Source organism: Candidatus Symbiopectobacterium sp. 'North America' (assembly GCF_015762685.1).
Lineage (GTDB): Bacteria > Pseudomonadota > Gammaproteobacteria > Enterobacterales > Enterobacteriaceae > Symbiopectobacterium.
The window spans coordinates 1-194,473 of the sequence record NZ_PEHF01000095.1; the positions used below are offsets into that span (position 1 = coordinate 1).

Genomic DNA, 194,473 nt, shown 5'->3' on the forward strand with positions numbered 1-194,473 from the left:
GTCGGTTAGAATACCTGCCTGTCACGCAGGGGGTCGCGGGTTCGAGTCCCGTCCGTTCCGCCACCCTATTTAGGGGCGTAGTTCAATTGGTAGAGCTCCGGTCTCCAAAACCGGGTGTTGGGAGTTCGAGTCTCTCCGCCCCTGCCAGATAGACAAAAAACCTTCCGTCGAAAGACGGAGGGTTTTTTGTTTTGTTTAAATCTATCTTCATGCGTTGGAAAGGAATTCCAGTGATGAATACTGCTTATCGGTTTCACGTCACGTCTCGGCAGGGGCTCTGTGCTGGCCTGTTTTTTGCCCTGCTTCTTACGATATCCTCGGCTGTCGCCAACTATGATTCCGTGTATTTCACCCATAAAGAATGGGATTTGGTGTGTAATAACACGCTGACTTGTCGTGTGTCGGGCTATTCTCCCGACAGTGTGACATTTGGTGTTAGCGTCTTATTAACGCGTAAAGCTGGCGCTGGCACGCCGGTGGATAATTGGGTAATGCTGAGCGATGGGTTGGGTGACGATGAGGTGCTGGCGACACGTGGTGCGCCGCAATTGATCATTGATGGTCGTATACTGGGTGTGTTGCAGTAGGCCTCTGATAGAACCAAGATCCGTTGGCGTATGAATGCGACGCAGTATGCTGTTTTTCTTCGAGCGCTGCGTCGTGATAAGCCGATTGTGTTTAAAGATAAGCTGGCCGAGTATCCCCTTTCTAATGCAGGATCCAGCGCCGTATTGCTGCAAATGGATAGGGTTCAGGGAAGAATAGGTACGCGCGGCGCGATCTATAAAACCGGCACAAAGGGTGATTTCAACGTTAAAGCACCGATTGCTGCACCGGTGATTATTAAAGCGCCCGTCACAGACCAGGCGGCACGCGACATGACCGCACAGGAATTAGCACGGTTCAAACCACCGCTGATGAAAACCCTGGTAGGGGATGATGCTTTCGACTGCACCGACGATCAACTTAACAGTGACCATTTGCCCTGGCAGATTGCTCGCTTGAATAAAACGCAGTCCCTGGTCATCGCGCCTTGCTGGATGGCTCCTTATAACGGGGGCTCCAAATTCTGGTTGGTGGATAACCTGATGAAGCGCCCTGCACAACTGATTGACGTCGGTGTCTCCAACGACTACCAGGATGGTGCCATTGTATGGATTATGCGCGGGCGTAGCGTGGGGGATTGCTGGTCCACCAAATCGTGGCAATGGAATGGCAAAGTCTTTGTGTACAGTGCTAAAAGCTAGACCGGACGCTGTCGTTATATCCGCAGTGGGGGCACATGAGATCTTCCGATGCGGGTATCAACCTTTAAATAGTGTGCATTCGGTAAACGGCCCACGCCTGACGCGGGCCGTTACACCAATTAGTGCAGGATCTGCGACAGGAAGGTACGTGTACGTTCTGAACGTGGATTGCTGAAAAATTCTTCCGGCGCAGCCTGTTCCACAATTTTCCCCTGATCCATAAAGATCACCCGGTCGGCTACCGTTTTAGCGAAGCCCATTTCATGTGTTACACACAGCATTGTCATGCCGTCTTGCGCCAACCCGAGCATGGTATCCAGCACTTACTTTACCATTTCAGGATCAAGCGCTGAGGTGGGTTCATCGAACAGCATAATTTTCGGCTTCATGCACAGAGAGCGGGCAATCGCTACGCGCTGTTGGTGCCCACCGGAAAGCTGGCCTGGGAACTTGTGCGCATGTGCGGCAATGCGCACGCGTTCCAGATAGTGCATCGCCAGTTCTTCCGCTTCTTTCTTCGGCATATGGCGCACCCAGCATGGGGCCAGCGTGCAGTTTTGCAGCACGGTCAGGTGTGGGAACAGGTTAAAGTGCTGAAACACTATCCCCACTTCGGCACGGATCTTCTCGATATTGCGCAAATCTCCATCCAATTCGGTACCATCAACCATGATCTTGCCTTGCTGATGCTCTTCCAGGTGATTGATGCAGCGAATCGTCGTCGATTTTCCAGAGCCAGACGGCCCGCACAGCACAATGCGCTCCCCCGTGCTTCACGTGCAGGTTGATGTTTTTCAGAACGTGGAATTGGCCATACCACTTGTTCACATTGTCCAGTTTGATCATATAGTTATCAGATTTTAATGCGTTCTGGTTCATAAGAGCCTCAATGTGACTTGTGTCCGGTGTTAAAACGTTTTTCCAGATGCTGGCTGTAGCGCGACATGCTGAAACAGAAGATCCAATAGATCATGGCAGCAAAAACATAGCCTTCGGTCGACATCCCCAACCAGGTAGGGTCAACGGTCGCCTGCTGAATACTGCTGAACAGATCGAACAGGCCGATGATGATGACCAGACTGGTGTCCTTGAACAGCGCGATGATGGTATTCACCAGACCAGGAATGACCAGCTTCAGCGCCTGAGGCAGGATGACCAGCCCCTGCATACGCCAGTAGTCCAGCCCTAATGCAGCGGACGCTTCATACTGACCTTTCGGCAATGCCTGAAGCCCGCCTCTGACCACTTCTGCCACATAGGCTGACTGAAACAGGATGACGCCGACCAGCGCGCGCAGCAGTTTATCGATGCTGGTGCCTTCGGTGAGAAACAGCGGCAGCATCACCGAGGACATAAACAACACGGTGATCAGCGGCACGCTGCGCCAGAATTCGATAAACACCACGCACAGGATACGCACCACTGGCATGGTTGAACGTCTTCCTAACGCCAATGCGCCTGCGATACCAATCGCCGCGATGATCAGGGTAAGTGTCAGCCCAGCCCCATTGGCGCGTTTCTACGCGCGTTAGCCCACCGAATCCACCATACAGCAGCCACCAGGCCAATAATGGGTAACACACCGCCCAGATAGCGATATAGCGCCCACGGCGCGGCATGCGACGCCAGAACATTGGCAGGATACTGAGTAAGCCTAAAACCAGCGCAAAGTTGATACGCCAGCTCTCTTCCGCCGGGTATAGCCCGTACATAAAGTGGCCGAAACGTGCCTGAATAAACACCCAGCAGGCACCGTCGCGGGTGCAGTCAGCGCGGGTTTCACCGACCCAGTTCGCCTGTAGTAGCGTCCAGTTCAATAGCGGTGGAAGAATGTGCCACAATAGCCAGAAGCAGAGCAGCGTCAGCAGGCTGTTTGGGATGCTGGAAAACAGGTTTTTTTTGGCCCAGTGCCACAGCGCAAAGAGCGGAGCCTGGCGGTGTGGTTGTGGTTGTGACAATGTCGTCATAGCGGCCTCTAGAGTTCTACGAGCGCGATTTTGCGGTTATACAGGTTCACCAGCAGGGAGATGATCAGGCTGATAATCAGGTATACCGACATGGTAATAGCAATGGTTTCAATCGCCTGACCGGTCTGGTTGAGCACGGTGCCGGCAAACAGGGAAACCATATCCGGGTAACCAATCGCAGCGGCGAGCGACGAGTTCTTCACGATATTCAGGTACTGGCTGGTCAACGGCGGGATGATGACGCGCAGCTCCTGCGGTAAAATCACCTTACGCAGCGTGATCGGATTGGGTAGCCCCAAGGTGCGAGCCGCTTCATGTTGCCCGTAGGAGACAGACTGAATGCCGGAACGGATAATCTCTGCGATAAACGCAGAGGTGTAGAACGACAACGCCAGCGTCAACGCCGCCAGTTGCGGGATCAGCACCATGCCGCCCTGGAAGTTGAACCCCTTCAACTGCGGAATATCCCAGTGCAGTGCAGGACCAAACAGCGCGTGGCTCACGCCAAGGAGTACCACCAACAGTGCCAGAACGATAGGCCAGGTGCGGTGATATTGTCCGGTAAGAGTGTGAATCTGTTTATTGCGCCGATACAGAATAAAGCCGACCACCAACGGAATGAGCAACGCGAAGAGAGCGCCCAGCGCGCCGGGGCCAAATTCTCCGGCGGGAAGGTACAAACAGCGGTTACTCAGGAACGCAATATCAAGCGTGTTAAGCGCCTGGCGCGGACCGGGAAGGTTACGCAGTACGGCAAAATACCAGAAGAAGATCTGCAAAATCGGGGGGATATTACGAAACGTTTCGATATAAACCGTGGACAGTTTGCGTAACAGCCAGTTATCCGAGAGCCGTGCCAGCCCGAGCATAAAGCCCAGCACTGAAGCGAAAACAATACAGAGCGCTGAAACCAGCAGCGTGTTGAGCAGCCCTACCAGAAACACGCGGGCATAAGTATCGCCCTGCTGGTAGTCGATAAGGTGCTGAACAATACCGAAGCCTGCGCTGTTATTCAGAAACGCGAAGCCGCAGTTAATACCACGCTGGGCCAGATTGGTTACGGTGTTGTGCAACAGATAACCCGCCACGGCAATCACAATAACGATGACGAGAAGTTGATACAGCCAGGCGCGCACCGCTGGATTTGATAGTGAAAAATCACGTTTCACGGTTGGGCGTTGTTGCATGCGAGTGCCTCAATAGCAGGAACACGGAAAAAGCGGGAATACCGAGGTGCCGCACACTGGCGCGGCACCCGTTTTCTGTTAGCGATTAACGCACTGCTGGTGCGTACTGGATACCGCCTTTGTTCCACAGCTCATTCAGGCCACGTTTGATTTTCAGCTCGCTGTCCATACCGACGTTGCGTTCGAAAATTTCACCGTAGTTACCGACTTGCTTGATGATTTTGAAGGCCCAATCGGATGGCAGTTTCAGATCTTTGCCGTAGTTGCCTACGTGACCCAGCAGGTGAGACATGTCCGGGGTGGTCAGCTTGGCGGCCAGCGCGTCAACGTTCTTCGAGGTCACACCCATTTCTTCCGCATTCAGCATGGCGAACAGCGTCCAACGTACGATCGAGAACCACTCTTCATCACCGCGACGTACGACCGGTCCCAGCGGCTCTTTGGAGATAACTTCCGGTAATACGATGAATTCAGCCGGTTTGCTCAGCTTGATACGCAGCGCGTACAGTTGAGACTGGTCGGACACCAGGGTATCGCAGCGGCCGGACTCCAGCGCTTTGGCGCTTTCGTCAGAGCGGTCGAAAGTGACCGGGGTGTATTTCATGTTGTGGGTTTTGAAGTAATCCGCCACGTTCAGTTCGGTATCGGTACCGGCCTGAATACAAACGGTTGCGCCGTCGAGCTCTTTCGCGCTGGTCAGGCCCGCTTTGTTGTGGGTCAGGAAGCCGATACCATCGTAGTACGTCACGCCAGTAAACAGCATGCCCATCCCGGCGTCACGGGAAGAGGTCCAGGTGGTGTTACGCGACAGAATATAAACTTCACCAGATTGCAGTGCGGTGAAACGCTCTTTAGCGGTCAGCGGGGTGTATTTCACTTTGCTGGCATCGCCAAACACGGCGGCAGCGACGCCGCGGCAAACGTCTACGTCAATACCGGAGTATTTCCCGCTGGCATCTGCATAGGAGAAGCCAGGCAAGCCGTCACTGATACCACACTGAACAAATCCTTTTTTCTGAATGGCATCCAATGTTGCACCCGTATGGGTTTGATTGATGACAGCGAAAAGGGATGCGCCGGCAACCAGCGTGGAAAGTAGCATTCTTTTCATAATGATCCTATGTAGCTCAGTCGTTGTGTGTTGCTGTGCGGTAGCAGCCATCCGGCTGCACCATTCCTGTCTGTCGGCACCGTTGTTTTGTCAGACGGTAGCGTGCCGTGACAGGATTAAGCAAAACCGATGCCAATAATTTATTTTTATGATAAATAACAAGAAAATAGAAAAATTGCCGAGTCGCGATAAGGTTTATTCGGTTGAGGTGCACTTAAATGGCACTTTGCTGCAAAAGATGCGCTATTTGAGTGCAAAGTGCCCACTTTTGGGTGAAGGAACTGCGCGGAGAAAAGCCACCTGCCACAAGGCGAGGCAGGGAAGCAAAATCAGTGGGGAATGTGGCGTTGATAGTAGGTTTCGAGCCGTGTTTGCAGCTTGCTCAGTACTGTGCTGAACAGCAAATAGATCAGCGCTGCTTCCACATACAGGATCAAGGGTTCGTAGGTGACGGAAACAATACGCTGTGCCGCCAAAAACATCTCCGGGACCGTGATGACGGCGGCGAGCGAGGTGTCTTTGATCAGCGAAATGAATGTATTGGAGAGCGGCGGGATAGAGACAAAAATCGACTGTGGAATAATCACCCAGCGCAGCGTCTGGCGTCGATTCATACCCAGCGAGGCCGCGGCATTCCACTGACCGTTAGCCACTGAAAGGATAGCTGCGCGCACGATTTCCGAACTGTAGGCACCCACGTTGAGCGTGAAGCCAATCAGTGCAGCTGGAAAGGCATCCAGCGTGATGCCTGCATTAGGTAGCCCATAGAAAATTAAAAACAACTGCACCAGCAACGGCGTGCCGCGAATCACCCACACGTAAAAATCCGCCAACCATTTCAGCGGCTTGGGTCCATAGAGACGGATCAACGCCACCAGAATGCCCAGTGCTAGCCCGAGCACAAAAGAGAGAATGGCGAGCGGAACGGTAAACTGTAACCCAGCAGAAAGCAGACTCCAGAAGGATTCTGCCATAAGTTGTAGCCATGGTGGCATCAATAGTGACCTCGAACACGACGATTATTGGGAAACATCTTCCCCAAAGTATCGCACCGCTATCGTTTTATAGGTACCGTCCGCTTTGATTTCATCCAACGCTTTGTTCAAGGCGGCCACCTGTTCCGGCTGGTTTTTGCGCACCAGAATCCCTGAAGGATCACCTTCAGCAGTGGTTGCTGCCACTTTGACCTTGGCATCCGGCTGAAGTCCAGGTATGACAGATTGTCATTCAACGTTGCTTCGGCACGCCCACTCAGCACCAGTTCCAGCGATTGGTTAAAACCGTCGGTGGGAACAATTTCGGCACCGTGGCTGCTGGCCAGTTTGGAGAAGTTGCTGGTCAGGCTCTGTGCCGATTTACGGCCTTTCAGGTCAGCAAAGCTTTTGATGGTATCGTTGTCGCTACGTACCACCAATACCGCTTTGGAATCGATATAGGGTTTGGAGAAATCAAATTTGGCCTGACGCTCTTGAGTGATACCCACCTGGTTAATCACCGCGTCATAGCGCTTGGCGTCCACACCGGCAATCAAACCGTCCCAGCGACCTTCCACAAACTCGGCTTTTACCCCCAATTTTTCAGCAACAGCACGGCCGATATCCACATCGAAGCCCTGAAGTTTTCCTGATTTATCATGGAAAGAGTAAGGCGCATAGGTGCCTTCTGTACCGATCTTGAGTACGCCAGGGGCCTTGATGGCGCTGAGATCGTCTTGTGCCTGTGCTGCTGTACTCGCCATCAACAGTGCGCCAGTGAATGCTGCTAAAGCAAGTGTTTTCATTGCGTTTACCTATCGTGTAGTGGAGAACGTCATATAATGTTCGATGCTAAATAATCTACGACGTAAGCCATAAGGTTCTAAATCACATTCGACGATGATTTAGAACTGAAATGAATATAGCCCAGATGCTGATTTCTGCGTTTTAGCCGTGCTTTTTGCTATTGGGCCTTGAGTGAGGAAAGCGTTAAGCAATGTAAAGTCACGTCAGGCGCCGTGTAATTAGGAATACAGTAGATGTTCGCGCGTATAGTAGCGGCAACGGCGGCTACCGTCGTTATCTTGAGGATACGCACATGCGCAAAACCATTCTGACGCTCGTCATGACCGCTCTGGTTCTCGGTCCACTCTCTGCTTCCTTTGCTTATGCGCACGGTCCTGAAGGCCCGAGAGGCGAAGGGGGACGTCATTGGGATGGCGGCCCGCGCGGCAATGGTGGCCCCGGTTGGGATCGCGGGCGAGGGCACGGTCCGCGCTGGGATAATGGCCCAAGGGGCGGTTGGGGGCGCTATGATGACAGGCGCGACCATTTCCGCTGGCGTGGCTATGATTTTCGTGCCGGGCATCCGATCCCTGGCCCGTACCGCGGTGATCGCTACTGGGTGCGTGACTGGCGCGGCTATGGCCTGCCCAGCCCTCCGCCGGGCCACCAGTGGCGCTATATCGACGGCAATTACGTACTGAATTCGGTGGCAAGGGGCGTGATCACCTCCATTCTGCTTAATCAGGCCTTCAACTGATACGCTTTTAACGGTCGATCATCCCGGTGCTATTCGTTTGATAGATTGCCGGGATGCCTCGGAATTGCTCCCTTTTTCGTACGAATCCAACCGCATTCGCGTACCATATTCCGGATATTTGTGCGAATGCTGCAACAGTGCTGCTCGGATATCAGGCCTTATCTTGTTCACGCGATGTCTTACACTAAGGTCAGTGGCAAGCTCAACCGATGAGCTTGGTAAAACGATCTGATTACGGAGAACACGATGAAAGTTGCCCTGATTGGTGCAACCGGCATGGCCGGTAGCGAAATTCTGAAAGAGTTGGTGGCGCGTGGTCATCAGGTAACGGCGATTGCGCGTAACACAACCGCCATCCGACAGCATGACGCCGTGACGCCTCTGGCATTAGATGTCAGCGATCGCGATGGATTAAGCGCCGCTCTGCGCGGTCATGATGCTGCGATCAGTGCGGTACGCTTTCAGGCGGTCGAACCGTCGCAACTGATTGAGGCCGTCAGCCAGTCGGGCGTAAAACGCTATCTGGTGGTGAGCGGTGCAGGCTCGCTCGAAGTGGCGGGCACCCGCTTGCTGGATACCCCAGACTTCCCCGATGCTTATCGCCCGGAAGCCACGCGAGGCGCTGAGTTCCTGGCTGCGCTGCGCCAGCACGATGAGCTGTCATGGTCATTCCTGTCGCCTTCAGCGCTGTTTATGCTGGGACCGCGCACCGGGCACTTCCATCTGGGCAAAGATACTCTGCTGGTCGATGAGGCGGGCAATAGCGCTATTTCGGCGGGTGACTTTTCCGTCGCGCTGGTGGATGAACTGGAGCAGGGCAACCACCTGAAATCGCGCTTTACCGTCGGTTATTGAGGTTGCTGACAAACCTAGCTAACACGCGCATTCCTACATACTCCCTGTCATTCCCGCGAAGGCGGGAATTTCCTACAGACTAAACGTGTTCATTCTGTCAGAGGTCCCCGGCCTCAGCCGAGGACGACGAAGAGGCTGATAGGTTTTGTCAGCAGTCTGAGCGTCTGCCTAAAAGGCAGACGCTTTTTTTATGCCTGAAAGGGGGAGACTAGCGGTGTACTCGTTTGCTGGTGCGGTCTGATGCCAACCTGATGGAAGGAATGACAATTTTGATAAGTTTGTCGTATTAGACAAGTTTGACAAGTTATTGAACGGTGAAGTGCGCGCAATCGACATCCTTGTTATCCGGCTTTGCGTTTTGGCAGTCGGAAACACCGTTAGTCAGGAGTGTATGATGACCCTTTCACCTGAAAGAGAAAAAATGCCTTCTGGCGATCCTGCCGCTCCCGTGGTGGCGATTGCCATGAAAGGCGTAAAAAAACAGTTTTTAGATCGCGACGATAACGCAGTCGACGTTATCAAAGACATTTCCCTTGATATTTATCACCAGAAATTTATCAGCATTGTCGGGCCGAGCGGTTGCGGCAAAACCACCATGTTTAACATTATCGCGGGGCTGCTGCCTTCGACAGCGGGCGAAATTCAGGTGTTCGAACCGTACTACGCCATGCCCGGCAAAGGGCGAGTGGGTTACATGTTGCAAAAAGACCTGCTGTTTCCGTGGCGCACCATTCTGGATAACGTCTGTCTCGGACTGGAAATCAGCGAGATGCCGAAGAAAGAGCGCCACGAGCGGGCGATGACCTACCTCGATAAGTATGGACTGGGCGATTTTGCTTATGCCTATCCCTCTACGCTGTCAGGGGGGGATGCGTCAACGCGCGGCGTTGATCCGCACGCTGGTTATCGATCCTGACATCATTCTGCTCGACGAGCCTTTCTCGGCGCTGGACTACCAAACCCGACTGGTGCTGGAAGAGGAGATCCTGACGATCCTCAACGAATACGGCAAAACCGTGGTGTTGATCACCCATAACATTGGTGAAGCCATTGACATGTCCGATCGCATTGCCGTGATGTCACAGCGGCCAACCTGGAACAAGAAAACCTACGATATTGGCCTCGCCAAGCGGCACGGTTCCGCCATGGGCGCGCGTAAAGATCCCGAGTTCCAATCCTTCTTCGATGCGATCTGGGCTGATATGGATATCCAACTGGGGGATCATGCATGAACAAGTCTGTCGTCGTTACTGATAAAACGGCCTCGGGTCGTTCACCTCAGGGAAGTCAGCGCAGAAAGCGCTGGCTGTCGCTACTGCGTGACAATGGGTGGCGTGCCTTACTGCTTGCCAGCATTGTAGCGTTGTGGCAGCTCGGGGTGAATGCCGGCGTGGTCAATGCATTCTTAATGGGCTCTCCGGCAGGGATCTGGCAGGAGTTTGTGCGCCTGGTGGGTAACGGTGAACTGTTGCAGAACACCTATGTCACGGTGTATGCCACTGTGACCGGGTTTGTGCTGGGCAGCTTGCTCGGTTCCCGGGCTATTGCTATGGCATACACCGACGCTGGCGCGCATTCTCGACCCGTTTTTCATCGCGCTCAACAGCCTGCCGAAGATTGCGTTGGCCCCCATCATTATCATTTGGTTCGGCTCCGGGCTGTTTTCCAAAATTGCGCTGGCCTTTATCGCTACCTATGTCGTGGCGCTGCTCTCGGCGTGGCAGGGCACGCACCAGATTGATGATAGTCAGGTCAACCTGATGCGCTCCCTTGGGGCCAATCGCAACCAGATTTTCCGCAAGGTGGTGGTGTCGTCTACCCTGCCATGGATTATCGCCGCTTTCCGACTAAACATCGGTTTTGCCCTGATTGCTGACATCGGCGGCGAGTTCATCTCTTCCGATTATGGTCTGGGGAAAATGATTTTCGTCGCAGGCAATCTTTTCAATCTCAATGTGGTGTGGGTCGGTGTCTTTACGTTGCTGGTGGTCGCCATCGTGCTCTATCTGGAGGTGGTTCAACTGCAACGCTGGCTGCTGCCCTGGGAGCGTCAGCAAACACATCGCTAGTGGTATCCGTTCCGTTGTTCCTTAACTGGTTAAGAAGGAAAGTGAGATGAATAAAATCGTTGCATGGGTGTGCGCGGCGCTGTTTAAAGCGGGTTCTGTCAATGCGTCAGCGGCTGATGCCAAGCCCGATCGCGTGCTGGTGACTGAGGCGTTCCACTCTACTTGTTGTACTTACCGGTATATTTTGCCAAACACCAAGGGTTATTCGAAAAAAATCAGATAGACGTAACGTCGATTCGCTCGGCGGGTTCAGGCCCGACCGCGCTGGCGGCGGTGCTGTCCGGTGAAGCGCAGTTCTCCGTACATGGCCCTGAACATGTCGGGTTCGCCCAGCAAAAAGGCGGTAAGGCCAAGGCGGTGAGCGCGGTGGCCAACAGCGCGCCAGTATGGATTGTGGCTAAGCCCGATTTCAAATTCACCTCACCGGCGGATTTGAAAGGCAAACGTGTGGTGGTGGGGCTGGCCCCGGGAACCTCTAACACGCTGTTGCTGCGCCTGCTCGGCCAGACCGGGCTAAACCCGAAGACGGATGTGGCGATTAATGAAATGCAAAACGGTTCTGAGTTGGGGCCATTGTTAGCGGGCCGTGCGGATGCCGCCGTGGTGTATGAACCGCAGGCGGATCAGGGTGTGGGGCAAGGGCTGAAAGTGATTTACGATTTCACCCGCGACTATCCTGAGTACGCATTCTCTACCATCAATACCTCAGAGAAAATGATTGCTGACAACCCGCAATTGGTGGCGCGCTTCGTGAAAACCATCAACGAATCTCTGGCGTTTATTCATCAGAATCCCGATGTTGCCAAACAGGTGGCGCGCCAGGAATTCGCGGCATTGGACGGCAGCGTGCTGGATGCGGCGGTACAGCGGATGATCGACAGCAACGTCTATCCGGCCAACGCTGTCATTTCGCCAGAAGCCTTTACCACGGCGATCGATATTCAGAAATTTGTCGGCAACATCACGCAGGATATGCCTTATACGCAAATCGTTGACGGTCAGTTTGCTGCCAAGCCATAACAAGGACATCAAGGCATGAACGCTATATTGGGTATGAAAACCATATTGGATGCCTCGCCCTTTGCCACGATTGCCGCCACCCGGCGGCAACTGGCCGCGCGCAAGGTTTCTCCAAGCGAGTTGTTGAGCCATTTTCTGGCGCGTATCGAGCAACGCGATTGCGACATCAAGGCGTGGCGCTATCTGGATAAAGAAGGGGCGCGCCAGCGCGCCCTGGAATTGGATCAACAAATGGGGGCCATCGCCTGCAAGTCCGCACTGTTTGGTATCCCTTACGGTGCCAAGGATATCTTCCACACGCGCGGTTTACCGACGGAAGGCGGCTCTAAGGTGCTGGAGGGTAATATCTCCAGTGAAAACGCAAGCGTGATCGATAAGCTCGATGGCATGGGGGCCCTGCTGCTGGGGAAACTGACCACCACCGAGTTTGCCCGCTGCCCAAGACCGGCAATGCCTGGAACCCGGCGCATACCCCCGGTGGCTCAAGCAGCGGTTCTGCCGCTGCCGTTGGTGCGCGTATGGCGCTGGTGGATTTGGGTATGCTTTACCAGCAGATAACGGACTGGCATGCTTGCCTGCCGCCACTCTGTCAGGCATAACAGATGATCACTGACTTACCTAAAACAGTCATTCCCGCGAAGGCGGGAATCTCTTACGGAAGAAACGCGTTTATTCTCACAGAGATCCTCGGCTTTCGCCGAGGATGGCGAGAGGGAAGCCAAGGATGACGAGGAGTAAAGTGACTTTGTCATCAGTCTGCGCCTTCTCTTCAGAAGGCTGCTCGCGATCACACGTGCAGGGATCACCGGTTTTGTCTACAGCACGCTTTTCCGGTCAATGGGACACTATGTAATGTACGATAAATTATTGACGGTTTCTGATGCGGCTAAAATGCTGGGTATCTCCGCCAGCACGCTGCGTCGGCTGGAAGATAACGGAAAAGTCAAAACCTATGGGCTGAAGGTGGTTTACACCCCCGGCGGTCAGCGCCGTTACCTTGCCGACGAGATTCAGCGCGTTTTTTCTCAGACCAGTTTTGCCCACAAAATAGGCTTTGGCTCCAAAGCGGCGATTTTGGTGCGAGATGTGACCTATGCCTATATGGACTCCGGCTCGACGCTGGCGATTGATACCCCGTTTGATAAAGCGGGGCTGCATCGATTACTGACCATGGCGGCACAGCGTGGGTTACCGACGATGTTTACCCGCACGGTTTATCGGCCAGAGCATCCCTTTTCCTGGCTGTGGGGTAAAAAATACCCGTTTATTACCACGCTGACGGAAGATGCCTACCTGAACCGCATTATTGATGAAGCGCTGGGCGATGCGCCCTTTGAGCGTAATCACTCCACCTGCTATGTGTCCGATTTTTATGGTCATGATTTGGCCGCATGGCTGAAGCAACAAGGCATCGACACCCTTATTTTGGGCGGCGTGACCGCCAGCGGCAGTATTCGTGCCACCGCTATTGAAGCGTTCCAGATGGGATTCCATGTGATGTTGCCGCGCGAAGTGATTGGCGATCGCAGCCAGTCGTTGCTGGATTTCACCCTGCTGGATCTCAATGCGCGCTATGCCGATGTGCTAAGCCTTGAAGAAGTATCCGGCTGGCTGGCAACCTTGCCGATGGCGGTGAGCGAGTCAACGACCCGTCACCGCCAGCCTGATGCCCTGAGTGAATAACCGTTACTCTACGGCGTCCAAGATATTTTCCGGTGCGGGCGTGAGCGTGCCATTTTCAATGGCACGCACCCGGTCATACACGGTTTGGTTTGCCGGAACCGGGATGCCGAGTTCTGTGGCACGTTGAACAACCAGGCCGTAGATCTCATCGATTTCCGTGCGGCGACCTTTCTCAATATCCTGCCCCATGGACGGCCGTTGCCCGGCCGCGCCGCGCTGCGCCGCATCGATCAGGCGCTGTTCGATCCCCGCGAATGCTGCCTCATTACCGTCTGCGGCGGCGGCAAATAATGCGGCAGGAATAGCACCGAGCGCGGTCAGCGAATAGCCTAATCGTTGTCCGACACGCACTGCCTCGCCCGCCACCTCGATGGAAAAACGCCGCAGTTGCGGGTGGTTGTCCAACGCATTAATGGTCAATCCCGTGGCGGCAGAAACGCCATTGCGCATCGCATTGACCGTCAGTTTGGACCTCGAGCGGCGGCAGTGCCTTCAGACTGTCAATCTCGTCGTCGGCCAGAATACGTACCGGCACGATGACGTTATCCTGTGGCACGGCGCCGTCAATGCGCAGGCCGTTGCGCCGTGTAGCGTCTACGTGTTCCGGCCAGTGGTCGATGAGCGTCACGTTTTCTCCCGCCGCGGCCAGACGCGCACCAATGAACCCGCCTACCGCGCCAGCACCGACAACTGCAATGTGGGGAGCCATCACTGGCCCTCCTTATCCAGCCAGGCGTTTTTCAGCGAACTGAAGGTTTGGTCTGGCGTGTCGCTGATGCCGTGCAGGTGCGAGCTGTATACGGTCTGACGCTGTAACTCGAACAACGGCAGGTTAGGCAAATCCGTCATCGCAATGCGTTGCCATTCATGGAACGCTTTCAGGCGGTTAGCGGGGTTGGTGTCGGTTTGTGTGGTTTTGATAATCGCATCCAGCGTCGGGTTGGAATAACGCGCTCCGTTGGTGTTGGGCACACCTTTGACAATCGAGTCGGTGCCATACAGGCGGTATAGTCCCATGGCGGGATCGATCATCGCGGAGAACTGCCCGGCACGGGTTTGGAAATCATAATCGGTGTAGATCCGACGGTAGTAGGTTGGGGTATCCTGCGTGCGCAGTTTTAGCGTCACGCCTACCTGTTTCAGGTTCTGGCGCAAAAACTCTGCGGTATTTTGCAAGGATTCATTGTTGCCTTCATAGTCGAAAAACAGAGAGAAGCGCTCACCGTTGGCACCGCGCGGGTAGCCTGCCGCATCCAGCAGTTGTTCCGCCTTCTTGGCGTCGTAGGAGTAATGCGGCACATCATTGGTGAAATACTTTTGATAATGCGGAACAGGGCTGGTAGCCACTTTGCCAATGCCGTACCACGCACTGTCGATCAACCCCTGACGGTCAACCGAGTAAGCCAGTGCCTGTCGCACGTTGACCTGCCGTAGGATCGGGTCTTGCGTGTTGAATTCAAAGGTAAAGAACGGGGAGAGCCAGTTATAGCCTTCGCTGGTAATTTTCAGCGCCGGATTTTTTTTCAACCGGGCAATATCGGCCAATGGAACCGGATCAAACGGGCCGTATTTTACCTCTCCGGTTTCAAATGCAGCAGCTCGTGACGCATCGTCTGGGATCAGGCGGAAAATCAGTTTGTCGAGATAGGGTTTGCCCTGATCCCAATAGTTTTCATTACGCGCCAACTCGATGAACTCGCCCCGACGCCAGCTCACAAAGCGGAACGGGCCGGTACCGATCGGCGCAATATTGTGTGGGTTTTTCAGCGGATCGCTGCCTTGATACAGATGCGCGGGCAATACCTGCGATTCTGCCGCACTCAGTGCGCTGAGCAAGATCGGCGACGGTTGTGACAGTTTAAAGATCGCCGTCAGCGGGTCGGGCGTTTCTACATCCACCAGATTGGCAAAGGTGGTGCGCCCGCGCGGGTGCAGTTTTTTCCACAGTTTCAACGCGCTGTAACGAATATCCTGTGAGGTAAAGGGTTCTCCATCGTGCCATTTTACGTTGGGGCGTAAGTTGAAGCGCACAGAGAGACCGTCTGCGGAGGTTTCCCAACTCAGCGCCAGACTCGGCTGCGGGTTCATCTCTTTATCGTAAGAAAGCAGACCATCGAACACATTGGGCGATACTGCGTTAACCGAGAAGTGGTTGTTAATGGCACTGCTCAACACGCTCGGTGCCGGATTGATGACGGCGATCAGTGTGCCACCGCGCACTGGTTTGGCGGCGTAGGCCAGACTGCCGCCCAACAGCAGAGTCCCTATTAACAGGCGTGTCAGAAAACGAATGTACTTAGGCATGAAATTTCCCCTTACTGGTGTGTAATGAGTGGTTAAGGCTTTTATTGTTGTGATTTCACGGGCTTTCCGTTGACGGTGCGGATAAATGACAAGCAACGAGAGAATCCGAACCGATGGAATGCAAGGGTGGCACGCTGCGGCGACAGCGATCGATCGCAAAACGGCAGCGGGTATGGAACGCGCACCCGCTGGGGATAGTGAGCGGACTGGGGACATCCCCGGTGAGTATCTGTTTATCGGCAATACGTGAACAGCGAGGGTCCATCACCGGGATCGCCTGAAGTAATGCCTGAGTGTACGGATGCTGCGGTGATTCCATAATGTCGGCATAAGGCGCTATTTCAACAATACTCCCCAAATACATCATCGCGATCCGGTCCGCGATGTGCTGCACCACGCCGATATCATGGCTGACAAACAGGTAGGCCATACGGTACTGCTGCTGCAAGTCCACCAGTAAATTCAATACCTGCGCCTGCAACGAGACGTCCAGTAAGGAGACCGGCTCATCCAGCACGATGTCCGGACGGGGCGCGATGGCGCGTGCAATGGCGACTCGCTGACGCTGACCGCCGGAAAGCTGGTGTGGGAAACGGTCGAACAGCGCGACGGGTAACCCGACGTCATCCATCAATGCCAGCACGCGTTTATCGCGCACAGCCCGGTGTCTTTCCGTCAGCGTTAACGGTTCGCCAATCAGTTGTCCCACCGTGAAACGCGGATCGAGGGATGCAGCCGGATCTTGGAACACCATCTGAATGCGTTGACGCAACGGACGCAGCTTTCGTTTCGGGAGCGAGGTTACGTCCACGTCACCGATCACAATACGTTCGGCGCTCGGTTCCAACAGCCGCATTACGGCGCGAGCAAATGAGGATTTGCCACAGCCGGATTCACCGACAATACCTACCGTTTCGCCTGCTGCAACCTCAAGGTTGATGCTGTTGACGGCATACACCTTGCCTTGCGGGGTGGGGTAGGTCACATGTAAATCTTGCACCTGTAACATTACGCGGCCTCCTCGGTGTTGCGGGCATCATTGACGCTGTGGAGGCGCGGCCTTGTGCCATGACGCGCACGCCGCTGGGGGCGTGCCAGCAGCAACTGGCGGCTATAGGGATGGCGTGGGCCATCAAAAAAAGAAAACACATCCTGTTCTTCAACGATGACGCCGTGGCGCATCACAGCGACGCGGTCGGCGGTTTCAGCGATCACCCCCAGATCGTGGGTAATCAGCAGCAGGGACATGTCCAGTTCGTCTTTAAGGCTGACCAGCAGTTGCAGTATCTGGGCCTGAATGGTGGCATCCAGTGCGGTGGTCGGCTCATCGGCAATCAACACGGCCGGACGTGCAGCCAGTGCCAGTGCGATAACCACCCGCTGGCGCATTCCGCCAGAGAGCTTGTGCGGATATTCGTTAAAACGGCGCTCGGGTTCTGGAATTCGCACTTGCAGCAGCAGATCGAGTGCGCGCGTCTTGGCCTCGCGCTGGGAAAGTGAGCTGGCGGCCAGGATCGCCTCAACCAACTGACTGCCAATGGTCAACACCGGATTCAACGCGCTCATCGGGTCTTGAAATACCATGGTCAATGCCGGGCCGCCGCGCTGACGGCGCTGGCGCGGGGTGGTATGCAAAATATTGGTGCCGCCTAGTAGGACGTGTCCGCTGCTGTGTGCCTCGGGTAATAGTCCCATCAACGTCAGGCCGGTCACGCTTTTACCACAGCCGGATTCCCCCACCAGTGCCAACGTTTGACCAGCGAAAAGATCGAAACTGATACCGTGCACCACGCGTTGCGGTGCCGCATGATGAGCCGAAAACGTAACCGTGAGATCCTGAACCTGAAGCAGCGGTGCGGTCATTTTGTTATCCCCTTATGCGGATTACCCTTATGTGGATTGAGCAGGTCCGTAAGGCCGTTGCTTAACAACGTAAAGCTCATGACGGTGATAAAGATCGCCAGCCCCGGCAGTGCGATGAGATATCAGGCGGTTCTCAGTAACGGTCTGGCGTTGCGAATCATCGCACCCCACGACACGGTATTGGGATCGCCCAGACCGAGAAACGCGAGCGCGGCTTCGACCAGAATGGCATGGGCAATCACCACGGAAATCATCACGATGACCGGCGCGGCACTGTTCAGAAGGATGTGCTGACGTACGATACCGAGATGGCAGATGCCCATGGTTTCGGCGGCCAACACATAGTCGGCGTGACGGATTTTGAAAACTTCGGCACGGGTCAGACGCGCAATTTCAATCCAAGACGTGAGGCCGATTGCCAGCGCCACGCTGCCCAGCGATGGGGAGAGCAGCGCGACCAGCACCATTGAAAACAGAAAGGTCGGGATGGTTTGGAAGTATTCGCAAATGCGGATCAGCACATCGTCATACCACCCGCCGAGATAGCCTGCGGCGGCACCGACGCTGACGCCAATCACTGTGGCAATCAGCGCGGCACCGAAACCAATGGCTAATGATACCCGCGCGCCGTGCGCCAACTGCGCGGCCACGTCGCGCCCGAGTTGATAGGTACCTAATGGAAATTGCGCATTTTGCAGTGGCCACAGCGTGCGCGGCCCCACCATCGCCTGGGGATCGCCAGGGAACAGCAGGCCGGCACAGGCGGCGATAACCAACAGCCCCGCTAACAGGTAGAACCCAATGCGCAGATACACATTGAGATGAACGTCAGGGAGAATTTTCATGATGCCAATCCAATGCGTGGATCGAGCACGCCGTACAGAATATCAATCAGCAGGCTGCTCAAAACCACTAACAACGAGTTACAGAGGAACAGGCTGAGCAACAGATTGATATCGCGATCGGAGACGGCCTCGAAAGCCAGCTTACCCATACCCGGCCAGGAGAAGACGGTTTCGACCACCACGGCACTGCCAAGCAGCGAGCCGAGCTGTAAACCGGTGAGCGTAACAACGGGCAACAGTGAGTTGCGCAAAATATGGCGCAGGGTGACTGCCGTTTCGCTGATGCCTTTTGCCCGCGCAGTGCGCACAAAATCTAGCGGGTACACTTCCAGCATTGAGGCGCGTGTCACGCGGGCATACAGCGCTAAATGCGATAAACTCAGCGTGATGGCGGGCATGATCAGATGCCAGGCGACATCGCCAGCCACCCCCAGCGTGCTGGGGGTGGCGCCTACCGTGACCATGCCGCCGATAGGCAGCCAGCGGAAATGTACTGCGAACAGCACAATGCCCATCAAGCCGAACCAGAACACCGGTATGGCAAACACCACGGCGGAAAACAGCGTAACGCCCTAATCGAAAAGGCCATGGCGATAGCGCGCGGCAAAACACCCCAGGATCACGCCAAATATCACGGAAAACAGCAGGCTGCTGCCCAGCAGCAGCAACGTGGCGGGCAGTCGCTCCAGAATTAATGTTTGTACTGGCAGGTTATAGCGAAACGAGAACCCCAGATCAAAATGGGCTATCTGAGAAAAATAAGTAGCAAGTTGTTCAAAGCCGGAGCGGTCGAGACCAAATTGCGCACGCAACATCTCCATATATTCTGGCGTTGCTGCACCGGATTCTCCGGCAATAACATCCGCCAAATCTCCCGGTACCGATTTGAGTAAAATAAAATTTCCCAATATCACTAATCCGGCGACAATACTGACCTGTGCAAGCCGGCGAAATAGATAATGTATCATTTCAGTCGGTGTGTCCTGATTAATCGCTAATCCAAATAATCATACGGAGAATGTCTTTGGTGTCTATTTCATTTTTTAGCTATAAATAGTCCAATATTGGCAATATAAATAGCTCTGGATTGTCTTCTTTAATTATGTTTTTCTTATTTTAATGTCAGCATTAAAACAACCTATTCATTATTTTTTATTAAGTATTAATAAAGTAATGACACTTAATGCAGCCCCTATTCATTAAACATCCGTATCGCTAAACCAATAAGGGAAACACCCGCTATGTCCATCAAGAATGTGAAAACAAAGAATATCTCTTGGTTAAAACTGAAAAATACAACAACGAGGCAAGAGACAGAAAAGCTATTCGAAGACTCCATCGAAACACGCGGTTTTATCCGCAATATGCAGGCGGTATTGGGACAATTTCCTGCCGTGCTGCTGGCACATGATGCGCTAAGCCGCGCGCTGACCGTGGAATACGAAGGAGGATTGAACGGTAAAGAGCGTGAATTGATTGCGCTGGTGGTGAGCGTACAAAACCGTTGCCGTCCTTGCGTTTGGGGGCACGCTGCGAAACTGCGGCAGATCACTGGCGATGCGCTCTGGGTTGGCGGTATAGAAGTGAACTACCGTGACGCGGAATTAAGCCCACGTGAGCGGGCGATTGCCGACTATGTGCAAAAGTTGACGGAAGCGCCGGAAACCGTGGAAGAGCGAGATTTGGCACCGCTGCGTGCAAGCGGCGTCACGGAGCAGGAGATTATCGAGGTGGTTGCTATTGCCGCTTATTTTAACTTCAGTAACCGCATCAACAGCGGGCTTGGCGTCCAACCCGGAGCCGTTCCTTTCATTCCGCTAAGCCTTGCCTCGCCTATCGGCGGGGTGCGGTGACTATAACAGGAAGAGACTCATCATGTCTGAACGTATTTTAATTATCGGCGCGGGGGCGATTGGCGGCTATCTTGGCGCATACCTGACTCGTGCCGTGCGTCAGGTCACGCTTATCGATCCCTGGGCAGAAAATGTCGAGGCGATCCGGCGTGACGGGTTGTCGTTGGAAGGACTGACGCCGGAAGAGTATTTTACCGTGCCGTTAAACATTCTTAACCTTGGCGAGGCGCAGCGCTTGCACCTGGAACCACCGTTTGATATTGGGCTGGTGGCGCTCAAGTCTTACGACACGCTGTGGGCTACGCAGTTTATCCGTCCCTTTATCCGAACGGAGGGCGTGTTTGCTTCCACACAGAATTGTATCAACGACGCGCGCGTGGCGTCGGTTGCCGGCAAGGAGAATACGCTGGGCATTTTCATTACCATCGCTGCCGAGCTGTATGCACCGGGCAAGGTGCGTCGCGGTAATCAGCGTGGTGCGCCGGGAACGCTGCGCGTGGGTGAGTTTGGCGGTGGCATTACGCCGCGTTTGCAGCGTGTGGGTGAGCTGTTACAGCCTGTCGATTCAGTGCTGGTGACGCCTGACTTGTACGCCCACCGTTGGACCAAACTCAGCATCAATGCGATGCGTAATTCGATTGCCGCCGCCAGCAGCCTGACCGGTAACGATCTGATTCGTCATGAACGGGTTCGGCGCTTTGCCATTCGGTTATGAGGGGAAGCGGCACAGGTGGGGTTGGCGCAAGGGCAGGCACTATATGCCATAAATCGCAGCACGCCAGAGGTATTGGTGAAGGCTACACAAGGTGATGCGCTGGCGGAGGCAGAGGCGAACTTTTTATCTTATGTGGAACTGGGGACGCAAAGTGAACACCAGCGTCCCTCGATGGTACAGGATATCCGCCGCCAGCGGCGCACCGAAATCGATTATATGAACGGCCTTATAGTTGAGGTCGGTCAACAGGTTGGCGTTCCTACTCCGGCGAATGCCGCGATTGTTGATGCTATCCATCAGATTGAACGCGGGCAGCTTTCACCCTCACCAGAATTGATCGACCAGTTGGATGAATCATTGCAGCGCTAATGAGTACGGAGAGTGAGTTTCGCGCTCACTTTCCGTACCCAACCCTCTATTTCTATACCCTAAATAATTCGAGCCGCAGGAAGGCGGCAAGTGAGTGACAAATCTGTCTGGAACAGATTTGAACGCCGCGTGCGGCGGCCTCGTTAGAGGTGAGGCCCAAGGATGGGCTGAATAACGAACGCAGCCAACGCACCTGCAACTTGAAGTAAGCTAGTCAACGAAGATTTTATCCCGCCCTAAACGCACCATCGGTGCCAGCGTAATCAACAGCAGTAATCCCGATGCAATCAATAGCCCTAAGCTGATGGGCTCATGCACGAAAATACCGAAATCTCCGCGTGAGATGATCAGTGCCCGGCGTAAATTCTCATCCATCATTGGTCCGAGAATAAAGCCTAACAGCAGCGGCGCGAGCTCAAAGCGCAGCATCGCCAGGGTATACCCTAATAAGGCAAACAGGGCGGCCAAAAACAGATCGAACGGATTATTGGATACGCTGTAAATGCCGACGCAGCTAAACAGCACAATGGCCGGGTAAAACAAGCGGTAAGGTATTTTTAACAGACGGACCCACACGCCGACCATCGGTAAGTTGAGCACCAGCAGCATCGCGTTTCCCACCCACATGCTTGCCACCATTCCCCCAGAACAAGTCAGGTTCGCTCTGCATAATGCGCGGGCCGGGATTAATACCGTGGATCATCATGGCGCCCACCATCAGGGCCATAATGGCGTTTGACGGTAATCCCAGCGTGAGCAGCGGAATAAACGAGGTTTGCGCCGCTGCGTTATTGGCGGATTCCGGCGCGGCAACCCCTTCGATAGCCCCTTTGCCAAACCGGGATGGGTCTTTTGCCAGCTTTTTTCCACCGTGTAGGCGGCGAAAGAGGCGAGTGCGGCTCTGCCGCCCGGCAGTAGGCCGAGCACTGACCCCAGCAAGGAACCGCGTAAAACGGCGGGAGAGGACTGGCGGATATTCTGCGCGCTTGGCATCAATTTACCGTGTTCAATCACGGTGCCGCCGCTTTTTTCCTGCTGTACTAACACGCGAATAATTTCACCAATACCAAACACACCCATTGCCAGCGGCACAAAATCGATGCCGTCAGCGAGTTCGGGAATGCCAAAGGTGAAGTGTAGTTCGCCAGAGTTAATGTCGGTGCCCACCAATCCCAGCAGCAGTCCAACCACTACCATGGTGATGGCTTTTAGCAGTGAGCCTTGTGCCAGAACCACCGCGCCAATGAGGCCTAACACCAGCAGCGAGAAATAATCTGCTGGCCCGAAGCGAATGGCCATGCTGGCGAGCGACGGGGAGAAAAAACCAATAACAAAGGTCGCCAGGGTTCCGGCAAAAAAACGACCCCAGCGTGGCAATCGCCAATGCGGGACCGGCACGGCCCTGTTTCGCCATGGCGTGCTCGTCCAGACAGGTGATCACCGAGGAGGTTTCACCCGGCATATTCAGCAGAATCGACGTGGTAGAACCGCCATATTGCGCACCGTAATAGATACCCGCCAACATGATCAGTGCGCTTGTCGGTTCCAGCGTAAAGGTAAACGGCAACAGCAGCGCGATGGTGACCAGCGGCCCGACGCCGGGCAAGACGCCCACCAGCGTGCCAAACAGCGCACCGCAAAAGCAATAAAACAGGTTGTTCGGTAACAGTGCTATCGACAGGCCGTGGAACAACCCCTGCCATACATCCAGGATCATAACGGCCATACCTTAAGCGGTAAGCCCAGCACCTGAACAAACAGCAGTGGGACGGAAAACGCCAGCACCATCGCCAGCGTTTCCTTGAGTTTTGCTTCTCGACTGCCGATTGCGGCGGTAATTACGGTCAGCAGGCTGGCAACAATAATGCCCAACTGATCGACCAACAGGGCAAATAAAATCACCGCACCCAGCATCAGTAGCGGGGCACGCAGCGTGAAACCTGCTTCATCGGGGGCTCGGCTACGTGGCGATGACAGCCAGGCACGCACGGCAATCAATCCCCCCAACAGTACCAACAGTGCACCCAAAATGGTCGGCATGTAACCGGCACCCATTCTGGCAGCGGTCCCTAGCGTATGCTCGGTCGTGGCGAGCGCTATGGCGCCTGCGCCAAGCAGGGCAATCGCGATGCCGGACAGGAATTCGCCCTGTAAACGTTTATGCGTTGCAGACATGGGTCTACCTCAATTGATCATGGTTTAAGCGTGATGTTGTAGCGATACCCGAAGTATCACCATTTACCGGGGGCCAGAATGCCTGCGGCGTCATGTGCCGATGCGCCCTGTTCCAGCGCTTTCAACAGATGACTCTCTTTTTCTGCCGCTTGCAGCGCGCGATCCAGCAAGGTCTGCGCAACATCACTGGGGACGATAATCACGCCATCGTTATCCGCCAGAATCAGATCGCCGGGTCTGACCTGAACGCCGCCGATATTAACCACGTCGTTAAACGCTACCAGTTCCAGACGGCGCTTACCGGTGCGCGGCGTGATGCTGCGCGACCAGACCTTCAGTCCCGATTCAACGATGCTGCCGCTGCCGCGCACGGCTCCGTCAACCACCACGCCTGCTAACCCTTTGGCCTTCGCTGCCGTCGCAAGAATGCCGCCAAAGCTGGAGGCATCGGTGCTGCCTGCCGCATCAACCACGAACACATCGCCGGGTTGCGTTAGCGTGATTTGGTCGATACCGCCGCCTTGCGGTGCGTTGCCTGCGGACAACGTGAAACCGGGTAACTGTCTGGCGCGCTGTCACCGCCGGTCCGACGATGCGTTGCCCCGGAGCAAGTGGTCGTAGCGTCTGTGCCGGAATCGCTGTGTCATAGCCCAGTTCATCAAGGATGTCCGCCACTACTGAGGTGAGATCTGATAATGATAAAAACCCCTGAATCACCTCAGCGGTGGGACGGGTGATCTCCACTTGCCTGATTAACGGCGGGTTCAGCGTGCCCAGCAGGCGATCAGCATAAGGCAACAACTCTTGTGCTATTGATTTTGTCTCACTCATGGTGCTCTCCTGACCTATTGCTGCTGGATATTGGCGTTGGTCACCACGGTGCGCCATTGTTCGTAACCGCGTTTGATTTCAGCATCGAATTCCGCTGGCGTGCTGTTGACCAATGTCATGCCTGCCTTATCGGTGATCGCGATGTAGCTCGGGTCATTCTGATACCCGACCACGGCATCGTGCAGTCGCGTCACTACACTATCTGGCGTCGATGCCGGGCCAAGCAGCCCCAGCCAGGAACGGGCAACAAAGTTAGGGACACCCGCTTCTGAAAGGGTAGGGATATCGGGGGCAAACGGACTGCGCTGTTCGGTTGAAACGCCCAGTGGGCGAATGGTGCCAGCCTCAAAGTAGGGCACTGCTGTGCTCAACACCAGGAACCCCAGTTGAATCCGCTTTCCCAGCAGCTCGGAAATGATTTCGCCCTGACCTTTGAGCGGCACATGCACCACATCAATACCCGTTAACTGTTGTAAATAGGCGGTGCTGAGATGCTGGCCGAAGCCAATACACTCGGTGCCGTAGTTGTATTTACCCGGATTGGCTTTGATGTGCGCCAGCACTTCTGTGAGGTTTTTCCCCGGCAGATCGGGCGAGACGGCGAAGACGCTCGCCTGATCGCTCACCAGAGATATGGATTTGAAATCCTTGAAAATGTTATAGCGCAAGTGGGTGTTGAGTGCCGGTACGGTCACGTGATTGGATGAGGCGAACAGAAAGGTGTGACCGTCGGTTGCCCGCGCCACGTATTCGGTGCCGACAGCCGCACCTGCTCCGGGACGGTTTTCCACCACAAACGTCTGACCGAACGATTTACTCAGGCGTTCCGTCAGCGCGCGCGCTAACAGATCGGTGCCTCCGCCGGGAGGGAGAGGCACCACCAGCTTGACGGTTTTGGTGGGCCAGTCAGCGTTCGCCGCCACAGCGGGGGAACCTAATGCGATGCCTGCGGCCACTAAAGAGGCGGACGCGAACTGTAACCAGCGACGGCGTGATATCCCCGATGTATTCATAACGTGTTACTCCTCAATGATTTTATTGTTGGTATGGTGTTCATTCCGTCATGGCGCGGGCTATTCCCACGCTTTCAGCGCTTGCCAGTCTTCCGGGGTTGCGGTGGAAGCGAAACGCTGTAGCAAGCGCAATTTTTCGTCCTGTAACTGCCGTAAACGCGCAATCGTGTCATCAAGCAGGGCGTAGGGAATGGCGATAACGCCGTCGTCATCGCCCACAATCAGGTCGCCGGGGGAGATTTCCACGCCAGCCACCGTCAGCGGGGCTGCGAGTGGGCCGAGTTGTGCTTTTTCGCCCCGGCTTTTCAGGCTAATGCCGCAGGAAAACAGGGGGAGATCCCAAGTGCGCAATAGCGCGGCATCGCGAATGGCACCGTCAATCAGGATACCGCCCAGCCCGCGGTTGGTAGCCAGCGTCGCCATCATGTCGCCGAAAGAAGCTCCCTGGGTAAAACCGTCCACGCTATACACCAGAATGTCTCCCGGCTGTGCCAGTGTGATGGCGGCGTGCCCCGTCAGGTTGTCGCCGGGAAACCCTGCGGCGGTAAACGCGGCACCCAGCAATCGAAACCCTGGGCGCAGCGGTTTGATGGTGGAATGCAGTGCACCGTGGTGCCCTGTGGCCTGATAAATCAGTGCGGTACTGGCCGTTTTGAACGCGGCCAATTGATCCACACTGGGTCGGGGAAAATCTGTTTTTATTACGGTGGACAAAGCATTATCTCCCGATAAATATCATTTCAACGTGCCATAGGTTTTTTATATACCAATCAAGCGCAGAGCAATAAACCCATACCCAGTAAACAGATACGAAAATGACGACAAAAGGCGTGATAATAAGATAATGTTACCGAGAATAAGACGATTAATTTTTTGTCTAGTGATTATCTGGTAGTTCATTATTCAAATAAGGGAAAATTATTTTTTAAATATGGTATAAGAATCGGATTGATTAATAGAACTAAACATTCCTGTTTTTATTTTTAATTTTCATGTCGATTATTCAGTAAGTGAAAATAGTTAGAATAATATTGGCTATGTTTACTCATCAATTTTGCGTTATATCTTGTCGCTCTTCGCTTTTTTCTAATAAGGGCCACAATGAAAATCACAAATATTGAAACTTTTTTTATCATCCAGGGGTCGGGAAAAACCTGCTTTTTGTCAAAATGGATACCGATGAAGGCATTTACGGCTGGGGCGAAGCCTATGTGACGAATACCAAAAGAAGGTCGTCAGTGAATATCTTAATGCCATTTCTCCGCTGGTGATCGGGCGTGAAGCCTACCATATCCGTCACCTTGGGCAGACGTTGCTTGATGATTTTGCGATTCGTCGTAATTCGGTTGATCTGCTGTGCGCCTGGAGTGCCATCGAACTGGCGCTGTGGGATATCGCCGGCAAGAAAGCTGAATTGCCGCTGCACCGTATTCTGGGTGGCGCAGTGCGCGAAAAAATTCGCCTTTACGCCAACGGCTGGTGGTTCGGTGCCAAGAGCATTGACGATACGGTAAAACGCGCATTGAACGTGGTTGCTCAAGGGTATGACGCCATCAAATGGGATCCCTTCCCCGGTCCGTGGCGCACCTTTATTTCCCGTGCTGATGAAACCGCTGCCGTGGCGAACGTGAAGGCGGTACGCGAAGCGGTAGGGCCAAATGTGGAACTGCTGATCGACGGTCATCGTCGTCTGGCACCGAATCATGCGATCCGCGTGATTGAACGTCTGGAAGAATATGATATCGGCTGGTACGAAGAGCCCTGCCCGCCAGAAAACATCGATCTGACCGTCGAGGTCAAACGCAGTACTCACACGCCGATCGTGCTGGGTGAAGCGCTCTACACCAAAGAAGGGTTTGTGCCGGTGTTTGAGAAACGCGCGGCGGACATTATCAACCCGGATATTTGCGCGGTTGGTGGCCTGTTATCCATGCTGGAGATTGCTGCGCTGGCTGCTCCGCACGGCGTGGCGGTAACACCGCATAACTACAACAGTCCGATTGTCGGGCTGGCAGCGACGGTCCATCTCTCAGCAGTTATCCCTAACTTCAATATTGCAGAAGTGTTCGTCAACCTGATTGAACCGACGCAGGGTATTGCCACGCAAGGCATTACGATTGCCAACGGCTGGGCTGACGTCCCCGATGCGCCGGGATTGGGAATCGATCTGGATATCAATGAACTCAAGAAACGCCCTTACAGCCCCTTACCGGGTAAAGGACTGCGCGATTACCGCGAAGAATTCCCGCGCAAAGTCGCTGCCGTCGCCCCCAATGTCTTTACCCAGCCTGACTCACGGAAAACACGATCATGTCAAAACTTACTCAAAATTTCATACGCCCAGACCAGGAACTGATTGACGCTTTCAAAGACATCACCGCCGCCACTGTCCATGAGGCTTTTGGCCGGCGCGGTGCGATCGACTCTGCCATCAAGCCAATTTATCCCGGCTTACGCGTGTTGGGCTCCGCATTCACGGTGAAAACTCCTGCCGGGGATAATTTCACTATCCATGCGGCACTCCAGTTAGCCAAAACGGGAGATGTGCTGGTGATTGATGCCGGAGACTACAAGGAGCAAGGCTCGTTTGGCGATGTCATGACGACGGCGGCCCTTAGCCGCGGTATCGCCGGATTGGTCACCAACGGCGGGGTGCGAGATGTGGAGCGTATTCACAAATTGGGTTTCCCGATTTTTTCCCGCTCCATTTCCATCAAAGGCACTGTCAAAGAAACCTTTGGTGAAATCAATCAACCGATCGCTTTTGGCGGCATGACGATTAACCCTGGCGACCTGATCATCGGCGATGATGATGGCATCGTAGCCATCCCGCGCGAGAAGATTGAAGAAGTGATTGCCGCTTCGCGCAGCCGTGATGAAAAAGAAGTGAAACTGCGAGCGCAAATTCAGCAGGGAAAAACCATCTGGGAACTGCATAATTTTAATGCGCTGTTAAAGCGTAACGGTATTGATATTGATATTTGATCTGCTCGAGACATTTACATAATCGCTGCAAGTCATGGAGTGAGCCAGTGCTGTATAGCCTGCGTTGTTCGAGTTGCAGGACATTACGTTTATGTTTTGAACGGCGCTTGCGTCGAGGATCCGTTATGGGCTGAATAGCAAGCGCAGTCAAGGCATTTGTAACTTAACGTCTAACGTATATGTGAGCCGTCTAATCCTAAATAACCTGGTGGATGAGTGCAGCATGGTAACACGCTTTTTCATGGGACTTGGTGTGGCGCTCTCCTTATTTGTCTTATTATTTAGCTGAACTGATTTTCACCTTGAAGATACAGAAGCATCCACTATTTATTGAATGCTCTATGTGCATCACCTGTTAATGTGCTTGCTATCTTCTACTCGTATATTTTCCCCGTTTCATAAAATGGCGCGTATGGACGCAGATCTTCACCATGAAATTACCTGATTCATCGTTGATGCAATAAATACTGTTAATAAAACGTTGTGGCTTTACCTTTAGTGATATCTCGATTTCAGACGTGTTGTATAAAGTATGGCGTACCTCTTAGATAACGCCTTTTTATACCTATGAAATAAGCTCGCTGAATCAGATAACTATATAATGTTCCTGTGGGGTGGTTTTTTTGAGATATTATAATTTCTCGTTTTTTGTTATGTGGTTATCTTAAGTTAGTTGTTTTTAGAAAATACGCTTGAGTGAAAATAAAAAATCGAGCTTGATCGCAAAATTCAATAATAAAAAAATTATTCTTTCTCTTATGCTATTTTCTTGCGCTTGTACTCCTTCTGGAGAATCAAATGGGCAGAATTATGTTGATTTTTTTTTGTTTATTTAGTAGCGGTGCATACTCTGCATACTCTGCATTCTCTGCATTCTCTGCATTCTCTGCATTCTCTGCATTCTCTGCATTCTCTGCATTCTCTGCATTCTCTGCATTCTTTTTTCGCTACTCACTGGTTCCTCCTGAACGGGTTTTCCAACAGGGTTTTCTCCCACTAGGTAACAATAGCAATGTGTATCAACACGTCACTGGTGTTAGTTGTTTTGATCGTAACGCAAATTCCAGATTTATTTCTACATCGTCATCAGAATTTATGGCAATAGAAATGGCAAATGCAAATACCCCGATAGGATCGAATTACTATTTATATCGGATTCGACCAACGGATAACTTCTATAATTCTATGAATAGCGTGCAGGCAGCAATGAACCGAACGCATGATGAGCGATTTTTGGAGGCGTACTTGTATTATGTGCTTGAAGAGGAATGGTTGGCAGAAGAAGGGATTAGTCCTCAACAGATTCACAGTGCCATAGAATATCGGAGTCACGGCCCCCACTAAGAAGCAACCCTGATAAGGGAATATCCAAATGCAGCCTACATTGATGCCGACAGCACACCGAATGATACTGTTTACAGTATTCCTGATCTTCCAGCAGAACATGTAAATGAGCCACGGAACTGTACCGGTTGTAATATTAATTTGTCAGTAAATAAATTTAAGATGAGTATCAAATATGAACTTGAGTTGTGGCGTATGTGCAGTCATAAGCATCTTGAAGTTTTTTTTGGTAAGTGAAATGTCAATGTTAATGAGGTGCGTATGAAAATGTTTTTTTTATGCTTTTCGTTTTTTATATAACTGTACCGATGAATGTAATGGTAATGGCAATGGCAATAGAAAATATGGAGGATGCATGTAATACTAGAGGCGCTGAATTTCAGAAAGATGTTTATATAGACGGATACAGTATCAACACCATTCTCCCTGGTGAAGAATATGGGTTTTATGTCAGGGTGCTAAAAGAATGGTTTAAAGTTGTACTAAGAAGTGAAAAAGAGAAAGACGTATATAGAGATCAATTTTCTAGCACTGCGAGAATGGCCAATGCCATGGGCATTCCGGTCAATGTTTGTCTGGATAGAACGGGCGGTGGCTACTTACTCGGTATTGAAATTTTATCTCACAGACCAACCCGTTAATGTTCATGCTATCGAGGTGTTGGTATTATTGCTATCACACTACACTTACCAGTCGTCCACGTTTAAGGTGAGCAAACATGGTAGAGCAAAGCAAAAGCTTTAGTGAACAGTTGACCGGTTTCATAACCCAATTAGACAGATCGCTTTATAACAAAAAACGCCTGCCATTTCTGGCAAGCGTTTTTCTAAAAAACCAACGGTAATGAACCAGTATCAGTTCATGCCGTATTTTTTCAATTTCTTGCGCAGCGTACCGCGGTTGATACCCATCATCAGGGCCGCACGGGTCTGGTTACCACGGGTGTACTGCATCACCATGTCCAACAGTGGCTGTTCAACTTCAGCCAATACCAGCTCATACAGGTCATTCACATCCTGACCGTTAAGTTGAGCGAAATAGTTCTTCAGTGCCTGTTTAACCGAGTCGCGCAGGGGTTTTTGGGTTACCTGAGCCTGAGAGTTTACGGTAGAAACGGTCAGTACGTCAGAATTCACGCGTTGTTCGAACATAGTTCTGTCAGCTCTTTTTCTGTTTACGCAAGATTTTCAAAATATGCCTCCAACGCCTCCAGCTGTTCGCTGGCATCCTCAATGGCGTTGAATGTGCGCCTAAACTGGTCATTGGGGGCGTTCTCCTGGAGATACCAGGAGACGTGCTTACGAGCAATACGGAATCCCTTGCCCGGACCATAAAAGTCGTGCAATTCCCGTATGTGCTTGAAGAGCAAACGCTTCACTTCTGCCAACGGCATCGGTGGTAGTTGCTCCCCCGTGTCCAGATAATGCTGAATTTCCCGAAAGATCCAGGGTCTTCCCTGAGCAGCCCGTCCTATCATCAGGGCATCTACCCCGGTGTAATCAATAACCGCTCTGGCTTTATGCGGGCTTGTAATGTCGCCATTCGCGATAACGGGAATGGAAACGGCCTGCTTAACCGCCCGAATGCTGTCGTATTCTGCCTCACCGTTGAACAGGCACGCACGCGTGCGGCCATGTACGGTAAGCGCCTGGATACCACAGGCTTCGGCCAGTCTGGCAATGTCTACACAGTTACGGTGCTCCGGTGCCCAGCCAGTACGAATTTTCAGCGTGACCGGTACGTCCACCGCCTTAACCACGGCGGAGAGGGTTTGTTTGACCAAATCCGGATACTGCAACAGCGCAGAACCCGCCATCTTGCGGTTTACCTTCTTTGCAGGACACCCCATGTTGATATCGATGATTTGCGCGCCGAAATCGGTGTTGATTCTGGCTGCCGCAGCCATCTCATCAGGGTCGCTTCCGGCAATCTGCACGGCGCGGATCCCAGGTTCATCGCTGTGTACCATGCGCAGATGCGACTTATCCGAACGTCACACCTCCGGATTGGAGGAGAGCATTTCGGAGACCGTCATCCCAGCCCCATGTCATGACAGAGCGTCCTGAAAGGGCGATCGCTGACGCCAGCCATGGGGGCGGCGATCGATCGATTAGCTAGCTGAAATTGTCCAATGTGCATAGACAAAGAGTGACCATACTGTGTCTGCAAGGGCGCATATATTACGCATTTTTTACGCCAGATGAAAGGCCAAACTTTGAGCAATTGAGCGGAACAGATCAAGGAAATGTGTCTTCATGCAATTAAATTTTATAATTGTCTTTTTATTACAGTATGTTATAAGAAAAATCACTCATTGGTCCAACCATTGCACGATCAAGCATTTCTGCGCAACAGTGCACAAATGCATGGACAGGCCACGCTCGCTGGCGTTTTCATGTGCAACAACGGGTGGTTTATCGCGCAATGGCTTTATCTCAAAGCTTGACGCCCGTAATGCGGCACCACTCTTCTTTCTCAACGGTCGGGTCGAGTTCGAACAGATCGGTGTAAGCTGCTGCCACGTTTTCTGCCTGTGACGCCAAAATGCCTGATAATCCTAAATGCCCTCCCGCCTTGGGCAGTGTGCTAATCAGCGGTGCCAGCTCGCGCAGTGGGTCTGCAAGGATATTGGCAACCACGACGTCGGCAGAGAGGTCGTTGGGCTGGTCTTTCGGCAGATAGAGCGCCAAACGCTCTGAGACGCCGCTACGCTGTGCGTTATCGCGGCTGGCTTGAATGGCCTGAGGATCGATATCGATGCTAATCGCCTGCGCGGCACCCAGTTTCAGCGCGGCGATTGCCAGAATACCGGAACCACAGCCAAAATCGATAACCGTTTTGCCTGCCAGATCCAAACCGTCGAGCCATTGCAGGCACAGGGAGGTGGTAGGATGCGTGCCGGTACCAAAGGCCAGACCGGGATCCAGCATCACGTTAACGGCATTCGGGTCAGGGATGTCACGCCAGCTCGGGCAGATCCACAGGCGTTTGCCAAACTGCATCGGGTGGAAGTTATCCATCCACTCCCGTTCCCAGTCCTTGTCTTCCAACTGCTCGATTTTATGGCGAAAACCGGCACCCAGCAGCGGTTCTTGTTCCAGTTGGGCAATTACGTCCGGCATTTCGGTTTCGGCGTCGAACAGCCCAATCACGTCGGTATCGCCCCATAAACGGGTTTCACCCGGCAGCGGCTCGAATACCGGTGTATCGTGGGTGTCCTGAAAGGTGACAGACACCGCACCGCTCTCGATAAGCGCATCGCCCAGTTGTTCAGCCTGCGCACCCGTCGTATTGATTTTGAGTTGAATCCACGGCATAGCAGCCTCTGTTCCCGTTAATGTGAAGGTGTTGCGGCAGCGTTTGGCGCAGGGTTGCTGCCAAAACGGTTACCAATAAGAAATGCCAGCAGGCTGAACGAAAGGGCGGGGACAATCGGGTGAAAGCCCGCCAGATTCAGCTTAAATGTGGCAAGTAGGGTATAGCATAAGGCACCAACCATCATGGAGTTGAGCGCGCCGGTCGCATTGGCGCGTTCCCAATAAAGCCCGAGCACCAGTGGCCACAGGAATACCGCTTCCAGGCCGCCAAACGCCAGTAGATTGAGCCAGATAATCATTTCAGGCGGTCGCCAGGAGGCCAGCAGCGTCAGCACGCCGAGCAGCAGCGTGGTGGCGCTGGAGAGCCATTTGATATGGCGTTCATTCTGTGCCTGGTGCGGTTTTACGCTCAGATACAGATCTTTGATGATGGTGGCAGACGCTTGCAGCAGGTGCGCATTGATGTTGGCCATAATGGCGGACATGGGCGCGGCGAGGAAGATGCCCGCTGCCAGCGGCGGCAGCACTTTCACCATCAGTTCCGGCAGCACCTGATCGGGAATGGTCAGGTTAGGCATGATAGCCCGTCCCAGCGCGCTGGCCAGATGCATACCCAACATCAGCACGGTGATGACGATGGTGCCGATAATGATGCCGCGATGCAGCGCTTTGCTGTCTTTGTAAGAGATGCAGCGAACGGCAGTGTTAGGCAGGCCGATGACGCCGAAGCACACCAACACCCAGAAGGAGGCCATAAACGGGAAGGTGAGCGTCTGTCCGCTGCCGTGCGGGTCTACCAAGGCCGGATCAATCTGACGCAGCGTTTCTACCGCGCTGCCCAGTCCGCCAGCGGCAGAGATAATCGCCACCAGTAGCAATAGCGTGCCGATCAGTATCACCACGCCCTGCATCGCATCATTCAGCACGCTGGCGCGAAAACCGCCGAAGGTGGTGTAAAGCGCTATCGTGACGCCGAAAATCAGCAAGCCAACGTCGTAGGGCACGTTAGCGGCAGTTTCCAGCAGGCGAGCGCCACCGATAAACTGCACCGCCATCGCCCCGATAAAGGCCACCAGCAGGCTCAGGCTAGCAAACCATACCAGTAGGCGACTGCCATAACGTGCATACAGCATATCGTTCAGCGTAATGGCGTTGTAGCGTCGTGCCAGAATGGCGAATTTTTTCCCCAGAATGCCGAGAGAAAGCAGCATGGTTGGCACCTGGATCACCGCCAATAGCACCCAACCCAGACCGTATTTATAGGCGGCACCTGGCCCACCGATAAACGAACTGGCGCTGACATAGGTGCCAATCAGCGTCATGGCAAGCACAAACCCGCCCATTGATCGGCTACCAAGGAAGTACTCGCTGAGGAAATTGCCCTCGCGGCGGCGCAGATAGGCGTAAATAGACAACCCAAACACCAGCATTAGGTAGACGACCAGCGGCAGAATCACATCATTGTGCATCGTCGTCTCCTAACGGAATATCGCGAAATATCAGGTGCGTCATCAGCCAGCACAACACGATAAACACCAGCGGTAGCAGCAGGCAGGAGAACTCAAACCAGCGCGGCAGCCCGGTCAACCCGGCGGTGTTGTCAGGCAGGTAGGCGGTGACTATCCAGCCTACGAGGTAAAACAGCGTCAGGAACAGTGCCCATCGCGCCTCTTTGTGCGCTTGGGGGAAGCGTTTGTCCATGGTTTTTCCCTGTAAAGCGGTACCAACAAGCAAAAAGGCCAGCATGGCTGGCCTTTATACGCTTGTACGATGCAGATTATTGCAGACCGAGCTTTTTCTCCAGATAGTGGATATTGGTTCCACCGTGCTGGAAGTTCTCGTCGTTCATAATCTTCAACTGCAACTCAATGTTGGTTTTAATACCATCAATGATCAGTTCCGCCAAGGCGTTTTTCATTCGGGAAATCGCGATATCGCGGCTTTCACCGTAAGTGATCAACTTGCCGATCATGGAATCGTAGTACGGCGGCACGGTATAGCCAGCGTAAATGTGCGATTCCCAGCGTACGCCAAAACCGCCTGGTGCGTGGAAACGGGTGATCTTGCCCGGACTTGGCAGGAAGGTGTTGGGATCTTCGGCGTTGATACGGCATTCCACCGCATGACCGCGCACGTTGACCTCTTCCTGTTTGATCGACAACGGTTGACCAGCAGCGATGCGCAGCTGCTCTTTGATCAGATCGACGCCAGTGATCATCTCCGTTACCGGATGCTCAACCTGAATACGGGTGTTCATCTCGATAAAGTAGAACTCACCGTTTTCAAACAGGAATTCAAACGTACCGGCACCGCGATAGCCGATATCCACACAGGCTTTAGCGCAGCGATCGCCGATGTCGCGACGCAAATCCGCCGTGATGCCCGGTGCAGGCGCTTCTTCCACCACTTTCTGGTGACGACGCTGCATTGAGCAGTCGCGTTCCGCCAGATAGATAGCGTTTCCCTGACCGTCAGCCAATACCTGAATTTCCACGTGACGCGGATTTTCCAGGTATTTTTCCATATACACCATGTCGTTATTGAAAGCGGCTTTCGCTTCCGCACGGGTCATGAGGATGGATTGTTCCAGATCTTTCTCGCTGCGCACCACGCGCATGCCGCGACCGCCGCCGCCGCCTGAGGATTTGATAATCACCGGGTAGCCGATGCGTTTGCCAAAGGCGCGGTTCTTGTCCATGTCGTCGCCCAAAGGGCCGTCAGAACCCGGCACGCACGGTACGCCCGCTTTCTTCATGGTAGAAATGGCAGAGACTTTGTCACCCATCAGGCGGATGGTGTCTGCGCGTGGGCCAATGAAGATAAAGCCAGAACGCTCGAACTGCTCGGCAAAATCCGCATTTTCGGACAAAAAGCCGTAGCCGGGGTGAATGGCCACGGCACCGGTGATTTCCGCGGCGGAAATGATCGCCGGGATGTTCAGGTAGCTTTTGGTCGACGGAGCCGGGCCGATACACACGGTCTCGTCGGCCAGCAGCACGTGTTTCAGATCGCGGTCGGCGCTGGAGTGAACGGCAACGGTTTTGATGCCCAGTTCTTTACAGGCGCGCAAAATACGCAGCGCAATCTCTCCGCGGTTCGCGATAACGATTTTATCTAGCATGGTAAGCCTCGTTATTCGATGACAACCGGTTATTCAATGACAACCAAAGGCTCATCAAACTCAACCGGTTGGCCGTTTTCAACCAGCACGGCTTTCACCACGCCTGCTTTATCGGCTTCGATTTGGTTCATCATTTTCATGGCTTCAACGATGCACAAGGTATCGCCGACGTTAACATGTTGCCCCACTTCAACGAATGCCTTGGCATCCGGGCTTGGGGTACGGTAGAACGTACCGACCATGGGAGAACGCACGGTGTGACCGCTAACGGTCGCAGGTGCAGCGGCAACAGTTGCTTCCGGGGCCGGGGCCACGGCGGTTGCCAGCGCAGGGGCCGGTTGCTGCATCATGGGCGCATAGGCTTGCTGCATCATCGGGTAGCTCGGTGCAGCAGGGGCACTACTGATACGTACTGATTCTTCGCCTTCTGAAATTTCCAGTTCGGCGATGCCGGATTCTTCAACCAGTTCGATAAGTTTCTTGATTTTACGAATATCCATGGATGTGGTTCCGTACTCATTTGTTGAAATGGGTTTATTTAGTTTGACGTGCACAGGCGTTTTACCGCTGTCTGTAACGCATAGCCATATCCATCCGCGCCCAGGCCGCAAATCACACCCACCGCCACATCGGACAGGTAAGAGTGATGACGGAACGGCTCGCGAGCGTGCACGTTGCTCAGATGGATCTCAATAAACGGAATTTCCACGGCCAGTAGCGCATCACATAATGCAACGCTGGTGTGGGTAAATGCCGCCGGGTTAATTAAAATAAAATCCGTATTGCCGCGTGCCTGATGAATAGTATCAATCAGCACATGCTCAGCATTGGATTGGACATGGGAGAAGTGTACATTGAGCGCCTGTGCCTGATGTTCCAGACCGCTGACGATCTCTGCAAGCGTAGTGCTGCCGTACTTCTCTGGCTCACGGGTTCCCAGCAGATTCAGGTTGGGACCGTTCAAAAGCAAAATGTGAAATTTCTCTGCCATTGTGCCGCTATCTCCCATTATACACCCAGTTTGTAGAAAAACGTGTCGCACAACATAGCGCGAAGCACATCGTTTGTCACCTTTTGGCAACGTAAATTGTTCACCGGGCGATAAGGTCGGGCATTATAACCATATCGTGGCAATTAGCAGCTAAATACTGGTCTTATCTCCGCAAATAGCTTTGACGCCCCGCCGCGCGTGGCATTGCGCTACAGTCGCTTTCCCGGCATTAACGCCACCACTGGCGGAACTTTTTGTAACGCAGCGCTAACAAGAAAAGCGTACTTAGCCCGTAGATCATCGGTTGCGGCGATAAGATTTTTACCGACCACAAATAATGAATGGGCGCGAGCACCGCGATGACATAGATAAGGTTGTGTAAGCGCTGCCTGTGACTGCCAAGCGTACGTTGTGCCGCCTGAAATGAGGTTGCCGCCAAGGCTAGCAGCAGCCAACTGAGTGCGCCCAGCGTCAGATAAGGGCGGTTAATCAACTCCTGGCCCAACAAGGCGAGGTTGGCGAGTCCGAGTTCCAACAACGCATAGCTGGTCAGATGCAGCGTAGCCCAGGCAAAACACCACAGGCCGAGCATACGGCGGCAGCGGATCAACAACGACTGTTTGCCGTAGCGCGCCAGCGGTGTCACCATCAGCGTTGCCAGCAGCAGTTTTAGCGCCATTCATCCGGTAAAATGCTGGATGTCTTTGGCCGGATCGGCGCTCAACGCCCCTTGTTGAATGGCATAAAGCAGCCACAGCAGCGGTAACCCTGCGGCAGCATGCAAGACGATTTTCAGCCAAAACACCTGGCGGAGTGTCAGACGCATTTAGAAATTATCCCGCAGATTCAGGCCGCGATACAGGTGTGCTAATTGATCGGCATAGCCATTAAACAGTAGCGTCGGTTGGCGCTGAACGTTAAGCAATCCGCCTGCGCCAATCACCCGTTCGCTGGCCTGCGACCAGCGCGGGTGGTCAACATTCGGGTTCACATTGGCATAAAAACAATATTCATCCGGTGCAACCAGATTCCAGGTTGAGGGCGGTCGTTCGCGCGTAAAGCGGATTTTCACGATGGACTTGATATTCTTGAACCCGTATTTCCACGGTGTCACCAGACGGATGGGGGCGCCGTTCTGTGGTGGCAAGGTTTTGCCGTAAACCCCCAGCGCCAGCAGAGTCAAGGAATGTAGCGCCTCTTCCATGGTTAAGCCTTCTACATAAGGATAGTCAAGCCCGCCACTGAGAAAGCGATCTTTCTGTCCTGGCATCTGTTCGGGATCGTGCAGGGTTTGAAAGTCAACATAGCGCGCGGCGCTGGTCGGCTCTACGAACTGAATCAGTTTCGCCAAGGGAAATCCCAACAAGGGAATCACCATTGACCACGCCTCGACGCAGCGAAAGCGATAGATGCGCTCTTCCAGCGGAAAGCGCTTGATAATGTCATCGATATCCAGCGTGACGGGCCTAGCGATTTCCCCTTCTATTTGTATCTTCCAGCCTTCTGTGCGCAACCCGCCGACATTGGCGGCCGGGTCGGCTTTATCCAGTCCGAATTCATAGAAGTTGTTATAGCCGGTAACCTTGTCCTCGGGCGTCAGCGTGAGTGACGCTGGCGCATTGGATTCTGGTGTGAAAGTGAGCGGCGTGGGTGGCGGTGCTGTCGGCTTTTTTTTGCCACCGGTGAGCCAGTCCAGCACATCGGCCTGTGCGCTAAGCGGCAGGCTCAGTGAGGCGGTGGCGATGCCCAGCGCTTTCATCACGGTGCGGCGCTGGTGAAAAATCCCCTCAGGGGTAACGTCTGCGGCGCTCGGTTGGCGTTGACGATGAGAGTCAGACATGATGATGCTCCACGGGTTACGACGACTGCGTACAGTAAGTTAAGTATGGAAGATAAGACGGCACGAGCAAAAAAGAGTTCATTGCAGAGTGTTGCACCACTTGCCTGAAGGGAAACTGTCGGTGGTTATCGGTTGCGCTCACGTCACGATCGCGATGTGATTGTGACCAGAGAGGAAAAGTCTGGGAAAATCCTTTAGTGTCTATATTTGTAACAGGTAGTATTAACAACAGTGGTGAATACGGTACGGGGGTGTGACCTCGTGCGGCGAGAGGATGCAGGGATAGGCGAATGACGAAATTTTCTTCATTAATGACGACGGTGCTGATAGTCGTCATATCCCTGCTGTTTATCATAGGGTTAGCCACCATTGTTGATGATAATCTACAGCAGGTTGATAACCAGCTTCACGCTATCGCGACCAGTATCGATCAGGTGCTGTTGGTACAACCTCCTGAACGGTTACGCTTTTGGCTGCCCTCAATGATGAAGGCGGCGGGGGTTGTGCTGCTGGAGATCCAAGACCTCGATCACAACCTGCAATTTTCGCTGCGGCTGCCGGAACTGATGAACGCAGAAGGCGATTATGTGCACCATGTGATGCAACTGTCACTGATGCAAAACGCCGATTTTCGCGTCAACCTTACCTATCTTGATCCCTTTTTCGGCTCGCCGCGCTGGATTTTCTCCACTATCGCCATGGTGGTGGCGATGGCGTGCATGCCTGCGCTACTGGTGTTTGCCGTGCGGCGTTTTCGCCGCAAGGTGGCCGGGCACGAACAGTTGGAGACGCGCGCAAACCGCATTCTGCGCGGTGAACGCGAATCGGTGGCGCGCGGTTCGGTGCACGAATGGCCCGATAGCGCCAGCGGTGCGTTTGATAAGTTGCTGTCGGATCTTGCCGATGCACACGAGGAACGCAGCCGACTGGATACGCTGATCCGCGCGTTTGCCGCCCAGGATGCGGAAACCGGATTGAGTAATCGCCTGTTTTTCGATAACCAACTCACCACGCAGTTGGAAGACGCGGAAAATGTCGGCACCCACGGCGTGGTAATGATGATTCGCCTGCCGGATTTCGATACCTTGCAGGAAACGCATCGCTATGCCAATGAACTGCGTGAGTACCGCAATACGCTGGTCAATATGCTATCGACCTTTGTCATGCGTTATCCCTCAGTGCTGCTGGCCCGCTATTTCAATAGTGATTTTGCCGTGCTGCTGCCACACCGTTCGCTGAAAGAAGCGGATATTATTGCGACGCAGTTAGTGAAAACGCTGGATATTCTGCCGATCACGCCCCTTATCGATCGTGAGGATGTGCTGCATATCGGCATCTGTGCCTATGCCAGCGTACAGAGTTCTGAGCAGGTGATGGAGAGCGTGGAGGATGCTACGCGCAATGCGGTATTGCAGGGAGGAAACGGTTGGTGCGTATTTGACCGGCAGGTGCCAGACAAGGGGCGCGACAGCGTGAAATGGCGCACATTGCTGGAACAGACGCTGGCAAAAGGTGGCCCGCATCTGTACCAAAAACCGGCGGTGACGCGCGATGGCGTGGTGCATCATCGAGAAATCATGCCGCGTATCACCTATGGCGATCAGGTTCTGCTGGCCGCCGAATATATGCCGCTGGTACAGTAATTGGGGCTGACGCTCAATTATGATCGGCTGCTGGTGACACAAATCATCGCGTTGTCTGCTTCCTGGCCGCAGGAGACGCTGGCGATGCCCGTCAATGTGGATTCGCTGTTGCAGCGTCCTTTCTGGCGTTGGTTACAAGAAGTGCTATTGCAATGCCCGAAACAGCAGCGTCAACGCATATTGTTTGAACTTGCTGAGTCAGATGTGTGTCAGTATATCGAGCGCTTGCGTCCTATCCTGAATACGCTGGTGGGGTTGGGGTGTCGGCTGGCGGTGACGCAAGCCGTGCTGACCTTGGTCAGCACGACCTATATTAGAACGTTGCAGTTGGAAATCATCAAGTTGCATCCAGGTCTGGTGCGCCGTTTCGAACGCAGGACGGAAAATCAACTTTTTTTACAAAGCCTGATAGAAGCCTGCAAGGGAACTTCCGCCAACGTGTTTGCCGCAGGCGTCAGAACTCAGGAAGAGTGGAATACGCTATCGAGTCTCGGTGTTTATGGTGGTCAGGGCGATTTTTTCGCGGCGTCTATCCCTGTCAGCGATGAGTTGAAAAAATATTCACCTCGGCATCGTGTTTAGGGTGAATGTCGCAGGTAAATTGACGTAGAATGCGTGGTTTATAAATCGGTTAGTGTGTGCTTATTGCATGGACTGGCCGATAAAATGTTAGATTTTGTGTCCTGCGTTGATGCCATCCGACTGCGTGAAAAAGCGATAACTCGCTTTACCGCACAAAGAAATATCGCCCCGACGGTTTTTCAGGGGAACGTGATGCATCTGACACAGGGGAATTTTTCACCGATGCAGAGTGCTGTCGTGCCTTGTCGCTGCACCGTGTGGTTGGTAAAGTAGGCGGATTTATTTTCGCCCCCAGCTTGCAGGATTATCCTTTCGTTATGTTTAAAAAATTTCGTGGCATGTTTTCCAACGACTTGTCCATCGACCTGGGTACCGCCAATACCCTGATTTATGTTAAAGGGCAGGGCATTGTACTGAATGAGCCGTCTGTGGTCGCCATCCGTCAGGATCGTGCCGGTTCGCCTAAGAGCGTCGCCGCCGTAGGCCATGAAGCCAAACAGATGCTTGGTCGTACTCCGGGTAATATCGCAGCCATTCGCCCTATGAAAGACGGTGTTATCGCCGACTTTTTCGTGACCGAGAAAATGTTACAGCACTTTATCAAACAAGTGCACAGCAACAGCTTTATGCGTCCGAGCCCGCGCGTACTGGTGTGTGTGCCGGTCGGTGCTACTCAGGTTGAACGTCGTGCCATTCGCGAATCTGCGCAAGGGGCCGGTGCGCGCGAAGTGTTCCTGATTGAAGAACCGATGGCGGCGGCTATCGGTGCTGGGTTGCCGGTTTCTGAAGCAACGGGCTCTATGGTGGTGGATATCGGTGGCGGTACCACAGAGGTGGCGGTTATCTCCCTGAATGGTGTGGTCTACTCTTCTTCCGTGCGTATTGGTGGTGACCGCTTCGATGAAGCCATCATCAATTATGTGCGCCGTAACTACGGCTCGCTGATCGGTGAAGCGACGGCGGAACGCATCAAGCACGAAATTGGTTCTGCGTATCCGGGCGATGAAGTACGCGAAATCGAAGTGCGTGGTCGTAACCTGGCTGAAGGCGTACCGCGCGGCTTTACCCTTAACTCGAACGAGATTCTGGAAGCGTTGCAGGAGCCGTTGACCGGCATCGTGAGCGCGGTGATGGTTGCGCTGGAACAGTGCCCGCCAGAGCTGGCTTCCGACATTTCTGAACGCGGCATGGTGTTGACCGGTGGTGGCGCGCTGCTGCGTAACCTGGATCGCCTGCTGATGGAAGAGACCGGCATCCCCGTCGTGGTTGCCGAAGATCCGTTGACCTGCGTGGCTCGCGGTGGCGGTAAAGCGCTGGAAATGATCGACATGCACGGCGGTGATCTGTTCAGCGAAGAGTAAGAGTGCCGAATAAAAGGAAGGGGAACCGTATGGGGAAACAGCGTTGTTTTTCATCCCGTAGGGTAGCCCCTCTTTTTTTATTCTGTGGCGAGTCGTTTTCACGGGTATCGCCATTAGCGTAATTCCCTGCGCCCGACGCCCCTCTGCCCCTGCATTTCTGCGGGCATGACGGCGGTGAATAACACGAATGTTAGCTTTCGTTTCGAGCGTGTCGGGCGTTCTTTATTCGCGTTGAGGAATACGCAACCTTTATGAAGCCGATTTTTAGCAGGGGACCTTCCCTGCAATTGCGACTTTTTCTTGCCGTCTTCACGGCGATGGCGATTATTATCGCCGACAGCCGCTTGGGGACGTTTCTCAAGATCCGTACCTATATGGATACGGCGGTCAGCCCGTTCTATTTTCTCGCCAACGGGCCGCGTGAAGTATTAGATAATGTTTCTGAATCGCTGGCGACCAAAAATCAGTTGGCGCTGGAAAACCGTGCGTTACGCCAGGAACTGCAACTGCGTAACAGCGATCTGCTGCTGCTCGGCCAGTTGAAACAGGAAAACGCGCGTCTGCGCGAACTGTTGGGGTCACCGCTGCGTCAGGACGAGCAGAAGATGGTGACCCAGGTGATTTCCGCAGGCACAGACCCCTATAGCGATCAGGTGGTGATTGATAAAGGGGCGGCGCATGGGGTCTACGAAGGGCAACCGGTTATCAGTGATAAAGGGGTGGTCGGGCAGGTTGTCGCGGTCGGTCAGTTGACCAGCCGTGTGCTGCTGATCTGCGATGTTTCCCATGCGTTGCCGATTCAGGTGCTGCGCAATGATATCCGCGTGATTGCTGCCGGTAATGGTTGCACTGACGATTTGCAACTGGAGCATTTGCCCAACAACACCGATATTCGCGTCGGTGATGTGCTGGTGACATCGGGACTGGGTGGTCGTTTCCCTGAAGGGTATCCGGTGGGCGTCGTCTCCGAAGTGAAGGTGGATACGCAACGCGCCTACACCGTTATCAAGGCGCATCCGACTGCTGGCCTGCAACGTTTACGCTATCTGCTGTTGCTGTGGGGCGTTGACGATGTGTCGGACAAAGGGTTGCCGCCGCAAGAAGTGCATCGCGTCGCCAACGAACGCTTGATGCAGATGATGCCGCAGGTTCTGCCCTCTCCCGATGAAATGGGCCCGCCCGCACCGCCTGCTGCCGCAGCACCGCCGCAGGGCAATGCACAGACGAAAAACGCCCCTGCGCGCAGTGCGTCTCAAGGTCAACAACCTCAACGTAATACGCCGCCTGCTGCTACGCCAGCACAGGGAGGACGCCAATGAACCGCTATCGCCGTCACGGCAACTGGATCATCTGGTTATCGTTCCTGATCGCCATGGTGCTGCAAATCATGCCGTGGCCGGATCAGTTCTATCATTTCCGGCCATCGTGGCTCTCGCTGTTTCTGATTTATTGGGTAATGGCGTTACCGCATCGGGTTAATGTTGGTACCGGCTTTGTGCTGGGAATGGTGATGGATCTTATTTTAGGGTCCACGCTCGGCGTGCGTGCGCTGGCGCTCAGCATTGTCGCCTATCTGGTGGCCTTCAAGTTTCAACTGTTCCGCAATATGGCGCTCTGGCAACAAGCCCTGATCGTTATGGTGCTTTCGCTGGTAATGGACCTGATTGTCTTCTGGGCGGAGTTCCTGGTAAGCAATGTGTCATTCAGGCCGGAAAATTTGTGGAACTGTGTGGTCGATGGCGTGTTGTGGCCCTGGCTATTCCTGTTGATGCGCAAAATTCGCCGTCAGTTCACAGTACAATAATCAATAAGGGCGTAGTCCTTAACCGGTGCGCCTACAGTAGAATACGTAGCGAGGATATATGACTGCGCTCTATCTGGCCTCGGGTTCAGCGCGCCGCCTCGAACTGCTTACGTTGCTGGACATCCCTTTTGAACTGTTGCGTGTTGATGTTATTGAGCAGCGGGCAGCACATGAAACGGCAGAGGTCTACGTACGCCGTCTGGCGCAGGATAAAGCGCAGGTAGGGGTTGCTGCCGCACCGCAAGATTTGCCGGTGTTGGGGGCCGATACCATCGTGGTGCTGGAAGGGCAGTTACTGGAAAAACCGCGCGACGAAGCTCATGCTGCGCACATCTTATCGATGCTTTCAGGGCAACAGCATCAGGTGATGACTGCGGTCACGTTGGCCGATCGTCGCACCCAGTGCAGTGCACTGGTGGTGACCGACGTGACGTTTCGCGCTCTGACGCCGCAGGACATTACCCACTACGTTGCCAGCGGTGAGCCAATGGATAAAGCGGGAGCCTACGGCATTCAAGGTAAAGGCGGCTGTTTCGTCAAAGCGATCGCTGGCAGTTACCACGCGGTTGTCGGTTTGCCGCTGGTGGAAACCCATGAATTGTATAATCAGATTATAGCGTTACGAACGGCAGGAGCAGAAAATGACAGCTGAGTTACTGGTCAACGTGACGCCGTCGGAAACGCGCGTTGCCTACATTGACGGCGGAATACTGCAAGAGATCCACATTGAGCGCGAAGCGAAACGCTGCATCGTGGGCAATATCTATAAAGGCCGTGTCAGCCGGGTATTGCCGGGTATGCAGGCTGCGTTCGTGGATATCGGGCTGGATAAAGCGGCATTTTTGCACGCGTCAGACATCATGCCGCACACTGAATGTGTGGCCGGGGAAGAACAGAAAAATTTCCACGTGCGCGATATCGCTGAACTGGTGCGCCAGGGGCAGGATTTGATGGTGCAGGTGGTGAAAGACCCGCTCGGTACCAAAGGTGCCCGACTGACCACCGATATTACGCTGCCATCACGCTATCTGGTTTTGATGCCCGGCGTGGCCCACGTTGGGGTTTCACAGCGTATTGAAAGTGAAGTGGAACGTGAACGCCTGAAGAAAATCGTCAGTGAATACTGCGACGAGCAGGGCGGGTTTATTATCCGTACAGCGGCAGAGGGCATTGGGGAAGATGAGCTTTCTTCTGACGCCGCGTTCCTCAAACGCCTGTGGACCAAAGTCAGCGAGCGTAAAAAACGTAACCAGACCAAATGTAAGCTGTACGGTGAAGTGGCGCTGGCGCAGCGTATCCTGCGTGATTTTGCCGGTGCGGCGTTGGATCGCATCCGCATCGACTCCCGCCTGACTTATGACGCGCTGCTGGAGTTCACCACGGACTATATTCCGGAAACCACCAATAAGCTGGAGCATTACGCCGGACGCCAGCCGATTTTCGATCTCTATGACGTGGAGAATGAAATTCAGCGCTCGCTGGACAGAAAGGTTGAGCTGAAATCCGGTGGCTATCTGATCATCGATCAAACCGAGGCGATGACGACGATAGACATCAATACCGGGGCCTTTGTCGGTCATCGCAATCTGGATGAGACCATCTTTAACACCAATATCGAAGCGACGCAGGCCATTGCCCGCCAACTGCGGCTGCGCAACCTGGGTGGTATTATCATTATCGATTTCATCGACATGAGTAATGAGGACCACCGTCGCCGGGTGCTGCACTCTCTGGAGCAGGCGCTCGCCAAAGATCGGGTTAAAACCAGTATTAACGGCTTCTCTCAACTAGGATTAGTGGAGATGACGCGCAAGCGCACTCGTGAGAGCATTGAACATGTGCTGTCTCATCAGTGCCCGACGTGCCATGGTCGCGGCAGGGTGAAAAGCGTCGAGACCGTTTGCTATGAAATCATGCGTGAAATTGTGCGGATGCACCATGCCTATGACACCGATCGCTTCCTGGTGTACGCATCGCCTGCGGTGGCTGAGGTATTGAAAAGCGAAGAATCTCACGCCTTGGCAGAAGTGGAAATTTTTGTCGGTCAACAGGTCAAGGTGCAGATTGAGCCGTTGTACAGTCAGGAACAGTTTGATGTGGTGATGATGTAATCCCCATGTCGATGATAAACCGAACAGAATGACTTCCCCGCGTCGCCTGCGACGAAGATCAAGGAGAATAGTGTGAGGCGACTGCCCGGCCTATTGCTGATGACGGGTGCTACGATTGTTGTTGTCGTGGCGCTGATCGTCAGTGGTTTACGATTAGCGATGCCGCAGCTCGATCGTTTTCGGCCGCAAATCATGGCGTGGGTTACGTCGACGACGGGCGTATCGGTTGACGCGCAACGCCTTACTGGCAGTTGGGCTTCTTTTGGGCCGACGCTTTCGATCGATGGCCTGACGAGCGAGTCGCCTGCTGTGCGCTGGCAGGCAGAGCGCATCACGCTCGCGCTGGATGTGTGGCAGTCATTGCTGCATGCGCGCTGGCAGTTTCGCGATCTGACGTTCCACCGCATGCACCTGACGCTGGATGCCACATTGACCGGGCAGCGGGCCGACGGTAGCCTGATCGAAACCGATCGTCTAAGTACGCTGTTCCTCCAGCAGTTCGATCATTTCGATCTGCGCGACAGCCGCCTCTCTTTCCTCACGCCTTCTGGCGATCGTGCGGAGCTCGCCATCCCGCAATTGACCTGGTTGAACCGCAACAACCGACACCGTGCCGAAGGGCAAATCAGCCTGTCGAGTTTCAATGGGCAGCACGGCGTGGTGCAGGTACGCATGGATTTGCAGGCTATTCAGGGTCATCTGAATGACGGCACGGTGTACCTACAGGCTGATAATATTGATATGAAGCCCTGGATCAGCCGATGGCTAAAAAATAATACCGGGCTGGAGAGCGCCAATTTCAATCTTGCAGCCTGGTTGCAGGTGCGCAGCGGAGCGCTGGTTGCCAGCGATGTCTTTTTGGCCCAGGGCTCGGCAGCCTGGAAAGAAGGAGACAACATCCATCGTCTGAGCGTTGACGAACTGGCACTGCATGCCACGCGGGAAGGTGAAGGCTGGCAGGTTGCCGTGCCTGTCTTGAATCTGGCTACGGACGGCGTTGCCTGGCCGAAAGGGAGTCTGGCGGCGAGCTGGATCCCCGCGTCGCCGGCAGAGCAACAAGATATGCTGCGGGTGCGTGCCAGTGAGCTGAGCTTGGCACGTTTGCGTGATTTGTTGCCGCTGCTGTCCACGGTGACGCCCGAGCTTAAAACGCGCTGGGAGGCGCTGCAACCGGAAGGGCTGCTGACACAACTAGCCCTTGATATTCCTTTAAAACAACCGGAAAAAAGTCGTTTTCAAGCGGCATGGCGCGATCTGCACTGGAAAGCGTGGGAATGGTTGCCGGGCGGCGAAAAGCTGGCTGGCACGCTGAGCGGTAGCGTCGAACGCGGACGCGTCACCTTTGCGTTGCCGCAAAGCGTACTGCCCAGCGGTAATCAGTTCCGGGCTCCGTTCGAGATTCAACAGGCAAACGGTGCTATAGACTGGAGCAATGTCGCCGACGCCTGGGAAGTGTGGAGTAAAGGGCTGAATGTACAGGCACGTGCGCTACAGGTTCAGGGCGATTTTCAATACCGTCACCCGGTGAATGGGGAGCCACGTCTGGATATTCTGGCGGAAATTCGTCTAGCCGATGCCTCTGAAGCCTGGCGTTACTTCCCAGAACCGCTGATGGGTGCGCCACTGGTGAACTACCTGAACTGTGCGTTAAAAGGGGGGCACGTCGACAACGCCACGCTGATTTTTGCCGGTAACCCGTCGCATTTCCCTTTTGAGCATAACGAAGGCCAGTTTCAAGTATGGGTGCCGCTACGTGCGGCTACCTTTGAATTTGAAGCAGGCTGGCCCGCGCTGTCACCGTTGGATATCGATCTCAATTTTGCCAAAAACGGCCTGTGGATGTCCGCGCCATCAACGCAGTTAGGGAATGTCGCTGGCAGAAATATTCTTGCCGCCATCCCTGACTACAGCAAAGAAAAGTTGCTGATTGATGGCGAACTTCAAGGGGAAGGGCCCGATGTCGGACACTATTTTGAACAAACGCCGCTCAAGGACAGCGTGGGGAGCGCGTTAAAGCAACTGCAAATTGGCGGTAACGTCAATGGTACGCTGCACCTCGATATTCCCCTGGCACACGGCGCGGTAGAGGCCAGTGGCGATATTCAACTCAATAACAATAGCCTGTATATCAAACCGCTGAATAGCACGCTGAAACAGCTCAAAGGACGCTTCCATTATCGCAATGGTACCCTGAACAGCGATGATATTGCGGCTAACTGGTTAGGGCAGCCCGTCACGTTCAGTTTCAATACCGAAGAGCAGGAAAAAGCCTTTCTGGTAAAGGTGGGGCTGAAGGGGGAATGGGCACCCGCGCTGTTCCCCGGTCTGCCAAAAACATTGCAAACCGCACTGTCGGGAACCGCCGCCTGGCGTAGCGATGTAACGGTGAATCTACCCTATAAAGGCGTTGAGACCTATGAGGTCAGCGTTGATGCCGACCTAAAAAATGTAAGCACTCGCTTACCTGAGCCGCTCAATAAAGCACAGGGGACGATGGTGCCGCTCAAGATTGCCGCCAAAGGGGATCTCAAAGGGTTCACGCTTTCAGGTAGTCTGGGAAAAACGGCACAGTTTAATAGCCAGTGGTTATTGCGTGGCGATGTGCTGACGTTAGCGCGCGCAATCTGGCAGCAGGGGGCACAAACGCCTCTCACGTTGCCGGAACAGTCTGAACTGGTGTTGGCTCTGCCCGCGCTTGATGCGGAGCATTGGTTGGGATTATTGCCCGCCCTGCGTGGCGATACCGCCTTGCGAAAAGGGGCGCAAAGCAATATCCATGTGCCGGAAAGCGTGACGCTGCGTACGCCCGCGCTGCAACTGCTCGGTCAGCAGTGGCATGACGTGGTACTCAATAGCCGCAATACGCCGCAGGGTAATGAAATTCACACTACCGGGCGTGAGATTGATGCTAATTTGACGGTCCCACAGAACGGCATGTGGCGCGCGGATATTCGCTATCTCTACTACAACCCGCAGTGGAAAGGGGATGAAGCAACCAACCCCGTAGCGCTGGCGGAGAAGAAATCACCGCTCAATGACCCCAGCATCCGCTTTGAAGAGTGGCCCGCGTTGCAGCTTGCCTGCCGGGAATGCTGGATTGCCGGGCAGAACCTAGGCCAAATCACGGCGACGCTGCAACCAGAAAAAGATAAGCTGACGCTCAGTGAGGGTGTGATCGATACCGGCAAAGCCAAGCTGACTGCCAGCGGTAGCTGGCAGGAGAATGCCGAAGGGGTTCGCACCGCACTAAAAGGGCGTTTGAGGGGCGGTACGCTGGAGCAAAATGCCGACTGGTTTGGTATTGATACGCCGCTGCGCGCAGCAACCTTTGATGTTGACTATGATCTCTATTGGCGTGGTTCGCCGTGGGTACCGCATCTGGCGAGCCTGAGCGGTATTTTGCACACGCGTATTGGCAAGGGCGACATCGTCAATGCGGGCACCGGTCAGGCGGGGCGCTTGCTGCGCCTGGTGAGCTTTGATGCGTTACTGCGCAAATTGCAGTTTGATTTCAGCGATACCTTTGGTAAAGGCTTCTATTTCGATTCTATCCGCAGCACAGCCTGGATTAAAGACGGCGTGTTGCATACCGACGATCTGCTGGTCGACGGGTTGGAAGCCGATATCGCCATGAAGGGCCGTGTCGATCTGGCTAACCGGCAAATTGCCATGGAAGCGGTGATTGCACCGGAAATATCAGCCACGGTGGGTGTGGCTACCGCCTTTGTGGTCAACCCGGTGATTGGTGCTGCCGTGTTTGCGGCCAGCAAGGTGCTGGCACCGCTCTGGAACAAAATCTCGCTGATTCGCTACCAGATTCATGGCAGCCTGGATCAGCCTACGATTAAGGAAGTCCTGCGCGAGCCGCAAAAAAATGCGGCGCAGGAGCGGCGTTAATACGCCAGCATAGTGATGGCTCCGTGCCGTTTATTCATCGATTTCATGTGAACTAAAGTGGAAAAAATATGAGTCTTTCGTTTGTCAGTGAACAGTTACTCACTGCTAACAACTTGAGCCAGCAAGACCTGTTCTCAGTGTTAGAGGTATTGAATGAACGTCGCCTGGATTATGCCGATCTTTATTTTCAATCCAGTTACCATGAATCCTGGGTGTTGGAAGACCGCATCATTAAAGATGGCTCTTACAATATCGATCAAGGGGTCGGTATTCGCGCGGTAAGCGGGGAAAAAACCGGGTTTGCCTATGCAGACCAAATCACGCTCAATGCGCTGCACCAAAGTGCCCAGGCAGCGCCTAGCATCATGCACGAGCAGGGCACTGGCCGCGCTGGGGGAAAACGCTCATCGTGCGCTGTATCCGCAGCTCAATCCTCTGGATAGCCTGAGCCGTGAAGAGAAACTGGCACTTCTGCAACGCGCAGACATTGTGGCGCGCGCGGCCGACGCCCGCGTGCAGGAAGTGAGTGTCAGCCTGACCGGTGTCTATGAAGACATGCTGGTGGCGGCAACAGACGGCACGCTGGCCGCTGATGTGCGTCCGCTGGTGCGCCTGTCGATCAGCGTGCTGGTTGAGCAGGATGGTAAACGTGAACGCGGTGCCAGCGGCGGTGGCGCGCGCGTGGGTTACGACTACTTCTGGCAAGTGGTGGACGGAGAAGTGCGGGTGGAGGCCTGGGCGAAAGAAGCGGTGCGTATGGCGTTGGTCAACCTTTCCGCTGTTGCTGCCCCTGCGGGCACGATGCCGGTGGTACTGGGCGCGGGCTGGCCGGGTGTGCTGCTGCATGAAGCTGTCGGACACGGACTGGAAGGGGATTTTAACCGCCGTGGCACGTCGGTGTTCAGCGGGCAGATGGCAAGCTGGTTGCCTCTGAACTGTGCACCGTTGTGGATGATGGTACGCTGGAAGGACGCCGCGGTTCGCTGGCGATGGATGACGAAGGCGTGGTTGGACAATACAACGTGCTGATTAAGAACGGTGTGCTGAAAGGCTACATGCAAGACAAGCTCAACGCGCGTTTGATTGGGATAGCGCCGACTGGTAATGGTCGCCGCGAGTCTTATGCCCATTTGCCGATGCCACGCATGACCAATACCTACATGTTGGCGGGTAAATCGACGCCGGAAGAGATTATTTCCAGCGTGGAATACGGTTTATATGCGCCCAACTTTGGCGGTGGCCAGGTGGATATCACCTCCGGCAAGTTCGTGTTCCCAACCTCCGAAGCCTATCTGATTGAAAATGGCAAAGTCACTACGCCGGTTAAAGGCGCAACCCTGATTGGGTCCGGTATCGAAGCCATGCAGCAGATTTCGATGGTGGGTAACGATTTGGCATTGGATAAAGGCGTTGGCGTATGCGGTAAAGAGGGCCAAAGCCTGCCCGTTGGCGTTGGGCAACCGACGCTGAAACTGGACAGTATGACAGTAGGCGGTACGGCATAAGTTCCCGTGCTTTGTCACCGTCATGTTAGTATGAAAATGCATGACGGTGACTACTCAATGCCGGGATGTGAGAGGGTAATGTCAGAGATATGACAGTTACCGTTAGTGTCGATATCAATCCGCGCTTTTGCGTATAAACAGGGATATTTAGATTCAGGATAAATTTCTTGATAAACTCGATGTTTTTCAGCGTCAAGGTTATTAATGATATGTATTTCAACGGTGATGTTTCCCTGATTCTCTAAAGAAAGAAAAAATTTTTTACTGGGGTCGCCGAGCAGTGACATCGCTTTGGTATGATGATTAATTTGGTTCTTGATATCGATAATGCCAATTTGAGAGAGTGCAACATTTAACGATTCTTTTTGTTTTTCTGATATCTTATTAATAATCTGTGGCAGCATGTCGACGGTAATGCGTTCATGATGGGTCGTGGTATGACAAAGATAGATTTCACTTCTTGGTATGTCTTTTTTTACTTGCTCCAGATGAATGTCTCGTTTGATGAAATATTCTGGAGTGAAGGTCTTGATGTGTTCATTCAGACTGATGCTTTTTCCCGCCGTAGAGATCTCACCCGTAGAAAATAAAGCACCAATAGACAGATTGACGGTAAACGCGGTATCATTTATCGCTGTCGTCGTGTAGGTGAATGCATCTTTAAACGCGGGTGACGCCATGGCCTTTAACTGATTAAAGGCGTCTATTCTTATATTGGCATCATCATTATTGATCAGTTCAAATAACACTTTTTTGGCATTTTCTTTATCAGTTCCACAAAACCAGTCTGCAATTCTATCCCACAATCTTTTTATTTCACTTGGGTTTTTGGCATTTTTTATTTCTTCTATTTCATTCAATGAAATTGTTTTTGAAAACAAACTCCCTGAAATATTAAATACTGTTGTCATAAATGCCCCCTTGGTTAAAGAAAGCACAGTATAACAGCGTGAACGTGAAGATAATCTATACTAAACTTAATTTTAAGGTTAATACCGTAGTGTGAAAATAATTATTTTCCCAACGTCTCTTCTCTATGGCTTTGATAAATTTGAGCAACGTTCTTAAAATACTCCGTCATATAGTTGATGCACAGTTGTACTTTGAGCGGCAAGTTATCCTTGCGTGTATACAACGCGTAAACCGGGCGCGGATCGCAGTGATAGCGGCTGAACAGAATTTCCACTTCGCCGCGCGCAATCTCGTCGATGATCCACATCAGTGGGATATAGGCGATGCCTGCACCGGTTTTGAGCCAGCGTACCAGCGTCTGCGGATCGTTAGTGGCAAAGCGACCCTGCGGTGCGATTTTGGTGGAAATGCCCTCTGGGGCGATCAGTTCGAATTCACTGTCTGCACGCACGGTGTACTCCAACCAGGAGAAACTTTCCACGTCTGACAATTTTTCCGGAGTGCCATGCTGGGTCAAATAACGTTTGGCGGCGCGCACCACCATTGGCATCGAACCGAGACGTTTGGCAAACAGGCTGGAGTCCTGCAAGGCACCCACGCGGATAACGATATCCAACCCGTCTGCAATCAGGTCGGGGGCGGGAATTCCGGTGACCAGATTGACCGAGAGCCCCGGGTATTTTAGCAGCATCTCTGCTGTAATGGCCGCCAGCACATTTTGCGCCATGGTGGAGGAACTGCCAATGCGCAGTGTGCCGATCGGCGTGTTGTTGAAGGCGTAGAGCTGATCGTGCGCTTTGTGCGTATCATGCAGCATACGCCGGCAGCCGTGGTAGTAGATCTTGCCGCATTCTGTAAGCCCAATGCTGCGCGTGCTGCGATTGAGCAGCTTGATCTGTAGCTCTTCTTCCAGCCGGGTCACCGTTTGGCTGACGGCAGAAACGCTCATATTCAATTGTCGGGCTGCGGCGGTAAACGAGCCACACTGCACTACGCGCGCAAAGACCGACATGCTCTTTAGTCTTTCCATTATTCACTCTGGCTTAAAAGTGATTTAGATCACACATCGTAGATGAAACGCAAATAAACATCCATAATACACCGCATTCGAACGAATCGGGCGGGAAGAATACCGGTGTGCTTCGTGCTACTTTTTTCCATCAGGTAACAGGCTGCGTTCGCTTCTACTAAACAACCTGCTATCTCTCTTGATCAGTGTAATGCCCTTCATGCCTTTTAGCATTGATGGCGAAAGGCCTGTGTAGTCGTTGGTAATGAACCCTCATGCCTGTGTCTACGGTGACACGGTCGGTATTGTTTATTCGTCAATTGAAATGAAAAGGAAAAGAGGATGAGTTCACTCCCGGTGATGGTGCTGTTTGGCCTGTCCTTCCCGCCCGTATTCTTTGTGTTGAACCGTGTTTTACAGCCCACCGGCGTTTATGATGTGGTATGGCATCCGGCGCTGTTTAACACCGCTCTGTTTTGCTGCCTGTTTTATCTGATCTTTCGCTTCTCCCTTTGAGATCACTGTGAAAACCCTTGCTATAAAATTTCCTGTTATCTCGCTGATAACCAAAAAGCTGCTGCGCGTGGGTATCACGCTGTGCGTGCTGTTGCTGGCTGCCGTTGCGCTGTTGCGTGTTTGGGCGTTCTATACCGAATCGCCGTGGACGCGAGACGCGAAGTTCAGCGCAGACGTTGTGGCGATCGCACCGGATGTCAGCAGTCTGCTGACAGAGGTGTTGGTGCATGACAATCAGCAGGTGAAAAAGGGGGATGTGCTTTTTGTGGTCGATCCACCTCGTTTTCAGCAAGCACAGGCAGATGTGGACTACTACCTGGCGCTGGTCAATGAAAAGCGGCGTGAGTCTGGACGTCGCACACACCTCGGCGTACAGGTCATGTCGCAGGAAGCGATCGATCAGTCTGGCAGCGCGTTGGAAACCGCGCAGCATCAATTAGCCAAGGCGCAAGCGACGTTGGATCTGGAGCGTACCCTGATTCGCGCGCCAGCGGACGGTTGGGTGACCAACCTCAACGTGCAGCGCGGTGAATACATTACGCGCGGCGCAACCGCCGTGACGCTGGTGAAAAAGGGCTCGTTCTATCTGGTGGCCTATATGGAAGAGACCAAGCTGGCAAGCGTTCATGCTGGCGACAGAGTCGAGATCACGCCGCTGGGTAGCGACCGGCTGTTTTACGGTACGGTTGACAGCGTGGCGGCGGCGATCACCAACAGCAGCGCCAACGTAGACAGTAAAGGGCTGGCGACGGTGGACGCCAATCTGGAATGGGTGCGATTGGCACAGCGCGTGCCGGTAAGAATCCACCTGGATCAACAGCGCGATATTCCTTATCCGGCGGGCACCACAGCCACCGTGGTGATCGCGCAGGCAGACGCCCCGCAAAACAAGCAGCCTTCACCGTTGATTCGTTTGCTCTATCGGCTGCGTGAGTTTGGTTAAGACGAGTTCATGATGAAAATGCCTGCTTTTCCCCATTGGCGTTTTGCCTGCAAACTCAGCGTTGCCGTTGTGCTGTCACTGTTTCTCGGTTTCCACTTTCAGTTGGAAACGTCACGTTGGTAAGCGCTCACTGCAGCCATCGTCGCGGCTGGTCCTGCTTTTTCTGCCGGTGGCGATCCCTTTTCTGGGGCGATTCGGCATCGCGGTATATTGCGCATTGTGGGCACCTTTATCGGCTGTGTCGGTGCGCTGGTGATTATCATCGCGACCATTCGTGCACCCTTGGTGATGTTGCTGCTGTGCTGCATATGGGCGGGATTTTGCACCTGGGTGTCATCGCTGGTTAAGGTGGAAAACGCCTACGTATGGGGATTGGCGGGCTATACCGCATTAATTATCATCGTATCCACCCAGGGTGCGCCGTTGCTGACGCCGCAGTTCGCCGTTGAGCGCTGTAGCGAGATTGTTTTAGGCATTGTTTGTGCCATTGTGGCCGATCTGCTGTTTACCCCACGTTCCATCAAACACCATATCGACAGCAGCCTGGAAGGGCTGCTGCTGGATCACTATCGCCTACTGCAACTGTGTATTCGGGGTGCATCGCGTGAAGAGCTTGACGTTGCCTGGCATGGGCAATCCGCTACTGCTGGAATCGGCGCGCTGGCAAAATAGCCATCGGCGCATCAAGGCGCTGCTGGCGCAATCATTTACTCTGATTACTCAGGCGTGTGAGACCTATCTGGTGCTACAGGATAAACCCGAGCCGCTCAGAACCAGTCTGGCATTGCTGATACATGCACCGGTAGCGTCGATGGCCGATGTGCGTAAACGGGTCAAGCAACTGCGCCACGCGATTGCAGCCGGTGAGCGAAGGACCGTGCCGCCGACGCTGATTGGCTAGGTGGGGGCCGCAACGGGCTATCTGTTACTGGCAAAAGGGATTCAGACCAACGTCCGTCTGACGCAGGTTGAGGGCGAACTGCTGCGTGATGAAGTGATGGTGAAAGCGGCGTCCGCTGAGCGCCATCATGCGATGATCAACGGCTGGCGCACCGGCGTGGCGACGGCGGTAGGGTGTTTATTTTGGCTTATCACCGGTTGGACCTCAGGCAGTGCCTGCATGCTGATGATTGCTGTGCTGACGGCGCTGGCGATGCGCCTGCCCAACCCAAAACGCATGGCGGTCGATTTCCTGGTCGACACGGTCTATGCCTTGCCGTTGGGATCGCTGCTGTTCATGTTTGTGTTGCCCTCCACGCAGCAAAGCATGCTGCTGCTGTGCCTCAGTCTGGGCATTATGGCCTTCATCATCGGTATTGAGGTGCAAAAGCGGCGTATGGGATCGCTGGGGGCGCTGGCCAGCACCATCAATATTCTGGTGTTGGATAACCCGATGACGTTTAATCTCAGCCACTTTCTGGACAGCGCGATTGGGCAGGTTATCGGCTGCTTGCTGGCGTGGCTGGTTATCTTGTTGATTCGAGATAATTCACGGGCTCGCACCGGGCAGGCACTACTTAACCGCTTTGTTTACAGTGCGGTATCGGCACCGATCACCAACCCAACCAAACGGCGTGAGAACCACTTACCTGCGCTCTATCAGCAGCTCTACCTGCTGCTGACCCTGTTTCCCAACGACATTGCCAAATACCGTCTGGCGCTGTCACTGATTATTCTGCACCAGCGTATGCGGAATCTGCCGTTGCCGATGGACAGTGAACTGTCGGCGTTTCATCGTCGTCTTCGTCAAGTGGCAGAGCAGGTCAGCGACGCGCGACGAGAAATTTCCCGGCGTCACGCCTTTACTCAGTTGCTGACCTTATTGGATGAGTATCAGATTGCGCTATGTCAGCGTCAGATAGCACCGGAGATCGGTGCATCGGTCGGCCGTATCACAGAGATATTGCACCGCTATCAGCATGCGTTAGTGGAGTAACGCCCAAGGCGACTCCACCACGGGGTGATTTACCACAGAGCGATTGACCTCATGGCTATTTACCTCTGGGGGCTAGGCCTGATCTTCGGCCCGTTCGCGCAGATACTGGAAAATTTGGCGATAAGATTTGGGCGGCTTGTTAGCGGCTTTTTCTTTCTGCGCATTGCGCACCAGTGAGCGCAACTGCTGGCGGTCGGCGGTCGGGTAAAGCCCGAGGATATCCAGGATGGCATCATCCCCTTCCTCAATCAGCCTGTCGCGCAGTTGTTCCAGTTTGTGAAACAGAGCGACCTGCTGGTTGTGGCAGTTTTTCAGCTTATCCAGTGCGATTTGAATCGGTTCTGGATCGCGGGCACGTAGCATCTTACCGATCAGTTGCACCTGACGGCGGCGGCCTTCTTTTTTGATGCGTTGCGCCAGCTCAACCGCAGCACGCAGATCGTCATCCAGCGGGATGCGCTCCAGCGCATTTTTACCGAGCTCAATCAGCTCCACGCCAAGATCTTTCAGCGCTTCTGCATCGCGTTTGATTTCACTTTTACTGACCCAGATGATCTCATCGTCTTCATCATCTTCGGCGTGCGGGTCCGGTACGTCGTCCAGCCACTTTTCAGGGTGTTTGTTCATCATCTCTTTCCGTAACAGTTCGGGCATGTGACGCGATTAACGCCATAAAAAAGACGCCGATCTTAACAGGTTTGGGCTTTTTGCGAAATTATCCTGATATCCTGTTAGACTCAAGCATACACCTTTAGGCGCAGAAGAGGGGCAAGGCAGACGCCATTTCCCGGCTTCTGAACGGCTTTTAACTCAGTATGGCAGAACGATGACAATAATCACTCAGGTTGCAGAACAGCGTAAAGCATTAGAGCAGGCAGTCGCACAGGCATTGGAGCTGGCGCGTGCCGCTTCAGATGCGGAAGAGGTGGCCATTTCCAAAACCACAGGGATCAGCGTCAGCACGCGCTACGGCGAGGTTGAAAATGTGGAATTCAACAGCGATGGCGCGTTGGGAATGACCGTATACCACCAGCAGCGTAAAGGTAGTGCGTCATCGACCGACTTGAGCTCGGAGGCCATCGCCCGCACCGCAGCAGGCTGCGCTGGATATTGCCCGTTATACTTCGCCCGATCCTTTTTCTGGCCCGGCAGAACAAGAACTGCTGGCATTTGACGCGCCCGATCTCGACCTGTTTCATCCTGCTTCCTTGGATGCGGAAAAGGGCATTGAACTGGCTGCGCGCGCCGAGCAGGCGGCGCTGAAAACCGATACGCGCATTACCAATACCGAAGGGGGCAGCTTCAACAGCCACTACGGTATCAAAGTGTTTGGCTACAGCCACGGTATGCTGCAAAGCTATTTGTCGAGTCGCCACTCTATGTCGAGCTGTGTGATTGCCGAAGTGAACGGCGATATGGAGCGCGATTACGCTTACACCGTAGGGCGTGCGCTGGACGATCTGCAAAGTCCGGAATGGGTCGGCGAAGAGTGCGCGCGCCGCACGCTCTCACGTTTAGCACCGCGCAAGTTGCCGACCATGGAAGCGCCGGTGATGTTTGCCGCCGAAGTGGCTACCGGTTTGTTCGGCCACTTGGTGGGGGCGATCAGCGGTGGCAACGTGTACCGTAAACCGACTTTCCTGCTCGATAAACTGGGCCAGCAGATCCTGCCGGACTGGCTCACCATTGAAGAGCTGCAGGGCTGGCGTCTACCCCGTTCGACAGTGAAGGGGTACGTACCGCGCAGCGTGACATCGTTAAAGACGGCGTGCTGCAAACCTGGCTGTTGACCAGCTATGCGGCGCGTAAACTCGGCATGAAGAGCACTGGCCATGCCGGCGGCATTCACAACTGGCGTATTGCGGGGCAGGGGGCTTAATTTCCAACAGATGCTCAAGCAGATGGATAAAGGCCTACTGGTGACCGAACTGATGGGGCAGGGCGTGAGTGCGCTAACGGGCGATTACTCGCGCGAGGCGTCAGGCTTCTGGGTAGAAAATGGCGAGATTCAGTATCCGGTGAGTGAAATCACTATCGCCGGTAACCTGAAAACCATGCTGCGCGATATGGTGACGTTGTGAGATGATATTGAAACCCGCAGCAATATCCAGTGCGGTTCGGCGCTGCTGCCTAGCATGAAGATCGCCGGGATATAACCAGGCAACATGACTGCCCTGAAATCAGGGCAGTGGGCGCGTGCTTAGCGATGATATTCGCCAGCGGCCTCAGGCTGGTAGAGCAATTTCAGCACTTCCACGCGAGTTTCCGTACCGTTATGCAACTGCCAGTTAATGGTATTCCCAACGCGCAGACCCAGCAGGGCTGCGCCGAGCGGCGCCATCACAGAAAGTTGTTCCTTGCTGTCCTGCATGGCGGCAGGATAAACCAGTGTTCGGATGTGCTCTTCGTTAGTGTTTAAATCGCGAAAGCGTACCCGACTGTTCATGGTGACGACATCTGACGGGATGTCCTCTGAAGGCAAGATCTCGGCACGATCCAGCTCCTCATTCAACGCTTGTGCAATCGGTGTGCCTGCAAACGCAGGTTGTTCCAACAGCCGATCCAGGCGTTCCGCATCCAGTTCGCTAATAGTCAGGTTAGGTTTCGTCATACTCCTCTCCAATAGGTTGGTAAAACATAACCCTTGATAAAACGCATAGCGGTAACAAACAACGTTACGTCATGGCAATAAGATCAAGGTTCATAGGGATATAAGCACGTGCTGCATATATGAAAAAACAATATCAAGAGAAAAAGTCTACCGCATTTATAAAGCAACCCCCCGCGCCAGCGACGCGGGGGGGTTGATAAAAATGAGAGATAACTTGTAACGAAATTATACCATAAGGTAGCGTTATTACCTATGGCATTGTCGATTTTTGGGATTATTGTCGCGTCTTATTCTTCATCAAACCCGGCTTCGAATAACTCAATCACCGCAGCCAGTGCGGCGGCCTCATCTGTGCCGTTGGCTTCCACTTCAATGTGTTTACCTTGGGCAGAATCCAGCATGATCATGGCGATCACGCTGCTGGCTTTCGCCTCAACGCCGCTTTCATTACGCAGCATCACTTCGGCATCAAAGCTTTGCACCAGTTCAAACAGCTTCATCGCCGGGCGAGCGTGCATGCCTAGCTTATTCTTGACGATGACGGTGTGTTTGACGGTCATTATTTACGTTTTTCCAGCGTGCGGTGGCGGGACTGTACGTTTTTGCCGCGCGAGCGAAAATAGTCTGCCAGTTGTTCAGCCACATAGACGGAACGGTGTTTGCCGCCGGTACAGCCAATGGCTACCGTCAGGTAGCTGCGGTTGTTGGTTTCCAACATTGGCAGCCACAGTTCCAGATAGCTGCGCGTCTGGTAAATAAAATTGTGCACTTCCGTATGGCGGTCGAGGAACGCGGCAACTGGCTTGTCCAGCCCGGTCATCGGACGCAATTTCGGGTCCCAGTGGGGGTTAGGCAGGAAGCGTACATCAAACACGTAATCCGCATCGATGGGAATGCCGTGCTTGTAACCAAAGGATTCGAACACCATGGTCAGTTCACGCTCGCGTTTGCCCAAGAGCCGAGTACGCAGCATTTCCGCCAGTTCATGCACTGACATTTCAGACGTATCGATGATCAGATCGGCACGAGAACGCAACGGTTCCAGCAGGTCGTTTTCTTCATCGATGGCGCTTTCCAGCGAAAGATTTTTGCTGGAAAGGGGGTGCAAACGGCGCGTATCGCTGTAACGGCGAATTAGCGTATTGCGATCGGCATCCAGAAATAGCAGTTGCGGCGCAAAACTGGGCGGCAACTGATCCATGGCGTGCTCGAAGATTTCCGGCGATTCTGGCATGTTGCGCACGTCAATACTGACCGCTGCCGAGATATCGCCCTGTGCCAGCGTGTTTGCCAGTTCCGGCAGCAACACCACGGGCAGGTTGTCCACGCAATAAAAGCCCATATCTTCCAGGGCGCGCAGGGCCACAGATTTTCCTGAACCTGAGCGACCACTGACAATCATCAGCACCATCCGACGACTCCCCTCCGGCTATAGCCTTCTTTTGTTACACCCTGACCGAGTGATTCATCTGCATGACGCACATCGTAGCGCGAATGTCTGAATGTCGCGCGCTTTCTACCGGGGATTAATCCCCTTCAATCATAATTTGGTAAAGCTCTTCGTCACTTTGTGCTGCCCGTAAACGCCGACACACACTTTTGTCAGCCAGACGTTTGGCGACAAGCGACAGCGTATGTAGATGGGTTTTACATTGTTCTGCGGGAACCAGCAAGGCAAAAAGCAAGTCTACGCCTTGATTATCAATAGCATCAAAAGATATTGGCTGTTCAAGCTGGATAAAGACACCGGTGGCACCCAAGGTGTTATCATCATCGAGTTTTCCGTGTGGGATTGCGATACCGCCGCCAATACCGGTACTGCCCATTCTCTCGCGCGTCAGCAATGCCTCGAAGATCAGCGGGATCGGAAGGTTTAGCTGCCTGGCTGCCAATTCGCTGATGATTTCCAACGCCCGTTTCTTGCTTTGGCAATGAACGGTGCTGCGGGTGCACTCTTGGCGTAATACTGCGCTGAGTTGCAAAATGGGATCGTTATTCATGGTGTGTTCACTTAACGGCCCGCTCATCTCTTCACGCCTCTGACATTGTGCCAGAGGCGTATTCCCTAAGCCCGGAGGCGGAGATGACGATCAGTGCTGTTTGAGTTTGTCCTTGTGTTTATTTAACTGACGCGCCAGTTTGTCGATCAACAGATCGATGGCGGCATACATGTCTTCAGATTCGGATGTGGCATGCAGCTCACCGCCATTAACGAACAGAGTAGCATCGGCAATTTGCTCCACTTTCTCCACCTTGAGCACCACGTTGATCTGGTTGATGCGATCAAAGTATTGCTCCAGCTTGGCAAATTTTGTGTTAACGAACTCGCGTAATGCGGGTGTGATCTCGATGTGGTGTCCGGTGATATTCAGCTGCATAGCGTCTTCCTTCTCTGTAGAAATCAAACCAACTGCTTACGCTGGTTTGACGGCGGGATGCATAAAGACTCTCGGTACTTTGCGACGGTACGCCGCGCGACAATGATCCCCTGATCGGAGAGCAGCGTTGTCAGCTTGCTGTCGCTCAAGGGCTTGCCGGGGTTTTCCGCCGCGATCAATTTTTTCACCAGCGCCCGAATAGCAGTGGATGATGCCTCACCGCCGCTGTTGGTATTTACATGGCTGGAGAAGAAATATTTTAGTTCGAAAATGCCACGTGGGCTGTGAAGAAATTTCTGTGTTGTGACGCGTGAGATGGTGGATTCATGCATATCCACAGCCTGAGCGATATCCGCCAGCACCATGGGTTTCATAAATTCTTCACCTTTCTCAAAGAAATCCTGCTGTTGTTCCACAATGCAGCGCGTGACTTTAAGCAGCGTATCGTTGCGGCTCTCCAGACTTTTTATCAGCCAGCGCGCCTCTTGCAGATGGCTGCGGATAAACTGGCTGTCACTGTCGTTACGCGCGCTGTGGCCGAGCGCGGCATACTGCTGGTTGACTTGCAGGCGCGGCACGCTGTCGGTGTTGAGTTCCACCACCCAGCGGTCTTGATGTTTGCGCACCAGCACGTCGGGGATCACATACTCCGACTCGCCGGTATTGATCGATTGGCCCGGACGCGGGTCGAGTGACTGAATCAGTGCCAGCGCCTCTTTCAGCGCATCCTCTTTAATGCGGCTGTCGCGGATCAGCGTGCGAAAATCATGGTTGGCCAGCAAATCGAGGTATTCATTGACGATAAGCTTGGCTTCTGCCAGCCACGGGGTTTCGGAGGCAAACTGAGACAGCTGGATTTGCAGGCAATCGCGCAAATCACGCGCTGCCACGCCGACCGGGTCAAAACGTTGCACACGTTTTAACACCGCCTCCACTTCCTCAATCGTCACGTCATCGTCGCCGATGCTCTCGAGAATGTCTTCCAGCGGAACGTTCAGGTAGCCAGTGGTGTCCACCGCATCGACAATCGACGTAGCAATAGCTGCATCGGTGTCGGAAAACGGCGTCAACTCCACCTGCCACATCAGATAATCCTGCAAGGTTTGCGTAGTTTCACCCTGATAGACAGGTAGCTCTTCGTCGCGGTAATCGGTGCCAGTGCCCGAGGGCGTGCCTGCGGAGTAGATTTCATCCCAAGTGGCGTCCAGCGGCAGCTCTTCCGGCATATCTTTTTGCTCAAGGGCGTCGCGCGTATCCAGTGATTCGCTGTCGCTCGTTTCCTGAGCATCGATTTCATCGTGGCTATCGGTTTGTTCAAGCAACGGGTTGCTTTCCAGCGCTTGTTGGATCTCTTGCTGGAGTTCAAGCGTAGACAACTTCAGCAGACGGATCGCCTGCTGAAGTTGTGGCGTCATGGCCAGTTGTTGACTTAGCCTGAGTTGCAAACCTTGCTTCATAACTCGTGTCACTTTCCCTTAAATGGAACGCCCATTGCAAACGTTACAGTATCAAAGTCGGAAGCCTTCGCCCAGATAGACGCGTTTCACCTGCTCATCCTCCAGGATTTCGCTGGGTGAACCGTGGGAAATAAGCTGCCCCTGACTGACGATATAGGCGCGTTCGCACACATCCAACGTTTCACGCACGTTGTGATCGGTAATCAGCACGCCCAGGCCGCTGTCGCGCAGGTGCTCAATGATTTTTTTTATGTCGAGCACCGAGATTGGATCGACACCGGCAAAGGGTTCATCCAGCAAAATAAATTTGGGATTGGCCGCCAGTGCACGAGCGATCTCTACGCGACGACGTTCGCCGCCGGACAAGGATTGTCCCAGACTATCGCGTAAATGAATAATATGGAATTCTTCCATTAACTCATTGGCGCGATCGTCCTGCTGCTCCGGCGTCAGGTCTTTGCGAATCTGCAAGACGGCCATCAGGTTGTCATAGACGCTCAAACGGCGAAATATCGAGGCTTCCTGCGGCAAATAGCCGATGCCGCGGCGCGCGCGTTCGTGCAAAGGCAGCAAGCTTATCTCTTCATCATCAATCACGATCCGCCCGGAATCGCGCTGGACAATGCCGACAACCATATAGAATGTCGTGGTTTTTCCCGCACCATTCGGCCCGAGCAACCCGACAATTTCACCGGAGTTGACCGTTAAACTTACGTTTTCGACCACGCGACGGCCCTTGTAGGCCTTCGCCAGGTTTTCTGCGATTAGTGTTGCCATAGGTTATTCAGTTGCCTGTGGTTGCTGCTTGGCTTTTTGAGACGACGGTGCGGCGGCCTTGCCGTTCTTTTCCTGTAGCTGCGAGGGCACCAGCACGGTGGTTACGCGCCCGCCTTTATCACCCACTGCCTCCATCTGTTGCTGTTTCACCAGATAGGTGATGCGATCGCCTTTCACGTTGCTATCCAGTTGTTCCAGATACGCGTTACCCGTCAGCGTGATCTTATCCTGCGCCAGTTCATAGCGCACTTTCTGTGCGCGGCCTTTCACCGGCTTGCCATTGTCTTGCATCTGGTAGAAGGTGACCGGATTACCAAAGGCTTCAATCACTTCCTGGCCCTGCGATCCCTGTGGGCGCGTGACCACGACTTTATCGGCCTTCACATCAATGGTGCCTTGTTTGACCGTAACATTGCCGGTAAAAGTGACGGTATTGCCCTGCATGTCCAATGACTGCTGCGCGGAATCAATGTGAATCGGCTGACTTGTGTCTCCTGTCACAGCAAGGTCAGGCAGGCTTGCTGCTAACAGGGCGCTGGCAATGGCCGCATGACGCCAGGCATTATTGGTGTTGAATTTCATAAGAGGTTTTTACCTTTTCAATCAATTCGGCAGTTTTGTTACGCAAATTACCGCGCATTTTCATCCCATTCGAGAGGAAACTGGCTCCGTACAGTGTCACCTCATCATCGGAGGCGATGTCCTGTGTCACCAGGTTAACTTGCGCATTATCGATTTTTATCTGCCGTAATTGTGAGTCATTGGTCAGACTGTTGACTTCCACATGCCCGTATAAGAACAACATTTTATCTTTGGTCAGCTTGGCGCGGTCAGCTTGTACCGACCAGGTGGCGATACCCTGTTCGTTAAACAGCGTAGCGACAGGCGCGGTAAACCAGGTGAGCTGTTCCGCGTTAAAATACTCCACTCTTTGTGCCACGAGTCGATAGTTCAGGCCACCCTGCGGGTTAAACACGCGCGTGGTGGTTTCATCGCTGGTGTAGGTCGGCACCGCATTGTCCTGGGTTTCCGTTTGTGGCGCGCTGTCCTGATCCGTCAGGTTCCAGTCAATCAGAATCAACACAATGAGCGCCAATAGCGCGGTTAGCCAACGCTTCGTCTTATTCATAATAAAAACGTACTCATGGTCATCGCAAACTCATGTCGTAACAAACTTGTACCCCGACAAGCGGGCGGCGATAGCCCCCTTGCCGTGACGATACCTTCATATTGATAGCCCTTTGGCGTCGTCCAACTTACCCTGTGCCAGAAGGATAAGGTCGCACAGTTCGCGTACCGCACCGCGCCCACCGGCAATTCTGGTCACGTAGTCCGCCTTGGGCAGCAGCAGAGGGTGTGCATCTGCCACGGCGACGCTAAGGCCTATCTGTGCCATCACCGGCCAGTCAATCAAATCGTCACCAATATAGGCAACCTGATCGGCGTTAAGCGACAGTGTATCTAACAGTTCACGGAAGGCCAAAACCTTATCTGACTGTCCCTGATAAAGATGGGTGATACCCAGCGTGCGGCAGCGGTCTTCCACCAGCGGCGCAGAGCGCCCGGTAATGATGGCGACTTCAATGCCGGACGTTAGCAGACAGCGAATACCATAACCATCGCGTACGTTAAACACCTTCAGTTCTTCCCCTTGATTGCCCATGTAGATAAGGCTGTCGGAGAGCACGCCGTCAACATCACAAATCAGCAATTTGATGGCTTGTGCCTTTTCCAATACCCGATCCGCGACGGGGCCGTAGCAGGTGGCGGTTTGCGCTTGGGGGTTATTCATAAACACATATCCTTGATGTCACCTTTCTTTCTTTAGGGAGCGCCAGAAAGACGATCCCGTTGACTGTTACACCACGCCAGCGCGCAGCATATCATGCATATGGACGATACCGACCAGTCGATCGGATTGTGCCACCAGCAGCGACGTAATATGGCGCGACTGCATCAGATTCAGGGCATCCACCGCCAACGTATTAGGGGTGACCCGAATGCCGCCTGCGGTCATCAGATCGGCGATACGCGCATCATTGAGGTTGATCTGCATATCGAAGATGCGGCGCAGGTCACCGTCGGTGAAGATGCCTTCGATCACCATGTCCGGAGTGCAAATCACGGTCATACCAAAACTCTTGCGGGTGATCTCCACCAGCGCATCACGTAATGAGGCTTCTCGGGTAACGTGGGGGATCTTGTCGCCGGTATGCATGATATCCGCAACGCGCAGCAAAAGTTTGCGGCCCAGTGCGCCGCCGGGGTGAGAAAGGGCAAAATCTTCGGCGGTGAAACCCCGCGCCTGTAACAAGGCAACGGCAAGCGCATCGCCCATCACCAGCGTGGCCGTGGTGCTGGAAGTGGGAGCGAGCCCCAACGGACAGGCTTCCTGTGGCACATGGACACAGAGATGAATATCGGCAGCTTTACCCATGGTGCTTTCCGGGGTGCTGGTGATGCAAATCAGAAATACGCCCAAACGTTTGAGCACCGGGATCAACGCCAGAATTTCATTGGACTCACCCGAGTTGGATATGGCGATCACGATATCTTGTGCGGTGATCATGCCGAGGTCACCGTGGCTGGCCTCGCTGGGATGGACAAAAAACGAGGGGGTGCCGGTGCTGGCGAAGGTCGCCGCCATCTTGCACCCGATGTGTCCGGATTTCCCCATTCCCATTACCACCACTTTGCCCTGGCAATGGAACATGGTGCGACAAGCGCGGGTGAAGTTGTCATCGATATACTGGTCCAGATGGGCCAACCCGTCGCGTTCGATGGCGAGCACGTGGCGGCCTGCCTGTTGGAAATCGAAATCGGGCTGTTGTTCAACGTTGGACATAACGGTTAATCCTGACTATTTGAGTTTTCCAAGAAAACGAGTCGTGCGCCGCTAATACAGCAAAAACAGCGTCGCAAGGTAAGCAATAAACATACACAGTAACAGCGCGCCAGCACTTTGTCCGATAGAGCGCTTTTTGCGCAGAAAGAGCAGCGTCAGTAGCAGGCTCGCTCCCAGCATCACGCCGTAATCGCGTTGAAATGCCAGTGGGTTTACCGCACCGGGTGACAGCAGCGCCGGAACACCAAGCACGATAACCAGATTGAAGACATTCGACCCAATCAGGTTACCCAGCGCGATATCATCCTCTTTTTTCAGCGTGCCGACGATGGCGGTAGCCAGTTCCGGCTGGCTGGTGCCAATCGCCAGCACCGTCAGCCCTATAGTCAATTCATTAAAGGCGAAATGACGTGCAATCACCGTTGCATTGTCAATCACGATACGCGCCGCCATCGGCAGAATAATCAATACCAGCAGCAACCAGAGGACGGCAACCGTCTGGTTACCGTCAGCCTGTGCCTGCGGCAATTCCGCCAATTGTTCGCGTGTCAGGCTGTCATTACCGTTCTGTTGCGCCTGACGCGCCATGCGCAGCATTAGCATGATCCAGGCACCTGCCGCCGCGAGTAGCATGACGCCATCAAGCCGACTGAGATAGCCATTGTAAAGCACACCGCCGCTGAACAGCGTGATCAACAGCATGGGGAGCAGTTCACGTCGCAGTAGATCGGAGCGAAAGGTCAAGGGGCGAATCAGGGCAGCACTGCCGAGGATTAGCATGATATTGGCGATATTCGAACCCAATACGTTACCGACCGCCATGTCCATTTGCTGGTTCAGACCCGCTGTCACCGACACCGCCAACTCAGGCAGTGAAGTGCCGATGCCAACAATCATCACGCCGATAATCAAAGGAGAAACGCCCCACACACGGGCAAGAACGGCTGCGCCATAAACCAAACGGTCAGCACCATAAACCAAGAGAAACAGGCCAATAACCAGCAGAACTATCGCAAAAAGCATGCAGCGTCCTTTATTCGGGTATAATCACCGGCTCATAAGGCAATGAAGAGGTGCACGGACGAATGTCGAGCAAAAATTGCGTTGCATCGTAGAGGGGTAATTTTGACTGTCTGGGCAGAAAAAGTAAAACCTATGGCAGCCAGAGCCCGCCCTTTTCGGTAAGAATTGTCGGTAATATTTTGTAAAACTCGGGCTTTGCCTGAAACCTGCCGTTAAGCTTGATAGGAAATGCAACGGTTGTTGCACGTCATGGACGTATAACAGCGACGATCGTCAAGGGGAGTGAGTGAAGGAAAAGATCGCGTGAACCAAGATGCTACTCATCTGGTTGAAATTCGTGGGCTCAATTTCTCGCGTGGCGAGCGGCCCATTTTCACCGATGTTTCATTAACCGTACCCAAAGGGAAAGTCACCGCTATCATGGGGCCCTCCGGTATCGGTAAAACCACATTGCTGCGCCTGATTGGCGGCCAGCTTCAGCCGGACAGCGGCGAGATCTGGTTTGACGGAGAGAATATTCCAACGCTCTCCCGTTCCCGATTGTATGACGCGCGTAAGAAGATGAGCATGTTGTTCCAGTCTGGCGCGTTGTTCACCGATCTTACGGTGTTTGAGAACGTGGCCTGGCCGCTGCGGGAACACACCCAACTGCCCGAAGCGCTGTTACGCAGCACGGTGTTGATGAAACTGGAAGCGGTCGGGTTATGCGGTGCGGCTAATCTGATGCCTTCAGAGCTCTCTGGAGGGATGGCTCGCCGTGCCGCACTGGCCCGAGCCATCGCGCTCGATCCGCAAATGATCATGTTCGACGAACCCTTTGTCGGTCAGGATCCGATCACCATGGGCGTGTTGGTTAAGCTTATCGATGAACTGAACCATGCGCTGGGTATCACCTGCGTTGTGGTCTCCCATGACGTGCCGGAAGTGCTGAGCATCGCGGATTATGCCTATATCGTGGCGGATCAGCATATCGTTGCGCACGGCTTGGTGGAGGCGCTGCGTGCGAATACCGATCCTCGGGTACGGCAATTTATTGACGGCATTGCCGATGGTCCCGTGCCATTTCGCTTTCCTGCTGGTGACTACAAAATCAGCCTGTTAGGCTCCGGGAGTTAATCAATTCATGCTACGAGAAGCATTGGCGTCGTTGGGACGTCAGGGAATCCGGTCTTGTGCTGCCTTTGGTAGTGCCGGGCTCATGTTGTTTAATGCGCTGGTGGGCCGTCCCGAACTGCGCAAGCAAGGCCCGCTGTTGCTCAAGCAACTGCACAGCGTTGGGGTTCAGTCACTGTTGATCATCCTGGTGTCTGGCCTCTTTATCGGTATGGTGTTGGGGCTGCAAGGGTATCTCGTGCTGACCACCTACAGCGCTGAGGCCAGTCTGGGCATGATGGTGGCGCTCTCTTTGCTGCGCGAACTGGGGCCGGTGGTCACCGCGCTGTTGTTTGCTGGCCGCGCTGGCTCGGCCCTGACGGCGGAAATCGGCCTGATGAAAGCCACCGAACAGCTCTCCAGTATGGAGATGATGGCGGTAGACCCGCTGCGGCGCGTGGTGGCCCCCCGTTTCTGGGCGGGACTTATCAGCATGCCGATGCTGACGATCATCTTCGTGGCGGTCGGCATCTGGGGCGGCGCGTTGGTTGGGGTGAGCTGGAAGGGCATCGATGATGGCTTCTTTTGGTCAGCGATGCAGGGCGCCGTCGAGTGGCGCAAGGATCTGCTGAACTGTGTGATCAAAAGTGTGGTATTTGCGATTACCGTGACCTGGATCGCGTTGTTCAATGGCTATGATGCGATCCCAACCTCTGAGGGGATCAGCCGGGCGACGACGCGCACGGTAGTGCATTCGTCATTGGCGGTATTGGGATTGGATTTTGTGCTGACAGCACTGATGTTTGGGAACTGAGTCGATGCAAACAAAGCGAAGTGAAATCTGGGTTGGCGTATTCCTGTTGATTGCCCTGGGCGCCATTATTTTTCTCTGTTTGAAAGTCGCCGATGTGAAGTCTATCGGCAGCGAACAGACCTACCGGTTGTACGCCACGTTTGACAATATCGGCGGCCTGAAAGTGCGTTCTCCGATAAAAGTCGGCGGCGTAGTGATTGGTCGCATTGCTGATATTTCGTTGGATACCAAAACCTATTTGCCGCGCGTTGCCATGGATATCCAACGCCGGTACGACCATATTCCTGACACCAGTTCTCTGGCGATCCGCACCTCCGGGCTGTTGGGTGAACAGTATCTGGCGCTGAATATCGGCTTCGAAGATGAAGAAATGGGCACCAAGATCCTCGCCGATGGCGGTGTGATTCAGGACACTAAATCTGCCATGGTGCTGGAAGACTTAATCGGACAATTCCTCTATAAGAGCGGGGGAGATATCGCCGACAATACGGGAAAAACGGAATCTGTGCCGCAAAACGAACCGGCATTGACGCCAGCGCCATCTGCTCCTGCGCCGGGCTCAGCACAATAATCAAGAGGACATCTGCATGTTAAAACGTTTACTGATGGTGGCACTGCTGGTCGTGGCACCTCTCGCCAGCGCGGCGGATCAAACCAACCCTTATCGTTTGATGAACGATGCGGCGGAGAAGACCTTTACGCGTCTGAAAACGGAACAACCACGCATCAAGCAGGATCCGAACTACTTGCGTCAAATCGTGCAAGAAGAGCTGCTGCCGTATGTGCAGATTCGCTATGCAGGGGCGCTGGTGCTGGGCCGCTACTACAAAGAAGCGACGCCGGCGCAGCGTGATGCCTATTTCAAGGCGTTCGAAGCCTATTTAGCGCAGGCCTACAGTCAGGCGCTGGCGCTGTATCATGGGCAGAACTACCAGATTGCGCCGGAACAACCGCTGGGCAGCGCTGATATCATTCCTATCCGTGTGACCATTATCGATAACGGTGGACGCCCACCGGTGCGTTTGGACTTTCAATGGCGTAAAAACAGCCAGACCGGTAACTGGCAGGCTTACGACATGATTGCTGAAGGGGTGAGCATGATCACCACCAAGCAAAACGAATGGGCAGCTATTTTGCGTCAACAGGGTGTTGATGGGTTAACCAAGCAGTTGGAAGCCTCTGCGCGTCAGCCGATTACGCTGGAGCAGAAGAATGGCTGAGGAACTGCGCTGGACGTCGCAAGGCTCGACGCTGGCGCTGTCCGGTGATTTGGATCGCGATTCCCTGCTGCCGTTTTGGCAGCAGCGCGAGACTTTATTGAAGAGCAAGCAGGCGCTGAATATCGCTGCGCTGGAGCGAGTGGATTCTGCCGGGTTGGCGCTGTTGGTGCATCTCTATCAACAGCAGATCCGTTCAACGCCATCCTTCGTGATTTCTGGTGCCGGTGAACGGGTAAAAACGTTGATTGCGCTGTATAACCTCAACGATATTATTCCTGTCGTTTGATTTTTTTCTTTACCTTTCCCGCGTATAATAGATGAAAACAGCCCTCTTAGCTTACGCCAAGAGGGATTTCTTTGTTTAAGAAAGCGGTGTATTCATCTAAGATACACGGCTGATAATCCTCCCCCTGAACACAGAATTGAGAGCGATGGAAAATAACGAGATCGAAGAGGTGCTGATGAAGGCACTCGCACTGCAAGAAGTCCACGTAACGGGCGATTGCAGCCACTTTCAGGTCGTTGCCGTGGGGGATATTTTTGCTGGTATGCGTCGTGTCAAACAGCAGCAGACCGTATACGCGCCCTTGATGGAGTACATTGCGGATAACCGCATTCATGCGCTTTCCATCAAGGCCTATACACCGGAAGAATGGCAGCGCGATCGCAAGCTGAACGGCTTTTAAGCGAGAGCAGTGCGCCCTGGAATACTTTTAGCAAGCTGAGAACCTTTAACTATGGACAAATTTCGTGTGCAGGGTCCTACCCGGCTCACTGGTGAAGTCACTATCTCCGGGGCGAAAAATGCCGCCCTGCCCATCCTGTTCGCGGCCCTGTTGGCGGAAGCGCCAGTAGAAATCCAAAATGTTCCCAAGCTGCGTGATATCGATACCACGATGAAGCTGCTTAGCCAGTTAGGTGCTCACGTGACGCGCAACGGTTCGGTGCATGTGGATGCCCGCGACGTTAACGTATTTTGCGCTCCTTACGATCTGGTGAAAACCATGCGCGCTTCTATCTGGGCGTTGGGGCCGCTGGTCGCGCGTTTCGGTCAGGGACAGGTTTCACTGCCTGGCGGCTGCGCGATTGGCGCACGTCCTGTCGATCTGCACATTACCGGATTGGAGCAGTTGGGTGCCAAGATCGTGCTGGAAGAAGGCTATGTCAAAGCCACGGTTGACGGGCGTTTACAGGGCGCGCATATCGTCATGGATAAAGTCAGCGTCGGTGCAACCGTCACCATCATGACGGCGGCGACGTTGGCTGAAGGCACCACCATTATCGAAAACGCCGCGCGTGAGCCGGAAATTGTTGATACGGCGGGCTTCCTGAACGCAATGGGTGCCAAAATCACTGGCGCCGGCAGTGACAAGATCGTTATCGAAGGCGTCGAGCGTCTGGGTGGCGGCGTTTACCGCGTGCTGCCGGACCGTATCGAAACCGGTACGTTTCTGGTGGCGGTTGCGGTCTCTCGTGGCAGCATTGTGTGCCGCAACACGCGTCCGGATACGCTGGATGCCGTGCTGGCAAAATTGCGTGATGCAGGCGCAGATATCGAAGTGGGTGAAGACTGGATCAGCCTGGATATGCATGGCAAACGCCCGAAAGCGGTTACCGTGCGTACCTCTCCGCATCCCGGCTTCCCGACCGATATGCAAGCGCAGTTCAGCCTGCTGAATCTGGTGGCAGAAGGCACCGGTGTTATCACCGAAACCATCTTCGAAAACCGCTTTATGCACGTACCGGAACTGATTCGTATGGGCGCGCAGGCAGAGATTGAGAGTAACACCGTGATCTGCCACGGCGTTGATACGCTTTCTGGCGCTCAGGTGATGGCGACCGATCTGCGTGCATCAGCCAGTCTGGTGCTGGCGGGGTGTATCGCGGAAGGTACAACCCTTGTTGATCGTATCTATCACATCGATCGCGGCTACGAACGCATTGAAGACAAACTGCGTGGGCTGGGTGCGAACATCGAACGTGTGAGCGGCAACGACGACTAATTCTTTTTCAGTATGAGCAGCGACGGTGCTGCTCATACTGGTAACGTTAGCTCTCAGGAAACTCCTGAATCGTCACCGACAGCGTCATCTCCTGGTCGCCACGGCGAATGGTTACTAGAACGGCGGTACCGGGGCGAATCTCAGTCACCTGATCCATGGTTTCGATCACTGAGACAGCAGGTTTGCCGTTCATGGTTAGCAACACGTCACCTTTTTTCATGCCGCCTTTATCCGCTGGTCCACTGGGTTCGACATTCATCACGATCACGCCTTGCAACCGTTTATTGCCGTCCAGCGTGCTATTGGGCGACAACCCTTCCGCCTGCGCGCCGTTAATGCCGATATAGCCGCGAATCACGCGGCCATCACGAATCAGTTTTCCCATCACCTTGGTTGCCAGCGCCACCGGAATGGCGAAGCCAATGCCCTCCGGCGTTTCTCCGCCGCTGCCTTTATCAAAGGTCAGTGTATTGATGCCGACCAGTTCACCCAGCGTGTTGACCAACGCACCGCCAGAGTTACCGTGGTTGATGGAGGCATCGGTTTGCAAGAAATTCTGACGCCCTCCAAAGCCGGAACCAGAACCGTCCATCAAACTCAATCCCACGCGGCCGGTGGCGCTGATAATGCCCTGGGTAACGGTTTGCCCCAGGTTGTAAGGGTTGCCGATAGCCAGCACCACATCACCGATGTGCGCCGTGCGTTTTTCGTTGATGGTGATAACCGGTAGGTTGGCGGCTTCCACTTTCACCACCGCCAGATCGGTCAGCTTGTCGGTGCCAATCACGCAGGCCTCATAGACTCGGCCATCCTGTAACGAGATAACCAGCTGCGCGATATTGTTTATCACGTGATTATTGGTCAGCACGTAGCCCTTTTCACTCATGATCACACCAGATCCGAGCAGACGAATATTCAGTTCTCCGTTGTTCTCGCTGCTTGATTCTCGGCTATAGACGTTAACCACCGCAGGCGCTGCGCGGCGAACGTCCTGATTGTAGCTAAGCGGCACATCCTCACTCTGGATACTGTGTGAGCGGAAAAACAGTGCGGTATTTGACCGTAGCAACGGCATGATCGCGAGCAGAATTCCCGCCACGATCGCGCCAATAATGGCGGAGCGAAAGAGTTTTGCGAGCATAAAACGTACAGGGAAGTGGATAGGTAAGCGGAGGATAACATGAGTTTACCGGACACGGCATGTACCGTGTCCGATTTTATAGTATTGATACAATATATTGTATTAGCGTAGCAGCAGGTAAATTGTTTCTTCGCCACGCACCACGTTCAGCGCTAGCACGCTGGGTTTGCTTTCCAGAATTTTGCGCAGTTGGGTGATGTTTTCTACCCGCTCACGGTTAACGCCGATAATGATATCGCCTTTCTGCAAGCCCACCTGTGCTGCCGGTGTGTCTTTGGTGACGTCTTCGATTTGTACCCCTTTGCTGCCATCCTTCGCCTGACCATTGGCAAGTGATGCGCCCTGCAAGGCCGGAGACAGGCTCTCGGCGCTGGTGGCGGCAGAGGTGTTATTATCGAGAACCACGGAGAGTTCCAGCGGTTTTCCTTCACGCAGCAGGCCAATTTTCACCGTTTTACCGGGTGCGGTGGTGCCAATTTTGGCACGCAGTTCAGCAAAGCTGTTGATAGGTTTGCTGTCCAGTGATGTCAGCACATCACCGGCCTTGATGCCCGCTTTGGCGGCCGCGGATTTTGGCAATACCTCGCTGACGAAGGCACCACGTTGCACTTCCACTTTGAAGGCTTTCGCCATGTCGGCGGTCATTTCGCTGCCTTTGATGCCTAACAGGCCGCGTTTCACTTCACCGAACTCGATAAGTTGCTGCGCCAGGTTTTGCGCCATGTTGCTGGGAATGGCAAACCCGATACCGATGTTACCGCCGCCCGGTGCCAGGATCGCGGTGTTGATCCCAATCAGCTCACCGTTGAGGTTAACCAGTGCACCGCCGGAGTTACCACGGTTAATAGAGGCATCGGTCTGGATAAAGTTTTCTAACCCTTCCAGATTCAGGCAGCTGCGACCCAGCGCGGAGATAATGCCCGAGGTGGCCGTTTGGCCCAGACCGAACGGGTTACCCACGGCGACGGCGAAATCCCCGACGCGCAGTTGGTCAGAATCCGCCATTTTAACTTCTTGCAGATTCTTGGCATCGTTCAGTTGCAGCAGGGCGATGTCGCTTTGCTCATCGCGACCCAGCAGTTTGGCGTCATATTTCCGACCGTCATTCAACTGCACGAGAATTTTATCAGCGTTGTTGATGACATGGTTATTGGTGAGTACATACCCCTTGGCCGCATCGATAATCACGCCTGAACCGAGGCCTTCAAACGGGCGGTTGTTCTGCTTGCCTGAGTGGGCATTCGGGCCAAAGAAAAATTTAAACTCTTCCGGTACACGTTGGCGCTGCGTTTGCGTGCCTTCCACATGAACGCTGACCACCGCAGGCAGTACCTTTTCCAACATCGGTGCCAGACTGGATAACTGTTGACCTTCCACCACGGCGGGCAGGGCGGCTTGTGCGGCAGGAAGCGATGACAATGCCAGGCTCATGCTTACTGCCAGTGCGCTGAATAATAATGATTTTTTCATTTGACGTTATCTCTCACAACCAGCTAACCATCGACAGAATGTCGATTATGAATAAAATGATGATATATAAACTTAAACGGCTGGTGAAGAGTCGACCAGCGAATAACGTGTAAAGTTCACTGCTCTTTCGTCAAGGGAATGTAACTATCGTCAAATTGTGTAGGGAAGGGATAGTGGGGATGTAGGCTGCGTGAAGGATCTTGTCCTTCACGCAGTAGGGCGCAAAATGCTTATTTGCGCAGCGGGCGCTCACCGCGAAGCAGTCCGGACGCGCCGTCTGAATAATCGCGCGGCGGCATGCCCACCGGTGCTTGATCGTTGTCTGCTTCCGCCTCGGTTAAGCGGTAGCGAAACGGGTTATCCTGCATCGGCAAATTTGGCAGCAGGTTGCTAGAGCTTTTTGCCATATGCTGGTACAACTGACGGTAATCTTTTGCCATGTTGTCCAACAATTCGGCACTGTGGGCAAAATGGCCCACCAACTCCTGACGGTAGGTCTCCAGTTCGGCTTTGCTCTTTTCCAACTCGCTTTGCAGCGCTTGTTGTTGCCGCAGTTTAGAGTTGCCAAAGCGCATGGCGACAGCACCGATGATGATGCCGACAACTAATCCTATTAGCGCATACTCCCAAGTCATAAAGACACCTCTTTCGACGTCGTTGTCCCGTAGGGTTTTTTCACTTCATAATAGCCACTATAACCGCTAACGCCGCCCGAGTGGAGTCCCGAAACGCGACGCTGTAAGGTAATTGGGATCTATTTCAGGTGATATCATGGAAAAATGCGACGATCGCGGAGCGAATTGCCGTTAACGGGCGATAAAATACGACTAACTTTTTTTCGGAAAATGACGGATGAAGGGAGAACCCGATGATACAACCGACAACGCTGCTGCTTGCTGGGCCACTGGCGCACTATCAGCAGGCAGTAGCGGCGGGCGAGTATCAGCCTGATGAGGTACAACTGCAAACGGTAACTGCGCTGCATGGTATTTATCAGGCCTTGCAAGCGCGTGAAGCATCGCAGACGACTCCAGCATCCGATGGCCGTTTTACCCGCTAGCGGCACTGGCTGGGGCTGGCGGATAAACCGCCGGTGGCCCCGGTGCAGGGGCTTTATATGTGGGGTGGGGTTGGGCGCGGCAAAACCTGGCTGATGGATCTGTTTTTCCAGAGTCTACCCACAGAGCGCAAGCTGCGGCTGCATTTCCATCGTTTTATGCTGCGCGTGCACCAAGAACTGAACCAGCTACAGGGGCAACCGAACCCGCTGGAACAGGTGGCCGATGGGTTCAAGGCGCAGGCTGATGTACTCTGTTTTGATGAGTTTTTCGTTACGGATATCACCGATGCCATACTGCTGGCGGAACTGTTACGTGCGTTGTTCTCCGGTGGCGTCACATTGGTGGCCACATCCAACATTCCTCCGGATAACCTCTATCGCAACGGTCTGCAACGCAGTCGTTTTTTGCCAGCTATCGACCTTATCAAGCAGTAGTGCGAGGTGCGCAATGTGGATGCCGGTATCGATTATCGCCTGCGCACGCTAACGCAGGCACATCTCTATCTGACGCCACTGTCGCCGGAAACCGATGCTGAGATGTGTCAGATGTTCTCGCGCTTGTCTGGCTGGGCATTCTCTGCGCCGGTGCCAGTGCTGGAGATCAACCATCGACCGATGCTGACGCTCAGTGCGGGCGATGGGGTACTGGCCATCGATTTTGCCACGCTGTGTCTCGATGCGCGCAGCCAGAATGACTATATTGCGCTATCGCGCCTTTACCATACGGTACTGCTGCACAATGTGACGGTGATGGGGAGCAAAGAGGAGAATGCGGCGCGCCGCTTTCTGGCGTTGGTGGATGAGTTTTATGAGCGGCGGGATCAAACTGGTGATCGCGGCACAAACCTCTATGTTCGCGCTGTATCAAGGCGAGAACCTGAAATTCGAATACCAGCGCTGCCTGTCGCGGTTGCAAGAGATGCAAAGTGAAGAATATTTGAGCCAACCGCACCTTGCCTGAGCGGACACCAGGGAATTTATCGCGCTTTGGTGGAAAAGAGGTCGATCTTTGCTATCGACTTCTCTATAATCTTGCGACCCCCCCCCCCCACGTTACAACAACGTTTTTTTCCCGAAACGTTAATCGCGACGGCATGGCTATTCGAAGGGGTAGGTTTGCTGGACTAGATGCCGTGTGAACCTCAACACTTTATTTCTGAATTTATTGAAGCGTTTGGGTGTTCACCAACGTGTAACTTAAATTGGGTAAGCTTTTAATGAAAACTTTTACAGCTAAACCAGAAACCGTCAAACGCGACTGGTATGTTGTTGACGCGACCGGTAAAACTCTGGGCCGCCTGGCTACTGAACTGGCTCGCCGTCTGCGCGGTAAGCATAAAGCGGAATACACCCCGCACGTCGATACCGGTGATTACATCATCGTTCTGAACGCTGACAAAGTTGCTGTAACCGGCAACAAGCGTAACGACAAGATTTACTATCACCACACCGGCCACATCGGTGGTATCAAGCAAGCGACCTTTGAAGAGATGATTGCCCGCCGTCCTGAGCGTGTGATTGAAATCGCGGTTAAAGGCATGCTGCCGAAGGGCCCGCTGGGTCGTGCTATGTACCGTAAACTGAAAGTTTACGCAGGTAACGAGCACAACCACGCGGCACAGCAACCACAAGTTCTGGACATTTAATCGGGATTATAGGCAATGGCTGAAAATCAATACTACGGCACTGGTCGCCGCAAAAGCTCCGCCGCTCGCGTGTTCATCAAACCGGGCAACGGCAATATCGTTATCAACCAGCGCAGCCTGGAACAGTACTTCGGTCGCGAAACTGCCCGCATGGTAGTTCGTCAACCGCTGGAACTGGTCGACATGGTTGGCAAACTGGATCTGTACATCACCGTTAAAGGTGGTGGTATTTCCGGTCAAGCGGGTGCCATTCGTCATGGTATCACCCGTGCGCTGATGGAGTACGATGAGTCTTTGCGTTCTGAACTGCGTAAAGCGGGCTTCGTTACCCGTGACGCACGTGAAGTTGAACGTAAGAAAGTCGGTCTGCGTAAAGCACGTCGCCGTCCTCAGTACTCCAAACGTTAATTTCTGACGTTTATCGCTGCAAATCAACGCAAAAAACCCGGTGCTTGCATCGGTTTTTTTGTCTTGCATTCGTCTCATCGGGTTAATTCTGCCCGCATTTCATCTCTTCAGATAAAAAAATAATCCTGCTTTTCTGAGGGTTAGTAATAAAATTGCGCTTCTTTCACCACAGAACGCACAAAATCTGGTAAACTATTTACCGATTTTGTGCCTGTATGCCAGTCGGCAATTTTCCCGAATGTTGATGCCGCCAGACGTTTTTCTTGTGGACAATCACGTACAGTGATTCCGGGCTATGCAGGATAGCGCCGTTTAGTTATTAGTCGTATTTCTCGATAAACTTGGAGGTTTTCATGGCTGTCGCTGCCAACAAACGTTCGGTGATGACGCTGTTTTCTGGTCAGTCCGACATTTTTAGCCATCAGGTTCGCATTGTCTTGGCGGAAAAGGGCGTGAGTGTCGAGATTGAGCTGGTGGATATGGATAACCTGCCACAGGATCTTATTGACCTCAATCCCTATGCCTCCGTGCCGACGTTGGTCGATCGTGAACTGACGCTGTATGAATCTCGTATCATCATGGAGTACCTGGATGAGCGTTTCCCTCATCCTCCGTTGATGCCGGTTTACCCGGTGGCGCGCGGTACCAGCCGCCTGATGATGCACCGCATTGAATCCGATTGGTATTCTCTATTGAAAAAAATCATGCAGGGGAATGCACAAGAAGCGGATGCGGCGCGTAAACAACTGCGTGAAGAGTTGCTGGCCGTTGCACCTGTGTTCAATGAAGCGCCTTATTTCATGAGCGAAGAGTTCAGCCTGGTCGATTGCTATCTGGCACCACTGCTGTGGCGTTTGCCGCTGCTGGGCATCGAATTGACGGGCGCAGGGGCGAAAGAGCTGAAAGGTTATATGACGCGCGTCTTCGAGCGTGATGCTTTCCTGGCATCCTTGACCGAAGCCGAGCGCGAAATCCGTTTGCACACCCGAGGTTAAACCTGTATGGCGTTGTCTCAACTGTCTCCGCGCCGTCCGTATCTGTTGCGGGCTTTTTATAATTGGCTGCTGGATAATCAATTAACTCCGCATCTGGTGGTTGATGTATCGCTGCCGGGCGTAATGGTGCCAATGGAATTCGCCCGTGATGGGCAGATAGTACTGAATATCGCACAGCGTGCGGTAGGTGGTCTGGAGCTGGCTGATGACAGCGTGCGTTTTAACGCCCGCTTTGGTGGTGTACCGCGTCAGGTTTATGTCCCGATGGCCGCCGTGCTGGCTATTTACGCCCGTGAAAACGGCGCTGGCACCATGTTTGAGCCTGAGACCGCCTATGAGCTGGATAACCTTACGGATGCGCAGGGTGAGGCATTGACGCCGGGTGTGGTGATGTCGGTTGTGGATAACGAGCAACAAGACAACGTGACGTAGACTAACCCGCCTAATGATCCACCGGCGCCGCGCGGTGGGCGACCATCGTTACGCGTGGTGAAATAACCACATTCACAGAAAAGGGGCAACTGTCGGTATGCCCTTTTTTTATGGCAACAGCGTTGATAAAAATCGATTACCGTTTGCGGCAGGAGGGCGTGATGAAAATGACCAAAGGCCAGTGCTTATGCGGCGTAGTCACCGTCGAAGTACCGGAAGCGTGTGTGCATGACGTCAGCGTGTGCCATTACAACATGTGTCGCCAGTGGGGCGGCGGACCACTGTTGGCGGTTGAGTGCAAACACGATGTGACATTGCGCGGTGAAGAGAACGTCACCCATTACCGCTCGTCAGAATGGGCCGAGCGTACGTTCTGCCGAATCTGCGGCACCCATCTCTATTATCTGCATTATATGCTGCTGGAAACGCAAACCTATGAATTGTCTGCGGGGATATTCCCAGACGATCGTAAACGGTTGGTGAGTCAGATTTATATTGAAAGCAAACCGGATTTTTATGATTTTGCCCAGCAAACGCCGATGCTGATAGAGCAGGACATCCTCGATCAGTTCAATAGCAATAGCTAAATCATCCACATAGTGCACACAAGAAAAAGGCGGCTTGCGTCGCCTCGGACTGATGACAGCCACTTTCCTCCTCGTCATCCTAGGTGAAAGCCGGGGATCTCTGTGAGAGGAAACTCGTTTTACCTGCACGAGATTCCCGCCTTCGCGGGAATGACGGAGGTGGCGGGAATGACATAGGCCGGAAGACGTTACTTTCGGTAATTTTATCATCAGGTTAAGGCGGCTTTCGCCGCCTTGATGGATAGCGTTGCCGATTACACTTCCAGATAGTTCATTATGCCATCCGCGGCCTTCGGCAATGGCGGTCACCACCAGATCGGAACCGCGTACCGCATCGCCACCGGCGAAGATTTTCGGGTTGCTGGTCTGGAACGCGCTCTCGCTCTGCTCAGGGGCCACGATGCGTCCTTGGCTGTCCAGATCCACGCCGTGTTTCGGCAACCAGGCGGACGGAAACCAAACGCTATGATCACGGCGTCTGCTTCCAGCACATGCTCGGAGCCTTCGACGATTTCAGGACGACGGCGGCCATTGGCATCCGGCGCACCCAGTTCAGTACGCGCCATTCTTACGCCGCAGGCTTTACCGGCACCGTTGATTTCGATGCTGAGCGGTTGCAGGTTGAACAGGAATTCCACGCCCTCTTCGCGCGCGTTTTTCACCTCGCGCTTGGAGCCGGGCATGTTGACTTCATCACGGCGGTAGGCACAAGTTACATGCGTTGCACCGTGGCGCACCGAGGTACGCACGCAGTCCATCGCGGTATCGCCGCCACCCAGCACCACTACGCGCTTGCCGCTCATGTCGGTATAAGGTTCATCCGGCGTAGTTTCAAAGCCCATCAGTTGCTTGGTGTTGGCAATCAGGAACGGCAGAGCGTCGTAAACGCCCGGCGCGTCCTCGTTTTCCAATCCGCCACGCATTGACTGGTAGGTGCCAACACCCAGGAATACCGCGTCGTAATCGGCGAGCAGGGTCTCCAGCGCAATGTCTTTACCAATCTCTGTGTTGAGTTGGAACTCAATGCCCATCTCACTGAAGATTTCACTGCGTTTGATCATCACCTTTTTCTCCAGCTTGAAGGCCGGGATCCCGAAGGTCAGCAAACCGCCAATTTCAGGATGACGATCGAACACTACCGCCTGCACACCGTTACGTGCCAGCACGTCGGCACACGCTAACCCTGCCGGGCCCGCTCCCACAATGGCCACCCGCTTGCCGGTGGGTTTCACGTGAGACAGATTCGGCTTCCAGCCCATTTCGATCGCTTTGTCATTGATATAGCGTTCGATATTGCCAATGGTGACCGCGCCAAACTCCGCATTGAGCGTACAGGAGCCTTCACACAGCCTGTCTTGCGGGCAAACACGTCCGCACACTTCCGGCAGGCTGTTGGTCTGGTGTGACAGCTCAGCCGCTTCGATAATGCGCCCTTCGTTTGCCAGTTTCAGCCAGTTGGGAATGTAGTTGTGTACCGGGCACTTCCATTCGCAATAGGGGTTACCGCAGGCGAGGCAGCGGTCTGCCTGCGCCTTGGACTGGCTTTCGGAAAAGGGTTCGTAGATTTCCACGAACTCGATTTTGCGAATCTTTAACGGCTTCTTCGGCGGATCAACACGCTGTAAGTCGATAAATGGATAAACGTTCTGACTCATAATGCCCTCTTACTGCGCCTGAACCCGCAATTCGGCTGCGGAACGACTACGATGCCCTAATAATGCCTTCACATCACTCGACTTGGGTTTCACCAGCGCGAAACACGACGCCCAGACCGGCCAGTTGGCGAGGAGCTCTTCGCCGCGCTGCGAACCGGTATGCTGCACGTGCTCGGTGATCAGACCGTGCAAGTGCTCTTCGTGAATCGCCAGGTCATCGACCGGCAGCACTTCCACCAACTCAGGGTTGACGAGTTTACGGAACTCGCCGTCTTCATCCAGTACGTAGGCAAAACCGCCGGTCATGCCTGCGCCAAAGTTGACGCCGGTGCGGCCCAATACGCAGACGATACCGCCCGTCATGTATTCACAGCCGTTGTCGCCGATGCCTTCCACCACTGTGATGGCACCAGAGTTACGCACGCCGAAACGTTCGCCTGCACGGCCTGCGGCAAACAGTTTGCCGCCGGTAGCACCGTACAGACAGGTGTTGCCGATAATGCTCGCTTCATGACTGCGGAACGCGGAGCCAACCGGTGGAAGCACGGAGATGCAGCCGCCAGCCATGCCTTTGCCCAAATAGTCGTTGGCGTCGCCGGTCAACGTCAGTTCAACGCCGCCTGCGTTCCATACGCCGAAGCTTTGTCCGGCTGTGCCAGAGAAGTTGGCTTTGATCGGGTCGCTTGCCAGCCCTTGATCGCCGTGCTGAGCGGCAATAGCGCCGGACAGCGTTGCACCGACGGAACGGTCAGTGTTGCGGATATCAAAGTAGAGCGCTTTGCTCTGTTTCGCTGCGATGTGCGGTTGTGCCTGAGACAGCAGTGCTTTGTTCAACAGCCCATCATCAAACGGCGGGTTGTTCTCGGTGCAGTACAGCGCTTTTCCCGGTTGCGGCTGCGCGGTTTGCAGCAGCGCAGAGAGATCCAGCTTGTTCTGTTTGGCAGTGAAGCCATCCAGTTCCACCAGTAGATCGGTACGGCCAATCAAATCAACTAGTTGACTAACACCCAGCTCCGCCATCAGCAGTCGGGTTTCCTGCGCAATAAAGTTGAAGTAGTTGATCACACTCTCAGGCAGGCCGCGGTAGTGATTCGCGGCGCAGCTTGTCATCCTGCGTGGCGACGCCGGTAGCACAGTTGTTCAGGTGGCAAATACGCAGGTATTTACAGCCGAGTGCTACCATCGGGCCGGTGCCGAAGCCGAAGCTTTCTGCGCCCAGAATCGCCGCTTTGATGATATCAACGCCGGTTTTCAGACCGCCGTCCACTTGCAGACGGATTTTGTGGCGTAACCCGTTAGCCACCAGCCCCAGTTCCCACGGGCAGCCAGCATATTTCACTGAGCTGAGCGGGCTGGCACCGGTGCCGCCGTCATAACCGGCGATGGTGATCAGATCGGCATAGGCTTTAGCTACACCGGTCGCAATGGTGCCCACGCCCGGTTCAGAAACCAGCTTGACCGAAATCATCGCTTTCGGATTGACCTGCTTCAGGTCGAAAATCAACTGAGCCAAGTCTTCGATGAAATAAATATCGTGGTGCGGTGGCGGTGAAATCAGCGTTACGCCCGGCACGGAATAACGCAGTCTGGCGATGTACGGCGTCACTTTATCGCCCGGTAACTGACCGCCTTCTCCCGGTTTGGCCCCCTGTGCCACTTTAATCTGAATTACGTCAGCGTTGACCAGATAAACAGGGGTTACACCGAAGCGACCAGAGGCCACCTGCTTAATACGTGACACTTTATTGGTGCCGTAACGTGCCGGATCTTCACCACCCTCACCGGAGTTGGAGTTACCACCAATGGTGTTCATGGCTTCCGCCAGAGACTCATGGGCTTCGGGGCTCAGCGCACCGATAGACATGGCGGCGGTGTCAAAGCGCTTAAACAGCTCGCTGGCCTGTTCTACGTCGTCAACCGGAATGGCTACGCCTTCCTGCGGTTTGATGGCCAGCAGGTCACGCAGCGTCGCCACCGGGCGTTCGTTGACGTGTTTGGCATATTCCAGGTAGTCGCTGTACTCGCCGCTTTTCACAGCTTGTTGCAGGCTGTTAACCACATCGGGGTTATAGGCGTGGTATTCGCCGTCGTAAACGAATTTCAGCAGGCCACCCTGTTCCAGCGTTTTGCGCTTTAACCAGGCGCGTTTTGCCAGATTTTACAGGTCTTGTTCGAAATCACCGAAGTTGGCACCACCAATACGGCTCACCACTCCGTGGAAGCAGAGCGCAGACAGCTCTTTGTGCAGGCCCACCGCTTCAAACAGCCTAGAGCAACGGTACGGGGCGATAGTGGATATGCCCATTTTGGACATGATCTTGTACAGCCCCTTGTTGATGCCGTTGCGGTAGTTGAGCATTACCGTGCGGTAAGGCTTCTCGATGGTGTGGTTATCCACCAATCGCGCCAATGACTCATACGCCAGATATGGATAGATAGCCGTAGCGCCGAAGCCCAGCAGCACGGCGAAGTGATGCGGATCGCGGGCGCTGGCAGTTTCAACAATCAGGTTGGCATCGCAGCGCAGGCTCTTTTCCACCAGACGGTGCTGAATGGCACCCACCGCCATTGGCGCCGGAACCGGTAAACGGTGCTCGCTGATGGCACGGTCGGAAAGCACCAGCAACACAGCACCTTCACGCACTTTGCACTCTGCTTCTTCACACAGCGCCTCAACCGTTTGCCGCAATGACTTCTCGCGCGGATCAAAGGTCAGATCCAACGTTTCAGCGCGGTAGTGTTGCTGGTCTTGGGTGAGCAACTGAGTAAAGTCGGAGTACAACAGGATTGGCGATTTGAAACTCAAACGGTGCGCCTGACCTTCGGCTTCACAGAATACGTTCATTTCGCGGCCAATACAGGTCGCCAGCGACATCACGTGCGCTTCACGCAGCGGGTCGATAGGCGGGTTGGTCACCTGTGCAAACTGCTGACGGAAGTAGTCGTAAATGATGCGCGGACGGCTGGATAGCACGGCAAACGGGGTGTCATCACCCATTGAGCCGGTCGCTTCCTGGCCTTTCTCACCCAGTACGCGCACAATCTGGTCCAGCTCTTCGCTGCTGTAGCCGAACTGCTTCTGGTAGGTTTCCGGCAGGCTGTCATCCAGCTCACTGCTGCCAACCTGATCATCCGGCAGTTCTTCAAACGGCACCAGACGCTTGACGTCTTTGTACGGGTGGCGGCCTTTGAGGTCGTTGTCGGTTTCGTTGGAGTGCAGAATGAGGCCTTCGAGGGTATCGATAACCATCAGTTCGCCGGGGCCAACGCGACCTTTTTCCACCACTTCGTCCGGCTGATAATCCCAAATCCCCACTTCAGAGGCGCAGGTGATCAGTTTGTCTTTGGTGATGACGTAGCTCGCCGGGCGCAGGCCGTTACGGTCCAGGTTACAGGCCGCATAGCGACCATCGGACATTACGATGCCGGCCGGGCCGTCCCACGGCTCCATGTGCATGGAGTTAAAGTCAAAGAACGAACGCAGTTCCGGATCCATGTCCGAGTTGTTCTGCCAGGCAGGCGGCACCAGTAAACGCATGGCGCGCACGATATCCATCCCGCCGCTCAGGAACAGCTCCAGCATGTTATCAAGCGAGCTGGAGTCAGAGCCGGTTTCGTTAACGAACGGTGCGGTATCTTGCAGATCGGGGATCAGCGGCTTTTTAAATTTGTAGGCACGTGCCCGCGCCCATTGACGGTTACCGGCAATGGTGTTGATTTCACCGTTGTGCGCCAGATAGCAGAACGGCTGGGCCAACGGCCAGCGTGGCACGGTGTTGGTGGAGAAGCGTTGGTGGAACAGGCAGATGACCGATTCCAGACGCAAATCCGCCAGGTCCAGGTAAAAGCGCGGCAAATCCGCCGGCATACACAGACCTTTATAGATGTTGATCAGGTTGGAGAAGCTACAAACGTAGAACTCTTTATCCTGAATGCGCTTTTCAATACGGCGGCGCGCCATAAACAGGCGACGCTCCATATCGCGCGGCGACCATCCCGCAGGAGCATTGACAAAAATCTGTTCGATGCGTGGCAGTGAGGAGAGGGCAATTTCACCAAGCACGTCCGGGTTGGTGGGCACTTCACGCCATCCCAGTACGGACAAGGTTTCATTTTGCAGCTCTTCTTTCACAATGCGACGTGCCGCGCGGGCCAGATCCTGGTCCTGATTGAGGAACATCATGCCCACGGCATAATTCTTCGCTAACCGCTAACCGCTAACCGCCAACCGTGCTCTTCGGCTACCAGTCGGTAGAACCGATCGGGTTTTTGTAATAACAAGCCGCAGCCGTCGCCGGTCTTGCTGTCAGCAAGGATCGCGCCACGGTGCTGCATACGTGCCAGTGCGTGAATTGCAGTAAGCACGACCTTGTGGCTCGTTTCACCTTCTATATGGGCGATCAATCCGAAACCACAGTTGTCTCTCTCTTGGGATGCATCGTACAACATATCTCAGTGAACCTCCCCAGGCTCTGTGTGACTCTCACAACCTACTTCGTTCGGCACCGTGGCGTTGAACGGTGGCGTATGACGGGGTCGCGCATCCTGCCGTTCTCTTCTTCGGCCTATCGTGACGGTCTTACAAGTGGACTATGACTTGCTTTAAGAGGGAGTCTTTCTTTTCTAACTGCATAAATATAACGAGTCGCGGACTCGTTGGGAAAGCTTCCAGCGGACTCCCAAATTAGCGAGAAAGCCAGTTCAGGTCAAATATCAATGCAAAATGTGCGATTAAGGGATAATTTTTAGTTATGATTATGAAAATAAATTATTTTTTTGAAAAAAATCTCCGTTGGGCTACGCATTGATGGCCGAATGAAGTGTGAGCTGTATCACTATGCAAAAGCGTGAACATCTCGTCACCCTGCTGCGTTATCTCTACGTTATAGAATATTCTGCTGTGGATATCCACTTTTATATTTAATGAAACTCTTTTTAAGTAATGCTTCATCTTTTCATGGTGCGCGCGTAAGGGATTAGAAACTTTAATCAGCGTAGATGTGAGTTTATTTTCACTAAAAGAGAATAAAAATGCATTTCATTGGGATGTGCGTGATTGATCGCGGTCATAACGAACGCAGGAAAGAGAAGGGTAGTCTGCTTTCCCTCAGGGGTTAGGTTAGAATATGCAATTGCAAAAATTAATCAATATGTTTGGCAGGGATTTGCAACGTCGTTATGGTGAAAAGATTCATAAACTGACGCTGCACGGCGGATTTAACTGCCCAAACCGGGATGGCACGCTCGGGAGGGGGGGCACATTCTGCAATGTGGCCTCTTTTGCCGATGAAGCCATGCAGCGCCAAAGCATTGCCGAACAGCTCAACACGCAGGCGGGCAAGGTCAATCGCGCCAAGCGTTATCTGGCCTATTTTCAGGCTTATACCAGTACCTATGGCGAAGTGCAGATGTTGGACCGGCTTTATCAGGAGGCATTGCAACAAGCCGAGATCGTCGGTCTGTGCGTAGGTACGCGCCCCGATTGTGTGCCGGACAGCGTGCTGGATCTGTTGGCAGGTTACCATGCACAAGGCTATGAGGTGTGGCTGGAACTGGGGCTATAGAGCGCCTGGGATAAAACGCTGCATCGCATCAATCGCGGTCACGATTTTGCCTGCTATCAGGAAACCGTGCAGCGTGCGCATCAGCGCGGTTTACGCGTGTGCTGCCACCTGATTGTCGGATTGCCGGGCGAGCTTGCCGATCACTGCATGACGACGCTGCAACGCGTGGTGGATACCGGCGTTGAAGGCATCAAGCTTCACCCTCTGCATATCGTTGACGGTAGCATTATGGCTAAGGCGTGGCGCGCCGGGCGCCTCTGCGAATTGCCGCTGGACACCTACGTCGCCACGGCCGGAGAGATGATTCGCCATACGCCACCAGAGGTGGTGTTCCATCGTATTTCTGCCAGCGCCCGGCGGCCGACGCTGCTGGTACCGCTATGGTGCGAAAACCGCTGGACCGGGATGGTAGAACTGGATTTATACCTTCAGGCACATGGGGTGCAAGGCTCCGCGCTCGGTCAACCATATCAACCGGTTATCTTAGGATAATGTTAACGTGTTGTGCTGATTGTCTCACCGCATCGTACTGAGTTTTACGTTATGATGGTGCGGTGGGTATCCAAGGAAATTCTCTATGAAGCAGATCCGGTTGTTGGCGCAGTACTACGTCGATTTGATGGTAAAGCTCGGACTGGTACGTTTTTCACTGTTGCTGGCCTCGGTGCTGGTGCTGCTGGCGATGGCCGTGCAGATGGCAGTCACGCTGCTGCTGACCGGCAAGGTCGAAGACATCGATGTCGTTCGTTCCGTGTTTTTTGGCCTGTTAATCACCCCCTGGGCGGTCTATTTCCTCTCCGTGGTGGTGGATCAGTTGGAGGAGTCGCGCCAACGTCTGGCTAAGTTGGTGGCGAAGCTGGAGGAGATGCGCCTGCGCGACCAGACGCTGAACGATCAGCTAAAGGGCAATATTACCCAGCTCAATCAGGAGATTGCCGATCGCGAAAAAGCGGAAGAGGCGCGCCTGATGATGCTGAGCAAGCTCAAAGCGGAAATTGCCGGACGCGAACAGGCACAGGTGGAACTGGAGCAACAATCAGCGCTGTTACGATCGTTTTTGGATGCCTCGCCAGACCTGGTTTACTACCGCAATGAAAATAAAGAGTTTTCCGGCTGTAACCGCGCCATGGAACTGCTGTTGGGTCGCAGCCAGAAACAGTTGGTGGGCCTGACGCCAAAAGACGTTTACACCCCCGATGTGGCGGAAAAAGTGACGGAAACGGATGAAAAAGTGTTCCGTCACAACGTGTCACTCACCTATGAACAGTGGCTGGTCTATCCTGACGGGCGCAAAGCCTGTTTTGAACTGCGCAAGGTGCCTTTCTACGACCGAATGGGCAAGCGACACGGGCTGATGGGTTTTGGGCGCGATATAACCGAGCGTAAGCGCTATCAGGACGCGTTAGAGAACGCCAGTAGGGAGAAGACCACCTTCATCTCAACGATCAGCCACGAGCTTCGTACGCCGCTTAATGGCATTGTGGGCCTCAGCCGCATCCTGCTCGATACTCACCTGGATGCGGAACAAGAAAAATACCTCAAAACCCTGCATGTCAGCGCCATCACGCTGGGCAATATCTTTAACGACGTGATCGAGATGGACAAGCAGGAGCGCCGCAAGGTGCAACTGGATAATCAGCCGATTGATTTCATTGGCTTCCTGGCGGATTTGGAAAACCTGGGCGGTTTGCTGGCGCAGCCGAAAGGGTTGCAACTGGTCGTTGAACAGCATCCGCCGTTGCCACAGAGGGTGATTACCGATGGCACGCGTCTGCGCCAGATTCTGTGGAACCTGCTCAGTAACGCGGTGAAATTTACCCAGAAAGGGAACATAGTGGTGCGTGTCTGGCACGACTCGGGCGATCAGTTGCGTTTTGATGTCGAAGACTCTGGCATAGGCATCCCCGAAGATGAGCTGGAGAAAATCTTCGCCATGTACTATCAGGTAAAAGACAAACATGGCGGTAAACCGGCGACCGGTACTGGCATTGGCTTGGCGGTTTCCAAGCGTCTGGTGCAGAACATGGGCGGTGATATTCATGTCACCAGCACGCAGGGCAAAGGTTCTTGCTTTACTCTGACCGTTACCGCCCCGGCGTTGGAAGATGAGGTGATTGTCGGCGGAGAGGATGAGTTGCCGTTACCCGCGCTCAACGTGCTGCTGGTGGAGGACATCGAGCTGAATGTGGTGGTAGCGCGTTCGGTGCTGGAGAAACTGGGCAGCAGCGTGGAAGTGGCGATGACCGGACAGGAAGCGCTGACGATGTTCGATCCGGACGAATTCGATCTGGTGCTGCTGGATATCCAACTGCCGGACATGACCGGGCTGGATGTGGCGCGTGAGCTGCGCAAAAAATATGCCGGACAGAACGTGCCGCAGCTGATTGCTTTAACAGCTAACGTACTGCGCGATAAAAAAGAATATCTCGATGCGGGTATGGACGATGTGCTTAGCAAACCGCTGGCGGTGCCTGCATTAACCTCTGTTATTAAACAGTATTGGGACTATCAGGATGAGCCTGAGCAAGCCACCCCCGATGTGTCGGAGCAGGAACCGGTTCGAGAAGCGTTGCTTGATATTCCCATGTTGCAACAATATCTGGATTTGGTCGGACCGTCGCTGATCCATCAGAGCGTGGCGATGTTTGAGCAGATGATGCCTGGTTATCTTGCCGTGCTGGATTCCAATATGACAGCGCGCGATCAGAAAGGCATCGCGGAAGAGGGGCACAAAATCAAAGGTGCCGCCGGTTCCGTTGGGTTGCGTCATCTACAGCAGGTGGCGCAGCAAATCCAGACCACGACGTTGGCCGCCTGGTGGGACAACTTGCAGGAGTGGATTGACGAACTGAAACACGACTGGCGGCACGATATTGACGTATTGAAAGCCTGGGTGGCTGAACAGAAAAAACGCGCCCGCAAATAGCGGGTGCACGCCAACGCGGTGCGATAAATTGCGGTGTGGATATCGTGAGGATGTGGTCGAAAAGGATTTTCAGGGGCCTAAAAAAAATGACCCCGACCGAGGCCGGGGTGCGCGAATTATGCGCCAACACCAGGGAAACTATGCACCTACTTGATAATTATCAGCAGTTTCAGTTAGCAGGTGCGAGTATTAGCAACGTCGTAAGGTGACGAACCGCTCAAGCAACAAAATAGCAAATGCAGAAATCTTTGTTACAAGAATCATTAAAATGTGTCATATAGATTAGTGTTTGTCAATCAAAAAATCAATTAGTTGATGTAATGAAATGAAGGAAAATATGATGAAACGAGTCAGCATCGTTCTGAGCGGTTGCTGCGTCTATGATGGCACCGAAATTCACGAAGCAGTGCTGACGCTGCTTGCCGTCGATCGTGCGGGGGCTCAGGCGGTATGCTTTGCCCCTGATCAGCCGCAATTTCATGTGGTTAATCACCTGACGGGTGAAGTAACTGGTGAGAATCGCAATATTTTAGTCGAGTCCGCGCGTATCACCCGTGGCAACATTCAGCCACTGTCGCAGGCGGATGCCAGCCAATTGGACGCGTTATTAATTGTTCCCGGCGGTTTTGGTGCGGCGAAGAATCTTAGTGATTTCGCGACCGAAGGCGCAGCGTGTCAGGTTGATGAATCATTGGCGTTACTCACGCAAGAAATTTATAAGCAGAACAAACCAATTGGTTTTATTTGCATCGCTCCGGCACTGTTGCCAAAACTGCTGGGGGAGTCGGTAAGAGTTACAATTGGAAATGATATCGATACCGCAGAATGTATAGAAGAAATGGGCGGTGCGCACATTGTTTGTCCGGTGGATGATATTGTGGTTGATGCGCAGCACAAAGTGGTGACGACACCGGCCTACATGCTGGCGAACTCCATTAGCGAGACGGCCAAAGGCATTGATAAACTGGTTGAACGTGTTTTGGGCTTTACCGAATGAGAGGGTGGGGCAAAAAACGCGGTGTGATCCCGTTGGGATAAAACGTTGAGTAATTCGCGGCGTCCTCTCGTTGCTCGGCCTGTGGCTGGCGGGGATTTTTCTGTTCGCGTTTTTGCCGGTTCCGTTTTCTGCCGTGATGGTGTTGGCGGTGATTGCCGCAGAAGATCAGAAATTCACGGAACATGCCGGGTTTGATATGGCGGCCATCCGGGCAGCGCTGGCGCACAATGAGCGTGACGGTGCTCGGGTGCGCGGTGGCTCGACGCTCACGCAGCAAATGGTGAAAAACCTGTTTCTGTGGGATGGTCGAAGCTGGTTGCGTAAAGGGCTGGAAGCAGGTATCACAGTGGGGGTTGAACTGGTCTGAACCAAACGGCGGATTTTGACGGTCTACCTGAATATTGTGGAGTTCGGACTGGGGATTTTCGGCGTACAGCAGGCGGCACAGCACTTCTTCAACAAGCCCGCCAGCCGCTTGACGGCTGGTGAAGCGGCGCTGTTGGCAGCAGTGTTGCCGAACCCGATTCGCTTTCGGGTTAATGCGCCATCACGCTATGTGAGCCAACGCCAACAGTGGATATTGCGTCAAATGTCCCAGATAGGGGGCGAAGCGTTTTTACGGACTAACGGACTGCGTTGAAGGTTGGCTTGCCCTGTGCCGTTCGTGCGTTTGACTATCGTTGAAAGGGGAAGTTATGCGAGTGGTGATGTTTAACAGGCTGGCACGCGTGTGTGCGCTGATGCTGTGGGTTATTGGCGGTGTCGTCATGCAGGCACTGGCGCAGGAACGTCACGACGATCCTTACGCGTTTTTGCAACAGTCGGTGTTGACGACGGTCAAGCAGCAACTGCGGCAGGGCACGGAGAAACCGCAAACGCGACTCGCTTACACCGAACTGGTCGCTCAGGCAGAAAAAGCACTTAACAAACCCAACTCGAGCGTGGCGGAAAAGGGGATGACGCCACCCAGTGGCTCTAAACACGATTATATGAGCCTCAGCGTCTACTGGTGGCCCGATAGCAACAAATCTAATGGATTGCCTTGGGTGCGCCGTGACGGCATTATAAACCCTGTCAGCAAGAGTGATGACATCGACGGCGTTCGTTTGGAAGATTTTACCGATCAGGTGTACACGCTGACGTTAGCCTGGTACTTCTCCGATAACGCTGCCTATGCCGATAAGGCGATTTCGCTGATTCGAACCTGGTTTATCGACCCTGAAACCCGCATGAATCCCAACCTTGATTTTGCTCAGGGCGTGCCAGGCATTGCGCCAGGACGCGGAGCAGGCGTGCTCGACGGACGTTACTTCTCCACCCGCATTGTGGATGCACTGATTATGCTGCGCGACTACCAGGGATGGAAAAAAGAGGATGACTCGCAGATGCGTGAGTGGATGACGTCCTATCTGGGGTGGTTGCAGACCAGCAAGCTGGCGAAGCGGGAATCGGAAGCGAAGAACAATCACGGTAGCTGGTACGCCGCGCAGGTGGCCGGTATTGCCTGGTATCTCGATAAGAAAGACGTGGTCTCTGCGATGGCCGCGCTACAACGTACCAAGCTGAATCACCAGATTCAGGATGACGGCGCGCAGCCGGAAGAGCTTTCTCGCACCCGTTCCTTTCACTACAGCTATTTCAACCTGCAAGCCATTACCAAAATGGCGATATTGGCAGACAAGGTAGGCGAAGATCTGTGGCGTTATCGCACGCCGCAGGGCAGCGGTATCGCTAACGCCTTTAATTTCCTGGCCCCTTATCTGGACAAAGATAACCGCTGGCCTTACAAATCGTTCGATCAGAAAAGCGCACGGTTAATTCCCCTGATGCTGCGGGTGGATGAGGCCAAGGGCAATACGCGTTACCGTAACCGCATTGAAAAAGCAGGGTTTTCCACCTTCCTGTCCAGTATGACTCGTGACAAGCAGGATGTCGGCGGCGAAATTGGTCAAGAGACGCGCCGCGACGTTTGGCTGCTCTCCTCGCTGGCCAGTGCGCCTGGCGCGTAATTCGGATACTGGAAAATGAAAAAGGGTGCCGAGGCACCCTTTTTCTTGCTACGACGTGCGATTATTCCAGGAAGGTGAACGCCGTCGTCACGTGTTTCACGCCACTCACTTTGCTGGCAATTTCAGCAGCGGAACGGCCTTCGCGCTGGGTGACCAGACCCAGCAGGAAGACTTCACCGTTCTCGGTCGTCACTTTCACGTTGGATGATTTTACCGTATCTGTGGCAAGCAACTGGGAACGCACTTTGGTGGTGATCCAGGTATCCATGGAAGCGGTGCCCATAGATACCGGGGTGCCTTTACGAATCTCGTTATAGACTTCCGTCGCACCATCTACACCCATGGCTATCTGTTTCGCCCGGCTGGCCAGGTCGGTGGTGGGAGCCTGACCGGTCAGTAACACCTTACCCTGATAGGCTGTCGCTACGATGCGTGCGTCTTTGGATAACTGCTGATCTTTGCTGATGGCGTTAGAGACACGGACTTCCAATGTACCATCATCCACCTGCGTGCCTACCGTGCGTGGGTCGGTCGCAGTCTTGGTGGCAACAGCACCGCCAACGGCAGCGACGCCAATACAACCTTGCAGCAACAGGGCGACAGACAGCACGGCAAATGCAGAACATATCCTCATGGGGGTGCTCCTTAATCGTTCTGGTGTGGGAAAAGGGAATTATCAATCAAATCGCACAGGCAATTAACGGTCAGCATGTGCATCTCCTGCACACGCGCACTGCGGTGTGAAGGTATACGTATTTCAACATCCTGCGGGCCAAGCAAACCGGCCAGCTCCCCGCCGTCGTAACCGGTCAGCGCGACAATCGTCATATCACGCGTCACAGCGGCTTCCACGGCTTTCACTATATCTCGGCTGTTGCCTCGGGTGGAGATCGCCAGCAAGATATCGCCCGCTTGCCCCAATGCACGCACCTGTTTTGCGTACACTTCTTCATGCAGACGATCGTTTGCTATCGCGGTTAAGACCACATTATCCGCATTTAGTGCAATCGCCGGTAAACTGGGGCGCTCCGCTTCGAATCGGTTGATCATGCTAGCGGCAAAATGCTGTGCGTTAGCGGCGGAAGTCCCATTGCCACAGCACAGGATTTTGTTACCGTTGAGTAATGAGTGCACCAGCGCAGTGGCTGCTCTGGCGATCGCATCGGGTAGGGCTTCCGCTGCGGCGATTTGTGTTTGAATACTTTCGGTGAAACAAACTTTTATTCTATCCAGCACGGTACATTAACCTATTTTGCAAGCGATCCATTGAGCAATGCGATCTTTTCTCTGACAACGACACCGTCCAGATGCGGTGTTTACGCGCCAAAGGCGTTTGGCAACCAATCATAGTGTTCGCCGGTAATCGCCAGTATATCGAATCGGCAGCTTGTCGTGTCAAAACTCTGCTGTCGCTGCGCCAGCCACAGCGCAGCAGCATGCAATAACCGCTGTTGCTTGCGGGGCGTCACACTCTCTGCTGCCGAACCAAATTGCGCATTTTTGCGGTAACGTACCTCGACAAAGACCCAGGTGTGTCCATCCCGCATAATCAAATCCAGCTCACCGCCGCGACAATTCACGTTGGCGGCAACGAACGTCAGCCCGGCGTGGTGTTCCAGATAGCGCCGGGCGTGCTGCTCATAGTGTGTGCCTGTCGCTCGCCGATTCAGGGAACGGGCACCAACTGGCCTTGGCGATATTGCAGCCAGGTTAATTGGCGATTGATAACGCAATCTGCGCTGGCCGTTAACGTGCCCGTTGCGCCAGTAATTTGCTGGCTGGACGACTGAAGTAAATCGGTAAAGTGATTCGCCAACGCCCAGGCATCCATCCCCATGGCATAGAGGCGCACCAGTGAGTAGTCATTCTTGAACTGGCTAACCACTTGTTGCATCAGCGCTGGGTTGCTGCCTGCCAGCAAGGGGATCTCACTGAACTGAAGGCCTTCCATTTCAAGACGGAAATCTGGCCCCAACCCTGCCTGGAAACTACGCGAACTGGCGTATAACGCCGGGCGTGATTGCGAGGTGGTGCGCATATCGATCATCGGTTTAATCAACGCCAATTCATCCGGCGTCGCCAGAATGTAAACCGCGTCGACATTGCCGCTGACGGTGGGTTCAATCTGTGCCGGGATGGTTAACCCACCGATGGTTGTGCCCGGCTGTGCCGCTGAGGACATTACATTGACTGGCTGACCGTTCAGGCTCAACCCAGCACCGCTGTTGATAGCCTGTTTCAGCTCTGCGGTATTACCAAAGCGTTGTTGCAGCAGCGTATTACCGCCCTGACTTTGCCAAGCTTGGGCAAAGGCATTAATCACGCGATCGCCCAACGCGCCGCGTGGCACCAGCAGCAGCGGCTGTTGTTTGCCTTGGCGGTGAATAAATTGCGCCGCGTCGCTCGCTTCATCTTCCGGTGACAGGGCGAAAAAGCACATGTTGGGGGTGTTTTGCACATGCTCGGGCTGATTGAGCGCCAGAATGTTCACCGTAGTTTGCTGACTGGTGAGTTGCTCAACGTTGTTTTTCAACAATGGCCCAACAATAAGTGATGCGCCATCCTTCTGCGCTTGTGCGACCAGATTAGCTACGGGCTGCGACGTGGTGTCGTAGACTTTCACTGACACGCCGCTGGCGGCTTCAGAAGTCGGTGACACGCTAGCTGGCGTGGCGTACGGGGCACTGATTGACGTTACCGTCCCGTTGTCTGTTGCTGCGGAGGCCGTATCGGCAGGCGCGCTGTACGCCATGCTGGACTGACCGCTTTTCGCGGCATTAAAGCCCAGTTGGATGGCATTGGCGAACACCTGTGCCTGACCGTTGAGCGGCAGCAGCAGGGCGATGCCACTGCCGATACTACCACCAGCCACCGGCAAGGCGGTCTGGACTGATGCCAGAGGCGTTGGCAGCGTTTGTGCCGTTGGGTGGCGCGGATAGCGCGTTTGCCAGTCGCTCAGCGCGGCTTTCAACTGGTCGCTCGACTCGCGGTTGTTCTGGTAGGTGGTGAGCAAATCCATCCATCCGGCCAGCACATTCTCATTGGCGTTGATCAGCACGCTACTGGCTGCTTGCGCAGACATCTGTGTCAGGGCAACCCAGTCGATATTTTTTTGATGCTCATCGCCTTTGAGCTGCGGTTCTTGGGCGATATAGGCACGCAGCAAGTCAGCAGAGGGCTGGCCTTGATGTGCGTTGATCTGCGCCTGATAGTAACGCGCTTGTTGATCGGCGGAGAGTGCGCTGACGTCCAGCCCTTGCAGTGCGGCGGTTGTGCCGTTGCTGTCATTGTTGGAGGCGGCAATTTCCGCTTTTAGCAGTTGCTGCTCACGCTGTTGCGGTTGTGCCAACTGCGCAGGCAATGCGTTGAACTGTTCGGTTGCCTGAGGGAGCTTTCCTTCCTGAACCAAGGCACGAATCGCAAGTAATTGCCAGCCAGCCTTGTTATTATCTCGGCTCTGCTCCATTTGTTGCAGGTAGTAGTAAGAGGAAGCTCCGGCCTGACCTTGAACATCAGGTGAAGGCGGCTGTGGCGCCTGGCCTGGACATCCCGCAAGAAGCAGCGCCGCGAATAACACAGACGCGATACGCCCTGTTTGCGAACGGACGAAATGATTGGGAAGCATACTGTATCCAGTGGTTTTTTTATAAAGATGCTCAATATTAAATCGGCAACCCGGATGAAACAATGAATCATGAACAACAAGCAGACATTTCTGCATCCACGCTTTACATTGTGCCAACGCCCATTGGCAATCTGGGCGACATCACAGAACGTGCACTGAGCGTACTGCGCGGGGTGGATGTGGTTGTCGCGGAGGATACGCGCCATACCGGCCTGTTATTGCAACATTTTGCCATCAGTGCGCGCTTATTTGCACTGCACGATCACAACGAACAGCAAAAGGCCGACCATCTGCTGACCAAGCTTCAGCAAGGACAATCCATTGCGCTGGTGTCAGATGCAGGGACGCCGTTGATTAACGATCCCGGTTACCATCTGGTGCGCCGCTGTCGTGAAGCGGGCGTGCGCGTGGTGCCATTACCGGGGCCGTGCGCGGCGATCACGGCTCTGTCGGCGGCAGGCATTGCTTCGGATCGTTTTTGTTACGAAGGGTTTCTGCCCGCCAAAACCAAAGCGCGTCAGGACCGCTTACTGCAACTGTCTGAAGAGACTCGCACGCTGATTTTCTACGAATCCACCCACCGCTTGATTGACAGCCTGGCCGATATAGCAACGGTGCAGGGGGAATCACGTTATGTGGTGCTGGCGCGCGAGCTGACCAAAACCTGGGAGTCGATTCAGGGGGCCCCGGTGGGTGAACTGCTGGCCTGGGTGCAAGAAGACGAAAATCGCCGCAAGGGTGAGATGGTGCTGATCGTAGAAGGTTTCCAACCGGATGATAGCGAGCTTTCAGCGGAAGCGCTGCGTACCCTGGCGCTGCTGCGCGCTGAATTGCCGTTGAAAAAGGCGGCGTCTCTGGCGGCGGAAATCCACGGCGTGAAAAAGAACGCGCTGTATCGCTATGCGTTGGCGCAAAATGAGGCGGATGACGACGCAGAGGATGACAATCGAGACTAATTCGCTTATCATTCGCGCCGAAGTTGACCAGACAGTCGCCGCTTCATGGTTGTCCCTTTCGGGGGATACGCGTGGAGGGGAGGAAAGTCCGGGCTCCATAGGGCAGGGTGCCAGGTAACGCCTGGGAGGGTAAAACCTACGACCAGTGCAACAGAGAGCAAACCGCCGATGGCCCACGCAAGTGGGATCAGGTAAGGGTGAAAGGGTGCGGTAAGAGCGCACCGCGCGGCGGGTAACCGTTCGCGGCACGGTAAACTCCACCCGGAGCAAGGCCAAATAGGGGTTCACATGGTACGGCCCGTACTGAACCCGGGTAGGCTGCTTGAGCCAGTGCGTGAGTGCTGGCTTAGATGAATGACTGTCCACGACAGAACCCGGCTTATCGGTCGACTTCACCTCTTAAAAAACCCCGCTTCGGCGGGGTTTTTACATTTTAACCACTCTCCTCGTTACAGCAACCTGGCATACCTGGCCGGAGCTTTTCTTGGTATTTGCTGTGCAAAATGCACGCTAAGATTAACTCGTTTAACGACGGCAGGCCGCTATCGACTAATAATCCCTATTTGTGAATGGAGGTACAATGAGCGTAAACCTAGGCAGCATTACTCCAGGAATTCTAAAAAGGCTTGCTACCCAGGTTCCTTCAAGCGGAAATTCGGTAGAGTAGAAGATTCAAAAATTGCACAAACAGATCGTTAAACTGGTTAAAGCGCTGAAAGAGTTAACCGGGAAAGCGGCTGGGGCAGAATCATATGAAGAACGCAATGCGTTGAGAAAACAAATAAAAGTCATTCAATAGCAAATTCAGGCTCTTTACGCAGAAATTTCTCGACTACAAAGGCAAGACGCTGAGAAGAACAGCGTGGTCTCTGCTGCGACAACAACGCGTAAGGCTGATTTATCGCAAGATAGGACGAGCAAACGCGGTCACCAGATTAATATTTACGCTTAGGTTTTGCTCTTTCAGCACTCAGCAGATTGTGGGACTTAAGTAAAAAATCCCCGCTGAATAATGATACTTGGCCTTTGTATATCTCGTTTCTTAACGAGATAAAAATTAATCTTGAATCAGGTCCTGCTGTCCATTAACATTTGCTGCGACAAAATTCTCGTCTCACCGGAGCACACACGAAAAACAAACAAACACGACTGATGAATTCGGATCCTTGCGAATGCGTTATCGAGGATGACTATTGATTTAATTCAGGAGTGCTTATGGCTCATTGTGCGCAATCCCCTGCTTTTCTTTTGCATCAGGTCACCTGCCAATTCGCGACTGGCTTGACACTTTTCGGTCCGCTTAATCTATTGCTTGAACCATCATTGTGCGGCCTTGTCGGGCGTAACGGCTGCGGAAAAACGTCGCTGCTGCGTCTGCTGGCAGGGCAAGAGGTTCCCGCTTTCGGTCATATTGAACGCGCGGGCTCTCTGGTTTATGTTGCTCAGCAGCATAGGATTTTATCAACTACAACGCTGGCTGATCTGCTGGGTTACCAGAATATTTTTGCCGCGCGCCAGCGCGTCGAGTCAGGCGACTATCAGTTGGAAGATCTCGAACTTCTAGAGGGGGCCTGGGATTTACAAGAGCGTTTGGCGGCGTCGTTTGCCGAAGCCCGCTTGCCGGCATTTGTTCCTGATAAACGTGCTGCTGAGTTGAGCGGCGGTGAACGCGTTCGGGCACTGTTGTGCGCGGCATTTATGGCTGATGCTGACTATTTACTGCTTGATGAACCGACGAACCACCTCGATCGACAGGCGAGAACGTGGTTTTACGATAAGCTTGCCCAGCGACGCGGCGGCGCATTGGTGGCAACTCACGATCGTGAACTACTAGCGATGATGCCGCGCATTTTGGAACTGACCCCGACGGGTCTGCGCAACTATGGCGGCAATTATGATGACTATCAGCGGCAGCGCCAAGCTGAGCAGCAGGCTGCTCAGGCAGCATTGGAACATGCCACTACCGAGCGTCGGCGCACCCGAATGCGTTTGCAAAAATAGCATGATGCCAGTCAGCAGCGCTCGGCACAGACCCTACGCACGGTAATTCACTGAATATCGCCTCATTTGAGCGGGTGCAATACAAAGCGGCGGCAAAAGCGCGTTTAGGCACGCTGCGTAAACAGCACCGTGAGCAAAATGATGTGCTTAATGCTGCTGTCTGTGAGATGCGGGGAAGGGTCGAGGAAGATAGCCCGATATTATTTACGCTGCCAGGAAGCCATGTCGCCCCCAATAAACCGGTGTTGGTGCTGGATGATCTCGTATTGCCCCACATCGTGAATGCGCCTTTCAACTGGAGGATAGATGGCCCGATGCGGGTAGCGATGCGTGGGCCGAATGGCTGCGGCAAATCGACCATGCTCAAGGTGATGATGGGAGACGAAACGCCGGTATTGGGTGACTGTCGTGTTTCAGTCACCACGGCTTATCTTGACCAGCATTTGTCGAGTTTGGATCTCTCGTTGTCGGTAATGGCACACCTTAATGCCGACGATACGCCGCTGGAGGAGGGGGTCTTGCGTACCCGGTTGGCGCAACTGCAACTGGATGCGAATAAAGTGGGTCTACCTTTGGCATCATTAAGCGGCGGTGAGCGTTTGAAGGCGGCTTTGGCTTGTGTGCTGTGGCGCCGCGATGCTGCACAATTGCTGTTGCTGGATGAACCCACCAACCATCTCGATCTTACGTCAACGCAGGCGATTGAGGCTGCGTTATCCACGTTTCCGGGGGCAATGATTGTGGTATCGCACGATGAAGCCTTTCTTTCTGGTTTGAGGCTTACGCACAGCCTCGAATGGCGGGAAACGGGATGGCAGTGTGAACATGAGTAGCTAAGGCGCTGTTTGATACTCAGTATCCGGCACCGGGATCGCCTGAATTGGCGGAGCGCATTCAACAGGCGCTGGCACCGCTGCCGGTGATTGCTGACCACGAGCAATGGGGGTTTGACCACGGTTTTTGGGGCGTGTTGATCAAAATGTACCCGGATGCGGATATTCCTGTGGTGCAACTGAGCGTGGACGGTACGCAATCGGCAGAGTATAATTACCAGTTGTGGACCAAACTGGTAGCGCTGCGTGATGAAGGCTATATGATTGTCGCCAGCGGCAACGTGGTGTATAACCTGCGCATGGTGAAATGGGATGGCGATGCCACGCCTTATGACTGGGCGGTTTCCTTCAATCAGTTTGTCAAAGACAATCTGAACTATCAGGGCGATAACCACCCGTTGGTGGACTTTATGCAACATAAGGGGGCGGCGTTGTCGAACCCGACGTCTGGCCACTTTTTACCGCTGCTCTATGTGCTGGGCAGTTGGGATGGCAAAGAACCCATCACGGTACCCGTCGATGGTATTGTGATGGGTGCCTTGAGTATGCTGTCGGTACAAGTGGGCGGTTAAGTTTGAATATCAAGCCCGTGCATAGCACGGGCTTGTCTTATCCGTGGTGGCATCAGCCTGTTTTTAAGCGAGTCTAAAATACCTGCGCTGTTTTTTTGTGGCTCTCGGACGCTTTGGCATTATTCAGCAGGCGGTTTGCCCAAAATGCTGATGCTTTAGCATCTTTCTTCAACGCTTTGCCATCGGCGAGCAGGCTTGCCAGCGCCATTTGCGCGATGGGTAAATTAGCATCGGCCGCTTTGGCCAGGTACGCCTGCCCCTGCTGAGGATCGTGTGGAATTCTTTTCGAGGTAAAGTAGGTTTTGCCTACCGCAAACTGCGAGGGCAGATGCCCACCGTCCGCTGCGCGTTTCAGCCACACAAACCCTTCTTTCCAGGGGCTATCTGAACCGCTGGTGGTCAGGTTGTAAGCCAGGCGGTTCTGCGCTTCCAGATCACCCTGCTCTGCGCGTTTTACCAGGTCGGTATCTTCATCGTAGATGGCCTTTACATCGGGAGGCAGAGAAGCGGTGCTGGCGGCATGGGCGGTAAACAAAGTGCTGACGGCGCAAAGCAGCAGCGCAGACAGAAATCGCTTTTTCATAAAAGTCCTTTTTCCATGAAGTAAATAACGCTATTGAATATCGGCGAAGAGAGCGTGTTCTTTAATTTTCTCAGAAATTAATTCAATTAAATCATGATATTAGCATTGTGCCACTAAATAATTATCGTTTCCGGTGATTGAAGCTGCTGACAAACTTATCTAAAACCGCCACTTTCCGCCCACTTCCGTCATTCCCGCTTATCTTCGTCATTCCCGCACAGGCGGGAATCTCTGGCAAGTGAAACGCGTTTCTTCTCACAGAGATCCCCGGCTTTCGCCGAGGATGACGAAGGGAATAAAGCGGCTTTTCCTGGCAGTAAGAATCAGTCCAGAATGATATGCGGGTAAAAGCGTGACAGATCCTGAGTGATCAGTTCGCGATCTTCGCGCAAGCCAATACCGCACGGCTGATCGTTGACTAACCAACTGCCGATCACCGTATGGCTGTCACCAAAGGTTGGCAGTGGATGATACTGCTGAACTATCTTGCCTTCTTCGCCGTAAGGGCCATCTACAGCGGCGATCTGCTGCCCATTTTTCACGATCTGAATATTGGCACCTTCACGTGAGAACAGCGGTTTTACCACGTAGCTGTCGAGTGGCTGGTGGTCGTCATCGGCAAAATAGGCGGGCAGCAAGTTGGGATGGTTGGGGAACATTTCCCATAGCATCGGCAGCAACGCCTTGTTGGAGATGATGCTTTTCCAGGCCGGTTCCAGCAAGCGCACGCCCGCATCTTCCAGCTTGGTGGAAAATATTTCGCGCAGCATAAATTCCCACGGGTAGAGCTTGAACAGGTTGCCGATCACCTGATTTTGCATATCGGTGAACTGGCCTTTTTCACCCAGCCCAATCTCTTCCATGTAGAGGAATTCCGTGGGCACGCCCGCTTCCAGCGCGCAATCCTGAAGGTACTGCACCGTACCGCGATCTTCTTCGGTATCCTGACAGCAGGCCATATGCAGCAGGCCGAAGCCGTGATTAAGGCGCAGCTCTTCAAAGCGGGCGATCAGTGCTTCCTGAATGCTGTTGTACTGATCGGCATTTTGCGGTAGCTTACCGGCTTCTTTATGATCTTCCAGCCATAACCATTGAAAAAAGGCCGCTTCATACAGCGATGTCGGCGTATCGGCATTGTTTTCCAGCAGTTTGGCCGGGCCTTTTCCGTCATAGGCCAGATCGAGGCGCGAGTAGAGCGAGGGCTGCAGGCTGCGCCATGAGCTTCTGACAAATTCCCAGGTGTGCTTGGGTATGCAGAATTTGGTCAGCAATGCATCGCTGCTGACCACCTTCTCGACCACTTGCAGACACATCTGGTGCAGTTCTGCGGTTGCCGCTTCCAGCTCTTCAATCTGCGCCAATGTGAACTGGTAGTAAGCATTTTCACACCAGTAGGGCTCGCCGTACATGGTGTGAAAGTTGAAACCAAACTCTGTAGCCTTTTCACGCCAATCTGGGCGTTCGGCAATATCAACGCGCTTCATGCTTATGTCCCTTAGCCACCCATACTGCGAGAAGATGAGCTGGAACCGATGCTGGCGCTGCTACGTTGCATACTGGTCTGCTTGGCGACGCTTTCGCCAAAACCACCACGGGTGATGGTGTTAGTGGTCGCGGGTTTAGGAGCTAGTGCTGTTTTGGGGACCGTAACGGTGCGACCGGAGGTGGCAGCGCCGTAGCTTTTACCACTGGCGTCAACGAACTGGCCGTTGGCCGGGCTTGCCGGAGAGCGGGAAGAGAACAGCGGCTGTTGGGCAAAGCCTGCGCCACCGCTCATCATGCGGCCCATCATGTAACCGGCCATCAGCGGCATCCAGGAACTGCTGGTTTGCGTTGGTTGAGCGGCGGTGCCTGCCTGAGCAGGTACTGGCGTACATTGCGCTTCGCCAAATTCTGCGACGCAGTCTTCTTTGCTGGCGTATTTCGGTGCGGTTTTTTCGGCTTCTTTCAGTGCGTTGTTGTACGCTGTGGTGCACTGCGCGCTCATGGACGGGTTCGCCGCCGAGCAGTCATCCGCATTTTTATACATCGACACAGTTTCGTCAGTCTGTTCGCAACCGGCCAGAATAAATGCAGTGCCGATCGCAAGCGCGATCGGTGCCAGACGATAGGAGCGCCACCCTTTTCGGAAAGCGTCCTTCTGTATGTTTTCTGTACGTTTCATATGGTTATCCCAAAGGGTAAGGCGTCAATGCCAAAGGTGTGCCAAGTGTGCATTAGCATAGGGGATGGCTGGCTGAATTTAAAGCATTACGCCTGTCAGAATGCCTGCTCTTTACGTTGCTATACATTTTATTGCGCGCTTGGATGGCTTGGAATAAATCAGAGTCAAACAAAAAGGAGATACGCTGGGTATCTCCTTAAGGTAGTTAACTGCCTGACGGGGACGACGTCATTAGCCGCGCGGTGCTCTCGGCTCCGGCGCGCTGTTGTCAGTAAAGACTGGTGACGTGGAAACGTCCTGACCTAACGCGCCGTTCAGCGTCTGCAAGTCGTTTTCATTCAAGGTGCCCAACGCTGACTTGATATTCAACTGGTTGATCAGGTAGTCGTAACGCGAGTTAGAAAGCTGCTGCTTAGCGTTATATAACGTGGTGGTGGCATCCAACACGTCGACGATAGTACGAGTACCCACCTGATAGCCCGCTTCCATCGCGTCCAAGGAGCTTTGCGCTGACACTTCGGCCTGTTTGTAAGCGTTGATGCTGCTGATCGAGGCAGAAATATTGTTAAACGAGGAGCGCACAGTCTGCACCACGGAGCGATGCGCGCTTTCCAGCAGTTCGCTGGCGCTAACAAAGCTGTGCTGTGCCTGTTTTACGCGTGAGCTGGTGGCACCACCGCTGTAGAGCGGCACGGTTAATGACAGGCCGATTTTGTTTTGGCCTGCATCAAGATCCCTTGAGGTATTATTGGAACCGGTGTTACGCGTGTTGCTGACGCAGGAGGAAGCCGTCAGATCCAACGTTGGCATATGACCGGTTTCCGCTGAACGAATCTGCTCACGCGTCAGATCCTGGCTCAAGCGAGCGGACAACAGGCTCAGGTTATGGTTTTCCGCGTCTTTCAGTAAGGTGGCGATAGCACCCGGTTTCTCGGTGGAGAAACGGGTGATGTTCAGCCCCGCCAGTTGCGGATAGAAGTTGCCGCTGACCTGACGCAGATTTTCCAGCGCGTTATCCAGCGTGTTGCGAGCGGAGACTTCGCTGGCCAATACGCTGTCATATTGCGCGCGGGCGTTTTGTACGTCGGTGATAGCGACCAAACCGACATTAAAGCGCTGAGTGGTTTGATCGAGCTGGCGGTAAATGGCCTGTTTCTGGGCGTTAACGTAGGAGAGCGCGTCAATGGCGCGCAGCACGTTGAAATAAGCCGTGGCCGTATCCAGGATCAATGACTGCTGTGCGGTCTGGTAGGTCACATCTTGAATGCCCGCCTGCTTTTCTTGCAGCGTCAGAGCGCGCCATTTCGATATATCAAACAGGGTCTGGGTCAACTGCAAGGAACCGCTGGTAACGTTGCTGTTCACGCCATTGCTATCGCGAAAACCTTTGGTGTAACCGTAGTCGGCACCGAGCCCGAGTTGTGGCAACAGGGGACTGCGAGCCTCATTGATTTTCTCGAAAGCGGCATCACGGGTGGCAGCCGAGCTGCGCAAATCCGGGTTGGTGGTTTTAGCTTGTTGATAGACCTGTAACATATTTTCCGCGTGACCCACGGCGCTAAAGCCGCTCAGGCTCAGACCAATAAGAAGAGGGAGCAATTTCTTCATGTGCATTCCTTGTTGTGCAGCTAAGGCAACGATGTAGCGGAGATAGCGCTGTCAAAAAACGAATCCGGCAGATTCTATCAGAATGTGCCAATAGGATAAGTTGGCTGAACGTGCCATCTTCCCCCTGACCGACCCCATTAGGGGGTTTAATTTGCTCTCATACCCTAACGTTTGGTCAAATAGGTGTTCTATTAATCCAATTTATCACAAAGCATCGCAAGTATGATGTCCATCTTGATACATGAGACACATCCCCGTACCTGCTGTTGCTCGCAAGGAGTTGAGGTATGGCTGTGTCTGCGTCCCATCCGGCGACTTTCCATAAAGACGATGTAGAAATTATTGCACGAGAGTCGCTGTACGATGGTTTTTTTTCGCTCGAGCGCTACCGTTTTCGTCATCGGTTGTTTAACGGTGAGATGAGCGGTGAAGTCAGCCGAGAAATTCTGGAGCGTGGTCATGCAGTTGTGCTGCTGCCCTACGATCCGGTACGGGACGAAGTGGTGTTGATTGAACAGATCCGCATTGCCGCTTATGACACCAGTCCGACCCCGTGGCTGTTTGAACTGGTGGCTGGCATGATTGAGTCAGGTGAATCTCTGGAAGCGGTGGCGCGACGTGAAGCGCAGGAAGAGGCAGGTCTCAACGTCGGACGCTGTAAACCGATTATCAGCTATCTGGCGAGCCCGGGTGGCACCAGTGAGCGTCTGGCGGTGATGGTGGGCGAAGTCGATGCCCGTGCCGCACAGGGTATTCACGGTCTGGCCGAAGAGAATGAAGACATTCGGGTGCATGTCGTCAGCCGCGAACAGAGCTACGCCTGGGTGGAAAGTGGAATTATTGATAACGCGGCGTCTGTCATTGCGCTGCAATGGTTGGCGTTGCACCATACGCAATTGAGACAGGCGTGGACGGAGTAAACGGATGAAACGCTACACCCCGGATTTTCCGGCCATGATGCGGCTGTGCGAAATGAATTTCGCACAATTACGCCGTTTATTGCCGCGAAAGGATGAAGTCGGAGAAAGTGCGGTTTATCATGTAAATAGTGCAAGCTATCGCTTAACGATAGTGGAATCGACGCGTTATACCTCATTGGTTGAAATCCAGCAGATTGCGCCCGCCGTCAGCTATTGGAGCCTGCCAACGTTGAGCGTGCGACTCTACCACGACGCGCTGGTTGCGGAAGTGTGTGCCAGTCAGCAGATCTACCGTTTTAAAACACGTTATGATTACCCGAATAAAAAATTGCATCAACGTGATGAAAAGCATCAAATTAATCAGTTTCTTGCTGATTGGCTAAGGTACTGCCTGGCGCATGGTTTTACATCGGCACCGCGAAATGCCGATTCCAGTCTGTTAGACAAATTTCAGTAACCAAGGATACTATTTTTTGGAAAGTCTGCTGAAAGTTCCTGTGGCGAGTGGGGCCAGAATCAGGATTTTACAAATAACCGATACCCACTTGTTTGCCGGCGAGCATGAGACACTGCTCGGCGTGAACACATACCTTAGTTACCATGCCGTGCTGTCTGCCATTCAGGCGCAGGGGCAGGATGTTGACCTTATTGTGGCAACTGGAGATCTTGCTCAGGATCATTCGCACGAGGCCTATCACCACTTCACGCGCGGCATTGCGCAGTTATCCGCACCTTGCGTATGGCTGCCGGGAAACCATGATTTCCAGCCGGCGATGGTGGATGTGCTGGCACAGGCAGGCATCGCGCCTTCCAAGCACGTGCTGTTGGGCGATGCCTGGCAGATTATTTTGTTAGACAGCGAGGTGTTTGGCGTGCCCCACGGCGAGTTGAGTGAATATCAACTCGAGTGGCTGGAGCGCAGCCTGCTGCGTTTTCCAGAGCGTCATACGCTGTTGCTGTTACATCACCATCCGCTGGCTTCAGGCTGTACCTGGCTCGATCAGCACAGCCTGCGTAATGCGCACCATCTGGATGCGGTGCTGGCGCGTTATCCGCAGGTGAAAAATGTGCTGTGCGGGCATATTCATCAGGAGCTGGATCTTGACTGGAACGGGCGCAGGCTGATGGCGACGCCTTCCACCTGTGTACAGTTCAAACCGCACTGCACTAACTTTACCATTGACGATGTCGGGCCCGGCTGGCGTTATTTGGATCTGTTATCGGATGGTTCGCTGGAGACGCGCGTTTACCGCCTGAACGGCAGCGAGTTTTTGCCTGATATGAATTCGGACGGCTATTAATGCCTACGCTACTCTACCTCCACGGTTTCAACAGTACGCCTAAATCGGCCAAAGCGACGGCGCTGACCGCATGGCTGGCGCAGCACCATCCCCAGATAGAGATGCTGGTGCCGCAACTGCCGCCCTATCCGGCGGAGGCGGCCGACCTGTTGGAGTCGTTGGTGATGGAGCGTGCGGGGCATCCCATCGGCCTGGTGGGGTCATCGCTGGGCGGCTATTATGCCACCTGGTTGTCGCAATGTTTTACCTTGCCCGCCGTGGTCGTCAATCCGGCGGTAAAACCCTTCGAACTGTTGCTGGAACATCTCGGCGAATATCGTAACCCCTATACAGGTGAAGAATATGTGCTAGAGTCTCGGCATATTTACGACCTGAAAGTGATGCAGATTGAATCACTCGAGGCGCCGGATTTACTGTGGTGTTTGCTCCAGACAGGGGATGAAGTGCTGGATTATCGGCAGGCTGTGGCGTATTACACGGCGTGTCGCCAGACGGTGGAATCGGGTGGGAACCACAGTTTTGTTGGGTTTGAACAGTATTTTGACCCCATTGTGCGTTTCCTTGGATTGAGCGACGATTGATCCGTTCTGTACTGCACTGCCCTTACTGACACGGACAGCGGCAATGCGTGGCCTGCGGGCTGTGCACCCTCTCAGCACCATTCCGTTTTACACATTTAAACAACGACTAACGCGAATATGAGTCAATCAAGTTATAACGCTGATGCCATTGAGGTGCTCAGCGGCTTAGAACCGGTGCGCCGCCGTCCGGGGATGTACACCGATACCACACGCCCCAACCATTTGGGGCAGGAAGTGATTGATAACAGCGTCGATGAAGCGCTGGCGGGCCATGCGCGCCGTGTTGACGTTATCCTGCATGAAGATCAGTCATTTGAAGTGATTGACGATGGCCGTGGCATGCCCGTGGATATCCACCCTGAAGAAGGGGTGCCAGCCGTTGAGCTGATTCTGTGTCGCCTGCACGCCGGCGGGAAATTCTCCAACAAAAACTACCAGTTCTCCGGTGGTTTGCACGGCGTGGGCATCTCGGTGGTGAATGCGTTATCTTCACGAGTGGAAGTGACCGTGCGGCGCGACGGGCAGGTTTACGACATTGCCTTCGAAAACGGCGAGAAGCTGCAAGCGCTAACGGTGAGCGGCACCTGCGGGCGACGCAACACCGGTACCCGTGTACATTTCTGGCCGGATGCCAGCTTTTTTGACAGCCCGCGTTTTTCTGTCTCGCGCCTGACGCATTTATTGAAAGCCAAAGCGGTGCTGTGCCCCGGTGTGGAAATCACGTTTAAAGACAAGGTCAACAATACCAAACAGCGTTGGTGCTATCAGAATGGTCTGAACGACTACCTGTGCGAAGCGGTTAACGGTTTGCCGACGCTGCCGGAAAAACCGTTTATCGGCGCTATCGTGGGCGATACCGAAGCGGTGGACTGGGCGCTGCTGTGGCTGCCGGAAGGGGGCGAACTGTTGACGGAAAGTTACGTCAACCTGATCCCCACGGTACAAGGCGGGACGCACGTTAACGGCCTGCGTCAGGGCTTGCTGGATGCCATGCGTGAGTTTTGCGAATTCCGCAATATTCTACCTCGCGGCGTGAAACTCAGTGCCGAAGATATCTGGGAACGCTGTGCCTATGTGCTGTCGGTGAAGATGCAGGATCCGCAGTTTGCCGGGCAGACCAAAGAGCGCCTTTCTTCGCGTCAGTGCGCCGCGTTTGTGTCTGGCGTGGTGAAGGATGCGTTTAGTCTGTGGCTTAACCAGAACGTACAAGCGGCTGAAATGCTGGCCGAATTGGCAATTTCCAGCGCCCAGCGTCGCATGCGCGCGGCCAAAAAAGTGGTGCGCAAGAAATTGACCAGCGGCCCGGCGTTACCGGGGAAACTGGCGGACTGCACCTCACAGGATTTGAATAAAACCGAACTGTTCCTGGTGGAAGGGGATTCTGCGGGCGGCTCCGCCAAGCAGGCGCGTGAGCGTGAGTTTCAGGCCATCATGCCGCTCAAAGGTAAGATCCTCAATACCTGGGAAGTCTCTTCCGATGAAGTGCTGGCCTCGCAGGAAGTGCATGATATTTCTGTCGCAATCGGTATGGATCCCGACAGCGACGATCTCAGCCAGTTGCGCTATGGCAAAATCTGTATTCTGGCGGATGCCGACTCGGACGGTTTGCACATCGCTACGCTGCTGTGTGCGCTGTTTGTGCGCCATTTCCGCCCTTTGGTCGCGGGCGGCCATGTATATGTCGCCATGCCTCCGCTCTACCGTATCGATCTGGGCAAAGAGGTGTACTACGCGCTGGATGAAGAAGAAAAAGCTGGCGTGTTGGAGCAGCTTAAGCGCAAGAAGGGCAAGCCTAACGTTCAACGCTTTAAAGGGTTGGGCGAGATGAATCCGCTACAGCTGCGCGAAACCACGCTTGATCCCAATACGCGCCGCCTGGTGCAGCTTACCATCAGCGAAGACGATGTGAACGAAATGCTGGCGGTGATGGATATGTTGCTGGCGAAGAAACGCTCGGAAGATCGCCGCAACTGGCTGCAAGAGAAGGGCGACCGGGCGGATATTGAGGTGTGATGCTGCTATCGCGCAATCTTGTATAAACAGAACCGCTCCAGCGCATGACCCACCGGTATTTTGGGATAATTAAAATCTTCACCGGTGTTGGTCATGCCTGCCTTTATCATCACACGCTGTGAAGCCATATGTTGCAGCGGGGTATAGGCGTAGACTTCTGGTGCCTCAAGTTGCTCAAAGGTATAACGGATCACGCGTTTTGCTCCTTCCGTGGCATAGCCGTTTCCCCAGTGTCGCGCTTGTAAGCGCCAGCCCGCTTCGATAAGCGGCGCATGAGGAATTCCGCTCTCTTCCTGCTGCTTATGCAAACCAATAAAGCCGATAAATTCGCCGCTTGATTTCAATTCCACGGCCCAGAAGCCCCAGCCCTTGTTGGCAATATGTCTGCTGATACGGCCGGCCTGCGCATTGCTTTGTTCTTGCGTCATCAGCTCGGGGAAATAGAGCATTACCGTTGGGTCGGCATTCAATTGTGCAAAAATGGGGTAATCTTCATCGCGCCATTGGCGCAGGATCAATCTTTCCGTCTCGATCATAGCGATTTTTCTCCTTATTCACGTTAAAGACTAACAAATCAATCTGAAAGACGCTGACAGGCTTCATGGCTTCACAGTAGAGTAAATGTGCATCTTAATCCTTGATGACTGTGTAAGATTATGAAAAACAATCACGAAAAAGACTCGGGTGGCACAGAAAAACTTGATGGCGGTGCGTGCCGTGTACGGCTGGAAGATATCGCCGCGCGCTGTGGTACGTCGTTAAACACTGTGTCTCGTGCGTTGAGCGGTGAAAAAGGGGTGAGCCAGGCGCTACGCGCGCAGATACTGGAAGTGGCGCGGGCGGTGCGCTACAGCCCCGCCGTGGAAATGGGGGCTCCCGTATCGTGCTGGCCGTCTCTCAGGTGGCGATGCTGGATTACCACCGTTATCAATTCAGTTGGTATGTGCTGCAAGGGCTGAAAGAGTGCGCCAAGGTGCTGGGTCTGGATTTGGTGACCCATCCGCTGTCCGACAAGGGCACGCAGACGCTGACCGATCTGCTCAACCAGGAGGATATCGGCGGCATGCTGGCACTTACCGTCGACGATCCGGCGATTTTAGACGTTGTAGTAAACCTGAAAAAATCTGCGGTACTGGTGAACAGCGAAGATCCGCTGATGCGGATCTCCAGCGTGATGCCGTGTAACCGCTCGGCAACCCGGATGGCGGCTGACTATCTGGTGTCACACGGGCATCGCGATATCCTGTTTTTGACCCATCCCGGTCGGCGAACCATTGAACAACGGCATGAGGGCTGGCAGGAGTCGATGCGGTATAGCGCGTGTTACGCGGTTATTTGAATTTCGCCCGTTCCATAGTGGGGATCAGCAGCTGGTACATGACGCCCCAGGCGACCAGATAGGCCACGGAGCTGATGGCGAACAGCGCCCAATAATTACCTGATGCTTCGAGTACGGCACCGATCACCGTGGAGAAAATCACGCTGCCGATCATGCCAAAGGTGCTGCCGATGCCGACGACCGAACCCACCGCCGCGTTGGGGAACAGATCGGACACTGACGTCAGCAAGTTTGCTGACCAGCCCTGGTGTGCAGCAGCAGCCAACCCGACGAGGGCAACGGCCAGCCACAGGCTTTCCACCTGCGTAGCGGCAAAAATCGGTATGACCGCACAGGCGCAAATCAACATGGTGGTTTTGCGCGCTTTCGCCGCGCTGAATCCCATATTCATCGGCTTGCCGGGCAACCAGCCTGCGCCCAGACTGCCACCAATGGCAAACAGATAGATCATGATCAACGGCACACCCAATCCGGCCATATTGATATCACGGGTTTCGTTCAGCCATTTTGGCAGCCAGAACAGGAAGAACCACCAGATGGGATCGGTCAGCATCTTGCCCAGCGCAAAGGCCCAGAGTTGACGGTAGCGCAGCAGGTGCGTCCATTTGATGGATTCAACGCTGACGTGCTCTTCTTTGTCCTGACGGATCCAGGCTAGTTCCTCGGCAGAGGCTTTATCTTGCGGTTTGCCAAACAGGAAAAACCACGGGATAATCCAGACAAAACCCACCGCGCCAAGAATCAGAAACGCCCCGTGCCAGCCGCAATGAATGGCGATAAACGGAATCAAAGCGGGAGAGACGACGACGCCAAGGTTAACGGCGACGCCCAGAATCCCTGTAGCCAGCGTGCGCTCTTTCTTGGGGTGCCAGTCGGCGATGACTTTCATCGCCGCCGGGAAGTTGGCCGATTCCCCCAGTCCAAGGATGACGCGCACAATGGCAAACCCGGCCACGGTGCCGACCGCAGCGTGCAACATGGCGGCGGCGCTCCAGACCACCATCGCCACGGCGTAGCTGATCTTGGTGCCAAACTTGTCAATGACGTGGCCGCAAATCAGGGTGCCCGCGCCGTAGGCAATGGTGAAGGCGTTGACCAGCCAACTGTACTCCATTTGCGTCCAGCCGATATCTTTTTGCAGCATTGGTGCCAGCAACCCGAGCAGTTGGCGATCCATGTAGTTCACCGTGGTGGCGAACACCAGCATCGAGCAGATAGTCCAGCGATAGCGGCCTTTGGGAGGCGAGCTGGCGGTGGTTTGGCTGTCGCCGTGAGGGACAGCAGCTTCTTTTTGGCTAACTTGAGTGTCCATAGTGATTCTCCAGCTCAGGCCAGTGGCCTGAGCGGTTGATGGTTAGGGTAGAGTGGTATTGCGTGATGAAAAAAGGCTAGAGCGTCAGCTCGCAGTGCGTACCAGCCACGCTCCAGACATCGGGGTCAAGGGTGCGGCCTTGCGCCTCCACGCGGCCATCCGGCAGAAAGCGCACTTCACCGTAGACCGGATCGAGGACGCGCAGGGTGTCATCGGCCTCGTGTTGCACGGTGAGATCAGCGAAAGTCTGCGTAAAGCTGTCCAGCGATTGAATGTCTGCGGCATCATTCAGACGCACCAGCCAGGTGGTTGTTTTGCCGTGCTGCTGTACTTCACAGTGGCGCGTCGGGCCGGTTTCCACAATGTGGAAAGACTGAGAGCCGAACAACAGCGCCATGCCAGTTTCACTTTGCAACGCGATGCGCTAAGGGTTGATACGCACATCGCTAAAAATATGCTGCGGCAGCCAGGCGTGGGTGAACGTCGGTTGCCCTTCGTGGGGGGTGAAAGTCAGCACCACTAGCCCACGATATTGCTGGACGCGCGGTAGCGTACCGCAACCGCCCCAGTAGGAGGGTCTGCCGAATCCGCCGTGTATGGTTTCGCCGGGATGGTTGATCCACACCTGCGCTTCGGGAATATCACCAATGCGCAGATGCAACGGCGTCTCCTTATATCCCCATTCGCCTCAGCGATAACCAGCAATGGAGCCCGTTGGTTTTGTAGTGGTACAGTTTGGCGATGCGGTTAGCCCCTTGGGCAAAGCACCACTCTTGCGCCGTCGCTTTCTGCCATACCGCAACCTAAGCCAGTGCCGGATCGAGGGTCAAACCGTGGTCGCGCAGCAGTAGCGCCAACTGCGGCAAAGCGTGGAAGCGGCAGCCGTAGTTGCCTTTGCCCCACAGCAGGCGGGAAATTGCGGCCAGCTCCAATGAGCGTCCGGCGCGCAGCGTGTGTTCGTAAGAGCGTCCCTGAGAGGCGGTCAGCATGCCCTGATGACAGGAGTGGGCGATTTGCTCAATCAACCGCTGGATAGCGCGGCGGCTGCGTGCGGCAATATCGGCGTCGGGAGAAAGCGCGGCCAACGCGGTCAACCCTTTCAAATACACTGGGAAATAGGGGGCAGAGTTCCACTCGGCCATCTCGCAGGATTCAAAATGGGTGAGCCAATCGAGCACCCGCTGCTTGCCGGCGGCAGCCTGCTGGTTCCCGCTGCGGTTGGCACGCATGAACGTGGCCTGTGGGAAAAAGCTACCCGCCAGATAGGCGGCAGTGTGAAACAGCAGCGCATGGTTTTCCGAGAAGTACCACTGCACGTCGTTGCCCGGTTCATCCATCCAGTAGCGGAAATGCAGAATGGCGGCATCGATTTTTTCCCGGGTGGCCGGTGCGATGGCATCACCCCAGGCGATGCGGCACCACAGCAACGGCACCAGCGTGAAATCGGCACAGTCATGACAATCCAGCACCGAAGGCAATACCCCTTCCAGCATGGCGTGGGTTTCCTCATCGGCCATGCCGCAGGCCAGTCTGGCCAACGCTTTAACACTGCTGTACTCCCTTGCGTGGCGACCGTGTGCAGCGCTTCGGCAATACGCGCGGCTAAGGTCTCTGGCACAACCTGCTGCGCGGTGGCATGACAAATCTCGACGCCAAGGGTGCGGCTTATTGATAACTCTCCGCTGGAGAGCGTAATCACGAAGTTGCGGAAATCCGCTGGGAGCTGCGCCGTATTGGCGATACGCGCTATCTGTTGGCCCGGACGCAATTCAGTTTCCAACTCAATAGGTCTATCCAGCGAAATAAAATCGCCCAGTACGCGGCAGGCGATGGTCAGCGGCCGGGTCGCAGGCGCAGGGAAGCAGAGGTTGATATCCCCGTGGCTGTAGGCGGAGTATTCGAAGGACATCCCTTCCAATAGCGTCTCCATTTCAGCGACTCCCTGTGCAGCAATCGGTGAGATCAGCGCCACATTAACCGGTATGCCCGCCACGTAATCGAGTTGGAAGAAAAAGCGAATATCCCGTTCTGCTAGATCGTCAAACCAGACCCTAACATCGTTTAGCCCTGATGTTAAGGAAACTGTGACCTCAATGGCGTTTTCCAGATTGCGCTGGTAGGCGGCGCTCCAGGCGACATCTTCGCCATTAACCTGCACAATACCGCCGCCGCAGGTGGTGAAACGCAGGGTCACCTCACCGGCGGTTTCGGCTTCCAGCCAGGTTTGTGTCCAGGCACCGATGCGGGTAGGGCGGAACCAGAAACCAGAAAGGTCTACGCGGTCAGAGCCGAAGGGGAACCACCATCGCGTCAGCTCGAACGCGCCGAACGGCTGTGGTTTCTTCTCCAGATAGCGCTGCTGGAAGTCTACCCGGCAAGGATAGGTATGCGGAATGAAGTTTTTCTTTTTACTCAGGAAGAAAAACGGGTCCATGTCACCCTGCATGGGAACATCGGGTACGTCATAACGTTGGCTGACGATATCGGAATAGTGCCAGTAACGAATCGCGTCACCCTGTTGCAAAGCGCGGCGATACATCTTGTTAGTGTTCATTTATTATTCCCCGGATCACAATGCGTTTAGATCATTTATTCCGCAATACGGATGCCTTCACTTAAACACAATATGGCAAGCGACTGCCCGTAGGCGGTGGGTTGCAGCGGTATCTCTTTATAAAAATCAAGCGTGCGCCCTATGCAAGTACCGTACGAGACATTCTGCACCGTGCCTTGCACATCGATATTCTGGCGCACTGCCTGTAACGCTTTTTCCCCCGCCGCCAGCCAGCGTTCATCACCCAAGCCCAGGCGTGCGCCTTTCAGCAAGCCGTAGCCAAAACCGGCGGTAGCGAAAATCTCTTCGTAACTGTCAGGGTGGTCCAACAGGGTATGTCAGGCACCGCTTTCGGCTTGCAGATCGATCAGGGTGTTCACCTGCGCGTTGAGGCACTCCAACAGATAGAGACGCACACCGTTGTCGATAGGGGCAATCTCCAGCAGGTCGAGAATTCCAACGGTGATCCACGCGTTGCCACGCGCCCAGCGGGCTTGCGCAAAATTGCTCTTTTGCGCAAAGCTCCAGCCGTGATACCACAGGCGGAATAGACCGTACAGGCCCACGCCCTGCGGCCATTCCTTACGGTTGAAAGAGATATAATCTCCCGGCGTACCATCCAGGTTGGGCTCATGAAAACGGCCTCCGTCTTTCAGGCCGATAGTGCCTGCTATCAGGGCATCTAACTGTGCGTTCAGTGTGGTGTTGCTGCTCATTGCGTCAGTTTTCCCTTGATGAAATAGTGCGCCTTGCAAATGGTGTAGCATTTGCGCAAAACAATGCGCAATACGAAAATTTTTTGCGTTAATGTTTTGTGATTTTGATTAACTTTTTGGCTGGGGACGTGCCGACCAGGTTTTTTTTATTTATTAAAATAACCGGTTATGATGACGTTATCTGAGGCAGAGAAACGGCAGCGAGAAGCGATGAAAGTCACGCTGGAAGAGTTGCAAGCGTTTGTAGTGGTCATCGACAGCGGGTCGATTACGGCAGCGGCAGAGCAGTTGGGGCAGACAGCCTCCGGTATCAGTCGTGCGCTGCGTCGGCTGGAAACCAAGTTGGATACTACGCTGTTGCACCGTACCACACGCCGTCTGGCGTTATCACAGGAAAGCGAGCTGTTTTTGGCGCAGGCGCGTGAAGGGATCGCGTCAGTTGAACAGGCAGAAGAGTCGATGGCCGTCGGGCGTGAGCAGCCCTGTGGTACGTTGCGTGTTAATGCTGCGTTCCCGTTTATGCAACATGCCATTGTTGCCCCTTATCCCTGAATTTCGCCACATTTACCCGCATATTCAGCTACAACTGAACACCGATGACGTCTTTATTGATTTACTGGAGCAGCATACTGACATTGCAATCCGCATTGACACCCTGCGGGATTCCAGTATCCATGCCCGTTTGCTGGGCAGCACGCGCACGCGGATCTTGGCCAGCCCCGATTATTTGCAACGCCACAGCGTGCCGCAGACCGTAGAAGCGCTGGATAATCACGTATTATTCGGTTTCACCCATGTGGATGCGCTCAATGTCTGGCCGGTGCGTAAAGCCAACGGTGAGTTGTACCGCATCAAACCCGCGCTGGTGGCCTCGAGCGGTGAAACGCTGCGCCAACTGGCGCTGCGCGGGGAGGGGATCGTCCGCTTGTCTGATTTTATGACACAGGACGATCAGAAAAGCGGACGATTAGTGCCGGTGTTGGCGCAACAGACGATTGAAACGCGCATGCCGGTGAACGCGGTTTAATACCGCAACACCAAGCTGACGGCGCGTATCAGCTGTTTTCTCGATTTTCTCAGCGAGAAGATGGCGCACCAGTTGCTTTAGGTGGTGTTCAGGCGAATACGCGGGTCAAATGTTCTAGGCATTCAGCCAGATAGCGATCCACCTCTGGTTGCTTGATCACATCATTGCAGATAAAGGTCGGCAGCGGCGACAGGCCGATAAACTGGTTGGCTTTGTGGAACGGCAGGTAAACGCCATCAACACCGACACCGTGAAAGAACTCGTCGAGATCGGTAAAGGCTTCCAACAGCGGGTTCCAAGTCAGGGACAGCATATAATTCCGCCCTTGCAGCAGACCGCCGGAACCGTATTTTTTGCTGGCGTCTGAGCGGGTGCGGCCATCGCTGGCATACAGCGATCCGTGACCGTGAGTAAACACCTCATCGACGTATTTCTTCAGGATCCACGGCACGTCCATCCACTATCCCGGCATTTGATAAATGACGGTGTCTGCCCACAGAAAGCGCTGTACCTCCTCGTCCAGATTGTAGCCCTGATCGACGTGAGTCACCTCTACGTTATGGCCCTGTTCGCTAAGCAAGGTGGCGGTAAAATTCGCGAGCGTGTTGTTCAATTGGCCCTTAGAGTGACCAAAGTATTTGCTGGCGTTGATCAGCAGAATGTTTTGCATGGTGACGATGATCCCGATTGCTTAATGAAAGTAAGGCAGTGTAGTGCGCAGACTTAGGATGAAAAACGGGGGTAATGGCACAACACTCTTGACTGGCAGTCAATAAATCAAGGATGTTATGCCCCGTGAGTCAGGCAACCAATAAGTAAAAAGGGCAGTAAAACCAACGTATCGGCTTTCCTGCCCTGACAAGGACGCGTTTTGCGTTTATCTCACTTCACGCAATAAACACGCTGATTAGAAATCGACGCTCATGCCCAATTGGAAGGTGCGTCCCGGTGCAATGGACAACTGCTGATCGTAATAATGTGCGTTATTGGGATCGGTATTGGTCGGTGCCTCAATGTTGCGGCTGTTCTGGTAATCCCAATATTTACGGTCAGTCAGGTTGTAAATACCGCCGTTGACGCGCACGTTTTTGGTAATGCGATAGTACGCGGTCAAATCCACCAAACCATAGCCCGGCACGCGCATAAAAGGTGTAATTGTCGGAGCCAAGCACATTACCGTTGCCCACGCGTTTACGGCCTGCGGCATAATCGGCGGTTTTTCCTTTGGTAAAGGTGGTGATCAACGCAGCGCCATAGTGTTGCTCGGATCGTCATAGGCCAGCCCAACCACGGCTTTTTGTGGCGTGACGGTATCGAGATTGACGTAGCGGTCACCGGAGGCGCTGGATTTCGAGGCACCCTGGGTATAGCCGTAAGCCAGACGGGCGCTGAACCCTTTGGCCTGTTCAAACCAGGTGCCCAGTTCGAAACGTGCACTCAGCTCGCCACCGTAGATATAGGCTTTATCGCGGTTTTCGGTGAGATAGAGGGTACTGATGGTGTTTGGCAGATTGGCAAACAGGTCGGGATTTCCTGCACGGCGATAGTAGCCATTGGCGATAAAGTTTTTGTAATCGTTATAGAATGCGGCAGCGCTAAGCGTTACCCCGTCCACAATACGGCCTTTCAGCCCCAGCTCATAGTTATCGCTGGTTTCGGTTTTCAGATTAGGATCGCCGATCGTGGCATAAGAGCTTGAGGTGCCCATATAACCCAAGGACCAGGCACCATACAGTTGCCCGGCGTTCGGGAACTGAGCGCCGCGCTTATACTGAACATAGGCCAGCAGATCCGGTTTCAGATTGTACTGGAAGGTCAGCGCAGGCAAGATCTGGCCGTCAGAGTTGGTGCCGTACATATTGGCAGTGTTATTTGCCGTTACGTTGCCATTAATATTGGTAAACAGGTTATCGATATTTTCTGGCTTGGCGTGTTGCCAGGCGAAACGCACCGCAGGGATCACTGAGAAATCGCGCCCAGCCACATCCCAGGTCATCTTATCCTGCACAAAAGCACCAGCATTAATGATTTTGCTGTCTGCTTGAGGGCGGCCCAATTGAATAGGTAGCCCATCTGCCACAATGTTTTGTGCTGTCAGCGGTCTTTCGGATTCAGACTGGCGAATGTTTACACCATAGCTAAATCGATGATTACGCCACTCTTTGGTCGCTTTGCTTTCCAGCCCAAGGGTGTTGGTATCGTAGCCGCTCCACACCTGAGTCGGTGACGCAGCATTGCTGATGGTGTAGTCGTGGGCTTCGGTTTTGCTAAAGAACAGTTTGCCGTTCAGGCTGTCAAACAGCAACCCGTCAGTTGGCGTATACAGATCGGCAACGCTCACGCCCCAGCGGCGCGTTTTGCTGTCCTGAAATGAGGTGCTGCCATCACGAGAAGAACTGCCAGAGGCGCTGACATTCCAGGTGGGGAAGTTGCTGTGGTTAAACTTCTCGTAATACTCCACGGTGCCGGTTAGCTGGTGCAGGTCGGTTGTCTGCCAGATACCAGAGGCCAGCACAGCGTTGGAGTGCCAGTTGACCGGATTGCTGTTGATGGTAGCATCACTGTGATTTTCGGTTTCATTACCGTCACGGCGGCTGTAGACCACCACGCCTCGCAGGGTGTCGTCACCGCCAGCGGCGGTAATCCCGTTGTGGAAACTGCGATCGGCGGAGTCATACCCGACCTGATAGCCAAAATAGCTGTGTTTATCGCTGCTGAGGAAGTTATCCGGCGATTTAGGCATAAATGAAACCGAGCCGCCAAAGGCATTATTGCTGTTAGACACGTCGGTAGCACCGGAGGCGATATCAACCGAGCCGTACAGGTAGGGATCTAGGTAATCACCGCGGCCGATAACGGTGCTGCCTGCCTGAACGCGACCGCTTGGCGTTGAAGTACCGCGTCCCTGCGGGAAGTTCAACGTCATCGATATCGATAGAGACGCGATTGTTTTCCAGCCCGTGAATGTTGTAGCCGCTGTAGCCACCGCGATCGTAGCTGCTTTTGCCTGCGGTAGCCCCGGCGCTGACACCCGGTGCGCTCACCAGCGGCTGATAGCGCATTATATTGCCGAAGGTATTACCACCTTCTTTCAAGAGGTCGTTGGCTGTAAGGGTGGTTTTCGTGCCCGCTTCTCGCTCCACGCGGGGAGAAAGTACCGTCATGGTGTCCTGGGACTCTTTCTGGGCAGTATCCGATTTGCCCTGCGCGCTTTGCGCCGCATTGGCACCAAATGCCAAGCCGGACAGGACGCCGGTCAGCAAAATGTTATTCATATTCTTATGATTTAACATGATAGAGCTCTTGGGTTCGCGATGGTTTGGGTTCGTAAAAATGGCAGTGCCGATATTGTCATAGGTGCGGTAGGATGCCGTGTATAGCTAAATGATAATCATTATCACAACAATTGCGGCATTAAGATTTCTTAATGCAGGAACTCAACGACGATTGATGAAGTGTTAAGGGAGGAAGACACCTGAGGTTTGTGACAGTGGCTGGCAAGATGCTGTACTATCTGCGCATACATTACCGCGTGCGTTGCGGGAACTAAGCCTTTTAGATGACCTGTTTTGGCATGATCATTGAGTCACCGCGTAAGGATTATCGATGAGTGAGATAACTCATGACGGCGCAGAACGTCTTGCGCTGCATATGTTTACAGAAAATGCGTACCTGAACTACTCCATGTACGTCATCATGGACAGGGCGCTGCCTTTTATTGGTGATGGCCTTAAGCCGGTGCAACGCCGCATCGTGTATGCGATGTCGGAATTGGGATTGAGCGCCAGCGCCAAGTTTAAAAAATCCGCTCGTACCGTGGGGGACGTGCTGGGGAAATACCATCCGCACGGTGACAGCGCCTGCTATGAAGCAATGGTGCTGATGGCGCAGCCTTTCTCTTACCGCTATCCGCTGGTGGACGGTCAAGGGAACTGGGGGGCACCGGACCATCCGAAATCCTTTGCGGCGATGCGTTATACCGAATCGCGTCTCTCCAAATATGCCGAAGTGCTGCTGGGGGAGTTGGGGCAAGGCACCGTCGAGTACCAGCCCAACTTTGACGGCACCTTGCAGGAGCCGAAAATGTTGCCTGCGCGTTTGCCCAACATTTTACTTAACGGCACCACCGGCATTGCGGTCGGGATGGCGACGGATATCCCGCCGCATAACGTGCGCGAAGTGGCGGCCGCCGCCGTTGCGCTGCTGGAAAAACCGGAATCATCGCTCGACGATCTGTTGCAGTTCGTCCAAGGGCCGGATTTTCCCACTGAAGCTGAAATCATCACGCCGCGTGATGAGCTGCGGCGCGTCTATGAGCAGGGGCGTGGTTCCGTGCGGATGCGTGCCTTGTGGAAGAAAGAAGACGGCGAAGTGGTGATCACTGGGTTGCCACATCAGGTCTCGGGGGCGAAAGTGTTAGAGCAGATCGCCAGCCAAATGCGAGCGAAAAAGCTGCCGATGATCGATGATTTACGCGATGAATCGGATCATGAAAATCCGACGCGTCTGGTGCTGGTGCCGCGATCTAACCGGATCGACCTCGATCAGGTAATGAACCACCTGTTTGCCACCACCGATCTGGAAAAAAGCTACCGCATCAACATGAATATGATCGGTCTGGATAACCGTCCCGCCGTGAAAGGGCTGGTGGAGATCCTGAGCGAATGGCTGGTGTTCCGCCGTGATACAGTGCGCCGCCGCCTTAACTATCGTCTGGAAAAAGTGCTCAAGCGTTTGCACATTCTGCAAGGTTTGTTGATTGCGTTCCTGAACATTGATGACGTTATCCATATCATCCGCACCGAGGATGAGCCCAAAGCGGAACTGATGCGCCGCTATGGCCTGAGTGATACTCAGGCTGAAGCCATTCTGGAATTAAAATTGCGGCATTTGGCGCGCCTGGAAGAGATGAAAATCCGTGGCGAGCAACACGATTTGGAAAAAGAGCGCGATCAGCTTCAGGTGCTGCTGGCATCAGAATGCAAGCTTAACAACCTGCTGAAAAAAGAGATTCAGTCGGATGCTGAATTGTATGGCGACGATCGCCGTTCGCCGCTGCATGAGCGTGCGGAAGCCAAGGCCATGAGTGAGCACGATTTCGTACCGTCTGAACCGGTCACTATCGTGTTGTCAGAAATGGGCTGGGTGCGTAGCGCGAAAGGGCATGATATCGATCCTTCCGGGTTGAGCTTTAAAGCGGGCGATAGCTTCCGCGCCGCCGCGCGCGGCAAGAGCAACCAGCCGGTGGTGTTTATCGACTCAACGGGACGTAGCTATGCGCTCGATCCGATAACGTTGCCATCGGCGCGCGGTCAGGGTGAACCGCTGACGGGCAAACTGACGCCGCCGCCGAGTGCCAGTATTGAGCATGTGCTGATGGCCGCGGATGAACAGCGCCTGTTGATGGCGTCCGATGCTGGCTACGGGTTTGTTTGCACGTTCAACGATCTGGTGGCGCACAACCGTGCCGGTAAGGCGATGATCACGCTGCCGGACAACACCAAAGCGCTGGCACCGATCGTGATAGAGCGAGAAGACGACCTGCTGATGGCGGTCACTGCGGCGGGTCGCGTGTTGGTGTTCCCGGTGTCCGATCTGCCCCAGTTGTCGAAAGGCAAAGGCAACAAGATCATCTCCATCTCCTCGGCGGACTTCGCGGAAGGCAAGGATCGCCTGGCTCTCCTGTTGGTGGTGTGGCCGCAAGCGACGGTGAAGCTGTATTCCGGTAAGCGCAAAATTGTGGTGCGTGCAAGCGAACATCACGGTGAGCGGGGCCGTAAAGGCACCCTGCTGCGTGGGCTGCAAAACATTGACCGCATTGAGGTTGATGCGCCTCCAGCGCCAAAGGATGACAGCGAGGAGTAATGCGCTGCCTGATATCACCCGATGGTGGTATCAGGCATCTCCCCCTTTGTTACCTGCCCGATGGCGCGGGTACCACGGCAAAGGATTACCCGTGTGTTTTATGCCGAAGTCGCTATACTAGCGGCGGCGGTTGGCTTATGAGGTCGTTATGTTATTCATTATCCGTTTTGTTGTAGTGGTGATTCTTTCCATTCTGATTTGCCTGTTCGGTACGATTTACTGCCTGTTTAGCCCGAAGAATCCGCGCCACGTGGCGACTTTTGGTCATGCGTTTGGGCGGCTCTCGACCCTGTTTGGCCTAAAAGTAGAAGTCAGAGTGCCTGCGGATGCGGGAAACTATGGCAACTGCATTTACATTGCCAACCATCAGAACAACTACGATATGGTGACGGCGGCAAATGCGGTGCAGCCTGGCACGGTTACGGTCGGTAAAAAAAGCCTGGTGTGGATCCCGTTCTTTGGTCCGCTCTACTGGCTGGCAGGTAACTTGCTGATTGACAGAGAAAACTGCGCCAAGGCGCACGGCACTATTGCGCAAGTCGTTCAACACATCAAAGAGCGCAATATTTCTGTCTGGATGTTTCCAGAAGGCACGCGCAGCCGTGGTCGTGGGCTAATGCCGTTCAAGACCGGGGCGTTTTATGCCGCGATTAGTGCAGGCGTACCGATTGTGCCTATTTCTGTGACCGACACGCACAATAAAGTCAAACTGAACCGGTGGAATAACGGTCATGTTATCGTTGAAATGCTGCCACCGATTGACGCCTCTGCATACGGTAAAGAGAAGGTGCGAGAACTGGCCGCGCATTGTCATGATGTGATGGCGGCGCGTTTGGTTGAACTGAATGCTGAAGTGGCTGAGCGTGAGAAAGCGGCGAAGCGTTAATGTTTTTTACGCCCTCTGCGTTGGCGGGCGTACACGGTTGGTTAGCAAGATTACGGAGTTTTTATGTCACTTAGCCGCCGTCAGTTTATTCAGGCATCGGGGCTTATGGTGTGTGCGGGCGGGCTACCTGCGACGGCGCAGGCAAAGGGTAAGCAAAATGCTCTACCCATCCCGCCGCTGTTGGAGTCTCGCCGCGGGCAGCCGCTTTTTTTGACCATGCAGCGCGCGCACTGGGCGTTTTCCGGTGACCGTAGAACCTCAGTGTGGGGCGTTAACGGACGCTACCTCGGCCCGACGGTAAAAGTGTTCAGCGGCGATGATGTCAAACTTATCTACGGCAACCGCCTGAATGAGCCAGTCTCCATGACCGTCAGCGGCTTGCAGGTGCCAGGCCCATTGATGGGCGGAGCTGGGTGTATGATCTCTCCGGGGACCGACTGGGCTCCTGTGTTACCAATTCGGCAGGCGGCGGCTACCTGTTGGTATCACGCCAATACGCCGAATCGTATGGCACCACACGTTTATCAGGGGCTGGCCGGGCTTTGGCTGGTAGAAGACAGCACCAGCAAGAGCCTGCCTATTCCGAATCACTACGGCGTGGATGATTTTCCGCTGATTATTCAGGATAAGCGCCTGGATAACTTTGGCGTTCCGGTCTACAACCCGCCCAGTAGCGGAGGCTTCGTCGGTGATACGTTGCTGGTAAACGGTGTGCAAGAACCGTTTGTCGAAGTCTCACGCGGTTGGGTGCGCCTGCGTTTGCTGAATGCGTCAAATGCGCGCCGTTACGTGATGCGCCTGAGCGACGGCCGCCCGATGTACCTTATCGCCAGCGATTTGGGTTTTTTACCGCTGCCGTTGGCGCTGAATCAGGTTTCCCCCGCGCCGGGTGAACGCCGTGAAATTCTTATTGATATGTCCCAGGGCGGTGAAGTGACCTTGACGGCAGGCGATGCGGCAACGTTGATGGAACGACTACGTGGCTTGTTTGAGCCCTCCAGGATCCTGGTGTCAACGCAGATACTGACGTTAAAACCCACCGGTTTGCTGCCACTGGTGACGAACAATCTTCCCGCCCGTTTGCTGACGGATATTGTGCTGCCTGCCAATATCAGTCGGACGCGAGAGTTCCGTCTGGGTGATAGCCTGCCGGGGATTAACGGTGCGATGTGGGATATGACGCGCACGGATGTACAGACGCAGGAAGGACGCTGTGAACGCTGGATTGTTCACGCCGATTCACCACAGCCGTTCCACATTCAGGGGGCGATGTTTCTGGTGCGCAGCATCAACGGCGCTGCTCCTGCTGCCGATCAAAGCGGCTGGAAAGACACGGTGTGGGTGGACGGCGATGCTGAACTGTTGGTTTATTTCACCCAATCGTCATCGGCATCATTCCCGTTCCTCTACTATAGCCACACGCTGGAGATGGCAGATCGTGGTTCCACCGGACAGTTGGTGGTGCAGTAAAACGGCACGATAAGGGGGCGTAGACCCCTGAAGTTGCTGACAAACAGCCCAACGCCCTCCATCATTTCCGCCACCACTGTCATTCCCGCCCACCACCGTCATTCCCGCGCAGGCAGGAATCCCTCGACGAAACACGTTTCTTCTCACAGAGATCCCCGGCTTTCGCCGAGGATGACGAGGGGTAAAGTGACTTTGCCATTGGTCTAAGGGGGCGCATGGCTCTCCTTTGTTTTGTATTACAGATTGGCGTTTGGGTTACTTGGCGTTGCCACGGCAGGTGTGGCAGCAGAAACCTTCAGCGTCTGTTTGAACCACTCCACCACACGATGAATCAGCGGCTCTTGATACCACGGCAAATCGCCGTGATTCGCCCTTTCCAGCAACACATACTCTGCCGGATTTCCGCCCTGTTTTAATGCCTTAAACAACTGAGCACTTTGTACCGGGGAAATCGCGGAAGGCCGCACCGTTAACCAGCAGTGCTTCGATTGACGCCGGTGAGCGGTGTACATCCTGAATATTCTCTGGGAAGCTAGCGCCGATGTTGAGCAGATTCGAGAAACCATAAAGGGTTACAACAGCTTGCACATCTGAGTTTTGATCGAGATATTCTCCTTTATCGAAGGCTTTCTCACCATTTGTAGTGCCTAGCATTTGTGCCAAATACCCGCCAGCAGAATCCCCTAAAACGCCGATACGCTGCGGATCAATGCCGTATTCTGCGGCATGCGCGCGCAGATAGCGCATGGCAGCTTTACCATCGACCACCGGCGCGGGAAAGGTGTCCGGTACTACGTGATATTCTGCTGCCGCAACGACAAAACCGGCTTGTGCCAGCGCCAGACGCATCTCAGTCGGCTGAAATCAGGCCGCCGCCTGGGAAGTAGACAATGGCCGGTTTCAAGACATTCGTGCGAGGCACCAACAAAGACATTTTCAGTTGGCGCACTGAGCGTGTACTTTTGATTTGTGAGTAAACGACGTTGCTGAGCGTATCGACTTGTCCACGGACTACTGGGATTTCAATGACTTCGGCACCGGGAGTGTAGCCGGGGAGTTGCTGTGGGGCAGCATTAGCGGACGTGGAGGCAATGCCTGTCACCATCGCGCCAATCAAGGCAATCTGTTTTATTTTCATGACTTTCCTTACGTGACTGCGGTATCGGTTACTTCAGATTTTCAGGAAAATTGGCCGACAGTTCGCTGGCCGGGCAAGCGATCACGCTTTCGTTATCGGGGCCGCAATCACGCACAAAAGTAATGGTGGCAAACTCGTCGATCACTTCCGTTGGGTAGGCCGGGCCAGCAGCGCGATAGGCTTCCATGGTCGGGATATGATCGTTTTGAAAGCACACGATTTTTTGCGGATCGTTGATAACCCAACGCGGGAAGAAGATGGTGCCGTGGAACAGGAGATCGCCCAGATTCCCGATCAGGCTGACATCGGTGCCCGTCGGTTCCGTCCACGAAATTTTATAAACGCTGTGGGCAAACTGATCCTTGACCCAACGGTTAGCGACGATGCCGCTGTGAATTTGGTAATCAAGCGTGTGGTCGTTCTTCACGTAAATCTCATAGTTCCAGCCATTATCGTAGGTATAAACCAGATGTTTGCCGACAAAATCGCTGAGATCGTGCTTATCAAATGTACTCATGGTCCTGCTCCTTTTGTTCTTGATGTCAGGATCATATTGCGTCACTCTGTGAATTAATAACGCTGATTTTTCATCTAATTCATCCAAAATGTAGATTGATTATGCACAAGACAACGCTGGAACAATGGTTCTTGCTGGATAAGGTGATTGAGCTGGGCAGCTTTGCCCGTGCGGCGCAGGCCACGCACCGCAGCCAGTCTTCGGTGAGCTACAATCTGGCGCTGCTTCAGGAGCGCCTTGGTGTGGCATTGCTGGAAGCTAAAGGGCGCAAAGCGGAGATAACCCCTGCCGGCGCGCTGCTGCTGGCGCAGGTCAGGCCGCTACTGAATGCGTTTCATTATGTGGAAACGCAGGCGGCACGCTTAAAAAAGGGGTGCGTACGCGTCTCGATCTGGTGGTCGATAACGTATTTCCCCGTGAGACGCTGTTTGCCATCTTACGTGAATTTCAGCAGTTGCATCCTGATACCCATCTCCATCTGACGGAGATACTGGAGAACCAATCCTGGGACGTGGATGCCGATGTGGCTGTACTGACGCGGCGTGAAGATATGATGGGGCGGGGCGAATGGCTGATGAACATCGATTTTGTTGCCGTGGCACACCGCGATCACCCGTTGCATCAACTCCCTGCACCGTTACGTGAAGAAACGCTGTTGCGCTATCCGCTGGTACGAATTGCTTCTCGGGAAAACAGCATGCCATTGGCGGTAACGGCGGCCACTGAATATTGGACGTTCTCCACCGTAGAATCGGCGATTGAAGCGGTAATGCATCAGGTTGGTTATGGCTGGTTGCCGGAAGAGTGGATTACGGCACCGCTGGCGTCGGGAATGTTAAAAAAGCTGGCATTACGGCACGGCACGCGCTGCGCCACGCCGCTGCACCTGATTGTCCGGCGGGCGCTGGCACCGCTGGATGAACAGGTGAAAACGTTGCTGACACTGTTTCGGCGCGTCAGCCGCAGTACGCCCCAAATGGGACGTACCGAATAAGCCTGCCTGTGGCTTAACGCGTGGGGAAGATGGGCAGCGGGGCGGCGTCGGGGAAATACTCGTCTAGCGTTTTCCAGTCGGGAGGCCGTGACGAGCCTTGAACGGCAACCATACAAGCGGCAACGCGATTAGCCAAATCGACCGCCTGCGTCAGTGGCCAGCCCGCAGCAAGGCCAGCCAGCAACCCGCTACAGTGCGCATCACCTGCGCCTATGCTGTCTACTACCGTGACTGGATACGGTGCCACTGCTTGCGGTGTGGCGTCCGGCGGACAAATCCATGCCCCGTCCTTATCCAGTCGACAAATCAGCGTAAGCCCACTGCGCGCGGCGTACTGCTGTGCCAGCGCGATAATATCGCCTTCGCCCAGCAGGTGACGCGCCTCGTCTCGGTTTAGCGTCAATAGCGTGCGGCTGCCAAACAGCGCAGTGATAAAGCCGGGTGGAATGCCCGGTAGACGAGGGCCGAAATCGATCAATTTTTGCTGGGGCTGCGCCAGTACCCAGGCGCGCAGTGCGGCACCGCCAGTACCAAACAACTCGTAGCTATTCACATAAATCAGCGTATCAGCGGCGGGTTGCAGACGTTGCAACATTGCTGCAGTGATATGGGCCTCACAGCCAGTGATACTGATAAACGTGCGCTCGCCCCCCGGCTCCGCCAGCGCCAGACACCAGCCGTTGTCCATATCGGGGTGGCGCATCAGCACAGGCAGATGCAGCGCTTTCATGGCGCTTTCCACCGCGTTGCCCCAGGTACCGTTGCCCACCGGCATACCGTTGAGCACTGGAGCTCCAAGACGGGTGAGCGCACGCGCGACGTTAAAGGCACAGCCGCCGATTTGCAGCCCGTTGTCTTTGGCTTCCACGTCTTCGCCGCTGAGCGGCATACGTGGAACGCCCAGCAGCATATCGCCACAAGCACCGCCGATCACCAGCACGTGTCGAAGCGTTTTTCCTTCATGCATTAGTGATTCTCCTTAGGCTGTAGCATGACATAGAGGCCATAGGTTACACCGCTGACACCGAAGGAGACGAACAGCCCAAGGCTAGAGTTTTCGAAGATACCGGTTGCCCACGGGCCATCGATAAAGCCGGTTTTGGTCACCATCAGCCCGGCAAAGGCACCCAACAGCCAGCTCAGTAATGGCACCCAGCGCACGCCGTTATTCTTGCCGTTGACGGCAAACAGCGCGTCATTATCGTAGCCACTGCGTTGGCGCAGACAGATGTAGTCCAGAATAAACACCGCAGACCACGGACTGAGAAACAGGCCGCAGAAGATCAGAAAGGCGATAAACGGCGAAAGGAAATCTTGCGATACAAACAGAACGTAGACTGCAACGCCCACCACCAGCACGGCATCCAGAGAAACCGACACCGACTGGCGCAGTTTTACGCCGATAGCCAGCAGGTTGAGGCTGGCAGAATAGAGGCTGAGCACTGCGATAGTGACGATACCCGCGGTGGCCGTCAGCAGATAGGGCACTGACATCCATGTTGGCAATACGGTTCCGATCAGGGCGATGGGGTTAGCCGAACTGGTTAACTCCGGTAACTGGGCTGAAAGTAAAATGCCTGCCAGCATCAGCAGGACGAGCGGTAACGCCGAGCCGCCGACCACGGCAAAAAAGACACTGCCGCGCGTGGTGGTAGGGCTTTGATAGCGGCTGTAGTCCGCTCCAGCGATGGCCCAGCCGACCCCGGTGCCCGCCGCAATCACGGATACGGCCGGGAGAAAACCAGTCAGCCAGTTGCCAGACGGCAGTGCCAGTACCACATCCCACGGGGTGCTGAACAAGATATAAGTCACGACGATCAGCGTCATGGTGCCGAAGATTTTGGTGATCCAGCTTTGCATCAGGATCAGGGTGTTTTGCCCAAGAATACTCACCACAATGGTCAGACCGCCAAACAGAATAAGGCAGATGGCAGTTAGCGTAGTGCTGCTGGTAAAACCAATGGCTTCAAACAGCGCCACTAGCGTCAGTGTGCCGGTGGTGAGGTTAACGGCTTCCCAACCCATCAGGGTAAACCAGCCAAAAGCGGTAGGGGCGATATTGCCTTTCAGGCCAAACACCGCACGCGACAGGGTCAACGTAGCCGTGCGGCCCGTCTGCCCGGCAAACGAGGTATATCCCACTAATGCAAAGCTGGCAACGCCTGCAATGACAGCGAGCAGCGACTGAATAAACGATAATCCGAATGAGACGATGATGGCACCATAAACGATGCCAAGAATACCAATATTCGCAGCACACCAAATCCAGAACAGTTCTAATGGTTTTCCTGTGCGTTCCGCAGCAGGAACAATATCAATTCCCGTATTTTCAACTTGCCAAGTCTTATTCTGCTGTGTTTCACCCATGACGGCGGCTCCTTGTTGGCCTTAATGAAGCGGGTGGCGGAAAGGGCAGGCATGCAGTGACTATTGATAACGGCAGCCATGCCGAAGAGAGAGTCCGATGCTAAAACATAGCAGCGGAACGGCAGGACAGACAGTAATTTAATGCGTTTGTTGAATTGCGGTGTGAGGAGTGCGCGTGGCGCTGGTGAGCCCTGGATGGCAGAGTGGAAAAATAAAGGAGCAGCCAAAATAGAATGACTGCCCCTTTTCTCAGCTCATGCGTGGGTGAAACGTGTGATACCGAGTGACAAAATAAAACGACTGTTAAAGGTGTTGTTATGTGCCTAAGGGTCTGGCACCAAGTACTGCTTATTGCTGTATGTTGTCTTTATGCCATTTCATGTTAATGGACTGTCTTTCTGGTTGTATTCTTCGCTACTGCACGACATTTTCGCTACGTATTTTTCCGGGTGTTGCTAAGAGTCCTTTCGTATCTCATTGAGACAACCGCTGGCATACCTGCTCAGTTCACATTTTCTGCTCTGAGCGCTGTTCTCATCGCACGATCTACTTAAATAACAAGGACATTATTGTGATCTGTGTCGTGAGATGCTGTTTTGTGGTCAACTAAATGACCCCCTGGTGTTGGCACGTCTATATTTAATGTATACAATTCACAATGCAAAAGCAAGTCCAATAAAATGCCATTGAGATACCAATACGAGTCCTGAGTCTTGTTTCGTGGTAATGTGCTCTTGCCATGCTGACACCTGTCGGGGGGATGCTACCCGTGGCGCAAAAAAACACTATAAGGCCGTACTATGCAGGAGCTATTTCGTTGGGTCAGGCAAACACTTGAGAAACCCTCTACAGCGCCGCGCTATATGCAATTGGCGATGGTTTTGGAGCAGGGTGTTAACCAGAATAAAGAGCTGGCGGGGCAGTTTTTTCCTGCTGAACGTGCGATCGCGCAGCAGTTGGACATTTCTCGCGTTACGGTCTCTCGCGCATTGTCGCTGTTGGAAGAAAAAGGATTGATTGTGCGCCAGCAGGGCGTCGGGACGCGCATCAGCCAGGATCTTGACTATTCACTGGATGATGAAGAAGCCGGATTCACTAAGCTGGTGTTGCAAGCCGGAGGTATTGCCGGTAATCGCTGGCTGGAGCGCACCACCACGCTGTTACCGGATGACGTCGCCAGCAGCGTTCCTGCTTTGAAAGGTGAGCGCGTGACCAAACTGCGGCGTGTACGATTGATCAACGGTGAACCCGTGTCGCTGGAAACCACATGGATCCCGTTGGCGTTATTGCCTGGGCCGGAGATTCTGGAGCACTCGCTCTATCAATACTGGGCGGAGCGTGGAATTCTCCCGGCGAAAAAGAAGGTGCGCATCAAGGCGATTGCATGTCAGGCTGAAACAGCGCGTTTGTTAAGCATTCAGCCAGGCATGCCGCTGCTGTTTTATCGCCAGCATACCTACAACGCGCAAAATGGCTTGCTCGAATATTGTGAAATTTACTGTCGCAGTGATATCTACGAAATACAGATATCGGGCTGAATCCGTGTCTCAGCCAGCCTCATTGTCGTTGAGGCTGGCTGTCTCGTCAGATTATTGACAACCGCCTCGGGCCTGGCAGTGAACCCACTCGGGTGTGCCCACATCCGGACCTGTTGCCGGGTCGTCGAAATACATTCGATCGTAGCCTATGTGCGAGTTAACGCCCGCGGTAAGGCTCAATATACTCGCTAGGAGCAGATATTTGATTGCATTTTTCATCGGTAACATCTCCATCATTCATAGGGTTTGGGTATTACTCGAACGCCTGAACTGCGCCATGAAGCAGGGTCTTTACCTGATCAACGGATGCGGGGGAGCTCGTTTGGTGTCTGTTAATGTTGGAGGGGATTCTGATTGTTATTTGATAGCGATCTTGAGAGGGTAGGCGAGTGCAGCGAAAAAAGGGATTTCCGCCACCCGCAGTGGCGGAAACCACGTTAGTCTTTGGTCGGAAACGTGGTGCGTGGGACATCCGGGTCTGGTCCCAGCCGTTTGCCTGCATCCAGCTTGGCGATTTCGCCCAGCTCGTCTTTGTCGAGGCGGAAATCGAACACATCGAAATTTTCTTGGATGCGCGTGGGGGTAACGGATTTGGGGATCACCACCAGACCCGAATCTAAATGCCAGCGGATCACGATCTGCGCAGGCGTTTTGCCGTATTTCAGCGCGAGCTGACGTATCAGCGGCTGTTCGAATACCCCTTCTCCTCCTTATGCCAGCGGACTCCAGGACTCGGTTTGAATCTGGTGCGTGGCATTCCAGGCTTGTAATTGGCGCTGTTGGAACAAAGGGTGTAGCTCAACCTGATTGATGACCGGGAATACGCCGGTTTCTGCTTTCAGGCGTTGTAAATGGTGTGGATGAAAATTGCTCACGCCAATGCTTTTCACCAGTCCCTGCTCCTGCAAACGCAGCAGGCCGCGCCAGGCATCAACATAGGTATCCTGATCCGGCACTGGCCAGTGGATCAGATAGAGATCGACAAAATCCAGCCGCAGCTTTTGCAGGCTCTCTTCCAGCGCTTTTTGCGGATCGGATTGATCGGTATTCCACAGTTTGGTGGTGATAAACAGCTGATCGCGGGGTAGCGTGCTGGCCTGTAGTGCCTCTCCGACGCCAGCTTCGTTTTTGTAAATCGCGGCGGTATCAATGGCTCGGTAGCCGATGTGTAGCGCATCGCTCACTGCGGCCACCGTTTGGTCGTGTGTCGCCTGCCACACGCCCAGGCTGAGCTGCGGCATAATGTTGCCGTCGGCCAGTTTGATCATGGGTTGCGTTGTCATGTCATTCTCCTTTATTCGAGAATCCTCCCTGCCGAGGTCGGCAAGGGCTCGGTTGGATTTCAGCCACCGGATACGGTGATGAATGGCATCCCTTCAACCCTGTTCGTAATGGACAGGAAATGTCGGTTAAGTCTAGCCGAAAATAGCAGCAAAGCGGCGAGGAGATATAACGGTACCTGCTTTTCTTGCGCGTAACATCAAGAAAATTAGAGGGTAGCGGGTACCGTTGAAGAAGAGCCTGGAGAGGTCCTGCGTTAGGCGGCGGAGCGCCTTCTGTGCCACAACATTACCAGCATGCCAACCAATCCACTGATCAGTAAAACAATGGGGAGAATGATCAGCGCGGTCATCACCTGGTCTTCATAGCGTTTGACCAGTGGCACATGGCTAATGGCATAACCCAGTGTGACGATACCAAACACCCACAGAAAACCGCTGAGCCAGTTAAACAACTGAAAACGCAGGCTGTTGAGGCCAGAAATGCCCGCCATGGTCGGCAGCAGGGTGCGGATAAAAGCCAGAAAACGGCCAATCAGCAACGCCACCAAACCGTGACGATGGAACATATGATAGGCTCGTTGGTGATAGTGTGCGGGCAGTTGCAGCAGCCACCCTTTCACGATGCGCGTATCTCCCAACCAGCGACCTTGCAGGTAGCTGAGCCAGCAGCCGAGACTGGCCGCTATGGTAAGCAGGAACATAGTGGGCACGAAGCTCATCACGCCTTTGGCGATCATGGCCCCGGTCAGCAGCAACAGGCTGTCTCCCGGCAGAAACGAAGCCGGCAGCAAGCCATTTTCCAGAAATAATGTTGTGAAAAGAATGCCGTAGATAACCCAGATAACATTGGGGTCGGCCAACGCACTGAAATCTTGCTGCCACAGCGCCTGAATGATGTCGTGAACCACACTCATATTACTTCCTGCCAGGTGTAGGGGCCCAAAGTACAACACTGCTCGCACAAATGTCGAACGGATCAATCTGTGTCGCTAAGCAATATCGTAGGGCCAAGATCTTAGTGTCGCCAATACGAACGCCTTTCGGCGACAGACATAAGCTCTGTTATTCGTGTAAAGCGGTTTTTTTGTCTTGCTTATTCCGTTCATCATACACGCTTTACACACACCTCCGCAGCCATATCAAGGGATATCGCCGTCACACTTTGTGAATTCTGTTGAATCCGGCTGTCAAATCATCGATCAGATCATCACAGTCTTCAAGCCCGATATGTAACCGAATAAGTGTGCCGGTGAAGTCGACGCCACCCGCGGGACGAATCGAAGCCAGATCCTCCGGCTGATTAGCCAGGATCAGGGATTCGAAACCACCCCAGGAATAGGCCATGCTGAAATGCACAAAATTATCCAGATAGTCGGACAGCTGCTCCTTGCTCAGTTTTTGCTTTAGCACAAAGGAGAACAATCCGTTACATCCGGTGAAATCACGGGCATAAAACTCATGCCCTTTACAGCTCGGCAGTGCCGGATGGTTGACGACCGCCACTTCTGGCCGTTCAGCGAGTCAGTGGGCGATGCGCAGGCTGCTCTCCTGATGCTGTTTGAGGCGAACCCCGAGGGTGCGTAGGCCGCGACTGGCGACGTAAGCGGTATCGGCATCGACCATTTGCCCCATCAGATAGGAGTGCTCACGCAACTGATCCCAGCAGAGTGCGTTGGCAACAGCGGTACCCAGCATGGCATCTGAGTGGCCAACGATATATTTGGTGCCGGACTGCACGGAGATATCAATCCCAAACTCAAGTGCTTTAAACAGAATGCCCGCCGCCCAGGTGTTATCCATAATGATCACGATGTCGGGGTTAACGAACGCGACGCACTGCGCTGACGATGGCTGGCACATCGTACACTTCCATGGTGATTGAACCGGGAGATTCGAGGAGCACCACTTTGGTGTTTTCCTGAATCAGGTCAGCAATACCGGCACCGATCAGTGGATCAAAGTAGCTGGTGGCAACATTGAATTTACTCAGCACATTATCGCAGAACGCCTGAGTCGGTTCGTAGACGGAACCGGTCACCAGCACATGATCACCGCCTGAAACAAAGGAGAGGATCGCATTGGAGATCGCCGCTGCGCCGCATGGATAGAGCGCACAGCCCGCACCGCCTTCCAGCTCCGTCATTGCTTCCTGCAATGAGAAGTGTGTCAGGGTGCCGCGACGTCCGTAAAACAGACCGCCTTTGGCTCGGTTGAGGGTGGCCTGTTTCTTGTCGGCAACCGTCTCAAAAATCAGCGATGAAGCGCGTTGGATAACGCTGTTGACCGATCCCTGTGTGTATCTTTTGCTGCGTCCTGCTGAGACCAGCGCCGTTGCTGTTTTCTTGCTGCTCATGTCTGTTTCACCAAAGAGAATGGAAACGGCTACGTTAGCATGGTGTAAAGAAGAGAGGGATGATGTTTTTTCATCTAAAAGAAAAACGGTCAGAGTCACTGTTTTTGAAGAGGTAGAAATGATGTCATGCTGAAGAAATCAGGAAAGTGCCAGCCCCTCTTGCCAGAAGGGCTGGCGGCATTGAAGCCGAGTTACCCAGTATGAACACCGAAAAACTTGGGCAGCCACAGGGAAATGGCGGGAATGTAAGTGACCAACATCAAGACGAAGAAGAGGCCGCAGTAAAACGGCAACATGGCTTTTACCACCTGTTCTATCTTCTGTTTACTCACGGCGCTGGCAACAAACAGCACGGAACCCACTGGCGGTGTGATCAAACCAATCCCCAGGTTAACCAGCATGATCATCCCGAAATGCACCGGATCGATACCCAGTGAAATGGCGACAGGGAGCAATACGGGCGTCAGGATCAGCGGAGCCATGTCCATCAACGTGCCGAGCAACAGCAACATGATATTGATGTACATGAGGATGACGTACTTGTTATCCGAGATAGAGGTAAAGAAATCGGTGATACGGCTCGGTAACTGCATGTAGGTCATGATGGCACCGAAAGCCGCAGCAAAACCGATCAGGATCATCACGATGGTGACGGTTTTCACCGTGCGGTACATCAGCTTCGGCAGTTCTGCCCAAGTATAATCTTTGTAGATAAACATGGTGACAAAGAACGACCATACGCAGGCAATCGCCGCAGATTCGGTGGCGGTGAAGATCCCTGAGAGGATCCCTCCCATGATGATGACCACGGTCATCAAGCCCCACAGGGTATCTAAAAAGATTTTCAGCGCCTGCTTGAAAGGTACCCGCTCACCTTTGGGATATCCGCGTTTATGGGCAAAGCCCACGCACATCACCATAATGGTAAAGCTCAGCAGCAGCCCGGGCATGATACCCGCGATGAACAGCGACGCGATGGACACCGTGCCGCCAGTGGCCAGCGAGTAAATGACCGAGTTATGGCTAGGCGGTGTGAGGATCGCCTGCACCGAACCGCTGGCGGTCACGGCGGCGGCAAAATCCCGCGGATACCATTTTTTCTCCATTTCGGGAATCATCACTGAGCCGATGGAGGCCGTGTCGGCAACCGAGGAACCGGAGATGGCGCCAAAGAAGGTGGAAGCCACAATGTTCACCAGCGACAGGCCGCCACGAATAAATCCAACAAAAATATAGGCGAAGTTCACCAACCGTCGGGCAATACCGCCTTCCTCCATAATGGCCTCGGCCAGAATAAAGAACGGAATGGCTAACAGGGAGAATTTGTTTACTCCATTGGTTATCTGGATCATCACCGCTTCAAGCGGCAGATCAATCCAGAATGCGCCGACAATGGCTCTGAGCCCCACAGCATAGGCGACGGGTACGCCAACGTGGCAACTAAAATAAAAGCATCCATGGTAATGCCTCCGAATTAAGCGCTGCCCAGTATCACGACAGGACGTTTATCCTGCGGACCAAAGCATATTCTTTCGACAATAAACAGCAGTGTGATCAGAGAGCCGATCGGCAGCGGCAGATAGGTCTCGCCAGCTGTCAGTAACGAAAATTCAGCCACGGGCTGTTCCCACAGTTCGATGCAAAGTTGCGTGCTGTAATAGAGAATAAACAGGCTGATCAGTAACATCAGCATGTTGGTGAGAAAACTGCACACGCGCTTGTCGCCCTCGGGCAGGCGATCGGTCACCATACTTACCGCAATATGCGAACAGGCGCGGTAACTGACGGCGGCACCGACAAAGGTAAAGGTCACCATACAAATAATGGCGACCGGCTCCGGCCAGGAAAGGGAGGAGTTCAAGGCATAGCGTGCGAAAATGCCAACGGGAATGATCAGCGTCATGACCAATAACGTTAGCCCGGAAATCCACATGGCAATAAGATAGAGAATATCCATTGCAGAAATATAAATACGGCCCATTGCTTCCACCTGTACGATCCTGCGCACATTATCTTGTGCCATTATTGGGATATCGTCCGTGCCTTTAGCCCATGACAAAACTCAGACTGTACAACGTAATAATGTCTGCCGGGGTTAATTATGCTATTAGGGATAATGGGCGAGCCAGCCTGACACTGGCCCGCATTATTAACAATAGACTATTTCACCGCTTCCACGGCCTTGATCAGATCCTGGTATTTTGCACCAAACTGATCGCGTACCGGCTGTGTCGCTTTGTAATAGTAATCGGTATCAATGTCGTAGAAATTCACGCCGCCAGCCTTCATTTTATCCAACGACTGCTGGTTATAGACATTCCACAATTCACGCTGTTCCATTTGCGCTTCTTTGGCTAATTTAAGAATCAATTCCTGCTGATCTTTGGTGAGTTTATCCCATTTGGTTTTTGAATAGAGGAACAGTTCCGGAATAATAAAATGGCGGCTCCAGGTAAAGTTTTTGGCGACCGGCATGTAGTTATGCGCGACGAATGTGGGCGGATTGTTTTCCGTACCATCGATAACGCCGGTTTGCATGCCACTGAATACTTCACTGGTTCCCATGGCGATAGAGTTGGCACCCATGGCTTTCAGCGTGGCCAGTGCTACCGGGCTGCTCTGGACACGAATCTTCATGCCTTTGAGGTCTTCTGGTTTGGCGACCGGGGCTTTGGTGATCAGGTTACGTGTACCGGCATCCATCCAACCAAGGAACACCAGCTTGGATTTGCTATTATTGGTAATCTTGTCACCAATTTCCTGACCAATTTTTCCGTCCAGCACTTTGTGCATATGATCTTCATCACGGAAAATATAGGGCAGGGTAAACACTTCGATTTCTGGCAAAATGGCAGCAACAGGGGTCATGGATACACGAATAATATCGATGGCACCCAATTGCGCCTGCTCAATCATTTGCTTCTCATCGCCTAATACCCCGCCTGGAAAGATCTTTATTTCCGGTTTTCCATCCGTGGCGGCTTTTAATTTCTCTCCCATTTTTTGTACGGCTACCACATTGGGGTAGCCTTCGGGGTGAACATCGGATGCTTTGATTTGCAATGCACTGGCTGAATAACTCATAAACAGCGTGGCGGAGCTTAGGCAGATGCCTATCAGTGTTTTGGATAGCTTCATTCGGGTCTCCAGAAGTCTCGAGGATATATTCGTGGTGCGACTATTATTGTTCTATAAATAAAACCCGGTGCGTAATGAAGGGAATTAAAAAATTAAGTCAAAATAATTTCCCCTCATATTCAGGGGTAAACTAATCTATTATACCACTTTGCGGAATGACTCGTATCACAAAAGCGCAATGCAGGTAACTGAATGAAACAATTGATGGTAATTGATTTATAAGATGTCCTTTAACTGTCTATAGTATTGTTTTTATTGCTATTAATTATTACTGATAAGGTTTTTCTTGTAAGACAACTTACTGTGCTTTACTCAACAATGGTGTAATAACTCAAAGTCGATCACAGAACGCGACTTTTGTTGTCTCAGGACTGGCAAATTGGCAGACCCATCAAAGATGGCATGACAAACCCGTGTTTTGCCTTATAGATATTGTAGTTTTTTGTGCTCAAAACGCATAAATAGTAATGAGAACTACTATCAATTCTTGCTCGGTTTGATATCATTTCCCGTCGATTCGATGCACTACTCATTGGTGTTGTACTATTCATTGGTATAGGTGGAGGCACAGCGTGAAAACGGCTGTCGGTCATATTTCTTCCCAGGCATTGCCCGCCTGGCTTACACAACGCGGCGCGTTCAGCGCATTTTCCCGTAGCATGTTGACGGCTCTGTTTTTAACGGCGGGGCTAGTCACGTCAGCAGGACTAAGTGGAAATGCGTTCGCAGCACCTGCTTCTACACCTGTTGCCAACACCGCTGCCGCCAGTGCACCTGCACCAGAAGCTGCTGCTGCGGTGCCTGCATCGCCGTTGGCTCTGCCGCAAGGCAGTGCAGGCAACATTATGAAAACCGATCTTTCCGTTTGGGGCATGTATCAGCATGCGGATCTGGTGGTGAAATCCGTCATGATCGGTTTGCTGCTGGCCTCCGTGATTACCTGGGCGATCTTTTTTGGTAAAAGCGTCGAACTGGTGGGTGCCAAACGTCGCCTACGTCGTGAATATGCGGCGTTGGAGCAGGCGCGCACTTTGGATGACGCGGCAGATATCGTTGAGGCCTTTAAAGCCGATAGCACCGCGGCGGTATTGCTGGCCGATGCGCAAAATGAGTTAACCCTTTCTGCCCGTTCTGATGACAATAATCGCATCAAAGAGCGTACTGCTTTCCGTCTGGAGCGTCGCGTGGCGGCAGTGGGTCGCCAAATGGGGCGTGGTAACGGCTATCTGGCAACGGTCGGTGCGGTAGCCCCCTTCGTCGGGCTGTTCGGTACGGTCTGGGGCATCATGAACAGCTTTATCGGCATTGCACAAACACAAACCACCAACCTGGCCGTCGTCGCACCAGGGATCGCCGAGGCGTTGTTAGCTACCGCGATTGGTCTGGTCGCCGCCATCCCGGCAGTGGTGATTTACAACGTGTTTGCTCGCGGAATTGGCAGCTATAAAGCGCTAATGGGTGATGTAGCGGCACAGGTTATTTTGCTGGTGAGCCGCGATTTGGATGTGGCCGTGAGTAACGGTAACCGTTTGACTGCGGCTAATCAAAAACTGCCGGTGGGTTAAGTTATGGCGATACTTTTGCACGATGATACGAGCGGTGACAGCGAGATGCATGACATCAACGTCACGCCGTTCATTGACGTGATGCTGGTGTTGCTGATCATCTTTATGGTGGCAGCGCCGCTGGCGACTGTCGATATTCGTGTCGACTTGCCGGCATCCACGGCGGTGCCGCAACCTCGTCCGGAAAAGCCGGTGTATTTGACGGTGAAGGCGGACAAACAGCTGTATGTGGGTGATATTGCCGTGAGTGAGACAGGACTCACCAACCTGTTGGATGAGCAAACGGGTGCCAACAAAGAGACCACCATTTTCTTCCAGGCAGATAAAACCGTCGATTACGAAACCATGATGCGTGTTATGGATACCTTGCGCAAGGCGGGCTATCTGAAGGTCGGCTTGGTGGGTATGGAGTCAGCCGGTAAATAATTGCCTGGACCGTCCCGCGCTTCTGGCGCGACGGCTTCTCATACTGTGCGTTCAGGTAAAACGCGTATATTGCCCCTTTGCCTACGGCGTCCCTGTATAACCCCATCAACGTCAAACTCTCTCCTCAACACATCGTGTAAAGTGTGCCGTCAGCAACGCGCATCCGTCATTCGCGATTTCACACTGGCTTTTTACCCTGAAGACATGGCCTGCGCTTTCGGCAGCGGTGACGTAGCCTGTTTGCATTGCAGCACGGTGTAATGATTACAATAGGTTGATTTTTCACCGCCATAACGCATTATGAGAAGTTACGAGTAACTTATCGAACTAGGATAAGGTTTTACCGTGCAATCACGCATAGCACAGGGTATATAGCGGTGGAATCGGTAATGCGTAATATTCTGATTTTTGTTTTAACGCGCGCGGGTGTGTCATGCGTGTCATAGCACCAGGAGAGGCCTGATGAGCAAAGGAAATGAGCTGTCTATTATTTCCCGCTATATGAAAAAGCTGCATGTGTTGACGCTATGCGTAGGGGGAAATTCGGAATTATGGTGTGCGAGCTGCTTCTATACTTATGACGAAAATGAGGTCGCTTTCTACATCATGACAGAAACCTCGACGCGCCATGGTGAAATGATGCTGCGTTACCCGGCGGTTGCCGGGACGATTGCCGGGCAACCTAAAACCGTCATGTTGATCAAAGGCGTGCAGTTCAGCGGTCAGGCATTACTGCTACAGGGTGAAGAGACCGTTTCGGCCTGCGAGCGCTACACGCAGCGTTTTCCTATCGCCCGGGGGGCGACCTCACCCGTTTGGCGCTTGCGGATCGATACCCTGAAGATGTCGGACAATACGCTGGGTTTTGGCACCAAACGCCACTGGTACCGCGATGAGGAAAACGACGGATAACTGAATGCATCTGGCAACAGGAGGAGCCATGAGTCGAGTATTGCTGCTAGGCGCGACAGGATTGATTGGGCAGGAATTGCTGAAGCTGCTGCAAGCCAATAGCCGGGTAGAGGTTATCTATGCGCCCACGCGCAGGCCGCTGCCCGCTCAGGATAAACTGGTCAATCCTTGTCATGAGGATGTTCGCGTTGCGCTGGCGCAATTGTATGAGCCGGTCGATATTGTGTTTTGCTGCCTGGGGACCACGCGCAAGCTGGCGGGCAGTAAGCCGGCGTTTCGCTTTGTGGATTATACGCTGGTGGTCGACAGTGCCGCGCGGGCCAAGGCGCTGGGCGCTACACACCTGCTCACGGTGAGTGCGATGAGTGCCAGTGCTACGTCACCGTTTTTCTATTCACGCATCAAAGGTGAGATGGAAGCTGCGTTGCGTCAGCAGGGCTGGCGACATTTGACACTGGTACGCCCTTCACTGCTGTTGGGCGAACGGACAACGCGACGGCCGCTGGAGCACTTTTCCGCACCGCTGCTCAAGTGGCTGCCTGCTAAATGGCGAGCGATTGAAGGAAAAGCCGTGGCCCGTGCACTGATGAATCACGCCTTTTCACCCGAACCAAAAGCCAGTGTGACGGTGCTCGAAGCTGAGGAACTACGCGCCTGGGGCAGTCCGCCGCTTGCGCCGGAGCTACACGGTTAAGTCTGCGACTGTCATCGCAAACGATGGATAACCTGATTGCTGCTGCCGCGCCAGATTAACGCAGGATCTTTGAGATCCTGTACAAATTTACCGTCTACCAGTACGTTGATAAGCGCCACAAACTGTTGTTGTGCGGGCGTAAGCTCAGCGAGCAGGTAGCCTGTCCACATCCAGATGTCTTTTCCGGGGCATTCGGCATGAATGCGCTCCACCAAACGCAGCACATCCGGTACGTTTTGCGGATGGAGCGGATCGCCACCGGAGAGCGTCAAGCCTTGGCGCGAAATCTGCGTATCCTGCAAATCGGCAATGATCTGGTCTTCCAGCGCCTGAGTAAAAGGCTGGCCGGAATTGAGCCGCCAAGTGCTTTTATTGTAGCAACCTGGGCATTGATGCACGCAACCGGAAACAAACAGCGTACAGCGCGTGCCGGGCCCGTTGACCACGTCAACCGGGTAGTACTGGTGATAATTCATGGTATGGCATTGTTTGCTAGATAATGGTCTGATAAATAATGGTTTTCTGAGTAAAGGTGTCCGGCGTCCGTTGACGCCGGTAAGCGTGTAAAGCTGGCCGCATCCTTGCGACCATCAGGCTCGACGCGGGCTGTTTAGCCCAGTTGACCATTGCCGAGGTGCTTGATCCGGCGTTTGACCTCTTCCTGCTTCCCAGCGTTAAACGGACGTGCATCCGGGCTGCCCAGATAGCCACATACCCGACGCGTCACAGATACGCGTGCGGAGTCGTGATTGCCACATTTCGGGCAGGTGAAGCCTTTGCTGGTGCACTCAAACTCACCGGTGAAACCACACTCATAGCACTCATCGATCGGCGTATTGGTGCCGTAGTAGGGCACACGGCTATAGCTGTAATCCCAAACGTCTTCCAGCGCTTTAAGGTTATGTTGCAGGTTCGGATATTCGCCGTAGCAAATGAAGCCTCCGTTTGCCAGCGGTGGGTAGAGCAGTTCAAAGTCGATTTTCTTGTAAGGATTCACCTTCTTCTCCACGTCCAGGTGGAAGCTGTTGGTGTAGTAACCCTTATCGGTCACGCCTGGTATCACGCCGAATTCAGCGGTGTCGATACGGCAAAAGCGGTTACACAGGTTTTCACTCGGCGTACTGTAAAGGCTGAAACCGTAGCCGGTTTCTTCTTTCCACTGATCGGTCGCGGCTTTCAGGCGTGCGACGATGGCGACCGCCTTTTCACGCAGTTGCTCATTGTTGAACACGTGTGTCTGGTTGCCAAACAGCGCGTTAATGGTCTCATGAACCCCAATATAGCCCAATGAGATCGATGCCCGACCGTTTTTGAAGATCTCAGCGACGTTGTCGTCCGCTTTCAGGCGTACACCACAGGCACCTTCCATATACAGGATTGGAGCGACACGGGCTTTGACGTTTTCCAAACGTGCGATGTGCGTCATCAACGCTTTTTTCGCCAGTTGTAGACGATTATCCAGCAGGTTCCAGAAACGCTCTTCGTTATGTTCCGCTTCCAGCGCGATGCGCGGCAGGTTGAGGCTGATTACCCCGAGGTTGTTGCGACCATTACCACCACGCACTCATGCGGTTCCAGACCCAGGCTTGCAGCACCCAGCAGATAAGCATCCGGCTGCGACTTACCGCGAGCCACCTGTTCGGCGGTGATAAACACCTGAGGCTGCGGCAATTGCCCGGCACGATGGCGCGCATGGGCGATAGGTACGGTGCCTGATGTCACGATAGCCCAGGGAATGCCGAGCGCGTTGAGACGTTCAAGGAGTTGGCTTGCGCCCGGCATCGCCTGCACGCCCTGCGTGTCAGACGCTTCGGTGCGCTCCAGCTCATCAAACTCACGCTGGATCTCCGCTTCGCTTTTACCCTGCAAAAAGTGGCGCAGCGAGGTGATCGCCTGTTTGCCATGGATAAAATCAAGCACCTCCTGGGGTTCGATATCATGGGCTACCGCCCAATTAACCCAGGCACGCTCCACGGCTAGTAGTGAATCCACCAGCGTACCATCCAAATCAAACAGGAAACCTTTACACTCCACAACCACCTCTTTGTTTTATTTCACCGGTTCAGGCATTGATGATTTGCGCAATCTCTACGGCGCTTAAATGATACTGACGCGGACAGGACACCCACACTGGCAGCATGCGGTTGTATTTTTCCCACATTTTAGTCTGTGCGTTGAAGCCGTGAGTACCGGAATCGAAATGCGGGTAGCGCCCTTCAACATGCACCATGAAACGAACAAAGCCGAGATAGCGCGCTTCGGTCGCGGCATCAAAGCCCAAAAAGGCAAGGCGACGCTGATCCAGATCCTTGCGCTCTTTCAGGTTATCCTAGGAAACCTGCAAGGCGTGGTGCATTTCCATAATATTGATGATGGTGCGGCACACGTCTTCACTGAGTTCGCCAAATTCTCGATCCAACTCACGCATTTGCAGCCCATAGCCGCGCTCGACGATGGTTTGCAGCCGACGATAGCGTTCTGCATTGTCCGGATCCATCATCGTCATCATTTTGTATTGATTCGAAAGGATCAATCTCTGGGCATTCGTCATTTCCATCGTGCTCTCCTGAACCTCTATAGTACCGGCCTGACGCCGCTGACTCGTTTAACCTGATACCAGAATCGCATACCCCAAAGTAGGAAGATAGCGCTAGCCTCCGGTTTTTTGATTTAAAACAGAGGGGAAGGACAAAGTAATGCTATTCACACGCAAAGGGTGAAAAGGGTCACAGATCATCCAAAAAGGTTTTGTCCAGCTGTTTAAAGTTAAAGGCACGTTTCAGCACGTCGGCCAGCATCTGGTAAGTGGGTTTACCTTCAATCGGAGCTAGCGCCATCCCTGCCTCTTGCAGTTTAAGGCGAAGATCGTGAAACCATTCGGAAAGCGTGTGGGGTAACGGCGATACCGAGCGGCGGCCTAGCCACAACAGCCCCTGTAAGGGCAGACTACAGGCAAACAGTGCGGTCGCAACGGCTGGCCCCAGTTGGCCATCCAGCGCAATCTGCCAGGTTAAGGTGAACACGGCCAGCGGCGGCATAAAACGAATACTGAACTGCGTAGCGCGCACTACGCGGTTTTCAGGGAAAACAGGCGCCAGACGTTTATCCAGCGGCCAGGTTTTCATATAATGCTGCCCGTAATGGAGTACACGCTATCCCCCGCGTTTATCAGTTGGTTGAGATTTCATGGCGACTCCTTTGTTACCGTTTCAGTTATTACCATTTTCAATTGCATTATCAAAATAACAGATAAAAAATAAAATTCTAAAACAAGCTAGCAACTTTATTTGATAAATTTAAAATATATTTTGTATTTGCCTGACGCTATCGGTATCCTACCTCGGCGTAGGTCGCCATCTATACTAAAGTACTCATGTCACTAAACCAACGTGGTCATGCTGCATGCCAGAATAACGATCCTTTCACCATCGTGCTTGATGATGAATGCCGTTTTCAACTGTATTAACTACAGCATAGGCAAAAAACAGGGGACCATTGGTGCGGGCGCGACATTTATCGCCTTATTTTTCGCCACATGCTTTTCAGGGCCGATATGTCATCTTCGCACGCCGTGCATCCAGTATGCGATGCGGATAGGCCATATCGGCGCTTTTTCATGGTCATGTCAGGGAAATCACACCGTGCCATGACGTTAGTCATAAATGTCAGCTGCTGTTTAGGCTACGCTACGCGCTGTTTGACATTTGTTCACCATGTATAACAAGTAGGTACTTCCATGTCGAGTAAGTTAGTACTGGTTCTTAACTGCGGTAGTTCATCCCTGAAGTTCGCTATCATCGATGCTGTTAACGGGGAAGAGTACCTGTCAGGTCTGGCCGAGTGTTTCCACCTTCCTGAAGCCCGTCTCAAGTGGAAAATGGATGGTGCCAAGCGGGAAGCTGCGCTGGGCGCAGGCGCTGCACATAGCGAAGCGTTGAACTTCATCGTTAACACCATTCTGGCACAGAAACCGGAACTCTCCGCGCAACTGGTTGCTATCGGTCACCGTATTGTACACGGCGGCGAGAAATTCACCCAGTCTGCCGTGATCAACGACGATGTGCTGCAAGGCATCAAAGATTCCGTGCCGTTCGCGCCGCTGCACAACCCGGCTCACCTGATCGGTATCAACGAAGCGCTGAAATCGTTCCCCGCGCTGGTAGACAAAAACGTTGCCGTATTCGACACCGCATTCCACCAGACCATGCCGGAAGAATCCTACCTGTATGCCCTGCCGTACAAACTGTACTCCGAGCATCACATTCGCCGCTATGGCGCGCACGGCACCAGCCACTTCTTTGTGACCCAACAGGCCGCAGAAGCGCTGAACAAGACGGTTGATGAAGTTAACCTGATTACTTGCCACCTGGGCAACGGCGGTTCCGTAACCGCAGTGCGTAACGGTAAGTGTGTTGATACCTCCATGGGTCTGACCCCGTTGGAAGGTTTGGTCATGGGTACCCGTAGCGGTGACATCGACCCGGCGATCATTTTCCACCTGCACGATTCTCTGGGCATGAGCGTTGAGGCGATCAACAAACTGCTGACCAAAGAATCTGGCCTGCTGGGCCTGACCGAAGTCACCAGCGACTGCCGCTATGTTGAAGACAACTACACCACCAAAGCGGATGCCAAACGTGCCATGAACGTGTATTGCCACCGTCTGGCCAAATACATCGGTGCCTACAGTGCGCTGATAGAAGGCCGTCTGGACGCTGTTATCTTCACTGGTGGTATCGGTGAAAATGCGGCTATAGTGCGTGAACTGACGTTGAGCAAACTGGGCCTGCTGGGCTTTGAAGTCGACCACGAACGCAACCTGGCTGCTCGCTTCGGCAACGGCGGCAACATCAGCAAAGAGGGCTGCCGCCCTGCACTTGTGATCCCGACCAACGAAGAGTTGGTTATCGCGCAAGACGCCCTGCGTCTCACCGCGTAAGACAAGTAATCCGACACCGTCAGCCAAGGCTGACGGTGTCGTTTCTGACCAAGCTGTTTTTGACTCAGCGAGCAACTGTAAAGAGGTTTAGCCGTGTCCCGTACAATCATGTTGATCCCCACTGGCACCAGCGTTGGTCTGACAAGCGTCAGCCTGGGTGTCATTCGCTCCATGGAACAAAAAGGCGTGCGCCTGAGCGTGTTCAAACCGATCGCGCAGCCGCGTTCTGGCGACAATACGCCGGATCAAACCACCTCTATCATCCGCGCCAACTCAGCCATCACTGCGGCTGAGCCGTTGAAAATGAGCCACGTTGAAGCGCTGCTCAGTTCCAACCAGCAAGATGTGCTGATGGAAGAGATCATCGCCAACTACCACGAAAACACCAAAGATGCAGAAGTGGTGTTAGTAGAAGGTCTGGTTCCAACGCGCAAACATCAGTTTGCCAACGCGCTGAACTATGAAATCGCCAAAACCCTGAACGCTGAAATTGTGTTCGTTATCGCACTGGGCAACAACTCTCCGGACCAGTTGAAAGAGCGTATCGAGCTGGCATGCAGCAGCTTTGGCGGCAGCAAGAACAAAAACATCACCGGCGTTATCATCAATAAACTGAATGCCCCGGTGGATGAGCAAGGTCGTACCCGTCCTGATTTGTCTGAAATCTTCGATGATTCCAGCAAAGCAGACGTGCCGAACGTCGATCCGAAACAACTGTTTGCCAACAGCCCGCTGCCGGTACTGGGCTGCGTGCCGTGGAGCTTCGATCTGATCGCCACCCGCGCTATCGACATGGCAAAACACCTGAATGCCCGCATCATCAACGAAGGCGAAATTCAGACCCGTCGTGTGAAAACCGTGACCTTCTGTGCGCGCAGCATTCCACACATGCTGGAACATTTCCGTCCGGGTTCCCTGCTGGTGACCTCTGCGGATCGTCCTGACGTACTGGTCTCCGCGTGCCTGGCTGCCATGAACGGAGTTGAAATCGGTGCCGTGCTGCTGACCGGCGGTTATGAAATCGATGCCAGCATCGCCAAACTGTGCGAACGCGCCTTCCAGACTGGCCTGCCGGTATTTATGGTGAACACCAACACCTGGCAGACCTCGCTCAGCCTGCAAAGCTTCAGCCTGGAAGTACCGGCTGACGACAGCGAACGCGTTGAGAAAGTCCAAGACTACGTGGCTCGCCACATTGACAGCCAGTGGATTGAATCCCTGAGCGCCGCATCCGAGCGTTCTCGCCGTCTGTCTCCGCCGGCATTCCGCTATCAGTTGACCGAACTGGCACGCCAAGCGGGCAAGCGCGTTGTGCTGCCGGAAGGCGACGAACCGCGTACCGTGAAGGCCGCCTCTATCTGTGCCGAACGTGGTATTGCGCACTGCGTGCTGCTGGGTAACCCGGAAGAGATCCAACGCGTTGCTGCTGCACAGGGTGTTGAACTGGGCAAAGGCATCGAAATTGTCGATCCGAATGCCGCTCGCGAACGCTATGTCCCGCGTCTGGTTGAGCTACGTAAGAGCAAAGGCATGACCGAAGTGGTTGCGCGTGAGCAACTGGAAGACAACGTGGTGCTGGGCACCCTGATGTTGGAACAAGGCGAAGTTGACGGTCTGGTTTCCGGTGCCGTTCACACTACCGCTAACACCATCCGTCCGCCGTTGCAGTTGATCAAAACCTCTCCGGGCAGTTCACTGGTTTCTTCCGTGTTCTTTATGCTGCTGCCGGAACAAGTGTTTGTCTACGGTGACTGCGCTATCAACCCGGATCCGACCGCAGAGCAACTGGCCGAAATTGCGATTCAGTCCGCCGATTCCGCCGCCGCATTTGGTATCGATCCGCGCGTTGCCATGATCTCCTACTCCACCGGTAACTCTGGTGCGGGCAGCGACGTGGAAAAAGTGCGTGAAGCAACCCGTTTGGCACAGGAAAAACGCCCGGACCTGGTGATCGATGGTCCGCTGCAATACGACGCCGCAGTAATGGCCGACGTAGCGAAATCCAAAGCGCCGAATTCACCGGTTGCTGGCCAGGCTACCGTGTTCATCTTCCCGGATCTGAACACCGGTAACACCACGTACAAAGCGGTACAACGTTCTGCTGACCTGATCTCTATCGGGCCGATGCTGCAAGGCATGCGCAAGCCAGTGAACGATCTGTCCCGTGGCGCACTGGTAGACGATATCGTTTATACCGTGGCCCTGACCGCTATTCAGGCTACCCAGCAGTAATCCAGGGTTTCTGAATTATCCAAAGGCCGCGCTTTCGCGTCCTTTTGCTTTTGTGTCATAGTAAATTGTTAAAAAACATCCTTATTTGCCAAAACACAGCTACCGATTAAAACAACACGCAAGGACACACAGCATGAGTCTGGTTCACTATCTCGGCAAGCAGACTCTCGGGGTTTTAGCCTGCTACCAGCAGGGAAAGGTGGTGATGCACATTTGCGGCGTCTACCCGCGCACCAACAATGCACTGCGGGTTTTCTTCCCCAAGGGCCACGCGCTGGCCGTCGGTGATTTCGCCACGCTGCATCTTGATAACCGCACCGGGGTGGATCAGTTTGATGCCAACATTTCCGTTTATCGCGCCTCTTACAAAGGGCGCGTGGTGGAGGTGGATGAAGATTGGGTGCTGCTGGAGTCGCGTGAGTGCCAGGTGATGTATGGACTTAGCTGCGTACTGGATATCCGCGCACCGGACTATGACTATCCTCAGGATACGCGCGAAGAACGCGCGGTGCCGTTTACGGCTCTGAATGCTCTGCCAGAGACGGAACACCATGATTTCACCAACAAGGTAGGCGTGCTGGTCACCATAGCGCAAGAACAGCCCCATACCACGATTCTGGCGTTTCTCTCTTCGGTGAACAATGATGTGTTTCTTATCACTTTCCCTGAGACATTCAAATCCCGGCAGCTCAAACGCAACCCACACTGTTTCTTTGCTATGGATGAGCGCTCACACTACACCTTTGAACGCGCTATTGAGTGGAACTACACCTTGATTGAGGGCGATGCCTATCTGATCCCGCCACACAATCCGCTGTTCGAACAGGTACGCGAGGCGTTCATTCACAAAAATCCGTGGGAGATGGCATTCTTCCTGCGTGAGGATCTGGAGATGTACCACATCAAGAGCCGTCAACTGGTGTGTCCTGGCTCACGACAGGCTGTCGTTACCGCATAATGGTCTGCGCTGCGGGCCACCATTGACAGCCCGCAGCACAGCGTAAGCCGATTACTCTTCAGCGTCGTCCGATGCGGCAACCTCGTCATCGGTTTTCACTGGCTCACGCGTAATGGGTTTGCCGTAGCTTTGCTCGTTGTAACGGCTCATCCACAGCGATAGGGCTTTGAGCGAATCCGGCGTGAACTCATCGCAGCGCGCCGTGACCTCCTGCGGTGTCATCCAGCACACCTCAGCCACTTCCTCTTCCTGCAAGGCAAACGGGCCGTGGGTAACGCAACTGAATAACGCCCCCCACACACGACAATTGTCACCGTCAAAATAGAACAGGCCATGATCGGCGAAAGGCACACCGGCAATGCCCAGTTCCTCCTCCGCTTCACGACGGGCGGACTCGAGCATGTGCTCGCCGGTTTGCACTACGCCCCCGGCTGTCGCATCCAACCAACCGGGGTAGAAATCTTTTGTCTCGGTACGGCGTTGAACCAGTATTTTTCCCATGCCGTCATGAACAACGATATAGGTGGCGCGGTGACGTAAACGTTGAGCGCGCATTTGCTGGCGGCTGGCCTGGGCGATAACGTCATTGTTCTCGTCAACAATATCCACCCACTCGGTCCCTGCCGCTTGACTTTGCTCCACCATCCTCTGAACCCTTCAGTATTGGCGCGTTGCGACGCGCGTCTGTTTTAAACGTACTAAGCGTTAGTCGTGCAAGATCGTTGATAACTTAGTGACTAATAATCACCTGTGCAATAGGCTCGCCACCCATTAACGGTAAAACTTGAAGCTCCCCTTGTGACAGCATGCCATAGCTGGGCACATTGCCCCCTTTTGGCAAGCTGACGGAGCCAGGATTAAAGCAGTAGACCTCCCCCTGACGCTCAGCCACAGGAAGGTGGGTGTGCCCATACACCAGCACATCGCCTGCCTGCAACGGCGGAAGATGCTGAGGATGGTAGAGATGACCATGCTTCAGGAAAAGACGCTGCTGCGGCAACAGCACCTGCTGCCACGGTGCCGTGATCGGAAAGTCGAGCAGCATCTGATCCACTTCGCTGCCACAGTTACCACGCACCGCCACAATTTGACGGGCAAACGCATTCAATCGGCTCGCCACCTCGGCAGGCTGATAAGCCTCCGGCAGCGGATTGCGCGGGCCGTGATTGAGGAAATCCCCCAAAAGCATCAGCCACTCGGCGCCGCTGCGGGTAAAAATATCGAGTACCCGCTCCGTCGCTGTTAGCGAGCCGTGAATATCTGAGGCAAACATCAACTTCATCGTGATCCCCGAAAAAATACGTCGCAATACGGCAAAGTGTAACAAAATTACCGTACTCAACTCTTGTCCTTTTTTCATTTGGCAGATGGGTGTCGCACGATTACACACATCAGTGCTCGGAGGGATATAGGATAAAGGCCGCCGCTAAACCAACGATAAGCACCGTATAAAAAAACGTACTGAACACTCCCTGTTCAGTACGATCCTGAGTTGCAGAATCCGTGTCAGAGACACGCGGATAAAAGCAAATTGAACAATCTCGCCCCTTTTGCACGATGCAGCGCGCAATGGAAGGCGAGTCACCATCATTGTGTTGTTAAATGCCCTGCGGCAGGTGGGTGAATCTTGCCGTGCATCGCCGGGTTATCGCTCTCATCTTTCAGCGCGACCCCCGACAGCCGGCGTTGAAACGCTTGCTCCAGCAACCAGGCCCATTTAAACGCGGCCTGTGGATAATCCAGCCCTTCCGGGCGAATATTGGAAATGCAATTACGCTCCGATTCCAAACGACGCGTGTGAGGCCCCCAGGTTAAATAAATACTCAAACTGTCCGGTGATGACAAACCAGGGCGCTAGCCGATCAGGATCGCCACCGCTTTGGCCCGCAGACACTCGCCAATGTCATCGCCCAGCGCCACGCGCGACTGATGCGCCAGCACCACCGGTGCCAGCGACAAACCGAGTTGCTCCAGATAAGGACGCGCCTGAGTAATGAGCGGCACCGCCTTGGACGAGAGACCATCAGCCACCACGATCAGCAAATCGGCTGACGGTTGATGCAGCGCCATCAGCGCCTCACGGCTGGCCTCCGACAAACGCCGTCCCAAATCAGGTCGACAAAGATACTGCTCACGCGACGTTGCAGCGCTGTGCACGGTAAAGGTTTTCAGCCCTTGCGCCGCTAACGCCTCTGCAAGGGGTTCACTGTCAAACGCCTAATGCACCGCATCCCGCGCCTGCGCATGTGCCAGGCCGAATTTCAGCAATTCTTCGGTTGGCAGGCTTGCGCCGGTACGCCCCAAGGCAATGCGCGCTGCGGTGTATTCTCGCAGCATTTCCCTCGGGTTGGCGTGAACGAGGTCCTTCATACGCGCCCCTCCAAATACGGTTGATGTTGCAGCAACGGATGCTGACGGCTGGCATCACACAGTCGCCCCTGGGTATCGAGAATCTTCATGCGCGCCAGCAACTCACCAAACTCCGGCGCGTGTTTCAATCCCAGCAGCTCGCGCACATACAGCGCATCATGAAACGAGGTGCTCTGATAGTTAAGCATGATATCATCCGCGCCCGGAATACCCATCAGATAGGTCAATCCGGCGGTGGCCAACAGCGTCCGCAACGTATCCATATCGTCCTGATCCGCTTCAGCGTGGTTGGTGTAGCACACGTCACAGCCCAACGGGACACCCAGCAGTTTGCCGCAGAAGTGATCTTCCAATCTTTGCTTACCGTCATACAGGTATTCAGGCCCGATAAAGCCCACGACCGTGTTTACCAGTAGCGGAGAGAAACGCCGCGCCACCGCATAGGGGCGCGCCTCGCAGGTTTGCTGATCGACGCCGTGATGAGCATTGGCAGAAAGGCAACTACCCTGCCCGGTTTCAAAATACATCACGTCGTTACCCAACGTGCCGCGCTGTAAGCTCAATGCCGCCTGATGCGCCTCTTCCAGTGTCGCCAGATTGAAGCCAAAGCTGGCATTGGTGGCTTCAGTACCGGCGATCGACTGAAACACCAAATCCACCGGTGTCCCCCGCTCAATCAGCTTCAACGTGTTGGTGACATCCGTCAGCACGCAGGACTGCGTAGGGATCTCAAAGCGATGAATGACATCATCAAGCATGTAATTCAGCTGTTCCAGCAGCGGCAGGCTGTCACTGGCTGGGTTAATACCAATCACCGCATCGCCACTGCCATACAGCAAGCCATCAAGCATGCTGGCGGCAATGCCTTTCAAATCATCGGTAGGGTGGTTCGGCTGCAAGCGCACGCTGAGATGCCCCGGCAAGCCAATCGTGTTGCGAAAACGCGTGACGACACGACATTTTTTGCTGTCAGGATCAAATCCTGATTGCGCATCAGCTTACTCACCGCTGCCGCCATTTCCGGCGTGATACCCGGTGCAACGCGCGTCAACAGTTCGCTACTGGTGGTGTCGCTCAATAGCCAGTTGCGAAAATCCTCCACGGTCAAATGTGAAATGGGTTCAAACACCTGCTTATCGTGGCTATCAACAATAAGTCGCGTGACCTCATCCTGCTCATAGGGAATCAAGAGGTCCTGCAAAAAGGTCTTTAATGGCACTGCAGCTAGCGTCATACGCGCCGCCATACGCTCTTCAGCGCTCAGGGCCGCCACGCCCGCCAAATAGTCACCGGAACGCGCCGGTGACGCTTTGGCCAGTAGCGTACGCAGAGAATCAAAGGTGTAACGCTGGTGCCCCAGTGTCGTATGATACATACCCCTCCTTGCCTGCTATTTGGATGCCGTCAATTGGGGATCGAATACTTCGAACTCACGCGCACTGCGGGTTGCTCGAAACCAACCGTATCCCAGCAACATCATGGCAGTAAAAATCAGCGCCAGTAACGTGTTGTAATACACCATGGCAACCAGACAAATCACCGCCATCACCAGCGCAAATGCCGGGGCAAAGGGATACCAGGGCGCACGGAACGGACGACTGAGCGCCGGTTCACCGCGACGCAGTTTAAACAAGGCGGCAATCGACGTAATGTACATGACTATCGCACCGAATACCGACATGGTAACGATATTTGCCGTCAGCGGCAGCCTGCCGATGGTGACGAACGAATCGGAGAAGATGGCGGCAATTCTGACGACACCACCCGCCAGAATGGCGCGGTGCGGCGTACGGAAACGCGGATGGACTCGCGCCAGCGAAGCGGGGAGATACCCCGCGCGTCCCAGGGCAAAGATCTGACGCGAATAGCCCATGATGATGCCATGGAATGAGGCAACCAGGCCAAACAACCCGAGCCACACCAACATGTGCAGCCAACCGCTGTTGCTGCCGACAATCATTTTCATTGCCTGAGACAGCGGGTGATTGATATTAGAAAGCTGCGTCCAATCACCCACCCCGCCGGCAAACAGCATCACCCCCATTGCCAGCAGGCTTAAGGTCAGTATGCCACCGACAAAGGCGCGAGGAATGGTGCGTTTAGGATCTTTCGCTTCTTCAGCGGCCATCGCCGCCCCCTCAATGGCGAAAAAGAACCAGATAGCAAAGGGAATGGCGGCAAAAATACCGGATAAGGCAACCGGGCTGAAACTGTCCATCCCCGCCCAACCGCCACGAGCAAAGTTTGCCCATTCGAATCCAGGGGCCACCACGCCCATAAACACCAGCAGTTCGAAAATCGCCAGTAAGGTGACTAACAGTTCAAAGGTGGCAGCAATGCCAACTCCAAGAATATTCAACCCCATAAAGATCAGATAGGCGCTGACCGCTACCCATTTGGGGTCCAAAGCCGGGAACTGCACATTGAGATAAGCACCAATCGCCATGGAAATGGCCGGCGGTGCAAATACAAATTCAATCAGCGTGGCAAAACCGGCAATAAAGCCCCCGGTTGGGCCAAAAGCGCGGTAGGCATAGGCAAAAGGCCCACCGGCGTGGGGAATGGAGGTAGTCAGTTCCGTGAAACTGAAGATAAAGGCGCAATACATGGCCGCAATCGCCAATGAGGTGATCAAAAAGCCCAGCGTGCCTGCCTGCGCCCAGCCGTAGCTCCAGCCAAAATACTCACCGGAAATCACCAACCCGACAGCAATGCCCCATAAATGGAAGCTGCCGAGCATCCTTTTTAATCCTGGTTGTGCACTGTTGGTTTGCATGTTGTTTATCCCGTAGAAATAACCTATGGGAGTTACAGTGCAAAGCACATACCAAAAACGAAAAGGCCTTACACAACTTGACATTGCGCAGGTAAGTCAACAATCGCCGCCATTTAGCCTGCGCTGTTTTGCAGCAGTTCGCCCCATAATGCAGCAGGTTTTGCCAATCTCAAGGGCAGCGTGGCGTACTGAAATGCAGCGATTTTTTACCTGAACGTCACGATATCTCGCGCAGAATCACTCATTATTATTATCATTCATGATAAAAATACGGACACGTCCTGGGTTACATCCTTAAAGCGCCATCAGAACCGATAGGAAATAAGTGAGGCAACGATGCAACTACTGATTACGGGCGGCACCGGCCTGATTGGCCGTCACCTGGTTGCTCGATTACTGTCTTTATCTCACCATGTCACGGTACTCACTCGCGATACAGCGCACGCGCGTCAGGTACTCGGCGAGCGCGTAGAGTATTGGTCAACGCTGCAAAATCGCACCTCACTGGATGACATCGACGCCGTCATCAATCTGGCCGGAGAACCGATTGCGGATAAACGCTGGACGCCACAACAAAAGCAGAAACTGAGCGAGAGTCGCTGGCAGCTTACCGAGCAGTTAGCTACGTTGATTAAAGCCAGCGCCTCGCTGCCAGCGGTATTCATTTCCGGTTCTGCGGTTGGTTATTACGGCAATCAAGGGGCGGCATTAGTCACCGAAGATGAATCACCGACGCCCGAATTTACTCATCAACTCTGCGCGCGCTGGGAGGAATTGGCGCTGAGTGCGGAGAGCGATCGCACACGCGTCTGCCTGCTGCGCACGGGCATCGTACTGGCTGCTAACGGCGGTGCATTAGCAAAAATGCTGCCCCCCTTCCGCGTCGGGCTGGGTGGCCCCTTAGGTTCGGGCAAACAGTACATGCCGTGGATTCATATCGACGATATGGTCAATGCCATTCTTTACTTATTGGATAACCCGATTCTACGCGGGCCCTTTAACATGACCGCGCCCTATCCTGTGCGCAATGAGCAATTCTACGCCATGTTGGCCCACGTGCTGGATCGCCCATGTTTTATGCGCGTGCCCGCATTTGTACTCAAACTGCTGATGGGAGAAGCCGCCACGCTGGTGTTGGGTGGACAGCGCGCCATTCCACATCGGCTGGAGGCCGCTGGATTCGGCTTTCGCTATTACGAACTGGAAGACGCGCTCAAAGACGTCACCGGAAAGAAATAGCCGCAGGGCGTATCGTTGAACAGCGCAAAATACGCCCTGCTGACAACGGTATCGGCTATTTCAATGCACCGGAGAGAAACTGCTGCAAATGGGGACTCGTCGGGTTGCCAAATACGCGATCTGGCGGGCTTTCTTCTTCAATCACGCCCTGATGCAAAAAGATCACATGGCTTGATACGTGACGAGCAAACTCCATCTCATGGGTGACGACCACCATGGTTTTGCCCTCTTCCGCCAGTTGCTGCATGATACGCAGCACTTCCCCCACCAGTTCAGGGTCCAGCGCTGACGTGGGTTCGTCAAACAGCAGGGTGTCTCCATCGCCAGCGCACGGGCAATGGAGACACCCTGCTGCTGCCCACCGGAGAGATTGGACGGGTATTTGTTCTGCGCCTCGCCGGTAATCCCCACGTTATCCAGATAACGCACCGCACGCTCGCGGGCTTCCGCTTTGCTCAATCCCAGTACCTGCACTGGCGCTTCCATGACATTTTCCAGTGCGGTCATAAAGCTCCACAGGTTGAAATGCTGAAAGACCATGGTCAACCGCGTGCGTAGCAGTTGCAGTTTTTTCTTATCAAAGACTTTCAGTTGTCCGTCAGTGTCACGCACCATGCGAATCTCTTCATCGTTGACGAATATCGCCCCCTCGCACGGTTTTTCCAGAAAGTTGATGCAGCGCAGCAGCGTACTTTTTCCTGACCCTGACGACCCGATAATCGAAATGACATCGCTCGCTTTCGCCTGAAGAGAAACGCCCTTCAGTACGTCGTGTTCCCCGTAATGCTTATGCAGTTCCGTCACCATCAGTTTATGATCTGACATGCTGTTTTTTCCTGATGTTAATGAGATGAACGGGTATAATATGCCGCAGCCAGCGCCGTTCCGCGTGTTTAAACAGGCCGATCAGCACAAAAGAGATTACCAGATAGATCACCGGAGCAATGCCAAAGGCATAAAACGGCTGATAAGTGGAAGTGTTAATATCTCGGGCAATTTTCAAGATATCCGGCACCGTTACGGTAAACGCCAGCGCCGTGGAGTGAAGCATCAAAATCACCTCGTTGCTGTACGCGGGCAGTGCAATACGTAACGCACCGGGCAAAATAATGCAGCGATACTGTTTAAACCGGGAAAAACCGTAGGCTCTGGCAGCTTCAATTTCGCCATGAGGTACCGAACGGATCGCACCAGCAAAATTTCTGTGGTATAGACGCAGGTGTTCAACGCCAGTGCCAGCACCGCACAGTTCAGCCCGCTGCGGAAAAACGCATTCAGCATGTCGGTACCGCGCACGATCTCCAGGCTGTAAACACCGGAGTAAAATACCAGCAACTGCACGTAAAGCTGCGTGCCGCGAAACATATAGGTAAATACCCACACCGGAAAACTGAAACGTCGCCGTGGAGAAACGCGGGCAATGGCCAGCGGGATCGCCAGCAGGCCGCCCATCACCACCGACGAAATCAGCAGCCATAGCGTCATCGCCAAACCGGTGAGACGATACCCATCACTCCATAGTAAAGGTTGCCAGTACTGTTGCAGGATCTCACTCATAATTCACCTTCTTCACGCCCTGCGAGTAATGGCGTTCCAGCCACCACAGTACCCCGTTGGAGACTGTAGTAAAAATCAGATACATCACCCCGGCAACAATGGCGAAATAAAACGGTTTATGCGCCCCCTTGCCCGCCAACTGGGTCACTTTGACAATGTCATTCAGCCCCAACAACGACACCAGCGCCGTTGCCTTGAGGATCACCTGCCAGTTATTGCCGATACCGGGCAAGGCAAAGCGCATCATGGAAGGAAACATGATGCGACGAAAGACCTTCAGTGGCGTAAAACCATAGGCCACGGCCGCTTCAATCTGCCCTAGCGGCACAGCCAGATAGGCACCGCGAAAGGTTTCAGTGAAATAGGTGCCGTAGATAAACCCGAGCGTGATGATCCCCACTGAGAGCGGATCGATATCGATTTGCGCGACACTGAGCGTTTCCGTCACGCTGTTGAGCGCAATTTGCAGGCCATAAAAAATCAATAACATTAACACCAGATCCGGCACGCCACGGATCAGGGTGGTGTACGCGGAGAAAAAACCGGACAGCAGGCGATTGGCAGAGAGCTTGGTCCCTGCGCCAATCAGACCAATGACCAATGACCAATGACCAATGACCAACAGCAACGAGCACACCGCTAATTGCAGCGTCATGCGCGCCCCGTCAAGAATCAGGTCGGTATAGCCGTAGAGCATCGCGTGTTTCCGTCTAAAAAGGCACACTCTGCCTGCATGACGCAGGCAGATCCCAGCAACACGCCATTAGCCGCCGTATACGTCAAAATCGAAGTATTTCTTTGCGAAAGTGTCGTAGGTGCCGTCTTTGCGCAGCCCCATGCCGGTACCGACGCCAAAGAATTTGTCATCCTTAACTGCCGGACCCGCGAAGACGTAGTCTTTACCCGCCGGTAATTTCAGGAAGCCTTCGCTGCCCGCCACTTCATCCTGGAACGCGGCATCGATACGGCCTGCGGTCAAGTCGGCGTAGATCAAATCCTGGTTTTGGTAAGCCACCACATCAATGCCTTTCGGCTGCCAGTTGGCATTGGCTTCCTGAGTAGAGGCCTGCAACACGCCGACACGTTTACCGCGCAGCGATTCCAGCGTCGGTTGAATGTTCGCCCCTTTCTTCTCAATCAGACGCGCGTTGGCAGCGTAGAGTTTTTCCGTGAAAGCAATTTCCTGCTGGCGCTTTTCAGTGATGGAGAGTGAGGAGATGATGGCATCAATCTTTTTCGCTTTCAGTGAAGGGATCAGCGCGTCGAAATCACTTTCCACAAAAGTACATTCAGCCTTGATGCGCTTGCACAGCTCTTTAGCCAAATCAATATCAAACCCTACCAGTTCACTGCTAGCATTCTTGGACTCAAAGGGTGCATACTTCGGGTCGGTGCCGATTTTGAGATTCTTAGGAACATCGGCCAGCGCGCTTCCCGCAGCAATAACTAAGGCTAACGGCAGAATTCTGAATAATTTTTTCATTTCGCAACCCTTATCTTGATGGAATGATGATCAAAAAGAATGAATATCACTAAGCGTAAAGGGGCGGTCAGACGCCTGCACGCTCTTGCGCGAAAGGGATGCCAGCGCCGCCAGTCTCATCAGCAGAACCCCTGCAAAATCCGCGCCATAATCGCTACAGAATACGGATAAATCCGAAATCTGCCGCAGGCGCGTAGTGATAGGGACACCCTGATGAGGGTGATGATGCGTGTGTTGATCAGGAAAGAGACGGCGCGCTTTCCCGGCAACATTTTGGTGCAAATCAACCAACATTTGCACCATAACAACGCATCATAGCTTAAGAGTAGTGCAAACCTTGCGCAGACAGGCAAGAAGGCGAGAGAAAAGATGAGCAGAATTGCACCTGATTGGTGTGTTTTGCATCCCCCTGAGAGATTGGGCGGCGTTAACTACCCTGCCAGCGAGTGAACAGCGCTTCAGGCAACGCAATATCAAACTGATCGAGCACGCGGTTGACCGTTTGATCCACCACGTCTTGCAAGGTTTGCGGACGGTGATAAAACGCGGGAACGGGCGGCATGATCACGGCCCCCATTTCTGCGGCTGCCGTCATCAGACGCAGATGCCCGAGGTGCAATGGGGTTTCACGCACGCACAAGACCAACGGGCGACGCTCTTTTAATATCACGTCTGCGGCACGAATCAATAAGTTATCGCTGTAGCTGTGTACAATCCCCGAAAGGGTTTTGATGGAACAGGGGAAAATCACCATTCCCGCGGTACGAAACGAACCGGATGACAGCGAGGCCGCGATGTCACGACTGTCATGCACCACGTCCGCCAATGCCTGCACATCGCGCACACTGAAATCAGTCTCCAGCGTCAGCGTTTGTCGGGCGGCCGGGCTCATGATCAGATGGGTTTCCACGTCGGCCAACGGCTGTAACATCTGCAACAGGCGCACGCCATAAATCGCGCCGCTGGCACCGGAGAGTCCAATGATGAGTCGTTTCATGCCAAACCTCGAAATGCTGCTGTACAAAAAGGATAACGGGCAGACTTTGCCTTATCCCCGCTCAATAAGCAACAAAGGGAGGCGCTTACGCACCTCCCTTTGATGTTGCTCACAAGTCAGTCATTGCCGCGCAAGCGGGAATGACATCAGCCTTCGTTATGCAGTTCCAGATCTTCGACCTCGTTCTGACCACGCAACGCTTTGGCATCGTCATTACGCAACCCTTCCAGATAGTCGAGATACCCCTGATCGACATCTTTTGTCACGTAGATACCGTTAAATACCGAGCATTCAAACTGCACGATATCCGGGTTTTCTTCCCGCGCGACGGCGATCAGATCGTCGAGATCCTGGAAAATCAGGGCGTCGGCACCAATAATCTGGCGAATCTCTTCTACTTCGCGACCATGGGCAATCAGCTCATTGGCGCTCGGCATATCAATGCCGTACACGTTAGGGAAACGAATTTCCGGCGCGGCAGAGGCCAGATAAACGCGACGTGCACCGGCTTCACGCGCCATCTCGACAATTTGCTCCGAGGTCGTGCCGCGCACGATGGAGTCATCCACCAGCAGCACGTTTTTGTCACGGAACTCGGCGCGGTTGGCGTTCAGTTTGCGGCGCACCGAGTTTTTACGCTGTTCCTGACCCGGCATGATAAAGGTACGGCCAACGTAGCGGTTTTTCACAAAGCCCTGGCGGTACGGTTTATCGATAATGCGTGCAATCTCCAAGGCGATATCGCAGGAGGTTTCCGGGATAGGAATGACCACATCGATATCCAGATCTTCCCACACGCGGGCAATCTTCTCGCCCAACTTTTGGCCCATGCGCACGCGGGCGCTGTAGACCGAAATTTTGTCGATAAAAGAGTCCGGGCGAGCAAAATAGACATACTCGAACAGGCATGGATTGCTTTTCGGGTTCTCGGCGCACTGACGGGTAAACAGTTGCCCTTTCTCAGTGATGTAAACCGCCTCTCCCGGCGCTACGTCACGCAAGAACTCAAAGCCAAGGGTATCGAGCGCCACGCTTTCCGAGGCCACCATATACTCGATGCGGCCATCGGCCAGTTCGCGCTTGCCGATCACCAACGGACGGATACCGTTTGGATCGCGGAAAGCGAACAAACCGTGCCCGATGATCATCCCAACGCACGCATAGGCACCGCGAATCATTTTATGGGTGGCGGCAACGGCAGCAAACACGTTGTCGGCATCCAGCGGGTAGTGTTGGAAACGATCCAACTCGCAGGCAAAGATATTGAGTAGGATCTCTGAATCAGAGGTTGTGTTAACGTGGCGACGCCCTTGCTCAAACAGCTGTTTGTGCAGTTCATGAGCGTTGGTCAGGTTACCGTTGTGCGCCAGCGTGATGCCAAACGGGGAATTGACATAAAACGGCTGGGCCTCCGATGCGCTGGAGCTGCCCGCGGTAGGATAACGCACATGCCCCACGCCCATATTGCCTTGCAGGCGCTGCATGTGACGCGCCTCAAATACGTCCTTCACCAGGCCGTTCGCCTTACGCAGGCGGAAGCAGTTCATGGGATCGATGGTGACGATGCCTGCGGCATCTTGTCCACGGTGCTGTAACACTGTTAACGCGTCATAAATCGACTGGTTTACCGGTGTAAAACCGGCGATACCGACAATACCGCACATGTTGTCTTTTCCTCATCAGCGCTATCGCAGCTCTATGTGCTGCGGCAAGAAACTTGACGTGCTTTGCAGGTAGTCGAAAAACCACCTGATGATATAGCTAAACTGCGGGATGAGCTGAGACCGTTTCCAGTCGTCGCTTTGTGAAAAACCGGTAAAGGTATCCAAAAAGAACAACAATGCAGAGACAATCAACACACCGCGCAGCGCACCAAAGCAAATGCCCAGTACTCTGTCGGTGCCTGAAAGCCCGGTTCGTTCAACCAGTGAACCAATCACATAGTTGACGATCGCTCCCACAATCAATGTCGCAATAAACAGAATGGCGATGGCAACCCCGTTGCGCACCAGCTCGTCTTCAAAACGCGTGAAATAGACCGACAGGTATGGGTAATAATGGCTGGCGACAAATAATGCACTGCCCCAGGTGATCAGCGAAAGCGCCTCACGAACAAAGCCGCGGATCAAACTGACCAGCGCAGAGAAACCAATAATGCCAATGATGACGTAATCAACCCAAACCATTAATTCTCTCACTTACGAACGATGCCAACATAATCTTTCTAGCACTAGCAGTCATTACCGCCAGTTCAAGAGAGCGTAGCGCCGCTCATCATACTGTTCGCGGCGGATTCTAACAGAAAAAAAACGTTTGCGTAGCCTATTTCCCAACGATTTCACCGATAGGTGAATTTGCTGGCAGCGTATGGCAAAGTCACTTTTCTTCCTCGTCATCCTCGGCGAAAGCCGGGGATCTCTGCAAGAACGAACGCATTTCTTCTGCAAGAGATTCCCGCCTACGTGGGAATGACGTGGTAGGCGGGGATGACCGTTTTAGTCGGTTTTGCCAACAACCTCAGCGGAATTAGCCCTCTGGCAATCTTAACGTGCGCTGTAGTTCCTGACCTGCCCGCTCAGCCCACTCAGCTGTTGCAGTTCGCCGAGGGCAGACTGCAATTTCTGTTTTGACGCATCCGGCCCGACGTAAATTCGGGTTATCTCCCCGGCGACGGGTGTCGACGGCACCGTGTAAGCGCGGTATCCCGACAGGCGCAGCTTGGCAACAATTTCATTCACCTTATCCGCATTTTTCAGTGCGCCCAGTTGCACCACGTATGCTTGTCCTGCGGGCGCGGCTTCCGGCTTCACTTCCGGTTGCGCTGCGGGCGGCGGTGTAGGCGTTGCCGGCTTGCTTTCCGGTTTCGGCTCAGGTTTCACTTCCAGTTTAATTTCTGGCTTCACCTTGGGCTTGGTTTCCGGCTTCACGTCCACTTTAGGGGTTACCGGGCGCGCCGCCACGGCGGGCGGGGCAATTTCTATCGGTGCGGCAGGAGGCGGTGGCGTACTGCTCGGCGGTGCCTGCATGGCACCGTCATCCTCAGGCGCGGTCACACCGCCTTGGGCCGGTTGCCCTTGCATCGCCTGCTGTGCCCCTTCCGGCGGCTGACTGGGCAACGACTGGTTCAGTGAAGGCAGCGATTTGGCCTCCGTGCTGTCGCCCGGCTTTGGCACCAGAGGGATCGCGGCAAACTCATCTTCGTAATGTTTCTTTTTGCCATCCAGCAGCGCTGGCAGCACAATAACGCCCAACGCCACCAGAATAATGGTGCCGACCAGACGGTTTTGAAACTTACTTGCCATTCGACCCCCTCTTCTCCTGCGCTTCCATCACATGCGCTACCGTATGAAAAGATCCGCACACTACGACGGTATCCTGCGTATCTGCGTCTTGCATCGCCTGATGCCAGGCGGTCGCGACATCACCAGACGACCGGCAGCGATCCAGATGTGCCGCTATCAATTCAGCACTGGCACCGCGTGGTCCCTCCAGCGGGGCGCAATACCATTCATCCACCACGGGTTTGAGGTGTGCTAAGGTACCGGGAATATCTTTATCGGCCAGCATACCAATCACCACACGTATTTTGCCCGTTTTTGGCAACTGCGCCAATCGCCCAGCCAAATAGGCCGCCGCATGGGGATTGTGCGCGACATCCAGAATCAGTTTCGGCTGTTCGCTCACCGTTTGAAACCGGCCCGGTAACGCAGCGCAGCGCAGCCCCTGTTCAATATCAGCCAGAGGGACGTTAATCGGCCCCTGGCACAGCGCCGCCAGCGCCGTAGCAGCGTTGGGCAATGGCACGTTCGGCAACGGCAGCGTCATGCGCTCGCCATCGGTCGATTGCCAATACCAGCCTTCGCCTTCAAGCGCAAAGTGCCAATCGCGATCGCGCTTGAACAACAATGCCCCTTTCTCTTCAGCCACAGCCGCAATAGAAGCAGGCATATCCGGCTCACCCACCACGGCGGGAGTATTGCGGCGGAAGATACCGGCCTTTTCGCGACCAATACTTTCGCGGTCATGCCCTAACCAGTCAGTATGATCGAGCGCAATACTGGTCACCACCGCCACGTCGGCATCCACGATATTGGTGGCATCCAGACGCCCACCCAACCCGACTTCCAGAATCACCACATCCAGATTTACCTGCCTGAACAGGTGCAGTGCCGCAAGGGTGCCAAACTCGAAATAGGTCAATGAGACATCGCCACGCCCTGCTTCGATCTCGGCAAACGCCAGAATGTGCGCGGTTTCCGTCAATTTCTGGCCCTGAATGCGCACACGCTCGGTATAACGCAGCAGGTGGGGTGAACTGTAAACGCCGACGCGTAAACCCGCCGCCATCAAAATGGCTTCCAGCGTACAACAGGTAGTGCCTTTTCCGTTGGTACCCGCGACGGTAAACACCGTTGAGGCCGGACGCAGCAGGTGAAGACGGTCGGCAACCTGTTTAACACGCGTCAATCCCATATCAATGGCAGTGGCGTGCAGGTGCTCCAGATAATGAAGCCACGCGGCCAAAGGCGACGTGGCTTGGGGAATGAGAAGATTTTCCATGAGTCCCGTTCACTGGCTTACGGTTCATTGATACAGGGTGCACAAAACGGCCTAAGCACAATCCTGTCGCACCCTGTTCATGTGTCACTTATTGCGCATCATCCTGCGGTTCAGTGGTCACTTCCGGTGGACGAACCTCAGCGGTGTCCACCGGCTCAGGGTGGTTGGTCAGCCGAGACAGTATGCTGGCTAACTTGAAGCGCATTTCCGGGCGGCGCACGATCATGTCAATCGCCCCTTTTTCCAGCAGGAATTCACTGCGTTGGAAACCCGGCGGCAATTTTTCACGTACCGTCTGTTCGATAACGCGCGGACCGGCAAAACCGATCAGCGCTTTAGGTTCAGCAATATTCAAATCGCCGAGCATCGCCAGACTGGCGGAAACACCGCCCATGGTCGGGTCGGTCAACACCGAAATGTAGGGCAGACCGCGCTCGCGCATTTTTGCCAACGCTGCGCTGGTTTTCGCCATTTGCATCAGCGACATCAGCGCTTCCTGCATACGCGCACCGCCGCTGGCGGAGAAACACACTAGCGGACAACCATCTTCCAACGCCTGCTCAACCGCACGCACAAAACGCGCGCCGACGACAGAGGCCATGGAACCGCCCATAAAGGCAAATTCAAAGGACGCAGCAACCACCGGCATGCCGTACAGCGTGCCTTTCATCACCACCAACGCGTCTTTTTCGTCAGACTGCTTTTGTGCAGCAACCAGACGATCTTTGTATTTCTTCGAATCTTTGAACTTCAGCGCATCCTTGGGCTCCAGCTCACTACCCAGCTCAACCACGCTGTCCTTATCCAGAAACGCATTCAAGCGCGCACGGGCGGAAAGTCGCATGTGGTGGTCACACTTGGGACACACCTCAAGGTTACGCTCCAATTCAGCGCGGTAAAGCACCTGACCACAACTGTCACATTTGGTCCATACCCCTTCAGGAATATTGGCCTTGCGGGTCGGTGTAATGTTGCTCTTGTTAAGAATTCGTTCAATCCAGCTCATTGATAACCTTTCTGCTTGAACCTGGCCGTGGCCAGTCCGCTCTGTCCCGTCACTACGCCCGTTTACCGCAACCTGAACCGGTGTTTACACCCGTATTGCAAGGCGCTGATAACGCAGCTCGTCATCAGGGACAGACCATAAATGCCGCTCATTAAACCATAACACTCCGGGACTGTGGATAGAAAACTGGTCAAACCGGAGCGATTACCGCGTTTATTCTTGTGAACGCGACGGGCTATTCGCCCGGGCCGCCGCTCGTCTATGCCGCCAGATTTCAATGATCTCCGGCAAAATAGAGATAAAAATAATTAATACAATCAATTACTTAAAATTTTCTTGCACAATCAGCAGGTCGCCGAACAGGTAACCTGCGTAAGTAAACAGTAATACCCACAGCAATGCCCCTACCACATTATAGAGAGCAAAATGGGGGTAGCGCATATGTCCCATACCGGCGACAAACGGCGCGAATGTTCTCACAATCGGTACGAAGCGCGCCAGAATAATCGTTTTACCGCCGTGACGGGCATAAAACTGATGCGTTTTATCCAGATAACTGCGGCGAAAAATTTTCGAATCGGGGTTACTGAACAGCGTTTCCCCGAACAAACGCCCAATGGTGTAATTGACCGCATCACCGAGTATGGCCGCCGCGACCATCAGCGCCACCATGGTGTGCACATCCAGATCGTTAGTGGGCAATGCCGCCAACGCGCCAGCGACAAACAACAGGGAATCCCCCGGCAGAAATGGCGTCACCACCAGACCTGTTTCGCAAAACAGGATTAAAAACAGAATGGCATAAATCCAGACACCGTATTGCGCAACCAGTTCCGCAAGGTGAACGTCAATATGCAGAATAAAATCGATGATAAAGCGTATAAACGCGACAAGTTCCATCATGTGCATGTTTCACGGCGCAATGCCGTGAGAATCGTCTAGTGTTTAGCGTGGTGCGATACAACCGCCCGCTACGGGTCAATCATCCAGAAACAGCGGGCCCATTGGCGCAACGGGCAGTTCGAAACGTGACGGATAATCTACCGCCACCAGATAAAGACCGTCGGCGCGCGCCGTGGCGGCCGCCAGCGTGCGATCTTTAGCCGCCAGCAATTCGGCTATCCAGGATTCAGGCTGATTACCGCATCCGACTTCCATCAGGCTGCCGACGATATTGCGCACCATATGATGAACAAACGCATTGGCTTTAATATCTACCACGATGTAAGCGTCATGACGCGTAACCTTTAAATGATTTACATTGCGCCACGGCGTGCGCGACTGGCATTGCACGGCGCGAAACGAGGTGAAGTCATTCTCACCCAGCAGGCTTTGCCCGGCGCGTTCCATGCGCGCCGCATCCAACGGGAAGTGGAACTGCGTTACGCCACGCGCTAATACCGCCGGGCGCAGGCGATGATTATAGATAAGGTAGCGATAGCGACGTGCCGTGGCGCTGAAACGTGCATGAAAATCATCATCGACGGTTTTCACCCAGCGCACGGCGATATCCGCTGGCAAATGGGCGTTGACGCCCATGGTCCAGGCGGCATCTTTGCGCTGAGCCTGGGTGGTGAAGTGCACCACTTGCCCGGTAGCGTGCACGCCGGCATCGGTTCTGCCGGCGCAAAACACGGTAATCGGCTCATCGGCCACTTTACTCAGCGCATGTTCCAGATGCCCTTGCACGCTCTCTACTTCAGCCTGACGCTGCCAGCCATAATAGAGGCTGCCGTCATACTCAATGCCCAGAGCCACCTTGATACCAGCAGGCTGCTGCGGCAAATGACTGTCTGACATTACCCCAGATACTCCTGCACCAGCCGTTCTGCCGTTTCCACCGCCATCAACGCGCCGCCGAAGCGTACGTTATCCGCCACCGACCAGAATTGCAGCAGTTCGGGAATGCCGTAATCATTGCGCAGGCAACCAATCTTGAGCTGAACGTTATCAGCAGCATCTTCCACTTGCGTCGGGTAGTCGTCTTCATCGCTGAGTTGAATATCTTCAGCGCGTGAGAGTTCATCTCGGGCCTCCTCCGCAGACAGCGGCCGTAATGCCTCAAGATGTACGACCTGTGCATGGCCGTAAAACACCGGGGCCTGTAAGCAGTTAACGGAGATTGGCAGCCCTTCGTCCTGTAACACCTTACGCACCTGATCCACCAATCGACGCTCTTGTGCCACGCTGCCTTGCACATCCGCCAGCAACGGCAACACATTAAACGCCAGCTGTTTGGCAAACAAGCCCGGTTCCGGTGGTATGCCGTTCAGCAAACGGGCACTCTGCCCGGCCAAATCGTCTACCGCCACTTTGCCCAGCGCAGACACAGAGAGCAGATTGGTGACGTGAAGACGTGACAGCCCGGCTTGCTCGATCAGCAGTTTAATAGCCAGCAGCAGTTGGCTCACCAGACTGTCTGCCACGGCGACGATATTGCGATTACGGTAATCCGCCAGCACATGGGTGTTGACCCCCGGCACCACCAACGGGACATCCGGCTCCAGCGCGAACAGATCGCTGCTGTCAATTACCAGGCAGCCCGCGTTACCGGCGTCTTCCGCGTAACGTGCGCTCGCTTCGCTACCCGCGACAAAGAAGGCTAACTGAGCCTGAGACCAATCAAACTCGGCCGCATCCTCGACTTGCCAAGATTTGCCGTTGATCCTCACGGATTCCCCCACGCTGCGTTCGCTGGCGAGCGGATAGAGCGTGCCTACGGGAAACGCGCGCTCTTGCAATAACTCCAGCAGCGCCGTACCCACCGCACCCGTTGCGCCCAATAGCGCAATATTCCAGCCGTCAGACATGTGGTGTTCTCCCATTCGTCAATACCTCTTGCTCGGGCGGTATATCACCACCCGAATACCCTACGCTAAAAACGTCGTATTTGATGACACCCTCACACCGTATTACGGCAAGACGGCAGTGAAACCCAATGCATTCAGACAGGCCACACTGGCCTCATCAGAACAAGTGACACGCAGCGAAGACCATTCGCGGCGCTCCTGATAGTGTTTACGCAGACGATCAAATTCGCCAGCTTGACCCGCAGACTGGCGCAACAGCGCATCGTCGCAGCGTACATCATACACCAGATGCACCAGACGCTTAAGCAACGCTTGATCGAGAGGGGCCGTTACGTGAACATCCGTGATATCCGGGGCAGGCAACAGCGATGACAGCGGCACTTGCTGAGGCTGCCCGATAAACTGGCACAAGGCCTCAAACACTTGCGTGGTACCGTGCGCCTTGCCTTCCAGCGTATAGCCAGCAATATGCGCGGTACCCACGTCTGCACGCGCCAGCAAATCCAGCGAAAGTCCCGGCTCCGGTTCCCACACATCCAGCACCACGCGCAGATCCTTGCCTTGCTGTAACGACCGCAGCAGAGCTGCGTTATCAACCACCGGCCCGCGACACGCGTTGATCAAAATACGGCCAGCGGGCAAGGCGGCAAGCACCGCGTCATCAATCAAGTGCAGGGTGTTATCTGCGCCACCCTTGGTCAAGGGCGTATGCAGCGTGACAATATCCGCGTCACGCAGTAGCGCATCCAGCGGCAAAAAGGGACCAACATCCCCCTTGCGCGCGCGAGGGGGATCGCACAGTAATGTCTTCACTCCCCAGTCGTTAAGGCGTGCCTGCAAACGCCGCCCTACGTTGCCCACACCGACAATGCCGACGGTTGTGTCGCGCAACTGAAAGCCATCTCGCTCCGCCAGCATCAGCAGCGCAGAAAAAACGTATTCCACCACCGCGATGGCATTGCAGCCCGGCGCGGCGGAAAATCCGATACCCTGCTCGCGCAACCAGGTTTCATCCACATGATCGGTGCCCGCCGTGGCGCTGCCGACGAAGGTCACGCCCGAATCCGCTAACAGGGCGGCATTAACCGGCGTGATGGAGCGCACCATCAGGGCGTGTGCCTGTGTTAGCGTCTCAACGGGCAACGGCCTTCCCGGCACAGCTACCACCTCGCCCACGCGGCTGAACAGCTCGCGCGCATACGGCATATTCTCATCAACCACAATTTTCATGTACGACCCCGGTCAGGCAACGTTTGCAAGAAAAACAGGGGCACTATTTTGCCACCGAATGATGAAGAATCCCAACGCTATCCCTATCGATTAAGGTCTGGTTCGATACCCTTCCGGCGTGGACCCACTTTGCGCGATAAACGCCGATGAAGAGCTGTAGCCGACTTCCAATGCGACAGACTGCACGCTCATGCCCTGACGCAACAATGCCAGCGCTTGCAGGTAGCGTAGTCGTTGTCGCCACTCGCTGAACGACATACCGAGTAATGCCTGACAGCGCCTCGACAGCGTGCGTTCCGTGCTGTAGACCTCGGTTGCCCATTGCGCCAGCGTCATTTGATCGCACAGCACACGACACAAGCGCAGGTCGGGTTTATCGTGAGGGATTAGCACGTCGCGCGCGAATAGATCATCCTGAATCGCCTTAAACAGCGGGCCGACCTCAAGCAGGCACGGCGTTTCGGGAAGTTCTGCATACCAGCGCGCATCGAAATTGATGGTGCGAATGGTGGCCTGACGTTGATTGTAGCAAGCGTGCTCAATCCCCTGTGGCAACCAGATAGCAAAATGGGTCGGTGCCCAAAAACGCTCCTGTGCGAGACGCAGCACCACAACGCCAGAAACCACATACAACAATTGCCCCCACTCATGACGATGAGGCAGGTATTCCGTATCCGCGCTGACCGCTTCGGTACGCAAAAACACCCCGTTCGGCGGTATGCCTTCAGGGCGGTAGTAAGATCGTTGTCGCGTCATGTTGTCTGTCTTGCCATTCAGGATGTCTTGTTTTCACTATATAGAACGAATCCGCCTGTCGTAAACTGACTCACCACGTTAATGAGAATTGTTATCATGCATCTGTTATTCCCCCTTATCGCCGTCTTGTTTTGGTCATTTAACGTGATCGTTAACAAACTTTCCGTTGGTGTCATCGATCCAGCAGCGATGTCATTCTACCGCTGGCTATTGGCTCTGCTGGTACTGACGCCGTTTATGTTGCCTCAGTTACAACGCCATGCGGGCACCATCAGGCTACACTGGGGAAAATTGCTGTTTCTGGGGTTTCTCGGCATGGTGCTCTACCAAAGCATGGCCTACTATGCCGCACACAGCATCAGTGCGCTGATGATGGGCATTCTAGTTTCGTTGATCCCCTTGCTCACGTTATTGATCAGCATTCCGTTGCTCGGCGTGGTACCCACCTTGAGCTTACTGTGCGGCAGTCTGCTCTCCTTTTTCGGCATCAGTTGGCTTATCAGCGGTGGACATCCGGTTCTGATTCTGGCTCAGGGCATCGGGCGCGGCGAGGTGATGATGTTTATTGCTGCGTTAGCCTACGCCTTGTACAGCGTATTAACCAAACGCTGGTCCATTGCTCTGCCCACCTGGGTGTCGCTCTACGTGCAAATTGCCTTTGGCATCGTGCTGTTGCTGCCGAACTTATTGTTGGCAGAAAGTATTGCCCTGAACGCGCAAAACCTACCGCTGGTGCTGTTCGCCGGTATTTTCGCCTCGATCCTCGCTCCGTGGATGTGGATCGTCGGGGTGATGCGCATCGGGGCCAATAACGCCAGTATTTTCATTAATCTGACACCGGTATTTACCGCACTGAATCGCCGTGACGTTGCTGCATGAAACGCTGCACAGCTACCACATCGTGGGCGGGATACTGGTATTACTCGGGGTTGTCATGGCGCAGTATATGCGTACTCCGCGCGCTCAGCACAACGCAGTTCGCACACCGGATAGCGATACGTCTCGCAACCAAATCCATGAAGTGGAAGTAAACCGCAAATAAGAAGGCATTTTCCCCTATGATCTGACTATTCTCGCACCAGACACCTTGCTATGATTTCCGTTGCCTATTCAGGGCTCCCGGGGAATGCAGGGTGCCTTTCACGCAATGAGGAGTCCATCATGCAGCCTGTCAGCAGTCCGGGAACCCCGACGCCGGGAGATCGCCCCCCCGCATCGCCGACGTCGGCCATTGCCTCTTCCTCATCCAATACGGCGGCGGCGAACTCCCCGCTCAGCTTTACCCAGCGCGCCACGCTGGATACGCTGGTGGTCAAGCTACAGGCGCTGACGTCGCTGAGTAACAATGCCATCTGGACCACACTACGTCAGGACATTGGTCTGGCGCCAAACCAGACCTTGCTTGGACAGCATTTTACCACCGCCGAACAGTCATTGCAGAATCAACTGGTACAGGCTCAAACACAGCAAAGCAGCGCCCGCCATCCGTTATTGCAACGCTTGACCGATCTGCTGCCGCAGGGAAACAACAGCCAGCGCGTCACTCAGTTTTTACGTCAGGAATTTGGTCATACCGGACTCAAAGCGCTGACGCAGCCACAGTTACAACGGGTGCTGACCATGTTGCAAACACCGCCCGATGCGGCATCGCTAAATGCCGCGTCAGGCAGATCACCCGCGCTTGCCACAACGCTGGTGCAAAATGCGCTCACCAATGTTGCGACCAATGCCGCGACCACGGCCCTGCTGCAACGTCCGTTATCCAGCGTCGAACAGAACAGCCTAAATCAGATGGTGGTGCGATTGTCCGCGCTGCTGGGCGAGCCAACGGAAAAAATCTGGACGTCATTGACGGCAATGCAACACCATCCGCCGGGCACGCCGATCCCCGCTCGTCATTTGCCGCTCCTGATGCAATATTTGCAAACGCAAACTGACCTGCATCATCTGCTGACCACCGGCAATAGGCGCAGCGATGCACCCGCAACTCTAGCAACAACCAAGACCGCAACCACTGCGGCGGGCAATGCGGCACAACCCCCAATGACTGCGACTCAGTCCACCTTGTACACGCTGTTTCAACACGCGTTGGAAGCCAATGAGCGACAGTTGTTGCTGGACTACAGTCAAAACCGTTTCAATGCCGGGGTACAAACACCGCTCACCCAACCGCAGCTCAACGAACTGGTGACCTTTTTGTTCGCTCACCGCATGCAGCGCGCTTCCGACGGGGAACTGAAGATACAGAGCCTGTTCCCGCATCCGCAGCCGATTGCCAACCCGCTGGTTGCCGCCTTACCGCCTGCCCTCCAGGCCGTGTTCAACAAACCGCTGTTTTGGCCCATTGTCAGCGTTTGCGTGGTGATATTTTTGCTGTGGGTACTGTTTTAACAAACAAAAAAACCGGGGCACAAGGCCCCGGTTCAGCAAAACAGACGATTTAGGGTATATAGATTACGCTAACTTGCGCATCACCAACGTAGCATTGGTGCCGCCGAAGCCAAAACCGTTGGACATTACCGTGGTCAGCTTACGCTCAGTCGGTTGTGTCACGATGTTCATGTCCTGCGCCAACTCATCCAGCGTATCAACGTTAATGCTCGGCGCGATAAAACCGTGCTCCAGCATCAGCAGAGAGTAGATCGCTTCCTGTACGCCCGCTGCGCCGAGGGAGTGCCCGGTCATTGCCTTGGTTGCCGAGATGGGCGGCACCGCGTCGCCAAACACCTGACGAATCGCCCACAGTTCTTTCACGTCACCCACCGGCGTAGAAGTACCATGGGTGTTGATATAATCGATAGGGGTATCCACATCCTGCATCGCAAGCTTCATGCAACGCACTGCGCCTTCACCGGACGGCGCAACCATGTCGGCACCGTCAGAGGTTGCACCGTATCCCAGCACTTCGGCGTAAATATGTGCACCACGCGCCAGCGCATGTTCCAGTTCTTCCACAACCACCATACCGCCGCCACCGGCGATAACAAAGCCGTCACGATCGGCATCATAGGTGCGAGACGCTTTTTCCGGCGTTTCGTTATATTTGGTAGACAGCGCACCCATGGCATCAAATTCACAGGCCAGCTCCCAGCATAGCTCTTCACCGCCACCAGCAAATACGATGTCTTGTTTACCCAGTTGGATCTGTTCTACCGCATTACCAATACAGTGCGCAGAGGTGGCGCAGGCAGAGCTGATGGAGTAGTTCACGCCCTGAATTTTAAAGGGCGTTGCAAGACAGGCTGACACAGCAGAACCCATCGCTTTGGTCACCACATACGGGCCAACCGCTTTCAGGCCACGTGAGCTGCGCATGGCATCCGCGCCAAACACTTGAGAACGCGCGGAACCGCCGGAACCGGAAATCAAACCGACGCGCGGGTTGTTTTGGTAAACCTCAGGTGCCAGCTTGGCATCGTCAATGGCTTGTTCCATCGACAAAAAAGCATAGACAGAGGCATCGCTCATGAAACGCACGACCTTACGTTCAATGAGGCCGGCAGTATCCAGCTTCACATTGCCCCAGACGTGACTACGCATACCGGAATCTTTCAGCTCTTGTGAGAACGTAATACCCGAGCGACCTTCCCGCAACGATGCCAGGACTTCCTGCTGGTTATTACCAATGCTTGAGACGATCCCCAGGCCAGTAATCACTGCACGTTTCATTCAATACCTCTTTCCGCATAAATGTATTTTGGGATTTCGTCACGCACTTTAGCGTACAGATGTAAGCTGAACAAGTCCGATCACCCAACCTTTTACAAAATTTGCGCGCTGGACACTGGCTGAGTAAAATCGCGCTATCGCTTTAAAAATGAGTCAATTATCGTGAAAGACCATGCTATTCAGCACGGTACGCTCTCCTGGAACGAACAGGGTACACCTGTTTCGCAACAGTTTGATGACGTTTACTTCTCAAATAAGGATTGGTTGGAAGAGACCCGCTACGTTTTCTTGCAAGGCAATCACTTTCCGGCGCGCTTTGTTGAGCATTCACGCCCACAGTGCATCATTGCGGAAACCGGCTTTGGCACTGGCCTGAACTTTTTGACGCTATGGGAAGCATTCGCCCATTTTCGCGCGCAGCATCCGCAGGTCACGCTGCGGCGCTTGCACTTTATCAGCTTTGAAAAATTCCCGTTGCGCGTGGCCGATCTGGAACAGGCGCACGCCCACTGGCCGACACTCGCCCCTTACGCCGAAGCGCTGCGGCAGGCATGGCCGTCGGCGCTGCCGGGCTGTCATCGCCTGATTCTGGCTGACGGTGCCATCACTCTCGACCTGTGGTTTGGCGATATCAATGACTTGCTGCCAACGCTGGACGATTCCCTGACGCATCAGGTTGACGCCTGGTTTCTCGATGGTTTTGCCCCGTCCAAAAACCCGGACATGTGGACAGAGAACCTGTTTCACACCATGGCACGTGTGTGCCGGGCGCAGGGTACCTTTGCGACATTCACTGCCGCAGGGTTTGTGCGTCGGGGGCTACAGCAAGCCTGCTTTGATGTGGAAAAGATCAAGGGCTACGGACAAAAACGCGAAATGCTGCGCGGCGTATTATCGAACGCCATCCTGGCCCCGGCGGTAACCCCCTGGTATTCACGCCCGGCCGCGAGCGCGATAGAGGATATCGCTATTATTGGCGGTGGCATTGCCAGCGTACTGACAGCACTGGCGCTGCTGCGACGCGGCGCGCACGTGACACTCTATTGTGAAGATGAGGCACCGGAGTTAGGCGCATCCGGTAACCGTCAGGGAGCGCTTTACCCGTTACTCAATGACAAACACGATGCGCTTTCCCGCTTTTCCGCCACCGCTTTTGGTTTTGCCCGCCGTCAGTACGATTCACTGCTGCAAGCCGGTATCGCCTATGAACATGACTGGTGTGAACCAGATTGCCTACGATGAAAAAAGCGCGCGCAAAATCACGCAAATATTGCACGGTAACTGGCCGACAGAGCTGGTTACGCCGCTCAGCGCTGATGAGATGGATGCAACGGCCGGAGTAGCGATAGGTTTCTCAGGTGTGAGCTATACTGAAGGTGGCTGACTGTGCCCGGTAGAGCTAACAACCCATGCGCTGAAACACGCACAATCGCTCGGGTTGGTCGTGCATTTTGCTACTCGCGTCTCTGCGCTGGAAAAAAATGCATCCGGCTGGCAAATGAGGTTGGCAAACGGGCAACAAAAAGCCCATCCTGTGGTGATCCTGGCGAATGGACACCAGCTCAGCGACTGGTCGCAAACTCAGCATCTCCCCAGCTATGCGGTGCGCGGTCAGGTAAGTCATATCCCGACCACGCCGGTGCTACAAGGCTTGCAACGCGTCTTATGTTACGATGGCTATCTGACTCCCGTCAGCCCTCGTCACCAGCAGCACTGTATCGGTGCCAGCTACCAGCGAGGCGTGGTTACCACCACGTTTAGCGCAGACGAGCAGCAGGAAAACCACCAGCGCCTCGCGGCCTGCTTGCCCGATGCAACCTGGGTGAATGACATTGACGTCAGCGGCAACGCAGCACGTCAGGGTGTGCGCTGTGCTACGCGCGATCACCTGCCGCTGCTCGGTGCCGCACCGAATCACGCACTGACGCTACATCACTACGCGTCACTTGACGTACAGCAGCACACGCCGCAACGTGTGGCCGCGGCACCGGTTCATGAGGATCTGTTCATTATCGGAGCGCTGGGTTCGCGCGGATTGTGCTCTGCCCCGTTGGCTGCCGAAATCCTGGCCGGGGAACTGTACGGCGAACCGTTACCGCTCGATGCGCCAACGCTTGCCGCGTTTAACCCGAATCGTTTTTGGGTGAGAAAGTTGCTGAAAGGTCGCGCGGTGTAATCAGTTGCTATCAAGGTAGGAGTGTCGCGGTATAGCGCCAGTGGGTGCCGGTATCGTTGATGAGCTGATAGCTGAGCGTCTGTCCGACGACCGAACGATTTACCGGCAGGTTTACACTGGACGCCGGAGCCACCATCATGCTGCCCAGACGCTGTTCAGCATAGCTGATGTCGGTCAGCGTCATATGCCAGGGGGTGGGATTGGCGACCTGCAACTGTTGCCCGTCCCCCGTTTGCAGCAAACGAAAACGCAGTTGTTCGCCATCAGACTCGTTGGGGTCGCCCAACCCGGCTGGCCGAATAAACACCTTCAGGCGCAAGCGCAACGGCAACACCACGCTTTGCGTGCGGCGCGTCATCTCCGCTGTGTTCGGTGGAATTTGATAGACGTTAAGCCACAACAGCGATTCCTTGTCATTGGCAAACCCCTGACGTGAGGTGAGCAGCAAACGCAAAGAACGCTCCTCACCTGGCTTCATACTGAATACCGGCGGTACGGCGATCAGCTGCGTTGTAGCACGCTCGGGTGGGATCAGCGGATCGCCCGCATCACTCCAGACCTGTACCAGCGTGGGCTGTTTTTCTGAATTGGACAGCATGAGCGATGTGGACATCTCGCTGTTATGCAGAATCACGCGAGCGAATGCAGGCATCGCGCCCATCAAGCAAAGCACACACAGCATCCCGCTGATGGCTTTCTGCACGCTACTGGAAACTGACCATGATCTGCAATTGTGCATTGACTGTCCCCGGCGTAATCGGTTGTTGATTAATCGCTTCCAGCGATGCGGTAAAATCTCCGGCATAAATCTCTGTGCTACCCGCAGAGACCTTGGTGGTTAATTCTTTAAAGGCAACCACCCGCGCGGATTGCCGGTGCCGTATGAGGTTAAATCCGGCAGCAGGTTGATAGCTTGCCCCCGGCTGTTGAAAATACGGATACCGACGCCAAACGCCTCGCCCGCTCCGCTACCGTACTGATTATCCAGCAACCAGGTTAAGCCGCCGCCGCTGGTGACCAACCCCAACGACTGCGCCGCCGCCACTGCGGCGGGCTTGTTCACCAAAAAGCCCATTGAGACATTCGCCGCCGTGAGGGTTGACACATTGGTGCTGGATAGTGCCCCGGATTCACACTGTATGGTGACGGAGAACCCCGCACGGCTGGTGCCGCCCTGACGCAACTGATTGGCGGTGATCAACGGCAGCATCACGACATTCGGAAAATCATCCACGCGACAAGACGCGCCGCGTACAAAGGTCACGCCCGTTGCGTACAGGCTCCAGGTACCAGGCCAGTCATAGGGCCATCCTCCATATTTGGTTGCCGAATCAGCGCCCTCAGTCACATTCGCGCTGAGCCCCGGGCCTTTGAACGCGGTATAGCCGTGAGGCTGGCTGTAGAGGTAGGTGTAGCGATTATAGGCGTTGCCATACCACGTGGTGCTGTCGATACGGAACACTTCCATCAAAATATCGCTGAAGGCGCTGGCCGGAATATAGATATAGGTGCCATCGGAGAACCAGTCGGACGGCGTCAGTTGCCGCCCCTGCCAATAGCGGGAAAAGTAGGCCCCGCTCTTTAAATGGGTGAGTCTGACCGCAACATTGCGCACATAGCTGTAGTAAGCGCCGTCAATCTCACTGGCCGCATACATCCCGGCATAGCCACTATCGCCATTGGTGGCGTACATCTCTAACAGTCTGCTGGCATCCGCGACCGCACAGCGAAACAAGATCTGATTAGCGGTAAACGCCGTCTGCGCGCCCTGACTCAGAAAGCTGATTGAGCTGCTCGCCAGCAAAGTACCTGAGGGCTGAAAGGTGCCGCTGCTCAGGCTTATAACGCCGGGCATACCAATGTTTCTGCCGTTACAGGTATCGCACGCGCCATTCCAGGCGGTCGCGGTATAGCCCGCATTGCGCGCTGCCTGCGATAAGGAGGTGGCACTGGTGACGCGAATACAGGCGCTGTAGGCCGTCTGGCACCCGAGTAACAGCACTGCCAGACAGAATATGATACGCGATGTCATGGCGGCCTCCGAGGCTGACAGGGCAAATCAAGATGGGTGGAAGCGTCGCTGCCGCGTGACGGTAAACGGTAGCTGACCACACATTGCTCCCCAACCTGCTGGCCCCATACCACCTGTAAGGTGTCGCGGTCTTCGGCAAGGCGGGCATAGATTTGCCCCCCTGCCCGACCATGCCAACAGTGTTGCCCGCCGCCGTTACCACATCAGCTCCCATTGGGGGAAAACTACCGTCCTCAAGCTGCGTGGCGATCAGCACCGCCCTACCTTGCAAGGTGGAAAAACTGACCTGCGCCAAAGCCCCCGCGTAAGGAACCACGTGCTGGCTGCCACCTTGCAGTTCAGTTTCATCGTTCATGGTGCTGGCATCCAGCGTAATGGTGTTATAACGGTATGGGGCCAGCGACGGCAGGATGGCATAGCCAAAGCGATCGACCGTTGCCCCCTGACCATTGCGCACCATCGCCCCTTCGGCACCCGGCGCACGGATCAACGCGAAGGTATCGCTGGCATAAGGCCCAAGCGTTACTCCGCACTGATGCAACACCAGCGTACTGGCGGCCCCGACACCAAATTGGCGATAGTTGTCGCCTTGCGCCACCGAAGCGCGCAACGCACCAACGGAAGTCGTTTGCTGCACGCTGCCACCAAATGTCATGGCATTACCGCCCTGCTGATAATTCTCTACCCCGGTGTAGGCGGACCAGTTGAACTGCCTGCCGTCGCCTGAAGACCCCGCCACACTCAGCGTGCCTGAACGTGACGCGCCAGTGCGATTCATGTCCAACGAGACCGTAGAGCGGGTGCTCCCGACATCAAAGGGCACAGAGAAACCCAGCGCGACAAGGGTTTCGGTATAGCGCTGCTGACTGGTATTGTCATAGTCTCCATCACTGACGCTGACGAAATTACGTCCGCTTTCCCACACGGTGCGCTGGTGCGCCACGCTCAGGTTATAGCTGATGTTTCGCCAGGAATTATTGTAGCCGAGTTGCAGTTGAGTAATGCGTGACGATTCACCGTAGTAGCTGCTGGTGCTGGCCGACATGTTCAGCTTGCCCCACGAGCCCATCGCCTGGCTTACCGTGGCGGAGAAACGGTTTTTTTGGTTCAGACTGTCTGACCAGTAGTTCGCATCATTGCGATACTGGCGGCGCTGGCCGAGCACATCTTGCAGATCGCGAAAACAGGTGGTGGAATAGTGCCAGGCAGCCAGTACCACGCTGGTGCCGCTGGTAAAAGTGCGACCGTAACTAAGCTCACTGCGCCATCCCGATTCCGTATGGCCATTCACATCCGCGTGCGACCAGATCGCATTCGTCCCTATTGCTCCGATAGGGGTGGCGATCACCGTGCCAAACAATCCCGCGACATAGTCATCCGCAACGCGTACACCGCCGTTGAGCGTTAACACATTATTGAGACCGTGCTGGACAACGCCTTCGGCAAATTGGTTATCAATTGCTATTAATGCTATTCAAATGGCGCACGCGCCCCATCGCCACTTCGTATTGCCAGTTACCGGGACGCACTGAATCGGGGACGGAGGCATAGGGTACGGTAAAGGTTGATATCCGCCCATTGGCCTCGACTACCTCTACCTGCAAGTCCCCGCTACGCCGCGCACTTCGGGCGCAAACCCTCTGCACCCCTGCGGCCACATACGCTGATCGCTGGCAAGCTTGACGCCATTGAATGACAAACTGCCGAACAAGCTATTACTGGTGTAGCTGTCGCCCAATGTCAGCATGCTTTCGATGGCGGGGATGGGCCTGTCCACCCTGATGCGCACCGCGTTGTATTTATATTGGCTGCCACTAACGTTACTGTCGTAATAGCGCAGGTTTCCCTGATGGCGAACCTGCCACAAACCAATATTGGAACCGGCATTCAACGCACTCCACAAATAGCCGTAGCGATAATTGTTGTCACGATTTTCCGTGCGGTAGTAGTTGGTGTTATGGCGTAACGACAGCGCAGGGATACCACTGTCCCACTCCGAAACCGGAATATAGCCGCGTGGAGTGCGCAACAAGGCCTGCTGGGCCACCACCAGATTGAGGCGCAAGGCGGTGAGATCCACCTCTTCAGCCACGCTTTGGCCGGTATCGCTCAATAACACACATTCTGCCGGTTGCTGCGGTGCGTCGCGGGTCACGCGTATCGCTGTTTTTTCCAGCAAGGCCGGAGAGAGGCAGGCCTTCACGCCCTCGTCAGCAGTGGCGATAAACAGCACCGTCTCACTGGAGGCAATCATCTGATCGTTAACAAATACGTCCAGCACGTGCTCACCGGCTTCAATCAGTGCATCGCGCTGATTGAAGCGCGCCAGATCCTGTCCATAGGCCGCCCCCTGTAACAACGCTGGATCGAAGTAATAGTCTTCAGCGTGTACCGACGATGTCAACCCGGCTACTGCCGCCGCCAGCCACAAAGGAGCAGGCGTTAATGGATACGCAAGCCGCTCATAACGGGAAGTCGGCACTGAGTCTGGCTCCCTGATCGCTGATAATCGTTACCGTGACGGTATGACGTCCTGACGGCACGGCGCGAGTAAACCAGAACGTGCGTTGGCTTAATGGCGCAACCATATCTGCTGTCGCCGGGATGGTTGCGCCCGACGCGTTTAGCGCTATCTTGCTCACATTGAGATAGAACGGCAGAGTGTTGGACACGATCACGCCGCTACGTTGCCCCTCACGGGTGGCCGTCACTTTTACCGTTTAAAGAACATTGGCGGGAGGGTTTCCCAGCCGGGACGGGCGGAAAAATACTTTGACGCGGTTGCGCAGCACCACCAGCATTTTATTCTGGCCAGCGGCAGCATCGCCCCCCACATTGGACGGTGGGACTTGCTGGAAATTGAAGTAGAAAATGGATTCACGATCTTCCGGCAAGGCGCGCGAGCGGGTATAGGAAATACGGGCAACCTGTCCGGCATTCGGGGCAATACGGAAAGACGCAGGAGAAACCACAAAGGGGATATTGCGTTTGCTCTCTGGCCCATCATTCATATCCCCTTCATCAAACCAGGTTTGAACGATATAAGGCACATTACCGCGGTTCGCGAGTTGAACATCTACCGAACGTGCATCGCTGCGATAAATAATTCGCGTTCCCGTCATGGTGACACTGGCCCAAGCGGAAAAACTAGCCATCGCCAATAATACCAGCAGAGCAGCCCAAATACCTGGAAATACGACGTTGCGTGCAGTCATATACAGCCCCTAAAACGAGATTAAGCGGGACAGAATTTAGCGATCGTCGTAATTATAATTCAGAAATAGAAATTTGCCGGATTATCCACATGCGTTTCTGGTAGCTACGTAACAGAGGGAGAAGCGGGAATGGCAAACGGGCCTGTAAAAACAGGCCCGACAGGATTACTGGTAGGAAATAGCGTATTGCAGCGTTGAGGTCACAGACCCTGGTGCAGCGCTACCGGTAGCCAGGTACTGTGCGGTATAGCTGGCGCTGGTTTCATTCGGGCCAAGTTCCAAATCACCGTTACCGGTAAACCCGTTGGTGAAGTTGATCTCAGTCCCTTTGGTGTCCAGAATTTGCAGCTCAACGTTTTTTGCCGTACCGGTATTGCCCAGATTGCCTGCGCTGGTTACTTGATTGCCGACAAATACGGTGGAAACCTTCATGCCATCGGCATCACCTGTACAGCCGCTCACACCGATATCAAAGGTGGTTTGCCCAGCGGTTTGACCCGCGGCATTCAGTTGGCTGGCGCTGACTGTCGGCAGTAATACGACAGGTGATGCGTTGTTCCCATTGACCGAAACCTCACAGGTTTCGTCCGCGACTTCACCCTGAAAAGAAATGGTATTGCCAGAAGCCAGCGCCATTCCCGGAACAGCAACCAGTGAAGCAACAAAACCAAAACCTACAGCATATTTATTCAGCATCATTTATCAATTCTCTGTCATCAAAGTTAATGTATTATCCTCAATGCTAGGGTAAATATATAACAAGATAACGCATCATTAACTCTGATTCCTTGCAGAATATAACCTGTCAGATTAACAGGTCAGGCAGCTGTTTTAATTCCTTGCTGCTGTAGCATCTCTCGTTGATAGCTATTATTCCGGATATTATGCAGAGAAGTTTATCGTGCGTGTATAATTTAATCAGAGTAGTGTAAAGATGAGTTCGGGATTGATATTTTTATTTATCAATTAACACAAACAATTAGGCAATTGATTGTTTTAATGAATTATTCCCGCTTTCATGGGAATAACAATAACGCGTTAAATAATACTTTTTCTCATTTACCGAGTCAGTGCAAGTGAGTTATCAATTGATCTGCGAGGCGCGCTGAAATAAATCATCCCACATACCATTGACCAATATCTGATCCGGTGGTGAAAGCTCACCGTTTTTAATCGCTTGCTGTATGCTGTCGCAAACGCGCTGATAGAGCGCCTGAACCGAGGTTTCCCCCTGCTCTTCAGCCTCTGCCATTGCCAGTGTCAAATGACCGCGCAGGTAGCCACCGGCAAAAAGTTCATCATCGCTGGCATGCTCTACCATATCATCAATCAGCGCAAGAATACGCGCTTCACATTCTGCGATCATCTAACATCCTCACTATTAACGTTTATCCGCATCAGTTGAGATCGGCGGGATACGGGAACTGCTCCGCCGTCAACGGCGGCGTATTGTAAAACGATTGTAATGCACGAATAAAGCGCAATGGACGCGCCGGAATACCTTGCTCGAGATAGGCCATCACTTGTGCATGTACGGTACGCTGAAACGCGATGCGATCCGGCTCAATATCCCCTTCCAGATTGTCGCAACTGACATTAAAGGGAAAGCCCGAAGCCACGCAAAACAGCCAGTCAAACGCCTGTGGCTTGATTTCTACCTGCTCGAACTGCCCCTGCGTTGCCGCATCGCGGCCATCCGGGCAGTACCAATAGCCGAAATCCACCAGCTTGCGTCGCGCCTCACCGGCAATACACCAGTGCGAAATTTCATGAAATGCGCTGGCATAAAACCCATGCGCGAACACAATACGATGATAGGAAAACTGTTCATCAGCAGGCAGATAGATAGGCTCATCATCCCCTTTCACCAGCCGAGTGTTATAGTCCTGCTCAAAGCACTGTGCGAACAAAGTAATGAGATCGCGGTAATCGTGCGTAGCACTTACGCTAGAGGTGGTCATGACCAGAGGTGTCCTATCCATTGAGCAATATCGCTGCCGTGGTTATCATAAATCAACTTCACGCTCATACAAGCAGACACAATCACCAGCATCGGGCGGATCAGCTTTTGCCTCTTATTGAGCACCATGCGAGCTCCGAGACGGGCACCCAACACCTGCCCGACCAACGTCCCAGACCACCTGACCGCCCAGAATAAAGAACAGCAACCCACCAAAATTGGAAGTGAAATTGAGCACCTTGGCATGCGCCGTGGCTTTAGGCAGGCTGAAACCGCTGAGCGTGACAAACGCCAGCGCGTAGAAAGAACCGGCGCCGGGGCCAAAGAAACCGTCATAGAACCCAATACACCCGCCCGCCAAAAAGGCAAACGGAAGGCCTGACAAGCGTTTCTGGCGATCTTCATCGCCAATTTTCGGCATTAACAGGAAATAGAGCCCAATACCGATCACCAGAACAGGCAGGATCTGGCGCAAAAAATCCGCGTGAATCTGCTGAATCAACCAGGCACCAAACGTTGAACCTAAAAAGGTCAACGCGATCGGCAGCTTCTGTTCACTTAACTTCACTGCGCGTTGACGGACAAAATAGAGACTGGCAGAAAAAGATCCACCGACCGCTTGCAGTTTATTGGTTGCCAGCGCCTGCGCTGGGCTTAACCCCGCCGAGAGCAGAATAGGAATACTGAGTAACCCGCCTCCCCCCGCGATAGAATCGATAAAACCGGCAAGCGCCGCAAAAGCAAACAACACCCCGAGCATTTCAGGGCTGACCAAAAACCATTCCATGACTTAGTTCACCAACAGATGCTTATCGAATAATGCCTGGCACGAGGCCGGTAGCGGAGGTGGAGTTTTCACTGGCGCTTCAGGGCTCGGCTGGCGTGGCGTAAACCAACTGCTCAACTCGGCACCGCACCCATCACCTGCGGGTGGCGCGTCCTGATCCTGACATTCCAGACTGTCTGTCGGACAGCGTAACCGCACGTGCATATGCGCCCGGTGCGCAAACCAAGGACGCACTTTACGCAGCCAGTCACGATCCTGTCCCGCTTCCTGACACAGTTGTTTCTTGATGGCCGGGTTGACAAAGATGCGGGTGACCTCTTGATCCTGCGCGGCCAGTTTGATCAACGCCGTCACCTGCGGTTGCCACAAGCGTGGGTTGACCTGACGACCGTTGGCGGCAACCAAATCGATAGGCTGCGGTTTCAGAAGTTGCTGTGCCGTCCAGCGTTGCAGCGGCATCTGTAACCAAATATCCGCATCCAGACCGGACTGGTGACTGGCATGGCCGCTGCTGAATCGACCGCCTGCCGGCATGCCCATATCGCCCACCAGCACAATACCGCCCGTCTGCTTTTTCACATTGGCACTCAGTCGCGTGATAAACGCCAGCAAATCCGGATGACCGAAATAGCGGCGTTGATCGACACGCATCACCTGATAATTCACGGATTTCAACGGCAACGGCTGCGCACCGATAATACAACCGTTAGAGAACGCACCAATGGCCTGCGCCGTACCCGGCACCGGATGTGCGATCTCTTGCCACGGGGTTTTTGCCCATACGCACGCGCTTAACAGCACGGCAATGGCCCCCACCCACCCTTTTTTCATGTTTAGTTTACCAACGAGGAACCTGACTCACGACGTCCGCACACTGGGCACGCTGACGCAACAGATGATCCATCAATACAATCGCCATCATTGCCTCCGCAATCGGCACAGCACGAATTCCCACGCAGGGATCGTGACGTCCACGAGTGATCATTTCCGTTGCTTCACCCTGGCGGTTGATGGTTTTCCCCGGCACCGTGATGCTCGAGGTGGGTTTCAGCGCCAGATGCGCGACAATCGCCTGTCCGCTGCTGATGCCACCCAGTACGCCGCCCGCATGGTTACTCTGGAACCCTTGCGGGGTAATTTCATCACGGTTTTCGCTGCCGCGTTTGGTGACAACCGCAAATCCATCGCCGATTTCTACGCCTTTTACGGCGTTGATACTCATCAAGGCGTGGGCCAGGTCGGCATCCAGGCGGTCAAACACCGGCTCACCCAAACCAGCGGGCACCGAGTCGGCGACAACGCTGATTTTAGCACCGATGGAGTCACCCTCTTTTTTCAGGGCACGCATTAATTCATCCAGCGCATCGATCTTGTCGGCATCGGGGCAGAAAAACGGGTTTTGCTCGACGATATCCCACTCTTTCAATTCGCAGGTGACATCGCCCATTTGTGACAGATAGCCACGCACCTGAATACCGTGTGTCATTTGCAGGTATTTTTTGGCAATCGCACCAGCGGCCACGCGCATTACGGTTTCACGGGCTGAAGAGCGGCCGCCGCCGCGATAGTCACGCACGCCATATTTTTGTTCGTAGGTATAATCGGCATGACCGGGGCGAAATACATCTTTGATCGCACTGTAATCCTGAGAGCGCTGATCGGTATTTTCGATGATCAGGCCAATGCTGGTGCCCATGGTGATGCCTTCAAACACGCCGGATAAAATACGCACCTGATCCGGCTCGCGGCGCTGCGTGGTATAACGTGAGGTGCCAGGGCGACGGCGATTCAAATAGCGTTGCAGATCCGCTTCAGTCAGCGGAATGCCCGGCGGTACGCCATCAACGATACATCCCAACGCAATACCGTGGGATTCGCCGAACGTGGTGACGCGGAAGAACTGGCCAATACTGTTGCCTGCCATCACGGCTCCTTTCTGTATAACATTGCTATTTTGTACTGCATTATGATTTATAGTGCCGGGGCAAGCCCGGCATAACCGGTGTTTTTATTGCCGATACGCCGCAAAATGGCTGTGGCAATCCACCAGTTGATCTTTTGTCAGCATAAATACGCCATCACCACCGTGCTCGAACTCCAGCCAGGTAAACGGAATATCCGGATACTGATCCATCAAATGCACCATGCTGTTGCCCACTTCGCAGATCAGCACGCCCTGCTCATTAAGGTAATCTGGAGCACAGGCCAAAATGCGGCGTACCAGATCCAGCCCGTCATTGCCCGCCGCAAGGCCCAGTTCCGGCTCGCGGCGAAACTCCTGTGGCAAATCCGCCATGTCTTCCGCATCCACATACGGGGGATTGGTGACAATCAGGTCATACGCGAGCGGCGGCAGCGCGCGGAACAGGTCGGAGCGAATCGGCGTGACCTGCTGTTCCAGGCCGTGTTGCTGGATATTCTGCTCGGCGACGGCCAACGCATCGCTGGAGAGATCGACAGCATCCACTTCTGCGTCGGGGAAGGCATGCGCACACGCTATCGCGATGCAGCCGCTGCCGGTACAGAGATCGAGAATATGCTGCGGCTCATCGACGATCAATCCTGCGAACTGCTGGGAAATCAGTTCATCGATTGGCGAACGTGGCACCAGCACGCGCTCATCAACAAAAAGCTCCAACCCGCAAAACCATGCCTTGTTGGTCAGATAAGCCACCGGCAGACGTTCATTAACGCGACGAATAACGCGCTCAACCACACGCTGGCGCTCCGATACCGTCAGACGCGAGCCATACATATCCACAGGGAAATCAAGGGGCAAATACAAGGTGGGCAGCACCAGTTGCAGCGCTTCATCCCACGGGTTATCGGTGCCATGTCCATAATAGAGCTCGGCTGCGTTAAAACGGCTTACCGCCCAGCGCAACATGTCTTGCAAGGTATGCAGGTCTTTGACCGCCTCGTCGACGAAAATTTTATCCAAGTTAGTCCTCCACAGACCCCTCCTGTCCGGAAATGCCGCTTAGTTTGCCATGAAGCCAACGACAAATCAGCAGATATCACCCCGCCCGCGCAGAAATTCTCTGCGTTGCCTATCAATCGATTCTCCCCTTCTATTGTTTGGCAATTTCGGGTTTGCTATTAAAAAGGTAGAGCAGGCACTATTACAGGTTACACTGGGGCCCATGTCATTTATGGCAAATGCCGTATGAATTGATGCCCTAACGCCAGGCCGCCCCATCGGGAAGCAGATACGCCGACGTAATAAGGACCGTGAGAGACACAACGGGGTGACCGAATGAGTAAAAAACACGCGTTGAATGATGGCGACGCCCAGCTATTCCACGCCTCCGTGGCCGGCACCAAAACGCTGCACCAGGATACCTATGTACACCGTCCCCAGCGCCATCAGGTAGAAGGGAAGCTGCCGCCGCGCAAGGCGTTGCAGGAACAAGTAGATGCCAGCTTTTATTTTTCCGACGAATTTCAGCCCCAATTGGACAGCGGCGGCCCCACGCGTTACGTGCGCCCCGGCAGCAGCCATTACGAGCTAAAAAAACTGCGGCGCGGCGACTATTCCCCAGATCTGTTTCTCGATCTGCACGGATTAACCCAGTTGCAAGCCAAGCAAGAGCAGGGTGCCCTGCTCGCGGCCTGTCGCCGTGAACACGTTTACTGCGCCTGTGTGATGCACGGCCACGGTAAGCATATTCTCAAACAGCAAACGCCACTCTGGCTATCACAACATCCGGATGTACTGGCTTTCCATCAGGCACCCAAAGAGTTCGGCGGTGACGCCGCACTGTTGGTGTTGGTGGAACTGGATGCGGCGTACGGTCAGATAAAAGCGGGCACCGAACCGTCGCGCTAATGCACCCGGCTTGCGCGCTGTCGCCTGACATTTGCGACGGCGCAAGCCCAGATCAGGATTTAAGCGCCAACTGCGACGGGCTGATTTGCCAGTCGAACACACCAGCCCCCGACTGCGTATCCAGAGTAACGCAGGCCACCGCCGAGGTGGCAAACATCGGCGCAGCGGTTTGCGGGCTGAGTTCCGCCACCAGATACCCTACCAAGGGCAGGTGCGAGACGATCAATGCCGATTCGATCCCCTCACCGGCCAACTCCAGCAGGTAATCACTGACAAATGCGGCATCGCCGCCCGGCGTCAGCGCTGGCAGGCAATCTTCTTCATCAGGCAGGGAAAGGATATCACGCAAGGTGGACAGCGTTTGCTGGGCGCGGACATAAGGACTCACCAAAACGCGCGTAATGGCCATACTCTGGTCATGTAGCCAGAAAGCCATCTGACGCGACTCTTCAACACCACGCGCACTGAGCGGGCGAAGCGCATCACTGGCTGCGTCAGGTACCGCATCACCATGACGCATAATCAAAACTTGCATATAACACCGTTATAGTAAAAAACTTCGTTATATTATGCTGTTAACACATAATCCCCGATAAAGAAACCGCCATGTATACAAGGTCTGGACAGGGGAAACACGTGTCATTTTGTTGCAAATTTAACCGAAGCACGAACCGCTTTTTTACCTTAGATGGGAAGCTGGAGTCAACCGATTCGGGTAGGCTGCTAAGGCATGGTCATACCTTACTTCATCACCAGAACACGCATTGTGACAAGATTACACAGATGAATCATCAGGTTAAGTGACGGCCTTGTCACGATCGCGTATGGCAACAGAACAAAAAAAAGCGAAAAACAACATTTTTGCCACCACGGCAGGATTAAAAATCAGAGTAAAAATCCATTAAATCCAACCAAGTTAAAATTTAAAACTAACAGCGAACGTAATTTGGCTTTTTCATTTCTTTTTCCTTTTTATCAAATTCTTCACATTGTTAAACAAAGGGGAGGCATCTATCTTTATGAAGAGTGTTTTATGTAAGTTGTTATTAAATTTATTTAAAAGCTCACCATAACCTATTATTCAGTGCTGCTGACAATAACAGCAAAAGCACCGATTGCACCTTTATTTTCACTGTTTATACCCTAAATAATTCGAGTTGCAGGAAGGCGGAAAGTGAGGGGCTTACTTGAGTAAGTGGTTCGGGTAAATGAACACAGCCAACCCATAGGCAACGTGAAGTATAACAGGGATATATTGCCCACCAGAGAAAGCGATGCTTAAAAAAGGGATGAAGGTTTATACCCTGCATGCTTTGTCCATTTTCTCCGCGCCAGTGTGTTGCGGTGAGAATGAAAAATCTGCGCGCTGCCACGCTTTCCTATTTTAAAAACGCCATTGCGTTTAACGGAATTATCGTGCGCGGTGCTTGTATGAAGGAAGGGCAATGAATAAGCAAAAAGCAGCGCTCGCCGCACTCTCCTCTTTATTTATGTTTATGCCAACAACGTTTGTCGAAAGCGCCACCATTACTGGCAATATCGTTGTTTCCCTGACGGTAAACTCGACACGTCTGGTTAACAACGTGAGCAGTGGCACATTCGGAACGTTAGCGTTTGGCCAGGTAGCGGATTTAAACAACAACGTAGACGCGGAGGTGGGTACTACTGGCCTTTCGATGCTGTGTTCGTCAGGCACCGCCGCCGTACTCACTATCGGGGCTGGCGCAAATGACGCCAGTGCCGTACGCCGTCTTACCAACGGCGCAGGTACCCCCACACTGATTTCCTATCGGCTTTACAGCAACAGTGCGCGCTCAACGGAAATTGCTATCGGTGGCACTATTAACGTTCCTGCGGGAACCGGTGTAGCACAAGCAGTGCCTATCTATGGTCGAATTGTTGCGTCCGAGCAAACGTTCAAATATCCCCCTGCGGGCAACTATACAGACACCATCACAGCAACGCTTACCTGGAACTGATAAACAGGAGAACCCTATTGCCATGAAGGCTTGCACAGGGAAAACCAGGGGCATCAGCGCATGGCGGTTTTTCCGTGACCTTATGCCGCTGCTGGCAATACTGCTGAGTTTTGCTAATCCGGTGTTGGCGGTAACGGTCAATGCGTCCTTTGACGTGACGGCCACCTTGCAAAATGGCTGTCTGTTTGGCGTTAACAGCAGTAGCTCAAGCAATATGGGAACCCTCAGTTTCGGTTCACAAAGTGCCACCGCCACTAATGTGGATGTGGCCAGCAGTGCAGGCAGCGGATCAATCGTCGTCACTTGCACGCCCGGCGCATCAGTCTCCATTGCGCTCGATTACGGCACAAACGGCGGCAGCAGTGCACAGCGCTACCTGAAAAACAGCGCAGGAACACGCACGCTGCCCTATCAACTTTACCGTGATGCCGCTCGTTCTCAGGTATGGGGTACTGGCACGCTGGCGCTCACCGTGTCCTCTTTTCCCAGCACGTCACAAACCTATACGGTATATGCACGCTATTTTGGCGCAACGCCGCTGCCTGCGGCCGGGCAATATACCGACAGCGTCACCATCAACGTGACGTATTAACCGCAATGTATGAGGCGAGCGGCGGTCATTGAGATAGGCGTAGAAGTGTTAGTCATTACGGCGTTTTTAAAAATAATAAAGCGTTGGCATGAAAATAACGAAAAGTAGTGTGAGTCGATTTTTATCTATTGCCGTACTGTTTGTCTGTTCAGGCACATTTGCCGCCAGTTCTTTACTGGTGTGGCCGATTTACCAAATCATCGAGGCCCATAACAGCAGTTCAGCACTATGGCTGGAAAACAGGGGGAATAACACCGTAGGTTTGCAAATTCGCATTATGGCCTGGCGTCAGATGCAGTATGAAGATCGCTACGCCGATCAAACCGAAGTGATACCCACACCGCCCTTCATTAAACTTGAACCGGGTCAGCGTAGCATGATCAGGTTAATGCGTGTTGCCTCGTCATCAACAACTCAGGAACGTGCTTTCCGTATCGTGATTGATGAGATAGCCACACCTTATCTGCCGCAAACCAATAACGCTCCCTCTGGCGTTCAATTCCAGATGCGTTATCTGTTGCCATTGTTTCTACGGGGCTCAGGCCACGATAAGCCTAATACTGTGGCGGCTCCCTTGCAACTGCACTGGCGCATTGCCCCGGTCGACGGAAAGCCCTACCTCTATTTGCGTAATGAGGGCCAAACGCATGCCCTCCTGAATAATGTGTTTTGGTCCACCTCACCACAAGGAAAAGGCCCTCGTACTATCATCAGTGAGGGATTTTTAGGGTATGTTCTACAGGGCCAGGAAATGCTCTGGCCGCTTTCAGCATCAGCGGCGACCCCCGGCGCAAATGCCATTCTGTATACCCATTTAACGGATGCCCCTGATCCTGTCGTTATCACTCGCGACTAAGCCTGATGTCAGGAAGGTTGAAGCATTTAGCACAGCGTGTTTGCCCAAGCGTATTTCTGTTTGCGGGGGGCGTTATGCTGTGCGCATCAACTGTGTTTGCCACCGAGAAGTTCGGCGACTTACCGCCCCCGCCTACCGCCCCCCCCCGCTCAGCAACAAGCCCTTTATTATCTGACGCTGGCGGTAAACGGATACAGTGATAATCTGGTCGTTCCCGTTAGCGTCAATGGCGATCGCTACGCCGCGGAAGCCAGCGAACTCGCCCGCAGGCACATAAAACTGCCAGCCAGTGCCACAGGACAGGTAGAGATCAACGCGCTGCCCGATGTGACGGTGTTCTATGACAGCCAGGTGCAGCAACTCCAACTGACAATACCTACAGAGTGGCTGCCACAGCAGCAGCTCAACGCAGGTGATGGCAGCGGCACACCGCGCCTGTCTGCACGTAGCAGCACCGGCCTGCTGTTTAATTACAACCTGTTTTATACTTCACCGCCACAGCAGGGCGACACGATGAACGCGCTGATGGAACAGCGCCTTTTCAGCGACGACGGTACCTTGTCCAATTCGGGGCTGTGGGTGATAAAATCTATGGTCACCCCCCGTTTTTGCAACACTGATTTTCGATTGATGTTGGGCTTGCTTAAATCTATCCGGCGTCTT

Annotated in this window: 157 protein-coding genes, 1 tRNA gene, 1 other RNA gene and 43 pseudogenes; 82 read left to right on the top strand and 120 right to left on the bottom strand. The window is 54.0% G+C overall.

Going from position 1 to position 194,473, the window contains the following annotated elements; genetic code table 11:
- Window positions 1-71: 71 nt before the first annotated feature.
- Window positions 72-147: transfer RNA gene (locus CS369_RS19865), tRNA-Trp, on the top strand.
- Window positions 148-233: 86 nt separating this feature from the next.
- Window positions 234-1,247, top strand: a pseudogene (locus tag CS369_RS24105) (DUF1176 domain-containing protein).
- 119 nt (window positions 1,248-1,366) lie between these two features.
- On the opposite strand, the pseudogene CS369_RS19880 reads toward CS369_RS24105, so the two are convergent.
- From CS369_RS19880 to CS369_RS19905, 6 genes and pseudogenes are all read right to left on the bottom strand, one after another.
- Window positions 1,367-2,126: pseudogene (locus CS369_RS19880) on the bottom strand (amino acid ABC transporter ATP-binding protein).
- Between the two features lie 7 nt (window positions 2,127-2,133).
- Window positions 2,134-3,214, bottom strand: a pseudogene (locus CS369_RS19885) (amino acid ABC transporter permease).
- Between the two features lie 8 nt (window positions 3,215-3,222).
- Window positions 3,223-4,401, bottom strand: coding sequence for an amino acid ABC transporter permease (locus CS369_RS19890; RefSeq protein WP_196908411.1), 1,179 nt, complete (start codon window positions 4,399-4,401; stop codon window positions 3,223-3,225).
- An 85-nt stretch (window positions 4,402-4,486) separates the two neighbouring features.
- Window positions 4,487-5,512 (bottom strand): amino acid ABC transporter substrate-binding protein, encoded by a 1,026-nt coding sequence (locus tag CS369_RS19895; protein ID WP_196908412.1) that lies wholly within the window; start codon window positions 5,510-5,512, stop codon window positions 4,487-4,489.
- Between the two features lie 329 nt (window positions 5,513-5,841).
- Window positions 5,842-6,507 (bottom strand): amino acid ABC transporter permease, encoded by a 666-nt coding sequence (locus CS369_RS19900; protein WP_196908413.1) that lies wholly within the window; start codon window positions 6,505-6,507, stop codon window positions 5,842-5,844.
- A gap of 24 nt (window positions 6,508-6,531) precedes the next feature.
- Window positions 6,532-7,292: pseudogene (locus tag CS369_RS19905) on the bottom strand (amino acid ABC transporter substrate-binding protein).
- A gap of 293 nt (window positions 7,293-7,585) precedes the next feature.
- Here CS369_RS19905 and CS369_RS19910 point away from each other — a divergent pair.
- The 9 genes and pseudogenes from CS369_RS19910 (at window position 7,586) to CS369_RS19945 (ending at window position 13,656) form a co-directional block, all read left to right on the top strand.
- Window positions 7,586-8,029 (top strand): RcnB family protein, encoded by a 444-nt coding sequence (locus tag CS369_RS19910; protein WP_196908414.1) that lies wholly within the window; start codon window positions 7,586-7,588, stop codon window positions 8,027-8,029.
- Between the two features lie 246 nt (window positions 8,030-8,275).
- Window positions 8,276-8,884 (top strand): NAD(P)-dependent oxidoreductase, encoded by a 609-nt coding sequence (locus tag CS369_RS19915; RefSeq protein ID WP_196908415.1) that lies wholly within the window; start codon window positions 8,276-8,278, stop codon window positions 8,882-8,884.
- Between the two features lie 391 nt (window positions 8,885-9,275).
- Window positions 9,276-9,800, top strand: coding sequence for an ATP-binding cassette domain-containing protein (locus tag CS369_RS19920; RefSeq protein WP_196908416.1), 525 nt, complete (start codon window positions 9,276-9,278; stop codon window positions 9,798-9,800).
- Window positions 9,754-10,116 (top strand): hypothetical protein, encoded by a 363-nt coding sequence (locus tag CS369_RS19925; RefSeq protein ID WP_196908417.1) that lies wholly within the window; start codon window positions 9,754-9,756, stop codon window positions 10,114-10,116. The genes CS369_RS19920 and CS369_RS19925 overlap by 47 nt, the downstream gene beginning before the upstream one ends.
- A gap of 279 nt (window positions 10,117-10,395) precedes the next feature.
- Window positions 10,396-10,953 (top strand): ABC transporter permease, encoded by a 558-nt coding sequence (locus CS369_RS19930; RefSeq protein WP_244665127.1) that lies wholly within the window; start codon window positions 10,396-10,398, stop codon window positions 10,951-10,953.
- Between the two features lie 165 nt (window positions 10,954-11,118).
- Entirely contained in the window at window positions 11,119-11,973 is an 855-nt protein-coding gene (locus tag CS369_RS19935; protein ID WP_244665128.1) for an ABC transporter substrate-binding protein, read from the top strand.
- Window positions 11,974-12,006: 33 nt separating this feature from the next.
- Window positions 12,007-12,345 (top strand): annotated as a pseudogene (locus CS369_RS24715) (amidase family protein); the annotation flags it as partial.
- Between the two features lie 62 nt (window positions 12,346-12,407).
- The gene (locus CS369_RS24720) at window positions 12,408-12,572 is read left to right on the top strand and encodes an amidase family protein (RefSeq protein WP_280514836.1); all 165 of its coding nucleotides are present in this window, start codon (window positions 12,408-12,410) and stop codon (window positions 12,570-12,572) included.
- Between the two features lie 253 nt (window positions 12,573-12,825).
- Entirely contained in the window at window positions 12,826-13,656 is an 831-nt protein-coding gene (locus tag CS369_RS19945) for an isochorismatase family protein (protein WP_196908418.1), read from the top strand.
- Between the two features lie 3 nt (window positions 13,657-13,659).
- On the opposite strand, the gene CS369_RS19950 is transcribed toward CS369_RS19945, so the two are convergent.
- The 8 genes from CS369_RS19950 to CS369_RS19985 all read right to left on the bottom strand — a co-directional run bounded on the left by CS369_RS19950 (window position 13,660) and on the right by CS369_RS19985 (window position 19,636).
- Entirely contained in the window at window positions 13,660-14,106 is a 447-nt protein-coding gene (locus CS369_RS19950; protein WP_196908419.1) for a ketopantoate reductase family protein, read from the bottom strand.
- The gene (locus tag CS369_RS19955; RefSeq protein WP_196908420.1) at window positions 14,066-14,365 is read right to left on the bottom strand and encodes a 2-dehydropantoate 2-reductase N-terminal domain-containing protein; all 300 of its coding nucleotides are present in this window, start codon (window positions 14,363-14,365) and stop codon (window positions 14,066-14,068) included. Before CS369_RS19955 ends, CS369_RS19950 begins: the two co-directional genes overlap by 41 nt.
- Window positions 14,365-15,960, bottom strand: a complete 1,596-nt coding sequence (locus tag CS369_RS19960) for an ABC transporter substrate-binding protein (RefSeq protein WP_196908421.1) — start codon at window positions 15,958-15,960, stop codon at window positions 14,365-14,367. Before CS369_RS19960 ends, CS369_RS19955 begins: the two co-directional genes overlap by 1 nt.
- 55 nt (window positions 15,961-16,015) lie before the next feature.
- A complete protein-coding gene (locus tag CS369_RS19965; protein WP_196908422.1) occupies window positions 16,016-16,969 on the bottom strand; it encodes an ABC transporter ATP-binding protein in 954 nt (317 codons plus the stop codon).
- On the bottom strand, window positions 16,969-17,823 hold the full coding sequence (locus tag CS369_RS19970; protein ID WP_196908423.1) for an ABC transporter ATP-binding protein: 855 nt from the start codon (window positions 17,821-17,823) through the stop codon (window positions 16,969-16,971). Before CS369_RS19970 ends, CS369_RS19965 begins: the two co-directional genes overlap by 1 nt.
- Window positions 17,824-17,945: 122 nt before the next feature.
- The gene (locus tag CS369_RS19975; RefSeq protein ID WP_196908424.1) at window positions 17,946-18,668 is read right to left on the bottom strand and encodes an ABC transporter permease; all 723 of its coding nucleotides are present in this window, start codon (window positions 18,666-18,668) and stop codon (window positions 17,946-17,948) included.
- Window positions 18,665-19,231, bottom strand: coding sequence for an ABC transporter permease (locus tag CS369_RS19980; RefSeq protein WP_374191095.1), 567 nt, complete (start codon window positions 19,229-19,231; stop codon window positions 18,665-18,667). Before CS369_RS19980 ends, CS369_RS19975 begins: the two co-directional genes overlap by 4 nt.
- A gap of 9 nt (window positions 19,232-19,240) precedes the next feature.
- A complete protein-coding gene (locus CS369_RS19985; RefSeq protein ID WP_196908426.1) occupies window positions 19,241-19,636 on the bottom strand; it encodes an ABC transporter permease in 396 nt (131 codons plus the stop codon).
- A gap of 273 nt (window positions 19,637-19,909) precedes the next feature.
- Here CS369_RS19985 and CS369_RS19990 point away from each other — a divergent pair, with 273 nt between their 5' ends.
- Genes CS369_RS19990 through CS369_RS20000 form a run of 3 tightly spaced genes read left to right on the top strand, consistent with a single transcriptional unit; the run spans window position 19,910 to window position 21,605 of the window.
- The gene (locus CS369_RS19990; protein ID WP_196908427.1) at window positions 19,910-20,521 is read left to right on the top strand and encodes a peroxidase-related enzyme; all 612 of its coding nucleotides are present in this window, start codon (window positions 19,910-19,912) and stop codon (window positions 20,519-20,521) included.
- A 22-nt stretch (window positions 20,522-20,543) separates the two neighbouring features.
- Window positions 20,544-21,236 carry a ketopantoate reductase family protein gene (locus tag CS369_RS19995; RefSeq protein WP_196908428.1) on the top strand — a complete coding sequence of 231 codons (693 nt, stop codon included), beginning with the start codon at window positions 20,544-20,546 and terminating at the stop codon, window positions 21,234-21,236.
- A gap of 15 nt (window positions 21,237-21,251) precedes the next feature.
- A complete protein-coding gene (locus CS369_RS20000; protein ID WP_196908429.1) occupies window positions 21,252-21,605 on the top strand; it encodes a ketopantoate reductase family protein in 354 nt (117 codons plus the stop codon).
- A 210-nt stretch (window positions 21,606-21,815) separates the two neighbouring features.
- Here the strand turns inward: CS369_RS20000 and CS369_RS24110 are convergent, their stop codons facing one another.
- The 8 genes and pseudogenes from CS369_RS24110 to CS369_RS20030 all read right to left on the bottom strand — a co-directional run bounded on the left by CS369_RS24110 (window position 21,816) and on the right by CS369_RS20030 (window position 26,338).
- Window positions 21,816-22,232, bottom strand: coding sequence for a tripartite tricarboxylate transporter permease (locus CS369_RS24110; RefSeq protein WP_244665131.1), 417 nt, complete (start codon window positions 22,230-22,232; stop codon window positions 21,816-21,818).
- Window positions 22,120-22,862, bottom strand: a pseudogene (locus tag CS369_RS24115) (tripartite tricarboxylate transporter permease). The gene CS369_RS24110 and the pseudogene CS369_RS24115 overlap by 113 nt, the downstream one beginning before the upstream one ends.
- Entirely contained in the window at window positions 22,756-23,322 is a 567-nt protein-coding gene (locus CS369_RS25345; protein ID WP_374191092.1) for a tripartite tricarboxylate transporter permease, read from the bottom strand. Before CS369_RS25345 ends, CS369_RS24115 begins: the two are co-directional and overlap by 107 nt.
- On the bottom strand, window positions 23,319-23,780 hold the full coding sequence (locus CS369_RS20010) for a tripartite tricarboxylate transporter TctB family protein (protein ID WP_196908430.1): 462 nt from the start codon (window positions 23,778-23,780) through the stop codon (window positions 23,319-23,321). Before CS369_RS20010 ends, CS369_RS25345 begins: the two co-directional genes overlap by 4 nt.
- Before the next feature lie 56 nt (window positions 23,781-23,836).
- Window positions 23,837-24,325, bottom strand: coding sequence for an RraA family protein (locus CS369_RS20015; protein ID WP_196908431.1), 489 nt, complete (start codon window positions 24,323-24,325; stop codon window positions 23,837-23,839).
- Entirely contained in the window at window positions 24,246-24,611 is a 366-nt protein-coding gene (locus CS369_RS20020; RefSeq protein WP_196908432.1) for a hypothetical protein, read from the bottom strand. The genes CS369_RS20015 and CS369_RS20020 overlap by 80 nt, the downstream gene beginning before the upstream one ends.
- A 14-nt stretch (window positions 24,612-24,625) precedes the next feature.
- Window positions 24,626-25,624 (bottom strand): tripartite tricarboxylate transporter substrate binding protein, encoded by a 999-nt coding sequence (locus CS369_RS20025; protein WP_196908433.1) that lies wholly within the window; start codon window positions 25,622-25,624, stop codon window positions 24,626-24,628.
- A gap of 60 nt (window positions 25,625-25,684) precedes the next feature.
- Window positions 25,685-26,338, bottom strand: coding sequence for an RraA family protein (locus tag CS369_RS20030; protein ID WP_196908434.1), 654 nt, complete (start codon window positions 26,336-26,338; stop codon window positions 25,685-25,687).
- A gap of 481 nt (window positions 26,339-26,819) precedes the next feature.
- Here CS369_RS20030 and CS369_RS20035 point away from each other — a divergent pair, with 481 nt between their 5' ends.
- The 4 genes from CS369_RS20035 (at window position 26,820) to CS369_RS20050 (ending at window position 30,594) form a co-directional block, all read left to right on the top strand.
- A complete protein-coding gene (locus CS369_RS20035; protein ID WP_280514837.1) occupies window positions 26,820-27,980 on the top strand; it encodes a mandelate racemase/muconate lactonizing enzyme family protein in 1,161 nt (386 codons plus the stop codon).
- Entirely contained in the window at window positions 27,935-28,609 is a 675-nt protein-coding gene (locus CS369_RS20040) for a 4-carboxy-4-hydroxy-2-oxoadipate aldolase/oxaloacetate decarboxylase (RefSeq protein ID WP_196908436.1), read from the top strand. The genes CS369_RS20035 and CS369_RS20040 overlap by 46 nt, the downstream gene beginning before the upstream one ends.
- 798 nt (window positions 28,610-29,407) lie before the next feature.
- Window positions 29,408-29,953, top strand: a complete 546-nt coding sequence (locus CS369_RS20045; protein ID WP_196908437.1) for an enterotoxin A family protein — start codon at window positions 29,408-29,410, stop codon at window positions 29,951-29,953.
- A gap of 329 nt (window positions 29,954-30,282) precedes the next feature.
- Window positions 30,283-30,594 carry a hypothetical protein gene (locus CS369_RS20050; protein ID WP_196908438.1) on the top strand — a complete coding sequence of 104 codons (312 nt, stop codon included), beginning with the start codon at window positions 30,283-30,285 and terminating at the stop codon, window positions 30,592-30,594.
- A 213-nt stretch (window positions 30,595-30,807) separates the two neighbouring features.
- Here the strand turns inward: CS369_RS20050 and fis are convergent, their stop codons facing one another.
- The 10 genes and pseudogenes from fis to msrP all read right to left on the bottom strand — a co-directional run bounded on the left by fis (window position 30,808) and on the right by msrP (window position 39,222).
- The gene (gene fis / locus CS369_RS20055; RefSeq protein ID WP_012883002.1) at window positions 30,808-31,104 is read right to left on the bottom strand and encodes a DNA-binding transcriptional regulator Fis; all 297 of its coding nucleotides are present in this window, start codon (window positions 31,102-31,104) and stop codon (window positions 30,808-30,810) included.
- A gap of 23 nt (window positions 31,105-31,127) precedes the next feature.
- Window positions 31,128-32,092 (bottom strand): annotated as a pseudogene (gene dusB / locus CS369_RS20060) (tRNA dihydrouridine synthase DusB).
- 296 nt (window positions 32,093-32,388) lie between these two features.
- Complete coding sequence (prmA, locus tag CS369_RS20065; RefSeq protein WP_196908439.1) at window positions 32,389-33,270, bottom strand: 50S ribosomal protein L11 methyltransferase; 882 nt, start codon at window positions 33,268-33,270, stop codon at window positions 32,389-32,391.
- 17 nt (window positions 33,271-33,287) lie between these two features.
- Window positions 33,288-34,739: a sodium/pantothenate symporter gene (panF, locus tag CS369_RS20070; RefSeq protein ID WP_196908440.1), complete on the bottom strand. Its 1,452-nt coding sequence runs from the start codon at window positions 34,737-34,739 to the stop codon at window positions 33,288-33,290.
- Window positions 34,729-34,971: a YhdT family protein gene (locus tag CS369_RS20075; protein ID WP_196908541.1), complete on the bottom strand. Its 243-nt coding sequence runs from the start codon at window positions 34,969-34,971 to the stop codon at window positions 34,729-34,731. Before CS369_RS20075 ends, panF begins: the two co-directional genes overlap by 11 nt.
- A 76-nt stretch (window positions 34,972-35,047) precedes the next feature.
- Window positions 35,048-36,391, bottom strand: a complete 1,344-nt coding sequence (gene accC, locus CS369_RS20080; RefSeq protein ID WP_196908441.1) for an acetyl-CoA carboxylase biotin carboxylase subunit — start codon at window positions 36,389-36,391, stop codon at window positions 35,048-35,050.
- A 29-nt stretch (window positions 36,392-36,420) separates the two neighbouring features.
- A complete protein-coding gene (gene accB / locus CS369_RS20085; RefSeq protein WP_196908442.1) occupies window positions 36,421-36,891 on the bottom strand; it encodes an acetyl-CoA carboxylase biotin carboxyl carrier protein in 471 nt (156 codons plus the stop codon).
- A 38-nt stretch (window positions 36,892-36,929) separates the two neighbouring features.
- Complete coding sequence (gene aroQ, locus CS369_RS20090) at window positions 36,930-37,382, bottom strand: type II 3-dehydroquinate dehydratase (protein WP_196908443.1); 453 nt, start codon at window positions 37,380-37,382, stop codon at window positions 36,930-36,932.
- A 229-nt stretch (window positions 37,383-37,611) separates the two neighbouring features.
- A pseudogene (msrQ, locus tag CS369_RS20095) lies at window positions 37,612-38,208 on the bottom strand (protein-methionine-sulfoxide reductase heme-binding subunit MsrQ).
- Window positions 38,209-39,222, bottom strand: coding sequence for a protein-methionine-sulfoxide reductase catalytic subunit MsrP (msrP, locus tag CS369_RS20100; RefSeq protein ID WP_196908444.1), 1,014 nt, complete (start codon window positions 39,220-39,222; stop codon window positions 38,209-38,211).
- A 290-nt stretch (window positions 39,223-39,512) separates the two neighbouring features.
- On the opposite strand from msrP, the pseudogene csrD reads away from it, so the two are divergent.
- The 9 genes and pseudogenes from csrD (at window position 39,513) to tldD (ending at window position 52,125) form a co-directional block, all read left to right on the top strand.
- A pseudogene (gene csrD, locus CS369_RS20105) lies at window positions 39,513-41,447 on the top strand (RNase E specificity factor CsrD).
- Window positions 41,448-41,531: 84 nt separating this feature from the next.
- A complete protein-coding gene (locus CS369_RS20110; RefSeq protein ID WP_196908445.1) occupies window positions 41,532-41,720 on the top strand; it encodes a hypothetical protein in 189 nt (62 codons plus the stop codon).
- A gap of 44 nt (window positions 41,721-41,764) precedes the next feature.
- A complete protein-coding gene (gene mreB / locus CS369_RS20115; RefSeq protein WP_004385136.1) occupies window positions 41,765-42,808 on the top strand; it encodes a rod shape-determining protein MreB in 1,044 nt (347 codons plus the stop codon).
- Window positions 42,809-43,059: 251 nt separating this feature from the next.
- Window positions 43,060-44,127, top strand: a complete 1,068-nt coding sequence (gene mreC / locus CS369_RS20120) for a rod shape-determining protein MreC (RefSeq protein ID WP_196908446.1) — start codon at window positions 43,060-43,062, stop codon at window positions 44,125-44,127.
- Window positions 44,124-44,612, top strand: coding sequence for a rod shape-determining protein MreD (mreD, locus tag CS369_RS20125; RefSeq protein ID WP_196908447.1), 489 nt, complete (start codon window positions 44,124-44,126; stop codon window positions 44,610-44,612). Before mreC ends, mreD begins: the two co-directional genes overlap by 4 nt.
- A 58-nt stretch (window positions 44,613-44,670) precedes the next feature.
- Window positions 44,671-45,264: a nucleoside triphosphate pyrophosphatase gene (locus CS369_RS20130; protein WP_196908448.1), complete on the top strand. Its 594-nt coding sequence runs from the start codon at window positions 44,671-44,673 to the stop codon at window positions 45,262-45,264.
- Entirely contained in the window at window positions 45,254-46,723 is a 1,470-nt protein-coding gene (gene rng / locus CS369_RS20135) for a ribonuclease G (RefSeq protein WP_196908449.1), read from the top strand. The genes CS369_RS20130 and rng overlap by 11 nt, the downstream gene beginning before the upstream one ends.
- 72 nt (window positions 46,724-46,795) lie before the next feature.
- A complete protein-coding gene (yhdP, locus tag CS369_RS20140) occupies window positions 46,796-50,620 on the top strand; it encodes an AsmA2 domain-containing protein YhdP (protein WP_196908450.1) in 3,825 nt (1,274 codons plus the stop codon).
- 68 nt (window positions 50,621-50,688) lie between these two features.
- Window positions 50,689-52,125 (top strand): annotated as a pseudogene (tldD, locus tag CS369_RS20145) (metalloprotease TldD).
- A 50-nt stretch (window positions 52,126-52,175) separates the two neighbouring features.
- Here tldD and CS369_RS20150 read toward each other — a convergent pair.
- Together CS369_RS20150 and aaeR are read right to left on the bottom strand one after the other, a co-directional pair.
- Window positions 52,176-53,036 (bottom strand): hypothetical protein, encoded by an 861-nt coding sequence (locus CS369_RS20150; RefSeq protein WP_196908451.1) that lies wholly within the window; start codon window positions 53,034-53,036, stop codon window positions 52,176-52,178.
- 101 nt (window positions 53,037-53,137) lie between these two features.
- Window positions 53,138-54,067 (bottom strand): HTH-type transcriptional activator AaeR, encoded by a 930-nt coding sequence (aaeR, locus tag CS369_RS20155; protein ID WP_196908452.1) that lies wholly within the window; start codon window positions 54,065-54,067, stop codon window positions 53,138-53,140.
- Between the two features lie 321 nt (window positions 54,068-54,388).
- On the opposite strand from aaeR, the gene aaeX reads away from it, so the two are divergent.
- The 3 genes and pseudogenes from aaeX (at window position 54,389) to aaeB (ending at window position 57,441) form a co-directional block, all read left to right on the top strand.
- Window positions 54,389-54,562, top strand: a complete 174-nt coding sequence (gene aaeX / locus CS369_RS20160) for a p-hydroxybenzoic acid efflux pump operon protein AaeX (RefSeq protein ID WP_196908453.1) — start codon at window positions 54,389-54,391, stop codon at window positions 54,560-54,562.
- Between the two features lie 7 nt (window positions 54,563-54,569).
- Window positions 54,570-55,505, top strand: a complete 936-nt coding sequence (gene aaeA / locus CS369_RS20165; RefSeq protein WP_374191093.1) for a p-hydroxybenzoic acid efflux pump subunit AaeA — start codon at window positions 54,570-54,572, stop codon at window positions 55,503-55,505.
- 12 nt (window positions 55,506-55,517) lie between these two features.
- Window positions 55,518-57,441 (top strand): annotated as a pseudogene (gene aaeB, locus CS369_RS20170) (p-hydroxybenzoic acid efflux pump subunit AaeB).
- Window positions 57,442-57,513: 72 nt separating this feature from the next.
- Here aaeB and yjgA read toward each other — a convergent pair.
- On the bottom strand, window positions 57,514-58,068 hold the full coding sequence (yjgA, locus tag CS369_RS20175; RefSeq protein WP_196908543.1) for a ribosome biogenesis factor YjgA: 555 nt from the start codon (window positions 58,066-58,068) through the stop codon (window positions 57,514-57,516).
- A gap of 199 nt (window positions 58,069-58,267) precedes the next feature.
- On the opposite strand from yjgA, the pseudogene pmbA reads away from it, so the two are divergent.
- A pseudogene (gene pmbA, locus CS369_RS20180) lies at window positions 58,268-59,597 on the top strand (metalloprotease PmbA).
- 44 nt (window positions 59,598-59,641) lie between these two features.
- Here pmbA and rnk read toward each other — a convergent pair.
- The 12 genes from rnk to CS369_RS20240 form a co-directional block, all read right to left on the bottom strand.
- Window positions 59,642-60,052, bottom strand: a complete 411-nt coding sequence (gene rnk, locus CS369_RS20185; RefSeq protein WP_196908454.1) for a nucleoside diphosphate kinase regulator — start codon at window positions 60,050-60,052, stop codon at window positions 59,642-59,644.
- A gap of 287 nt (window positions 60,053-60,339) precedes the next feature.
- A complete protein-coding gene (npr, locus tag CS369_RS20190) occupies window positions 60,340-60,612 on the bottom strand; it encodes a PTS phosphocarrier protein NPr (protein WP_196908455.1) in 273 nt (90 codons plus the stop codon).
- Window positions 60,612-61,463 carry an RNase adapter RapZ gene (rapZ, locus tag CS369_RS20195; protein ID WP_196908456.1) on the bottom strand — a complete coding sequence of 284 codons (852 nt, stop codon included), beginning with the start codon at window positions 61,461-61,463 and terminating at the stop codon, window positions 60,612-60,614. The genes npr and rapZ overlap by 1 nt, the downstream gene beginning before the upstream one ends.
- 115 nt (window positions 61,464-61,578) lie before the next feature.
- Window positions 61,579-62,052 carry a PTS IIA-like nitrogen regulatory protein PtsN gene (ptsN, locus tag CS369_RS20200; protein ID WP_196908544.1) on the bottom strand — a complete coding sequence of 158 codons (474 nt, stop codon included), beginning with the start codon at window positions 62,050-62,052 and terminating at the stop codon, window positions 61,579-61,581.
- A 90-nt stretch (window positions 62,053-62,142) separates the two neighbouring features.
- A complete protein-coding gene (hpf, locus tag CS369_RS20205; RefSeq protein ID WP_195314275.1) occupies window positions 62,143-62,430 on the bottom strand; it encodes a ribosome hibernation promoting factor in 288 nt (95 codons plus the stop codon).
- 23 nt (window positions 62,431-62,453) lie between these two features.
- On the bottom strand, window positions 62,454-63,887 hold the full coding sequence (rpoN, locus tag CS369_RS20210; protein ID WP_196908457.1) for an RNA polymerase factor sigma-54: 1,434 nt from the start codon (window positions 63,885-63,887) through the stop codon (window positions 62,454-62,456).
- A gap of 51 nt (window positions 63,888-63,938) precedes the next feature.
- Window positions 63,939-64,664 (bottom strand): LPS export ABC transporter ATP-binding protein, encoded by a 726-nt coding sequence (lptB, locus tag CS369_RS20215; RefSeq protein WP_196908458.1) that lies wholly within the window; start codon window positions 64,662-64,664, stop codon window positions 63,939-63,941.
- Between the two features lie 3 nt (window positions 64,665-64,667).
- A complete protein-coding gene (gene lptA / locus CS369_RS20220) occupies window positions 64,668-65,246 on the bottom strand; it encodes a lipopolysaccharide ABC transporter substrate-binding protein LptA (protein ID WP_196908459.1) in 579 nt (192 codons plus the stop codon).
- A complete protein-coding gene (gene lptC / locus CS369_RS20225; RefSeq protein ID WP_196908460.1) occupies window positions 65,227-65,793 on the bottom strand; it encodes an LPS export ABC transporter periplasmic protein LptC in 567 nt (188 codons plus the stop codon). The genes lptA and lptC overlap by 20 nt, the downstream gene beginning before the upstream one ends.
- A 96-nt stretch (window positions 65,794-65,889) precedes the next feature.
- Window positions 65,890-66,456, bottom strand: a complete 567-nt coding sequence (gene kdsC / locus CS369_RS20230) for a 3-deoxy-manno-octulosonate-8-phosphatase KdsC (RefSeq protein ID WP_196908461.1) — start codon at window positions 66,454-66,456, stop codon at window positions 65,890-65,892.
- A 66-nt stretch (window positions 66,457-66,522) separates the two neighbouring features.
- The gene (kdsD, locus tag CS369_RS20235) at window positions 66,523-67,509 is read right to left on the bottom strand and encodes an arabinose-5-phosphate isomerase KdsD (protein ID WP_196908462.1); all 987 of its coding nucleotides are present in this window, start codon (window positions 67,507-67,509) and stop codon (window positions 66,523-66,525) included.
- 51 nt (window positions 67,510-67,560) lie between these two features.
- Window positions 67,561-68,532 (bottom strand): calcium/sodium antiporter, encoded by a 972-nt coding sequence (locus tag CS369_RS20240; RefSeq protein ID WP_196908463.1) that lies wholly within the window; start codon window positions 68,530-68,532, stop codon window positions 67,561-67,563.
- Window positions 68,533-68,835: 303 nt separating this feature from the next.
- On the opposite strand from CS369_RS20240, the gene mlaF reads away from it, so the two are divergent.
- From mlaF to murA, 7 genes are all read left to right on the top strand, one after another.
- Window positions 68,836-69,648, top strand: a complete 813-nt coding sequence (gene mlaF / locus CS369_RS20245) for a phospholipid ABC transporter ATP-binding protein MlaF (RefSeq protein WP_196908464.1) — start codon at window positions 68,836-68,838, stop codon at window positions 69,646-69,648.
- A 7-nt stretch (window positions 69,649-69,655) separates the two neighbouring features.
- Entirely contained in the window at window positions 69,656-70,438 is a 783-nt protein-coding gene (gene mlaE / locus CS369_RS20250) for a lipid asymmetry maintenance ABC transporter permease subunit MlaE (RefSeq protein ID WP_196908465.1), read from the top strand.
- A gap of 4 nt (window positions 70,439-70,442) precedes the next feature.
- Window positions 70,443-71,009, top strand: a complete 567-nt coding sequence (gene mlaD / locus CS369_RS20255; protein WP_196908466.1) for an outer membrane lipid asymmetry maintenance protein MlaD — start codon at window positions 70,443-70,445, stop codon at window positions 71,007-71,009.
- A gap of 16 nt (window positions 71,010-71,025) precedes the next feature.
- A complete protein-coding gene (mlaC, locus tag CS369_RS20260) occupies window positions 71,026-71,658 on the top strand; it encodes a phospholipid-binding protein MlaC (RefSeq protein ID WP_196908467.1) in 633 nt (210 codons plus the stop codon).
- Window positions 71,651-71,944 carry a lipid asymmetry maintenance protein MlaB gene (mlaB, locus tag CS369_RS20265; RefSeq protein ID WP_196908468.1) on the top strand — a complete coding sequence of 98 codons (294 nt, stop codon included), beginning with the start codon at window positions 71,651-71,653 and terminating at the stop codon, window positions 71,942-71,944. Before mlaC ends, mlaB begins: the two co-directional genes overlap by 8 nt.
- 145 nt (window positions 71,945-72,089) lie before the next feature.
- Window positions 72,090-72,344 (top strand): BolA family iron metabolism protein IbaG, encoded by a 255-nt coding sequence (ibaG, locus tag CS369_RS20270; RefSeq protein ID WP_196908469.1) that lies wholly within the window; start codon window positions 72,090-72,092, stop codon window positions 72,342-72,344.
- A 51-nt stretch (window positions 72,345-72,395) separates the two neighbouring features.
- Window positions 72,396-73,661 carry a UDP-N-acetylglucosamine 1-carboxyvinyltransferase gene (gene murA, locus CS369_RS20275; RefSeq protein ID WP_196908470.1) on the top strand — a complete coding sequence of 422 codons (1,266 nt, stop codon included), beginning with the start codon at window positions 72,396-72,398 and terminating at the stop codon, window positions 73,659-73,661.
- Window positions 73,662-73,707: 46 nt separating this feature from the next.
- Here murA and degS read toward each other — a convergent pair whose 3' ends face one another.
- The 3 genes from degS to zapG form a co-directional block, all read right to left on the bottom strand.
- Window positions 73,708-74,802, bottom strand: coding sequence for an outer membrane-stress sensor serine endopeptidase DegS (gene degS, locus CS369_RS20280; RefSeq protein ID WP_196908471.1), 1,095 nt, complete (start codon window positions 74,800-74,802; stop codon window positions 73,708-73,710).
- A gap of 102 nt (window positions 74,803-74,904) precedes the next feature.
- Window positions 74,905-76,272 (bottom strand): serine endoprotease DegQ, encoded by a 1,368-nt coding sequence (gene degQ, locus CS369_RS20285; RefSeq protein ID WP_196908472.1) that lies wholly within the window; start codon window positions 76,270-76,272, stop codon window positions 74,905-74,907.
- 230 nt (window positions 76,273-76,502) lie between these two features.
- On the bottom strand, window positions 76,503-76,907 hold the full coding sequence (gene zapG, locus CS369_RS20290) for a Z-ring associated protein ZapG (RefSeq protein ID WP_196908473.1): 405 nt from the start codon (window positions 76,905-76,907) through the stop codon (window positions 76,503-76,505).
- A gap of 233 nt (window positions 76,908-77,140) precedes the next feature.
- Between zapG and zapE the strand changes: the two are divergent.
- From zapE to CS369_RS20320, 6 genes and pseudogenes are all read left to right on the top strand, one after another.
- Window positions 77,141-78,293, top strand: a pseudogene (gene zapE / locus CS369_RS20295) (cell division protein ZapE).
- A gap of 256 nt (window positions 78,294-78,549) precedes the next feature.
- Window positions 78,550-78,978, top strand: coding sequence for a 50S ribosomal protein L13 (rplM, locus tag CS369_RS20300; protein WP_196908474.1), 429 nt, complete (start codon window positions 78,550-78,552; stop codon window positions 78,976-78,978).
- Between the two features lie 15 nt (window positions 78,979-78,993).
- Window positions 78,994-79,386 carry a 30S ribosomal protein S9 gene (gene rpsI / locus CS369_RS20305; RefSeq protein ID WP_195314295.1) on the top strand — a complete coding sequence of 131 codons (393 nt, stop codon included), beginning with the start codon at window positions 78,994-78,996 and terminating at the stop codon, window positions 79,384-79,386.
- 353 nt (window positions 79,387-79,739) lie between these two features.
- Window positions 79,740-80,381, top strand: a complete 642-nt coding sequence (gene sspA / locus CS369_RS20310; protein ID WP_196908475.1) for a stringent starvation protein SspA — start codon at window positions 79,740-79,742, stop codon at window positions 80,379-80,381.
- Between the two features lie 6 nt (window positions 80,382-80,387).
- Window positions 80,388-80,879 (top strand): annotated as a pseudogene (gene sspB / locus CS369_RS20315) (ClpXP protease specificity-enhancing factor).
- A gap of 95 nt (window positions 80,880-80,974) precedes the next feature.
- Window positions 80,975-81,400: a GFA family protein gene (locus CS369_RS20320; RefSeq protein ID WP_244665133.1), complete on the top strand. Its 426-nt coding sequence runs from the start codon at window positions 80,975-80,977 to the stop codon at window positions 81,398-81,400.
- A 254-nt stretch (window positions 81,401-81,654) separates the two neighbouring features.
- Here CS369_RS20320 and CS369_RS20325 read toward each other — a convergent pair.
- Both CS369_RS20325 and gltB read right to left on the bottom strand, forming a co-directional pair.
- Window positions 81,655-83,055 (bottom strand): annotated as a pseudogene (locus CS369_RS20325) (glutamate synthase small subunit).
- Window positions 83,056-83,064: 9 nt separating this feature from the next.
- A pseudogene (gene gltB, locus CS369_RS20330) lies at window positions 83,065-87,504 on the bottom strand (glutamate synthase large subunit).
- A gap of 677 nt (window positions 87,505-88,181) precedes the next feature.
- On the opposite strand from gltB, the pseudogene CS369_RS20335 reads away from it, so the two are divergent.
- The 5 genes and pseudogenes from CS369_RS20335 (at window position 88,182) to CS369_RS20355 (ending at window position 94,551) form a co-directional block, all read left to right on the top strand.
- A pseudogene (locus tag CS369_RS20335) lies at window positions 88,182-89,111 on the top strand (TIGR01212 family radical SAM protein).
- An 85-nt stretch (window positions 89,112-89,196) separates the two neighbouring features.
- Entirely contained in the window at window positions 89,197-91,545 is a 2,349-nt protein-coding gene (gene arcB, locus CS369_RS20340; protein WP_196908476.1) for an aerobic respiration two-component sensor histidine kinase ArcB, read from the top strand.
- Between the two features lie 340 nt (window positions 91,546-91,885).
- Entirely contained in the window at window positions 91,886-92,542 is a 657-nt protein-coding gene (gene elbB / locus CS369_RS20345; RefSeq protein WP_196908546.1) for an isoprenoid biosynthesis glyoxalase ElbB, read from the top strand.
- 52 nt (window positions 92,543-92,594) lie between these two features.
- A pseudogene (mtgA, locus tag CS369_RS20350) lies at window positions 92,595-93,182 on the top strand (monofunctional biosynthetic peptidoglycan transglycosylase).
- 100 nt (window positions 93,183-93,282) lie between these two features.
- A complete protein-coding gene (locus CS369_RS20355) occupies window positions 93,283-94,551 on the top strand; it encodes an alginate lyase family protein (protein WP_244665144.1) in 1,269 nt (422 codons plus the stop codon).
- A gap of 61 nt (window positions 94,552-94,612) precedes the next feature.
- Here CS369_RS20355 and dolP read toward each other — a convergent pair whose 3' ends face one another.
- From dolP to CS369_RS20375, 4 genes are all read right to left on the bottom strand, one after another.
- Window positions 94,613-95,185, bottom strand: coding sequence for a division/outer membrane stress-associated lipid-binding lipoprotein (dolP, locus tag CS369_RS20360; protein ID WP_196908477.1), 573 nt, complete (start codon window positions 95,183-95,185; stop codon window positions 94,613-94,615).
- 11 nt (window positions 95,186-95,196) lie between these two features.
- Entirely contained in the window at window positions 95,197-95,787 is a 591-nt protein-coding gene (gene diaA / locus CS369_RS20365; RefSeq protein WP_195314305.1) for a DnaA initiator-associating protein DiaA, read from the bottom strand.
- A gap of 80 nt (window positions 95,788-95,867) precedes the next feature.
- Window positions 95,868-96,221, bottom strand: coding sequence for a YraN family protein (locus tag CS369_RS20370; protein WP_196908548.1), 354 nt, complete (start codon window positions 96,219-96,221; stop codon window positions 95,868-95,870).
- Complete coding sequence (locus CS369_RS20375; RefSeq protein WP_196908478.1) at window positions 96,218-98,176, bottom strand: penicillin-binding protein activator; 1,959 nt, start codon at window positions 98,174-98,176, stop codon at window positions 96,218-96,220. The genes CS369_RS20370 and CS369_RS20375 overlap by 4 nt, the downstream gene beginning before the upstream one ends.
- Window positions 98,177-98,238: 62 nt before the next feature.
- Between CS369_RS20375 and rsmI the strand changes: the two genes are divergently transcribed.
- The 4 genes and pseudogenes from rsmI to ygiD form a co-directional block, all read left to right on the top strand.
- On the top strand, window positions 98,239-99,132 hold the full coding sequence (gene rsmI, locus CS369_RS20380; protein ID WP_196908479.1) for a 16S rRNA (cytidine(1402)-2'-O)-methyltransferase: 894 nt from the start codon (window positions 98,239-98,241) through the stop codon (window positions 99,130-99,132).
- A gap of 19 nt (window positions 99,133-99,151) precedes the next feature.
- Window positions 99,152-99,530, top strand: an RNA gene (rnpB, locus tag CS369_RS20385) — RNase P RNA component class A.
- An 817-nt stretch (window positions 99,531-100,347) separates the two neighbouring features.
- Window positions 100,348-101,966, top strand: a pseudogene (locus tag CS369_RS20390) (ATP-binding cassette domain-containing protein).
- A 2-nt stretch (window positions 101,967-101,968) separates the two neighbouring features.
- Window positions 101,969-102,538, top strand: a pseudogene (ygiD, locus tag CS369_RS20395) (4,5-DOPA dioxygenase extradiol); the annotation flags it as partial.
- A gap of 73 nt (window positions 102,539-102,611) precedes the next feature.
- Here ygiD and CS369_RS20400 read toward each other — a convergent pair.
- The 4 genes from CS369_RS20400 to tolC all read right to left on the bottom strand — a co-directional run bounded on the left by CS369_RS20400 (window position 102,612) and on the right by tolC (window position 106,893).
- Window positions 102,612-103,121 (bottom strand): tetratricopeptide repeat protein, encoded by a 510-nt coding sequence (locus CS369_RS20400; RefSeq protein ID WP_196908480.1) that lies wholly within the window; start codon window positions 103,119-103,121, stop codon window positions 102,612-102,614.
- Between the two features lie 323 nt (window positions 103,122-103,444).
- The gene (locus CS369_RS20405) at window positions 103,445-104,605 is read right to left on the bottom strand and encodes a glutathionylspermidine synthase family protein (RefSeq protein ID WP_196908481.1); all 1,161 of its coding nucleotides are present in this window, start codon (window positions 104,603-104,605) and stop codon (window positions 103,445-103,447) included.
- 11 nt (window positions 104,606-104,616) lie between these two features.
- Window positions 104,617-105,285, bottom strand: coding sequence for a DUF1190 family protein (locus tag CS369_RS20410; RefSeq protein ID WP_196908482.1), 669 nt, complete (start codon window positions 105,283-105,285; stop codon window positions 104,617-104,619).
- A gap of 231 nt (window positions 105,286-105,516) precedes the next feature.
- Window positions 105,517-106,893, bottom strand: coding sequence for an outer membrane channel protein TolC (tolC, locus tag CS369_RS20415; RefSeq protein ID WP_196908483.1), 1,377 nt, complete (start codon window positions 106,891-106,893; stop codon window positions 105,517-105,519).
- A gap of 287 nt (window positions 106,894-107,180) precedes the next feature.
- On the opposite strand from tolC, the gene nudF reads away from it, so the two are divergent.
- The 5 genes from nudF (at window position 107,181) to parE (ending at window position 111,708) form a co-directional block, all read left to right on the top strand.
- Window positions 107,181-107,813, top strand: coding sequence for an ADP-ribose diphosphatase (gene nudF / locus CS369_RS20420; RefSeq protein WP_196908484.1), 633 nt, complete (start codon window positions 107,181-107,183; stop codon window positions 107,811-107,813).
- A gap of 4 nt (window positions 107,814-107,817) precedes the next feature.
- The gene (locus CS369_RS20425; RefSeq protein ID WP_196908485.1) at window positions 107,818-108,270 is read left to right on the top strand and encodes a DUF1249 family protein; all 453 of its coding nucleotides are present in this window, start codon (window positions 107,818-107,820) and stop codon (window positions 108,268-108,270) included.
- Window positions 108,271-108,286: 16 nt separating this feature from the next.
- Window positions 108,287-109,114: a 3',5'-cyclic-AMP phosphodiesterase gene (gene cpdA, locus CS369_RS20430; protein ID WP_196908486.1), complete on the top strand. Its 828-nt coding sequence runs from the start codon at window positions 108,287-108,289 to the stop codon at window positions 109,112-109,114.
- Window positions 109,114-109,695 carry an esterase YqiA gene (gene yqiA / locus CS369_RS20435; protein ID WP_196908487.1) on the top strand — a complete coding sequence of 194 codons (582 nt, stop codon included), beginning with the start codon at window positions 109,114-109,116 and terminating at the stop codon, window positions 109,693-109,695. Before cpdA ends, yqiA begins: the two co-directional genes overlap by 1 nt.
- 117 nt (window positions 109,696-109,812) lie before the next feature.
- Window positions 109,813-111,708, top strand: a complete 1,896-nt coding sequence (gene parE / locus CS369_RS20440; protein WP_196908488.1) for a DNA topoisomerase IV subunit B — start codon at window positions 109,813-109,815, stop codon at window positions 111,706-111,708.
- A gap of 5 nt (window positions 111,709-111,713) precedes the next feature.
- Here the strand turns inward: parE and CS369_RS20445 are convergent, their stop codons facing one another.
- A complete protein-coding gene (locus CS369_RS20445) occupies window positions 111,714-112,244 on the bottom strand; it encodes a GNAT family N-acetyltransferase (protein WP_196908489.1) in 531 nt (176 codons plus the stop codon).
- A gap of 120 nt (window positions 112,245-112,364) precedes the next feature.
- Here CS369_RS20445 and CS369_RS24125 point away from each other — a divergent pair, with 120 nt between their 5' ends.
- Together CS369_RS24125 and CS369_RS20450 are read left to right on the top strand one after the other, a co-directional pair.
- Window positions 112,365-112,667 carry a LacI family DNA-binding transcriptional regulator gene (locus tag CS369_RS24125; protein WP_244665134.1) on the top strand — a complete coding sequence of 101 codons (303 nt, stop codon included), beginning with the start codon at window positions 112,365-112,367 and terminating at the stop codon, window positions 112,665-112,667.
- Entirely contained in the window at window positions 112,592-113,047 is a 456-nt protein-coding gene (locus CS369_RS20450; RefSeq protein WP_244665135.1) for a hypothetical protein, read from the top strand. Before CS369_RS24125 ends, CS369_RS20450 begins: the two co-directional genes overlap by 76 nt.
- Here the strand turns inward: CS369_RS20450 and CS369_RS20455 are convergent.
- The 6 genes and pseudogenes from CS369_RS20455 to CS369_RS20465 form a co-directional block, all read right to left on the bottom strand.
- Entirely contained in the window at window positions 113,040-114,359 is a 1,320-nt protein-coding gene (locus tag CS369_RS20455; protein ID WP_196908490.1) for an MFS transporter, read from the bottom strand. The two genes, CS369_RS20450 and CS369_RS20455, sit on opposite strands and share 8 nt — an antisense overlap.
- 76 nt (window positions 114,360-114,435) lie before the next feature.
- Complete coding sequence (locus CS369_RS24130; RefSeq protein WP_244665136.1) at window positions 114,436-114,756, bottom strand: hypothetical protein; 321 nt, start codon at window positions 114,754-114,756, stop codon at window positions 114,436-114,438.
- 27 nt (window positions 114,757-114,783) lie between these two features.
- Entirely contained in the window at window positions 114,784-115,020 is a 237-nt protein-coding gene (locus CS369_RS24135; protein ID WP_244665137.1) for a hypothetical protein, read from the bottom strand.
- 142 nt (window positions 115,021-115,162) lie between these two features.
- Complete coding sequence (locus CS369_RS24140) at window positions 115,163-115,501, bottom strand: hypothetical protein (RefSeq protein WP_244665138.1); 339 nt, start codon at window positions 115,499-115,501, stop codon at window positions 115,163-115,165.
- Window positions 115,459-116,913: a hypothetical protein gene (locus CS369_RS24145; RefSeq protein WP_244665139.1), complete on the bottom strand. Its 1,455-nt coding sequence runs from the start codon at window positions 116,911-116,913 to the stop codon at window positions 115,459-115,461. The genes CS369_RS24140 and CS369_RS24145 overlap by 43 nt, the downstream gene beginning before the upstream one ends.
- A gap of 35 nt (window positions 116,914-116,948) precedes the next feature.
- Window positions 116,949-117,680: pseudogene (locus CS369_RS20465) on the bottom strand (glycoside hydrolase family 88 protein).
- Window positions 117,681-117,839: 159 nt separating this feature from the next.
- Between CS369_RS20465 and CS369_RS20470 the strand changes: the two are divergent.
- A pseudogene (locus CS369_RS20470) lies at window positions 117,840-118,737 on the top strand (LysR substrate-binding domain-containing protein).
- A gap of 7 nt (window positions 118,738-118,744) precedes the next feature.
- Here the strand turns inward: CS369_RS20470 and CS369_RS20475 are convergent.
- The 3 genes and pseudogenes from CS369_RS20475 to CS369_RS24150 all read right to left on the bottom strand — a co-directional run bounded on the left by CS369_RS20475 (window position 118,745) and on the right by CS369_RS24150 (window position 121,949).
- Window positions 118,745-119,326, bottom strand: a pseudogene (locus CS369_RS20475) (NAD(P)H-dependent oxidoreductase).
- A gap of 237 nt (window positions 119,327-119,563) precedes the next feature.
- A pseudogene (locus CS369_RS20480) lies at window positions 119,564-121,582 on the bottom strand (TonB-dependent receptor domain-containing protein).
- Window positions 121,497-121,949 carry a TonB-dependent receptor plug domain-containing protein gene (locus CS369_RS24150; RefSeq protein WP_244665140.1) on the bottom strand — a complete coding sequence of 151 codons (453 nt, stop codon included), beginning with the start codon at window positions 121,947-121,949 and terminating at the stop codon, window positions 121,497-121,499. Before CS369_RS24150 ends, CS369_RS20480 begins: the two are co-directional and overlap by 86 nt.
- A gap of 313 nt (window positions 121,950-122,262) precedes the next feature.
- On the opposite strand from CS369_RS24150, the gene parC reads away from it, so the two are divergent.
- From parC to ftsP, 3 genes are all read left to right on the top strand, one after another.
- A complete protein-coding gene (parC, locus tag CS369_RS20485) occupies window positions 122,263-124,521 on the top strand; it encodes a DNA topoisomerase IV subunit A (RefSeq protein ID WP_196908491.1) in 2,259 nt (752 codons plus the stop codon).
- Between the two features lie 148 nt (window positions 124,522-124,669).
- Window positions 124,670-125,407 (top strand): 1-acylglycerol-3-phosphate O-acyltransferase, encoded by a 738-nt coding sequence (locus tag CS369_RS20490; protein ID WP_196908492.1) that lies wholly within the window; start codon window positions 124,670-124,672, stop codon window positions 125,405-125,407.
- 63 nt (window positions 125,408-125,470) lie between these two features.
- Window positions 125,471-126,877, top strand: a complete 1,407-nt coding sequence (gene ftsP, locus CS369_RS20495; protein ID WP_196908493.1) for a cell division protein FtsP — start codon at window positions 125,471-125,473, stop codon at window positions 126,875-126,877.
- Window positions 126,878-127,113: 236 nt separating this feature from the next.
- Here ftsP and CS369_RS20500 read toward each other — a convergent pair.
- Together CS369_RS20500 and CS369_RS20505 are read right to left on the bottom strand one after the other, a co-directional pair.
- Window positions 127,114-128,015 (bottom strand): annotated as a pseudogene (locus CS369_RS20500) (alpha/beta hydrolase).
- Window positions 128,016-128,043: 28 nt separating this feature from the next.
- Window positions 128,044-128,532: a phenolic acid decarboxylase gene (locus CS369_RS20505; RefSeq protein ID WP_196908494.1), complete on the bottom strand. Its 489-nt coding sequence runs from the start codon at window positions 128,530-128,532 to the stop codon at window positions 128,044-128,046.
- A 101-nt stretch (window positions 128,533-128,633) separates the two neighbouring features.
- On the opposite strand from CS369_RS20505, the pseudogene CS369_RS20510 reads away from it, so the two are divergent.
- A pseudogene (locus CS369_RS20510) lies at window positions 128,634-129,526 on the top strand (LysR family transcriptional regulator).
- 13 nt (window positions 129,527-129,539) lie between these two features.
- On the opposite strand, the gene CS369_RS20515 reads toward CS369_RS20510, so the two are convergent.
- Window positions 129,540-130,493, bottom strand: a complete 954-nt coding sequence (locus CS369_RS20515; protein WP_196908495.1) for a PfkB family carbohydrate kinase — start codon at window positions 130,491-130,493, stop codon at window positions 129,540-129,542.
- Window positions 130,493-131,893: a cytosine permease gene (locus CS369_RS20520; RefSeq protein ID WP_196908496.1), complete on the bottom strand. Its 1,401-nt coding sequence runs from the start codon at window positions 131,891-131,893 to the stop codon at window positions 130,493-130,495. Before CS369_RS20520 ends, CS369_RS20515 begins: the two co-directional genes overlap by 1 nt.
- A gap of 800 nt (window positions 131,894-132,693) precedes the next feature.
- On the opposite strand from CS369_RS20520, the gene CS369_RS20525 reads away from it, so the two are divergent.
- The gene (locus CS369_RS20525) at window positions 132,694-133,431 is read left to right on the top strand and encodes a GntR family transcriptional regulator (RefSeq protein ID WP_196908497.1); all 738 of its coding nucleotides are present in this window, start codon (window positions 132,694-132,696) and stop codon (window positions 133,429-133,431) included.
- Window positions 133,432-133,868: 437 nt separating this feature from the next.
- On the opposite strand, the pseudogene dkgA reads toward CS369_RS20525, so the two are convergent.
- The 6 genes and pseudogenes from dkgA to CS369_RS20555 all read right to left on the bottom strand — a co-directional run bounded on the left by dkgA (window position 133,869) and on the right by CS369_RS20555 (window position 140,205).
- Window positions 133,869-134,714, bottom strand: a pseudogene (dkgA, locus tag CS369_RS20530) (2,5-didehydrogluconate reductase DkgA).
- 254 nt (window positions 134,715-134,968) lie between these two features.
- The gene (locus CS369_RS20535) at window positions 134,969-135,628 is read right to left on the bottom strand and encodes a DedA family protein (protein ID WP_196908498.1); all 660 of its coding nucleotides are present in this window, start codon (window positions 135,626-135,628) and stop codon (window positions 134,969-134,971) included.
- Between the two features lie 241 nt (window positions 135,629-135,869).
- A pseudogene (gene metC / locus CS369_RS20540) lies at window positions 135,870-137,067 on the bottom strand (cystathionine beta-lyase).
- A 191-nt stretch (window positions 137,068-137,258) separates the two neighbouring features.
- Window positions 137,259-138,542, bottom strand: coding sequence for a TRAP transporter large permease (locus CS369_RS20545; RefSeq protein WP_374191096.1), 1,284 nt, complete (start codon window positions 138,540-138,542; stop codon window positions 137,259-137,261).
- Window positions 138,542-139,048: a TRAP transporter small permease gene (locus CS369_RS20550; protein WP_196908549.1), complete on the bottom strand. Its 507-nt coding sequence runs from the start codon at window positions 139,046-139,048 to the stop codon at window positions 138,542-138,544. Before CS369_RS20550 ends, CS369_RS20545 begins: the two co-directional genes overlap by 1 nt.
- 179 nt (window positions 139,049-139,227) lie before the next feature.
- Window positions 139,228-140,205, bottom strand: a complete 978-nt coding sequence (locus CS369_RS20555; protein ID WP_196908499.1) for a TRAP transporter substrate-binding protein — start codon at window positions 140,203-140,205, stop codon at window positions 139,228-139,230.
- Between the two features lie 572 nt (window positions 140,206-140,777).
- Here CS369_RS20555 and exbB point away from each other — a divergent pair.
- The 4 genes from exbB to CS369_RS20575 all read left to right on the top strand — a co-directional run bounded on the left by exbB (window position 140,778) and on the right by CS369_RS20575 (window position 143,802).
- Entirely contained in the window at window positions 140,778-141,770 is a 993-nt protein-coding gene (gene exbB / locus CS369_RS20560) for a tol-pal system-associated acyl-CoA thioesterase (RefSeq protein ID WP_244665141.1), read from the top strand.
- 3 nt (window positions 141,771-141,773) lie between these two features.
- The gene (exbD, locus tag CS369_RS20565; RefSeq protein WP_196908500.1) at window positions 141,774-142,196 is read left to right on the top strand and encodes a TonB system transport protein ExbD; all 423 of its coding nucleotides are present in this window, start codon (window positions 141,774-141,776) and stop codon (window positions 142,194-142,196) included.
- 462 nt (window positions 142,197-142,658) lie between these two features.
- A complete protein-coding gene (locus CS369_RS20570) occupies window positions 142,659-143,108 on the top strand; it encodes a YhbP family protein (protein ID WP_196908501.1) in 450 nt (149 codons plus the stop codon).
- Window positions 143,109-143,136: 28 nt separating this feature from the next.
- A complete protein-coding gene (locus tag CS369_RS20575) occupies window positions 143,137-143,802 on the top strand; it encodes an NAD(P)H-binding protein (RefSeq protein ID WP_196908502.1) in 666 nt (221 codons plus the stop codon).
- 11 nt (window positions 143,803-143,813) lie between these two features.
- Here the strand turns inward: CS369_RS20575 and nrdG are convergent, their stop codons facing one another.
- The 5 genes and pseudogenes from nrdG to yfbV form a co-directional block, all read right to left on the bottom strand.
- On the bottom strand, window positions 143,814-144,278 hold the full coding sequence (nrdG, locus tag CS369_RS20580; RefSeq protein WP_196908503.1) for an anaerobic ribonucleoside-triphosphate reductase-activating protein: 465 nt from the start codon (window positions 144,276-144,278) through the stop codon (window positions 143,814-143,816).
- A gap of 134 nt (window positions 144,279-144,412) precedes the next feature.
- A pseudogene (gene nrdD / locus CS369_RS20585) lies at window positions 144,413-145,354 on the bottom strand (anaerobic ribonucleoside-triphosphate reductase); the annotation flags it as partial.
- Window positions 145,354-145,836: pseudogene (locus CS369_RS20590) on the bottom strand (sugar phosphatase); the annotation flags it as partial. The pseudogenes nrdD and CS369_RS20590, both read right to left, overlap by 1 nt.
- A gap of 28 nt (window positions 145,837-145,864) precedes the next feature.
- Window positions 145,865-146,359, bottom strand: a pseudogene (locus tag CS369_RS20595) (YfbU family protein).
- Window positions 146,360-146,528: 169 nt separating this feature from the next.
- Window positions 146,529-146,954, bottom strand: a pseudogene (yfbV, locus tag CS369_RS20600) (terminus macrodomain insulation protein YfbV); the annotation flags it as partial.
- Window positions 146,955-147,538: 584 nt separating this feature from the next.
- On the opposite strand from yfbV, the gene ackA reads away from it, so the two are divergent.
- From ackA to CS369_RS20615, 3 genes are all read left to right on the top strand, one after another.
- Entirely contained in the window at window positions 147,539-148,741 is a 1,203-nt protein-coding gene (ackA, locus tag CS369_RS20605) for an acetate kinase (RefSeq protein ID WP_196908506.1), read from the top strand.
- A 93-nt stretch (window positions 148,742-148,834) separates the two neighbouring features.
- Window positions 148,835-150,973 (top strand): phosphate acetyltransferase, encoded by a 2,139-nt coding sequence (pta, locus tag CS369_RS20610; protein ID WP_196908507.1) that lies wholly within the window; start codon window positions 148,835-148,837, stop codon window positions 150,971-150,973.
- Between the two features lie 133 nt (window positions 150,974-151,106).
- Complete coding sequence (locus CS369_RS20615) at window positions 151,107-151,931, top strand: hypothetical protein (RefSeq protein WP_196908508.1); 825 nt, start codon at window positions 151,107-151,109, stop codon at window positions 151,929-151,931.
- 51 nt (window positions 151,932-151,982) lie between these two features.
- Here the strand turns inward: CS369_RS20615 and yfcD are convergent, their stop codons facing one another.
- The 5 genes and pseudogenes from yfcD to eat form a co-directional block, all read right to left on the bottom strand.
- Window positions 151,983-152,576: an NUDIX hydrolase YfcD gene (yfcD, locus tag CS369_RS20620; protein WP_196908509.1), complete on the bottom strand. Its 594-nt coding sequence runs from the start codon at window positions 152,574-152,576 to the stop codon at window positions 151,983-151,985.
- An 85-nt stretch (window positions 152,577-152,661) separates the two neighbouring features.
- Window positions 152,662-153,213: a phosphodiesterase gene (gene yfcE, locus CS369_RS20625; RefSeq protein WP_196908551.1), complete on the bottom strand. Its 552-nt coding sequence runs from the start codon at window positions 153,211-153,213 to the stop codon at window positions 152,662-152,664.
- A 305-nt stretch (window positions 153,214-153,518) separates the two neighbouring features.
- A pseudogene (gene eutC / locus CS369_RS20630) lies at window positions 153,519-154,301 on the bottom strand (ethanolamine ammonia-lyase subunit EutC).
- A pseudogene (locus tag CS369_RS20635) lies at window positions 154,298-155,676 on the bottom strand (ethanolamine ammonia-lyase subunit EutB). The pseudogenes eutC and CS369_RS20635 overlap by 4 nt, the downstream one beginning before the upstream one ends.
- A 15-nt stretch (window positions 155,677-155,691) precedes the next feature.
- Window positions 155,692-157,077, bottom strand: a complete 1,386-nt coding sequence (eat, locus tag CS369_RS20640; protein WP_196908510.1) for an ethanolamine permease — start codon at window positions 157,075-157,077, stop codon at window positions 155,692-155,694.
- 336 nt (window positions 157,078-157,413) lie between these two features.
- Here eat and CS369_RS20645 point away from each other — a divergent pair, with 336 nt between their 5' ends.
- A complete protein-coding gene (locus CS369_RS20645; protein ID WP_196908511.1) occupies window positions 157,414-158,316 on the top strand; it encodes a TIGR01777 family oxidoreductase in 903 nt (300 codons plus the stop codon).
- Between the two features lie 55 nt (window positions 158,317-158,371).
- Here the strand turns inward: CS369_RS20645 and hisP are convergent.
- The 16 genes and pseudogenes from hisP to CS369_RS20725 form a co-directional block, all read right to left on the bottom strand.
- A pseudogene (gene hisP / locus CS369_RS20650) lies at window positions 158,372-159,141 on the bottom strand (histidine ABC transporter ATP-binding protein HisP).
- Window positions 159,128-159,873 (bottom strand): annotated as a pseudogene (locus CS369_RS20655) (ABC transporter permease). The pseudogenes hisP and CS369_RS20655 overlap by 14 nt, the downstream one beginning before the upstream one ends.
- Window positions 159,866-160,570 carry a histidine ABC transporter permease HisQ gene (locus tag CS369_RS20660; RefSeq protein ID WP_196908512.1) on the bottom strand — a complete coding sequence of 235 codons (705 nt, stop codon included), beginning with the start codon at window positions 160,568-160,570 and terminating at the stop codon, window positions 159,866-159,868. Before CS369_RS20660 ends, CS369_RS20655 begins: the two are co-directional and overlap by 8 nt.
- Window positions 160,571-160,636: 66 nt before the next feature.
- Complete coding sequence (locus CS369_RS20665; RefSeq protein WP_196908513.1) at window positions 160,637-161,356, bottom strand: transporter substrate-binding domain-containing protein; 720 nt, start codon at window positions 161,354-161,356, stop codon at window positions 160,637-160,639.
- A 30-nt stretch (window positions 161,357-161,386) separates the two neighbouring features.
- Entirely contained in the window at window positions 161,387-161,659 is a 273-nt protein-coding gene (locus CS369_RS20670; protein ID WP_196908514.1) for a hypothetical protein, read from the bottom strand.
- 124 nt (window positions 161,660-161,783) lie between these two features.
- Window positions 161,784-162,353, bottom strand: a complete 570-nt coding sequence (locus CS369_RS20675; protein ID WP_196908515.1) for a UbiX family flavin prenyltransferase — start codon at window positions 162,351-162,353, stop codon at window positions 161,784-161,786.
- 146 nt (window positions 162,354-162,499) lie between these two features.
- On the bottom strand, window positions 162,500-164,017 hold the full coding sequence (gene purF / locus CS369_RS20680) for an amidophosphoribosyltransferase (RefSeq protein ID WP_196908516.1): 1,518 nt from the start codon (window positions 164,015-164,017) through the stop codon (window positions 162,500-162,502).
- A gap of 21 nt (window positions 164,018-164,038) precedes the next feature.
- Window positions 164,039-164,539, bottom strand: a complete 501-nt coding sequence (cvpA, locus tag CS369_RS20685; RefSeq protein WP_196908517.1) for a colicin V production protein — start codon at window positions 164,537-164,539, stop codon at window positions 164,039-164,041.
- Between the two features lie 357 nt (window positions 164,540-164,896).
- Window positions 164,897-165,655, bottom strand: a complete 759-nt coding sequence (dedD, locus tag CS369_RS20690; RefSeq protein ID WP_196908518.1) for a cell division protein DedD — start codon at window positions 165,653-165,655, stop codon at window positions 164,897-164,899.
- The gene (folC, locus tag CS369_RS20695; protein WP_196908519.1) at window positions 165,645-166,913 is read right to left on the bottom strand and encodes a bifunctional tetrahydrofolate synthase/dihydrofolate synthase; all 1,269 of its coding nucleotides are present in this window, start codon (window positions 166,911-166,913) and stop codon (window positions 165,645-165,647) included. The genes dedD and folC overlap by 11 nt, the downstream gene beginning before the upstream one ends.
- 88 nt (window positions 166,914-167,001) lie before the next feature.
- Window positions 167,002-167,919: an acetyl-CoA carboxylase, carboxyltransferase subunit beta gene (accD, locus tag CS369_RS20700; protein ID WP_196908520.1), complete on the bottom strand. Its 918-nt coding sequence runs from the start codon at window positions 167,917-167,919 to the stop codon at window positions 167,002-167,004.
- Between the two features lie 213 nt (window positions 167,920-168,132).
- Window positions 168,133-168,819 (bottom strand): annotated as a pseudogene (locus tag CS369_RS20705) (DedA family protein).
- Window positions 168,820-168,897: 78 nt separating this feature from the next.
- Complete coding sequence (gene truA / locus CS369_RS20710; RefSeq protein WP_196908521.1) at window positions 168,898-169,719, bottom strand: tRNA pseudouridine(38-40) synthase TruA; 822 nt, start codon at window positions 169,717-169,719, stop codon at window positions 168,898-168,900.
- Complete coding sequence (locus CS369_RS20715; protein ID WP_196908522.1) at window positions 169,719-170,729, bottom strand: aspartate-semialdehyde dehydrogenase; 1,011 nt, start codon at window positions 170,727-170,729, stop codon at window positions 169,719-169,721. The genes truA and CS369_RS20715 overlap by 1 nt, the downstream gene beginning before the upstream one ends.
- Before the next feature lie 102 nt (window positions 170,730-170,831).
- Window positions 170,832-171,959 carry a DUF3410 domain-containing protein gene (locus CS369_RS20720; protein ID WP_196908523.1) on the bottom strand — a complete coding sequence of 376 codons (1,128 nt, stop codon included), beginning with the start codon at window positions 171,957-171,959 and terminating at the stop codon, window positions 170,832-170,834.
- A gap of 90 nt (window positions 171,960-172,049) precedes the next feature.
- Window positions 172,050-172,715, bottom strand: a complete 666-nt coding sequence (locus tag CS369_RS20725) for a helix-turn-helix domain-containing protein (RefSeq protein ID WP_196908524.1) — start codon at window positions 172,713-172,715, stop codon at window positions 172,050-172,052.
- Window positions 172,716-172,811: 96 nt separating this feature from the next.
- Here CS369_RS20725 and CS369_RS20730 point away from each other — a divergent pair.
- Window positions 172,812-173,757, top strand: a pseudogene (locus CS369_RS20730) (DMT family transporter).
- A 119-nt stretch (window positions 173,758-173,876) separates the two neighbouring features.
- Window positions 173,877-175,106, top strand: a complete 1,230-nt coding sequence (locus CS369_RS20735; protein ID WP_196908525.1) for a flagella biosynthesis regulator Flk — start codon at window positions 173,877-173,879, stop codon at window positions 175,104-175,106.
- Window positions 175,107-175,169: 63 nt separating this feature from the next.
- On the opposite strand, the gene fabB is transcribed toward CS369_RS20735, so the two are convergent.
- Window positions 175,170-176,384, bottom strand: coding sequence for a beta-ketoacyl-ACP synthase I (fabB, locus tag CS369_RS20740; protein ID WP_196908526.1), 1,215 nt, complete (start codon window positions 176,382-176,384; stop codon window positions 175,170-175,172).
- A gap of 162 nt (window positions 176,385-176,546) precedes the next feature.
- Between fabB and mnmC the strand changes: the two are divergent.
- A pseudogene (gene mnmC, locus CS369_RS20745) lies at window positions 176,547-178,560 on the top strand (bifunctional tRNA (5-methylaminomethyl-2-thiouridine)(34)-methyltransferase MnmD/FAD-dependent 5-carboxymethylaminomethyl-2-thiouridine(34) oxidoreductase MnmC).
- Between the two features lie 10 nt (window positions 178,561-178,570).
- On the opposite strand, the gene CS369_RS20750 reads toward mnmC, so the two are convergent.
- The 12 genes and pseudogenes from CS369_RS20750 to prmB form a co-directional block, all read right to left on the bottom strand.
- Complete coding sequence (locus CS369_RS20750) at window positions 178,571-179,212, bottom strand: fimbria/pilus periplasmic chaperone (protein ID WP_210769504.1); 642 nt, start codon at window positions 179,210-179,212, stop codon at window positions 178,571-178,573.
- 52 nt (window positions 179,213-179,264) lie between these two features.
- Window positions 179,265-180,592, bottom strand: a pseudogene (stbD, locus tag CS369_RS20755) (fimbrial usher protein StbD).
- Window positions 180,589-183,023: pseudogene (locus tag CS369_RS25350) on the bottom strand (fimbria/pilus outer membrane usher protein). Before CS369_RS25350 ends, stbD begins: the two co-directional pseudogenes overlap by 4 nt.
- A gap of 31 nt (window positions 183,024-183,054) precedes the next feature.
- The gene (locus CS369_RS20775; RefSeq protein ID WP_196908530.1) at window positions 183,055-183,303 is read right to left on the bottom strand and encodes a hypothetical protein; all 249 of its coding nucleotides are present in this window, start codon (window positions 183,301-183,303) and stop codon (window positions 183,055-183,057) included.
- Window positions 183,304-183,312: 9 nt separating this feature from the next.
- On the bottom strand, window positions 183,313-183,807 hold the full coding sequence (locus CS369_RS20780) for a fimbria/pilus periplasmic chaperone (protein ID WP_196908531.1): 495 nt from the start codon (window positions 183,805-183,807) through the stop codon (window positions 183,313-183,315).
- A 165-nt stretch (window positions 183,808-183,972) separates the two neighbouring features.
- Complete coding sequence (locus CS369_RS20785; protein WP_374191094.1) at window positions 183,973-184,506, bottom strand: fimbrial protein; 534 nt, start codon at window positions 184,504-184,506, stop codon at window positions 183,973-183,975.
- Between the two features lie 385 nt (window positions 184,507-184,891).
- Window positions 184,892-185,173: a YfcL family protein gene (locus tag CS369_RS20790; RefSeq protein WP_196908532.1), complete on the bottom strand. Its 282-nt coding sequence runs from the start codon at window positions 185,171-185,173 to the stop codon at window positions 184,892-184,894.
- A 31-nt stretch (window positions 185,174-185,204) separates the two neighbouring features.
- Entirely contained in the window at window positions 185,205-185,768 is a 564-nt protein-coding gene (locus CS369_RS20795; RefSeq protein ID WP_196908533.1) for an elongation factor P hydroxylase, read from the bottom strand.
- A pseudogene (locus CS369_RS20800) lies at window positions 185,765-186,554 on the bottom strand (sulfite exporter TauE/SafE family protein). The gene CS369_RS20795 and the pseudogene CS369_RS20800 overlap by 4 nt, the downstream one beginning before the upstream one ends.
- Before the next feature lie 3 nt (window positions 186,555-186,557).
- Window positions 186,558-187,385, bottom strand: coding sequence for a penicillin-insensitive murein endopeptidase (gene mepA / locus CS369_RS20805; RefSeq protein WP_196908534.1), 828 nt, complete (start codon window positions 187,383-187,385; stop codon window positions 186,558-186,560).
- 7 nt (window positions 187,386-187,392) lie between these two features.
- Complete coding sequence (gene aroC, locus CS369_RS20810; RefSeq protein ID WP_196908535.1) at window positions 187,393-188,478, bottom strand: chorismate synthase; 1,086 nt, start codon at window positions 188,476-188,478, stop codon at window positions 187,393-187,395.
- A gap of 84 nt (window positions 188,479-188,562) precedes the next feature.
- Entirely contained in the window at window positions 188,563-189,495 is a 933-nt protein-coding gene (gene prmB, locus CS369_RS20815) for a 50S ribosomal protein L3 N(5)-glutamine methyltransferase (protein ID WP_196908536.1), read from the bottom strand.
- Window positions 189,496-189,810: 315 nt separating this feature from the next.
- Here prmB and smrB point away from each other — a divergent pair, with 315 nt between their 5' ends.
- A complete protein-coding gene (gene smrB / locus CS369_RS20820) occupies window positions 189,811-190,383 on the top strand; it encodes an endonuclease SmrB (RefSeq protein WP_196908537.1) in 573 nt (190 codons plus the stop codon).
- A gap of 52 nt (window positions 190,384-190,435) precedes the next feature.
- Here the strand turns inward: smrB and sixA are convergent, their stop codons facing one another.
- Window positions 190,436-190,918: a phosphohistidine phosphatase SixA gene (gene sixA / locus CS369_RS20825; RefSeq protein ID WP_196908538.1), complete on the bottom strand. Its 483-nt coding sequence runs from the start codon at window positions 190,916-190,918 to the stop codon at window positions 190,436-190,438.
- A 910-nt stretch (window positions 190,919-191,828) separates the two neighbouring features.
- Here sixA and CS369_RS20830 point away from each other — a divergent pair.
- From CS369_RS20830 to CS369_RS20845, 4 genes and pseudogenes are all read left to right on the top strand, one after another.
- Window positions 191,829-192,362 carry a spore coat U domain-containing protein gene (locus CS369_RS20830; RefSeq protein ID WP_196908539.1) on the top strand — a complete coding sequence of 178 codons (534 nt, stop codon included), beginning with the start codon at window positions 191,829-191,831 and terminating at the stop codon, window positions 192,360-192,362.
- Window positions 192,363-192,444: 82 nt separating this feature from the next.
- Window positions 192,445-192,954: a spore coat U domain-containing protein gene (locus tag CS369_RS20835; RefSeq protein WP_196908554.1), complete on the top strand. Its 510-nt coding sequence runs from the start codon at window positions 192,445-192,447 to the stop codon at window positions 192,952-192,954.
- Window positions 192,955-193,063: 109 nt separating this feature from the next.
- Window positions 193,064-193,810, top strand: a complete 747-nt coding sequence (locus CS369_RS20840) for a molecular chaperone (protein WP_244665143.1) — start codon at window positions 193,064-193,066, stop codon at window positions 193,808-193,810.
- Between the two features lie 36 nt (window positions 193,811-193,846).
- Window positions 193,847-194,473 (top strand): annotated as a pseudogene (locus CS369_RS20845) (hypothetical protein); the annotation flags it as partial.

Coding starts and splice junctions, on each gene's coding strand:
- murA (WP_196908470.1), top strand. CDS start 72,396: ATGGACAAATTTCGTGTGCAGGGTCCTACCCGGCTCACTGGTGAAGTC.
- mlaE (WP_196908465.1), top strand. CDS start 69,656: ATGCTACGAGAAGCATTGGCGTCGTTGGGACGTCAGGGAATCCGGTCT.
- panF (WP_196908440.1), bottom strand. CDS start 34,739: ATGCACAATGATGTGATTCTGCCGCTGGTCGTCTACCTAATGCTGGTG.
- lptC (WP_196908460.1), bottom strand. CDS start 65,793: ATGAATAAGACGAAGCGTTGGCTAACCGCGCTATTGGCGCTCATTGTG.
- CS369_RS19955 (WP_196908420.1), bottom strand. CDS start 14,365: ATGGCTCCCCACATTGCAGTTGTCGGTGCTGGCGCGGTAGGCGGGTTC.
- elbB (WP_196908546.1), top strand. CDS start 91,886: ATGAAACGAGTCAGCATCGTTCTGAGCGGTTGCTGCGTCTATGATGGC.
- dedD (WP_196908518.1), bottom strand. CDS start 165,655: ATGGCAAGTAAGTTTCAAAACCGTCTGGTCGGCACCATTATTCTGGTG.
- CS369_RS20040 (WP_196908436.1), top strand. CDS start 27,935: ATGTCAAAACTTACTCAAAATTTCATACGCCCAGACCAGGAACTGATT.
- CS369_RS20110 (WP_196908445.1), top strand. CDS start 41,532: ATGTTAGATTTTGTGTCCTGCGTTGATGCCATCCGACTGCGTGAAAAA.
- CS369_RS20715 (WP_196908522.1), bottom strand. CDS start 170,729: ATGTCTGACGGCTGGAATATTGCGCTATTGGGCGCAACGGGTGCGGTG.
- yfcE (WP_196908551.1), bottom strand. CDS start 153,213: ATGAAGTTGATGTTTGCCTCAGATATTCACGGCTCGCTAACAGCGACG.
- nrdG (WP_196908503.1), bottom strand. CDS start 144,278: ATGAATTATCACCAGTACTACCCGGTTGACGTGGTCAACGGGCCCGGC.
- CS369_RS19995 (WP_196908428.1), top strand. CDS start 20,544: ATGTCTGAACGTATTTTAATTATCGGCGCGGGGGCGATTGGCGGCTAT.
- mlaD (WP_196908466.1), top strand. CDS start 70,443: ATGCAAACAAAGCGAAGTGAAATCTGGGTTGGCGTATTCCTGTTGATT.
- CS369_RS20020 (WP_196908432.1), bottom strand. CDS start 24,611: ATGAGTGAGACAAAATCAATAGCACAAGAGTTGTTGCCTTATGCTGAT.
- CS369_RS19895 (WP_196908412.1), bottom strand. CDS start 5,512: ATGAAAAGAATGCTACTTTCCACGCTGGTTGCCGGCGCATCCCTTTTC.
- CS369_RS19990 (WP_196908427.1), top strand. CDS start 19,910: ATGTCCATCAAGAATGTGAAAACAAAGAATATCTCTTGGTTAAAACTG.
- truA (WP_196908521.1), bottom strand. CDS start 169,719: ATGTCAGACAGTCATTTGCCGCAGCAGCCTGCTGGTATCAAGGTGGCT.
- sspA (WP_196908475.1), top strand. CDS start 79,740: ATGGCTGTCGCTGCCAACAAACGTTCGGTGATGACGCTGTTTTCTGGT.
- CS369_RS20410 (WP_196908482.1), bottom strand. CDS start 105,285: ATGAAACGTACAGAAAACATACAGAAGGACGCTTTCCGAAAAGGGTGG.
- ackA (WP_196908506.1), top strand. CDS start 147,539: ATGTCGAGTAAGTTAGTACTGGTTCTTAACTGCGGTAGTTCATCCCTG.
- CS369_RS20240 (WP_196908463.1), bottom strand. CDS start 68,532: ATGCTTTTTGCGATAGTTCTGCTGGTTATTGGCCTGTTTCTCTTGGTT.
- CS369_RS24145 (WP_244665139.1), bottom strand. CDS start 116,913: ATGAACACTAACAAGATGTATCGCCGCGCTTTGCAACAGGGTGACGCG.
- CS369_RS20455 (WP_196908490.1), bottom strand. CDS start 114,359: ATGGACACTCAAGTTAGCCAAAAAGAAGCTGCTGTCCCTCACGGCGAC.
- CS369_RS20515 (WP_196908495.1), bottom strand. CDS start 130,493: ATGCATGAAGGAAAAACGCTTCGACACGTGCTGGTGATCGGCGGTGCT.
- mlaB (WP_196908468.1), top strand. CDS start 71,651: ATGGCTGAGGAACTGCGCTGGACGTCGCAAGGCTCGACGCTGGCGCTG.
- CS369_RS20050 (WP_196908438.1), top strand. CDS start 30,283: ATGGCAATAGAAAATATGGAGGATGCATGTAATACTAGAGGCGCTGAA.
- rng (WP_196908449.1), top strand. CDS start 45,254: ATGACAGCTGAGTTACTGGTCAACGTGACGCCGTCGGAAACGCGCGTT.
- aroC (WP_196908535.1), bottom strand. CDS start 188,478: ATGGCAGGCAACAGTATTGGCCAGTTCTTCCGCGTCACCACGTTCGGC.
- CS369_RS19975 (WP_196908424.1), bottom strand. CDS start 18,668: ATGAAAATTCTCCCTGACGTTCATCTCAATGTGTATCTGCGCATTGGG.
- exbD (WP_196908500.1), top strand. CDS start 141,774: ATGGCGATACTTTTGCACGATGATACGAGCGGTGACAGCGAGATGCAT.
- CS369_RS20660 (WP_196908512.1), bottom strand. CDS start 160,570: ATGCTCTACGGCTATACCGACCTGATTCTTGACGGGGCGCGCATGACG.
- ptsN (WP_196908544.1), bottom strand. CDS start 62,052: ATGAATAACGATCCCATTTTGCAACTCAGCGCAGTATTACGCCAAGAG.
- cvpA (WP_196908517.1), bottom strand. CDS start 164,539: ATGGTTTGGGTTGATTACGTCATCATTGGCATTATTGGTTTCTCTGCG.
- smrB (WP_196908537.1), top strand. CDS start 189,811: ATGAGTAAAAAACACGCGTTGAATGATGGCGACGCCCAGCTATTCCAC.
- rplM (WP_196908474.1), top strand. CDS start 78,550: ATGAAAACTTTTACAGCTAAACCAGAAACCGTCAAACGCGACTGGTAT.
- CS369_RS20425 (WP_196908485.1), top strand. CDS start 107,818: ATGAAACGCTACACCCCGGATTTTCCGGCCATGATGCGGCTGTGCGAA.
- aroQ (WP_196908443.1), bottom strand. CDS start 37,382: ATGGCAGAGAAATTTCACATTTTGCTTTTGAACGGTCCCAACCTGAAT.
- rnk (WP_196908454.1), bottom strand. CDS start 60,052: ATGACGAAACCTAACCTGACTATTAGCGAACTGGATGCGGAACGCCTG.
- CS369_RS20645 (WP_196908511.1), top strand. CDS start 157,414: ATGCAACTACTGATTACGGGCGGCACCGGCCTGATTGGCCGTCACCTG.
- CS369_RS19910 (WP_196908414.1), top strand. CDS start 7,586: ATGCGCAAAACCATTCTGACGCTCGTCATGACCGCTCTGGTTCTCGGT.
- CS369_RS20575 (WP_196908502.1), top strand. CDS start 143,137: ATGAGTCGAGTATTGCTGCTAGGCGCGACAGGATTGATTGGGCAGGAA.
- CS369_RS20780 (WP_196908531.1), bottom strand. CDS start 183,807: ATGACTGCACGCAACGTCGTATTTCCAGGTATTTGGGCTGCTCTGCTG.
- degQ (WP_196908472.1), bottom strand. CDS start 76,272: ATGAAAAAATCATTATTATTCAGCGCACTGGCAGTAAGCATGAGCCTG.
- CS369_RS20835 (WP_196908554.1), top strand. CDS start 192,445: ATGCCGCTGCTGGCAATACTGCTGAGTTTTGCTAATCCGGTGTTGGCG.
- rpsI (WP_195314295.1), top strand. CDS start 78,994: ATGGCTGAAAATCAATACTACGGCACTGGTCGCCGCAAAAGCTCCGCC.
- CS369_RS20130 (WP_196908448.1), top strand. CDS start 44,671: ATGACTGCGCTCTATCTGGCCTCGGGTTCAGCGCGCCGCCTCGAACTG.
- CS369_RS19985 (WP_196908426.1), bottom strand. CDS start 19,636: ATGATACATTATCTATTTCGCCGGCTTGCACAGGTCAGTATTGTCGCC.
- CS369_RS20535 (WP_196908498.1), bottom strand. CDS start 135,628: ATGAGTGTGGTTCACGACATCATTCAGGCGCTGTGGCAGCAAGATTTC.
- CS369_RS20355 (WP_244665144.1), top strand. CDS start 93,283: ATGCTGTGGGTTATTGGCGGTGTCGTCATGCAGGCACTGGCGCAGGAA.
- CS369_RS20525 (WP_196908497.1), top strand. CDS start 132,694: ATGCAGGAGCTATTTCGTTGGGTCAGGCAAACACTTGAGAAACCCTCT.
- fabB (WP_196908526.1), bottom strand. CDS start 176,384: ATGAAACGTGCAGTGATTACTGGCCTGGGGATCGTCTCAAGCATTGGT.
- CS369_RS19900 (WP_196908413.1), bottom strand. CDS start 6,507: ATGCCACCATGGCTACAACTTATGGCAGAATCCTTCTGGAGTCTGCTT.
- CS369_RS24110 (WP_244665131.1), bottom strand. CDS start 22,232: ATGTGGGTGGGAAACGCGATGCTGCTGGTGCTCAACTTACCGATGGTC.
- CS369_RS20445 (WP_196908489.1), bottom strand. CDS start 112,244: ATGATCGAGACGGAAAGATTGATCCTGCGCCAATGGCGCGATGAAGAT.
- CS369_RS20505 (WP_196908494.1), bottom strand. CDS start 128,532: ATGAGTACATTTGATAAGCACGATCTCAGCGATTTTGTCGGCAAACAT.
- degS (WP_196908471.1), bottom strand. CDS start 74,802: ATGCTCGCAAAACTCTTTCGCTCCGCCATTATTGGCGCGATCGTGGCG.
- CS369_RS19920 (WP_196908416.1), top strand. CDS start 9,276: ATGATGACCCTTTCACCTGAAAGAGAAAAAATGCCTTCTGGCGATCCT.
- fis (WP_012883002.1), bottom strand. CDS start 31,104: ATGTTCGAACAACGCGTGAATTCTGACGTACTGACCGTTTCTACCGTA.
- lptB (WP_196908458.1), bottom strand. CDS start 64,664: ATGGCAACACTAATCGCAGAAAACCTGGCGAAGGCCTACAAGGGCCGT.
- CS369_RS19915 (WP_196908415.1), top strand. CDS start 8,276: ATGAAAGTTGCCCTGATTGGTGCAACCGGCATGGCCGGTAGCGAAATT.
- hpf (WP_195314275.1), bottom strand. CDS start 62,430: ATGCAGCTGAATATCACCGGACACCACATCGAGATCACACCCGCATTA.
- CS369_RS20725 (WP_196908524.1), bottom strand. CDS start 172,715: ATGACGCGACAACGATCTTACTACCGCCCTGAAGGCATACCGCCGAAC.
- mlaC (WP_196908467.1), top strand. CDS start 71,026: ATGTTAAAACGTTTACTGATGGTGGCACTGCTGGTCGTGGCACCTCTC.
- CS369_RS20675 (WP_196908515.1), bottom strand. CDS start 162,353: ATGAAACGACTCATCATTGGACTCTCCGGTGCCAGCGGCGCGATTTAT.
- mepA (WP_196908534.1), bottom strand. CDS start 187,385: ATGAAAAAAGGGTGGGTGGGGGCCATTGCCGTGCTGTTAAGCGCGTGC.
- CS369_RS19925 (WP_196908417.1), top strand. CDS start 9,754: ATGCGTCAACGCGCGGCGTTGATCCGCACGCTGGTTATCGATCCTGAC.
- kdsC (WP_196908461.1), bottom strand. CDS start 66,456: ATGAATAACCCCCAAGCGCAAACCGCCACCTGCTACGGCCCCGTCGCG.
- CS369_RS20150 (WP_196908451.1), bottom strand. CDS start 53,036: ATGACAACAGTATTTAATATTTCAGGGAGTTTGTTTTCAAAAACAATT.
- arcB (WP_196908476.1), top strand. CDS start 89,197: ATGAAGCAGATCCGGTTGTTGGCGCAGTACTACGTCGATTTGATGGTA.
- CS369_RS20405 (WP_196908481.1), bottom strand. CDS start 104,605: ATGAAGCGCGTTGATATTGCCGAACGCCCAGATTGGCGTGAAAAGGCT.
- msrP (WP_196908444.1), bottom strand. CDS start 39,222: ATGTCTGACTCTCATCGTCAACGCCAACCGAGCGCCGCAGACGTTACC.
- tolC (WP_196908483.1), bottom strand. CDS start 106,893: ATGAAGAAATTGCTCCCTCTTCTTATTGGTCTGAGCCTGAGCGGCTTT.
- CS369_RS19890 (WP_196908411.1), bottom strand. CDS start 4,401: ATGCAACAACGCCCAACCGTGAAACGTGATTTTTCACTATCAAATCCA.
- CS369_RS19965 (WP_196908422.1), bottom strand. CDS start 16,969: ATGTTACAGGTGCAAGATTTACATGTGACCTACCCCACCCCGCAAGGC.
- CS369_RS20750 (WP_210769504.1), bottom strand. CDS start 179,212: ATGCCTGCATTCGCTCGCGTGATTCTGCATAACAGCGAGATGTCCACA.
- CS369_RS20555 (WP_196908499.1), bottom strand. CDS start 140,205: ATGAAGCTATCCAAAACACTGATAGGCATCTGCCTAAGCTCCGCCACG.
- mreB (WP_004385136.1), top strand. CDS start 41,765: ATGTTTAAAAAATTTCGTGGCATGTTTTCCAACGACTTGTCCATCGAC.
- sixA (WP_196908538.1), bottom strand. CDS start 190,918: ATGCAAGTTTTGATTATGCGTCATGGTGATGCGGTACCTGACGCAGCC.
- zapG (WP_196908473.1), bottom strand. CDS start 76,907: ATGACTTGGGAGTATGCGCTAATAGGATTAGTTGTCGGCATCATCATC.
- yfcD (WP_196908509.1), bottom strand. CDS start 152,576: ATGGTGGAGCAAAGTCAAGCGGCAGGGACCGAGTGGGTGGATATTGTT.
- ftsP (WP_196908493.1), top strand. CDS start 125,471: ATGTCACTTAGCCGCCGTCAGTTTATTCAGGCATCGGGGCTTATGGTG.
- CS369_RS20320 (WP_244665133.1), top strand. CDS start 80,975: ATGAAAATGACCAAAGGCCAGTGCTTATGCGGCGTAGTCACCGTCGAA.
- prmA (WP_196908439.1), bottom strand. CDS start 33,270: ATGCCGTGGATTCAACTCAAAATCAATACGACGGGTGCGCAGGCTGAA.
- CS369_RS24130 (WP_244665136.1), bottom strand. CDS start 114,756: ATGGCGCTGTTGTTCGGCTCTCAGTCTTTCCACATTGTGGAAACCGGC.
- aaeR (WP_196908452.1), bottom strand. CDS start 54,067: ATGGAAAGACTAAAGAGCATGTCGGTCTTTGCGCGCGTAGTGCAGTGT.
- yjgA (WP_196908543.1), bottom strand. CDS start 58,068: ATGAACAAACACCCTGAAAAGTGGCTGGACGACGTACCGGACCCGCAC.
- CS369_RS25345 (WP_374191092.1), bottom strand. CDS start 23,322: ATGATCCTGGATGTATGGCAGGGGTTGTTCCACGGCCTGTCGATAGCA.
- CS369_RS24150 (WP_244665140.1), bottom strand. CDS start 121,949: ATGTTAAATCATAAGAATATGAATAACATTTTGCTGACCGGCGTCCTG.
- mreD (WP_196908447.1), top strand. CDS start 44,124: ATGAACCGCTATCGCCGTCACGGCAACTGGATCATCTGGTTATCGTTC.
- CS369_RS20375 (WP_196908478.1), bottom strand. CDS start 98,176: ATGCTTCCCAATCATTTCGTCCGTTCGCAAACAGGGCGTATCGCGTCT.
- nudF (WP_196908484.1), top strand. CDS start 107,181: ATGGCTGTGTCTGCGTCCCATCCGGCGACTTTCCATAAAGACGATGTA.
- CS369_RS20670 (WP_196908514.1), bottom strand. CDS start 161,659: ATGGTGCAAATGTTGGTTGATTTGCACCAAAATGTTGCCGGGAAAGCG.
- ibaG (WP_196908469.1), top strand. CDS start 72,090: ATGGAAAATAACGAGATCGAAGAGGTGCTGATGAAGGCACTCGCACTG.
- CS369_RS20785 (WP_374191094.1), bottom strand. CDS start 184,506: ATGATGCTGAATAAATATGCTGTAGGTTTTGGTTTTGTTGCTTCACTG.
- CS369_RS20010 (WP_196908430.1), bottom strand. CDS start 23,780: ATGTCTGCAACGCATAAACGTTTACAGGGCGAATTCCTGTCCGGCATC.
- CS369_RS20720 (WP_196908523.1), bottom strand. CDS start 171,959: ATGAAAATTGTGGTTGATGAGAATATGCCGTATGCGCGCGAGCTGTTC.
- rpoN (WP_196908457.1), bottom strand. CDS start 63,887: ATGAAGCAAGGTTTGCAACTCAGGCTAAGTCAACAACTGGCCATGACG.
- CS369_RS20400 (WP_196908480.1), bottom strand. CDS start 103,121: ATGAAAAAGCGATTTCTGTCTGCGCTGCTGCTTTGCGCCGTCAGCACT.
- CS369_RS20075 (WP_196908541.1), bottom strand. CDS start 34,971: ATGGACAAACGCTTCCCCCAAGCGCACAAAGAGGCGCGATGGGCACTG.
- CS369_RS20025 (WP_196908433.1), bottom strand. CDS start 25,624: ATGAATACATCGGGGATATCACGCCGTCGCTGGTTACAGTTCGCGTCC.
- accC (WP_196908441.1), bottom strand. CDS start 36,391: ATGCTAGATAAAATCGTTATCGCGAACCGCGGAGAGATTGCGCTGCGT.
- rsmI (WP_196908479.1), top strand. CDS start 98,239: ATGAATCATGAACAACAAGCAGACATTTCTGCATCCACGCTTTACATT.
- CS369_RS20795 (WP_196908533.1), bottom strand. CDS start 185,768: ATGACCACCTCTAGCGTAAGTGCTACGCACGATTACCGCGATCTCATT.
- yqiA (WP_196908487.1), top strand. CDS start 109,114: ATGCCTACGCTACTCTACCTCCACGGTTTCAACAGTACGCCTAAATCG.
- CS369_RS19950 (WP_196908419.1), bottom strand. CDS start 14,106: ATGCGCAATGGCGTTTCTGCCGCCACGGGATTGACCATTAATGCGTTG.
- CS369_RS20550 (WP_196908549.1), bottom strand. CDS start 139,048: ATGGGCCGTATTTATATTTCTGCAATGGATATTCTCTATCTTATTGCC.
- parC (WP_196908491.1), top strand. CDS start 122,263: ATGAGTGAGATAACTCATGACGGCGCAGAACGTCTTGCGCTGCATATG.
- mreC (WP_196908446.1), top strand. CDS start 43,060: ATGAAGCCGATTTTTAGCAGGGGACCTTCCCTGCAATTGCGACTTTTT.
- lptA (WP_196908459.1), bottom strand. CDS start 65,246: ATGAAATTCAACACCAATAATGCCTGGCGTCATGCGGCCATTGCCAGC.
- accB (WP_196908442.1), bottom strand. CDS start 36,891: ATGGATATTCGTAAAATCAAGAAACTTATCGAACTGGTTGAAGAATCC.
- npr (WP_196908455.1), bottom strand. CDS start 60,612: ATGACCGTCAAACACACCGTCATCGTCAAGAATAAGCTAGGCATGCAC.
- CS369_RS20735 (WP_196908525.1), top strand. CDS start 173,877: ATGCAGCCTGTCAGCAGTCCGGGAACCCCGACGCCGGGAGATCGCCCC.
- CS369_RS20490 (WP_196908492.1), top strand. CDS start 124,670: ATGTTATTCATTATCCGTTTTGTTGTAGTGGTGATTCTTTCCATTCTG.
- CS369_RS20570 (WP_196908501.1), top strand. CDS start 142,659: ATGAGCAAAGGAAATGAGCTGTCTATTATTTCCCGCTATATGAAAAAG.
- CS369_RS20615 (WP_196908508.1), top strand. CDS start 151,107: ATGAGTCTGGTTCACTATCTCGGCAAGCAGACTCTCGGGGTTTTAGCC.
- eat (WP_196908510.1), bottom strand. CDS start 157,077: ATGCAAACCAACAGTGCACAACCAGGATTAAAAAGGATGCTCGGCAGC.
- accD (WP_196908520.1), bottom strand. CDS start 167,919: ATGAGCTGGATTGAACGAATTCTTAACAAGAGCAACATTACACCGACC.
- parE (WP_196908488.1), top strand. CDS start 109,813: ATGAGTCAATCAAGTTATAACGCTGATGCCATTGAGGTGCTCAGCGGC.
- CS369_RS20830 (WP_196908539.1), top strand. CDS start 191,829: ATGAATAAGCAAAAAGCAGCGCTCGCCGCACTCTCCTCTTTATTTATG.
- CS369_RS20520 (WP_196908496.1), bottom strand. CDS start 131,893: ATGGGTGAAACACAGCAGAATAAGACTTGGCAAGTTGAAAATACGGGA.
- CS369_RS20665 (WP_196908513.1), bottom strand. CDS start 161,356: ATGAAAAAATTATTCAGAATTCTGCCGTTAGCCTTAGTTATTGCTGCG.
- CS369_RS19960 (WP_196908421.1), bottom strand. CDS start 15,960: ATGCCTAAGTACATTCGTTTTCTGACACGCCTGTTAATAGGGACTCTG.
- CS369_RS24125 (WP_244665134.1), top strand. CDS start 112,365: ATGAAAAACAATCACGAAAAAGACTCGGGTGGCACAGAAAAACTTGAT.
- CS369_RS19945 (WP_196908418.1), top strand. CDS start 12,826: ATGTACGATAAATTATTGACGGTTTCTGATGCGGCTAAAATGCTGGGT.
- CS369_RS20045 (WP_196908437.1), top strand. CDS start 29,408: ATGGGCAGAATTATGTTGATTTTTTTTTGTTTATTTAGTAGCGGTGCA.
- CS369_RS20790 (WP_196908532.1), bottom strand. CDS start 185,173: ATGATCGCAGAATGTGAAGCGCGTATTCTTGCGCTGATTGATGATATG.
- folC (WP_196908519.1), bottom strand. CDS start 166,913: ATGGAAAATCTTCTCATTCCCCAAGCCACGTCGCCTTTGGCCGCGTGG.
- CS369_RS19970 (WP_196908423.1), bottom strand. CDS start 17,823: ATGACCGCACCGCTGCTTCAGGTTCAGGATCTCACGGTTACGTTTTCG.
- rapZ (WP_196908456.1), bottom strand. CDS start 61,463: ATGGTGCTGATGATTGTCAGTGGTCGCTCAGGTTCAGGAAAATCTGTG.
- CS369_RS24140 (WP_244665138.1), bottom strand. CDS start 115,501: ATGGCCGAGTGGAACTCTGCCCCCTATTTCCCAGTGTATTTGAAAGGG.
- dolP (WP_196908477.1), bottom strand. CDS start 95,185: ATGAGGATATGTTCTGCATTTGCCGTGCTGTCTGTCGCCCTGTTGCTG.
- aaeX (WP_196908453.1), top strand. CDS start 54,389: ATGAGTTCACTCCCGGTGATGGTGCTGTTTGGCCTGTCCTTCCCGCCC.
- purF (WP_196908516.1), bottom strand. CDS start 164,017: ATGTGCGGTATTGTCGGTATCGCCGGTTTTACACCGGTAAACCAGTCG.
- kdsD (WP_196908462.1), bottom strand. CDS start 67,509: ATGTCCAACGTTGAACAACAGCCCGATTTCGATTTCCAACAGGCAGGC.